220 protein-coding genes, 2 pseudogenes and 1 riboswitch (1 of these 223 cut by a window edge) are annotated in these 230,686 nt (G+C 48.1%); of the genes and pseudogenes, 122 read left to right on the top strand and 100 right to left on the bottom strand.

All coding sequences use genetic code 11. The annotated features are described in order from the left end of the window. The first annotated feature begins 89 nt into the window (after positions 1–89). The 3 genes from L4174_RS19200 to L4174_RS19190 all read left to right on the top strand — a co-directional run bounded on the left by L4174_RS19200 (position 90) and on the right by L4174_RS19190 (position 2,517). Entirely contained in the window at positions 90–749 is a 660-nt protein-coding gene (locus L4174_RS19200) for a carbonic anhydrase (RefSeq protein WP_248142272.1), read from the top strand. Positions 750–777: 28 nt separating this feature from the next. Next, on the top strand, positions 778–1,248 hold the full coding sequence (gene cynS / locus L4174_RS19195) for a cyanase (protein WP_248142273.1): 471 nt from the start codon (positions 778–780) through the stop codon (positions 1,246–1,248). Between the two features lie 75 nt (positions 1,249–1,323). Next, on the top strand, positions 1,324–2,517 hold the full coding sequence (locus tag L4174_RS19190) for a CynX/NimT family MFS transporter (protein WP_248142274.1): 1,194 nt from the start codon (positions 1,324–1,326) through the stop codon (positions 2,515–2,517). A gap of 123 nt (positions 2,518–2,640) precedes the next feature. On the opposite strand, the gene L4174_RS19185 is transcribed toward L4174_RS19190, so the two are convergent. Both L4174_RS19185 and bla read right to left on the bottom strand, forming a co-directional pair. Next, a complete protein-coding gene (locus L4174_RS19185) occupies positions 2,641–3,402 on the bottom strand; it encodes a YdcF family protein (protein ID WP_248142275.1) in 762 nt (253 codons plus the stop codon). Between the two features lie 51 nt (positions 3,403–3,453). Next, positions 3,454–4,305, bottom strand: coding sequence for a class A beta-lactamase (bla, locus tag L4174_RS19180; RefSeq protein WP_248142276.1), 852 nt, complete (start codon positions 4,303–4,305; stop codon positions 3,454–3,456). A 432-nt stretch (positions 4,306–4,737) separates the two neighbouring features. Here bla and ycaC point away from each other — a divergent pair, with 432 nt between their 5' ends. From ycaC to L4174_RS19085, 19 genes and pseudogenes are all read left to right on the top strand, one after another. Next, positions 4,738–5,364: an isochorismate family cysteine hydrolase YcaC gene (ycaC, locus tag L4174_RS19175; RefSeq protein WP_248142277.1), complete on the top strand. Its 627-nt coding sequence runs from the start codon at positions 4,738–4,740 to the stop codon at positions 5,362–5,364. A gap of 256 nt (positions 5,365–5,620) precedes the next feature. Next, the gene (gene rhtB / locus L4174_RS19170; RefSeq protein ID WP_248142278.1) at positions 5,621–6,238 is read left to right on the top strand and encodes a homoserine/homoserine lactone efflux protein; all 618 of its coding nucleotides are present in this window, start codon (positions 5,621–5,623) and stop codon (positions 6,236–6,238) included. A 142-nt stretch (positions 6,239–6,380) separates the two neighbouring features. After that, positions 6,381–6,941, top strand: coding sequence for a dihydrofolate reductase family protein (locus tag L4174_RS19165; protein WP_248142279.1), 561 nt, complete (start codon positions 6,381–6,383; stop codon positions 6,939–6,941). Positions 6,942–7,019: 78 nt separating this feature from the next. Continuing rightward, positions 7,020–7,937 (top strand): aromatic amino acid DMT transporter YddG, encoded by a 918-nt coding sequence (gene yddG / locus L4174_RS19160; protein ID WP_248142280.1) that lies wholly within the window; start codon positions 7,020–7,022, stop codon positions 7,935–7,937. A gap of 143 nt (positions 7,938–8,080) precedes the next feature. Next, a complete protein-coding gene (locus L4174_RS19155) occupies positions 8,081–8,482 on the top strand; it encodes a GNAT family N-acetyltransferase (RefSeq protein ID WP_248142281.1) in 402 nt (133 codons plus the stop codon). A 57-nt stretch (positions 8,483–8,539) separates the two neighbouring features. Beyond that, on the top strand, positions 8,540–8,785 hold the full coding sequence (locus L4174_RS19150) for a Rho-binding antiterminator (RefSeq protein ID WP_248142282.1): 246 nt from the start codon (positions 8,540–8,542) through the stop codon (positions 8,783–8,785). Positions 8,786–8,905: 120 nt separating this feature from the next. Continuing rightward, positions 8,906–9,373 carry a 2TM domain-containing protein gene (locus tag L4174_RS19145; protein ID WP_248142283.1) on the top strand — a complete coding sequence of 156 codons (468 nt, stop codon included), beginning with the start codon at positions 8,906–8,908 and terminating at the stop codon, positions 9,371–9,373. Positions 9,374–9,520: 147 nt separating this feature from the next. Next, positions 9,521–9,946 (top strand): YkvA family protein, encoded by a 426-nt coding sequence (locus tag L4174_RS19140; RefSeq protein WP_248142284.1) that lies wholly within the window; start codon positions 9,521–9,523, stop codon positions 9,944–9,946. Positions 9,947–10,251: 305 nt separating this feature from the next. Continuing rightward, the gene (locus tag L4174_RS19135; RefSeq protein WP_248142285.1) at positions 10,252–11,226 is read left to right on the top strand and encodes a 2-thiouracil desulfurase family protein; all 975 of its coding nucleotides are present in this window, start codon (positions 10,252–10,254) and stop codon (positions 11,224–11,226) included. Next, positions 11,216–12,064, top strand: coding sequence for a MerR family transcriptional regulator (locus L4174_RS19130; protein ID WP_248142286.1), 849 nt, complete (start codon positions 11,216–11,218; stop codon positions 12,062–12,064). The genes L4174_RS19135 and L4174_RS19130 overlap by 11 nt, the downstream gene beginning before the upstream one ends. Then, on the top strand, positions 12,051–13,517 hold the full coding sequence (gene phrB / locus L4174_RS19125) for a deoxyribodipyrimidine photo-lyase (protein ID WP_248142287.1): 1,467 nt from the start codon (positions 12,051–12,053) through the stop codon (positions 13,515–13,517). The genes L4174_RS19130 and phrB overlap by 14 nt, the downstream gene beginning before the upstream one ends. Positions 13,518–13,621: 104 nt before the next feature. Then, positions 13,622–14,044 carry a nuclear transport factor 2 family protein gene (locus tag L4174_RS19120; RefSeq protein ID WP_248143319.1) on the top strand — a complete coding sequence of 141 codons (423 nt, stop codon included), beginning with the start codon at positions 13,622–13,624 and terminating at the stop codon, positions 14,042–14,044. Beyond that, entirely contained in the window at positions 14,044–14,772 is a 729-nt protein-coding gene (locus L4174_RS19115) for an SDR family NAD(P)-dependent oxidoreductase (protein ID WP_248143320.1), read from the top strand. Before L4174_RS19120 ends, L4174_RS19115 begins: the two co-directional genes overlap by 1 nt. After that, the gene (locus L4174_RS19110) at positions 14,772–16,058 is read left to right on the top strand and encodes an NAD(P)/FAD-dependent oxidoreductase (protein WP_248142288.1); all 1,287 of its coding nucleotides are present in this window, start codon (positions 14,772–14,774) and stop codon (positions 16,056–16,058) included. The genes L4174_RS19115 and L4174_RS19110 overlap by 1 nt, the downstream gene beginning before the upstream one ends. Continuing rightward, a pseudogene (locus L4174_RS19105) lies at positions 16,055–16,810 on the top strand (DUF1365 domain-containing protein); the annotation flags it as partial. The gene L4174_RS19110 and the pseudogene L4174_RS19105, both read left to right, overlap by 4 nt. A gap of 195 nt (positions 16,811–17,005) precedes the next feature. Beyond that, positions 17,006–18,244, top strand: coding sequence for a cyclopropane-fatty-acyl-phospholipid synthase family protein (locus tag L4174_RS19100; RefSeq protein WP_248142289.1), 1,239 nt, complete (start codon positions 17,006–17,008; stop codon positions 18,242–18,244). Next, positions 18,241–18,747 carry a DUF2878 domain-containing protein gene (locus L4174_RS19095; protein ID WP_248142293.1) on the top strand — a complete coding sequence of 169 codons (507 nt, stop codon included), beginning with the start codon at positions 18,241–18,243 and terminating at the stop codon, positions 18,745–18,747. The genes L4174_RS19100 and L4174_RS19095 overlap by 4 nt, the downstream gene beginning before the upstream one ends. Before the next feature lie 12 nt (positions 18,748–18,759). After that, positions 18,760–19,269, top strand: coding sequence for a chalcone isomerase family protein (locus L4174_RS19090; protein ID WP_248142297.1), 510 nt, complete (start codon positions 18,760–18,762; stop codon positions 19,267–19,269). A gap of 42 nt (positions 19,270–19,311) precedes the next feature. Then, positions 19,312–19,854 carry a DUF3833 domain-containing protein gene (locus L4174_RS19085; RefSeq protein WP_248142304.1) on the top strand — a complete coding sequence of 181 codons (543 nt, stop codon included), beginning with the start codon at positions 19,312–19,314 and terminating at the stop codon, positions 19,852–19,854. Between the two features lie 24 nt (positions 19,855–19,878). On the opposite strand, the gene L4174_RS19080 is transcribed toward L4174_RS19085, so the two are convergent. Next, positions 19,879–21,537: a DUF2813 domain-containing protein gene (locus tag L4174_RS19080; protein WP_248142305.1), complete on the bottom strand. Its 1,659-nt coding sequence runs from the start codon at positions 21,535–21,537 to the stop codon at positions 19,879–19,881. Positions 21,538–21,780: 243 nt separating this feature from the next. Between L4174_RS19080 and L4174_RS19075 the strand changes: the two genes are divergently transcribed. Next, positions 21,781–22,173 carry a VOC family protein gene (locus tag L4174_RS19075; RefSeq protein ID WP_248142314.1) on the top strand — a complete coding sequence of 131 codons (393 nt, stop codon included), beginning with the start codon at positions 21,781–21,783 and terminating at the stop codon, positions 22,171–22,173. A gap of 185 nt (positions 22,174–22,358) precedes the next feature. Further along, positions 22,359–24,161 carry a bifunctional UDP-sugar hydrolase/5'-nucleotidase gene (locus L4174_RS19070; RefSeq protein WP_248142316.1) on the top strand — a complete coding sequence of 601 codons (1,803 nt, stop codon included), beginning with the start codon at positions 22,359–22,361 and terminating at the stop codon, positions 24,159–24,161. Between the two features lie 275 nt (positions 24,162–24,436). Here L4174_RS19070 and ribB read toward each other — a convergent pair whose 3' ends face one another. Together ribB and L4174_RS19060 are read right to left on the bottom strand one after the other, a co-directional pair. Then, positions 24,437–25,126, bottom strand: a complete 690-nt coding sequence (gene ribB, locus L4174_RS19065; RefSeq protein ID WP_248142319.1) for a 3,4-dihydroxy-2-butanone-4-phosphate synthase — start codon at positions 25,124–25,126, stop codon at positions 24,437–24,439. 147 nt (positions 25,127–25,273) lie between these two features. Then, positions 25,274–25,484: riboswitch (FMN riboswitch) on the bottom strand. 296 nt (positions 25,485–25,780) lie between these two features. Further along, positions 25,781–26,470, bottom strand: coding sequence for a hypothetical protein (locus L4174_RS19060; protein WP_371929431.1), 690 nt, complete (start codon positions 26,468–26,470; stop codon positions 25,781–25,783). A 521-nt stretch (positions 26,471–26,991) separates the two neighbouring features. On the opposite strand from L4174_RS19060, the gene L4174_RS19055 reads away from it, so the two are divergent. The 9 genes from L4174_RS19055 (at position 26,992) to L4174_RS19015 (ending at position 35,692) form a co-directional block, all read left to right on the top strand. After that, positions 26,992–27,183: a hypothetical protein gene (locus L4174_RS19055; protein WP_248142323.1), complete on the top strand. Its 192-nt coding sequence runs from the start codon at positions 26,992–26,994 to the stop codon at positions 27,181–27,183. Positions 27,184–27,400: 217 nt separating this feature from the next. After that, the gene (locus L4174_RS19050) at positions 27,401–27,682 is read left to right on the top strand and encodes an HlyU family transcriptional regulator (RefSeq protein WP_248142327.1); all 282 of its coding nucleotides are present in this window, start codon (positions 27,401–27,403) and stop codon (positions 27,680–27,682) included. A 383-nt stretch (positions 27,683–28,065) separates the two neighbouring features. Next, positions 28,066–29,604, top strand: a complete 1,539-nt coding sequence (gene pntA / locus L4174_RS19045) for a Re/Si-specific NAD(P)(+) transhydrogenase subunit alpha (protein WP_248142328.1) — start codon at positions 28,066–28,068, stop codon at positions 29,602–29,604. A 14-nt stretch (positions 29,605–29,618) separates the two neighbouring features. Continuing rightward, positions 29,619–30,998 carry a Re/Si-specific NAD(P)(+) transhydrogenase subunit beta gene (gene pntB, locus L4174_RS19040; protein WP_248142331.1) on the top strand — a complete coding sequence of 460 codons (1,380 nt, stop codon included), beginning with the start codon at positions 29,619–29,621 and terminating at the stop codon, positions 30,996–30,998. A gap of 211 nt (positions 30,999–31,209) precedes the next feature. Beyond that, positions 31,210–32,649, top strand: a complete 1,440-nt coding sequence (gene vxrA, locus L4174_RS19035) for a sensor histidine kinase VxrA (protein WP_248142333.1) — start codon at positions 31,210–31,212, stop codon at positions 32,647–32,649. Further along, on the top strand, positions 32,624–33,292 hold the full coding sequence (locus L4174_RS19030; protein ID WP_248142334.1) for a response regulator transcription factor: 669 nt from the start codon (positions 32,624–32,626) through the stop codon (positions 33,290–33,292). The genes vxrA and L4174_RS19030 overlap by 26 nt, the downstream gene beginning before the upstream one ends. Further along, entirely contained in the window at positions 33,289–34,152 is an 864-nt protein-coding gene (locus tag L4174_RS19025) for a DUF2861 family protein (RefSeq protein ID WP_248142335.1), read from the top strand. Before L4174_RS19030 ends, L4174_RS19025 begins: the two co-directional genes overlap by 4 nt. Positions 34,153–34,256: 104 nt before the next feature. After that, positions 34,257–35,453: an NnrS family protein gene (locus tag L4174_RS19020; RefSeq protein ID WP_248142336.1), complete on the top strand. Its 1,197-nt coding sequence runs from the start codon at positions 34,257–34,259 to the stop codon at positions 35,451–35,453. Between the two features lie 80 nt (positions 35,454–35,533). Continuing rightward, complete coding sequence (locus L4174_RS19015) at positions 35,534–35,692, top strand: YoaH family protein (RefSeq protein WP_248142337.1); 159 nt, start codon at positions 35,534–35,536, stop codon at positions 35,690–35,692. A gap of 79 nt (positions 35,693–35,771) precedes the next feature. On the opposite strand, the gene nadE is transcribed toward L4174_RS19015, so the two are convergent. After that, on the bottom strand, positions 35,772–36,611 hold the full coding sequence (gene nadE / locus L4174_RS19010) for an ammonia-dependent NAD(+) synthetase (RefSeq protein ID WP_248142338.1): 840 nt from the start codon (positions 36,609–36,611) through the stop codon (positions 35,772–35,774). Between the two features lie 182 nt (positions 36,612–36,793). Between nadE and L4174_RS19005 the strand changes: the two genes are divergently transcribed. Together L4174_RS19005 and L4174_RS19000 are read left to right on the top strand one after the other, a co-directional pair. After that, positions 36,794–37,324 (top strand): nicotinate-nicotinamide nucleotide adenylyltransferase, encoded by a 531-nt coding sequence (locus tag L4174_RS19005; RefSeq protein WP_248142339.1) that lies wholly within the window; start codon positions 36,794–36,796, stop codon positions 37,322–37,324. 187 nt (positions 37,325–37,511) lie between these two features. Beyond that, a complete protein-coding gene (locus L4174_RS19000; protein WP_248142341.1) occupies positions 37,512–37,937 on the top strand; it encodes a hypothetical protein in 426 nt (141 codons plus the stop codon). Positions 37,938–38,014: 77 nt separating this feature from the next. Here the strand turns inward: L4174_RS19000 and L4174_RS18995 are convergent, their stop codons facing one another. Continuing rightward, the gene (locus tag L4174_RS18995; protein WP_248142342.1) at positions 38,015–38,692 is read right to left on the bottom strand and encodes an AraC family ligand binding domain-containing protein; all 678 of its coding nucleotides are present in this window, start codon (positions 38,690–38,692) and stop codon (positions 38,015–38,017) included. A 192-nt stretch (positions 38,693–38,884) separates the two neighbouring features. Between L4174_RS18995 and L4174_RS18990 the strand changes: the two genes are divergently transcribed. Next, the gene (locus L4174_RS18990) at positions 38,885–40,006 is read left to right on the top strand and encodes a 1-acyl-sn-glycerol-3-phosphate acyltransferase (protein ID WP_248142343.1); all 1,122 of its coding nucleotides are present in this window, start codon (positions 38,885–38,887) and stop codon (positions 40,004–40,006) included. A 21-nt stretch (positions 40,007–40,027) separates the two neighbouring features. Here L4174_RS18990 and L4174_RS18985 read toward each other — a convergent pair whose 3' ends face one another. Together L4174_RS18985 and L4174_RS18980 are read right to left on the bottom strand one after the other, a co-directional pair. Continuing rightward, positions 40,028–40,531, bottom strand: coding sequence for an OmpA family protein (locus tag L4174_RS18985; RefSeq protein ID WP_248142344.1), 504 nt, complete (start codon positions 40,529–40,531; stop codon positions 40,028–40,030). Between the two features lie 131 nt (positions 40,532–40,662). Then, positions 40,663–41,574, bottom strand: coding sequence for a LysR family transcriptional regulator (locus L4174_RS18980; RefSeq protein WP_248142345.1), 912 nt, complete (start codon positions 41,572–41,574; stop codon positions 40,663–40,665). Positions 41,575–41,699: 125 nt separating this feature from the next. Between L4174_RS18980 and chrA the strand changes: the two genes are divergently transcribed. Further along, positions 41,700–42,908, top strand: coding sequence for a chromate efflux transporter (chrA, locus tag L4174_RS18975; protein WP_248142347.1), 1,209 nt, complete (start codon positions 41,700–41,702; stop codon positions 42,906–42,908). 125 nt (positions 42,909–43,033) lie between these two features. Here chrA and L4174_RS18970 read toward each other — a convergent pair whose 3' ends face one another. Both L4174_RS18970 and rpoS read right to left on the bottom strand, forming a co-directional pair. Beyond that, the gene (locus L4174_RS18970; protein WP_248142349.1) at positions 43,034–43,579 is read right to left on the bottom strand and encodes a DUF1439 domain-containing protein; all 546 of its coding nucleotides are present in this window, start codon (positions 43,577–43,579) and stop codon (positions 43,034–43,036) included. A gap of 154 nt (positions 43,580–43,733) precedes the next feature. Next, positions 43,734–44,609 carry an RNA polymerase sigma factor RpoS gene (gene rpoS / locus L4174_RS18965; RefSeq protein ID WP_248142351.1) on the bottom strand — a complete coding sequence of 292 codons (876 nt, stop codon included), beginning with the start codon at positions 44,607–44,609 and terminating at the stop codon, positions 43,734–43,736. A gap of 378 nt (positions 44,610–44,987) precedes the next feature. On the opposite strand from rpoS, the gene L4174_RS18960 reads away from it, so the two are divergent. Together L4174_RS18960 and cutA are read left to right on the top strand one after the other, a co-directional pair. Further along, on the top strand, positions 44,988–45,614 hold the full coding sequence (locus L4174_RS18960; protein WP_248142353.1) for a LysE family translocator: 627 nt from the start codon (positions 44,988–44,990) through the stop codon (positions 45,612–45,614). Between the two features lie 13 nt (positions 45,615–45,627). After that, positions 45,628–45,960, top strand: a complete 333-nt coding sequence (cutA, locus tag L4174_RS18955) for a divalent-cation tolerance protein CutA (protein ID WP_248142355.1) — start codon at positions 45,628–45,630, stop codon at positions 45,958–45,960. Here the strand turns inward: cutA and L4174_RS18950 are convergent, their stop codons facing one another. Next, the gene (locus tag L4174_RS18950; protein ID WP_248142356.1) at positions 45,961–47,604 is read right to left on the bottom strand and encodes an electron transfer flavoprotein-ubiquinone oxidoreductase; all 1,644 of its coding nucleotides are present in this window, start codon (positions 47,602–47,604) and stop codon (positions 45,961–45,963) included. It lies immediately after the preceding gene. Between the two features lie 186 nt (positions 47,605–47,790). On the opposite strand from L4174_RS18950, the gene L4174_RS18945 reads away from it, so the two are divergent. Further along, complete coding sequence (locus L4174_RS18945; RefSeq protein ID WP_248142357.1) at positions 47,791–48,543, top strand: electron transfer flavoprotein subunit beta/FixA family protein; 753 nt, start codon at positions 47,791–47,793, stop codon at positions 48,541–48,543. Then, positions 48,540–49,469 carry an electron transfer flavoprotein subunit alpha/FixB family protein gene (locus L4174_RS18940; protein ID WP_248142358.1) on the top strand — a complete coding sequence of 310 codons (930 nt, stop codon included), beginning with the start codon at positions 48,540–48,542 and terminating at the stop codon, positions 49,467–49,469. The genes L4174_RS18945 and L4174_RS18940 overlap by 4 nt, the downstream gene beginning before the upstream one ends. A 50-nt stretch (positions 49,470–49,519) precedes the next feature. Here L4174_RS18940 and L4174_RS18935 read toward each other — a convergent pair whose 3' ends face one another. Continuing rightward, positions 49,520–49,927 carry an SPOR domain-containing protein gene (locus tag L4174_RS18935; RefSeq protein ID WP_248142359.1) on the bottom strand — a complete coding sequence of 136 codons (408 nt, stop codon included), beginning with the start codon at positions 49,925–49,927 and terminating at the stop codon, positions 49,520–49,522. A 332-nt stretch (positions 49,928–50,259) separates the two neighbouring features. Between L4174_RS18935 and L4174_RS18930 the strand changes: the two genes are divergently transcribed. The 7 genes from L4174_RS18930 to L4174_RS18900 all read left to right on the top strand — a co-directional run bounded on the left by L4174_RS18930 (position 50,260) and on the right by L4174_RS18900 (position 54,443). Continuing rightward, on the top strand, positions 50,260–50,937 hold the full coding sequence (locus L4174_RS18930) for a 4'-phosphopantetheinyl transferase (RefSeq protein ID WP_248142360.1): 678 nt from the start codon (positions 50,260–50,262) through the stop codon (positions 50,935–50,937). 125 nt (positions 50,938–51,062) lie between these two features. Further along, on the top strand, positions 51,063–51,449 hold the full coding sequence (locus L4174_RS18925) for a LexA family transcriptional regulator (protein ID WP_248142361.1): 387 nt from the start codon (positions 51,063–51,065) through the stop codon (positions 51,447–51,449). Next, positions 51,449–52,753: a Y-family DNA polymerase gene (locus L4174_RS18920; protein ID WP_248142362.1), complete on the top strand. Its 1,305-nt coding sequence runs from the start codon at positions 51,449–51,451 to the stop codon at positions 52,751–52,753. Before L4174_RS18925 ends, L4174_RS18920 begins: the two co-directional genes overlap by 1 nt. Positions 52,754–52,889: 136 nt before the next feature. Then, entirely contained in the window at positions 52,890–53,099 is a 210-nt protein-coding gene (locus tag L4174_RS18915; RefSeq protein ID WP_248142363.1) for a hypothetical protein, read from the top strand. Between the two features lie 107 nt (positions 53,100–53,206). Further along, positions 53,207–53,680 carry a DUF3653 domain-containing protein gene (locus tag L4174_RS18910; RefSeq protein WP_248142364.1) on the top strand — a complete coding sequence of 158 codons (474 nt, stop codon included), beginning with the start codon at positions 53,207–53,209 and terminating at the stop codon, positions 53,678–53,680. Between the two features lie 144 nt (positions 53,681–53,824). After that, complete coding sequence (locus tag L4174_RS18905) at positions 53,825–53,968, top strand: hypothetical protein (RefSeq protein WP_248142365.1); 144 nt, start codon at positions 53,825–53,827, stop codon at positions 53,966–53,968. A 166-nt stretch (positions 53,969–54,134) separates the two neighbouring features. Beyond that, positions 54,135–54,443 carry a hypothetical protein gene (locus tag L4174_RS18900; RefSeq protein WP_248142366.1) on the top strand — a complete coding sequence of 103 codons (309 nt, stop codon included), beginning with the start codon at positions 54,135–54,137 and terminating at the stop codon, positions 54,441–54,443. 126 nt (positions 54,444–54,569) lie between these two features. Here the strand turns inward: L4174_RS18900 and L4174_RS18895 are convergent, their stop codons facing one another. From L4174_RS18895 to L4174_RS18855, 10 genes are all read right to left on the bottom strand, one after another. Next, the gene (locus L4174_RS18895) at positions 54,570–54,752 is read right to left on the bottom strand and encodes a DUF3653 domain-containing protein (protein WP_248142367.1); all 183 of its coding nucleotides are present in this window, start codon (positions 54,750–54,752) and stop codon (positions 54,570–54,572) included. A 284-nt stretch (positions 54,753–55,036) separates the two neighbouring features. After that, positions 55,037–56,323 carry a hypothetical protein gene (locus tag L4174_RS18890; RefSeq protein ID WP_248142368.1) on the bottom strand — a complete coding sequence of 429 codons (1,287 nt, stop codon included), beginning with the start codon at positions 56,321–56,323 and terminating at the stop codon, positions 55,037–55,039. Positions 56,324–56,844: 521 nt separating this feature from the next. Then, a complete protein-coding gene (locus L4174_RS18885; protein WP_248142369.1) occupies positions 56,845–57,984 on the bottom strand; it encodes a zonular occludens toxin domain-containing protein in 1,140 nt (379 codons plus the stop codon). 1 nt (position 57,985) lies between these two features. Beyond that, entirely contained in the window at positions 57,986–58,303 is a 318-nt protein-coding gene (locus L4174_RS18880; RefSeq protein ID WP_248142370.1) for a DUF2523 family protein, read from the bottom strand. A gap of 1 nt (position 58,304) precedes the next feature. Beyond that, on the bottom strand, positions 58,305–60,041 hold the full coding sequence (locus L4174_RS18875) for a hypothetical protein (RefSeq protein WP_248142371.1): 1,737 nt from the start codon (positions 60,039–60,041) through the stop codon (positions 58,305–58,307). A 158-nt stretch (positions 60,042–60,199) separates the two neighbouring features. Then, positions 60,200–60,334 (bottom strand): hypothetical protein, encoded by a 135-nt coding sequence (locus tag L4174_RS24055; RefSeq protein ID WP_256549387.1) that lies wholly within the window; start codon positions 60,332–60,334, stop codon positions 60,200–60,202. Positions 60,335–60,345: 11 nt separating this feature from the next. After that, on the bottom strand, positions 60,346–60,591 hold the full coding sequence (locus L4174_RS18870) for a single-stranded DNA-binding protein (protein ID WP_248142372.1): 246 nt from the start codon (positions 60,589–60,591) through the stop codon (positions 60,346–60,348). 17 nt (positions 60,592–60,608) lie between these two features. Further along, on the bottom strand, positions 60,609–60,914 hold the full coding sequence (locus tag L4174_RS18865) for a hypothetical protein (protein WP_248142373.1): 306 nt from the start codon (positions 60,912–60,914) through the stop codon (positions 60,609–60,611). 17 nt (positions 60,915–60,931) lie between these two features. Further along, a complete protein-coding gene (locus L4174_RS18860) occupies positions 60,932–62,221 on the bottom strand; it encodes a replication initiation factor domain-containing protein (protein WP_248142374.1) in 1,290 nt (429 codons plus the stop codon). Continuing rightward, positions 62,205–62,414 carry a hypothetical protein gene (locus L4174_RS18855; RefSeq protein ID WP_248142375.1) on the bottom strand — a complete coding sequence of 70 codons (210 nt, stop codon included), beginning with the start codon at positions 62,412–62,414 and terminating at the stop codon, positions 62,205–62,207. The genes L4174_RS18860 and L4174_RS18855 overlap by 17 nt, the downstream gene beginning before the upstream one ends. Before the next feature lie 118 nt (positions 62,415–62,532). Between L4174_RS18855 and L4174_RS18850 the strand changes: the two genes are divergently transcribed. Then, on the top strand, positions 62,533–62,889 hold the full coding sequence (locus L4174_RS18850) for a DUF3693 domain-containing protein (protein WP_248142376.1): 357 nt from the start codon (positions 62,533–62,535) through the stop codon (positions 62,887–62,889). A 61-nt stretch (positions 62,890–62,950) separates the two neighbouring features. Here the strand turns inward: L4174_RS18850 and L4174_RS18845 are convergent, their stop codons facing one another. From L4174_RS18845 to yciH, 3 genes are all read right to left on the bottom strand, one after another. Further along, positions 62,951–63,688: a hypothetical protein gene (locus L4174_RS18845; protein ID WP_248142377.1), complete on the bottom strand. Its 738-nt coding sequence runs from the start codon at positions 63,686–63,688 to the stop codon at positions 62,951–62,953. Between the two features lie 239 nt (positions 63,689–63,927). Next, complete coding sequence (locus L4174_RS18840; protein WP_248142378.1) at positions 63,928–64,614, bottom strand: type 1 glutamine amidotransferase domain-containing protein; 687 nt, start codon at positions 64,612–64,614, stop codon at positions 63,928–63,930. 160 nt (positions 64,615–64,774) lie between these two features. After that, positions 64,775–65,098, bottom strand: a complete 324-nt coding sequence (yciH, locus tag L4174_RS18835) for a stress response translation initiation inhibitor YciH (RefSeq protein ID WP_248142379.1) — start codon at positions 65,096–65,098, stop codon at positions 64,775–64,777. A gap of 179 nt (positions 65,099–65,277) precedes the next feature. Here yciH and L4174_RS18830 point away from each other — a divergent pair, with 179 nt between their 5' ends. The 3 genes from L4174_RS18830 to L4174_RS18820 all read left to right on the top strand — a co-directional run bounded on the left by L4174_RS18830 (position 65,278) and on the right by L4174_RS18820 (position 67,532). Continuing rightward, positions 65,278–65,829, top strand: coding sequence for an HAD family phosphatase (locus L4174_RS18830; RefSeq protein WP_305885166.1), 552 nt, complete (start codon positions 65,278–65,280; stop codon positions 65,827–65,829). A gap of 107 nt (positions 65,830–65,936) precedes the next feature. After that, a complete protein-coding gene (locus L4174_RS18825) occupies positions 65,937–66,455 on the top strand; it encodes a RimK/LysX family protein (protein WP_248142381.1) in 519 nt (172 codons plus the stop codon). Between the two features lie 108 nt (positions 66,456–66,563). Continuing rightward, positions 66,564–67,532, top strand: coding sequence for a tyrosine-type recombinase/integrase (locus tag L4174_RS18820; protein ID WP_248142382.1), 969 nt, complete (start codon positions 66,564–66,566; stop codon positions 67,530–67,532). A gap of 20 nt (positions 67,533–67,552) precedes the next feature. On the opposite strand, the gene L4174_RS18815 is transcribed toward L4174_RS18820, so the two are convergent. From L4174_RS18815 to L4174_RS18800, 4 genes are all read right to left on the bottom strand, one after another. Beyond that, the gene (locus L4174_RS18815) at positions 67,553–68,182 is read right to left on the bottom strand and encodes a putative adenosine monophosphate-protein transferase Fic (protein WP_248142383.1); all 630 of its coding nucleotides are present in this window, start codon (positions 68,180–68,182) and stop codon (positions 67,553–67,555) included. Beyond that, positions 68,172–68,351, bottom strand: a complete 180-nt coding sequence (locus L4174_RS18810) for a YhfG family protein (RefSeq protein ID WP_248142384.1) — start codon at positions 68,349–68,351, stop codon at positions 68,172–68,174. Before L4174_RS18810 ends, L4174_RS18815 begins: the two co-directional genes overlap by 11 nt. Positions 68,352–68,448: 97 nt before the next feature. Continuing rightward, entirely contained in the window at positions 68,449–69,480 is a 1,032-nt protein-coding gene (locus L4174_RS18805) for a D-alanine--D-alanine ligase (protein ID WP_248142385.1), read from the bottom strand. A gap of 245 nt (positions 69,481–69,725) precedes the next feature. Further along, on the bottom strand, positions 69,726–70,427 hold the full coding sequence (locus tag L4174_RS18800) for an SPOR domain-containing protein (RefSeq protein WP_248142386.1): 702 nt from the start codon (positions 70,425–70,427) through the stop codon (positions 69,726–69,728). Positions 70,428–70,765: 338 nt separating this feature from the next. Between L4174_RS18800 and L4174_RS18795 the strand changes: the two genes are divergently transcribed. Next, complete coding sequence (locus L4174_RS18795; protein WP_248142387.1) at positions 70,766–73,480, top strand: bifunctional acetate--CoA ligase family protein/GNAT family N-acetyltransferase; 2,715 nt, start codon at positions 70,766–70,768, stop codon at positions 73,478–73,480. Between the two features lie 45 nt (positions 73,481–73,525). On the opposite strand, the gene L4174_RS18790 is transcribed toward L4174_RS18795, so the two are convergent. The 6 genes from L4174_RS18790 to L4174_RS18765 form a co-directional block, all read right to left on the bottom strand. After that, positions 73,526–74,419, bottom strand: coding sequence for a LysR family transcriptional regulator (locus tag L4174_RS18790; protein WP_305885165.1), 894 nt, complete (start codon positions 74,417–74,419; stop codon positions 73,526–73,528). A gap of 82 nt (positions 74,420–74,501) precedes the next feature. After that, complete coding sequence (locus L4174_RS18785; protein ID WP_248142388.1) at positions 74,502–75,674, bottom strand: ABC transporter permease; 1,173 nt, start codon at positions 75,672–75,674, stop codon at positions 74,502–74,504. Next, a complete protein-coding gene (locus tag L4174_RS18780; RefSeq protein WP_371929441.1) occupies positions 75,671–76,819 on the bottom strand; it encodes an ABC transporter permease in 1,149 nt (382 codons plus the stop codon). Before L4174_RS18780 ends, L4174_RS18785 begins: the two co-directional genes overlap by 4 nt. Positions 76,820–76,823: 4 nt before the next feature. Beyond that, entirely contained in the window at positions 76,824–77,798 is a 975-nt protein-coding gene (locus L4174_RS18775) for an HlyD family secretion protein (RefSeq protein ID WP_248142390.1), read from the bottom strand. 1 nt (position 77,799) lies between these two features. Further along, entirely contained in the window at positions 77,800–79,227 is a 1,428-nt protein-coding gene (locus L4174_RS18770) for a TolC family protein (protein ID WP_248142391.1), read from the bottom strand. Positions 79,228–79,399: 172 nt separating this feature from the next. Beyond that, complete coding sequence (locus L4174_RS18765; protein ID WP_248142392.1) at positions 79,400–80,677, bottom strand: NRAMP family divalent metal transporter; 1,278 nt, start codon at positions 80,675–80,677, stop codon at positions 79,400–79,402. 359 nt (positions 80,678–81,036) lie between these two features. Here L4174_RS18765 and L4174_RS18760 point away from each other — a divergent pair, with 359 nt between their 5' ends. From L4174_RS18760 to L4174_RS18745, 4 genes are all read left to right on the top strand, one after another. Next, positions 81,037–84,288, top strand: a complete 3,252-nt coding sequence (locus L4174_RS18760; RefSeq protein WP_248142393.1) for a YdbH domain-containing protein — start codon at positions 81,037–81,039, stop codon at positions 84,286–84,288. Between the two features lie 47 nt (positions 84,289–84,335). Further along, the gene (locus L4174_RS18755; protein ID WP_248142394.1) at positions 84,336–84,551 is read left to right on the top strand and encodes a YnbE family lipoprotein; all 216 of its coding nucleotides are present in this window, start codon (positions 84,336–84,338) and stop codon (positions 84,549–84,551) included. An 18-nt stretch (positions 84,552–84,569) separates the two neighbouring features. Next, a complete protein-coding gene (locus tag L4174_RS18750; RefSeq protein ID WP_248142395.1) occupies positions 84,570–84,893 on the top strand; it encodes a YdbL family protein in 324 nt (107 codons plus the stop codon). Positions 84,894–85,027: 134 nt separating this feature from the next. Continuing rightward, positions 85,028–85,987 carry a YeiH family protein gene (locus tag L4174_RS18745; protein ID WP_248142396.1) on the top strand — a complete coding sequence of 320 codons (960 nt, stop codon included), beginning with the start codon at positions 85,028–85,030 and terminating at the stop codon, positions 85,985–85,987. Between the two features lie 16 nt (positions 85,988–86,003). Here the strand turns inward: L4174_RS18745 and L4174_RS18740 are convergent, their stop codons facing one another. After that, the gene (locus L4174_RS18740; RefSeq protein ID WP_248142397.1) at positions 86,004–86,195 is read right to left on the bottom strand and encodes a hypothetical protein; all 192 of its coding nucleotides are present in this window, start codon (positions 86,193–86,195) and stop codon (positions 86,004–86,006) included. A gap of 222 nt (positions 86,196–86,417) precedes the next feature. On the opposite strand from L4174_RS18740, the gene L4174_RS18735 reads away from it, so the two are divergent. Continuing rightward, positions 86,418–87,353: a universal stress protein gene (locus L4174_RS18735; protein ID WP_248142398.1), complete on the top strand. Its 936-nt coding sequence runs from the start codon at positions 86,418–86,420 to the stop codon at positions 87,351–87,353. 78 nt (positions 87,354–87,431) lie between these two features. Here the strand turns inward: L4174_RS18735 and L4174_RS18730 are convergent, their stop codons facing one another. The 8 genes from L4174_RS18730 to L4174_RS18695 all read right to left on the bottom strand — a co-directional run bounded on the left by L4174_RS18730 (position 87,432) and on the right by L4174_RS18695 (position 99,727). Continuing rightward, complete coding sequence (locus L4174_RS18730; protein ID WP_248142399.1) at positions 87,432–89,972, bottom strand: Ig-like domain-containing protein; 2,541 nt, start codon at positions 89,970–89,972, stop codon at positions 87,432–87,434. 291 nt (positions 89,973–90,263) lie between these two features. Next, positions 90,264–91,235 carry a calcium/sodium antiporter gene (locus tag L4174_RS18725; RefSeq protein WP_248142400.1) on the bottom strand — a complete coding sequence of 324 codons (972 nt, stop codon included), beginning with the start codon at positions 91,233–91,235 and terminating at the stop codon, positions 90,264–90,266. A gap of 260 nt (positions 91,236–91,495) precedes the next feature. Further along, on the bottom strand, positions 91,496–93,343 hold the full coding sequence (locus L4174_RS18720) for a DUF4105 domain-containing protein (RefSeq protein ID WP_248142401.1): 1,848 nt from the start codon (positions 93,341–93,343) through the stop codon (positions 91,496–91,498). Between the two features lie 199 nt (positions 93,344–93,542). After that, on the bottom strand, positions 93,543–94,025 hold the full coding sequence (locus tag L4174_RS18715) for a DUF3015 family protein (RefSeq protein WP_248142402.1): 483 nt from the start codon (positions 94,023–94,025) through the stop codon (positions 93,543–93,545). 237 nt (positions 94,026–94,262) lie between these two features. Beyond that, positions 94,263–95,027 carry a slipin family protein gene (locus L4174_RS18710; protein WP_248142403.1) on the bottom strand — a complete coding sequence of 255 codons (765 nt, stop codon included), beginning with the start codon at positions 95,025–95,027 and terminating at the stop codon, positions 94,263–94,265. A gap of 3 nt (positions 95,028–95,030) precedes the next feature. Beyond that, positions 95,031–96,428, bottom strand: coding sequence for a nodulation protein NfeD (locus L4174_RS18705; protein WP_248142404.1), 1,398 nt, complete (start codon positions 96,426–96,428; stop codon positions 95,031–95,033). A gap of 193 nt (positions 96,429–96,621) precedes the next feature. Further along, positions 96,622–98,076: an ATPase RavA stimulator ViaA gene (gene viaA, locus L4174_RS18700; RefSeq protein ID WP_248142405.1), complete on the bottom strand. Its 1,455-nt coding sequence runs from the start codon at positions 98,074–98,076 to the stop codon at positions 96,622–96,624. 10 nt (positions 98,077–98,086) lie between these two features. After that, positions 98,087–99,727, bottom strand: coding sequence for an ATPase RavA domain-containing protein (locus L4174_RS18695; RefSeq protein WP_248142406.1), 1,641 nt, complete (start codon positions 99,725–99,727; stop codon positions 98,087–98,089). A gap of 289 nt (positions 99,728–100,016) precedes the next feature. On the opposite strand from L4174_RS18695, the gene L4174_RS18690 reads away from it, so the two are divergent. Both L4174_RS18690 and L4174_RS18685 read left to right on the top strand, forming a co-directional pair. Continuing rightward, positions 100,017–100,904 carry a GGDEF domain-containing protein gene (locus L4174_RS18690; RefSeq protein WP_248142407.1) on the top strand — a complete coding sequence of 296 codons (888 nt, stop codon included), beginning with the start codon at positions 100,017–100,019 and terminating at the stop codon, positions 100,902–100,904. 68 nt (positions 100,905–100,972) lie between these two features. Then, positions 100,973–101,791, top strand: a complete 819-nt coding sequence (locus L4174_RS18685; protein WP_248142408.1) for a phosphate ABC transporter substrate-binding protein — start codon at positions 100,973–100,975, stop codon at positions 101,789–101,791. A gap of 50 nt (positions 101,792–101,841) precedes the next feature. Here the strand turns inward: L4174_RS18685 and sseA are convergent, their stop codons facing one another. Continuing rightward, positions 101,842–102,693: a 3-mercaptopyruvate sulfurtransferase gene (sseA, locus tag L4174_RS18680; RefSeq protein ID WP_248142409.1), complete on the bottom strand. Its 852-nt coding sequence runs from the start codon at positions 102,691–102,693 to the stop codon at positions 101,842–101,844. Between the two features lie 269 nt (positions 102,694–102,962). On the opposite strand from sseA, the gene L4174_RS18675 reads away from it, so the two are divergent. After that, positions 102,963–103,904, top strand: coding sequence for a bifunctional precorrin-2 dehydrogenase/sirohydrochlorin ferrochelatase (locus L4174_RS18675; protein WP_248143322.1), 942 nt, complete (start codon positions 102,963–102,965; stop codon positions 103,902–103,904). Position 103,905: 1 nt separating this feature from the next. Here L4174_RS18675 and L4174_RS18670 read toward each other — a convergent pair whose 3' ends face one another. Further along, the gene (locus tag L4174_RS18670) at positions 103,906–104,415 is read right to left on the bottom strand and encodes a DUF1097 domain-containing protein (protein ID WP_248142410.1); all 510 of its coding nucleotides are present in this window, start codon (positions 104,413–104,415) and stop codon (positions 103,906–103,908) included. Between the two features lie 269 nt (positions 104,416–104,684). On the opposite strand from L4174_RS18670, the gene nagZ reads away from it, so the two are divergent. After that, positions 104,685–105,695, top strand: a complete 1,011-nt coding sequence (nagZ, locus tag L4174_RS18665; protein ID WP_248142411.1) for a beta-N-acetylhexosaminidase — start codon at positions 104,685–104,687, stop codon at positions 105,693–105,695. 90 nt (positions 105,696–105,785) lie between these two features. Here the strand turns inward: nagZ and L4174_RS18660 are convergent, their stop codons facing one another. From L4174_RS18660 to L4174_RS18640, 5 genes are all read right to left on the bottom strand, one after another. Beyond that, positions 105,786–106,439: a TetR/AcrR family transcriptional regulator gene (locus L4174_RS18660; protein WP_248142412.1), complete on the bottom strand. Its 654-nt coding sequence runs from the start codon at positions 106,437–106,439 to the stop codon at positions 105,786–105,788. An 863-nt stretch (positions 106,440–107,302) separates the two neighbouring features. Beyond that, on the bottom strand, positions 107,303–108,217 hold the full coding sequence (locus tag L4174_RS18655; RefSeq protein ID WP_248142413.1) for a cation diffusion facilitator family transporter: 915 nt from the start codon (positions 108,215–108,217) through the stop codon (positions 107,303–107,305). Between the two features lie 114 nt (positions 108,218–108,331). After that, on the bottom strand, positions 108,332–108,760 hold the full coding sequence (trxC, locus tag L4174_RS18650; RefSeq protein WP_248142414.1) for a thioredoxin TrxC: 429 nt from the start codon (positions 108,758–108,760) through the stop codon (positions 108,332–108,334). A gap of 161 nt (positions 108,761–108,921) precedes the next feature. Further along, complete coding sequence (locus L4174_RS18645; protein ID WP_248142415.1) at positions 108,922–109,380, bottom strand: hypothetical protein; 459 nt, start codon at positions 109,378–109,380, stop codon at positions 108,922–108,924. Positions 109,381–109,539: 159 nt separating this feature from the next. Then, positions 109,540–109,986, bottom strand: a complete 447-nt coding sequence (locus tag L4174_RS18640; protein WP_248142416.1) for an MOSC domain-containing protein — start codon at positions 109,984–109,986, stop codon at positions 109,540–109,542. A 243-nt stretch (positions 109,987–110,229) separates the two neighbouring features. Between L4174_RS18640 and pdhA the strand changes: the two genes are divergently transcribed. From pdhA to L4174_RS18625, 3 genes are read left to right on the top strand one after another with little or no spacing between them, the layout of a single operon-like run. Continuing rightward, on the top strand, positions 110,230–111,318 hold the full coding sequence (pdhA, locus tag L4174_RS18635; RefSeq protein ID WP_248142417.1) for a pyruvate dehydrogenase (acetyl-transferring) E1 component subunit alpha: 1,089 nt from the start codon (positions 110,230–110,232) through the stop codon (positions 111,316–111,318). Beyond that, positions 111,311–112,294: an alpha-ketoacid dehydrogenase subunit beta gene (locus L4174_RS18630; RefSeq protein ID WP_248142418.1), complete on the top strand. Its 984-nt coding sequence runs from the start codon at positions 111,311–111,313 to the stop codon at positions 112,292–112,294. Before pdhA ends, L4174_RS18630 begins: the two co-directional genes overlap by 8 nt. Beyond that, on the top strand, positions 112,291–113,448 hold the full coding sequence (locus L4174_RS18625) for a dihydrolipoamide acetyltransferase family protein (protein WP_248142419.1): 1,158 nt from the start codon (positions 112,291–112,293) through the stop codon (positions 113,446–113,448). The genes L4174_RS18630 and L4174_RS18625 overlap by 4 nt, the downstream gene beginning before the upstream one ends. Positions 113,449–113,523: 75 nt before the next feature. Here L4174_RS18625 and L4174_RS18620 read toward each other — a convergent pair whose 3' ends face one another. Together L4174_RS18620 and L4174_RS18615 are read right to left on the bottom strand one after the other, a co-directional pair. Then, positions 113,524–114,807, bottom strand: coding sequence for a DEAD/DEAH box helicase (locus L4174_RS18620; RefSeq protein WP_248142420.1), 1,284 nt, complete (start codon positions 114,805–114,807; stop codon positions 113,524–113,526). Between the two features lie 210 nt (positions 114,808–115,017). Continuing rightward, the gene (locus tag L4174_RS18615; protein ID WP_248142421.1) at positions 115,018–116,976 is read right to left on the bottom strand and encodes a ligand-gated channel protein; all 1,959 of its coding nucleotides are present in this window, start codon (positions 116,974–116,976) and stop codon (positions 115,018–115,020) included. A 131-nt stretch (positions 116,977–117,107) separates the two neighbouring features. On the opposite strand from L4174_RS18615, the gene L4174_RS18610 reads away from it, so the two are divergent. Further along, on the top strand, positions 117,108–118,007 hold the full coding sequence (locus L4174_RS18610) for a LysR family transcriptional regulator (RefSeq protein WP_248142422.1): 900 nt from the start codon (positions 117,108–117,110) through the stop codon (positions 118,005–118,007). Between the two features lie 94 nt (positions 118,008–118,101). On the opposite strand, the gene L4174_RS18605 is transcribed toward L4174_RS18610, so the two are convergent. Continuing rightward, positions 118,102–119,973 carry a PhoX family phosphatase gene (locus tag L4174_RS18605; protein WP_248142423.1) on the bottom strand — a complete coding sequence of 624 codons (1,872 nt, stop codon included), beginning with the start codon at positions 119,971–119,973 and terminating at the stop codon, positions 118,102–118,104. A gap of 199 nt (positions 119,974–120,172) precedes the next feature. Continuing rightward, the gene (gene galE, locus L4174_RS18600) at positions 120,173–121,195 is read right to left on the bottom strand and encodes a UDP-glucose 4-epimerase GalE (RefSeq protein WP_248142424.1); all 1,023 of its coding nucleotides are present in this window, start codon (positions 121,193–121,195) and stop codon (positions 120,173–120,175) included. Between the two features lie 197 nt (positions 121,196–121,392). Here galE and L4174_RS18595 point away from each other — a divergent pair, with 197 nt between their 5' ends. The 8 genes from L4174_RS18595 to L4174_RS18560 all read left to right on the top strand — a co-directional run bounded on the left by L4174_RS18595 (position 121,393) and on the right by L4174_RS18560 (position 127,594). Then, complete coding sequence (locus L4174_RS18595) at positions 121,393–121,917, top strand: NUDIX hydrolase (RefSeq protein WP_248142425.1); 525 nt, start codon at positions 121,393–121,395, stop codon at positions 121,915–121,917. A gap of 254 nt (positions 121,918–122,171) precedes the next feature. Continuing rightward, positions 122,172–122,426, top strand: a complete 255-nt coding sequence (locus L4174_RS18590) for a helix-turn-helix transcriptional regulator (protein ID WP_248142426.1) — start codon at positions 122,172–122,174, stop codon at positions 122,424–122,426. A 2-nt stretch (positions 122,427–122,428) separates the two neighbouring features. Continuing rightward, entirely contained in the window at positions 122,429–123,640 is a 1,212-nt protein-coding gene (locus L4174_RS18585) for a type II toxin-antitoxin system HipA family toxin (RefSeq protein ID WP_248142427.1), read from the top strand. Between the two features lie 521 nt (positions 123,641–124,161). Then, positions 124,162–124,935: an AraC family transcriptional regulator gene (locus tag L4174_RS18580; RefSeq protein WP_248142428.1), complete on the top strand. Its 774-nt coding sequence runs from the start codon at positions 124,162–124,164 to the stop codon at positions 124,933–124,935. 155 nt (positions 124,936–125,090) lie between these two features. Further along, complete coding sequence (locus L4174_RS18575) at positions 125,091–125,489, top strand: hypothetical protein (protein ID WP_248142429.1); 399 nt, start codon at positions 125,091–125,093, stop codon at positions 125,487–125,489. Positions 125,490–125,734: 245 nt separating this feature from the next. After that, complete coding sequence (locus L4174_RS18570) at positions 125,735–126,361, top strand: hypothetical protein (protein WP_248142430.1); 627 nt, start codon at positions 125,735–125,737, stop codon at positions 126,359–126,361. 77 nt (positions 126,362–126,438) lie between these two features. Beyond that, positions 126,439–126,996 (top strand): hypothetical protein, encoded by a 558-nt coding sequence (locus L4174_RS18565; RefSeq protein ID WP_248142431.1) that lies wholly within the window; start codon positions 126,439–126,441, stop codon positions 126,994–126,996. A 22-nt stretch (positions 126,997–127,018) separates the two neighbouring features. Further along, positions 127,019–127,594 (top strand): hypothetical protein, encoded by a 576-nt coding sequence (locus L4174_RS18560; protein WP_248142432.1) that lies wholly within the window; start codon positions 127,019–127,021, stop codon positions 127,592–127,594. A 34-nt stretch (positions 127,595–127,628) separates the two neighbouring features. On the opposite strand, the gene L4174_RS18555 is transcribed toward L4174_RS18560, so the two are convergent. Continuing rightward, the gene (locus L4174_RS18555; protein ID WP_248142433.1) at positions 127,629–128,957 is read right to left on the bottom strand and encodes a D-serine ammonia-lyase; all 1,329 of its coding nucleotides are present in this window, start codon (positions 128,955–128,957) and stop codon (positions 127,629–127,631) included. Between the two features lie 231 nt (positions 128,958–129,188). Then, positions 129,189–131,162, bottom strand: a complete 1,974-nt coding sequence (locus L4174_RS18550) for a starch-binding protein (RefSeq protein WP_248142434.1) — start codon at positions 131,160–131,162, stop codon at positions 129,189–129,191. A 591-nt stretch (positions 131,163–131,753) separates the two neighbouring features. Here L4174_RS18550 and L4174_RS18545 point away from each other — a divergent pair. Next, the gene (locus L4174_RS18545) at positions 131,754–132,662 is read left to right on the top strand and encodes an esterase/lipase family protein (protein WP_371929440.1); all 909 of its coding nucleotides are present in this window, start codon (positions 131,754–131,756) and stop codon (positions 132,660–132,662) included. A gap of 3 nt (positions 132,663–132,665) precedes the next feature. Then, the gene (locus tag L4174_RS18540; protein WP_248142436.1) at positions 132,666–133,535 is read left to right on the top strand and encodes a lipase secretion chaperone; all 870 of its coding nucleotides are present in this window, start codon (positions 132,666–132,668) and stop codon (positions 133,533–133,535) included. Between the two features lie 74 nt (positions 133,536–133,609). Here L4174_RS18540 and L4174_RS18535 read toward each other — a convergent pair whose 3' ends face one another. The 3 genes from L4174_RS18535 to L4174_RS18525 form a co-directional block, all read right to left on the bottom strand. Continuing rightward, the gene (locus L4174_RS18535) at positions 133,610–134,881 is read right to left on the bottom strand and encodes a DEAD/DEAH box helicase (protein ID WP_248142437.1); all 1,272 of its coding nucleotides are present in this window, start codon (positions 134,879–134,881) and stop codon (positions 133,610–133,612) included. A 154-nt stretch (positions 134,882–135,035) separates the two neighbouring features. Next, entirely contained in the window at positions 135,036–135,695 is a 660-nt protein-coding gene (locus L4174_RS18530) for a glutathione S-transferase family protein (protein WP_248142438.1), read from the bottom strand. Positions 135,696–135,846: 151 nt separating this feature from the next. Continuing rightward, the gene (locus L4174_RS18525) at positions 135,847–136,434 is read right to left on the bottom strand and encodes a phospholipid scramblase family protein (RefSeq protein ID WP_248142439.1); all 588 of its coding nucleotides are present in this window, start codon (positions 136,432–136,434) and stop codon (positions 135,847–135,849) included. A gap of 364 nt (positions 136,435–136,798) precedes the next feature. Here L4174_RS18525 and L4174_RS18520 point away from each other — a divergent pair, with 364 nt between their 5' ends. Next, positions 136,799–137,977, top strand: a complete 1,179-nt coding sequence (locus L4174_RS18520; RefSeq protein ID WP_248142440.1) for a LysM peptidoglycan-binding domain-containing protein — start codon at positions 136,799–136,801, stop codon at positions 137,975–137,977. A 277-nt stretch (positions 137,978–138,254) separates the two neighbouring features. On the opposite strand, the gene L4174_RS18515 is transcribed toward L4174_RS18520, so the two are convergent. The 4 genes from L4174_RS18515 to L4174_RS18500 form a co-directional block, all read right to left on the bottom strand. Further along, a complete protein-coding gene (locus L4174_RS18515) occupies positions 138,255–139,643 on the bottom strand; it encodes a hypothetical protein (protein WP_248142441.1) in 1,389 nt (462 codons plus the stop codon). Further along, positions 139,633–140,808, bottom strand: coding sequence for a hypothetical protein (locus tag L4174_RS18510; protein WP_248142442.1), 1,176 nt, complete (start codon positions 140,806–140,808; stop codon positions 139,633–139,635). Before L4174_RS18510 ends, L4174_RS18515 begins: the two co-directional genes overlap by 11 nt. A gap of 51 nt (positions 140,809–140,859) precedes the next feature. Continuing rightward, a complete protein-coding gene (locus L4174_RS18505) occupies positions 140,860–141,777 on the bottom strand; it encodes a hypothetical protein (RefSeq protein ID WP_248142443.1) in 918 nt (305 codons plus the stop codon). A gap of 109 nt (positions 141,778–141,886) precedes the next feature. Next, complete coding sequence (locus L4174_RS18500) at positions 141,887–143,188, bottom strand: hypothetical protein (protein WP_248142444.1); 1,302 nt, start codon at positions 143,186–143,188, stop codon at positions 141,887–141,889. Between the two features lie 671 nt (positions 143,189–143,859). Here L4174_RS18500 and yiaA point away from each other — a divergent pair. From yiaA to L4174_RS18485, 3 genes are all read left to right on the top strand, one after another. Beyond that, positions 143,860–144,333 (top strand): inner membrane protein YiaA, encoded by a 474-nt coding sequence (gene yiaA, locus L4174_RS18495; RefSeq protein ID WP_248142445.1) that lies wholly within the window; start codon positions 143,860–143,862, stop codon positions 144,331–144,333. Between the two features lie 137 nt (positions 144,334–144,470). Next, positions 144,471–145,379, top strand: a complete 909-nt coding sequence (locus L4174_RS18490) for a LysR family transcriptional regulator (RefSeq protein ID WP_248142446.1) — start codon at positions 144,471–144,473, stop codon at positions 145,377–145,379. 69 nt (positions 145,380–145,448) lie between these two features. Then, a complete protein-coding gene (locus tag L4174_RS18485) occupies positions 145,449–145,568 on the top strand; it encodes a 3-ketoacyl-ACP reductase (RefSeq protein WP_248142447.1) in 120 nt (39 codons plus the stop codon). A 43-nt stretch (positions 145,569–145,611) separates the two neighbouring features. On the opposite strand, the gene L4174_RS18480 is transcribed toward L4174_RS18485, so the two are convergent. From L4174_RS18480 to L4174_RS18450, 7 genes are all read right to left on the bottom strand, one after another. Continuing rightward, positions 145,612–146,370, bottom strand: coding sequence for an SDR family oxidoreductase (locus L4174_RS18480; RefSeq protein WP_248142448.1), 759 nt, complete (start codon positions 146,368–146,370; stop codon positions 145,612–145,614). 27 nt (positions 146,371–146,397) lie between these two features. Continuing rightward, positions 146,398–147,309: a 3-hydroxyisobutyrate dehydrogenase gene (mmsB, locus tag L4174_RS18475; RefSeq protein ID WP_248142449.1), complete on the bottom strand. Its 912-nt coding sequence runs from the start codon at positions 147,307–147,309 to the stop codon at positions 146,398–146,400. A gap of 129 nt (positions 147,310–147,438) precedes the next feature. Further along, positions 147,439–148,599 carry an enoyl-CoA hydratase/isomerase family protein gene (locus L4174_RS18470; RefSeq protein WP_248142450.1) on the bottom strand — a complete coding sequence of 387 codons (1,161 nt, stop codon included), beginning with the start codon at positions 148,597–148,599 and terminating at the stop codon, positions 147,439–147,441. 66 nt (positions 148,600–148,665) lie between these two features. Further along, on the bottom strand, positions 148,666–149,460 hold the full coding sequence (locus tag L4174_RS18465) for an enoyl-CoA hydratase (protein WP_248142451.1): 795 nt from the start codon (positions 149,458–149,460) through the stop codon (positions 148,666–148,668). A 126-nt stretch (positions 149,461–149,586) separates the two neighbouring features. Beyond that, positions 149,587–150,741, bottom strand: a complete 1,155-nt coding sequence (locus tag L4174_RS18460) for an acyl-CoA dehydrogenase family protein (RefSeq protein ID WP_248142452.1) — start codon at positions 150,739–150,741, stop codon at positions 149,587–149,589. A gap of 23 nt (positions 150,742–150,764) precedes the next feature. Continuing rightward, positions 150,765–152,261 (bottom strand): CoA-acylating methylmalonate-semialdehyde dehydrogenase, encoded by a 1,497-nt coding sequence (locus tag L4174_RS18455; RefSeq protein ID WP_248142453.1) that lies wholly within the window; start codon positions 152,259–152,261, stop codon positions 150,765–150,767. Between the two features lie 76 nt (positions 152,262–152,337). Then, a complete protein-coding gene (locus tag L4174_RS18450) occupies positions 152,338–153,603 on the bottom strand; it encodes a thiolase family protein (RefSeq protein WP_248142454.1) in 1,266 nt (421 codons plus the stop codon). Between the two features lie 203 nt (positions 153,604–153,806). Here L4174_RS18450 and L4174_RS18445 point away from each other — a divergent pair, with 203 nt between their 5' ends. The 6 genes from L4174_RS18445 to L4174_RS18420 all read left to right on the top strand — a co-directional run bounded on the left by L4174_RS18445 (position 153,807) and on the right by L4174_RS18420 (position 161,143). Further along, complete coding sequence (locus tag L4174_RS18445) at positions 153,807–154,229, top strand: MerR family DNA-binding transcriptional regulator (protein ID WP_305885168.1); 423 nt, start codon at positions 153,807–153,809, stop codon at positions 154,227–154,229. Between the two features lie 75 nt (positions 154,230–154,304). Then, complete coding sequence (locus tag L4174_RS18440) at positions 154,305–155,474, top strand: isovaleryl-CoA dehydrogenase (RefSeq protein ID WP_248142455.1); 1,170 nt, start codon at positions 154,305–154,307, stop codon at positions 155,472–155,474. A gap of 26 nt (positions 155,475–155,500) precedes the next feature. Beyond that, positions 155,501–157,114: a carboxyl transferase domain-containing protein gene (locus tag L4174_RS18435; RefSeq protein WP_248142456.1), complete on the top strand. Its 1,614-nt coding sequence runs from the start codon at positions 155,501–155,503 to the stop codon at positions 157,112–157,114. Positions 157,115–157,139: 25 nt separating this feature from the next. Continuing rightward, positions 157,140–158,021: an enoyl-CoA hydratase-related protein gene (locus L4174_RS18430; RefSeq protein ID WP_248142457.1), complete on the top strand. Its 882-nt coding sequence runs from the start codon at positions 157,140–157,142 to the stop codon at positions 158,019–158,021. Further along, positions 158,011–160,191, top strand: a complete 2,181-nt coding sequence (locus L4174_RS18425) for a biotin carboxylase N-terminal domain-containing protein (RefSeq protein WP_248142458.1) — start codon at positions 158,011–158,013, stop codon at positions 160,189–160,191. The genes L4174_RS18430 and L4174_RS18425 overlap by 11 nt, the downstream gene beginning before the upstream one ends. A 7-nt stretch (positions 160,192–160,198) precedes the next feature. Next, entirely contained in the window at positions 160,199–161,143 is a 945-nt protein-coding gene (locus L4174_RS18420; protein ID WP_248142459.1) for a hydroxymethylglutaryl-CoA lyase, read from the top strand. 71 nt (positions 161,144–161,214) lie between these two features. On the opposite strand, the gene L4174_RS18415 is transcribed toward L4174_RS18420, so the two are convergent. Beyond that, the gene (locus tag L4174_RS18415) at positions 161,215–161,484 is read right to left on the bottom strand and encodes a hypothetical protein (RefSeq protein ID WP_248142460.1); all 270 of its coding nucleotides are present in this window, start codon (positions 161,482–161,484) and stop codon (positions 161,215–161,217) included. Positions 161,485–161,813: 329 nt separating this feature from the next. Here L4174_RS18415 and L4174_RS18410 point away from each other — a divergent pair, with 329 nt between their 5' ends. Then, a complete protein-coding gene (locus L4174_RS18410) occupies positions 161,814–162,854 on the top strand; it encodes a hypothetical protein (RefSeq protein ID WP_248142461.1) in 1,041 nt (346 codons plus the stop codon). A gap of 25 nt (positions 162,855–162,879) precedes the next feature. Here the strand turns inward: L4174_RS18410 and L4174_RS18405 are convergent, their stop codons facing one another. After that, positions 162,880–163,431: a GNAT family N-acetyltransferase gene (locus L4174_RS18405; protein WP_248142462.1), complete on the bottom strand. Its 552-nt coding sequence runs from the start codon at positions 163,429–163,431 to the stop codon at positions 162,880–162,882. Between the two features lie 449 nt (positions 163,432–163,880). On the opposite strand from L4174_RS18405, the gene L4174_RS18400 reads away from it, so the two are divergent. The 7 genes from L4174_RS18400 (at position 163,881) to L4174_RS18375 (ending at position 167,679) form a co-directional block, all read left to right on the top strand. Further along, entirely contained in the window at positions 163,881–164,387 is a 507-nt protein-coding gene (locus L4174_RS18400; RefSeq protein ID WP_248142463.1) for a cupin domain-containing protein, read from the top strand. Between the two features lie 82 nt (positions 164,388–164,469). After that, on the top strand, positions 164,470–164,781 hold the full coding sequence (locus L4174_RS18395; RefSeq protein WP_248142464.1) for a hypothetical protein: 312 nt from the start codon (positions 164,470–164,472) through the stop codon (positions 164,779–164,781). Beyond that, positions 164,765–165,118, top strand: a complete 354-nt coding sequence (gene yidD / locus L4174_RS24145; RefSeq protein WP_371929428.1) for a membrane protein insertion efficiency factor YidD — start codon at positions 164,765–164,767, stop codon at positions 165,116–165,118. Before L4174_RS18395 ends, yidD begins: the two co-directional genes overlap by 17 nt. Next, a complete protein-coding gene (locus tag L4174_RS18390) occupies positions 165,027–165,422 on the top strand; it encodes a hypothetical protein (protein ID WP_248142465.1) in 396 nt (131 codons plus the stop codon). Before yidD ends, L4174_RS18390 begins: the two co-directional genes overlap by 92 nt. A 220-nt stretch (positions 165,423–165,642) precedes the next feature. Then, positions 165,643–166,068, top strand: a complete 426-nt coding sequence (locus L4174_RS18385; protein WP_248142466.1) for an N-acetyltransferase — start codon at positions 165,643–165,645, stop codon at positions 166,066–166,068. 75 nt (positions 166,069–166,143) lie between these two features. Next, positions 166,144–167,112, top strand: a complete 969-nt coding sequence (locus tag L4174_RS18380) for a phosphotransferase enzyme family protein (RefSeq protein WP_248142467.1) — start codon at positions 166,144–166,146, stop codon at positions 167,110–167,112. A gap of 78 nt (positions 167,113–167,190) precedes the next feature. Beyond that, a complete protein-coding gene (locus L4174_RS18375) occupies positions 167,191–167,679 on the top strand; it encodes a GNAT family N-acetyltransferase (RefSeq protein WP_248142468.1) in 489 nt (162 codons plus the stop codon). 105 nt (positions 167,680–167,784) lie between these two features. On the opposite strand, the gene L4174_RS18370 is transcribed toward L4174_RS18375, so the two are convergent. Next, positions 167,785–168,585, bottom strand: coding sequence for a TSUP family transporter (locus tag L4174_RS18370; protein ID WP_248142469.1), 801 nt, complete (start codon positions 168,583–168,585; stop codon positions 167,785–167,787). A gap of 33 nt (positions 168,586–168,618) precedes the next feature. Next, the gene (locus L4174_RS18365) at positions 168,619–169,476 is read right to left on the bottom strand and encodes a TauD/TfdA family dioxygenase (protein ID WP_248142470.1); all 858 of its coding nucleotides are present in this window, start codon (positions 169,474–169,476) and stop codon (positions 168,619–168,621) included. Positions 169,477–169,590: 114 nt separating this feature from the next. Here L4174_RS18365 and L4174_RS18360 point away from each other — a divergent pair, with 114 nt between their 5' ends. From L4174_RS18360 to L4174_RS18340, 5 genes are all read left to right on the top strand, one after another. Further along, positions 169,591–170,490 (top strand): LysR family transcriptional regulator, encoded by a 900-nt coding sequence (locus L4174_RS18360; RefSeq protein WP_248142471.1) that lies wholly within the window; start codon positions 169,591–169,593, stop codon positions 170,488–170,490. 225 nt (positions 170,491–170,715) lie between these two features. After that, positions 170,716–171,642, top strand: coding sequence for a siderophore ABC transporter substrate-binding protein (locus L4174_RS18355; protein ID WP_248142472.1), 927 nt, complete (start codon positions 170,716–170,718; stop codon positions 171,640–171,642). Between the two features lie 42 nt (positions 171,643–171,684). Further along, complete coding sequence (locus L4174_RS18350) at positions 171,685–172,659, top strand: ABC transporter permease (RefSeq protein WP_248142473.1); 975 nt, start codon at positions 171,685–171,687, stop codon at positions 172,657–172,659. Next, positions 172,652–173,599, top strand: coding sequence for an iron chelate uptake ABC transporter family permease subunit (locus L4174_RS18345; protein ID WP_248142474.1), 948 nt, complete (start codon positions 172,652–172,654; stop codon positions 173,597–173,599). The genes L4174_RS18350 and L4174_RS18345 overlap by 8 nt, the downstream gene beginning before the upstream one ends. Positions 173,600–173,604: 5 nt before the next feature. Further along, on the top strand, positions 173,605–174,366 hold the full coding sequence (locus L4174_RS18340; protein ID WP_248142475.1) for an ABC transporter ATP-binding protein: 762 nt from the start codon (positions 173,605–173,607) through the stop codon (positions 174,364–174,366). A gap of 41 nt (positions 174,367–174,407) precedes the next feature. Here the strand turns inward: L4174_RS18340 and L4174_RS18335 are convergent, their stop codons facing one another. Further along, positions 174,408–175,490: an autotransporter outer membrane beta-barrel domain-containing protein gene (locus tag L4174_RS18335; protein WP_248142476.1), complete on the bottom strand. Its 1,083-nt coding sequence runs from the start codon at positions 175,488–175,490 to the stop codon at positions 174,408–174,410. Between the two features lie 435 nt (positions 175,491–175,925). On the opposite strand from L4174_RS18335, the gene L4174_RS18330 reads away from it, so the two are divergent. Then, entirely contained in the window at positions 175,926–176,285 is a 360-nt protein-coding gene (locus L4174_RS18330) for a hypothetical protein (RefSeq protein WP_248142477.1), read from the top strand. Position 176,286: 1 nt separating this feature from the next. Here the strand turns inward: L4174_RS18330 and glgB are convergent, their stop codons facing one another. The 3 genes from glgB to L4174_RS18315 form a co-directional block, all read right to left on the bottom strand. Then, a complete protein-coding gene (gene glgB / locus L4174_RS18325; RefSeq protein WP_248143324.1) occupies positions 176,287–178,149 on the bottom strand; it encodes a 1,4-alpha-glucan branching protein GlgB in 1,863 nt (620 codons plus the stop codon). 45 nt (positions 178,150–178,194) lie between these two features. Further along, a complete protein-coding gene (gene malQ / locus L4174_RS18320; RefSeq protein WP_248142478.1) occupies positions 178,195–180,378 on the bottom strand; it encodes a 4-alpha-glucanotransferase in 2,184 nt (727 codons plus the stop codon). 105 nt (positions 180,379–180,483) lie between these two features. After that, a complete protein-coding gene (locus L4174_RS18315) occupies positions 180,484–182,943 on the bottom strand; it encodes a glycogen/starch/alpha-glucan phosphorylase (RefSeq protein WP_371929427.1) in 2,460 nt (819 codons plus the stop codon). Positions 182,944–183,327: 384 nt separating this feature from the next. Between L4174_RS18315 and malT the strand changes: the two genes are divergently transcribed. Next, entirely contained in the window at positions 183,328–186,045 is a 2,718-nt protein-coding gene (gene malT, locus L4174_RS18310; protein WP_248142479.1) for an HTH-type transcriptional regulator MalT, read from the top strand. A gap of 91 nt (positions 186,046–186,136) precedes the next feature. On the opposite strand, the gene L4174_RS18305 is transcribed toward malT, so the two are convergent. Next, a complete protein-coding gene (locus L4174_RS18305) occupies positions 186,137–186,673 on the bottom strand; it encodes a cysteine hydrolase family protein (RefSeq protein WP_248142480.1) in 537 nt (178 codons plus the stop codon). Positions 186,674–187,026: 353 nt separating this feature from the next. Between L4174_RS18305 and L4174_RS18300 the strand changes: the two genes are divergently transcribed. Then, the gene (locus L4174_RS18300; RefSeq protein ID WP_248142481.1) at positions 187,027–187,356 is read left to right on the top strand and encodes a DOPA 4,5-dioxygenase family protein; all 330 of its coding nucleotides are present in this window, start codon (positions 187,027–187,029) and stop codon (positions 187,354–187,356) included. Here the strand turns inward: L4174_RS18300 and L4174_RS18295 are convergent. Beyond that, positions 187,340–188,224 (bottom strand): aspartoacylase, encoded by an 885-nt coding sequence (locus tag L4174_RS18295; protein ID WP_248142482.1) that lies wholly within the window; start codon positions 188,222–188,224, stop codon positions 187,340–187,342. The genes L4174_RS18300 and L4174_RS18295 overlap by 17 nt on opposite strands. Positions 188,225–188,329: 105 nt before the next feature. Continuing rightward, positions 188,330–188,743, bottom strand: coding sequence for an alternative ribosome rescue aminoacyl-tRNA hydrolase ArfB (arfB, locus tag L4174_RS18290; RefSeq protein ID WP_248142483.1), 414 nt, complete (start codon positions 188,741–188,743; stop codon positions 188,330–188,332). Positions 188,744–188,946: 203 nt separating this feature from the next. Between arfB and L4174_RS18285 the strand changes: the two genes are divergently transcribed. Continuing rightward, positions 188,947–189,279: a DUF3392 domain-containing protein gene (locus tag L4174_RS18285; RefSeq protein WP_248142484.1), complete on the top strand. Its 333-nt coding sequence runs from the start codon at positions 188,947–188,949 to the stop codon at positions 189,277–189,279. A 37-nt stretch (positions 189,280–189,316) separates the two neighbouring features. On the opposite strand, the gene L4174_RS18280 is transcribed toward L4174_RS18285, so the two are convergent. The 3 genes from L4174_RS18280 to fabG form a co-directional block, all read right to left on the bottom strand. After that, positions 189,317–190,252: a DUF4382 domain-containing protein gene (locus L4174_RS18280; protein ID WP_248142485.1), complete on the bottom strand. Its 936-nt coding sequence runs from the start codon at positions 190,250–190,252 to the stop codon at positions 189,317–189,319. A 149-nt stretch (positions 190,253–190,401) separates the two neighbouring features. Next, positions 190,402–190,647: a hypothetical protein gene (locus tag L4174_RS18275; RefSeq protein WP_248142486.1), complete on the bottom strand. Its 246-nt coding sequence runs from the start codon at positions 190,645–190,647 to the stop codon at positions 190,402–190,404. Positions 190,648–190,865: 218 nt separating this feature from the next. Then, the gene (fabG, locus tag L4174_RS18270; protein ID WP_248142487.1) at positions 190,866–191,600 is read right to left on the bottom strand and encodes a 3-oxoacyl-ACP reductase FabG; all 735 of its coding nucleotides are present in this window, start codon (positions 191,598–191,600) and stop codon (positions 190,866–190,868) included. 398 nt (positions 191,601–191,998) lie between these two features. On the opposite strand from fabG, the gene L4174_RS18265 reads away from it, so the two are divergent. After that, positions 191,999–192,952, top strand: coding sequence for a LysR family transcriptional regulator (locus L4174_RS18265; RefSeq protein ID WP_248142488.1), 954 nt, complete (start codon positions 191,999–192,001; stop codon positions 192,950–192,952). A gap of 48 nt (positions 192,953–193,000) precedes the next feature. Here the strand turns inward: L4174_RS18265 and L4174_RS18260 are convergent, their stop codons facing one another. From L4174_RS18260 to L4174_RS18250, 3 genes are all read right to left on the bottom strand, one after another. Continuing rightward, on the bottom strand, positions 193,001–194,440 hold the full coding sequence (locus L4174_RS18260) for a methyl-accepting chemotaxis protein (protein ID WP_248142489.1): 1,440 nt from the start codon (positions 194,438–194,440) through the stop codon (positions 193,001–193,003). A gap of 711 nt (positions 194,441–195,151) precedes the next feature. Then, entirely contained in the window at positions 195,152–197,080 is a 1,929-nt protein-coding gene (locus tag L4174_RS18255; protein ID WP_248142490.1) for a DEAD/DEAH box helicase, read from the bottom strand. Between the two features lie 182 nt (positions 197,081–197,262). Continuing rightward, positions 197,263–198,984, bottom strand: coding sequence for a diguanylate cyclase (locus tag L4174_RS18250; protein ID WP_248142491.1), 1,722 nt, complete (start codon positions 198,982–198,984; stop codon positions 197,263–197,265). 412 nt (positions 198,985–199,396) lie between these two features. Between L4174_RS18250 and L4174_RS18245 the strand changes: the two genes are divergently transcribed. The 3 genes from L4174_RS18245 to L4174_RS18235 all read left to right on the top strand — a co-directional run bounded on the left by L4174_RS18245 (position 199,397) and on the right by L4174_RS18235 (position 203,435). Continuing rightward, complete coding sequence (locus L4174_RS18245; RefSeq protein ID WP_248142492.1) at positions 199,397–201,406, top strand: exoribonuclease II; 2,010 nt, start codon at positions 199,397–199,399, stop codon at positions 201,404–201,406. An 87-nt stretch (positions 201,407–201,493) separates the two neighbouring features. After that, on the top strand, positions 201,494–202,039 hold the full coding sequence (locus L4174_RS18240; protein WP_248142493.1) for a DUF1415 domain-containing protein: 546 nt from the start codon (positions 201,494–201,496) through the stop codon (positions 202,037–202,039). 208 nt (positions 202,040–202,247) lie between these two features. Further along, positions 202,248–203,435, top strand: coding sequence for a GGDEF domain-containing protein (locus L4174_RS18235; RefSeq protein WP_248142494.1), 1,188 nt, complete (start codon positions 202,248–202,250; stop codon positions 203,433–203,435). 486 nt (positions 203,436–203,921) lie between these two features. Here L4174_RS18235 and malG read toward each other — a convergent pair whose 3' ends face one another. The 3 genes from malG to malE form a co-directional block, all read right to left on the bottom strand. Next, positions 203,922–204,812, bottom strand: coding sequence for a maltose ABC transporter permease MalG (gene malG / locus L4174_RS18230; RefSeq protein ID WP_248142495.1), 891 nt, complete (start codon positions 204,810–204,812; stop codon positions 203,922–203,924). 11 nt (positions 204,813–204,823) lie between these two features. Further along, positions 204,824–206,365 carry a maltose ABC transporter permease MalF gene (malF, locus tag L4174_RS18225; protein ID WP_248143326.1) on the bottom strand — a complete coding sequence of 514 codons (1,542 nt, stop codon included), beginning with the start codon at positions 206,363–206,365 and terminating at the stop codon, positions 204,824–204,826. A gap of 106 nt (positions 206,366–206,471) precedes the next feature. After that, positions 206,472–207,653 (bottom strand): maltose/maltodextrin ABC transporter substrate-binding protein MalE, encoded by a 1,182-nt coding sequence (malE, locus tag L4174_RS18220; protein ID WP_248142496.1) that lies wholly within the window; start codon positions 207,651–207,653, stop codon positions 206,472–206,474. Positions 207,654–208,257: 604 nt separating this feature from the next. On the opposite strand from malE, the gene malK reads away from it, so the two are divergent. The 6 genes from malK to pcaF all read left to right on the top strand — a co-directional run bounded on the left by malK (position 208,258) and on the right by pcaF (position 213,704). Beyond that, on the top strand, positions 208,258–209,367 hold the full coding sequence (gene malK / locus L4174_RS18215; RefSeq protein WP_248142497.1) for a maltose/maltodextrin ABC transporter ATP-binding protein MalK: 1,110 nt from the start codon (positions 208,258–208,260) through the stop codon (positions 209,365–209,367). Between the two features lie 197 nt (positions 209,368–209,564). Continuing rightward, positions 209,565–209,750: a hypothetical protein gene (locus L4174_RS18210; RefSeq protein WP_248142498.1), complete on the top strand. Its 186-nt coding sequence runs from the start codon at positions 209,565–209,567 to the stop codon at positions 209,748–209,750. A 278-nt stretch (positions 209,751–210,028) separates the two neighbouring features. Then, positions 210,029–210,862, top strand: a complete 834-nt coding sequence (locus L4174_RS18205) for a 3-keto-5-aminohexanoate cleavage protein (RefSeq protein ID WP_248142499.1) — start codon at positions 210,029–210,031, stop codon at positions 210,860–210,862. After that, the gene (gene hemB / locus L4174_RS18200; protein WP_371929426.1) at positions 210,859–211,851 is read left to right on the top strand and encodes a porphobilinogen synthase; all 993 of its coding nucleotides are present in this window, start codon (positions 210,859–210,861) and stop codon (positions 211,849–211,851) included. Before L4174_RS18205 ends, hemB begins: the two co-directional genes overlap by 4 nt. Further along, positions 211,838–212,506, top strand: a complete 669-nt coding sequence (locus L4174_RS18195) for an alpha/beta hydrolase (RefSeq protein WP_248142500.1) — start codon at positions 211,838–211,840, stop codon at positions 212,504–212,506. The genes hemB and L4174_RS18195 overlap by 14 nt, the downstream gene beginning before the upstream one ends. Continuing rightward, positions 212,499–213,704, top strand: a complete 1,206-nt coding sequence (pcaF, locus tag L4174_RS18190) for a 3-oxoadipyl-CoA thiolase (protein ID WP_248142501.1) — start codon at positions 212,499–212,501, stop codon at positions 213,702–213,704. The genes L4174_RS18195 and pcaF overlap by 8 nt, the downstream gene beginning before the upstream one ends. Positions 213,705–213,808: 104 nt before the next feature. Here pcaF and L4174_RS18185 read toward each other — a convergent pair whose 3' ends face one another. Continuing rightward, positions 213,809–214,549, bottom strand: a complete 741-nt coding sequence (locus tag L4174_RS18185; RefSeq protein ID WP_248142502.1) for an AraC family transcriptional regulator — start codon at positions 214,547–214,549, stop codon at positions 213,809–213,811. A 564-nt stretch (positions 214,550–215,113) separates the two neighbouring features. Between L4174_RS18185 and L4174_RS18180 the strand changes: the two genes are divergently transcribed. From L4174_RS18180 to L4174_RS18165, 4 genes are all read left to right on the top strand, one after another. Continuing rightward, positions 215,114–216,319 (top strand): maltoporin, encoded by a 1,206-nt coding sequence (locus L4174_RS18180; protein ID WP_248143330.1) that lies wholly within the window; start codon positions 215,114–215,116, stop codon positions 216,317–216,319. Between the two features lie 76 nt (positions 216,320–216,395). Then, positions 216,396–218,399, top strand: coding sequence for a glycogen-debranching protein (locus L4174_RS18175; protein WP_248142503.1), 2,004 nt, complete (start codon positions 216,396–216,398; stop codon positions 218,397–218,399). A gap of 135 nt (positions 218,400–218,534) precedes the next feature. Beyond that, positions 218,535–218,912: a hypothetical protein gene (locus tag L4174_RS18170; RefSeq protein WP_248142504.1), complete on the top strand. Its 378-nt coding sequence runs from the start codon at positions 218,535–218,537 to the stop codon at positions 218,910–218,912. Positions 218,913–218,924: 12 nt separating this feature from the next. Next, positions 218,925–220,310: an aspartate ammonia-lyase gene (locus L4174_RS18165; protein ID WP_248142505.1), complete on the top strand. Its 1,386-nt coding sequence runs from the start codon at positions 218,925–218,927 to the stop codon at positions 220,308–220,310. 23 nt (positions 220,311–220,333) lie between these two features. Here the strand turns inward: L4174_RS18165 and L4174_RS18160 are convergent, their stop codons facing one another. Further along, positions 220,334–221,116 carry an EAL domain-containing protein gene (locus L4174_RS18160; protein ID WP_248142506.1) on the bottom strand — a complete coding sequence of 261 codons (783 nt, stop codon included), beginning with the start codon at positions 221,114–221,116 and terminating at the stop codon, positions 220,334–220,336. A 290-nt stretch (positions 221,117–221,406) separates the two neighbouring features. Between L4174_RS18160 and L4174_RS18155 the strand changes: the two genes are divergently transcribed. The 3 genes from L4174_RS18155 to L4174_RS18145 all read left to right on the top strand — a co-directional run bounded on the left by L4174_RS18155 (position 221,407) and on the right by L4174_RS18145 (position 223,448). Then, entirely contained in the window at positions 221,407–222,111 is a 705-nt protein-coding gene (locus tag L4174_RS18155) for an HAD family phosphatase (RefSeq protein ID WP_248142507.1), read from the top strand. Between the two features lie 228 nt (positions 222,112–222,339). After that, on the top strand, positions 222,340–222,882 hold the full coding sequence (locus L4174_RS18150) for a cytochrome b (RefSeq protein WP_248142508.1): 543 nt from the start codon (positions 222,340–222,342) through the stop codon (positions 222,880–222,882). Continuing rightward, entirely contained in the window at positions 222,879–223,448 is a 570-nt protein-coding gene (locus L4174_RS18145) for a YceI family protein (RefSeq protein WP_248142509.1), read from the top strand. Before L4174_RS18150 ends, L4174_RS18145 begins: the two co-directional genes overlap by 4 nt. Positions 223,449–223,517: 69 nt before the next feature. Here the strand turns inward: L4174_RS18145 and trpS are convergent, their stop codons facing one another. The 4 genes and pseudogenes from trpS to L4174_RS18125 form a co-directional block, all read right to left on the bottom strand. Continuing rightward, the gene (trpS, locus tag L4174_RS18140; protein ID WP_248142510.1) at positions 223,518–224,516 is read right to left on the bottom strand and encodes a tryptophan--tRNA ligase; all 999 of its coding nucleotides are present in this window, start codon (positions 224,514–224,516) and stop codon (positions 223,518–223,520) included. A gap of 267 nt (positions 224,517–224,783) precedes the next feature. After that, the gene (locus L4174_RS18135; RefSeq protein ID WP_248142511.1) at positions 224,784–226,463 is read right to left on the bottom strand and encodes a hypothetical protein; all 1,680 of its coding nucleotides are present in this window, start codon (positions 226,461–226,463) and stop codon (positions 224,784–224,786) included. A gap of 122 nt (positions 226,464–226,585) precedes the next feature. Further along, positions 226,586–227,457, bottom strand: a pseudogene (locus L4174_RS18130) (SDR family oxidoreductase). Continuing rightward, the gene (locus L4174_RS18125) at positions 227,454–228,098 is read right to left on the bottom strand and encodes a TetR/AcrR family transcriptional regulator (RefSeq protein WP_248142512.1); all 645 of its coding nucleotides are present in this window, start codon (positions 228,096–228,098) and stop codon (positions 227,454–227,456) included. The pseudogene L4174_RS18130 and the gene L4174_RS18125 overlap by 4 nt, the downstream one beginning before the upstream one ends. A gap of 203 nt (positions 228,099–228,301) precedes the next feature. Between L4174_RS18125 and L4174_RS18120 the strand changes: the two genes are divergently transcribed. Continuing rightward, complete coding sequence (locus tag L4174_RS18120) at positions 228,302–229,000, top strand: DUF1223 domain-containing protein (protein WP_248142513.1); 699 nt, start codon at positions 228,302–228,304, stop codon at positions 228,998–229,000. An 85-nt stretch (positions 229,001–229,085) separates the two neighbouring features. On the opposite strand, the gene L4174_RS18115 is transcribed toward L4174_RS18120, so the two are convergent. After that, positions 229,086–229,811, bottom strand: a complete 726-nt coding sequence (locus L4174_RS18115; RefSeq protein ID WP_248142514.1) for a thioesterase II family protein — start codon at positions 229,809–229,811, stop codon at positions 229,086–229,088. A 251-nt stretch (positions 229,812–230,062) separates the two neighbouring features. Next, on the bottom strand, positions 230,063–230,242 hold the full coding sequence (locus tag L4174_RS18110; RefSeq protein WP_036754379.1) for a hypothetical protein: 180 nt from the start codon (positions 230,240–230,242) through the stop codon (positions 230,063–230,065). A gap of 390 nt (positions 230,243–230,632) precedes the next feature. Here L4174_RS18110 and L4174_RS18105 point away from each other — a divergent pair, with 390 nt between their 5' ends. Continuing rightward, positions 230,633–230,686: the beginning of a chemotaxis protein gene (locus L4174_RS18105; protein WP_248142515.1), read on the top strand. 876 nt of this gene lie beyond the right edge of the window; the window shows 54 of its 930 coding nt (coding positions 1–54); the start codon lies at positions 230,633–230,635; the stop codon falls past the right edge of the window.

Raw genomic sequence — 230,686 nt, 5'->3', positions numbered from 1 at the left:
TTCATTATGGAGATGATAATAAACCAGTCTTTCCACTTATCTCAATGAGAACTTAGTATTCAGGCATCAACACGACAGAGGTGCTTGCAATGAAAGATATTATTGAAGGCTTTTTAAAGTTCCGGCGTGAAGCGTTCCCTCAGCGCGCAGAACTGTTTAAGAACCTGGCTGAGAAGCAAAATCCGCGAACATTGTTTATTTCCTGTTCTGACAGCCGGTTTGTGCCGGAACTGGTGACTCAGTGTGAGCCCGGTGGACTGTTTGTTATCCGCAATGCGGGGAACATCGTACCGTCTTACGGGAGAGAACCCGGCGGCGTGTCTGCATCGATCGAGTACGCGGTGACTGCTCTTGAAGTCTCGGATGTAGTGATCTGCGGTCATTCAGATTGTGGTGCTATGACTGCGATTGCGACCTGCCAGTGTATGGATCATATGCCGGCAGTCAGCGACTGGCTGCGAAACGCAGATTCAGCGCGAATTGTTCATCAGGCGGCTGAGTACCGTAATGCGCGTGCCAGTACAGAAGCCATGGTTCGGGAAAACGTGCTGGCTCAGCTTGAAAATATCAAAACCCATCCCTCGGTTCGTCTGGCTTTAAGAGAAGGGCGCCTGGCTTTGCACGGCTGGGTCTACGATATCGAATCAGGACAGATTGATGCCCTGAACGGTGCGACCAGCACCTTCGTTCCTTTGAAAGACAATACCGACGTTTGTGCAACCCCTGCATCGCTGTCCATGGCGGTGTAACTGATTCATCTACATGAGGAAAAATAGAATGATCCAATCACAAATTGTGAATACTGCCCGACGTGAACTCACCGATCGCATTATTGAAGCCAAAGCGAAGAAAAATCTCTCTTTTGAGCAAATCGCGGAAGGTACAGGCCTCAGTGATATTTTCGTCACGGCGGCATTGCTCGGACAGCAGCCATTGCCGGCAGAGAGTGCGCAATTGGTTGGTGCCAGACTCGGCCTGGATGAGCAGGCGATAGAACTGCTGCAAGCGATTCCGATGCGAGGTAGTGTCGAAAACAATATGCCGTCGGACCCGACGATCTATCGCTTTTACGAGATGATGCAAGTCTATGGCACCACGCTCAAAGCATTGGTCCACGAGAAGTTTGGTGATGGCATCATCAGTGCAATCAACTTCCGGATGGATATCAAGAAGGTTGAAGACCCGGAAGGCGGCTCACGGGCAGTCATTACGCTTGATGGCAAATTTTTACCATACAAACCTTTCTGATCGGGTTTTCATCGTGAAGTCGGCGCTGTGCGTCGGCTTTTTTCTTTCAAATTTAAGCGTGCTTTTCTATTCATCATGGCTGAACTGAACAAACGTTTTTTCGCGGTCAGAGCTTTCTGGCCAATGCTGGTCATCATTGGGTTAGCGGTCAATTTACGTCCGCCGATCACTGCGATTGGTCCTTTGCTGGATGACATTCGTATGGACACCGGACTTAGTGTACAGGCTGCTTCGATGTTGACGGTTTTACCGATGCTGTGCATGGGACTGTTTCCGTTACTGTTACCTTTTGTAGAACGTCGGCTGAGTGAAAGTGTCTGGATATCGACAGGACTGTTTACCATCGCCACAGCGAGTTTCAGTCGGTTCTGGATGACGGATGGTTTCGGACTGATCGTCACCGCAATGCTGGCGGGAATTGGGATCGCAATAGTACAGACGCTCACTCCCGGGGTGGTCAAACGCTGGTATCCGCAATCAGTGCCGTTGGCGATGGGCGGCTATTCCGCCTCGCTGATGGCTGGTGGGGGCCTTGTGGCCATATTGAGTCCTCAAGTTGCACATTATTCTGAGAACTGGCAAACAGGGTTGGGGGTTTGGATTGTCCCTGCCTTGATTGCAGCACTGTTATGGTGGTTAAAACCCAGGGAAGTCCTGGAGACCCATGATAAAAGTGTTCCGGTCAATTTTTGGGGAAATCGTCGGGCCTGGTTACTTGCCAGTTACTTTGGACTGGCGAATGGCGTCTATGCATCCATGATTACCTGGTTACCGACTTTCGCTCAGTCTCTGGGCTGGAATGCAGAAAACAGTGGCAAACTGATTGGCATCATGACGGTGTTTCAGGTGATTGCTGCAGTGGTGGCACCGGCATTGTCTTCCGGACGACTGGACAGACGACTCTGGTTGTTCTTTGCTGTCGGAATTCAGTTTGCGGGGCTGAGCGGCTTGATGTTGATGCCTGAAGCGATGCTGGTTGTATGGGTGGCAATGATTGGCTGCGGATTGGGCGCTTGTTTTGCACTGACTTTGACGGTCGCGCTTGATCACCTGTCTGCGCCGAGACTTGCTGGCGCACTGACCGCTTTTGTACAGGGGATTGGCTTTATCATCACGGCCATGACACCTTATCTCGTCAGTTTATTGTTTGAATGGACTGGCACCTTTCAGACGTCATGGTTCATGTTGAGCCTGACGCTTGTCATGATGCTTCTCGTTACTTTCCAATTTTCACCTTCGAGTTATGCCAGAGCGATGAATATATCCTGAGGTCGCGTCGTCACATGTATTGTTGCTACATGTATTTTCTGTGGCTCTGAGGGAATGACCTTGGAACCACAGAAGAATCATGCTGTTAAAGCGATGAAGGGGGGAATATTAAGGGTGATTTATTCAGGCGTCTCCCGGATTCTGCCGCTGAATATTCCATCCCATGAAGTTATAAATGTCGTATCTGAGATGACCAATGTATTCATGCAATGCAAAATCGGTCATGACGAAGTTATACCAGTTGGGAATCCATGTTGGTCTGGCGGCCATATAATCAGCTCTCACCGGCGTGACCAGAACACCAAAATGTTTGAAATAAAGTTCACTGCGTCTCATGTGTAAACCTGATGAAACCAGAACGACATGGTCAAAGTGATTCATCCGGATAATCTGGCTGGTAAATTCAGCATTTTTCCAGGTATTCATGCTGTCGGGTTCCACCACAATGTCAGCAGCCGGTACTCCCAGTTTCAAAAGCGCATCCTGATACACCGCTGCTTCAGAGCGGCCGTTTTTCTGGGCATCACCACCACTGATAATCACGTTACAGATTTGCTGGCTTGCTTCACAGCTTTTATATTGACTGGCAGTTTCACTGATCCGGCTGTATGCAAAAAAGGTGGGTTCAATAGACGTCAGAGTTTCGATCTTTTCTGTGCCTGCACCTAATAACACAATCGCATTTTTAGATGCCCAGTGTATCTGCGGTTTTTCCTGATATTTCACCTGTAAATTTTCTAATAAGTACTTAGGGATGATACCTGTACCAATCAATAAAGTGATTGCGGTTAAAAGAAAAGATAAAACAGATGCTGTTTTTTTCCATTTTCTGAAAGACAAGAAAATGGTGAGCAGAAGTAAAACTGAAAGTAATAAAAAGCTCATGATTATCCTTATATATTTTTATTGTTTATCATTGATTGCATTTTTTTAAAATTATTGAATGCGGTATGCTTTCAATATCCCTTGACCGATTTCGGCAATCACTTGATTCCGTTCTGACATTTCCAGCGATGATTGTGTCAGATAAATGCTGATGATAACGGGCTCACGTGTCGGGTTCCAGACAATTGCGGTAATACCGCGAGAGCCATGGCCACCTGCGCCCGAGCGGTCGGCAATGAACCAGCCTTTGGGCAGTACAGAACGGAGCAGCGGATCTGAAACCTGATTGTTTTGCATCCAGCGTTGAAGTTGTGCTGTTGAATGTTCAGACAGTACAGTCCCAAACAAAAGCGTGTTTAAAGCCTTAACCATCGCATTGGGCGTGGTTGTATCACGCAAATCACCGGCTTCAGCCTGATTTAACAGCGGTTCAATTCGATCCAGCTGAGTAGAGTTATCGCCAATTTCACGTAAAAACTTTGTCACGCCCTGAGGGCCGCCGATCTGCTGTAAAACCAGATTAGCCGCTGTGTTATCGCTTGTCAGCATGGTGGCTTCACAGGCTTTTTCGATGGTGATCGTGCTGCCGGCCAGCTTTTCCGTGGCGGGGGACCAGGTGATAAGCTGATCTGCATCGACCGCTACGGATGTGCTCTTATCGAGATGACCCTGTTCAGCATCGTAGAGCATTTTTGCACAGGCCAGGGTTTTGAACGTACTCATCATTGGAAAGCGTTCATTGCCCTTATAGTCCCAGGTTTGTTTATTTTGGGTATCTAAAACAGAGACACCAATTTGACCGGACGTCCGTTGTTCAATTGATGAAATGGTTTCTTCCAGGGTCGAAGAAAAGGTGAGTGGCGCGAAAAGCATTAATCCGATAAAAAGGCATGTATTTTTCATTTGAATGTCTGTCTGTTGAATGTTTTCTCTGTTTTTTACAGAGGTTTTCTGATTTTTGCTGGATTGTAATATAAGCCAGTGACTAAATATAGAATGATGGTTCGTTGTCAATCGTGAATTCGTACTGGTCAGTCCTCATTCTGAAAGTGAATTGGTTTTATTTTTGTTAATAAATAGGGTGAAATTTTGAATTCAATGATGATCAGTCAGTGTTCAAAGAAAAGAAGATTCTCTATCTAAACATTATGTATTCCGGATATCGTCTGAGGTTATTGATGCCGCCTCTTTTTATTGAACGGGTTTTAAAAAACAGTCTATATTTTGGGGGATAACACAAAGAATGGTGACTTCGAGTTTGATTGTTCGGGACATGTTTCCCCAATCTTATTGTTTTTAAAGGACTATTCAGCATCAAATCTAAGGAGAGCTCTGATGAGTAACCCATATGTTCGATTGGATAAAGACAATGCGGCAGTGCTTCTGGTGGACCATCAAACCGGACTCTTATCCCTGGTCAGAGATATAGACCCGGATAAGTTTAAAAACAACGTCCTGGCTTTAGCCGATATGGCGCTTTATTTTAAATTACCCACAATTTTAACAACGAGTTTTGAGCAAGGTCCGAACGGCCCTTTAGTGCCTGAACTGAAAGAAATGTTTCCTGATGCCCCATATATAGCAAGACCAGGGCAGATCAATGCATGGGATAATGACGATTTTGTTGCGGCCGTGAAAGCGACCGGGAAAAAGCAGCTGATTGTGGCGGGTGTGGTGACGGAAGTCTGCGTCGCGTTTCCGGTGCTGTCTGCGATTGAAGCCGGATATGAAGTTTTCGTGATTGCTGATGCTTCCGGCACCTTTAACGCGATGACTCGTGATGCCGCGTGGGATCGGATGTCGGCGGCGGGGGCTCAGATGATGACCTGGTTTGGCGCGGCCTGTGAATTACACCGTGACTGGCGAAACGACATTGAAGGACTGGGAACGCTGTTTTCCAATCATATTCCTGATTACAGGAACTTAATGAACAGTTACTTTACGCTTCAGCAAGGAAAATGACACCGGTAGTGATGATGAGCTGGAAAGCCATCATCACTCTGGAGAATTACTGTTTGGTGCATCCATATTGGGTAAATCCATTGAAACGGTTTCGCATCGGCATATACCGAAGAGCCTTTACAGGGGGAATCCGATTGATCCATTTCCTCTTCTCATTTCAGTCTGACCACCTCAGGACAGTGTGATGCTTGCGCAGATGACAGGGATGCGGTATTGATACGCCTCTGTTTTCAACCTTGTCGTATAAGGATTTCGTATGGCGCTCTCTCTTTGGTTCACCTTTTTTGCTGCTTGTGTTGTGTTTAGTCTGGCGCCTGGGGCTGGGACAGTGGCATCGATCAGTAATTCTCTGAATGCCGGGTTTAAAACTGCAATCAAAGGGATTGTCGGGTTGCAACTGGCGCTGATATCTCATTTGCTGATTGTATCTTTTGGATTGGGAGCTTTGCTGGCGTCCTCTGCGACGGCATATACGGTCATTAAATATGTGGGTGCTGCGTATCTGATCTATATCGGTGTCACGAAAATTCTGATGGCGAAGCGAGAGACGGTCAGTGAAACAGACACTGTGGTCAACACGAAAGCGCTGATCCGCCAGTGTTATATCGTCAATATGATGAATCCGAAGTCGATCATTTTCCTGGCGGCATTTCTGCCTCAGTTTATTGACCCGCAACAGGCAATGGCGATGCAATATCTGGTTTTGGGTGTGACGGTCGTGTTGGTTGATACCTGCGTCATGCTGGGTTACGCCTTCATGGCGAGTGTCGCAAAACCTTATCTGACCAGCCCTGCAACCATGAAATCGCTGAATCGTATTTTTGGTTCTTTATTTGTTTCTATGGGCGTCCTGCTGGCACGTGCAGAACAATAGTGATTGATTTATCAGGAAAAGCTTAGCCTTTTTATCTCTCTTTTCTGACCGATAAACTGGCAAAAGTAACACTCTCTGCAAATACTGGTATCACAGTCGCGCGGAGAATCCTCCGTGGTCGTCATGACAACAGGAGGTTCCCATGGCTCATCTGATTTATTCTTTGAATATGTCTTTAAATGGTTACTGCCATCCCGAGGATCGGGTGGCAGACCAGTCGCGTTATGAGTATGCATTGGAAGTTCTTCTCTCTGCTGACGCGTTTTTACTGGAGCGGGCAACGTATGATTTGCTGACGCCTTATTGGCCGGAAGCAGTCACAAAGTCAGATTTACCCAAGTATATGCAGTACCTGGCTCTGGAGTTACAGTCGATTCCGAAGTATGTCGTTTCTTCTCAGCCGTTAACTTATGCCTGGCACAATACAGAAGTGATCTGTGGTGAGGGCATCGACCAGGTGAGTCAGTTCCTGAATGGGGTGTCCGGGACTGTCGTGTTATTCGACAGTCCAGCTTTAGGTGCAGCTTTAGTGGAAGCCGCTTTGATTAACGAATACCACCTGCTGGTCATGCCTTTTATCGGCACGCAGGAAAAGCGTGCTTTTGAAGGCGTCAAAACCAAACAAAAATTGGCACTACAGGTCGCACAAAAGCTGAGTAAGGATATGGCACTTCTGAAATATACCCCTGAGTATGAATGTTGAATCCTGATCTTGTGATGCGCGTGAAGATCAGGCACTGTTGATCCTTTCATTCAAGATATAAAAATTCAGGGTTGAGCAGTGTCTGGCAAGAATCATTTTACCTTAGCCGGTTGTGGCGCGATTTTTCTCTTCAGCAGTGTTGTTGCGCTGATACGCAGTGTGACCGAACAACTCGGTCCTGTGGGCGGCGCAGCTATGATTTACACGGTCAGTACAGTCATCCTGATATTCACTGTTGGTTTACCAAAGTTGTCCTCGTTCTCATCCCGTTATTTGTTGATTGGCGGAACATTGTTTGTCAGCTATGAAATGTGCCTGGCACTGGCTTTAGGGATGGCAAATGACAGATTACAAGCGGTCGAAATGGGACTCATCAATTACCTTTGGCCTTGTCTGACCGTTTTGTTCGCTGTGCTGTTGTCCCGTCGGCGGGTCAGCTGGCTGCTGTATCCATCACTGATGTTGTCTTTTTTCGGGGTGGCCTGGACAGTGTCCGGCGATAGTGGCTTATCAGTCAGCCAGCTGACGGCGAATGTTCAGAGTAATCCGGTGAGTTATTCGTTGGCGCTCTGCGGGGCCTTTATCTGGGCGATTTACTGCAATATTACCCGCGGGATGTCGAACGGCAAAAATGCAATCACCTGGTTTTTTGCTGCAACTGCGGTGGCATTGTGGGTCAAATATCTGTTCACTCAGGAGCCCGCAATGCAATGGACCTTGCCCGTCATCTGGGATCTGCTGTTGGCAGGCCTAGCGATGGGAGGCGGATATGCATTATGGAACATCGGGATTATTGGCGGAAACATGGTGCTGCTGGCGACGCTGTCTTATTTTGTACCGGTGTTTTCGACTTTTCTGTCGGCCTATTTACTGGGTTTAAAATTGACGGCCACGTTCTGGCAGGGCGTAGTCATGGTCACCCTCGCTTCTTTACTGTGCTGGTGGCTGACCCGGGAAAAGCCTGCCGGGGAACTGCTACAGGAAGAACAAGCCTGAGCTTTATTCTGAAAATCCGCACTGAAGTGCGGATTTTTATATACGCATGAGTGTTCACATTTTCCTTTTTACGCTGATGTTTAATTTGTTCTGGCTTGTTAGAATCCTGCACTGATTGAAATGATAAAAAGGAAATTGAATCAATGGGATACCAGATGGTTGAGCAAGTTGTCGCTCCGGAAGATTTTCTGCGTTTACGCGAAATTTCTGGTTTGTCTCCCCGTTCCTATGAGGCGGCCGTGAAGGGGCTGCCGAACAGTTTGTACGGCATCCATATCCTTTATGAAGGTCAAGCAGTTGCGATGGGCCGTGTGATTGGTGACGGTGCCATCAATTTTGAGATCGTTGATGTTGCAGTCGACCCTGAACATCAGGGCAAAGGACTGGGTCGGCAGATCATGGAATACATCATGGCCTATCTCGACCGGGAAGCATTTCCCCGTTCTTATGTGTCTTTGATGGCAGATGTCCCTGCACTGTATGAAAAATTTGGTTTTCAGCTGTCACGGCCGAAATCTGAAGGCATGTATTGGGTGAAAAAGTAACGGACCGGGAGAATCGACTTTCGATTCTGTGAGCGGTGCCCGGAAGGAGAAGTGTGCATGATTTCCTGCCAGCAATATGATTACATTGAAATTGCCTGTTTGTACAAGTTGCCGGTGAAACTCATCCTGCAAAATGGTGGTGTGGTGATTGGTGAGGCTGCAGACACGCTTCGCAATGCAGCAAGGCAGGAATGTATGTCGATCAAAACAGCCAATGGTTTACACATTGTGATCCTGGATGAGCTGGTCAGTATGGCAGCGACCCGGCCAAATGCTCACTTTGATGTTGTCGTCTTTCAATAAAGTTTTGGTTTTAACTTATTGAAATAAAAGAAGTGTCAGGTTCATGTCGGGCGAATGTCGTCACCTGTCAGGTCGTAAAAACGATACAGTGACAACGAAACAGCAAAAGGAATTTGAAAAATGATTATCAGAAAGCTCAGATTACAGCGAGGTTGGTCTCAGGAACAGTTAGCCCAACTGAGTGGTGTCAGTGTCCGGACTATCCAGCGGATTGAGCGAGGTGGAAATGCCGGTTTAGAAACCCTGAAGTCATTCGCGGCTGTTTTCGAAGTTGATATTAATGAACTGAAACAGGAGCCTGACATGAACAACGACAACGCAGTGACCGAAGAAGAAAAACGTGCATTGTCTTATGTGCGCGATATCAAAGCTTTTTATTCCCACTTAATCACCTACTGCCTGGTGATTGGTGTTTTATTTGTCATTAATTTTGTCACAAACCCTGACTATATCTGGGCCTGGTGGCCGGCAATGGGCTGGGGGATTGGGGTGGCGATTCAGGCAGCGAATACTTTCGAGGTATTTAGTTTCTTCAGCACAGACTGGGAAAAGAAACAGGTCGAAAAACGCTTGGGACGTAAGTTGTAATCCTATGGTGTGCATTCGCCTGAGTGAAAAGGCCGGTATCTGTTGCCGGCCTTTTTTATTGCTGTTGGAAAATGGCTGAGGTGGTGACAATTTGTTCTCGCGCAGCCATAGTTAACTGAAGAAGACAAAAAGTCAGAGGTGTTGCATATGGCGGGCAAGTTCGGTGAGCAGGAAGCAAAAGTAAAACTGGAAAATTCGTCCAGGAAAGTCACCGATAAAGACATTGAGCGAGTACTGGAGAAAGAGCAGGACATCGAAGCGAAAGTGCAGAAAAATGGTTCGCTGCGCCAGTACTTTAATGTGGTGAAGTCGATGTATCGGCTGGTCAAGGCATACTGGCGAGGGGAGTATCGGGAAATCCCATGGTTCACCATTGCTGCTATCGTTACGGCTTTGCTGTACGTCTTTAATCCGCTGGATGTGCTGCCGGATGTTATTCCTTTTCTGGGCTTCACCGATGATGCACTGATTCTGGCTGTCTGTCTCAAACTGGTACAGCAGGATTTGGATGATTTTGAAGCCTGGCAGGCAAAGCAAGAGCATCATGTCAGAACTGACGGACAAAAAATGTAATTTCGGTTCTCTCCGGTTGACGACAGCAGGTGATGAGCCACCTCTGGCTTATCACATCATTCGTTCTTCCACTGCGGAAAACGCAATCATCGCTCAGTCTCACTTGATCGTTTAAGGATTTTTCGCGGATATGAAAAGGTACGGGCTTTTTCTCTCTTGTCGTGATGAGCCTGACTTTCAATTTATGAGATACCTCTGCAATCATTTCATAAAGACCTGCACACGTTGTACAAAATAAAAACTTGTACAACCAGGTGTGTTTGACTACCATTCTTGTACAAGAAATATTTTTGTACAGGTGCGAGATGACTCGGTTTGAGACGGCTGACAGTGAAAGAAGGATTCCGGTTGGAATCAGTGCTTGTGTGCTGGGTGAACAGGTTCGCTTTGATGGCGGCCACAAACGAAACCGTTTTGTCACTGATGAGCTGGCAAAATATGTCCGTTTTCGTCCGGTCTGTCCTGAAATGGCGATTGGTTTGCCTGTCCCGCGTCCCACTGTTCGTTTGGTGCTGACAGAAAACGAACCCCGTCTGGTTGACAGTAAGCATGGGCAGCAGGATTACACCCGTCAGATGCAGGCATTTGCTGAAAAGCACGCTTCAGGGCTCAACGAACTGTGTGGCTTTGTTGTTTGTGCAAAATCTCCGACCTGCGGGATGGAACGGGTGAAGTTGTACATCCCGAATGGCAATACGGTTCCGGGAGGAACTGTCGGTGTCTTTACTCAAAAACTGATGACCGCAATGCCCTGGCTGCCGGTGGAAGAAGACGGAAGGCTGCAGGATCCTGTGCTCCGGGAAAACTTCGTGTTCCGCATTTATGCGCTGCATGATTTCTATCAAAGTGTGGCACAACGGCTTTCGCTGGATGCATTCATTAAATTCCATTCACGCTATAAATTCGTTTTGATGGCACATTGCCCGGCGGCCTACAAAGCCATGGGGCAGCTGGTGGCAGGCATCAAAAACTGGGATCTGGATGAATTCTTTACCGAATATCGTCAGCAGTTAATGGATGCACTGCGTCAACGCGCCAACCGTCGCAACAATACCAATGTGCTGATGCATCTCCAGGGCTATTTCAAACGCAGTCTGACCAGCCGTCAAAAGCAGGAGCTTCATGACCTGATTCAGAGCTATCGACTGGGTCATCAGCCAATTCTTGTCCCTTTGGCACTGATTAAACATTACCTGAAAGAATATCCGGATCCGTATCTGCAATTGCAGACCTTTCTCAATCCGTATCCGGAGGAGTTGAAATTACGTTATGGCCTCTGAAATTCAATTGTTTGCAATACGGGAAGTTTCTGAACTAACGGGAGTGAATCCGGTCACCTTGCGTGCATGGCAGCGACGCTATGGTTTGATCAAGCCACAGCGCACTGAAAAAGGTCACCGGTTATACACCCGGGAAGATATTGAAAGAATACAGCTGATTCTGTCCTGGCTGGAGAAAGGTGTTGCGATCAGTAAAGTGCGTCCCTTACTGGAAGGGGGCATGGAAGCGCCGCTCAGTCAGAGTGAGCAGAATGAATGGGTTGAACCTGTGTTGACGGCGCTGTCGGAATGTCGCCGGGGGAAACTGGAGCAGCTGTTAACTCAGCTGATGAAAGAGTACCCGCTGCCTATGTTTATTGAAAACGTGGTTGAGCCTGTCGATAAGCAGGTCAAGGATCCGGCAAATCCACTCAGTGCGATACAGAAAGCGTTGTGGCAGTCGGCGCTGATCGAACGGTGCGCCGGTCTGATTTCCAAAAATCGCAAACGCAACGGTAAAAAAGCCCTGCTTTTAAGTTTTGAGCCTGCGCAGGATGGTATGACGCACACGATCTGGTTGGCTGCCCTGGCGATGAGTAGTGAAGGTGACAGCGTCACAATTCTGGAGAACTTACCGTTCAACGGAAAGTTGCATGGGCTGGAGGCCGCGGTTGCTCAGCAGCAATTCGAAAAAGTGGTTGTCATGGGTGAAAGTAAATTGCCTCAGGCGATTTTGAAACAACTGTCTCGATTGCATGATGAATTCCATTGTCCCGTTCAGCTGAACGGCAGTATCGCTGTGATTCATGCAGGCTGGCAGAAACCACCGACAGGAGTTCAGAACGATGGCGAGCAGTAAGACACAGACCAGTCTGATGTGGTTCCGGGCCGATTTGAGAACCGTGGATAACACCGCATTGATTCAGGCCTGTCGGCAGAACAAACCGGTGCTTGCGGTGTTTTATGCAACGCCTGAACAATGGGCAAGGCATGATACCGCGCCGATTCAGATCGATTTCATTCGTCGTCGTTTAACCGAACTGCAATCCCAGCTGGCCGATTGCAATATCCCTCTGCGGGTCGAAACCGTTGCTGATTTTGCAGCGATCCCGGAATCCATTACCGCTCTGGCGAATGCATGGCAGGTAACCCATGTGTTCTGTAATAAACAGTACGAGTGGAATGAAAAACAGCGCGATCTGGCTGTGGGGCGGGCTTTAAAAAGCGCCGGGATCAAATTCAGTGTGTTTGAAGATACCTGTGTCATTCCGGCCGGGCAGGTGCTCAACCGGCAGGGCGACCCTTTTAAAGTTTATACCCCTTTTCGGAGGACCTGGATTGAACAGTTTCTCCTCAGCCCGGCATGGGCCCAGCCTGTTCCAGAGGCTGTTGCGCATCCAGACAATATGAGTGCGTTCGGCACTGATCTGGATGAAAGTCTCAGCCGTGATTGTCTGGCTTACCCGGAAGCAGACAGCAGCCAGTGGCCGGTTGATGAATCCTCAGTCCGGCAGCGTCTGATGCGCTTTTGCATTGAAAAAATTCAGGATTACGGCGAGCAGCGGGATATTCCGGCTGTCGATGGTACCAGCGGTTTGTCGCCGTATCTGGCTGTTGGCGCCATTTCAGCGCGTCAGTGTGTCACTGCTGTATTGCATGAGTATCCGAATACGCTGGAGAAACAGGAAGAAGGGCCCTTTATCTGGCTCAATGAAATTATCTGGCGGGAGTTTTACCGGCATCTGATTGAGGCTTATCCGCAAGTCAGCCGGGAGCAGCCATTTGTTAACTGGACAAGAAAAGTCCGGTGGCATGCGAATCAAACTGCTCTGGAACAATGGCAGCACGGGCAGACCGGATTTCCGATAGTGGATGCCGCGATGCGACAGCTGAAAGCAACCGGGTGGATGCATAACCGGCTGCGGATGATTACGGCCAGCTTTCTGACCAAGGATTTGCTGATTCACTGGCGGGAAGGCGAGAAATGGTTCATGTCGCATCTGATCGATGGCGATCTGGCATCCAACAATGGCGGCTGGCAATGGGCGGCCTCGACCGGGACTGATGCTCAGCCTTACTTCCGGGTCTTTAATCCGACCGCACAGGGCAAAAAGTTTGACCCGGGCGGTGCGTTTATCCGGACCTGGGTGAAAGAGCTGGCCCATGTCCCGGATAAATATATTCATAACCCTTATGACTGGCCTGATGTGAAAAACCTTGATTATCCGCCACCGATGGTGGATCACAAATCGGCAAGACTGCATGCGATTGAAGTATTTAAACAGGCAAAAGCTGCAGCAGAAGCGAACTGAAGCCAGCGAAGGATTTCGCAATCACTGAAGGGAGCAAACCCATGAGCGATCTGAACAGCACCCATGTTGTCCGGGGAGAGGATGTCCCGGAAACGGAAACCGTCATGGACACTTTTGTCCGGCTCTACACCAATCTGGATAAACACAACCTGGCCAGTCTGGCGGATCTTTATCATCCGGATGTGGTGTTTGAAGATCCGGCTCACCGGGTGATGGGCTGGCAAGCACTTGATGATTACTTCCTTCAGTTATACAAACATGTGACACATTGCCGGTTTGATATTCATCAGACTCTGGTTCAGAACCAGGCCGATCAACAACAGGGCTGCGTGGTCTGGACCATGAATTTCGCCCATCCCCGGATTGATCAGGGCCAGCTTCGTCAGGTGCAAGGCTGTTCTGTGCTTCGGTTTCAGGAGAACCGGGTGATTTACCATCGTGACTATTTCGATCTGGGAGAAATGGTGTACGAAGGTATCCCTATACTGGGCCGGGTCATCAAAACCATTAAGGCAGGTTTGTCATGATGTCGACTGTGCTGATCACTGGCGCCAGCTCCGGCATCGGCGCTCAGCTTGCGAAAGATTATGCCGTTGAAGGCTGGCAGGTGATTGCCTGCGGACGATCACTGGAAAAGTTGCAGCAGGTTGCAAATGTCAGTGAACGGATCACGCCATTGGCCTTTGATATTTCTGATTATCAGGCAACGCATGATGCCTTGGGCGATCCGACCGTCAGGCCAAATCTGATCATTTTGAACGCGGGCACCTGTGAGTATATCGAGCACGGTGAAGTGGATGTGGCTTTGTTTCATCGTGTGTTTGATGTCAATTTCTTCGGCCTGCTGAACTGTATTGAGGCCATGCAGCCTCATTTTACGGAAACGACCCATTTGGTGATGGTCAGTTCATCGGCATCCTTTGTTCCACTCCCGCGGACCGAGGCTTATGGGGCATCAAAAGCCGCAGTCGATTATCTGACCAACAGTCTGAAACTGGACCTGGCAAGACGAGGGATCACAATCACGCTGGTCTCCCCGGGATTCGTTGAAACCCCGCTGACGGATAAAAATGATTTTGAAATGCCGATGCGGGTGAGCACTGAATATGCTTCGCACAAAATTCGTCAGGGAATTGAAAAACGGAAATCCCAAATTCATTTCCCGCCACTGTTCAGCGGGTATCTGAAATTTCTGTCGCTGCTCCCTATGCCGTTGCAGCTGGCGATCGTGAAACGAATGACAGGGAAAAAATAATGAAGATAGCCATTATCGGAACCGGCATTGCGGGACTGACCTGTGCCTGGAAACTGCGCGAACGCCATGACATCACTGTTTTTGAGGCGAATGACTATATTGGCGGACATACCGCGACCGTCGATGTTGAGGTGGAAAGCGGATGCTATGCAATCGACACCGGTTTTATTGTATTTAATGACAGGACTTATCCGAATTTTGAAGACTTGCTGCGGGAAATCGGTATTGGCCGTCAGCCGACTGAAATGAGCTTCAGTGTTCAGAATGAAGCCATCGGACTGGAATATAACGGTCATGATGCGCTGTCTATGTTTGCTCAGTGGCGGAATTTTTTCAGTCCCCGGTATTACCGGTTTATCGGCGAGATCCTGCGGTTTAATCAGCTCGCCAGAGAAGCCAGTCTGGACGAAATGAATCATATCACGCTGGGTGAGTTCCTGAGCCTGCATGAATTCAGTCCGTTTTTCTGCCAGAACTACATCTTGCCCATGGGAGCGGCGATCTGGTCCTCAACTCTGTCGGACATGCGGGCGTTTCCGTTCCCGTTTTTCGCGCGTTTCTTTCGTCATCATGGGTTACTGGAAGTGACCAACCGACCGCAGTGGTTTGTCGTTCCGGGCGGTTCCCGGGAATATGTCCGGAGTCTGGTCCGGGATTTTGAGGATCGGATCCACCTGAACCAACCGGTTCGCCGTGTTGAGCGTTGCGGGCCAGCCATTGCGGTGTCAACGTCACAGGGCACTCACTTGTTCGATCAGGTGATATTTGCCTGTCACAGCAATCAGGCTCTGGCGATGCTTGCCGATCCAACGGTGCAGGAATCACGGGTACTGGGGGCTATTCCTTATCAGGACAATGAGGTTGTTCTGCATACCGATACGAACCTGTTACCGAATACCAGACGTGCCTGGGCAGCATGGAATTATCACCTCCCGCATGCTGCTGACCATGAACACCGGCTTGCGAGCATGACCTACAACATGAACATTCTGCAGGGGCTGTCAGCACCGGAAACCTTCTGTGTGACCCTGAACCGGACTCAGGATATTGATCCTGAAAAGATCCTGCGTCGGTTTACTTATGCGCATCCGGTTTTCAATGTCGCATCCATTGCAGCACAACAGCAGCGTGAACTGATCAACGGTAAGCAAGGATACTGGTTTTGCGGGGCGTACTGGTATAACGGCTTTCACGAAGATGGGGTCCGGAGTGCACTGGACGTGGTCAGAGAGATTGAAATCCTGAAGAGAGATACAGCCCGTGATCGTTCGGAGTTCGTCTCATGAATCTGAGCAGCTTACAGAGCGGTCTGTATGTCGGGCAAGTCCGGCACCGTCGTTTTACTCCGGCAAAGCATGCGTTCAGCTATCCCATGTTCATGCCCTTGATCGAACTCGATGAGCTGGATCTGCTGTGTACTCAGGTGCGCGGGTTCGGACAACGATGGTATCACCCGGTAAGGTGGCGACGGGAAGATTACCTGCGCGGTGAAGGGACGGGCCCCCTGAAAGACAAGGTTTTGGACAAAGTCTTCAAGCTGACGGGGGAGCAACTCACCGGCGGCAGAGTGAAGCAACTTTGTCAGTTACGTTATTTCGGAATCTATTTTAGTCCGATCAACCTTTATTACTGTTTCAACGAACAGGGCGAATGGCGCTGGCTGCTGGCTGAAGTCAGCAACACCCCGTGGAATCAGCGTCATTTTTATGCTGTGCCTGCTGTGTCGGACTGGCATGAAAAGCAATGGTTTCAGAACAAGGCTTTTCATGTGTCGCCCTTCAATCCAATGGCTCAGCATTATTTTTGGCGTTTGAAAGTTTCAGAAAATCAACTGCTTGTTCATTTGGATATTCATGATACTGACGCTGGTGATGTGGTGATGGACGCCACCATGGCTTTGCGCAGACAGGATTTTCGCACGAACGTGCTGTGGCGTTTGCTGCGTCAGACGCCGGTTCAAACCCTGAAAGTGGTTGCCGGAATTTACTGGCAGGCAATGAAACTGTGGTGGAAAGGGGTTCCGTTTCACGGACATCCGCGCACGGCAGCACATGCATCGCCAAAAGACGGCGATTCAAAACACGATTCAGTACCGGATGTGATATCCGGTTCTCTTCAGGGGAATGTGCAACCCCCTTTTCAAAGTTCCGGGAACGGCCCGATACAAAAGTCCGTGTATAAGCCTGGGCAGGATGCCGGGCAACATCATTCAACACATCGCTGAGGTCAGACAATGTCGAATACAGAAACGAAAAGCAGATACAGTACGAAACCGGAAGCCGGCTCAGTCGCCCGGACACTGGTTTTTACGCTGCTGAAGCAACTTCGCTATGCCGGACTGACTTTAGTTGACAGCCGGGGAGATACGCACAGGTTCGGAGATGAGACAGCCGATTGCCAGGCATATGTTCTGGTCAAAGATCCTGCGCTCTACCGCAGACTGCTGCAAGGCGGCAGTATTGCTGCCGGTGAGGCCTATATGGATGGCTGGTGGGATTCGCCGGATATCACTGCTGTCGTACAGGTGCTGGCCCGTAATCTGGCCATGCTGGATACACTGGAGGCGAAGACCAGCTGGCTGACCCGAATCCGTGAGCACTGGCTGCATCTGAACCGACAGAATGATAAAGCCGGCTCGAAGAAAAACATTCTGGCTCATTATGATTTGGGAAATGATTTTTACCGCACATTCCTAGACCCGCAAATGCTGTATTCCTGTGCAATTTACGATTCAGAGAGCGCATCTCTGACGCAGGCCCAGTTCAATAAAATGGACCGGTTATGCCGGCAACTGGAATTAAAGCCCTCGGATCATCTGCTTGAGATCGGAACCGGCTGGGGTGCAATGGCGATCCATGCGGCCAAACATTACGGGTGTCGGGTAACGACCACCACCATTTCAGATGCGCAGTATGAATATGCCAAAGTCCGGGTGGAACAAGAGGGGCTGGCAGATCGGATTACCTTGCTGCGTCAGGATTACCGGGAGCTGACCGGACAATACGACAAACTGGTCTCGGTGGAAATGATTGAAGCGGTGGGGAAAGCCTATCTCGCGACTTATATCCGGAAGTGTCAGTCTTTGCTCAAAGCCGGCGGTCTTTTCGCGATTCAGGCGATCACCATAGCGGATCAGCGTTTTGAAAGTTACAGCAAAGGAGTTGATTTTATTCAGAAACATATCTTTCCCGGCGGTTTCTTACCTTCAGTCACACATTTGGCGCAGAGCCTGACACAGTACAGCGATTTTGTACTGAGAGATCTGAAAGATATCGGTCTGGATTACGCGCGTACTCTGGCGGACTGGCATCAGTTGTTTAACGCCAGTACTGAGAAGTTAATCAAACAGGGATTTGACCAACGTTTCATCCGGATGTGGCGTTATTACCTGTGTTACTGCGAAGGCGGGTTCAGAGAGCAGACGATCAGTACGGTTCAGGTACTTGCCAGCAGGCCGAGATGGGGAGCATGAACGCACTTCAGTTGCGGGAAAACACAGCGCGTTCGACAAAAGCGCTGATTGTCTCCGGACTGGTATTCAACCTGTTCTGGGTCGTGGCCGTCGTGGGCCAGAATGATTGGCTGTGGCTGCTTGGGTTGTCATTGCTGACTTGCTGGGGACGTTATCCGCAGTCGCTGTTCTTTGTTTTGCCTGTAGCCATGCTGGGTTGTGCAATGGACAGCCTCCTGCTCTGGTTGGGAATTTATCAGTTTGAGGGCGGCTTGATCCCGCTCTGGCTGGCAGCGTTGTGGTTGGGGTTTACCAGTTTCCTCTGGTTCATTCATCGCAACTTAAGACGCTATTCAGTTGTGATCTTGTTATTCGCAGGAAGCCTGGGCGGCGCAAGCAGCTATCTGGCAGGCCTAAAACTGGGTGCCATTGTTTGGCCGCTGGGGACAAAAGTTACCTTTTTGATTGTCAGCGGTTGCTGGCTGGCTTTCACTGCGCTGGTATGGATTTGGCGACTTCGATAGAGGAGAAGTGTCATGCGTCTGTTGAAACGTTCCGAGCTGGGTTTACTCATGCTTCTGACCCCGCTGTCAGCGCTGGCGACGGGCCCCTGGCAGATGTGGCCGACCGTTGGTGAAGCCACTTTAAAATGGGGACCCTGGGTCATATACGATTCTCAGCTCCGCTCACCTTCCGGGCAATATAAACCGGACCAGGTGTCATCTTTAGCGCTGGTGATCAAGTATCGGCGGAATATACCCAAAGACGACTTGCTGGAAGCAACGGATGAGCAATGGCAAAAGTTGGGTTTCCCTGCAATGAAGCGGCAGCGTTGGCTGAGGGTTCTGGCTGATATCTGGCCGGATGTGCGTCAGGGGGATCGGTTGATTTTCGTGGTCCATCCTGCCGGCGGCACTTTTTATCAGGACAATCGGGTGATTGGAGAGGTCCGTGATCAGGAAATGGCGAAAGCATTCCTGAATATCTGGCTCTCACCCGATACAGAATACCCTGAACTCAGAAAGCAGCTGATTGGTCAGGCATAGCGAAACATCGTTCAGCTTTCACTTATTGGCAGGAGAATCAGTATGCAACGTATGATCAGATTACCGGCTTTGTTCATTTTGATATGGCTTGGGATATCGGTACTCAGTGGTTGTTCGACGTCAGTGGAAGAACATCAGTATCAACGTCCGAAGCTGGATCTGTTCCATTATTTTGAGGGCAATGTGAAGGCTTGGGGAATGCTCCAGGATCGCTCGGGGAAGCAAACCCGCCGGTTTTCGGTGGATATTACCGGAACGATTCAGGGCAATGTGCTGACGCTGAAAGAACATTTTGTCTTCGATGATGGTGAAAAGCAGCAACGGATCTGGACGATTACCCGTCACGCTAATGGGCGGCTGACCGGTACAGCCGGTGATGTTGTCGGGGAAGCAACCGGGGAAGTACAGGGAAATGCTCTGAACTGGCAGTATACGCTGCGGGTCCCGGTTGATGACACCACGTACGATATCGCTTTTGATGACTGGATGTTTCTGCAGGATGATTTCCGGATGTTCAATGTGGCCCGGATGAGTAAATGGGGATTTCATGTCGGCACTGTCACCCTGTTTTTTGAAAAGGGGTGACAGCGTCACTGGTGGTGCTTCGTGTTACGACGTTGCGGCCCGGGCCAGGGCAACCATACGTTTCAGCAGCCATCTGAGCAGGGTCGGTATATGGTCGATTTCACTGCTGTCTGTAAATTCAACCATGGCCAGCGCGACATCCGGCTTCGCATGATGTTTCAGGGCTTTCTGAATAATTTTCTTCGGTGGTGCCGGATAATCGGCAGAGACACGGGCCAGTCTCCGGAACAAGGGCTCGTAACCGTGGTTAAACAGATAATGCTCAATATCCAGATCAGGGAGCATGGTCAGCCGGTGTTTGTCAGATTCACTGCCCAGCATATGGCGGACCGTTTCTGCATATTTTTTCCCGGCGGCATCTCCGTCGGTAATTACATGCCATTCGATGCCCATCAGTTTGGCAATCTTGATGATAGGCCTTAAACCGCTTTGGGCGAATTCGATAACCTGCACCCCTTCAGAAGCAAAGTTATAACCGCAACGATAAGCGAATTCATTCAACAGCCAGACTTCCGTTTCACCTTCGACCAACAGCCAGGCGCGGGCATAGAGCGCCGCAGGACGGTGTAACCGGACATGAAAACCAACCCGGCGCAGCTCATCACGGCTCAGGCTGTGTTTGTCCAGGCTGTAGACCCGGGTTCTGTCCGGTTCCCGGTTGAGTTTTTTAATACTGTGAAGCGGTACGACAGAAGCCAGCTCCGGACTGTTGGTCGTCAGTATTTTCTGCATGGGCATGTTTGCGACAAATGCCCAGGCCTGGTGCAGAATAATCGGATGAAGACGACCTTCCGGATCTTCCAGTACCATAATGGGACGGGAGATCCGTTTCAGTTCAACCGGACCACGGGCACGGATATAGGCATTTATCAGCCCCATCAGAACCAGTTTGTTTTGCTTGGTCATTTCAGGACGGGCAAGCATTTCCAATGGGTTGGGGGAGTACTGGTTATGTTCGGGCAAGTGAATATGCTCGGAACGGGAAACCTTGTGGTGCGGTGTGAATGCAAAGTAATGTTCTACCAGTGTCCGTAATGCCCGGATGCTGCTTTTGATTTCATCCCCGCTGACATAACCGGGCCGGGTCAACAAGCGACGACAGGTATTATCCAGCCGTCGTTCAACGCGCATATTGATATCGTTTTTCAGCTCCTGATTGTTTTCATCCGGCTTCTCATTCCAGTCCATCCGCATCTGTCTTGCGTCTCTCATACGTACAATCGGATGGAGTACCATGAGCTGTTTGACGAGCTTTTGCGTCTCTTTACACGGGATAATGTCACCGCTTGTATTCAGGAAGTTGCGCTCTGTGGTGACTTTGTCTTCTTCACGCTCACTGCTGATTTGGTAGTAAAGCTGTTTGTTTTCTTTCCCGAGGTTAACCCAGACGGGCTCAAAGGCTTTGTATCTTCTGGCTTTATGCTCACCCGGATAATCTTCCACCCAATTGAGAATGATCTGAAGTTGAGAGACTTTGGTGTGGCCCAGAGAATAGTCTGCGTGAAAATCTGAGAAATTGAAGTTATGGAATTTGCCGTCAGGAGACAGCGCAATACTGAGCGCATCCAGCAGCGACGATTTACCCCAGGTGTTTTCACCAATGAGCACGGTCAGTTCATTTAGCGTCAGAGACAAGCGTCTGATGCCTCTGAAACCCGAAATTTCAATTCTGCTTAAATGCATAATTCACCAGCCATTTTCTTCTTCTCTTCTAAGCCTATAGCATTCGCGGCCAATGTGTGCATGGAGATGGTCACAAAATTGTCTGAACCCGTTGATTTTTATAACGAATGATAAAAGTATGATGCAACTTGTGATGTCTTGCCCGGATTGTTATAGTCCGCCAGATATGAAAGCACGGGCAATGGCTTTGTATTTACAAGACTTAAACACGGGCATAAGTGCCGGTTATTCAGGAGTTGGCTGATGGCAAAAATTATTCACACCATGGTGCGTGTACACGACCTGGAGAAATCGCTGGCTTTTTATAAGCAGGCACTGGATTTAGACATTTCTTCTCGTCTGGACTTTGATGACTTCAGTCTGGTCTACCTGAGAAATGATGAAAACGATATGGAACTGGAACTGACCTGGAACAAAGGGGCGGAGCCATACACCCATGGCAGTGGCTATGGTCATATTGCAGTCGCCGTCGATGATCTGGATGCAGAGCATGAAAAATTCAAAGCACTGGGGTATGCACCATTAGATATCAAAGAGTTCTCCCGGGACGGACAGTTAATTGCACGTTTCTTTTTTGTCCTGGATCCGGACGGTTATAAGATTGAAGTGCTTCAGCGCCACGGGCATTATCAATAATTGTGCCGGGATTCAAAAGGCAGCCTATCCGCTGCCTTTTGTGTATTCTGCCAGAGTAAATGATGATATTTTCATGACAGATGAGATATTCATCCCCTTCTTCGTAACCTTTGCTGTATGATTCTAAGGATTATGTGATAACAATCATATCCGACTGCAACATTCATGGAGAACACCAAGCCTGTATGACCCAAAACAATAAAGCTCAAATTACCATTGCTCATATCAACGATACACATTCCCACTTTGAACCTTCTGCGGTGCTGCTGACATTACCTGAGCATGTCATTCATCCTCATTCTCTGACAGAAAGTACCAGCCACGGGAAGACAACGGTGTACGCCAGCTGCGGTGGTTTTGCGCGGGTATCTACGGCGGTAAAAGAAGCCAGAAAATATGCTTACCTGAACGGGCGTGAATTTATGTTTGTTCACGCCGGTGATTGTTTCCAGGGAACCTTGTACTTTTCTTTGTTTAAAGGACAGGCGAATGCCCGGTTACTGAATGCTGTCGGGGTTGAAGCCATGGCGCTGGGGAATCATGAGCTGGATATGGGCAATTCGCTGGTGGCAGATTTTCTGGATCAGGTGAACTTTCCGATGATGGCCGGTAACTGGGATCTCAGTCAGGAAGATCAGACAAAGCGGAACCCGTTGCGCGACAAGTCCAATCTGTATGCATACGACAACATCACTGGCTGTGCACGATATATCGTCAAAGAGGTGCAGGGTGAGCCGGTTGCGCTTTTTGGTCTGACGATCGAAAACATGGATAAAATCGCCAATCCGGATCCGGATACCTCTTTCCGTTCAGTGGTACAAGTGGCAGAAAATACGATTGCTGCTTTGCGTGACAAAGGAATCAATAAAATTGTTCTGCTCAGCCACCTGGGATACGAACGGGATTTGGAGTTGGCAGCGCAGATTGATGGTCTGGGCGTCATTATCGGCGGTCATACCCATACCATGCAGGGTGATTTCACCAATATCGGTTACGGCGAAACGGATCAGTACGCAATTCAGGTGAATGGTACTTGTGTTGTTCAGGCAGGGTGCCACGCACTCGCGCTGGGTCAGATACATATAGATTTTGCTGCTGATGGTACCGTTGAGCAGGTCAGTGGCGGTAATCAGCTGTTGCTGGGACGCCAGTTCACGCTGGATGCAACCCGGAATGAGCATTTGGACCCGGACTGTCATGAAGCGGTCAAAAACTATCTGAAAGAACAAACCAACATCAGTATGTGCGCCAAAGATCCGGTGATCGAAAATATTCTGAATCTGGATTACCGGCCAGCTGTTCGCGAGCGTCAGACGAATCATGTCGCGGATATCACTGAAACGCTGCGTCATGTCCGTGTACCGGACAGTCACGGCGGCAGCGCGATTGCCCCTTTGGTGGTAGAAAGCTTTGTTCGCCAGGGACGTCTTGCGGGATATGATGTTGATTTCGGGATTCACAATGCTGGTGGGGTGAGAACGTCACTCAATCCGGGGCCGATCTCATCTGCTGATATTGCAGGCCGGCTGCTTCCTTTTGCGATTGGTCTGATGGTTTATCAGGTGAAAGGGGTCAAGATACGGGCAGCGCTGGAAGGTGCCATTGATAATGCCGTGGATAATGGCGTGGAAGGTACCGGAACCGGCAGTTTCCCGTATACCGCATTTTTACGTTTCACGTATCGCTGTTGTCAGCCGAAAGGACAGCGAATTGAAGCGCTGGAGTTCTTCAAAAATGGCCAGTGGCAACCGCTTCGGGATGATGAAGTGTATACCTCAGTTTCTTCCGGTTACACCGCGACAGGAAAAGAAGGCTATCAAGCGTTGCTGGATTGTGAAATGGCGCCGGTTTCACTGGACTGCACGATGGCAGAAGCCTTTGAAAGTTATGCGCGGGAACAACAGGTTCTCTCTGCACCCCAGAACGATCTCATCACTTATATTCCTTGCGAGTGTGAAGCTCACGAACAGGAACAAGGCGCGGCTTAATTCATTCGTGCGTCATTCATTCAGCCTGGCGATTGAGTCAGGCTTTTTTATGGCAGAAGGTGAATTTCTAATCAATTTTTAATGCCTCCGGCTATTCCGTCGACTTCTTCTTGATAAGTCAGTTAGTCAGGGGGTAGTGATGAATCGTGATTGGATGGATGCGTTTTTGATTGGTGTTTGGGTGGTGGCCTGGAGCGCACTGATGTACTGGATGCCAGTCAGCGGGATATAAGCAGAGACCGTACGTTACGGTCTCTGTTTTGTTCATTCGGTGATCAGGCGCAAGCAGTCTCAGGACCTACTTCTTCAATTTCGTGATGCTTCGCCAGTTGTGCGAGCCGGTAAGCGGCCAAGTCCTCGATGGTTAACACCGGCATTTGATGCTTCTGCCCAAAGGTAATGACCTCAGGTAAACGGGCCATCGTACCGTCTGGATTGGTCAGCTCGCAAAGTACGCCAAATGGCTGACGTCCGGCCAGACGCATCAGGTCAATGGTTGCTTCTGTATGGCCCCGGCGTCCCAGTACGCCTTCGGAATTGGCTTTCAGGGGAAACACATGGCCGGGTCTGTTCAAGTCTCCCGGTTTTGCATTTTCTGCGATAGCGGCTTTGATCGTGGTGACGCGATCTGCTGCGGAGACACCGGTGGTGACGCCTTCTGCAGCTTCAATAGTGACGGTAAAACCAGTCTGGTTTGCACTGGTGTTATTTTTAACCATCATCGGTAATTCAAGCTGATCAACCCGTTCCTGGGTCAGGCAGAGACAAATGATACCGGAACATTCGCGAATCATCAGTGCCATTTGCTCAGCGGTGAGTGTGTCGGCAGCAAAGATAATATCACCTTCGTTTTCACGATCTTCATCGTCGACGACCAGGACACCACGGCCTTCCCGTATGGCCTGAATACCGGCTTCAACCCGCTCAAAAGCGGAACCGAAAGGGGAAAGTAAAGACTGATTCATGGTATTAACTCCAACATGATTTTTCGTTACCAGAATCAGGGCGCAACAAGACAGCGTTTCAGCCAAGGCTGAAATAGCTTTACAGAAAAGCGCGATCAGGCAAGTCACAGACTCGCTGATCTGTTGTAAAAGCAAGAGAAAATCCCCGCTGATCCTCTTCCATCCGGACTATAACCGTCGGCTCTGGACTCACCATACGTTCAGGATGCATGGTTACACCAGATCTGCTGACCTTCATCCACACCAAAGTGTGACAGCGATGAAGCGCTCGCGGGCTTCCGTGAAAACAGTGTGTTATGAGTTGCTGTTTTCAACAGTTACCGCCGGTGGGGAATTTCACCCCGCCCTGAGAATACTTGCTGATAATAATGAAGTTTCTCACCAGAGAGCAAGACAAGTCTCACATTCTGAGCGATTCATGATCTTAACGACATGATTTATGGATGATTTGCTTGAAAAGCGAACGGTTTTTCGTCGGGGAAATAAGCAGACATGATAATTCAGATCTATGACCGGATCTGACATTGGCAGGTTCTTGAGTGATTATCGGAGCGAATACATTGCCAGTTCAAGATTCATTGTCGTGTTGCTGAAAGGGTTTTAGAGGCTTTCAGGCCGTGCTGATGATACACAGCCTGTTAGAGAACGTGATGATTATGCAGCGGATGACTGGCTCCGTGATCCGGAGAATAAACTGTTCCCCAGCCATTTCAAGACTAACGGCATGGTATAGATAGGCAATTGCAGAGCGCCAATGAGAGGCAGATAATCGGGTCCAAGGGCTGATCCGGCTACGGTAAATGTTAAAAGCACATTTCGGTTTGCAGAAGTAATCCCTGCTAACAGGCCGTCTTGCAGGCTTCGTCGCATAAATAAAAGAAAGCCTGTCACAAAAAATACAACGCAAATGGCCATCCCGTAACCAAAGTAAATCAACCCCTGTTGCCATGAGTGATCAAAAAGATCACGGAAATCTGCAACCAGCCCCAGCGGGAATGCAGGGACCAGCAGAATTGTCACCTGAGCTATTTTGCTGTGGGCACGTTTCAGAATCTGGTTCGGGATATAGCGATGACTCAGGGCCGATAACAGCATCGGACCAAAGATAAAGATCATCAGACGCTGAAAGTAACTGAGTAAATCCAGTTGAAAGCTATCTTGCTGGAACAGGACCAGGTTCATGTACAGAACCACTGGCATCAACAGGGTGGTGGCAATTGTCATGGCCATGGCTGCCATGACATCTAATCCGACTGAACGGGCAATGGCTGGTGTGGCAAACAAAGAACCTGTCGCTGCAACTGCAGTGATCGCAAGAATCAAGGTGTCTGAAGCACCCAGCATGTACGCTGTGGCGGCAGTGAAGATTGAGAGTAAAGCTGCATGATAAAACGCGTATAACCAAGTCCTGATTTGAAATAATAATCTGATGAGATCGCCTTGTTTTATTCCAATTAACGTAAATAGCATCAGAAAGAAAAGAATATAAGGAAGGAAGGGGAATATGGCAGAAGAAATATCCGGAAAGATAAATCCTGTGAAGGCTGCAAGGATTAATAAGATTGATGAGTGTCTCGCAAGCAGGGCTAACATGTTCAAACCTTTTTTATTGTTAATGTAATGTGATTTTGGCTTTGGTGAATCACGTGCAATACGCTAAATAGGCATAAATAGATACCATTTTGCGACAGATTATTCACTCCCTGAGCGTATTTATTTTTTACCATTTCAGAGCTTGAAACCTTTGGTTAACAGATTAGTTTTTCTTATCTATCGTGGGAAAAAATGTCATTTTCAGTTCAAAAATCAAGCGGTTAGTATTTGCCCTGTAGAACAACAACTAACCAAATTTTTGAGAGGCAATCATGGCACAGGCAATGCACTACAATACCATCGCAACTCAGGACGCAATGGATAAAAAAGCCTATTCGCTGAATATCAAAGGATTGATTGCACACGCGCTGGACGTTTTATTCCCTCATCAGGACTCTGTGAAAACCTATCAGGTTTCTCAGCTTCCGGTTCACTTACAAAAAGACATTGGTCTGATTCGTTAAGTTAGAATGTCCTGAAGAGAACATCTGAAGCGCCGACCTAGGGTCGGCGTTTTTTTATGCTGAATTTTTCTTATCTGAAAACTTACGTAAAACCGCATCTATCTCTCTGAGTTAGAACATTTTCATCATTGTTATCAGATTTTCATCTGGTTGGGTTTATTTTACAGAAGCATATGGCATGATAGTGTCATGCATTCAATCGAAGAGGAGTATCTTCGTGGGTTTTTGGTCAAAACTCTTTGGAAAGCAACCCATTCAGTCGCAGCCCGTTGAAGACACACCGGAAGAATACAAGGGATATTTGATTTATCCTGAGCCAATTGCTGAAGGTGGTCAGTTTCGTATTGCGGGTCGGATTTGCAAAGAATGTGATGGTGAATTGAAGACGCATTCTTTTATTCGTTCGGATTTACTCGCGAGTAAAGAAGATGCAAAGTCTTTGATGTTGAATAAAGCCAAAATGTTCATCGATCAGACTGGTGAGGCCATGTTCCGGTAAGCAATCGTGTTGTCAAAAAGGAGTGATGGCAACACGTGACAACCAGCTTTAGAGGCCGGCACTTTTTCAGGGGTTGCCGGGCCACAGTTTCAGCCATTCAGGTGAAACCAGTGGTTAGCCCCGGGTATTTGTTGGGAGAAAACGGTAGATAGTGGTGATGCTGATCAATGAAGCTTCGGTCATTTTGTCGGAATCTGAAGATCAGCTCAGAACTGTAGTTCTGCCCGTGAGTCATTGATGTCATTCACTTCAACGGAAGCGAATCACATCCGTTTTTTAGTCTCAAATTAAAGAGTGTTGTATTTGTTCCTTTCGCTTCAGGCAGTGTTGTGAAGCACTGGAAACGAAATGTGTACAATTTTGCTACTGTTCAGGGAATAACGATGCAGATAGGTGTGCCTAAAGAAAGCCTCGCGAATGAAACGCGAGTTGCTGCGACGCCGAAAACGGTTGAGCAGCTGTTGAAAATGGGATTCAGTGTCGCAGTAGAACACGATGCTGGTATACATGCGAGTTTTGATGATGCCGCATTTGAGGCCGCAGGTGCCAGTGTTGTCTCTGCGGATGAGGTCTGGCAATCAGATCTGATTTTCAAAGTGAATGCCCCAACTTTTGATGAAATTGATCGCCTCAAAGACGGAGCCAGTCTGGTCAGCTTTATCTGGCCGGCCCAGAATCCTGAATTGATGGAGAAGCTCTCCAGTAAAAATATCAATGTCATGGCAATGGATTCAGTGCCGCGTATCTCACGTGCTCAGGCGCTCGACGCACTGAGTTCTATGGCCAATATTGCTGGTTATCGTGCTGTCGTTGAAGCTGCCCATGAATTTGGTCGTTTCTTTACCGGCCAGATTACGGCTGCAGGTAAAGTTCCGCCGGCAAAAGTTCTGGTGGCAGGCGCCGGTGTTGCTGGCCTGGCAGCCATTGGTGCAGCCGGTAGCCTGGGTGCTATTGTTCGTGCGTTCGATGTTCGTCCTGAAGTAAAAGAGCAGGTTGAATCGATGGGCGCTGAGTTCCTTGAAGTCGATTTTAAGGAAGATACCAGCACTGGCGATGGTTATGCCAAAGAAATGTCTGACGAATTTAACCGTGCTGCAGAACGTTTATATGCTGAGCAGGCGAGAGATGTAGATATTATCATCACAACGGCACTGATTCCGGGCCGTCCCGCCCCGCGTTTGATCACTCAGGAAATGGTTGACTCCATGAAACCGGGCAGTGTGATCGTTGACCTTGCTGCTGCAAATGGTGGTAACTGTGCTTATACCGAGGCTGATAAAGTTGTTACAACGCCAAATGGTGTGAAAATTATCGGTTACACAGATATGGTCAGCCGTTTACCGAACCAGTCCTCCCAACTTTACGCAACAAACTTAGTGAATCTGATGAAGTTGCTGTGTAAAGAGAAGGACGGAAACATCAATATCGATTTTGATGATGAAGTGCTTCGGGGCCTGACTGTTGTGAAAGCCGGTGAAGTGACCTGGCCAGCACCACCGATTAAAGTTTCCGCTGTACCGCAGCAAGAAACGAAAGCCGTTCAGCCAGTTGTCAAAGCTGAAAAAGCGCCTATGGCGCCAGCGAAGAAGTATGGCTTGATGGCTGTGGGGATCTTACTGTTTGGCTGGGTCGCGAACGCTGCTCCGGCTGAATTCCTTTCTCACTTTACGGTCTTTGTTCTGGCGTGCGTGGTTGGATACTACGTGGTCTGGAATGTCACGCATGCACTGCATACGCCATTGATGTCGGTCACGAATGCTATTTCCGGCATCATCATTGTCGGTGCGCTGTTGCAAATTGGTCAGGGAATTGGCGCCGTGTCTTTCCTTGCCTTTATTGCTGTTCTCATTGCAAGTATCAATATCTTTGGTGGTTTTACAGTCACCAAGCGGATGCTTGAAATGTTCCGTAAAGATAAGTAAGGGAGTTGTCACCAATGTCTGCAGGAATTGTACAAGCGGCCTACATTGTTGCTGCTGTCCTTTTTATTTTGTCGTTGGCGGGCTTATCCAAGCAGGAATCCGCTAGGTCTGGTAACTATTTTGGGATGGTCGGGATGGCCATCGCACTGATTGCGACCATTTTCGGTCCGGAATCTGCCGGTACAGGCTGGATTATTCTGGCGATGATTATCGGTGGTGCGATTGGTATTCATTATGCCAAGAAAGTTGAAATGACACAGATGCCTGAGCTGGTCGCGATTCTTCACAGTTTCGTGGGGATGGCAGCGGTCTTAGTTGGCTTTAATACTTTTCTCGATCACGGCGAGCCATTATCGGGTGCCATGCAAAACATTCATCTGGTTGAAATCTTCCTGGGTGTGTTTATCGGTGCCGTAACCTTTACCGGCTCTGTCGTCGCATTCGGTAAGTTGCGTGGCACCATGTCATCCAAACCGCTGATGTTGCCGCACCGGCATAAGCTGAATCTGGCTGCTGTTCTGGTCTCTGTCTTTTTACTGATTGTTTTTGTTGACCCGGATCCATCCATTTTTCCACTGATTCTGGTGACGCTGATCGCGTTTGCTTTTGGTTACCACCTGGTGGCATCCATTGGTGGGGCTGATATGCCAGTTGTTGTTTCCATGCTGAACTCATATTCCGGATGGGCAGCTGCGGCAGCGGGTTTCATGCTGGCAAATGATCTGTTGATCGTGACGGGGGCGCTGGTTGGTTCTTCTGGTGCGATTCTGTCATACATCATGTGTAAGGCAATGAACCGCTCGTTTATCAGTGTGATTGCAGGTGGATTTGGTACTGATGGTGCTGTGTCTTCAGGTGATGAAGAGGTCGGTGAACATCACGAAGCGTCTGCCGAAGAAGTGGCTGAAATGCTGAAAGATGCCCGCTCTGTGATTATCACGCCGGGGTATGGTATGGCTGTAGCGCAGGCGCAGTATCCTGTCCACGAGATTACAGAAAAGCTCCGTGCGAAAGGTGTCAATGTTCGCTTTGGGATTCACCCGGTTGCAGGTCGTCTGCCTGGCCACATGAATGTTCTACTTGCTGAAGCCAAAGTACCTTACGACATCGTCCTGGAAATGGATGAAATTAATGACGATTTCCCGGAAACAGATGTGGTATTGGTTATTGGTGCAAATGACACGGTGAACCCGGCGGCGATGGAAGATCCAGGCAGTCCAATCGCAGGGATGCCCGTGCTGGAAGTATGGAATTCCAAGCATGTGATTGTATTCAAGCGTTCAATGAATACCGGTTATGCAGGTGTTCAGAACCCGCTGTTCTTTAAAGACAATACACAGATGTTGTTTGGGGATGCCAAAGAAAGTGTAGAAAATATTGCGCGCTTTCTTTAAGAACTGATGTTCGTTTATGACAAACGCCGCTCTCTGAGCGGCATTTTTATGTCTGCGGCAAAGAGGCTCTCTGGTCACCGGGGGCCAACCTAACTCTTCGAAATGGTCATAAACGAAATTCATGACGATTTTTGTCCAAGCCCTTATAGTTAGCTGATCTCATGACAATTTTCTGACAAACCGGGTGAAGTGAGTGTTACACTGTCGCGCTATGAAAAAGTATGTCTTGATTATTTCTTTATTGTTTACTGGCTGTCTTCGTGCAGAGACGGAAAGCTTGCCTGATCGTATGGCAGCGGCCCGTGCTGAGCTGCTATCCAGTAAACCCTTAGCGACATACGATTTTCGACAGTTACAAAGCCGATATCCGACACCTTTATTGCTGCCATCCAGTCTTTTACCCCAATCGGCTAAGTATCCGCTGGCTGCACTGCGCCACCTTTATCAGAGTATGGAAACCTGTAAGGGACCATGGCCGGTCAGCCCCTTGGTGACTCACCCGGTGGTGTTCACACGCGCGATGTGTAACAACACGGTTTTACCCAGAGGCTGGTTTGTGCGGGCGGGGTATATTCATCCCGGTGGCGGGAGTTATGCTGCCCGCTATCTGGAGAAATTTCCGAACCGGCAAAAAGAACTGGAGCCGTACCTTCATATTCAGGAAAGGGAACTGGCTGCAACAGATACTGTGCTTGGGCGCTTGCAGCGCATGAGCAGTGAAGAAATTCGGGTGTTTATTGCCGGCGCGGAAGCTTTTGTTTCCAATGGAGAGCTCTGGATTCGCAATGGCAACGAATACTTTATTTACGATCAACCAACCTGGGCTCATGCACTAGCTCAGCATGATTTGCACTTTACCCGCCTGATCGCGACTGATTTTTGTCTGGTCAAGAGCGGTAATATCTGCTGGCAGGAAGAAGATAAATCTCATTTGACTACCTATCTTCTAGCAGGCCTTTTGGTTGTGAATATCGGCTTGCTGATGGGGTGGGTCATGTACCGTTGGCGAATCCGTCGTCGGGCATTGCAGGAGCGCATGCTGGTTCTGCAAATTCTGACTCACGAGCTTCGAACACCCATCGCAAGTCTGAGCATGACGGTGGAAGGATTCCGTCGTCACTTTGATGCTTTGCCTGAAACCCTATATGATGAGTTCAGGCGATTAACTGAAGACTCACGGCGTTTGCGGCAACTGGCTGAGGCCAGTAAGGATTACTTGCAGGCGAATCATCAGGAGTTGAGTGTTCAGCATCTCGAGTCTTTTAATGAATGGATTGACTTTATTGCTGAACCTTATGATGTGACGCTGTCACTTACTGATGACCGTGCGGTAAACATCAATATGTACTGGCTTGGAACCTGCATTGATAACTTGCTGTCCAATGCTCAAAAATACGGAAAAGCACCGATTGAATTAACGTCATCGTTCAAAGATGGAAAGCTGATTGTCATCGTCAAAGACCAGGGAAGTTTAGGTAGCAAGGATTGGGCCCGGCTGAGAAAGCCGTTCGTGAGTGAAAAGGGCCTTGGATTAGGACTGACAATCGTTGAATCGATGATCCGTCGAATGGGCGGGCGGATGAAACTGATAGGTCCGCCAACCACTTTTATTTTGGAGATACCGTGTGAATCAAACTCTGCTACTGGTTGAAGATGACCGCAACCTTGCTGATGGTTTGCTCGAATGTTTGAAAGAAGCAGGCTATGAATGTCTGTACGCTGACTGTGCAACCAACGTGGCACCGCTATGGCCAAATGCTGATCTGGTTGTTCTGGATCGCCAGTTACCGGAAGGTGACTCTCTGTCTTACCTCGAAGACTGGTTAAAGCTGAAGTCTGTACCGGTTATTTTGTTAACGGCGATGGTTTCTGTGAATGATAAAGTCATCGGCCTGGATTCTGGAGCTAAAGACTACCTGACCAAGCCTTTTGCAGAAGAAGAACTGTTAGCCCGGATTCGAGTGCATCTGCGTAATGGCGACTCAGAGCCACAAAACGCGAATATTATTTCGATTGGTGAAACCCTGATCAACCTTGAAAGCCGGGAAGTGAAGCAGAAAGGTGAGTCAGTCACGCTGACCCGAACGGAGTTTGAACTGCTGGTTTTCCTTGCGAAACATTCCGGCCGAGTGTTCACCCGCGATGAATTATTGGATCAAGTCTGGGGATACAACCATTACCCGACAACGCGAACTGTCGACACCCACATTCTGCAGCTCCGTCAAAAGCTGCCAGGCATCGAAATCGAGACGCTGCGTGGGGTCGGCTACCGGATGAAAGCGCCGCAAGAATGAAGTCGTTGTGGGTTTCTCCTGTCTTAGGGGTGGTCGCCTGGATGTTGATCGCCCCTCAGGCTTCTGCAAAGTGGTTTGTGGGAAAGGACCTGTATACCGTTGCCCATCAGCGATTGCTGGAGGGAAATACGGCGGCCAGTTTCGACACCATGGTCCAGGCATGGCAGCAAAACCCGACGGATGAACAGCAGGCGAATTTGAATGACTTACTGGAGCTTGCCATCACAGAAGATTGTGGTTTCAGTTTGAAACAAAGGAGTTTGCCGGAGTGGTTGTCGAAAGTTGCGATTCGCCGTGAAGTCATACAGAACCTGAATCAGGTTTTGCTGAGACTGTCGATTACCGGTATTACCCGGGAAAAGCAACTGAGCGTTACCTTTTCCCGCTGGCCGAACAGCGACTTTCAGCTCCCGAATCCGACAATTTCGGAAAGCGGACTGTTTGTGTCTGAATCACGTCGTTTAGATGAACCGCTGTCCGCGGGGTTGTATCAACTGACAATCTCAGCAGACAACGACAGGCGCTGGAGTTCCTGGGTCATATTGACCAAGCCTGATCCCAAACAAAAGATTGGCTGGAAAGACAGTAAAAACTGGCGAATCGAGCGGGAAGTGCTGCCGAATACGACTTGTCCGTCCCCGGTATTGTCTATGAGTCTGTTTGATTTAAATGATACAAACTGGACTCCTATCTGGACTCAGGATGTGGATGGGAAACTGCCGACCAGCTTGCCGGCGATTGATGTACCTGATGGTCGATATTGGCTGAGTGTTGGTCTGGTCGAGAGCCGCTGGCAGGGCGATATTTCGATCCTGGATATTCAGCGTATCACCCGACCTGTCGATTATCCGGATTTTTGAACATTGAAAGCCAGGACGAATGAGTCCTGGTTTTTTGTGCTGAATCAAACCTGAATTTGGCGCACATGATAAGATTGACGTTTTGCTGTCACCCGAGATGATGTATGCAGATCGTTGATAAAGCCTCAGCACTTCGCATCCCCCCGTTTTTTCGTCTGGCCTTCCGGCCGTTCTTTCTGTCAGCCAGCCTGTTTTCCGTCGTTGCTATGTTACTGTGGGCGCTGTTTTGGTCAGGTAACGCACTACTCCCGATGTATGGTCATCCTATTTGGTGGCATGCTCATGAGATGCTGATCGGTTTTACGGGCGCCATGATTGTCGGATTTCTTTTGACGGCCGTTCAAAACTGGACAGGGGTGCCCGGAGTAAATGGATGGAAGCTGGCATCCATCTTTTTTGCCTGGTTTGCGGCACGTTTACTTTTGTTGCTTGCTTCACCGCATTTCGCATGGATGATCATCGATCAGGCATGGCTCATCCTTGCCCTTTGCTATCTTTCAATTCCTATCATGGTCAGAAGACAGTGGCGAAACCTGTTTTTTGTGCCGCTTCTGTGTATGCTGCTATTTTTGAATATTCGCATGCATGGTGTCACCTTGGGCTGGGGAACGGTTGGGCTAAGAGGCATTGCATTGCAAATCGTTCTGTTAATTGCGGTACTGATGTCTGTGATGGGAGGGAGAGTGATTCCGTTTTTCACGGCCAGAGGAACGCAAACAGAGCCGATTACACGTATTCCATGGTGTGAACATCTTGCACTTTGGCCTATGTGGCTGGTTTTTCTTGCGGCTGTGGTGATAAACCCTGAGTTGCCTTCATCTTGGTTCGGCTGGCTGTGTGTGGTTTCAGCATTGGTGCAAATTCCGCGTATTTTGCGGTGGCGCAGTCTGAAAACTGTCAGAATTCCTTTGCTCTGGATGTTACATCTGGCTTTTTACGCCACAATACTGGGCGTATTGCTGATAGGCTTGTCGCAATTGATGCCGCAATCAGTCAGTTACAGTATCGCAGTACATGTACTGACGGTGGGTGGTATTGGTTGTATGGTGCTGGCGATGATAGCGCGTGTCTCCTTAGGGCATACAGGTCGAATCTTGCAGACTGGAAAATGGATACAGCTGGCATTTGTTGCTTTGGTGTTTGCACTGTGTGTCAGAACTTTACTGATTGCGTTATTTCCATCGCTCACTATGCAGGCTTATGTTTTATCAGCATTATTGTGGGCGCTTTCTTTCGGGATTTTTGCCGTGGTCTTCTGGCCGATTTTAACGCGCGCGCGTCCGGACGGGCACCCAGGGTAGGCATGAATGAATTGAAAGTGACACACTTCGGAAGAGTCGTTAGAATGGCCTCCCTTTCAGATTGATGTACAGGACCCGTTATGTTTGGTGACTCGTCTGTTTCTCTGTCTCATGCAGAGCAGCAAAAAGCAGCAGAGAAAATTCATGAGCTGATGGCAACAGGTATGAGCAGCGGCGAAGCGATTAGATTGGTTGCAGAGCAGATCCGCCAGGAAAAAAGCGAAAGCAAAGAAAGTTAATCTGCCTGGAACTGTGTTTATAGAAAAGGGGGCTTTGCATGATCGCAAAGCCCCCTTTTTGAATGTTTGAGAGTTGCCGTTATTCTGCGTCGTCGTAGATCGTCGGAATGGGCTGTCGCTTATGCTGGGTTGCGCGATAAATACCGGTTAATTTTTCTTTGACCGAATTGCTGACTGCTTTTCCTTCGAGGAAATCATCAATTTCGTCATAGCTCAGCTGGAGTGCATCTTCGTCGGCTTTCTGCGGCGTCAGACATTCTAAATCTGCCGTCGGAACTTTGTGCACGAGTTCGTGTGGTGCGCCCAGATAATCTGCAATCTGGCGAACCTGACGTTTACTTAAGCCAAAGAGGGGGGCAAGGTCACATGCGCCATCACCCCATTTGGTGTAAAAACCCGTAATGTTTTCAGCAGAATGGTCAGTTCCCAGTACCAGGCCGCCAACAAGGCCGGCAATTTCATACTGCGCAATCATGCGGGTACGTGCTTTGACATTCCCTTTGACGAAGTCGACTTTGCCTTCATCCTGAGGAATCAGATCTGTATGGGCCAGAGCATCCAGTGTAGCGGCATGTGTGCCATCAACACCGTTTTTGATATTGACTGAGACTGAATGCGAGGGTTGGATAAACTGAAGTGCCAGCTGCGCTTCATCTTCATCATGTTGTTCACCATAAGGCAGGCGTACGGCAATAAACTGATAATCTGAAGACTGCGCTTCTTGATTCAGTCCGTTTACCGCAAGTTGCGCAAGGCGCCCACAAGTTGTGGAGTCAACACCGCCGCTGATTCCCAGTACCAGGGATTTGCAGTTTGCTTGCTTCAGTTTCTTCTGGATGAAGGCAACGCGGCGCTGAACTTCAAACTCCGCATTAATGATTGGGAGAACCTGCATTTCTGCGCGGATCAGTTGTTCCATGACTTGAATCCTCTTCACTTTGGCCATTTTCTGGGCATTTGACACCGAATCGTGGCTTCAGCGTAAAATTGTATTAAACCTTTTATAAAATCATGCGATAACTCTGTAGTTGGATCAATGCTGAATGATAAAGAAAATGGTATTTTTCATATTATTCTGCGCGGTAGTGAGGCGATAGATGCATGACAAATAAAATCGCTGTGTTTGGCAGCGCGTTTAATCCACCAAGTCTGGGACACAAATCTGTTCTGGAACGATTATCGCATTTTGATTTGGTTTTATTATTACCCAGTTATTCTCATGCCTGGGGAAAAGTCATGCTAAAATATGAATCCCGTTGCAAACTCATTGATGCTTTTATTGCTGACTTAGAGCTGCCTAATTTGTCTCTTTGTCGTATTGAAGAAGAAATTGCAAAAAATGATCAGGTCGTAACGACTTACGATGTGCTTGAATCATTACAGGCAAAATATCCGGATTCAGAACTGACCTTTGTCGTTGGTCCTGATAATTTCCTCAATTTTTCAAAGTTTTACAGGGCGAATGATATTCTGATGAAATGGCAGATATTGGCTTGCCCGGAAACGGTTCCAATCAGAAGTACGACTATTCGTGATAATATTGTCAAAAATGGGTCAATTTCACATTTAACGACGCCCGGTGTCGTTAGAATAATCGCACAAGAGCAATATTATGCTCAGAATTCTGGCTGAAAATAAAACAATCGCAGTGTTTAGGTCGCCTCTGGTTCATGGGTATGGCAACTATCATTAAGGGTCATTTGTGAGTGCTTATATTCGAAAATTTCACTTCGCTCTTTTGCATATTGGGTTGTGGTCATTTTCGTTTTCAGCAAATGCTTTGCCTTGTCATTTTTATAGTCAAAATCAGCTGAAGTCGATGTCAGAAGACGAGCGAGGCGCCTATTTGTCGACCTGTGTACAACCACTGGATGCAGGACAAGGCGCTGCGACGTCAACGCAACAGTCTGCGACAGGTAAAAGCAGTGTTCACTGGAACGCAGAACATGATGTAAAAGAAAGCTCTTTCTGGGATAACTGGCAATCGCAATCAGGCGAGCCGCTGATCAAAGAAAATACATCTTCAACTTTTTACGGGGTGGGTTTGTGGCTGCCAAAAAAGTATGAGGATCTGGATATCCTGACCTTTGAAGACGCGAAAGAATGGGTCAGGAAACATGGTGTATTGATGAGCGTAGGGCTGGGTTCAAGTGACAGTCAGTCCACCAAATATCGTCTGGACTACATGTGGCATGAAGACGAAAAGGATGGTGTGATGCTTCAGATCGAGATTCCTATTCAGTAAAACTGACAGAGAATAAAGACCCGGTTGTCTGAAACAGGCAACCGGGTCTTTTTTTAGCGCGATATTGAGCAAAAATTTCAGAATTCCCGGCCTGTCAGGGTTTGGGCTAGCGTCTGAAGATGGTCTAATTGGCACTTCAGATCTTGAGCGATCTGTTCGGCTTTTCTGCCTGAGCGAGAAAGTTTCTGTGCTTCCCGAATAAGTAAGCAAGCTGTCAGTTCACTGGTACTGATGCCAAGTATCGTTTCGATAGAAGCTAATTGCTCTGAGGACGCTGTGGTTTGTCCCTCAAGCAGCTCGCTGAGGACAGATTGCAGTTTTGCTGGCAAAGCCGGGCACAGTCGCTCGGTGGTCGGCTTGAACAGAGCAGCCTGATCTGCAATAACCGCTAATAAACGATTTTCAGGGCTATCATTGCTCTGAGGAGAAACATGTGCGCGGCGGAGTTCATCCAGCAACGCCAGCAGAAGCGGACTGAGACTGATAAAGCCGGCTTGTCCGCAGAGTGGCTGGTGCAATCTGGCAGAGAATTGAACTTTGTCATAGTGACATCCAGGCAAAACCGTGAGTGCGTGCAGGCATTCAAACGGAACCCAAAAGCCTGTCCCTGCGGTCAATGTGTACTCATGTTTACCAAGACGGACAAGAGCAATGCCCTGACGGACGACAATAAGGTATGCGGTGATGTTTTTCCTGCGGGAACCGACATGGAGAAATGCCTGTTCAACCTGAGAGTATTCAATAGCCTGGTTCATGGTGTTCCTCTGAATTAAAGCCCGCACATAGTGTTCGGTTTTATCCGAAGGGTCAAGATCAGATAACTTTGCCGGAAAAGAAAATGATTGATTGGTCAGACCTCCAACCATTAGAGTGTTTGTGGCCGATCATTGGGTAAATCAACAAATCTGCGTAGAATAGCGCGGTTTTAAACTAGACGAAGCAAAATAGTGCAAACAGAGAACGATATTTATCAAGACATCCGTCCTTACAATGATGCAGAAGTCAGTGGGGCGATTCAGCGTTTAATCAATGACGATGAATTCATCAATGCTATCCTGAATTACCGTTTCCGGCAGCTTTCCGGTGTGTTCGGCTGGCTGTTACGTCCGTTGATCAAGCGTTTTCTTGTTCGTAAGTGGTCCAGCGTGAAGTCTGTTGAAGACGTGCAGTTGCAAGTGGCGAAGTATATGGCTGCGACTATTGAACACTCTTGTGACGGTGTCACTCATTCTGGTCTGGATAAGCTTGATCCGAATAAAGCCTATCTTTTTATTTCTAACCATCGAGACATTGCGATGGACCCGGCCATGGTGAACTGGTGCCTGTACCATAACGGGATGAATACGGTTCGTATTGCCATTGGTGATAATCTGCTGAAAAAGCCTTGTGCAACTGAGTTGATGCGCCTGAATAAAAGTTTCATTGTCAAACGCTCGGCAAAAGCGCCGCGTGAGATGATGAAAGCTCTGGGATTGTTGTCAGACTACATTACCCACTCGATTGAAACGGGTCACTCCATCTGGATTGCTCAAAAAGAAGGGCGTGCAAAGGATGGCAATGATAAGACAGATCCTGCGTTGCTGAAGATGTTCTATATGGAAGGCCGCAAGCGTAAGCAGTCGTTTGCGGAATTTATGTCTCAGCTGCACATTGTGCCTGTTGCGATTTCTTATGAAAACGACCCGTGTGACCTGGCCAAAGCGGTAGAGCTGGATGCGAAGCGTACCACCGGTACTTATGAGAAAGGTGAGTTCGAAGACATCGAAAGCATTGTGCAGGGGATTGTTGGTGAAAAGCGTCGGGTACATGTCAGCTTTGGTGATGTCATTACAGAACCTTTTGAATCACCGGAAACATTGGCGGATGAAATTGACCGTCAGATCACCAACATCTATCATCTTTTCCCTGCAAATCTGATTGCAGCTGATATGGATGATGCATCAGTCACTGAAGATGAAAAAGCGAAATTTGCAGCAAAGCTGGCCGCACAACCCGACAGTGTTGCCGAGATTATGAAGCAAATGTATGCCTTTCCGGCGCGCAAGAAAAATCAGTGCTCATCTGACTGATATATATCACAGGAGTGTGGTTCAGAACCCTTTGTCATCCGTGGATGTTTCTAAAGTTCTGACCACAGTCTCTGGTGAGATCAATTCGACCCGGCTGTTCGAACCAGAAGTGACCGGGTCACCTTGTCCTTGTGCAACCACCTGGATTCGTTCTTCTTCAATGCCATACACTGAAGCAATATAGATTGCGACACTGAAGGCTCGTTCGTAAGACAGGGCCATATTATCTTCTTCATTATCGCTTTCAGAACTGTGTCCAATCACAATCACATTGCTGTCCGGGTGTCGTCTGAGACGAACAGCAATCGGGTCAATTTTCAACTGTTCCTGTTGTGATAATTCAAAACTGCCAGGGTCAAAGTAGACAGTTTCCCGAACTTCCGGGATTTCCGTCAGAATGACTTTTGGGGCCGGCGGTGGTTCTGTCGTTTGAACTTCTGCTGAGGGGGCTGAAGTGGTGACAGCGGGAGTCTTTTCTTCCTGTGTTGCGCAACCCGAAAAAAAGAGGACTGCGGATAACATCATGAAATATGGAGAGTTTCCTGAAATGTGTCTGAAGTTAAGTAACATGACCGGGCACCTGTCTGAACTTCTTATAGGTGTAGAACAGTCCGCCCGGTTCCTCAACTGCAGTTCTAAGACGAAATTTTTCGGTGTCAGCCTGGCTGAAATGGATGGGTGTTCATCCACTCAGCCATAAAGTCAATAAATGCACGCACCTTAGGTGCAAGATACTTATGTCTGGGGTAAACCGCATACATGGGTAATGCCAACTCGGGTTTCCATTCAGGTAACAGCTGAACCAGCTGCTGTGTTTTCAGTTCATCATGAATGAGGTAAGTGGCCAGATAAGCAATGCCGGCGCCGGCTTTGGTTGCTTCCAAAACAGCGGGCGCATTGTTGATTCGGTAACTGCCGGTAACGCGAACTGACTCTTTCACGCCTTCTCTGGCGAACTCCCACTGAACATATTTTCGCTCACGGCTTTCATAGGTAATACAGTTATGTTTCCTGAGATCAGCCGGTGAGGTGGGTTGACCGTACCGGGCAATATAGTCAGGAGAGGCGACAACCATAAATTCACAGTCAACCAGCTTTTTCGCAACCATGCCTTCAGGAGGATGTTCGTGTATTGCCAGCCAGCAATCAAAACCTTCCTCGAGCAGGTTGGGGCGGTGATCGAAGAGACTGATCTCCAGTTCAAGCTCCGGATTTTCACGCTGGAAAGCCACCATCGCAGGGGTGATATTGGTGTTTCCGAATGACTGCGCGACACCGATACGCAACACACCTTTTATTTCATTCCGGTATCCTGCCACCATGGCTTCGGCTTCTTTGACTGTATCCAGAAGTTGTTGCCCAAATTCAGCATATTGTAGGCCGATGTCAGTCAGTGCAACGGTGCGTGTGCTGCGTTGAACCAGCTGACAACCTAATCTTTCTTCCAGAAAGCGAATCTGTTTACTGACCTGGGATTTGGAAATACCCAGATGTTCTGCGGCCCGGGTAAAGTTCTGCTCATGACTGACTGAAGCCAGGATCACCATTTGTTGCAAATTTTCCAGCATGAAGGAATTACCTGAAATATTTCATACATACATCAGACATAGAATTGTCATTTTTACGGTAAAGGGCGTGTATCGCGCTTTACATTGTTTTCTAGTGTAAACAATCAAGGTGTATTTCGGTAGCTATGATCAGAGATTCAGTGATTAAAAAGTGCAATTCATCACTAGAACCCGTTTTGCAGGTGTTTTGGTCTTTCCTGGTTTTAGGCCTGGGTAGTTTTGGCGGGCCTGCAGCCCATATGGGTTACTTTCAACGAACATTTGTTCAGCAGAAACAGTGGCTGAATGATAGTGACTTTTCTCAGGCGACGGCTTTATGCCAATTTTTACCCGGACCAGCGAGCAGTCAGCTTGGCATGTTTATCGGGTTCAGAAAGGCCGGCTACTGGGGCGCTGTTGCGGCATTCCTTGGGTTTACATTGCCATCCGCTATTTTGCTGACCGTTCTTGCAATTCTTGACAGTCAAAACACGCAGGCGGCATGGGTATATCACGTCATTCAGGTAGCAAAACTCCTGGCCGTGATTGTGGTTGCAGATGCTTTGCTGGGGATGGTCAGGAAAAATCTGACGAATGTGCTGATGTTTGTCATTACTGTCTGCACTGCAGTCAGTGTCTTTTTTTCTTCAGGATTAAGTGGTCAATTATTGCCGATTCTGATTGCTGCGTGTCTGGGTTATGTACTTTCGTTCAAAACGCCCGTGAAGCGGATGGTTCAGCATGCAGAAAATGAAATGATGAGGCTGAACTGGCTCCCGCTGATGATGTTTGTTGTGATGCTCATCGGGTTACCATTGCTGAGTGGGTATGCCAAAGCCTGGGATATCTTCAATAGCTTTTATCAGGCGGGGAGTTTTGTCTTTGGTGGCGGGCATGTAGTACTGCCGTTACTCGAACCTTTGGTTCAGCATTGGATTGATGCAGATACCTTTATCAGCGCTTATGCTTCGGCACAGCTCGTGCCCGGACCCATGTTTACCATGGCTAGTTTTCTTGGTGCTGCGTCAATGCCTGAAACGCCATTATGGGGAAGTGTGCTGGCCACAATTGCCATTTTTTTGCCGGGTAGCCTGTTATTGTTTGCATTTCTTCCGGCCTGGCAACGGCTTTTACAGCATCAGCGGTTACAGCTCTCCATCAAAACGATTACTGCTGCTGTTGTCGGGCTCTTAATTGGTGCCTGGATTGACCCCGTGCTCTCAACATCAATCAACAGTCTCTGGGATGTGATTGTAGTTTGCAGCGGCTTTTATTTACTGAAGTTTCGTAATATGCCGGTTTGGCTATTGGCTTTATTACTGATTGGGTCTGTGTTTGTCAGTGCAATGTCGTAGGAATATCAGCAGCGCAAGGTGCGTTGCTTTCCACTTTGACGCACTATAACTTTGTAAAATGAAAAAAAAAAGAAAGAAGTCCTGAGAACAGAATTGTTTCAAAGACCTCTTTCAGCTAAATCTACTCAGATCTGAATGATTAAAGCGTGATTTTTGATTTTCAGCTCCGGACGAGCGGTCTTCAAAAGTGATTGTTTAAAATCTTCTTCCTGAAGCTTATAAACTGGGATTTTAAGCAGATATTGCCCAACAATCTCAATCAATGGTGAAAGCACCTGACTGCTGGCAAACGGCCCTAAAGTATTTGGTGAGATATCCAGCGATTCAACCTTCAGATTGTTCAGATAGACTGCGCCTTCGCTTTTGTCGTAGTAGGGGATTGCACTAAAGTTAACATTGATTGCGACTTTTTGCTGAGGCTGACCTTTGATACTGATATCTGCTTTAGATTTGGCTTCAAGGTTGATGCGATCCGATGCGGCACGGCCAATCCCCACTTTGATATCGTTGAAAAGGACATGTGCCTGGACAAAGCTGCCCACATTAACTTTTTGCTCTACTTTTGCTTGCTTATCCAGATAGCCCTGAACATCTTGTTCCGTAATGCTGTAACTGGCGCATGACGTCAAAAAGATGACAGATGTGATAAAACACAGTTTTCTAAAAATCATGATCTCAATACTGCTTCGCTGTGAAAGGGATAACCCCAATTATGGTGAAGATACTAAAGCCTGCCAAGCAGTTAGCATGTCAGCATCGTGTTAAAAATGACCAATTAAAAAAGCCTGACAGATGGTCAGGCTTTTACTTCAGACAGATACAATCTTAAGCGGTTTCAGAAAACAACACTTCAAGGCTGTAATTTTCGCGCTGAAGTGCATTCTTCAGCTTGTTCAGAGAACTGACTTGCAGCTGACGAATTCGTTCTCGTGTGAGCCCGACTTCTTCAGCGACCTCCTGAAGGGTTTGTGCTTCATAACCAAGTAACCCAAAACGGCGACACAGAATCTCTCTGTCTCTTTCATTCAGCGTTTTCAGCATGGTAACTGCCAGTGCATGAATATCAGATTGATCAAGAGAGGTATCTGGCGATGTAATGTTGGTGTCAGCTATAAAAGATGCGATCGAATTGGAATTGCTGTCGTCCGATAAAGATTGATCGATAGAAACGACAGGAGTGTCGTAAGACAGCACTTCCGAAATTTCTTCAACAGTTTTTTGCATTTTTTCAGCAACCTGTTCGTGTGTCGGCTCTTGATTGCTGTTTTTCATCAACTGCTTGTGCGTTCGCAATATGGTGTTAATTTCTTTTGAAACATGCACAGGCAGGCGAATTGTTCTGGCTTGATTGTGAATTGCTCGTTCAATTGTCTGTTTAATCCACCACGTCGCATAAGTTGAGAAACGGAACCCTCTTTCCGGATCAAACTTTTCTACTGCGGTAATCAAACCGATATTTCCTTCATCAATTAAATCGCTCAATTGCATGGTGCTGCCACGATATTTTTTTGCAATGCTGACAACCAAACGCAGGTTACTTTCAATCATGACTGATTTGGCCTGTGGGTCACCCGCTAAACTCTTTCGGCTGTAATGAATCTCCTCTTCTTTAGATAATAAAGATTTGTGAGAAATCTCCTGCAAATACAAATGAATCACATCGGTATCAAAGCTACTTAATTCCTGTGTATTGACATCCATATCTGGTCCCCTCTACAAGGTTAGAGCAAGCTTACTAATTTTGGTGTTTTTATTGCAGTACCATAAAACACTAACACACAGACGGTTCACAAGCTATTCACAGAAAGCACAAAGTTGCCTGAAAGGTATATTTATTTGTTATTAGGGGGGCAGAAAAGTCACACCTTTGTTCTTATATGGAATATTTTTTGAGGTTCGAATTTTTTATGTATCATCCAACATTCGGCATGAGCTACTTTGAGGTTGATTTTTTATAGCAAATGATGCTTTATAGTTCAGATATTTAAAATAATTTGACCATTTAATTTTGAGGTCATGCACCATTACAAATGAAACACTTGTTTATCAAACAATAGTCTGAACAGTTGTGAGGGACAAATGGAATTGCAAACATTGTTATTATTTTCATTAGCATCAATAAGCCTTAACTTAGTGCCGGGGCCTGATGTTATTTATATTGTATCCAATACAATGCGCGGAAAAATGCGATCTGGCATTCAGGCAGCACTGGGTTTAGGTGTCGGCTATTTAGGACATACGATGGCGGCAGTCCTGGGTTTGTCCGCGCTGATACTGAATTCAGCTCTTTTATTCAGTATCGTGAAATATTTAGGTGCCGCTTATCTTCTTTACTTGGGTATTTCATCAATCAGAAACTGCATCAAGGGAAAAAGTCAGCTCATTGACTCATCAACATTAGAAAACACATCAAACGTTTTCAAGCAGGGTGTCATCGTCAGTGTTCTAAACCCAAAAGTCGCGCTGTTTTTCCTCTCTTTCTTGCCGCAGTTCGTTGATGTCGCAGCGGGTGATGTCACCACACAGTTGCTGGTTTTGGGTGTTGTATTCAGTGTATTAGCCACAGTCATTAATCTGATGTATGCCATGCTGGGTAATTTTGTATTTGGTAACCCGAAAATGACAGGTTATGCGAAAGCCATCGAAGGTGTTTCCGGCGGATTACTGGTCGCCCTGAGTGCCAAGATCGCGATGACTCAACGATAAATGGAGAGTACCGGTGTCAAATGAAACGTTTTGTGTCGTTATGACCACATTCTCAGATGAAAGCGTGGGTGAGAAGCTCATCCACTCTCTGCTGAACCAAAAGCTGGCTGCTTGTGTGCAGGTTCAGTCTATTGATAGTTACTACCACTGGAAGGGACAAATCCAGTCGGATCAAGAAAAACTAGTGATCATTAAAACGACAACCGCTCTTTATCAGGCAGTAGAAGCGGATATTCTGGCGAATCATAATTATGAGACGCCAGAAATTATCTGTTTACCTATAAGAGACGGATATCGTACTTATCTGAACTGGATTCGGGAAGAAACCCAGTCCTTATCTCGTTAATCACATAGAACGATAGTTTGGACCGCTGCCTCCCTCAGGCGGAGTCCACTGAATATTTTGCGATGGGTCTTTAATATCGCAGGTTTTACAGTGGATACAATTTCCGGCATTAATCTGGAAGACTGGCTTACCCGCTTTCTCAACAACTTCATAGACTCCAGCCGGGCAGTAACGCTGACTCGGCTCATCATAGAGCGATAAATGCGTTTCAATCGGAATGTTCTGATCAGCCAACCGTAAATGACACGGCTGGTTTTCTTCGTGTTTGATGGTCGATAAAAAAACTGAAGAAGTGCGATCAAAACTCAGTTTACCGTCAGGTTTAGGGTAGATCAGCGGCTTCACCTGTTGGATTGTTTTCAGCGTTTCATGATCGGGTTTATTGTCCTGAACTGACCACAGCGGCTTTTTCATCACATTAAACTCAAGCGCCGCCAGTGCACCGCCAAGTAACGGACCGAAACGATGAATACCGGCACTGAAATTCTTCGCCTGATAAAGCTCTTCTTTCAGCCAGGAAGCTTCAAACAACGTCTGATAGTCAGGCGCAGTGTGCATGTTGTCTGACATAAGCTCAGTAAAAGTCGCTTCTGCAGCCAACAGGCCGGATTTCATTGCCGTATGTGACCCTTTAATTTTCGCGCCATTCAGTGTGCCGGCATCACACCCAATCAGTAATCCCCCCGGAAAACTTTGCTTGGGCAGTGACAAGTAACCACCTTTGGTGATTGCCCTGGCACCATAAGAAATGCGCTCGCCGCCTTCTAAATAACCAGCAAACAAAGGATGATGTTTCATTTGCTGAAACTCATCAAATGGACTGAGATAAGGGTGGCTGTAATTGAGATCAGTAACGAGGCCGACAGAAACAAGATTGTCACCTAGGTGATACATAAAACCGCCGCCTGAGGTCCCGGTCGTACTGAGCGGCCAGCCTGTTGAATGCACCACAAGTCCCGACTGATGCTGTTTTGACGGAATTTGCCAGAGCTCTTTAAAACCAATGGCAAAATGTTGTGGCTGCTTTCCCTCATCTAAGGCAAAACGTTGAATTAATTGTTTACCCAGATGACCGCGGGAACCTTCAGCAAATATTGTGTATTTCGCCTCCAGAATAATTCCAGGCTGAAAACCTTGTTTTTCAGCCCCTTGCTTATCACGCCCCATATCTGTGGTGATGATGCCCGCGACGGCGCCGGAATCATTCAGATGTAACTCCGCCGCTGCAAAGCCCGGAAAGATTGCAACACCGAGTTCCTCCGCTTGTTGGGCGAGCCAACGGCAGAGCTCTCCTAAACTAATGATATAGTTACCTTCATTATGCAGCGGAGATGGAATGAGGAGTGAAGGCATTCTGAGCTGGTTATACTGATTTGTGAGCCAATAAACCTGATCATCCTTTACCTGTGTATCGAGTGGTGCGTCTCGTTCAGACCAGTCCGGGAAGAGTTCATCCAGAGCCCGGGGTTCAAACAACGCACCTGAGATGATATGAGATCCAACTTCTGCTCCTTTTTCGATCACACAAACAGATAATTCTCGCCCGTGTTCATTCGCAAGCTGCATCAGCTTGCACGCTGCGGTTAGTCCTGCCGGCCCGGCACCAACGATCACCACATCGAATGCCATACTTTCCCTTTCCATGCCCAATCCTATTACTCCAATCCCATTTGTCTAAGACTAACTGTAGTCCAGTTGACGTAAACGTAAACCCGAACCACACTTTATGAAACACACCTCATCGGCTGATAAGCCTGTTTAAGTTGTTGGGCGAATAAGCAGCAGGCCGTGTTTCTTTTTCTATCTTATTGATTTGCAAAGGAGCAGCTTGTGAAAGTATTGGTTGCAATAAAAAGGGTAATAGACCCTTACGTGAAGATTCGAGTGAAATCTGATGGTTCTGGCGTTGAACAAAATAACGTAAAAATGGCGATGAACCCATTTTGCGAAATTGCGGTTGAAGAAGCAGTTCGGCTGAAAGAGGCGAGTATTGCCACTGAAGTGATTGTGATGTCGGCCGGTGAAACTGTCTGTCAGGAACAGTTACGTGCTGCACTGGCGTTAGGAGCAGACCGGGCAATTCATATTGAGGCGCCAGCCCAGATTGAGCCACTGAATGTTGCCGGTATTATCCACGCCGTCATGAAAAATGAATCACCAGATCTGGTGATTTTGGGTAAACAGTCGATTGATTCCGACAATAATCAGGTCGCCCAAATGCTGGCAGCCATCGCAAATTTGCCACAAGGGACTTTTGCCTCTCAAATTGAAGTCACGGATCGTCAGGTGAACGTGACAAGGGAAGTTGATGGAGGTCTTGAGACCGTGAAGCTGAACTTGCCAGCTGTCATCAGCACAGATCTCCGTCTCAATGAACCTCGCTATGCCTCGTTGCCGAATATTATGAAAGCGAAACAGAAACCGCTTGAGGTGATTTCTTTAGAAACACTTGGTGTGACGCTGTCACAGTATCATGAAGTTTTAGAAGTCATGACACCTGCTGCCCGAAAAGGCGGAGAGAAAGTCAGCTCAGTTGCAGAGCTCGTCGACAAACTAAAAAATGAAGCCAAGGTGATCTCATGAGTGTACTTATTGTTGCTGAACACAATAACCAGGTGCTGGCTCCTGAGACAGCAAAAGTGATTCAGGCGAGCCAGGCCATTTATGCAGAGTGCAAAGTGCTGGTCGCCGGTCATCAGTGTGGTTCGGTTGCAGAAACTGTTGCTGGTATCGATGGTGTAAGTGAAGTGTTACTCGTTGATCATCCGGTCTATGAACACTGGTTGGCTGAAAACATGTCCGCGTTGATCGCTGAACTTTCTGGTGATTATTCTCATATCCTGATGGCGGCAACAACGACCGGGAAAAATGTATTGCCAAGGGTCGCAGGATTACTAAGCGTTGGGATGTTTGCTGATGTGATCAGTATTGAATCTGCAGATACCGTTATCCGTCCCGTGTACGCCGGGAATGCGCTGGCGAGAGTGAAATCAACAGACAGTAAAATTCTGATGACAATCAGAACGTCTTCTTTTGAGGCTGCACCTGAGGCAGGCGTGCGCTCCACAATCACTCCGCTGGATAAAGCGATTGAAACATCTTTGTCGGCATATATCTCCTGTGAAGTAACAGAAAGTGATCGTCCGGAGTTACCTGTAGCCCGGGTGGTGGTATCCGGTGGGCGAGGATTGGGAGATAAAGCGCACTTTGCGTTAATTGAACAATTAGCAGACAAACTTGGTGGTGCAGTCGGAGCATCCCGTGCAGCTGTCGATGCAGGGTTTGTATCCAATGATTTACAAGTTGGTCAGACAGGTAAAATCGTTGCGCCTGAGCTATATATTGCAGTCGGGATATCGGGAGCAATTCAGCACTTAGCCGGTATGAAAGATGCAAAAGTGATCGTCGCGATCAACAAGGATCCTGAGGCGCCGATTTTCGAAGTTGCCGACTACGGCTTGGTGGGAGATTTATTTGAAATTCTGCCAGAGCTGATTGATTCACTCTGAAGCACGAAACTGAACAGAAAATGCGCTCAGCTAGACTGAGCGCATTCTTTTTATCGCATCCGGAAGACTTCAGTTTGCTTATCGTTCTGCACCTCAGCAAAACTCCGAACAAAAGGTCCTTGCGCTAAGATACGAGGAGACAGCATCTGAATACGCTGCTTCGCTTCCTGCTTGGTTGCAAAATCACCGTAAATGACGGCATACCAGCTTTTACCAAGGCTATGTTTCCAGTTCACCCAGATAGGATCCTGACCCGGAATTTCACGTAAGTAACCGCGAATATCACGTTCTTCACTTAAAGCGAGTACCTGAATGGTATATCGGTTTGGATCCAAATGCCCGTAGGCTTCTTCAGTTGTCATTTTCCCCACACACTGCCCGGTTTGATACTGCGGGCCGGGCTGCAAGGCACAACCACTCAGCACAGACAGCGCTAAAATCATCATGATTTTTCGCATTCTAATTCTCCAATTCCAGTCCCTGTCTCCAACAGGCGGCCAGTCTAGCGGGAAGATAAACAGCAAATCGGATAAATCCCTAAATTAGCGACGGATTTGATGTTTTTTAAAACAATTTGCGCCAATTGCTATTCGAAGGTCCTGATTTGAAATGAAATTCCCAGTGATTCATCAGGCTGAAAGCTAACACGCCACTGTATTTATGTACAGGGCTTGAAATGTATTGCCTGATTGAACGTATTGAATGATTTAAATGTCTGGGATGTGGTAATCCAGCACAGAGGCTGGCAAGATGTGTCATACATAAGAGACTGTATTCAAAGGATAAATTCATGCGATTTATTGCTCCGGCCGAAATTCTTAATATTGGAACCGAACAAGTAATTCTGAGGGAGTACGACAGCACATACTTTCTTGAGGCTGAGTTTACGGCTCAGAACATCATGATGCCGGATAGCATCAAACGTTCGGTTGCCAAACGTCAGGCAGAATTTTTAGCGGGCCGGATTGTCGCTCGGGATGCATTGTGTGCCATTCAGCATGATGCGTGCCAGATTCCGATCGGAGAGCATCGTGCACCGGTATGGCCGGAAGGTGTGATTGGCGCCATTTCTCACACAGGCAAAGCTGCAATCGCTCTGGCCAAGTGGCAACAGAAAAACGTTCAGGTCGGACTGGATATGGAAGTTATCATTCCGGAAGAACAATGCGAACAGCTGCAGTCAATGCTGCTGAATGATGCTGAGTGCACTTTGCTGAAACAACAAGAACTCCCTTGGTCGACATTGTTTACTTTGGTTTTCTCAGCCAAAGAGAGCCTGTTTAAAGCCATTTACCCGGAGGTACGTCAGTATCTGGAATTCCTTGATTCAGAGATCGTCGCTTTCAACTCAGAGACGCAAACGCTCAGCTTACGAATGATACGTCGTCTTAATTCTGTGACTTTTCGACCACGTTATGATGTTCAGTTTCGCATTCTGGACAACAATGTGGTGACCTTACTGATTTAAATCATCATATTTACCTGAATCGGTCTGTTCTCTCTTTCTCAACTGCTTCTCACATTTTTTGACTATTCCTGATGCCGGGTTACCATTATACTGTCTGTATATACAGTATCGTTGAGAGGGTAACCATGGCTGTATTCCCTTTTTATATTGAATCAGTCCGGTGCGGATTTCCTTCTCCGGCAGAAGGACATGAAGAATCGCTGGAGCTGATGGATTATCTCGTGCGCCACCCGAATGCCACCTTTGTACTCAAAGCGGCTGGCGATTCAATGACAGGTGCCGGTATTTATGATGGCGATCTGCTGGTTGTTGACCGTGCAGAAGCGGTCTTACCCGGGCGGATTGTGATTGCACGTATCTATGATGAGTTCACCTGCAAGCGGCTGATTCGGAAAAATAACACCTGGTGGCTGAAAGCCGAGAATCCCAATATGGCGCCTTTTCCTATGCCGGAAGACTCTGAAATATTTGGGGTTGTTACCCGAAATATACATAACCTGCTGGAGCGGTGATGGAATCAATGAAACCAGGTAACACAGGTCAGATTTGGGCTCTGGTTGATGCCAAAAACTTTTATACCTCCTGTGAACAAATCTTTGATCCGAAACTTGCCAATAAACCCGTTGTTGTTCTGTCCAACAATGATGGGTGTTGTGTGGCAATCAATGAACTGGCCAAAGCCGCAGGGATCAAACGTGGGGCAGTGTGGTACAAAATTGAACGTGAAGCCAAACGTCTTGGTGTGGAAGTACGCAGCTCAAATTATTGCCTTTACGCTGATATGAGCAGGCGTTTTATTGATGAACTGGCAGAATTTTCTCCGCAAGTTGAACAATATTCCATTGATGAAGCCTTCATCCGGCTCGACGGATTACCACCTGAAACACTTTCTCAATATGGAAAGAATATCGTTGAAACCATCAAGCAACGTCTCGGGCTGCCTGTTCGTGTCGGGATCGGCACATCTCCGACACTCGCGAAACTCGCAAATTCCGCTGCAAAGCATTACGAAAAACGAGTCAATAGTGTGATTCATATTCAAACCGATCAACAACGGCGCTGGTTACTTGAAAAGACAGACGTACAGGATATCTGGGGCATTGGTGCGAGACTGGCAACTCGCCTGAGAACGGCTGGGGTTAGTACAGCCTGGCAACTGGCGGTTCAGGATGTAACTGCAATGCGTCGTTTATGGAATGTCGGGTTAGCCCGAACAGTGATGGAGCTACAGGGAGTGAGCTGCATTGATCCCGGCGATATCGACGAAGTAAAAAAACAGATCATGTCGACACGGAGTTTTGGCGTCGGTATCACTGACTTGCAGGAATTACAGTCTGCGCTGGCATTTCACTGTCACCGTGCCGGCGAAAAGCTGAGAAAACAGGGGAGTCAGGCATCAATTGTCGGTATTTACATCCGAACGAACCGCTATAAACAACTACCGCAACATAATAAAAGCAGCGCTTTGCCACTTATATGTCCGACTCAGGATACACAAAAACTGATTACTGCAGCTCAAGCGCAGCTTTCACAAATGTATCGGCCGGGCTATGCATACCAGAAAATTGGCGTGATGCTGGACGAGCTGAGTCCGGTCAGCCAAAACAAACTTCAATTAGATATGTTCAATGGCGATGCGCTTGAAGAAGCCAAACGCCGGGACTTAATGAATATTACGGACAACCTGAATACCCGTTACAGAAACGGTTTAAAACCAGCCTCTGTGATTGCAACCAGTAACTGGCACATGAGACAAGCTTTTCGATCTAATCGATGGACAACGCGACTGGATGAATTGCAAGTGGCTAAGTGCTGAGTTGTTTTAACAAGAGTGATCAAACTCAACAAATCAAGCCATGAAATTTGTCAGTTCCTGAACCGTTAACATAGCTTCTTATTTGTATTGCAACGAAAAATCATCAGTACAATCCAACCCGAGTCAAAGGAAGCAAATGATGAAAAATTACTATGTGAACGATCATGCGCAAAACTCTGGTGAGCATGAAGTCCATCAAGATGGTTGCTCTCATTTACCAAAGCTGGAAAACAGAACATACCTCGGCGTGTTTGATAATTGTGCCGAGGCGGTTTCAGAAGCAAGTCATATCTATTCAAATGTTGATGGCTGTTATTATTGTTGTAATCCTTGCCACAACAGCTGATCGCATAAAAGCCCGTGTGACGGGCTTTTATGAACCATGATGTAAATTCAATGTGGGCTGAGTCTTATCTATAAAATAAACAACTGAGTACGCATTATGGTCACGTTATGTTAAACAAGCCTAAGCAAGTTTTTTTAGTAAACCCTAATATGAACAGGCGTTACTATGCAACTGCTCACCAAGAGAGTATTGCAGTAAGTGACACCATGACCAGAAAAATTTCAGATAACTACATTTTTAGAAAATTTAAGTGCGGATTGAGCAGAGCAGAGACTGCGAAATTATGTTTCAAATCTGTGAGAACCATCACGCGTTGGGACGCAGGTCAAGAGATACCGCCAGAGTGTAGGCGACTCATGAAAATGTACAGTGGATGTGATCTTGAAACGATAGATGATGCATGGCGAGGCTGGCGATTCATTCGTGATAAGCTCATCACCCCCGGTGGATGGAGCATGACACCTGAACGGATCATCACTGGAAATGCTTTGATGGAGATAGATGCTGAGAGTGACCGTCGGACGAAGGCCAAGATAATCAAAGCAGCACGACAACTAAGAAAAATACCAATCCATAGGTAAAAATAAGCCCCAGTTTCTGGAAGTGATAGAGCTATTCAAAACACTTACAGCGATGGGCCTGAGTCCCACAGCAGGCGTTTTACTGGCCCTGTTGTGGAAGATTGAACGGCGTATCACTGTGTTGGAAATACGGACACAGTCCCTATGAGTATTCCAACCAATTTCGGGGGGACGGTGAATACACCGGAACCCGTCACCATCAAAATCGACGTATCAGAACGCGCTATGATCATGACTGGGTTTGTGGTTGTGGTCGCCGCTCTGGTGATTAAGAAAATTAAGGGGTAAACATGGCAAAAGGTATTAATTCAAGAACAGGCAGATTGAAAAAAGGATACAGATACAAAAAAGGAGGGAAAGTCGTGAAAGTGAAATGAATAACCAGTGTGCCTACCTGATCACAATTAATATATATTCTTCTGCTAGTATTTATTGTTCTTATAAGGAGGAATATATGGATAAGTTAGAACAACTATCTTCTGAGGCGAGAGTTTCATACAATTTGATGAAGATAATCATGAATGTGGACAATAACATAACTCGTAAAAAAGACGGAATTTTAGAGCTTTATGATGAATGCCATCAAGTAGTAAAAAACACAAGTGGTGTAGCTGAAGTTGCACTTGATTTAATGATGGAAATTATTGAATTAGATGCGAATTTTTCTCGGCCATTAAAACACGAAGTACTCAGTCTTTATGGAGAATGTCTCAATAAAGCGAAGAATCGCAGTAAAGTTCATTCAGTAGATGAAACACTATAAAACACAAAAGAGCAGGACTTTCCTGCTCTTTGACTTATTATCTGGTCTAGTTAGTGAATCGATTACGATTTTTTGTGATGGTTTCTCATCTGCCTAGTGTTCTTTTTTTTATCTTTAGTGACAGTATCACCATGGGCTTGTTTTAATTCTGCGACCACCTCTAAACGGTAATGGTGTCACAACATTTGTCCTCACAAGGACATAATCAAGCTCATACATACGATTCAGGGCATGATAGGTGTCATACCTCAAAGCCCATGAATCCAATTCTTTAGGGCTAAAGCGTCGGCCTTCAGGGGTGATAATCACCGCATTTTCCTCATCGACACGAAAACCACGCCACCGAGTATCATCACCGGAAGTGCTTTGATGGAGATAGATGCTGAAAATGACCGCAAAACTAAGGCAAAGATAATAAAAGCCGCAAGGCAGCTTAGGAAAATTTCAACTCATAGGTAAAAAGCAGCCCCATTTTAATGGGGCTTATAAAAAACCAATACTCATTCGCATGTTTCGGCAATAAAACTTCTAACTTTAATATTTATTAAATCAGAAGGGTTAAAAATATTTGATTTAGTTAATAATTGACTGATTCAATCCCCAATTAGCTTCTTAAAAATAGTAATATTCTCAAGACTAGATTGAGTCGTTGACTCTAAATCATTGAGTTTTTGAGTATCATAAGGTAAATCGAGAACTGCTTTAATCTGATTTTCTGAACTTGCAACCTTCATAACATTGATTATAGCAAAAATGTAAGCGTTTATAATACGCATGAGCATATAAGTTATTTGCTCAGCATCAGAGAAATCAGTTTGACTATGAATTGCCATATTACGACGTTCACGCAAAAGCTCTAACTTTTGTTTCATTAAGAACCTATCTTTAAATAGAGCTACCGTTCGATGTATTGTAACATTATAATTATCTTTTTGTGTAAAAGTTAGAGTCTCTAGTAAAGACCAAAGGCTTCTAAATGACTTGTTCATATCAGTAGATTCAAGAGCCTCAACGTATCGATTGAACACCGTACGAAAATAAGAATATCTATTTATAGATTCAATAGACTTAAGTAATTTACGATACTTTCTGTTTGCATCTTGAAAATTATCACGCTCATAGTGTAATGATTTTGCATAGTCGGCAAAATTTGACTCATACCAGCACAAATTTGACGCCTGTTCACCGCTTGAAAAGTGGATCATGTGGTATTTAAAACGACGTAACTTATTAACAGGCTCAAACCTCATCCCATACGATTTTCTATCATGACCATAATTATAGAAAAGATTAATCACTCCTAAATAGAAACTTAATTCAGATAGAGATTTAGATACGGCAGAGTTTTCACAACGTGAACTAACCGTAACTGTCACCCAAGAATAATTTAACTCATTCAAATCTACACAAGATTTATTTATAAAATCAAAGTCATAATGATTTTTAAAAATATTAGGGAAATATTTGGATATAACTATACTTGAACGAGGAGTTTTAACCTTAACTTTTGACTTGATTCCTGCCAGAGATATTTTTGTGATCAAAGTGTAGCTTTGCACAGGTTGAAGTAAATATTTTTCTTGCTGCTTACGTATCTGTTCAGCTACATAACCAGCATTCAACATATCCTTATCAGCAGCTTGGAAAATTGCTTCACTTACAAAGATATCTCTTTTGAATTCAGGAATATCTTCACTAAACCTGTATTGCTCTTTTAACAACAGTTCATACAGGTCAAAATTAGTATTGTTAAATGCAGAATTGAAATTTTGTTGCATCCTAACCAAACCATGCGAATCACCTACATTAAATTTAAGTTCAGATAGACGCTGAATCAATTCCTTCGCTGCTAATGGATCTTTCCACTTTGATTTTGCCATGCACATGCAACCATTTAAATTCAAAAAGAAATACTAGCATAGCGCTTTATTAACCTAATTTATAGATATATTGCAAACATATGGTATACCCGCTCTGCGTATATATTGAAACTCTTCATTTTTATCGAATAACTTAATTAAAGCCTGATTAATGTCAAATTCACTATATCCTAGCTGACAGCCAGGCCGTAGCATCGCACCGCGCTGACAATGCAGTGCCCGACGTAGACTTTCCCCCCGTATTACTAGACGGGGGGAGCGTTTCGGCTCCAGCAACACAGTTTTCGACCGCAGAGAAACACGCAGATTTCCGGGCAAGAGATCGCTGCGCTCTGGCCTGACAGGATGAGGAGTTTTGAGCGATGATCGATGGGAGTACCGCGCAAGGGCGCGGGCTTCGGCCAGTTGGCTGAGGGGGCCGTATTGAGTGGTGTGGGGTGGCCTTATATGCCTGAAGGCATCTGCACGCTGTAAAGCTAAGGCACCTCCCCGCGACAGCGGGGCCCCTCCTTAGCTTTCCATCAGAAGGATGTCACAGTCGTCAGCGGGCCATCCTGAACAATGCCGCGACTCTCATTGCACACCACGATTGAATCAAATTCATGATACTCCAATGAATAGACACAATTGCCAATCGCATGGATGCTGTAACCCAGTTTGCGCAGCTCCTTTGAGTTGACCGCGAACTGCATCAAGTCATCCTTGTACGCCTCAAGGTAAATCACATCAAAGGACAGGTCTAAGTCAAAACTGCTGTCCGGCCTGACTGCAATCTGGCGAGCACTGCCCGTGACATACAGGTCAAACTCGGCCAGCGGGTGCTTGGCCTTTGGCCGTGTCGGCGCAGGAGAGCCGGGGACTAGGGCAGGTGAATTGCCTGGCTGTACCGTGGCCGGGATGGGAACCGGCTCTGATTTCGGAACGGGCTCTGAGGTCACGCCAGCGGTCAGCGGATTCTTAACACCACCAAACACAAAGAGCACAACCACAACAAGCAGGCAAAGCGCTCCGCCAATAAAAGACCAGTGCATCCATATGGGTTTGAGGTCAGACGCCGCAGCTTCTGAGACCGCCTGATTGGACGCCGTATGCGACTTATAGAAGCCGAAGTAGGACGGTTTGTAGCGTCGCTGTTCGACGTTGAGCACTTCTCCCCGGCAGCCATCCTGAACCTTGCGGGTGTAGGTTTTCTCACTGCCGAGCGCCGTATTTTTCGAGCAGCGATACTGCACCTGAACCATGTCTCGGACATCTTTGTGTATCTTCCTGTCAGACTGAGTGATTAGCAGCACATCGATGCCGTGATGGCGGTGCAGGCTGAGGAACTCCAGTACCTCCACCGATGCCCGGCCAATCGGCAACACCAAATGCGCCTCATCCACCACAACCAGCGGCCCCTGACCACTTTCATTGCGCCAGTCGTCCTTGTAATCCGCCGGAGTCGAAAAGGGGCGGTTGATGTTGCCGTGGTCGTCAAAGTTGGTCTCGATGATTTTAATCAGCTCAGTGACACCGTCACCAAAGACCATCCGGAACTTGTCCAGATTCAGGGGCAGGTTGGTAATGACCTTACGCCCGGCCTGAATCGCCGGGATGATGTGATAGACCACCGCCTCATAGGACTTGCCGCCACCGGGGCGGCCAATCAGCAGGTTTATCATGTTACGACCCCAGACGCGTGAACGGTATCAGCTGCAATATCAGGCGAATGGTGATGGCCGTGATGATCATGACCACGGCCTGAGGCAATCCGACCTGACCGAACACCCAAGCCACGGAATCCGGCAGGGACGTAAAATACTGCGAGAGGTCTATCGGGGTCAGCAGCTTGGATATCATCGCAACCAGTCCCTTGGACAGCTCCAACACCTGCTCAAACAGAAAGTACATCAGGTCTTTGAGCATGTTGACCAGAGACACCACCAAGTTATAAAGGAAGTTCAGCAGGATATTAAACAGCTCAACAATCCAATCGTACATATTAACCCCCGAAGACCAGACGACGGCAAAGCAGGGCCGCCGAAAACAAAATACAGGCCCGAATAAAGCCCCAGACGCCATAGCCAATATCTAAATCAAACCGACCGAAATTCCCCATCGCACCAAAGTCAAAACTAAGCCCCGTATCCGGCCCTTGAGCGCCATCGGTACCGACCTGAAACTGATTCAGAAATTTGAAGCGCTCACCGGACATCATGTCTTTCATGTAATTGTCCATAATCCCGCCCATGCCATTGGGATATTTCGAGTGGTAATACCCGGTGCAGGTATTGGACTGAAAACAGGACACCGTCCCGGCACCGGAGGTGTTGAGGTTCGCCAGCGCATCGGAATTGTCAGCCAGATGGTCAAGAGATTCCCCGATACCATCGAGTTTTTCCCCGGTCAGGGTCTGGCCGTCCTTCAGCTCATCCAGTTTGCCCAGCAGCTCGGAGTGTTGTTCATCGTCCTTGGTCTGACCGTCCAGAATCGTCTGGTTGATTTCGGCCAGTTTCTCATTGGACGTATCAATATTGTCATTGATGGCGTCGAGCTTTTGATTGGTTTCGTCATTGTCCGTCTGAGATTCCTGTACCGCCGCAATGAGTTCATCCTGTTTGGATAACTGCTGCTGATTGTTTTCATCCAGATTGGAATTGATATCGGCCAGCTTGCCGGAAATACCGCCCAGCTGACTGTATTGCTCATCGAAATGGGTCAGGAATTGTCCCTGCATGCCTTTTAAGACCGAGAGCTCCTCCTCAGAGAAATTCGCCATGTGCTCTAACTGGGTGTGTGATTTTTGCAGCGTCTCATGATAGCGATTCGCTAATGCCAGCTGCTGCTCTAAGGTGGCATTTCGGTTCACATCCATATCCAGCAGTCGGTTTAAATCTTTATGCAGGGTGGAGCCATTGCTGTTAATCGCCCGAATCACGCCGCCCATATCCGGACTTTCACCACCGCCGGAAGTACCACCGGATGTACCGCCAGAAGTGCCACCGGACGTACCGCCAGATGTACCACCGGACGTGCCGCCAGACGTACCACCGGAATCACCGCCAGAGGTACCGCCGGAATCACCGCCAGACGTACCACCGGAATCACCGCCAGAGGTACCGCCGGAATCACCGCCCGAAGTGCCACCGGAGTCACCACCAGATGTACCACCGGAATCACCACCAGAATCACCGCCGCCAGTATCCGGGTCTGGTTCCGGTTCAGGGTCGGGGTCTGGCTCAGGTTCCGGTTCAGGTGGTTCCGGTTGGTCTCGCGGCCATGTGTCACAGCGGTATTCAATAAACTCATGCTCCCGGTTACAAGTCACATTTGCCCTGGCATTGAACTGTGCCGGGTCGACACTGTTCAGACACTGGTCAATTTTGCTCTGAATGAGCTTGGGAACATGGGGGGAATCACAGTAGTTTTCAGGGGATGGAAGTTTGGTATAAGCCCCGTCCATACGTTCATTAAATCCACACAGAACCCCCGCAGAGGCTGCCCGGCAATTACTAAATACCCCCGAACCAGACTGACGCTTACCTTCCACACAAGAGGCCAGTTCGGAAAAACTCGAATCGTCAACGACCGAATCCGCAGATAAGCAGGCTGCTTTATCCGCGCCGTATGGCGGCAGACCATCGGAAAAAAAATAAGCCACCGCATGGGCCGAACCCGGAAACAGCGCAAAGTAAATCACCGGCAGCCAGCAAACCAAAGCAAAGCAAACAGCCAGCACCCCAAATCAGATTTCTTCATCCCAGCAACCATAAAAAAGGGCAGCCGAAGCCGCCCAAAGAGTCAGAACTTAGTGCCACCCCCGCAAAACCGCCAACGCCGAGAGGGCACCTATCAGTGACCAGAGCGTCAGCGTCAGGTCATGCAGGAGGAGCAGCATTACGCCTTGTTAACAGCCCGTTTCGCCAGCGTGATGCCTTTCATCACCATGGCAATCCCGACAATCGCGACACCAATCGCCGTGACCGAAGCTGCAACGTCACCCATGTTGATTGCGCCAAAAACACCATCCATATCAGTTTTCCTTACATTTTGTTGATTAAACGCTTGGCAATGCCGACCGGGTAAGCTGCGAAATAACAGGTCACCAGAATGGCCGCAAAGCCAAATGAAAACGCCGAGCCAACATCCTCCGGCGTGATTTGTGAGCCAGCCAAATAGCTGTCATAACTAGACTTGCTTATCAGGACAAAACCAGCACAGTCCGTTATTGGTGTGGGTACGGCATACAGAAAGCCTTGCTCGTTCGCCAGTACGCATGTATCTGCCATGATGCCGTCCCGAATTCTTACGCTTTGATGTAGTCGACGGCGATATTGCGGGACGGGTTATCCGGGTCCGCAGCCAACGTCAGCTTGAGCTGAGTCGGAAAGCTCAGGCTGGCAAACTTGGCAAACAGCGCCTTGTCGTCCGCCATGGAAATGGTTTTTTCCTCCAAGCCCAACTTGCTGATGTTGTTGTCCGCATTCTGGAAATCTTTCGCCGGCACCAGATAGTGAACCTGCGCAAATGAATACGGCTTAGGCTGACCCGACTTTTTGGAAATACCGCTCCCCATGGTGACAGCCGAAACAAGAACAGTTAAACCAGACATGACATCTCTCCGTTGAATTACGCCATCGCTAGGCGTTGATAGATTTGCGCTCGATGGGACTGCTGACGGAATGCCAGCAAATCCGCAAGCGGGACTTTTTCTGCCGCGTCCGAATCGCCCGTAACAGGCGTGTTGAGACGGTCAGGAATTTCGTAAGCTTCCAAATGGCTGGTCAGTTGCTTAACCACCTGCTCAGGAGACAGATTCAGCACCTGACGCATGTAGTTGACCAGCTTGCCGCACTGGGTTGCACCGTGTTTGACGGCGTTCTCAACCGAGGTCATGTAGTGACGTTTGTGCGTGGCAATGGCGCATTGCTCAGCCTCACAGACGCGGCCAAGGGCAGGGTATGCACCTGCAAAATACTTGTCGCCGTCGGTCAGAACATCGAATGGAATGACCCGGTCTTTTGACCGCAGTTCCAGCTCCCAGCGAACCCAATTCGGGTTCTGAGTCGATTTCGTTTGCTTGCCTTTCTCATAAACCCGCAGCATTTTGCCCGCCTCACGGCTACCGACGTAGAACGAACGGCCCAGCTCAGGAATCAGGCCATAACGCTTTTTCATGGTCTGAGACGTGCCTGCCTGTGTCTGGTACTCACAGGATTTCGCCATATGGCCGGACTCGATATAGGTGTAAGAGCACGGACGGCCACGGGTGATAAACGCACCTTCCTTGGCCATCTTGCGGGCTTCATTGACCCCGAATTCACCGCTGAAACAGTCGTATGCGACATCTGCCCGGGTAATCTTGGCGCCCGGCAGATGGCAAATAGCGTCATGCACTTCGGTCATGTCCAGTGCCACACAGCCCGTCCCGGAAAACGACACATAACAGCCGTGTTGCTTGGCACCCCAAGCGCACAGACCCGCTTGTTGGCCGTTGACCAGCAGACTGGCCGAGTGCGGATAGCCCGCAAATCCACCCGGACGCAGTGAGAATTCCCAGACGTTGCCGAATTTACCGAGACCGTGATTGAGGCGATTGACGAAACAGTCAACCTCACCACGGCACAGGCAGTCCATGGTATTGAGACCAAAGTGGTCCAGCAGGTCGGCTTTGACCTCATGGAAGCGGCGCGCATCGCCACCGATTTTAAAATCCGTGTTTTTGAACTTGGCCCGGACAGCAGCGGCATAATCGATGGCGCCAGTGTCCAACATTTCATGGGTGACGTTGTCACCAAATTCATTGAATTCAAATTTACGAATCGCACGAATTGAAGCGCCCATCTTGGCAAGCTCCAGCACGTGGGCGAGTTCCTCCGGCGTCCAAGTGAATGACAGGTAGTCAATAATCGTTTTCATTGTCGAAGACTCCCAAGTCATACAGTTCTTGCCAGTTCTCAGCAGTAACGAGATACAGCTCATAACCCTGAGGAAAAAATTCAGCGCCGATTTGATGCAATTCAGCCAGCGAACGAAAATACTCAGGCTCGCTACCAAGGAAGGCGAAACCAGAGCCGTCGGCGTTTTGTTCGTAATACAGGGGCTGAGTCATGAGCAACAAATCACGTATAAATCACGATTGGTCGTTATCGTAAACACGGAAATCCGTGTTCGCAAGACACGATCTAGCGTGATTAAACGGCTAGAATGCGAACAAGAGGAGAAAAATCATGTATCAAATAAAACTGTTAGATAGCTACAAAACAGCTAAAAACTATGTGCAAGATAAGCAAATTGCGGCTGATTTGGGTATTCCTCAGCAGCGAATTTCTGAAATGCGCAATGGAAAACGCTATCTATCTGATAAAGAAGCGATTTTTCTTGCTGAAGCTGCAAACATTGACCCGCATGAGGTTTTAATCTTTTTAGCGGCTGAGCGTGCCAAAGATTACAAAGCTCAACGTATCTGGCTGGACATCACGGCAAAGTTAAGAAGCCAAGGCTTTGAGGGCTTAGTCCTTGGTATGACTGGATTCTTAGCCCTCAATTCCTCAACCCTCAAGTACGCATTATGTACATTATGTTAAATTATGTGTTACCAGAATGAGAATAACACTGATAAAGCCGGGGGATACCCGGCTTGATGAATTAGTTAATTGGAGCAAATCCCCCCAGTATAGAAAAATTTCTGAGCATGGTACCGACAATATAAGTCTGACCATCATGTGGAACCGTTAGCAAGACGCCATCGTTGTAAGTGCCATTCAAAGCAGGATCAGCGCATTGCGTAGCTTCTACGTTAGTCACCGAGAAATAGCTGTTGATTCTCGTAATATTGCCGGAAATAGTGCAGGAATCGTTCACAATAAAAGAACCATCCGCGTTAATCGTCCAGGTGCTCCCATCTGTTGGATTTGTATGCGTTCCGACAATTTCAGCTAAAGTTAATGAATCATCTGCTTTCTGCATTGTGTAAACAACCGCATCACTTTCATCATTTGCAGGAGAGTAAGGAGATTTCCAAGTGACCGATGAATTGTTAAATGTGGCTTTCATCTCAATATCTGATAAGTGGTTTATATCCGAGCCATCAAATAATGACACAAAATAATAACCTGTTGTTATCATTGTATTATTGATTGTCTTTGCAGATTCAGAAAGAATAATCCCATAAGTATCCTCATCAAAATCGTTGATGATAATGTTTGTATCCGATCGCTTAGAATCAACCATCATCAGGGAAAAATTTGTCGGATGAACGTAAATCCCATCATAGTTAAATGTTCCTGATTTAGATGTCGCAGATGACTCCTCGCTACTGCCACCTCCCCCACAAGCAGTCAGAATCAAAGTTGATAGAATGCTTGCAGCAATATACCTTTTCATGCGTATTCTCCATTTTGCATATCAACACAAATACGCGGCCATTATAATCAAATAAAACAGTGTTCAAAGCTAAATGTTCATATTTTTGATATAAAAAAGCCCCGAATTTCGAGGCTCATCAATTTAACCATAACGCTGATTTACCATAAAATAGGTAATTCACACTTTGATTTTAGTTCTGCTGCAAATGTCAGTTTGCCTGGTACTTCAATCTCATATGAATGACCTATTCAAAACCATCAATGACCTGATTTCAGTAAAATCATTAAAGCTACTGCACAAGCATCAGAAGATGCCGGGTTTTGTCCTGTAACCAACAAGCCATCAATTTCAACATGACTTTGCCAATCTTCAGATTTTTGATAATGACCGCCATTTGCTTTGAGCATGTCTTCAACAAGGAATGGAACGACCTCCGTGAGTCCTACAGCAGATTCTTCAGAATTAGAAAAACCAGTGACTTTACGACCAGAAACCAGAGAGTTACCGCTTTCAGACTGAGTATGGCGGAAAACGGCTGGCGCGTGGCAAACAGCACCAACAGGCTTTCCCTGAGAAATAAAAGCTTCAATTAAGGCGATTGAAGCAGGATCTTCTGCCAAGTCCCAAAGCGGTCCGTGCCCTCCCGGATAGAAAATGGCATCAAAATCCTCAGCATTCACTTGGTTTAATCTCAATGTATTTGCCAAACATTGCTTCGCATCCTCGTCCCGTTCAAAACGGCGAGTAGCATCTGTCTGCGCATCCGGCTGGTTACTTTTAGGATCGATCGGCGGCTGTCCACCGTTTGGAGATGCCAGCGTCAATATGGCTCCCGCATCTTTAAAAACGTAATAAGGAGATGCAAACTCTTCCAGCCAAAAACCCGTTTTGTGCCCAGTCTCTCCAAGTTGATCATGTGATGTCAGCACCATCAGAATTTTCATTGTTATCTCCCGCAGTGAAGTGTCTTCAACCCATTAGAGATTAGTCAGGTTCAGCGAGAACTCTACCTTTCCGCCATGAAAAGCAGACAAATTCAACATCTGAACCCAAACGAAATATGAAAACTTAGTGTCCCAGCAAAAACACAATCTCACTCAGGCATTAACCGCCGGCAAGTTTAACGGTATGTCCTTTTTTCTCCAGGGTCGCTTTTAACAAATCGCGTTTATCTCCCTGAATTTCAATCGTTCCGTCTTTCACTGCGCCGCCGCAGCCGCAGACCTTTTTCAGTTCGGCCGCCAGAAGCTTCAGTTCTGTGTCATTCATATCCAACCCGGTAACGATGCAAACACCCTTCCCTTTCCTTCCCTTTGTCTGGCGCTGAATACGAACAACACCGTCTCCTTTCGGGCGCTCAGGTGCTGCTTTTTCTTCTTTGATTCGGCCTGTTTCGGTAGAAAAAACTAATCGGCTGTTGTCACTCATTGAACTCGATCCCAATAACTGCTTGAAAAATGTGACCCGGTCATCAGGTTGAATACAGATGTTTGCGACCGGTGCCAGCCCGAATAATATCAATAAATAGGCTTCTAACGGAAACTCATATGATTCGTAACGTAATCTTTGACTTTGGTGGCGTGCTGTTCGAATGGAATCCACACAGAGTGGTCGAAACCTTCACTCACTCTCACTATGAGCAGGAAGTTTTGCTCAAGAATGTGTTGCAACATCCCGATTGGCTCGCATTGGATCGCGGAACAATGCTGATGGCAGAAGTCATACCTAAGTTTGCAGCCCGAACTGGCTTTCCGGAAGCTCGAATGGAAGATTTTATTGATCATATCCAGAGCAGCCTGAGACTTATCCAGGCATCCAAAACATTACTTGATGAGCTCATTGAGCAAGAGTTTCACCTTTATTTTCTCAGTAATATGAGCACAGCTTTCTTCGAAACTCTGAACGAAAAGCATGACCTTTCAACTTTGTTTGATGGCGGGCTGCTGTCTGCAAGAGAGCTTCTTTTAAAGCCGGAACCTGAGATATTTCAGCTTCTTATGAATCGATACGACTTAATACCGGAAGAGACGTATTTTATCGATGATAATGAACCGAATGTTCTGGCTGCCAGAGAACTGGGGATCAACGCGATTCATTTTTCAGCAACCCCGAGTTGTTACCAAGAAATCCGCTCAGCTTTGAGACTAAAGATAAGTTAACTGAATCTATGCTTACTGAGTTATCTCTTTAACATTGAGCTGAACTAAGCATGACTGCTTATGTCTATAGTACCCATAGATGTGATCATGTGTTCTCTGGAGGTTTTGTGAATAAAGCATTGATTCCACTCATGTTAATTGTATGTACTTTGAGCAGCCCTTTCTCTCTGGCTGAAGAAGGAAAAAGCAGACCTCAGGAAAAGAAATCTATCGTCGGGCAAGTTGAAACCATCAAGATTCCTGATTTGGACATGGAGTTCCTTGCTCGTATTGATACTGGCGCCAATACAACATCAATCAATGCTTCCAACATTCGGGTACTAGGTGAAAAAAGTGATGACATGCGAGAAAACCTTGGCAGCATGGTCGAATTCACCACTGAGAATGAAAAAGGCGAAAAAGCAACCTACAAAGGGAAGATCGTCAAAGTCAGTAAAATCAGGAACGCGCAGGGCGTTGAACGTCGTTACGCGGTCAAAATGGATTTAAGCTGGAATGGTGAACATAAACGCGTATCCGTGAACTTAAGAAACCGCAGTAAGCTGGAATATAAATTACTGATTGGCAGAAATTGGTTAATGGGCGACTATCTGGTCGATGTTGAGAAATCTGACGAAGACGATTAACCCCCTACCATTTGATTCGCTGATAAAAATTTTAACTTACCGACTTGATTCCAGGTTGGTATTGTCTATAGTAATTTTATTCTCAACGTTTAGTTATAGTGCGCCAGAATGAAAAAAATTCCTGTGGTAACCAACGAATCTGAAAAACAGCGCAGTATTCAAACTTTCTCTTTACCGATAGAAGATGTTGAGGTGTGGAAAGTTCTGACTCATCAGCAGTATTCAGCGAATACTTTGCTTGCATTCAAGAACGATTGGAACCATTTCCTGAGCTTTTGCCTGGAGAGGCACGCATCTCCCTTACCAGCCACCGTCAAAATTGTTCATGAATTCATAGACCGCATGGCACAGAAACGAAAACTGGCCAGTTTGAAACGTTACATCGTCACTATTGGATTGGTTCATCGTTGCCACGCGCTCCCAGACCCTTGCCGGCATACTGAAGTTCGCCTGGTACTGAACAAGTACAGGCTCGAAAAACAAGATGACTATAAGAATGCAGCCGCTTTTCGGGACGACCATCTGCAGCGGCTTGCCGAGAATTTCTCACTCGCAACCAAACCGAAAGATGTCCGTGATTTCGCGATTTGGTCCATCATGTTTGAAGCCATGCTGAAACGGAGTGAACTGGCAGCGTTGACGGTAGATCATCTGGACATCGCCCCATCCGGCTTAATTACCCTGAATGTAAAAGAACACGCCATTGCCTTGAGCACACTCGCCTCTCAAGCGCTTCAACGTTGGTTAACCATCGGAATCATTGAAGCCGGAAACGTCTTCCGGCGTATCGATCGTCACGGAAATATTGGCGATCAGCCGCTAGACCATTCCTCAATTTACCGCGTATTCAGACGTGCCGGAGATGAACTGGGCGTCAGCCACGACACCATATTTTCTGGCCAGTCGCCTCGTGTCGGGGCCGTGAAAGATTTATCTGATGCCGGTGTATCAATTCATGATATTCAGGCACAAGGACGTTGGAAGAGCCCGGCAATGCCGGCGCAGTATGCTGGGAACAAAGATAAGCACGATACTGAAATCGCAAAATATGTAAAAAATAAGCCTTGGGAAAAGTGATGTATTGAAAATACGCTCAGTCAGCTTGGTCCGGAAGTCCACTGTGGCTGCGCAAGGTCCTGAACTGGCTGAGTGATACGCTCGAACAATCTTTCAAGCGGCTTCAGATCACCAAAATAACCAGCCTGATTCGCTTCCACCCACTCTTTCAGGTTAATGCCTTCCCAACAAATCTCATAGCCGGCATTTAAGGCCAGAATTTCAAAGAAAATGCGCTGAACTCTGCCATTTCCCTCACGGAAGGGATGGATCACATTCAGTTCACAGTAATAGTGAGCTGTCCGGCGAATAAAATCATCGAAATTCAGATGGCAAAGATAATCTTCTTCCGCCAAGGCATCAAAAAGACGTTCAGCTTCTCTTGCAATGTTGTTCGCGTGACAAAACCGCGTTTGTCCTTTCGTGATGTCTACACGGCGAATCTGTCCCGCCCATGCATAAAGATCCTGAAAAAGGATGAAGTGAATTTTTTTCAGGTAGGACAGTTGGAAACAGCCGAATTCAGGCTCAAAATGTTCTGCACGCACACGGGTAAAATCGCGCTCCGCACGCGCCAGTTCATCTTCATCTTCTATATTCAGCAAATTAATCAGCACAACAGAATCAGGATAACAATCCGGATCCTGCTGAACGCCATACTTATCTCGCATAGGCTTTTTTCAGCTTCGCGATCAACGCTTCTTCAGTCAGCGTAACCTCTGATGCTTGTTCTGTCACAGACAGCGCATCCAACTCAAACCCCTCTAACTTTAAACTGGCCCGGTAGTTGCGCCTGCGCATTGCCCTGAATCGCTCCGCTTTTACTTTTGTCGTCAACATACAGTGCTTAAGGTGTCTTTCAGTGAGTATTACAGCCCATGAAAAAAACGCCAGTCTGACTGGCGTTCGTATCAATGCAGGTTCATGGGAGTCCGGATTACACTTCAGAACGCTGAACAGATTTCAGAGCAGATTCCTGAGCGCCTTTCCTGATGGCTTTTTCCAGGTAGTCCGCAAATTGATGACCATAATGAGCCAGCATTTGCGGGAACATGGAAATTGGCGTCATTCCGGGAAAAGTATTGATTTCATTGAGCAGAATTTCATTCTCTTCACTCAGGAAGAAGTCAATTCGGGACAAGTCTTCCAACTTCAGATGCACAAATGCTTTTCGGGCATAGGCTCTGATTAACTCAACCTGTTCTTCACTGATATTCGTCGCTTCAACCACAGTCGTTGAATGGCTGTCTGCACTGTATTTTTCTTCATAAGTGTAAAACTTCCCATCCGGACAAGTCACTTCCCCCGGCTTGGTTATGATCAGCTCATCACCATACTGATATGCAGCAACTTCAAGCTCCCGGGGACGAATTGTTTTTTCAACCAGAACCTGATCAGAGAAGGTGAATGCATTTTTGATCGCTTCTCTCAAACTGGCTTGATCTGTCGCGCGGTAGCAGCCGACAGATGACCCCTGACAAGCGGCTTTCACAAACACACTTCCCCAGCGCTCAAGTGCTTCTGCCGCACTTTGGAACGCTTCTTCTGTCTGTTCACTCAGGAAGACATATGGCGTGTTCGGGATGCCAAGCGCATCGAACCATAATTTTGAGGTAATCTTGTTAAAACAGTTGGTACTTGCCTGTGGGCCACACCCGAAATACGGCAGACCAACCAGCTCTAGTAAAGACTGAAGGTCACCGGTTTCGCCCGGATACCCATGCACACAGGGAATCACATAATCCACAGGCAGCTTTTCGCCAGAATCCGATTGAATGCTGCGATCAAGGTTCAATTGCCAGCGTTGGTTATCTTTGTCAAACCATCCGTCAGACTTCATTTCAATGCGTATATAGCGAATGCCATCAATCGACTGGAGGTTCTGTTCAATAAAGTTAGCCGAAACTAAAGACACTTCGTGTTCGGCACTACCGCCACCACAAAGTAATAAAACATGAATTGGATTCATCTTGATCCCTTTTCAATCGCTGCCTGCCGGCACATGAGGAACCGCCAGACGATCAATTTATTATTGCCGTTGAAACCAGACTTCACAGACACTGATTTCACAAAAAACTTCAACAGCATTCAGGGCATCAACTATTGCATCTTATCCATCAGGCATCAAGCGATCGGCAGGATTCCTCTGCGCGAAAAGGGCTAAAGATACAAAAAATAAGCTCCTCGTGTGGAGGAGCTCTGGATTGTCAATTTTCAGTGAACTTTTGTCAGCTTAGGTTCCGGAGACTGATGGATTTTTGCCAGACTTCGAACAAATGGACCGAAAGACTGAATATCGCCTGGCAGTTGCTGAATGGCTGCTTGCGCTTCCTCTACGGTTTTAAAATGACCGTACAGCAAGGTATACCAAGGTTTCTCACGATAAGTTTTCTGGTTGATCCACACAGGCTGCTGACCTGGTAGTTTAGCCACATAAGGTGCAAAACCACTGTTCTGACTTAACCCCAGCACCTGAACAGTGAAACCCGTCTCAGGCGCGGCAGCAAATTCATAATTGGCCTGAGAAGCCTTGCTGCTGTCCACCAGGGTTACAGTCGCTGCCGGAGCCGCTGTTGCCGCTTCGGTCATTGTTTCATTTTGAGCTTTTGTGTCATTACTGACAGCAGGCATAGTCTGAGCCGTCATCGCAGCAGGTTCGGCCATCGGCGCGATTTCTTGCTCCATTGGCACTACCTCATCGTTCAAGGCGATATCACCTGAAGTCAGTGGTTCAATCGGACCATTCATCTGCTCCACAGCCACGGGTTCAGCATTTACTGGCTGCTGTGCCAATGCAGCCTGTTCCTGTTCTTCCAGCGTCGGTACCACAGTGCCATTGATAGTTTGACGTTCATTGTCTAGCGCACAGCCTGCTAAAGCTGAAGTAATAGCAACCATTAAGGCAATTTTTTTCATTATCATCGTGCCTGATTTATTGTCTTGAAAAGATTCTGCACCCCGACCTGATACCAATCAAGCCCGCTCCGCACAGGGAGCTGTATTATTGGCGTTATATCACAGGTTCAAAGCTCCCTAAATAATAGGTTGATTTTTTATTGAATTTCCACCTTTTCATAAATATGTACAAACAAAAAATGACAAAGACGTTTCACAACTCACGCATCAGCCACAGACAATGTTAACCAGATTCCATTACACTCACAGCAGCGGATCATCTGCCAGCCGTTATTGAACGCATATTTGTCTGTACCGACGGATTCACAGCTTTTGGCAACCGGAGAGAATTTTTTGCAATGAAAGGACTTGAATCTCTGCTGAAACCACGTTCAGTTGCCGTCATCGGCGCTTCTGACAACCCGAAACGTGCCGGGTATGTCGTGATCAAAAACCTGTTGTCCGGTAATTTTCATGGTCCCATCATGCCCGTCACACCCAAATATGACGCGGTCGCGGGCGTGCTTGCTTATCCGGACATTGATAGCCTGCCTCGGGTGCCGGACCTTGCCATCCTTTGCACCCAGGGTCACCGTAACGTTGACATCATCGAGCAATTGGGCCGAAAAGGTGTGAAAATGGCCGTCGTGCTGGCCGCAGGGATGAACGTTGACTTAAATGGTGACGGTGTCACGGAAGATGTCCGGATGCATGAGGTTGCGAAAGAATACGGTATGCGCCTGATCGGTCCGAACAGTATGGGGATGATCCTGCCCTGGCACAACCTGAATGCTTCGTTCTCTCCCATCGCCGCAAACAAAGGAAACATCGCTTTTATTTCTCAGTCGGCCGCTGTCTGCACCACCATTCTGGACTGGGCCAAAAATAAGAATATCGGATTTTCTACTTTTATCTCGCTAGGCGATACCTGTGATATCAGCTTCGCTGAACTGCTGGATACCCTTTGTCGAGACAGCAAAACACAAGCAATTTTGTTGTATATCGATTCCATTCGGGATGCCCGCCGGTTTATGTCGGCGGCACGGGCGGCGGCAAGGAATCGGCGGATCCTGGTCCTGAAAAGCGGCAGAACCAAAATCGGCAGCGCTGCGGCACACCTTCACACCGGAGGTGAAATTGGCCTGGATGCCGTATATGACGCTGCGATAAAACGTTCCGGGATGCTTCGGGTTCACAATACACACGACTTGTTCGCTGCAGTCGAAACGCTGGCCCATGCTGTCCCATTACGGGGGGAGCGCCTGGCAATCCTGACCAATGGCGGCGGTCCGGCTATTATGGCTGTGGATGCGCTGACAGAGCGAGGCGGTAAGCTGGCAACCCTGAGTCCGGAAACCATCGATAAACTTTCTGCAGTTCTGCCTGCCAGCTGGTCACAGTCGAACCCGATCGATATCGTTGGCGATGCCGACATCATGCGTTACGAAGCCGCAACACGCATTTTGCTCGATAGTGATGACTTTGATGCGTTGCTAATCATGCATTCCCCTTCAGCCATTGCTCCGAGTAAAGAAACGGCTGAGCACATGATCAGAGTGCTGCGGCAACACCCGCGTACAGCACACTTCAATATTCTCAGTAACTGGGCGGGCGAAACACAGGCTCAGAAAGCCCGTCAAGTCTTTACGCAGGCAGGATTTCCGGCCTACCGAACGCCGGAAAGTGCAGTGACCGCTTTCATGCATTTGGTGGAGTACCGCCGGAACCAGAAACAGCTGATGGAAACGCCATCCTCATTCGGTGAGACACAAAGCAATCCGGGCCATGTTCACCAGTTACTTGACCAACTGCTCGAAGAGAAGATTGATCATCTGGAAACCCATGAAGTCAGACCGCTTCTGGAAAGTTATGGTTTTCATACCCTGCCGACCTGGATTGCCTCAGATCCGGCAGAAGCGGCACACATAGCGGAGCAGATTGGTTACCCGGTTGCAGTCAAACTGCGCTCCCCGGATATCCGCCACAAATCAGAAGTACATGGGGTCATGCTGCACCTGAGAACTGCGGCAGAAGTCGCCAATGCATCACAGGCCATTCTTGATCGGGTTTCGCTCAACTATCCGATAGCGCGGATAGAAGGGTTACTGGTCCAGCGCATGGCCAATCGTGCCGGCGCCCAGGAGCTTCGTATTGCCGTTCATCCCGATCCGATATTCGGCCCCGTCATTATGATTGGCGATGAAGCAGCGGAATGGGACATTCATCGCGATGCAGCCGTCGCGATTCCCCCGCTCAATATGGCGCTTGCAAGATATCTGGTCATCAATGCGCTGAAAACAGGCAAAATCAAACAACGCAGCCTGCCTGACCGGCTGGATATCCCTGCACTGTGTAAACTGCTGGTGAAGCTCTCGCAATTAATTATCGATTGCCCGGAAATTACGGAGCTCGATATCCACCCGCTGCTGGCTGCTGGAGAAGACATGACCGTCATTGATGCGTCAATGACGATCCGGCCGTTTACCGGAGATACTCAGGAGCGGCTGGCGATCCGGCCCTACCCGAAAGAGCTGGAGATGTTCACAGCTCTGAAAGATCAAACCCCCGTCTTGCTGCGCCCAATCCGGCCGGAAGATGAACCCGGCCATAAAGCCTTTATTGCCAGGGTCTCTCATGATGACTTATACAACCGCTTCTTCTCGGAAGTGGGTGAATTTAATCATGAAGCTTTAGCCAATCTGACTCAGATTGACTACGACCGCGAGATGGCTTTCATTGCCGTGAGTCTTGACCCTGACTCTCATGAGGAGCAGGAAATACTCGGGGTCAGCCGGGCGGTATCCGATCCCAGCAATGAAGAAGCTGAATTTGCCGTACTGATTCGTTCCGATTTGAAAGGACAAGGTTTAGGCAGCATTTTGCTCAATACCATTATTCAATACTGCAAACAAAGAGGGACTCTGCGAATGACCGGAATCACCATGCCGACAAATCATGGCATGCTGGCGCTGGCCAGAAAAAGTGGATTCCAGGTTGAGATTCATTTTGAAGATAAAACAGCCGAGCTGTTGTTGCCGCTGCAACCAGAAAATTTGAATGCCGCCAGCGACTGAAGACAGTGCTGACCTGAACTTCAGGTCAGCCTTTTACAGATATGATCAATTCAGGTTCTTTTTCCACAATTGCTCAAGCTGCTGAATTGCCCAGGTTTTCGCTTTCCCCATCCGGCTGCGGTTCCAGGCAAGCACCAGTTCGAACTCCCGGACAGGATTATCACCAATGGTCACCAACGTTCCGGCTGCCAGATCTTCCTGAATAAAGCAGGCCGGTATCGTCGCAATACCCAGCCCGGCACGAAGCGCATTGAGCTTATCGTACATGCTGGATACCGTCAGCAGTGGCTGTTCTTCGAGAATATTGTGTGTAATCGGCGGTAAATTTCTGGCGGTGTCTGCGACAGCGATACCGCGATACTGCTGGCGGACCACAGGATCCAGCGGATCCTTGTGCTGATGAATCGGATGCTCAGGGTGAGCAACCCAGACAATATCCATCTTGCCTAACGGCTGAATTTTCACTTCCGGCGGAGCAACACTTGGCGGTGGCGCGATCAGAATGTCAGCCCTGTCCTGTGCCAGCGCTTCCCAGCAACCAGCCAGAATTTCCTCCCGAAACTTCAGACGGGTTTTACTTTTCTTCGCCAGACCTTCTACAAGCGGGAACATCAGATCCAGACGCACCAGACCATCATAGGCAATTGTCAGCTCAAGTTCCCAGCCATGTGCCAATGCTGTCGCGTCCGATACCATTTCATCCGCTGCAGAAAGCAGTAACCGGCCTCTTTCCAGTAATAGCCGTCCCGCTTTAGTGAACACAGCTTTATGGCCCGAGCGATCAAAGATCACCAGATCCAAATCCTGTTCCAGCTTTTGAACCTGATAACTGAGTGAGGACGGCGCACGGCCCAGTTCTTCAGAGGCCGCAGCAAAGCTGCCGCGACGTTCAATGGCATCCAGAACCATTAATGCTTCAAATGATAATAACCGGCTCAATTTGTTTTCCCTGTGCCATGACAGCTTTGAATTACAGGCTGTTGTAACACACTCGCCAGAAAATACCTATCAGCTCATTTCTTTAATGCATGGATTTCAAAGGTTGCATCAATTGTCGGCGTTTCTTCAGCATCAACCCAAAAGCGATGAGCACATAGAATACTGCCAGCCCCCATAACTGAAGCCACCAGCCACTGATCTGCTCAAAACTGGCACCCATTTGATTTAACCGCAAAAATCCATTGATTGCTGGCGTCGCCGGAACCAACTGAACCAGCCAGTGCACGGGAGCCGGCAGTGCAGAAACAGGCCAGACAAACCCCATGGAGAAAACGAGCGGCAGAGAACTCAATACCACCACAACAGTGACCAATTCTTTCCGCGGTAATAGTTCACCAACCACAACGCCAAAAGCTGCAACTGAAATCAGAAACGGCAAAGTCATGGCAACCATATCCCCTATGGATGCCAGGCGGCTAATGCCATAGGTGTCAAAACTCAGACCAAAATAATAGGCGCACAGCGGAATATAGATGAGGGAAAATAACGTCACACGGACAAATAGAATTTTCCAGGCTGGGAGCGAGTCCCAGTAGCCGTGCTCACCGCGTGTCCTTGCTTCATTCTGCGTCGCACTGACCAGTCCGGAGCCAATGATCAGAGTCTGATGCAGAATGAATACGAATACTGCGGGAACAATATAGTTGATGTACCCCATCGTCGGGTTAAATACAGGCTGCATGCTCAGCTTCACGGAGGAATATTGTTCTGCTGCCAGAGCAATACTGTCCCCCTCGACAACCATGCGGGCAACTTTCGCTTTGGCGCTCAGAGTGCCTGTCGCGGTTGCTAAACCTTCAACGACTGTTCCATAGACTAAGAAGAGTGCCGCATCGCCGGAGAAAGAAACAGTCGGACTGCTTCCCAGCATAAGGTCACGTTGAAAATGTTCCGGAATCAACAATATTCCCTTCACGTCCCGATTCAGCAGCCAACGCTTTGCTTCCTCAAGGCCCGATGCAGTTCTCATCACCTGCACTTGTGGTGTGGCGTCTACCATCCGTACCAATTTACGGCTGATTGCGCTGTTATCGAGGTTCACGACTGCGATTTGCTGCTCTCGCGGCAATTGTTTGGCATAAGGCAGCGGATAAAGCAGCGAATAAATCAGTACGCCTCCGAAAACAGTGAAGATGATCGCCGGGTTCGTAAAAATCGCCTTGAGTTCAAGTCGTAAGATGTGACGCCAGCTCATGCCCTTGCCTCCAGTTGGCCTTTACGCCAGGACAACATACGCAATACCGCCAGTCCAAAAGCCAGAATGAATGTGGTTAAAATCAGAAGCTGTGGCATCGCCTGCTGAAGGCCCGTGCCATAATCGACCTGCTGAACCTGAATCTCAATGTAATGACTGACAGGCAGCAATGCTCGCCAGGCGGCAGCAATCGTCTGCATGTCTGTCGCCGGAAAAGTAATCCCCATAAAAGCAAAAGCCGGCGCCGTAAAACCGGCAACAAAGCTCATCGCCCGGGTCACATCCATTGCCACAAAAAAGAATAACGTTGCCATGCTCAGACAGGCAATGACCATGAACGCCTGTGCCAGCAGCAAGATGCTCCAGCTGCCATGCATCGGCCAGCCAATCAGCACATACAGCCCCCAGAGAAATAGCATGCCCTGAGCCATGAAAACCAGCCCATAAGGTAACAATTTACCCAGCAAAAGCGTGACTGGCTTTTGAGCCAGCCAGGGCAGCAATCCCTGGCGACGTTGTTCAACCGCCAGCGCCATCACCGTTGTCGCGATGATAAAAATCTGCCACAGCGCCGGAATGATTCCGGATACCAGAAACTGACCATAGTGCGAGTTACTGTTAAACAACGGGATGATCTGATTACGAACCGGCAATGCCTGTCCCAGAGCCTGAACCGGTACCGTTGTCCCGCCAGCCATTTTCTTCATTGTATCAATGCCAGCGGTATAAGTTGCCTGAGCCGAAACAAAAGCACTGTTCACCAGTTTGGCAATGAGAATAAATTGAGCGTTATTAAACACAGTTACGGACGGTGAAGCACCGCGGAGTGTGTCTTTTTCCATTGATTCAGGGATCACCGCCAGCGCATAGATATCACCGTTGCGCAGCATAGCTGAGCCTTCTTCCACACTGGCAAACTGCTTTGTAACAGCCAACGTCGGACTGGCGTCGTAATAACGCACCAGTCCGCGAGACAGACGGCTTTGATCCAGATCCACCACACCAACCGGCAGATCTCTGGCAATCCCCTGAGAAAAGATCCACCAAACCAGCACAGACAAGCATACCGGCAAAACAAACAACATTGTTTTCAGCCAGGGCTCCTGCTGAATGATGCGGCATTCTCTTTTAAAAGCAGTCAGCAACATATCAGTCTACCAGTACGCTCATACCGACACGCAAACCATCCACAGGCTGGATTGGTCTGGCTTCAACTTCAAATGTACGCATATCAAATCCCTGCCGGGCATCTGTGGTCCGCCAGGTTGCAAAATCACCCATTACAGATAAATGCGTCACCTGAAACTCGTACCGGCTCTCACCCAGTGCCGGAATGCGGACTTCAAACGTTTTACCCTTGGCAAAATCTTTCAGACGGTCTTCACGCACATGGAATACAGCCCATGCATCATCCAGATCGACGATATTCACAACCGGGAAACCCTGCGGAGCGAGTTCGCCGTCATGTAGTAAGATCTGGCTGACTTCCCCATTATGCCAGCTTGAAATCTTGGTATCGGCTGCATAGGCTTCCACTTCTGCAACAGCACCTGCGGCCATACGTTCCTGTTCCTGAGCTGCCCGCTTGGTTTCTTCCCGGGCACCTTCTTTCGCCATTTGATACATCTGATAAGCCGCCTGTTCGGTATAACGGGCAGCCTGCCATTGTGTATAGGCTTCATCACGTTTCTGCTCGGCAACAACCCCGTCACGATACAGATTATTCACACGACGATAAGTCTTCTCGCTGAGTGCTGAGGCTGCTTTCGCTTTCTGCCACTGATCCTGAGCTGCCGCAACTTCCTGTGCACGAGCGCCATTCTCTGCCTGCTCAGCCATAGCACCTGCCGCTTGCTGGCTGGCTTTCGCCTGTTCCAGTTTTGCATCAATTTCCGGGCTGAGAATGGTAAAGATCAGCTGACCTTCACTCACTTTATCGCCTTTACGCACCAGAACCTGATCAATTCTGCCGGCGACTTTTGATGAAATATTGTACTGCTGGGCCTCTATTTGTCCCTGCAGACGTTCAGGTTGCGGCTGATAAGCGTCCCAAAAGCGGTAACCCAACCAACCTGTCAGTGCTACAGCGGGCAGAACCACTGCAAGAGTTTTCAACTTGCTCATCTCAGTTAACCTTTAATCCTTTGTAATTTTCATATTCGTCGAAGGTATTGATACCGCCGCTGACGGCCAGAAGTCGTGATAACGCTGTGACATAATGATAAGCCGCGGACAAACGCTGGGTTTTCACACTTGCCAGATACAGTTCAGCATCAACGACATCCAGAGACGTTGACAGTCCCTGACTGAAGGCTTTTTCACGTAAGAAGACACTTTCTTCTGCCAGTGCAACACTTGAAGCCAGACCTTCATATTCCTCAAGCGCCTGTGATGCCTCGCGATAGGTTTTCTCCACCAGCACTGTTAAGTCCTGCTCTGCCTGGGCTCTCAGGTAATTGACCTGAGTCATCGCACTGTGAGCGGCTTTCACTTTGTCTGACCGGCCCGACGAGTCCAGCAACGGAATACTCACACCAACACCAATGGCCCAGTCAGGTGCGGTTTTGGCGGCAAGCGTATCTTCTTCATAAAGGTTGTAATTACCGTAAACAAAAACTTCCGGATAATACTTTCCTTTCTCGGCATCCAATGCCCCGTTAGCCTGACGCTTCTTGGCATCCAGGATATGCAGCCCCGGATAATCACTCAGTGTTTGATTCAGGAAGGTCATCATGTCCGGTAAACTTTCATTCACAAATAATGCAGTGGTGGGCGTTGCCGGGGTCTGCAATTTCAGCATCTTGGTTAAAGCAACCTGCGCAATTTCCAGATTCCGTTGTGCTTTCAGACGTTCTACACGGGCTTTGTCATAAGAAGACTGAGCCTGAAGACGTTCAACTTTCGCAATCTGACCTTGTGCTTCCATTTTCAGCGCATTTTTGTAATGTCTTTCAAGCCCTTTTTCCGCTTCCTGCCGTGTTTCCATCACTTGCTGAGCGAGTACCACGCCAAAGTAATAGTTCGATAAATCTTCAAACTTGGCATGCTCTTTCATTTCGAGCATGTACTTCGCTTCCTGCGTCTTTCCTTTGGCAATGTCCTGAGCAGCCATAATCCGTCCGCCAAGAAATACTGGCCAGACCGCACGGACAGAGCTGGTCAGAATGTCTCTATTCGTTACGCGGGATGTGAACAATTCATCAAGCTGTGCCGATGACAAGCCCAGTTTCTGTTGCAGAAGCATGCTTGCCACCTGACTTTTGCCTGCAGGCGTACTGGCAATGATATCGGAAGGAGCAATCTCAACCGGAGCATCCAGGTAGGTATAATTCGCCGAAACCGTGACTCGTGGTAATGACAATGCACGAGACGCTTCCTGCAAATGTTCAGCTTTTTCAACATTACTCTTTTCAGCTGCCAGTTCATCGTTATGGTTTCGTACGAGCTGCCAGGCATCATCAAAACTCACGGTAGCGGCTTGTGCCTGAAAACACAGAGCACTGATCAGTAACGCAAGGGAAAAGGGTTTAGCCTTGGGCGGGCTGACTATCATTTTTTTATCCTTCATACCTCAAGAACGGCAGCTTTCATTTTAGAGTTATTACTCTATAACACAAGCGTCACACACATATTTCTTTCACGTGATGTCACAACATACTGTTTTTAAAGAATATCAAACGAAAAAGCCCTCACAAGAGGGCTTTCATCAATCATTGAAAAAATGATTACATAAACCATTTCCACCAGATAAAGGCGACAAGAAAACCATACAAATAAACCAGCCCCGCCCAGGAGAGATATTTCATCCCCAGACTTAACTTCATTTCTGCAGGTAAAGAGGCACCGGTCAGCAAACGATAGTTCAGGTACGCAAATACAGGCGTCGTCATAAACGCCAGCACCATCGCAAAGTTCATCATGGGCATAAGTGCTGAAGTAAAGAACAGAATAATGGCCATTGCCAGCACGCTCACGATGATCATCCAGCCATTAATGTAACGATTTTGTGCCAAAGGCTTTTTCTGAATCAGCAGCTGAGCTTCCGCCAGAGCCCGTGAATAACCGTCAATCACAGTAATCGTGCTGCCGAAAATACAGAAGAACGCAATAACCGCAATCAGATAACGGGACCACTCACCGATGGTAGACGCATACATGCTGACCAGCTGATGCGAGAAGCCAATACCTGATGCTTTCAGCTCCGTGCCTGAGCCATAGAGCACCAGCGCACCCAGTGAAAGGAATACAATTGCCAGAATCGCAGTGCCAATGTAGCCCACGTTGAAATCAAACAATGCCGAACGCGTCGTGACTGTCTGTTCTTGACGCTGACTCTTCAGCCAGAGTGAAGTCAAACAGGAAATCTCTATAGGTGCCGGCATCCAGCCCATCATGACGACAATGAATCCAAAAGACGCTAGCGTCCAGGCTGACGGGCCCTCATAGTCGGCAGGCGCAACGCTGCCATTCCCGGCCGCAATCACCACAGCGGAAATGGTCGCAATCACCAGAACTGACATGATCACTTTCGATAAGCCATCCAGCGCCTTATAGTGCCCAGCCATCAGAATGATCAGACAAGCGGCCAGTACCATCGCAGATAAAACAGACAAAGGCAGCTCGCCCGGCATGAAGTAGCCCAGCAGACTGGCGCTGAACAGGAGCAACGCCGCAGTATTGACGATACTTGAAATCAGGTTGAGGACGAAGAAAACCAGCAGGTAACCACGTCCCATATCATCATATCCTTCCACAAGGCTTTTACCGGTTCCCATGGTGTATTGAATGCCGGCTCGGAAGAAAGGATATTTAAAAAGATTAACGAGCAGAATGATTGCAGCCAGTTGCCAGCCGTATATCGCACCGGCTTTGGTTGATGCTACCAGGTGAGAACCACCGACGGCTGCTGAAGCCATCATGATTCCGGGACCCAAAGATCGAATCAGTTGCTTGATGCCATTGCCCGGACGGGCCTGTGGCGGGTTTGATGTTGTGTCTGACATTCAAATACGTCCTTTGTAGTTTTTTATAGTAATGAACTTATTTGTCGCAGGTTTAAATTATTTATGCAATCCCCGCACCCGGCCTCAATCAATACGATTCACTAACCATAAACAACATAAAGCACATAATTCTGGTTTGAGATCAGTATGCATCAGTTCCTACCGAAGAAAGCCGTAAAAAAACGATAAAAAATATCGGTGTAAATGATTGATTGCATGATAAGAATCCCGGCCCTCTGATTCCCGCCAATTCACGTGCCAAATCGTCATGACACCGTTCAAATTTCCACATTCATCTGAGCTTCGGATTATGCTTGTAAAGAAAGCACCATAAGTCTGTCTTCAACGCTTGAGCCGATATGTCCTCTGACAACCATGCTGCTGGCAAGCAAATCCGAACAAGATTGTACCTGCGTCGTATCCGGCGGGGGGTCTTACTGACGGTCACCATCAGTGCTTGCCTCATCACCGTCATCGCCCTGCTGACCACATTCTGGCTGACCGCACAGGGCATTCAGTTACATGCCATTTCTGGCATTGGTGTATCCCAGCACGGTCTGTCGGTCAAACTGCTGACGATCAACATCCATGAAACGAAAATTGAGCTCAGCCACGTTCTCCTTTCAAAACAAAACCCTTCCCGGGAGGACAGAACGCTCTCGGACTCGGCTCAAGAACGCTGGCGGATTGAAGCCAAGCAAATGAAACTGAGGCCTTCACCTCAATTCAGAACCCAACTGCGACAAATGAATCTGAACGGTAAAGATGCCATGCTGGAGCAGGTCTCATTCGTCAGCCAGGGCGCGCTGACTCAGGGGCGTTTTCTCTTTCATGCAAACAGTGCCGAAACCCAGTTTCACACCCTGACGTCTGACACCGGTTACCGACAACGTCTTCAGGATATCCAGATTGAAGTCGCAACGTCGCCCGACTTTCGGATCAGCGGTCATCTGGGTCGCGGTGTAATGAACCTGCCGGTTCCTGCAGCCAACCAGACTGAAAAGTATCCGGCTGACTTTCAAGACCTGAATTTTTCTTATCAAAAAACAGAGACAACGCAGCCTTTCCACATGTCCGTCAGGCAGATAACACCGGGACAAACCGAGAATCAGGAGACAACAGATGAGGGCATTGATCAGTTGAGCATCACGCTGGATCTCGCATCGCCCGCGAACAGCCTTACCGCCAGTGCCAAACGAATCGACTGGAATCCGTCTTTCCTGCTCAGCCGCCAACCTGCTTCTGAGACACCGTTTCAGCCTCAGCTCGGGCAACTCACCGTGCTGCTCTATCAGCTTCCGGCGAAAAAAATTGATGTTGATCTGCTGACCATCCGGGGTTACCTGTCACACGCTCAACTCTCTTTGAACAAAGCGCAGGAAGGCACGCATTTTTCACTGAAAGGAATGCTGAACGCGGGTGTAACCAATGCATTGCCTTTTGATATACGTTTCCTGGCATCTGCCAATCAGGCCGCTTCTTTTTCACTTCGGCTTCTGGATGCATCCGGAGCGGATAAGACACAGCCCCCCCTGCTGGCCTGCGATGCGAATTGGCAATTTTCCTCGGATGTTCCCCAGCAAATCGCATGCATAAGTGACAATGTCACTAAAATCATGCACAAGTTCAATATCAGTGATATTCATGTTGAAGATTCAAAAACACAGACGCTTTCCGTCAAAGCAGAGCGCATCCATTCAGAGCACACACAAACTCAAGCCACTCAGGCATCAGAGCCGTTTGACTGGCATTATCAGATTGAAGTACAGGGACCTGAACACATTGCCTTTACAAGGCCCGACGGCACCCCTTCGAAAACAGCCAATCGTCGCGAACAAGATCCTGCCCGGATAAACATGACGCATGACGGGACATGGCGCTGGGAGCTGCAATTGAATTCCAAACAAGCACTGATGAGTCTTGCGGCACAGGAACAACTGGCTATCTCAAGCAAAAGTCCTGACGTTCAAACTCAAATTGATCTGACTGCGCTGACTTGCCACATCCCCTATCCGGAACCGTCAAACGACTGGCTGAATACCCTCAGTTGTGAAGCAGGCAGTACGGTTACGGCGGCTACAAAGCTTCTGAAAATCGGGCCAGTCGCGGCACAATCCATTGAAATGTCGCAAAGGATTCAGGCACAGATAAAAACGAATGTTCTGCAAATGACGATTTCTGATCTGAAAGCCCACGCAGAGCGTATCACCTTGCCCGATACAGCAGAGCATCAGAACAACATTCTGAACCGGCCTGAATTCAGTGCTTCGGAAATCAGGCTGACTTCTCCCCTGACAGAACAGGCACCGCTGACGTCATGGCACATTGAAACTGAACAGCTTCCCCTTGAGCTGAATGCAGACTTCAGCAGTACTCACCCTGTCGAGCCTAAACAGACGACCCGACGCACACGTCAGCCAGTTCAGCATGCCACAGGAAATCTGACGCTCACTCTGAATCGACTCCGGGCAGAACTGACCCGAGACCAGTGGGCATTCAACAGTGAATATGAAGCCGACCTGACCTTCAGCCTGAATGCCCAACCCTTCCCGGCCGTCAGGAGTCATGGTTCACTGACCACGAGTCCTGACCAAATAGGAGTCACAGGCCGTTTCAGCACAGCAAAAAGTTCTCCGATTCTTCACTTCAGAATCACATCAGCCATACCAACGGGGAAAACCCGCTTTCAGATTTTCCCCCAGCGTTTAACCTTCTCCGGAAAACAAAGTCTCCAGAAATTTTACTTGCCTCAACTTCCCGCCCGGCTGGATCTCAATAACGGCAATCTGACTGTCATTGCAGATCTGACTCTCGATAATCAATTATGGTCCGGCTCACTGGATGTCTTCACTGAACACCTGAATGGTCGTTTTAAGGATGTCCATTTTGCTGATCTGAATCTGTCGTTTACCAGCCTGATTTACAACAACACCATCCGGAGTCGTCATCCCCTGACGGTGCATAACGGCTGGCTCTTTGCCGGAACCTTATTTCAGGACATTACCCTGAACGGCGAGTTTGATACCCGTAAACCTGATTATGCCCTTCACAGGGCAAGTGCGAGAGTATTGGGCGGCTATCTCAGTACCCAGGGGGTGACCAGTCATTCTTTGACGAATATTGATGTGATTCCCTTGCGGATCCAGCGTCTCAGTCTTAAGAAATTAATGGATTTATTTAACGCAAAAGATGTCGAACTCACCGGATTGCTGGACGGTATGCTGCCCATCCAAATTGAAGACGGCAAACCCGTCATCAAAAAAGGTACTTTATTTTCAAGAAGTCCCGGCGGTATTCTACGCTATAAACAAGAGTCATCGATTGGCGAAAATATCGAATCGGGCAATACCAACAGCCTCAAAGTCATCGCCGGGATTCTCAGAAATTATCAATACGACTCTCTTGCCATTGATATAGACTATTCAAAGGATGGTCAATTAAATGCCAGTTCAAGGTTCAAAGGCCACAACCCAGACTTCCTGCATGGCAGACCGGTCAACATCAACCTGAACATACAAGATGACATCCCGGCCCTGATCAAAACGCTGAATACAATTAATGCCTCTGAGTTCGAGCGCATGTTTGTGAAGCAACTTGGTCTCGAAAAATAGATTTTGCGCTGAAATTTGTTGCAAATGACTTGAAAAGGTCGAAGCCCATGGATATTCAGTTAAAGTATTACTGCATGACAGGCTGTTTGGCAGCAATACTCGTCTTCTCAGCTTTCGGGGTAACTGGTTGTACACCAACGGTTCAGGTTGCTGCATCGGATAAGCCGATTGAAGTGAATCTGAATGTCAAAATAGAGCATGAAATTCGCATTAAAGTTGATAAGGAAATTGATGACCTATTCAGTGATGACGAAGTCTTCTGACAAGGCGGGGAGCCAGTCATGAAACGTATGCTGACTTATTTTGCCATTCTTTTCTTTTGCGCCAATGTGCTTGCCATTGATTTACAGCAAGCCAAAGCGCAGGGGCTCGTCGGTGAAGCCAATACCGGATACGTTGCAGCCGTGACACTGTCACCCACCACAGAGATTCGCCAGTTGATCCTGGAAGTCAACAAAGAACGGAAAGAGAGTTATCAGCGTATTGCCGTATCTCACGGTCTGACGCTGTCTGAAGTCACGCGACTCGCCTATAAGAAAGCAATCGACAGAACCGAGCCGGGACATTTCTACCAGAACGCCAGCGGACTCTGGGTGAAAAAATAGTCCCCGGCGACACCGACAAGTTTCGGTGGAACCAATTTTTTTGCAGTCAACCTTTCAACACTCAGATCTTACAGTGAATTTCAGCGTCAGAACAAGGTATACTCCAGCCACCCTTATTCGTGTGCTGTTTAAACATGTTGTTCCAACCCGCTCTCATTAAACAACAGATCACCCGTCATCCGATATTCTGGCTGTGTGCGCTGGTTTGTCTGATGCCCGTCATCAATTCACCGGTTGCACTGATCCTTGGATTTTCGCTCGCAACCTTAGGTTTTGTGCCAACGGATATTCCGGTTGCGTCTCTCACCAAGAAACTTCTTTCTGCTGCAATTATTGGTCTGGGATTCGGGATTCAGCTGGATGTTGCCATTGAAGCCAGCCGGTCCGGCCTTGGGTTAATTCTGGCTTCAATTGTGCTTACTTTACTCATGGGGGTCTTACTGACCCGCCTGTTCAGACTGGACAAAAAGACAGGGCACCTGATTGCTTCTGGAACCGCTATCTGTGGCGGCAGTGCTATTGCAGCGGTCTCCCCTGCCATTCAGGCGAACAGTCACCAGACATCACTCGCATTGGCCACGGTGTTTATTCTCAATTCAGTTGCCCTGTTTATCTTCCCGACCATCGGTCATTTGCTGAATATGTCTCAGCATGAATTCGGAATGTGGGCCGCCATTGCCATTCATGATACATCCTCTGTTGTCGGGGCGGCGGGCGCCTACGGCGATGAAGCGTTGATCACCGCAACCACACTCAAACTCGCCCGGGCTCTGTGGATTATTCCTTTGGCTTTTCTGAGCGCTTTATTATTTCGGGGAAACGAAAAGAAAATCTCAGTCCCCATGTTTATCCTGTACTACTGTGTTGCCATCTTGTTCGCACACTGGCTGCCGCAATTCAGTGAACTGTACCAGGCAATCTTTTCACTTTCCAAGCGTGTGCTTGTGGTTTGTCTGTTTTTGATCGGGGCGGGAATTACGGTGCAGAAACTGCGCGCTGCAGGAGCGAAACCACTCGTGCTTGGTGTTCTGCTCTGGTTCACGATAGGGAGCGGATCACTGCTGGCAATACTGTCTGGCTTTGCCGGTAGTTAATCAAGATCACCAGCAGTCAATCGAGATCAAAAGGTTGCGGGGTGCTGTCCTGACTCTGGTTGTCCTTACGCCATGCGTTTCTGGCAACCAGAGTAAAAAGCAGTGAAAAAGCGGTCAGACTCAGCAATGCACTCCATATCCCTGACGTCATCAGCGATCCCACCGTCAGCACTAGTACAGCCACCACCCATTTCACTTTCTTATCCATCTGCGTCACTTCAATTGCCTTATTACATCAACACATTATTGTTGATGTGTACTCCAGCGGGAAAATACCCTTTCACACTAAGAAAGCAGGATTTGTTATAACCAAAAGTAGTTAAGGCAGTTTTCTTATTTCAATTAAACCGTCTCGACGTGCTGACCCGATAACTTCAGACTTTCGTCTAGGATAAAAGGAGCTGATTCACTGTCTGAGGAGCGTTCTGTCATGCGGCGATTTGAAAACATTCTTTACATCAGCGATGGCATTCAGGATGAAACACAGGGCCTTCAACAGGCGCTCAGTCTGGCTGATGCCTTTCAGGGGAAGCTGACCATATTCATCATTTACCCGGACTTACCGGAAACACTGGAAAGCTATCAGGCAAACTGGGAACAAGCACTCATCGAAAAAACCAAAAATTTCGTGAAACAAGCCAGGACCAGATTATCCACCCCGCAACAAAGCATCATGCCTGCAATCGTTGCCCAAAGCAGCAAAATACCGGCCACCCTGATTATTCAGAGTGTCCTGCGCGACGATTTCGATCTGGTGATTAAAACCGCAGCACGCATGCAGCCAGACAGTGGCCTGAAAGCACTGGATATGGAGCTTCTGCGTCAGTGTCCCTGCCCGGTCTGGCTTTGCCGTCCTATAACTCACCCGCAACATCAGGTCCATGTCGCTGTTGCGATTGATGCCGACAGCGACAGTCAGGCAGAAACAGATCTCGACGTGGCACTGCTTCAAACGGCTCGTGACCTGGCAAATGACTGTGACGGAAGTCTGATTGTCATTTCCTGCTGGGATTTTCCGTACGAAGAGATTTCCAGTAACCCGTTTATCCACGTCCCTGAATCTGAACTCGAACATTCCATTCAGCGAACAGAAGCAAAGCACCTTGAGAAATTCAATGCACTGGTTGCGCTCTCAGGAATCCATGGGCCGATGAAAGTATGCCATCTCAAAGGGATGCCACAGCAATGTATTCCGGACATGATTGAACAGGAACAAATTGAATTGCTGGTGATGGGGACTGTGGCAAGAACAGGGATTCCCGGATTTATCATGGGCAATACTGCAGAAGACATTGTACAAAACACCCGGTGTTCAATTCTGGCACTGAAACCCAAAGGATTTGTCACCGACATTAAAGCCTATTAACTCAGCTTATCCGGCAGATAGCAGAATGAAAAAAAACGGGCTGCTCTACAGCCCGCTTATGATTGTTTCAACATTGTCTTACTGAGCGTTCATGGCATCCAGTTTAGCCCCGACGGGACCAGAGAAATTGTACCCATCGTGCTTGTCCCAGTTAATTGACCAGGTCATCACACCGCCATAGTTCGGGTAATTGAAGGCCGGGACAACAGAACCACAGTGAGTTCCGGCCGTCAGACAATCCAGCGCATTCAGAATATTCTGCGTCGGTGCCTGACCGGAGTTAGCTGAACTCGGGCCTGATGGCAGACCAATTGCAACCTGATCATCGCGCAGTGGTGCAAACTGCTCCCCATTTGCCAGCGTAAAACCTTCAATCAGCATCTTCGACTGAGCCACCATCATATCCACCGAGCCTTCTGGTGCTGCCCCTGTGGTGTAGGGATTTGGCAAACCGCCGTTGTTATACAACTGCACGTGCAGCAAATCCAAGGTTCCGCGCAGCTCGTTAATGAGCGGAATATAAGCGCCCCAAATCCCTGAGTAGGCCACCATACCGCCCTGAACATAAGGATGCTCCGGCGCCATGGTCAGATACATATCTCCGCCAATATTGGCTTCAATCTGCTTCAGGGCACGAGGCAATCGCGCCTGAATCTGAGAACCGTGAACCATGTTCGAACCGCTTTCCAGATCAATATCCAGTCCGTCAAATCCCCATTCGTTGATAATCGCCGTCAGACTTGAAACGAAGTGGGCTTCGTCGGCATCGGTATTGAGCGTGATCGTTCCTTCTGCCCCCCCCAGAGACAGCACAAACTTTTTCCCTTGCGCCTGCAACGCGGCCATATCCTGCTTAAACTTTTGCGGATCAAGTGCCGGACAACTGCTGTGAATATCACCACTGTACAAATTGAAATGCACTGTTCCGTTACTGCCACGATCATTCTCGGCAAAGGCAATGTCAATGACATCCCAGGCATCTGACATATCGCTCAGGTTTATCGGACATCCCGCGCCATTCACAAAATTGTGCCAGTAACCAATCAGCTTATGTTTCTTCACCGATTGTGACAAAACTTTCACTGTGGCAGCCGAAGAAATCACACTCAATCCGCTCGCATCGGTTACTTTGGCGGACACGGTATAATTCCCCACTGCACCCGGCGTCCAGTTGGTGCTGTAAGGTAACGTCATATCAGTGGCAATGACGGTACCGTTCACCAGAAAATCGACCTGACTGACCGTACTGTTCAGCGACGCAGCATCGGCTGAAACCGCGACTGATTTGCCTAAACCAACAGATGTTCCGGATGCCGGAGACGTCAGCGTGACCACCAAAGGCGCATCACTGACATTGACCAGCACACCTGCGTGACCTGTATTCCCCTCATTATCTGTGGCGATAGCAGAAAGATTGACCGCACCTGCACCGACCGCTGTCCACGACATTTCAAATGGTGCTGAAATGTCTGCGCCCAGACTCTGACCGCCAGCGAAGAACTCAACTTGGGTCACTGAACCATCAGCATCGGTGGCATCCACCGATAGAGTGACAACGTCACCCTGAAGGACAGTTGCATTGTCAGCCGGAGCCGTAAATGTCACTGTTGGCACAACTGCACATATCCCCTGCGCTGTCCAGGCATCAGACCAATACAAACCAGTGCCCGGCTCATAGGCCCATGCAGAGTCAGATGAACACCAGCCGGCAACATCACAGCGGTATTTGTAATTAACGTTCTGAACGATATCGCCAGCCTGATAGCTGGTCCCTGCTTTATAGACTGGTACCCCGGCACATCCACCGGACGAAGCACCGGAAACAGCCACGGTCACCACAGCGCTCCAGGTGACCGCTCCTGCATCATCGATGGCTTTGGACTTGAATTCATGGGTACCGGCAGTTGCTGTCCAGTTCACCTGAAAAGGTGCTGCATTTGCTGAACCCACCAGCTGGTCATCCACATAAAACTCAACCGCAGTGACGGTACCATCCTGATCGGTTGCATTTGCACTTAGCGTGACCACGTCACTTTCTGCAATCTGCGATGACGCTGTCGGATTTGTCAGTGCCACACTTGGCGGCTGATTGTTCCCTTCCGCCTTGACAATGACAGACACGGCATCTGTCCGGCTGGCTCCCTGATTATCAGTGACCACAGCCGTCACCGTATGGTTGCCTTCAACCGTATTCCAAGAAACGGAGTAAGGCGCTGTATCATCAATCCCGACGACACTGCCATCAACCTGGAAAGTAACATCGGTTACCTGGCCATCAGAGTCTGATGCATCTGCGGTCAGCGTGATCGTCTGATTCACCCCGAACTGAGCATTGTTCAGGGGAGATGTGATCGCCACTGTTGGAGGCTGATTTCCTCCGGCTGCATCACAGGCACCAATCAGCGACCATTCTTCATAAGGATCCGAATACTGGACAGGATCCTTACCCTGATTCCACCAATTGGCCTGATAAGCATTCTCCATGTGCTGCACCTGAGCACCACCGTTATATGCCGTATCACTGGCCCATAATGTTAAAGAGGTACAATCCACAGCAAATGCGGACAACGGGCTTCCGAGCCCAACCACAACAGCTGTATGAATAAGGGTTTTACGCATAATGAACGTCCTATTCTCTCAAACGGAAATATTCCCAAAAAAGATATTTGCTTCATTTGATGAGCAAATTATCCGTAGTCATAATGGACGACTTTCTGCATTATGATAAATAAGACAAATTTATATTTAACTATTCCTCAGTCAGCTCTCAGTTTTAAGCGAAAACTGATCGTCTACCGACAATGCATCAGGAATTAAGATCACGATTTAAAGTAGGAAATGGACAAGATAAATTGGCAGGAAATCATCAGGATGGTCAGTCTGACCATCCTGTTTCAATTCAAAAAATATTTAAGCAGCAATCGTACTGATTAAAAATAAGTTATAAGCAAATATCGCAACCAGCAGGAGAAACCCTTCAAACCGGTTGATACGACCCGGACCACGGATACCCAAACACATCAATACCAGTGCGACTGTCAGCGCCATCATCACCAGCCAGTCACGGGCAAAGACTTCGACTCCGATACTGGTCATCGGCGAGATCACTCCGGCAATCCCGATCACTGCCAGTATATTGAACATATTTGAGCCGACCACGTTTCCGATCGCGATGTCATGTTCCCCTTTCCGCGCCGCTGCAACGGATGCTGCCAGCTCCGGCAGAGAGGTCCCCAATGCGACAATTGTCAGGCCGATGATCAGATCACTGACGCCCAGAGACTGTGCGATAGTCACTGCACCCCAGACCAGAATCCGGGAACTGACCACCAGAAGAACCAGACCAACAACCAGCCAAATCAGTGCCTTCTTCAACGGCATGTCCTGATTCTGCAGCTCATTTTCTGTTTCTGTGGCCAGTGCATCCCCTTTATTCCTCAGACCGGAATAGATTGACCAGCCAATCAGAATGAAAAAGCCGGACAACAGCACAATGGCTTCGATGCGTGTCAGCTGTCCGTCCCACAATAACCCGCCAGCCAACAGACCAATCAAAATTAGTAATGGTAACTCTTTTCGGAGGATGTTTGACTGAACCGCAATCGGCGCGATGATCGCTGTAATGCCCAGAATTAAGCCAATATTGATAATGTTGGACCCCAGGGCATTGCCCAGCGCCAGCTCAGGGTTTCCGTCAAGTGAGGCCATGGCTGACACCACCATTTCAGGCGCGGAGGTACCGAACCCCACAATTACCATGCCGATTAATAAGGGGGGCATCCCCACATGGCCAGCACTGGCTGCCGCACCGTCAACAAACCGATCTGCGCTCCAGACTAGCAACGCAAATCCCAGCAATATGGCTAATGATGCAATCATCATAAGTAGTACATCCCAATGTTTAACAAAATAACGTTCAAAAAATGTGGCATTTTGAAAAGGTCGAACGTTCGATAAACATCAGCGTTGGGGCGCCAAGGATATAGGTTTTACCTGTTGAGTGGTAGCAAAATTATTCTTCATACAACGAAATCTTACATCTTATTTTCCGGTATCCATTCCTTTGTGGTAGCGGAAGAAACAGACCTGATCAGAAGTCCCTTCAGACACCTGAAGAGACTTCAATAACCCGCCTGTCACAATCAGAAATAAGCGTACAAACGAACAGAAGATGACAAATCATCTCGCTGCCATTGCTGATACTGCACCTGTGTTCTCAGACCGAGGTGTTGTGTCAGCGCCCAGTGCCAGCTTGCTTTTACATCGGTTCGCCAGCGCATGGCATCCCATTGATAAAGCCCTTGTGCCGACAAGGCCAGCTTATGTGCTTCACTTGCCTGCCAGACCATCCCAGCCTCAGCTCCAAATCCCAGGTTGAGGTTTTCTCCCTGTGCATCAAAATAATTCAGCTCAGATGACATCAAGGTATAGGCGTGCAGAGAATTCGCATCTCCCCAGGATTTACCATAGCCACCCTGCATGAAGTACCGGCCAGTCTGACCGTTTTCATCCGGCTGCCTGTCATAACCGGCCCGGATATTCCAGGACAGTGAATCGAACACTCTGTAATCCGGTGCCAGAGACATCGCATCCACCAGATATAGCTGATTCAGATCGAGACCACCTTGCTGATCCACACCGAGCTGAAGATCAAAGAAGCTGATCTGAGCACCCGGAATGTAACCACCCGCATTATCCAGCAAGTCATGATAAGCCACACGCCACTCCAGCAGCGCCTGATCATCCTGATGCTTGCTGTAACGATATCCAAGCCCCAAACGAGAAGAGTGATGTCCCTCATCAGGTGACATCGCCGGTCTTGGTGGCTCTGAGAACGGAGACGGAGTATCCAGCTGGCTTCGCGCCAGTAACAGCTTCTGCAGCTTCGGAGCATAGGTTTCACGGGGCAATGCCTGATCATAAAACTCGAAGTTCAGCCACTCATAGGCCATCTCCAGCGTTGCCGCTCGCTCGGACGGCGTACCGTCAGTCGGATACTGTCCATTCATTGCATTCCGTGCAGACTGAAGCTGTTCATCAGACAACTGTTCCGCATAATACATCAGCTTTGTTCCGAACGAAGCCCGGTACTCCGGCGCCTGAATCAGTCCTTTATCCCTGAGTATTTTAACGGTATCAGACGGAATGGCCTGCAAGTCAAAACCGGAAGTCAGATCCAGATCTTCCCTGCCCGCTTCCAGTAATGCCAGCAACTGATAAGAGCAATTTTCATCGATAAAGTAGTAATCAAACTCGACACCATTCATTTCCCAGAGATGACGCAACACCTGCTGAACTTCCTGCTCGTTGAAATCAATGGAGTACTCCCAAATATCCCGGGATTCTAAGTCATTATATTCACGGACTTTTCGGTAATAAGGCATGACGGTGAAGTTACCCGGATACTCACCAATCAGCCCCTTCACCGCATACAGGAATGCGTTGTCATCTGATTCAGGGGTAGCCGCAAAGTTCACCGCAAATGCAACCAGCTCACGATGCCGGTTCTGATCTTTGGCATCAACCCGGAGTAATGTATGTCCGAACATTGAAGATGGGCTGTTCATGAATGCCGTCGGAAACACCAGGGTTAAACCTTTCGGGTTCAGTGCCTGTTTCCAAAGTTCTTGCTGAGGACAAACCGGCTGTGGCCAGTCTGCCTGTAATTTTTCTTTCAGCCAGTGAAAACGCGCCGGATAGCGGCAACTGTAACTGTCATCGGCTGGTTCGCCGGTAAATGCGCCCGCTTCCTTTTCAAAAGCATTCACTGTCGCGTTCAGCTCAGCAAAAGGGGCAGATTTACCCTGCTCACTGATAAAAAACGTCCGGGAGTCGACCAGACTCTTGTAAGAGCCTGTTATACCCGGCTGATAATGACCCAGCGTATGCCAGTATTTCGAGTCAGACAGCTGCTGTATGTCCTGCGAAGAGAATGCCAGTGCAGAACTGCTGAATAGGGTGAGAGGAAGCAGAGTTAACCAGGTCTTCATGTGAAATCGATGGGGGTCAGATGGATACAAACAAACGTACTTCCATGCTTTATACCAATTGGAATCTCGCATTGGTCAGCTGATTCATGAGGCAATCGCACCAACACGTATTCGGACGGGTATATTTCCTGAAAAGAGATTGAAAAAGATACAGCGCCCTGAGGCGCTGCATCCAGGCAGATCACGAAAGTAATTCAAATTACAGTGCGTATGCCGCCAGCGTATTTTGATCAGCAACCATAGTGTTCAGGTTTGCCAGAACGTCTGCAGAAGTTACGTTCTCTGATGCAAAGATAGCTGCATAGTTGTTACGAGCCTGAGTATTGAATTCAGCTTTTGCTTCGTCGCTCATGCCCCAAACATCAGTCAGAGTTGCCAGAGTCTCACCTTCGCCGCGAGCGATGTCACGAGCCAGGTTGTCCATGTTGCCGTCGATGAACATTGCCAGCTTCTCTTTAGAGCTGATTACACCGTCGCCTTCACAGCCCAGAGTACCGAAAGTGATACCGAAAGTCTGGTTACCAGAAGTACCGTTGGTTGTAGCACCCAGAACTTTAAATACTTTGCCTTCTTTACCGGCAAATACCATGGAACCCAGACCACAACCAATATCCTGGTCTGCCATAGCTTGAGAAAGTGGCATCAAACCTGCGAGTACTGCCGCTGCAATTACTTTTTTCATTGTTATTCCTTACGCTTTATTTTAATACAATATTGTTGCATTAACTCTATGCGTCGCAAATCATAACAACCTGAAGTCTAATTTCAATTTTTATCAATGCATGAATCCGTTAATTCAGTACTTTTTAGCTCAACCCCAGAAAACAGCGAATTAAACTGAAAAAAGTGTAACATTTTCATCCATTCATTTATTTCTGGCATAATTCCTGAATAGTTGATTGCATCCATTCCCTTCAAATCAGCCTTTATCTTTATTCCCCATCCATGTACTCATTTTATCGATCAAATCAATCGGCAGTGGAAAAACAATCGTCGTCGTTCTGTCATTGGCAATTTCAGTCAATGTCTGTAAATAACGCAGTTGAACGGCATTCGGTGCTTTATTCAGCACTTCAGCCGCTTCCATCAGCTTTTTAGACGCTTCAAGTTCACCGGTTGCGTGAATAACTTTTGCACGACGGGAACGCTCTGCCTCAGCCTGGCGAGCGAGCGCACGAACCATACTGTCATCCAAATCCACATGTTTAATCTCAACGTTCGCGACTTTGATTCCCCAATTATCGGTATGCATATCGAGAATGCCCTGCAAATCTTTATTCAGCTCATCACGGGCTGAGAGCAATTCATCAAGTTCATGCTGCCCTAATACAGATCGCAGTGTCGTCTGGGAGAGCTGACTAGTGGCTTCAAGATAATTTTCTACATTATTAATTGCCATTTTGGGATCAATCACCCGGAAATACACCACAGCATTCACTTTTACTGACACGTTATCACGCGTAATTAAATCCTGGGTCGGAACATCTAATACAATCGTACGCAAATCGACCCGAACCATTTGCTGAATAATCGGGATAATAATGATCAGACCCGGCCCTTTCACTTCATAAAACCGGCCCAACAGAAAAACAACTGCACGTTCATATTCGCGCAGCACTCTGAACATGCTGATAATCAGCGCGATAACAAACACAATAATGGTTGCCAGGGAGTAAGTAATCATAATTTATTCCTTCTCTTTGGCTTCGACATGCAAACAAAGCCCGTCCACACGTTTGACAACAATTGACTGGCCGACACGAAGCGCCGTATCGCATCTCGCCTGCCAGATTTCACCTTCAACCAGAACCCGCCCTTCACCGGGAAATCCGCTCACGACTTTCCCTTCATCATTGGCGAGCATCTCTGCCCCCGTTGTGACCGGTTTACGACGGGTTTTCAGCAACAACGCCAGAATCACAAAAGTAAATAAAGCAGAGGTGGCGGTCAGCCCGATGATCAATGGCAAAGCTATCTGATAACCGGGCTCCTGCGTATCCATCAGCATCACTGAACCAATGACGAAAGAAGCAATACCGCCAAAGCCGAGGATCCCGAAGCTGGGACTGAACGCTTCTGCAACCATCAGAACGATCCCCAGAATGATCAATCCAAGCCCGGCATAACTGACCGGTAACAGCTGTAACGAGTACATTGCCAGTAACAGGCAGATTCCGCCCAGCACGCCGGGCAGACCGACACCCGGGTTATAAAACTCCAGTAATAAGCCATAGATCCCGATGAGCATCAGAATATAAGCCACGTTCGGATTCGTAATCACAGCCAGCAGTTTAAATCGCCAGTCCTGCTCCCGTTCCACGTAAGCAACATTCTGCAAACTGAGGGTTTGCTGAATACCGTTGATGAGGACGCTGCGCCCGTCAGACTGACGAATCAAATCGTCGAGATCAGTGGCCAGAAAATCGATGACGTTCTCTTTCAAAGCTTCTTCCGCATCCAGACTGGCAGCCTCACGGACAGCTTTCTGCGCCCAGACTTCATTTCGTCCGTGGAGTTTTGCAAGGCTGGTGATATATGCGGCAGCGTCATTGATGACTTTCTTCTCCATCGCGGTCTCTGCCTTCACTTCCTCATCAGAAGCAGAACCTTTCTCTGAGCTCGTCGCGGACGACTCATCTTTCGCTGCAGGCGACGGTTCTTCATTTCCGCCGAATGGATTATCTTTTTTTCCGCCAGCCGGTCCGCCTGTCAGAGATACAGGTGTAGCCGCCCCGAGATTCGTACCGGGAGCCATAGCCGCGATATGGCTGGCAAACAGAATATAGGTTCCGGCACTGGCGGCTCTTGAGCCTGCCGGACCGACCCAGGTCGCGATTGGCACGGAAGAAGTAGTGATGGCGCGAATGATTTCACGCATAGAGGTATCCAGCCCGCCCGGTGTATCCATTTTCAGGATCACCAGTTTTGCCTGTTTCTCTTGTGCGCTTTCAATTTCTCTGGAGACAAAATCACTGACAGCGGGACCAATCCCACCCTGGATATTCACTACCCAGACATCATCAGCCCTTGAGCTGAATGTACAGAACATCGTCAGCACAAAGACAAAGACGGAAAACAGCTTCATGGCGCATGCTCCCCATTGGCGTACCTGACTGAGACAGATGGAAAAACCCGCTGCGGTTTACATCAGGAAATTCTTCACCTTAAGCATAGCGCACAGAAAAACACTGCTGTATTGAATACGACACAGGGCTGGTGGTTCAGCCCTGCATCAGCAGTCTGGAGAGGAGATTTGAACAAAAATTTCCGGGAAGTTCTCAGGATGCCTGACGTGAGAATAACCGCTCAAAAGCCGAGGGATGATGTGACCAATGCGTGTCGAACATCTCCATCAGCGCCGGGTTGCCGTAACGTGACAGGCAAACCGCATGAAAACGGTTTTTTTGCGCTTTCAGCCGGGCAATATTCTCCTGCATTTCCGGCGTTTGTGACGGAGCAATAAAGTCAGATAAAACGATCAAATCCGCGTTTTTGTACTTCTCACTGTTCATGAGTTCAATCGACTGTGCCAGTACCGGCGCCAGATCGGTGCCCCCGTGGAAAGAATACGAGAGAAAATTCAGGACTTCACTTAAACCATCCTGCTTGGTCAGCTCATAGGTAATGTGCTGCGTGGAGAACAGCATCACGTAACAGTCACGTTCATCGGCCAGCGCAATTTGCATCAGGCCGTAGGCTAAGGCTTTCGCACACTGTTCAGGGTAACCCGACATGGAACCCGAGGCATCAATACAGACAATAAAAGGTCCCTTATCCTGCTCAACTTGCTTACTTTGCGTTTTATAGGCCTTCACTTTCCGTAATTTACGTTGTGCTCCCTGCATCCGGTAATTCATCAGACGTTTATCGACCAGATGCTTATAAAACACCACTTCCAGTTCCGGATATGCCAGAAACATAGCTTCATTCGGTAAGAGCCGGGCCAGATCATCGCTGGGATGAACCCCGACAATATCATCCGTGACGCTGTCACTCTTCTCCTCAACCATTTTCAGCTCTTCACTCTGCACACGAGCCTGATTGGGGTCGTCAACTTCATTAGCCATCCGGCCAAGCGAGTCCGCGATCTCCTGTAACTCACTGCTTTTTTGTAAGAATTTCGTAATGGATTTTAAACGTTCAACATCGGTGCGGGTCAGTTTTGCTTTTGCCATATCCCACAACCGGCCGGCTCGTTTTTCGTCCCCGGCTTCATCCACTTTTTCCATCTGCTGCATGGTTTCGATGCGCTGATACAGATCCTTCAGCAACTCATCTTTGTGGTGTTCCAGTTCAGACTCTTGTGCTGCTTTCAGTGCTTCCTGCAAATGTTCATGCCATTGATGGCAAAAATAGCTGTGGAACATGGGGTTATGCTTTTTTTGTTCATGCTCCAAAAGCTTGCGGGCCTTGAAATAGAAACCCGAGGTTTCTTCCAGCTCTTTGACCACCTGTTCAGCGTTTTCAACAAAGATATCAGACGACCATTGCCTCACTTTCTGATACAGAGCCAGTTCCTGACTAAAGCGTTCAGCAACATCGACTTTGGCAATCCGATGCTGCACATAACCCCGCCATTTCTGAATCTGCAACTTCATGGCAGATTTCATACCCGGACTCGTATCTGCAGCCATCATCAGCTGTGGACGTGTCATCAGCTCATTCACTGCATTTTCAATGATGCCGGACTCAGACAGCATCATGGCAAGATTGATCCCTTCCGTAACTGGCATCTGAGCCCCCTTAAGCGAAATATTCCGTCAGACGGGTCAGACGCATCGCACTTTTGTCCAGATGACGCTGAATCGTATCGATTTCCTCACTGGCTGTTGTCAGGCTCTGCTCAATCAGCACCGGAAATTCAGGATCAACAAAGTTATGCGGTAATGCACCGTGAAAACGGCTGCGGGCCAGCTTCAGTAAATGCGCAGCTTCATGAATCGCGTCGGTGGCCTGCTGAACTTTTTGCTGCCAGCCTGCCAGTTGTTCCTGGCTAACACCATAATCACCCGCAATACCGACCAGCACATTCCGGCTGGCAATATCTTTAATCACCAGACGGTCGCTGGCATCAATCTCAAAGTGCAAACGGCACAGGTGCGTATTCTTGTTTACAAAGCCATAGATATCGCAATGACCTGTTTTGATCTTTTTCTCAAATTCATCACCATCAACATACACCCAGCGACTGTCGCCGGTTTCCTGTTCGGAAACAGACGGGTTGTGCTGCAACATGACCAGTTTGATCATCCGGGAGTTATTGTTGACCGTATACCGTTTGGCGCCGGAGAAATCGTACTTATATCTTTCTTTCCCCATCAGGGTGTCATGCCCGAAAGTCATGCAGAGCTTGCTGGCTACTTCCTGATGGACCTCTTCAATCTGATGCTGTGCTGTATCCGCCTGTTGTGTTGCGGCTTGCTGTCCGAATACCGTATTGGACGCAAAATCACGCAGAATATCGCGAATGTCCTGACGTGATTCAGGGCTGTGCCAGAGGCATTCTTGCAACAAGAGCAAATCCAGAGGATTAATGCTGTCCCTGCCATTAAAAAATGCACTGGCTTTGAGCAACCGTAACGACTTTTTCCAGCGGCGGTCAGAAATATAGAGTTCATTGCTTTCACCGGTTTCAACTTTCTCTTCAATGACTCTTTTTAGCTGATAAATGGTCTCAAAAATTTCTTCTTCCAGAGACACATGATCAATCAGCGTCTGCCATTGCTGATACTCATCGGCTTTGATTTTCAGAGCTTCCGGTATTTCTGCCATTTCAGGGCCTTCGCCCATCAGCATCGCTTTAAAGTTCTGTTTTTCCTGAATCCGGTTAACGAAGACCCTGACCAGCATCCGGTCGTACAACGCTTCCAGTCCACTGTCTTCATCCGGTAATTCATTGGACGCTGTAATCAGCAAACGCATCGGGACCTTGAGTGTCTCCTGACCATTTTTGAAGGTGCGCTCGTTGACGACGGTGAGGAGCGTATTCAGAATTGCCGGACCTGCTTTCCAGATCTCATCCAGAAAAACAACTTCAGCTGTAGGCAGGTAACCATCGACAAGCCGCACATATTTACCGTGATCTTTCAGTTCTTGAATAGACAAAGGCCCAAACACTTCTTCAGGCGTTGAAAACCGTGTCATCAGGTAATCAAAAAATCGGCTGCCATCAAAAGCTTCAATCAGACGTTTTGCAATCAGACTTTTGGCAATGCCGGGGGGGCCAAGTAAAAACACACTTTCCCCTGCCAGCGCGGATAGCAGACAGAGACGCATGGTATGCTCTCTTTCATAAACGCCGTTCGACAGCGCATGAATCAGTTTATCTACCCGCTCAGCAAGCAGCGCTTTGTTTGGGAAGGAGTTGGCCGCCATTGATAGCATAAATGTCTGTTCCTCGATGCTTGTAAGTGCTGTGTCCGGTTTAACCTGCTCTAGCCTGAGAATAGCTGTAAAAAACACATTGTTACAAGCTTGTTAAACTACATATTTTGTTACAAAACAGATATATCAAACTATTTCGCGACCCAGCGCTCAGTAATCAATGATTTCATTAATGACGTTTAACTCACTAGTACAAGATCACATTTTGTAATGGATTTCACACGTAAAACAGGATGTGGTGATCGTCTCACAAAAGTGCTTCTATAGAGCTACCCGTGACAAGGACATCGTGTTAACATTTTACTCAATTATGAAGAAAATCTCTCAATTGCCTACCGGGCTGACAATATTTGTGTGTTTAGGGGTTCTGGCGACGACCTTTATCCCGATGAAGGGTAACCTGGAAGCCGTCACTTCCAGCCTGACACTGGCACTCATCATTCTTTTGGTCAGAGAAGTCGCAAGCAAAGAAATGAAGTTTTTATTGCTTGTGTCTGCCTGTACCTACGGGCTGGGTGTGATTGCAGATCTGCTGGATGAGATCCCCGAGTTAGCGACACACTGGCTGCTCATTCGCGCAGATAATGTCTTCTCAAACATCGGCGTCTTTTTGCTGTGTTTTTGTTTTATCAAAATTCTTCATCAGCGGCGTGAATTGATTGTTCGGCTGAAAGAACAGGTTGCAAAATCGAGAGAACTGGAACTGGAGCTGAGCCGTCAGGCCCTGCAAGACGACCTGACCGGACTTCAAAACCGCCGTTCGCTTTTCAGACGCTTTGACCACATGGCGATTCATCTGCATCGCGGCATCATGGCCTATATCGATATCGATAATTTCAAACAAGTCAACGATCGCCTTGGTCACCATCAGGGCGATCTGGTTCTGATTGAAATCGCGAATATTCTTTTCAGGCACTCGCCGACCGGCAGCCAGATTTACCGCATTGGCGGGGATGAATTTGTTGTTTTGCTTCCCAGCGCCGATCAAGCCCAAAGCCAGGAATGGCTGGAACTGATTGATGAGCAGACGCTGAATCTGAGAGAAACGTTCAAACTAGGTATCAGTGTTGGGCTCACCCCCTACCATCCAGGCAACCTCAGTGATCCGGATATGCTGCTGGCAAAAGCCGATCATGCGATGTACGAAGACAAAGAGCAGAAATCGCGCAGTTTTTGATTCACATTTCTGTCATAACTTCGTCATACCATAGCGGCTTTACCGCCCGAGTTTTACGGAGACACGAAATGCTGTATCGTCTGGCCGCTTTGCTGGCCTTTATTACCCTGATTCCACTGCAGGCCCAAGCCAAAACGGTCACGGTCTCTGGTTCTACTTCAGTCAGCCATATCCTTGAAGTCCTGGCAGAAACCTACCAGGCGCAACATCCGGATACCCTGATCGCCGTTCAGGGAACCGGATCTTCAGCTGGGATTACCGCGGTAAAACAAAACGCGTCTGAACTCGGCATGAGTTCACGTTTTCTGAAAGATGATGAAATTCGTCCTGATGTTGAAAGCACCATTATCGCGCATGACGGCATTGCGCTGGTGGTCAACAAAGACAATCCGGTGAATACCCTGACGAAAGCGCAGGTCATCGCGATTTACCAAGGCAAAATCACGAACTGGAAAGATGTCGGCGGATCGGATCTGCCTATCGCAGTTGTCAGCCGGGAAAATGCTTCCGGTTCACGATTTTCCTTTGAAGATTTCATGGGACTGACCCGAAACATCGGCGATAAAAGTGTTTCGGACATCAATGCCAAAGCGCTGGTCGTTAACACGAACGGCATGGTGAAAAGCCTGATTGCACGTAACCGCCACGCACTCGGTTATCTCTCACTGGGTTCAGTGGATGATTCAGTCAAGGCGCTGTCTTTTGAAGGGGTCACACCAACACTGACGCACCTTGAATCAGGGGAATATCAAATTTCACGCCCTTTTATCATGCTCTATAAAGACGCAAAGTTAACCTCTGAAGGCCGTAGTTTCCTGGATTACATCCTGTCCAAAGAAGGTCAGACGCTGCTGCATGAGCGCGGCTATATTCCAGTGAATCACTGATTCCTTTCACCGTCTTGCCTGACAACACTCAGGCAAGACGGTGATTTCATTCAGGAGACAACCGGATACTTCAGTCCCGCGCCCCACTCTGTCCAGGAGCCATCATATACGGTCAGCTTTTCTCTGCCGGCCACCTCAGCCGCAAGCGCCAGAATACAAGCTGTCACACCAGAACCACAGCTGAAGATCAATTGCTGATCCTCATCAGAAATTGCATCAAACCGTTGTTTCAGTAACTGCGGCGACAGCAGCTGATTGTCTTTGACAAGCTGCCCGAACGGCAGGCTTTTTGCGTTTGGCATATGGCCGCTTCGAATCCCTTCACGGGGCTCAGGTTGCTGCGCATAAAAACGAGCTGCAGGGCGTGCGTCTAAAACCACAGTCTTTGGATCATCAAGTTTTGTCAGCAGTGACTGCGCATCCGTCACCCACTCGGGTCTGAATCGTGCAACAAAGTTCTCAATTTGCGGCTTTTCAGGCTCGCCGGACATTAAAGGCCCCTGGCTGCGTTTCCAGGCTGGTAACCCGCCATCCAGGACAGCAACAGCATCATGTCCCATCGCTTTAAACATCCACCAGACTCGCGGCGCTGAAAATAATCCCTGAGCGTCATACACAACAATCTGCTTGTCGTTATGAATACCCAGTTCAGAAACCTGTCGGGAGAATTGCGCTTCGTTTGGCAACATGTGAGGCAGATGAGATTCTTTATCACAGATTTCCTGATCGAAATCGAAAAAGACTGCACCGGGAATACGCTCATTCATCCACTCTGATTTTGCATCACGTCCGCTGCCCGGCATAAACCAGCTGGCATCCAGAATCACAATCTCCTTTGCTTCCAGATTTTCCAGCAGCCAGTCTACACTGACGACGGAAGACGGTAACTTGCCACTTGCCATATATCCCTCACCTAACCATTTGAAAATTTGAGATTATTCTGAGAATAACCCGCCCCACTTATCTGTTTGAAAACGCCTTTCAAACCAGAGCGGTTCACTTTCAGAAAACACAGTCGCAGGCACTTGCGCTGCCCATAGTGATAACAGGTAACCCCTCAAGACTAAACTATTTTCTTACAATTCCGGACATGAGCAGCCCCTAAAAGTTGCTTGAATCACACAGATCATCAGGTTAATGTCGTCTGGCCGTTTTCAGCAAGGATGCAATGATGGATTATTTCCCGGTTTTCACCCGACTGACCAACAAGCCAGTCCTCGTTATCGGCGGTGGAGAAGTCGCCTGCCGCAAAGTAGATCTCCTGCTTCGTGCCGGCGCTGATATCACGCTGGTTTCTCCCCGACTCCACCCGACACTGCAAAAACTGGCCGCCCAGAAAAAATTGCGCTGGCTGGCAGAATCTTATAAATCGTCGGTGCTTGGTGATTACTATCAAGTCTGGACAACCACAGATGATCGCGAGCTGAACACACGAATCTTTCGTGATGCACAGCAAAAACGGATTTGGGTCAATGCCGTTGATGATCCCGCACATTGCGACTTTATCACTCCGTCCATGATTGACCGTTCGCCGATACAAGTCGCGATTTCAAGTGGTGGTGCCTCGCCGGTGCTGGTGCGCTTTCTCAGAGAAAAACTGGAAACGCAGCTGGCGCACAATCTTTCACTGCTGGCAGGGTACGCGGGAAAGCAAAGAGAACGGCTGAAGCAACACTTTAATACCGTCGATGAGCGCAGGCATTTCTGGGAGCAGTTTTTCCGTCTGCCTCAGGTCGAAACGGCAAAAACAGAAGAAGCGCTGGAAACCGCATTTACATCCCTGCTTGCGCACCCCGACAAGAGCCAGGGAACACTCTGGGTCATAGAAACCGGTACAGAAACCGAAATGCTGACCTTAAAAGCCCTGCGACTCATGCAACAGGCAGAAATGGTGCTGTACACCAATGAAGAAGCACAGGCTGGATTTATTGAACTTTGCCGGCGAGATGCCGACAGAGCACACTGTCAGCTGGGTGACATAGCAGAGAAGGTCACTTCATTCCTTCAGAAATCGGTTCGCGTTTGTGTCTTAACAGAAAAAGGAAGTACGCCTGAATCACTGGTCCAGTTATGCGTACTGCACAACGGTCTGGTACTTCCTGCTCTGTCCTGAATTATTTCGAAGAGACAGCGGCTGACGTCAGTTCAGAATCCGCCGCTGTTTGCTTGGATCGCTGTTCTGCCAGAGATTTCAGCCACAGGCCGGATGTTTTCATGGCATAACCAAACAACACACCTAAAACCAGTGATGGAATCACCAGTTGCCAGTTTCCACCCGCAGCAAAGGTCGCACAACAACCAATAAATGTACCCGGAATAAAACTCAGCCACTCACGTTTGGCCTGAACACACATCAAAAATGACACGATTGCCGTGACAACATAGCCGAAGATATCAATCCCAATCCACTCCGAGCCGTGAATAATCAGCATGGCCCAGGCCACACCACTCATGTTGGTTGCCAGACTGAGTCCAACGCCTTTCATACCATCTTTCGGGGCCGCGAAATAAGTCGTACATCCAAGAAATCCAGCCCAGCTGAGCAGGCCAAAAGATACAGCCACCCAGCCCCATACACCCGATAAAACGCCTGTCGTAATGGCGATAGCAATCAGTACTGACATGATGCCTCTCTGTCGATTTGCCACTGGCGGTATGATCCGCCATCAAAATGGCAGTTTAGAGATTGTTCGCACACATTAAATCGACACCGATCACGATATTAATGATACAAATGAAACATCAGTAGATATTGAGTGATCTAGATCAAATTCAATAATGTCAGTTTTCCGCCAAGTCAATGACTTTGCAGTTTGGGCTCATCCCGGCTTGTGATAACGTATCGCCTTCTGTTTCTGTAACCGACGTTTTTCCCAGTATACGGAGTGCCAAAATGGGGCCACTAATGCTAGATGTATCAGGTTTTGAACTTGATGCCGAAGAGCGTGAGATTCTTCAACACCCGACTGTCGGTGGTGTTATTTTTTTCGCCCGAAATTATCACGACAGAGCGCAATTATTTGCCCTGACCCAATCGATCCGCCAGGCAGCCAAAAGACCACTACTGATTGCGGTTGATCAGGAAGGCGGACGCGTTCAGCGCTTCAGAGATGGCTTCACCCTTTTGCCCCCCGCCAAAGCCTTTGCAGCATCAGAAAACGGCCTTCACCTTGCCCGGGAAGGTGGCTGGCTGATGGCCGCTGAATTACTGGCGATGGATATTGATCTCAGTCTGGCGCCAGTGCTGGATATTGGCTTTGACTGCAAAGCGATTGGTGATCGTGCCTTTTCAGATCAGCCAGCGGAAATCGCCCGGTACGCCGGTGCATTTATTAAGGGAATGAAAGCCGCTGGCATGGCGGCAACCGGAAAGCACTTTCCCGGTCATGGCGGCGTGATTGCCGATTCTCACTTGGAAACCCCGATCGATGAAAGAAGCGATGTTGTCGATCACGACATGTCAGTCTTCAAGACGTTGATTGACGAAAATCTGCTCGATGCCATGATGCCGGCCCACGTGATTTATCCGGAATTCGACTCGAATCCTGCCAGCGGTTCTGAGTACTGGTTAAAGGATATGCTCCGCAATCAGCTGCAATTCAAAGGGGTCATTTTCTCAGATGATTTAAACATGAAAGGTGCGGACGTTCTGGGCAGTTATGGCAAACGAGCACAAGCCTCCCTTCAGGCTGGCTGTGACATGGTCATGTTATGTAACAACCGTGCAGGTGCAATTGAAGCGCTCGAAGCACTGCCGCAAACTCAGGTTCCGTTGCTGGAAACGCTTCTGAAAAAGCCTTTTGCCCGTTATCAGGAGATGATCAATACAGCAGAATGGAAAAATCGCGCTCAAACCATTCGCAAGCTACAAGAAGCATGGTCAGAAAAATCACACACCATGTAATCCCCCTGTAAAAATAGTGGAACAGAATCGCCCGACTCTATCGGGCGATTCTCATTAAACGGTATACACAATCAAAAGCTTGAGATTCACTTACTGGTAGGGTGTTGTCATCAATGTCGACAACAGCCGTTTCAGTGTTTCGGAAACAATCTCCTGATTGAAGTTTTCATCTCCGCTCACCAGAGAAAATTCAAACTCCCGGAACACAAAAACCACCAGATTTGCATCGACCTCCGGTGAAGGACTGCCGATTTTAATGGCCGTCTCTTTGATCAGATTTAATACCTGTAACTTATACGCACTGACTCTTTGAATCAGTGCCTGTGATTGCCCCAACGCAAATAAGAAATGGCATCGAATTGCCAATTGTTTTCTTCGGCTTTCATCACTCAGTTCAGTCAGAATGTATTCAGTCAGTAAATCTGTGAGTTCCTGTATGCATTGAGGGCGATTACTCTCTTCGCCTTCAACAGGATAGCGTTCAAGAATCTGATCGACCTGTTGCTGGATCCACTGTATCTGCATCACTTCACGCCGGGCGAATTCGTCAAACGCACACAGAATGAGATGATCCATACTTTCGAAATAATAACTGGTCAGCGAAAGCCGCACCTGAGCTGCATTCGCGATATTCCGGTGAGACAGACTATTCAAGCCACGATTCGCAATCAACGCCAGCGTCGCTTCTATAATTTTTTGTCGGGTAAGTTCTCCCTTTGTTGTTTTTCGAGAACTAGCTGCCATCTCGACCTATCCTTTATGTTTATGAAAAGTAAATGTTTGCATTCACGCCAATAATATCGGAAACCTCTCGTTACATAAACTAAACGAGCGGTTTATCTTATAGATTTATATTTGTTCAATATAAATGTCTTACGATTACATCTCATACGCCACCGAAAAACTGAGCAATTCTCACACAGTGCAACACGCAATATGCCACTAGGAGCATAATGATGTGGAAAAAGTTTCGAAAACAGTGAAAGTGTAGCGTGTACAGACTGAGCGGTAACATGAAGCGGCAGGATCGTCAGATAAAAGAAACTGGTTGCTTATTCTGGTAATACAATTTAAAAACAACAAAGGCGCCATCATCAGGCGCCTTTGCTTAAATTCTCAAACTGTCTGTAAAGGTTACAGAGACTCGCTCGAATAGTTGATGTTCTTACAGGTTTTCTTTTCTTTCAGCACAGTCACTAACCCGCCGATAATAAATGCCATCACCAGTAATGTTTCAAACATGTCGCTTCCCCAATCCGGATAATCTTTGCGCCTGTCGGCCATTTCATAACGCTTCACAGTTGCTAAAAATCACTATAATCGTGATCAATCAGCCTCCGGTTGGGCAACGCTTCGTTGAAAAACATTCTCATAAAGGAGCTCAGTATCAAAAGCTTACTGAGTAAAATGATGAAACACTGCTTTCCAACTTACATTTTGCAGATACTGCACCGGTGACCATCTTTTAGCCGAGTTATTTTGCGTTTTTTTTGTACGAACTGCCAGCATTATTTGCCTTATGTTTCTTGAGAAACAGCATAAAAAAAACTAATAAAAAATGCGGCCACAAAGACCGCATTTTATTCTGTAAATCAAAGGAATCCAGGTTACAACCAGCGCTTTTGACCTGTAAAAGTCACAGACAACCAAGCGTCCCCTAACTCTCCTTTCAGCTTATCCCAAAGTAACTGGCGAATTTTATCCTGACGTTTTGTTGTCCAGTACTGATCGTCTTTCACGAGGATATTGATCTCCAAATCGTACTGGCGCCCTGTTTTGGCAAAATGGTGTGTATAGTCATCGAAATGATATTGCTTCGATAAATCTTCAATCACACGATTCACGCTGGACTGTACCTTATCATGAGGTGCAACCAGCAACACTTCCCGAATATTACGGCGCAATACCTTGATGGGGAGTACAGAAGCCGCAATTGCCATAGCTGATACCAGAATCGGGTCGACATAGGCATTCCAGTGAGAATAGCCTAATGCATCAAACACCATCACCAGCATAAAACCGACTAAAATTGCAGCACTCAAGATGCCATCGACCAACCATTCCTGCGAGTCGACCCGAACAAGTTCAGAGTCTTCCTTACGGGCAATGTGGGTTTCCGTGAAATAAATACCAAAACAGCAAATGGTCGACAAAATTGCATAAACCATTGCGTGTTCCAGCACAACTTCATGGCCACCGTTGACAATGGTTTGCACACCACTGGCGAGTGCAAACAAACAGGTTACCAAGATGAGCAAGCCATTGACGACATTGATCAAAGGTTCGATGTGGGCGTAACCAAACTGGAAGTGGTCATCGTCCGGTCTTGAGACCAGGTAGGCGGTATACAGACTCAGGCCTGTCATACCCATACTCAGAAAAGAAAACATACCATCGAGAAGGATCGCACTTGATCCGACATACAGCCCATAACCAATACCCAGGGTGGCAAGGAGAACCGTACCGGCAAGAGACATTTTCAGTGCCAGACGTTCCTTACTAACTTTACGGCAAGTAGCCATAAGTTCCTCCTTTCATATCTTTGTATAACATAAATAAATTGTCAGCCTGATGGGTAGTGAACCACTTCAGCATGACGGCTTGATGAACCTAAACAGCATATATAAACACTGTGTTCAGTTCTGTATCTCTTCCAGCCACTTCAGAAAAGCTGGTTTCCGTAATGCAGTGTTCAAAGCCGCTTGTTGTTTTCCTTTTTTGAAAACCAGAACGGTTGGAACACCTCTTACCCGGTATCGCTTTGCCAGTTCAGGATGCTGATTCACATTCACACGGGCAAAACGGTATTGTTTCTTTTGTTTGGCGACTTGCTCGACCACAGGCTTAAATGCCTGACAGGGAGCGCAGTGATTACCCCAAAATGTCACCACAACAGGCTTAGGACTTTGAATCAAAGCTGTAAAGTTGTGACTGTCTGCTTCAACCGGCCTGCCATCTAAAACAGCTTTGGAACAATGCGGACAGGAGGCGGTGTTTGATAAAGAAGTGATTTGTAAAGTCACTTTTTGCTGACAGTGCGGACAGCACACATTAAAACTCGGCATTTTTCTTGATACTAAACCAATTTTCAGTCGGTTAGTAAACCCCTCAGGCGGAAACTTTCCGGCAGTATATCACACCTGAATAAAAGGCCAGACCATGATATCGAACATATGGCGGCATCAAATATATAGCTCAACACACCTCTGCCCTGTTACCTTTACGGTTAAAAATCCGTCCGCTGAAGCTGTAATCGTTCGATATCACTAAAGAAAGAGATAATTTTTGCTCTGCTGACACTATACATGAACTCAGAACCATCACACATTTCAGCATCTGCGAGTTTTATCTCAGGGGATTTCATTTGCATGAATTCACAGGCTGCCTGCCGCTCACATGCAAGATCCCGTTCTTTGTTCAGGGTTTTCCAGTAATCCGCAAAATGATTCAATGCGCTGTCAAGTTGCCGGTAATTCTCTGTTGTCAGTTCCGGCTTCAGCACTTTCAGCTCTTTTTTACGCTCAGAAAGAAACACATTGAAATTATTGGCATAATTATCAGCAACTGAATGATTGTAACATGTCTGCTGCACGTACCTTTCCTGCTGCGCGTAAATGTTCGCGTTCTGCGAAGAACAGGCTGAGCCCGCAAAGCAGGCAACAAAAACAATCAGTGACAACTTCATTTTCACTCACTTCCGGCAGTAAAAAAACACGGGAAGCTGCGGTGCCGAATCTGCTGCCCGTACGACTATCCAAAGTATGAGTGAAATACACACAACATCATGTTCAAAGTCTGCGATTTCTCAGGACTAAGACAAAGTAAGCTGACATGATTCAGCAATTTAACTGCCGGAAGCCTCAACTAAAACGTCGTCACCCAGCTTGATATCCCCGGCGGAAAGCACGCGGCAACATACGCCACCACGCCATTCCGGCATCAGCGCCTGTGTCATCCCCTGAAACTGTTCATCCATACGCGGGCAAGGATCGGTCTCCCGGGTAATCTGCAAACGCAATGTTCCAATCGTGATCACATCACCAACATTGGCCTCTGAAAAACGCGTCCCCTCCACCAGTAGATTTGCCCGGCGAATGGTCCATGGCAAACGCTCTCCGACTTCTTTGCATGCATCCAGCCAGGAGTCCAGACTCAGCACAGTTACCTGACGTTTCCCAGGTTTACCACGAAAATCTCCTTTGACCCCATTTTCCTGCGATACATTAATTTGTTCCAGTTCTTCCATTGCAGCACGTGACGCTTTTCGTCTGGCAATTCCTATCAGCTTCATCCGAAAATCTCCCTTACGTTGTCCAAATACCAGCACAATTCACTAGCAAAATTCAGGCTGTACCGAATTCTTTACTTAGTTCACCACCTGCCTCTGAAGCAAGTTTTAACACTTTGATTACAATTAGAAGTGTTTAGCAAACCAAGAATTTACAAACACATACTATGCAACGTCGGCAATTAGCTATCAACCACTATGAATTTGCTGCTCAATCATTCAGAGCAGCTGGAAAAGGAGCTTGATATGAATGTTCAAGCCTTAAGTATGCACCGATATTTAGACTTTCAGGGACAACTGACTGCGCCGCTACCGGCTTGGGCAGATATTGTGACTCTGCAGGGTTTCTACCGAGATATGGTGCTGACCAGGGTTTATGACAACAAAGCAGTCGCACTTCAGCGTACCGGGAAACTGGGCACTTATCCTTCTCATCTGGGCTCTGAAGCCATTGGGATTGCGATGGGCCGCGCGCTGAAGAAAGACGATGTATTCATTCCCTATTACCGGGATATGCCTGCCATGTGGGCACGTGGGATAGCGATGGAAAAGAACCTGCAATACTGGGGCGGCGATGAACGGGGGAGTGATTTTGCCTTTGATGACCGACACTGCCGCGACCTGCCCTTCTGTGTGCCGATTGCAACCCAATGTACGCACGCAGTTGGCGTTGCAGCAGCCCTGAAAATTCAGGGCGATCACCATGCTGCATTAGTGACCTGTGGTGACGGTGGTACCTCAAAAGGAGATTTTCTGGAGTCGATCAACTGTGCCGGCGCCTGGAACATCCCGCTGGTCTTTGTGATTAACAACAACCAATGGGCCATTTCTGTTCCCCGGAAATTGCAGTGTGGTGCAGAGTTCCTCTCCGACAAAGCGAAAGGTGCCGGTATTCCCGGTATCACAGTCGATGGTAACGACATTATTGCTATGTACGACGCCATCATGAAAAGTCTGGACCGTGCCCGGAAAGGGAAAGGAGCAACCCTGATCGAAGCCGTCAGCTATCGTCTGAGCGATCATACAACTGCCGATGATGCCACCCGGTATCGCAGTGAAGATGAACTTCAGCAAGCCTGGCAATATGAACCCATTAAGCGTCTGAAAACCTTTTTAATGGCGCAGGGAGCATGGTCAGACGAAGAAGAAAAAGCCTGGCAGGCCCATTGCCGTCAGGAAGTCGAAAAAGCGGTCGAACGTTATATTGCGATTACGCCGCAGCCACCTGAGTCCGCGTTTGATTTCCTTTACGAAGAACCGACAGAGGAAATCCGTCCGCAACGAGATGCCATCATTAATAAAGCTATGCGTATGCAGGGAGGTCACCATGGCTGAGATTACCATGCTGGAAGCAGTCAATTTAGCCCTGCATCATGAAATGGAAAAAGACCCGAATGTTATCGTGCTGGGCGAAGACGTCGGCGACAATGGCGGTGTTTTCCGCGCCACCGTTGGTCTCAAACAAAAGTATGGCCTCAAACGTGTCATCGATACCCCGCTTGCTGAAGCATTGATTGGTGGCGTCGCTGTCGGAATGGCCAGTCAGGGTTTAAGGCCTGTGGCAGAGTTCCAGTTTCAGGGGTTTGTCTTCCCTGCCCTGGAGCATCTGATTTGCCATGCGGCCCGCCTGAGAAACAGAACAAGGGGACGTCTCTCGTGCCCTGCAGTTTTCCGTGCCCCCTTTGGCGGCGGTATTCACGCACCAGAGCACCACTCCGAGAGTATTGAAGCAATTTTTGCGCATACTCCGGGTTTAAAAGTCGTGATTCCATCCTCCCCCAAAAGAGCCTACGGCTTACTGCTGGCTGCGATTCGCAGTAACGATCCCGTGATGTTTTTTGAGCCGAAACGCATCTATCGTACGGTGAAGTCAGAGGTGATCGACAATGGTGAAGCGCTGCCGCTGGACACCTGTTTCACGCTTCGCAAGGGCCGTGATTTAACCCTGGTGACCTGGGGTGCATGCGTCGTTGAATCTCTTCAGGCTGTCAATGAATTGTCCAAAATGGGCATCGAAGCTGAAGTGATTGATCTGGCATCTATCAAGCCGATTGACATCAATACCATTGTGGCCTCACTTGAAAAAACCGGACGGCTTCTGGTCGTTCATGAAGCCAGCAAAACCTGTGGGGTTGGTGCTGAACTGATTGCTCAAGTCTCAGAAAAAGCAATGTGTCTGCTCAAAGCACCGCCTGTTCGCGTCACAGGAATGGACACAGTCATGCCGTACTACCGCAATGAAGACTATTTCATGATTAATAAAGACGACATTGTCATTGCGGCCAAACAACTTGTGGAGGGGTGGAAATGAAATCTTTTACCTTACCGGATCTTGGTGAAGGACTCGCTGAATCTGAAATTATCGAATGGCATGTGAAAGTCGGCGACGTTGTCGAAGTTGATCAGGTTGTCCTGACGGTCGAAACAGCCAAAGCGACGGTCGAAGTACCTGCGCCGTACAGCGGCACCATCGTCAGCCGGCACGGTAATGAAGGGGATGTAATTTCTATCGGCAGCCTGCTGATGGAAATCGACGAAACCAATTCTGCCGATCCTGGGAATCAGGAAAAACAAGAAGCCAAAAGCAAGCAGCGGGCCGATGCAGCCACGGTCGTTGGGAGCGTCTCTCACCAGTCACATAGTGTGAATGTGGATGAATTCTGGGTAGGCAGCCAGGTGAAACCTTCCGGGGAGCATATCAGTGCCCTGCCTTCTGCGCGCGCACTGGCCCAGAAACTCGGTGTAAACCTCCAGAAAATCACTGGCAGTGGTCCTGATGGCATCATTATTGAAGCTGATGTCTATCATGCCTGTGATCAACAGTTACCCGGAACGGAAGTCCTGAAAGGTGCCCGCCGCACAATGGTCGGCAGCATGACGGAATCCCACCAGCAAATCGCTGCGGTCACAATCACAGAGGAAGCCTTGCTGGATAAGTGGCCCAAAGGGGAAGACATTACAGCGCGTTTGATTCAGGCTGTGGTCAGTGCCTGTGAACAGGAACCGGCAATGAACGCCTGGTTTGATGCTGAAACCATGACCCGTTGCGTCCATCACAAAGTCAACATCGGGATTGCTGTCGACAGCTCGCACGGGCTCTATGTACCGGTCCTGAAAGATGCCGGCAGTCTGAATCCGAAAGCCATTCGCCAATGGATTAACGAAACGGCCGAAAGCGTTCGGTCCAGAAAGGTCGGCCGGGAGGAATTCCAGCACGCCACCATTACGCTGTCTAATTTCGGGGCAATTGCCGGCATTTATGCCACGCCGGTAGTGACGCCGCCTCAGGTTGCCATTGTGGGTGCCGGACGTCTCATTGAGAAGTTGATTCTGGTGAACAACAAACCGGTTTCTGTCAGAGCGATGCCACTGTCAGTGACGTTCGACCACAGAGCCTGTACTGGCGGTGAAGCGGCACGCTTTGTCAAAGCAATCGTGGAGCATCTCTCGAAACCTCACGGCTAAATCACTGCTTGTACCCTAAAAAAACAGGCCAGCAATTGCTGGCCTGTTGCGATTCCATCACCGGCGTTTTGCACCTTAATCTTCCGAAGGCACGGCCGGTTTTTTCTTCTTCGGCATGAAGACGTTATCGCCGACGGCCATATTGTCGTAAAAGCGCTTATCCAGTTTCTTCTTCGGTTTCGCCGCCACTTTACGTTCAGCTTGCTGAGGCTTAGCGTTCGTATTTTTCTTCGGCGTAAATTTCTTTTTCGGCGCTGGTTTCAGCCCTTTAAACTTACCTGCCAGCCCTTCAAGCGCCGTGAAAGTGATTTTTTTCTGCAGGAAAGCTTCAACGCTCTTGAAACTCTTCCAGTCTTTCGGGCCTACCAGAGACACCGCATCACCCTTGTTGCCCGCACGACCAGTCCGGCCAATCCGGTGAACATATTCTTCAGCGTGCTTCGGCATATCGAAGTTAATCACATGCGAGACTTTGCTGATGTCCAGACCCCGTGATGCAACATCTGTTGTCACCAGAATCTTATGTACATTGCGTTCGAACTGGCTCATGATGCTGTTTCGCTGAGGCTGAGTCAGATTCCCGCTCAGCGCAACTGCTTTCAGTTTGCGCTCGTTCAGCAAAGCAGTCAGGCGATCCGTATCTTCCCGAGTTGCCGTAAAGATAATCACCTGATCATAATTTTCCTGCTCCAGCAGACGATCAAGGATCGCTTGCTTATGATCCAGGTGATCACACAGCATAAACCGCTGCTCAATATCACCATGTTCCTGTGCCGCATGGCCAACCGCGATACGTTTCGGGTCTTTCAGCATTTCTGAAGCGATGTCGATCACTTGCGGATCATCCAGCGTTGCGGAGAACATCATGGTCTGACGGCTGCGGTGATCGGCGGCCTGATGAATTTTACGCAGCTGAGGTGCAAACCCCAGATCCAGCATCCGGTCTGCTTCATCCAGAATCAGCATTTCCAGACCGTTCAGATAAGTACTTTTATGCTCCAGATGATCAGCCAGACGTCCCGGTGTCGCCACTACGAACATCGGGTCTTTACGCAAGGCTTTCACCTGGTCATTGAAGTTTTCACCACCCACAATTAATGCGCCATCGTAAGGTGTACCGGCATTCAGCATACGCAGTTGTGCATAAACCTGCTTGGCCAGTTCACGGGTTGGCGCCAGGATCACAACACGCGGATCACGCTTGGTGAAAGGTTTGCCACGATACATGCGCTGCATCGCAGGTAACAGAAATGCCAGTGTTTTACCGGAACCGGTCTTCGAGGAAGCCAGCAAGTCCTTTCCTGCAATCGCTACGGGAATCGCTTGTTGCTGGATCTCCGTCGCCCGCTCAAAGGCCATGTGATTCAATTTTTTCAACAGTCGCTGGTCAAGCCCAAGATCTTTAAAGTGCAAAGTATTGCTCCGGTAAAACGCTCAAACACAATGAAAATCCCCGTTGCACACCTGTGATATGGCTCACAACAGGGATGAAATTTAGCGGCGGATTATACCATACTTCTCAGGCTTGACCATGACTTGATTTCAAGGCATTAGAACCCGTCAATGGGCTCAGAAAGCGATATCCAGACCCAGCCAGTAACGGCGTCCGTCTTCAATATACTCGTGATCTTCATAAGTCACTTCTTTATCGAATACGTTGTATACCGCAGCCTTCAGCTTCGCCTGATCCGTCAGCTGATAACCAATACCTAAATCCACGAAAGTATAGGCTGGCTCTGTGATGGTTGAACTGGACGGCGTGGTCACCGGATCATTCTCTTTACCACGGTAAGTCACTTTCAACCATTGGCTCAGTTTATCCGTTGCCTGCCAGTCTGTGCCCAACGTTGCCAAATGAACAGGCAACTGGTTCAGTGGCCGGCCTTTGTACTCGCCAGACTTCTGTTCTGAATCGGTATACGTATAGCTTGCATTCGCCCGCAGACTTTCTGTCAGATACGTCGCATAGCTCAGCTCAACCCCTTGGGTGGTCGCTTCATCGATGTTGACCTGATAAGTCGGATCAGCACCAAACTGGTTTGGCCCGTCAGTACAAATCGATGCAGGACAAGTCACACGGGTAATTTTGTCTTCAAACTGGTTATAGAACACCGTCAGGCTGAACACCGTGTTCTCCAGTGAGGAATAAATCATCGCCAGTTCTGTATTGACGGAGGTTTCCGGCTTCAGATCCGGGTTCCCGTAAATATTTCCGCCCCGGCTCACACGCCCCCAGTCTGGCGTAATATCACGCAGCGTGGGAGAACGGTAGCCCGTTGACACACCGCCTTTGAACGTCCAGTCATCCGTTGCACGCCAGACACCATAAGCTCTCGGACTGAAATGACTGCCGAAATTCTCATCATCGTCAACCCGTCCCCCTAATGTCAGTGAGAAACTGTCGCTCAGACGCCATTCATCTTCCAGGAACACCGCCCATTGCTGATTGCTGATATGGGTCCGGTCCGAGACCTGATTCGTAGTTTGGTCATCCAGCTCTGCATAGTTAAACTCAGCCCCGGTCACCAGAAGATGATTGCTGACCGGGATCACCCAGCTGGTTTTTGCCAGTGTATTCACTTCCTCAATCTGACGACTGTAGTTTTTATTGATTTCACGCTGGATATCCGTGGTCGACGTTGCAAACTCCCAGTTTCCCTGATGGGTTAAAGCAGCATACGTGCGACGATACTCATCTTCGGAATCTTCACATCCGCCGCGGCAGCCTTCTGTTGGCACAGATTTTCCGACGGTCCCGGTGCGGTTCTGCTCAGATGCACCCAGCTCCAGCGTCAGATCGTGGTTGTCGTTCAGGCTGTACAGCAGCTTGGAAGTGACGCTTCGCAGATCTTTGTCTTCAAAACCGTGAGGGATTTCGTCTTCATCACGTTGTGTCACCTGACCGTACAACTGCATGCCCAGCTTGTCGCTGCCTAACGGACCATTCAAAAAGAAGTTTGCACTGTTCTGATCCCCGGACTTCCGGTTTTCCTGAAAGATCGTGTCGAGCTGAACATTCCCCGCCCATGTTTGTTCAAATTTACGGGTAATAATATTGATGACACCGCCGATGGCATCAGAACCGTACAGCGTCGACATCGGGCCACGAATCACTTCAATACGCTCAATGGCCTGAAGCGGTGGTACCCAACCCTGTTCAATACCAGAGCTGTCACTGTTCGGGCGGGTCTGACGTGAACTCTGACGCTTACCGTCCACCAGAATGAGCGTATATTTCGCCCCCATTCCCCGAATACTGATGTCAGTATTGCCACCACCGCCAGTCACGACCACACCCGGTACATCCCGCAATGCATCTGTGAGGTCCCGGTAATAACGTTTTTCAAGATCATCACGGGTGATCACACTGATACTTGCCGGGGCGTCGGTCTGAACCTGCTCAAAACCAGAAGCGGTCACGACCATGGTTTCTGTGTACGCATTCTGCTCTTGCGCTTGTGCTGATGCGCTGATTGCCGCTGCAACAGCCAGACTGACGGGCAGAAACACAGGGATACGACTGGACATCAATACTCTCCTAAATGATAATAAATCTCAAAATCATCTGCATTCTATTGATTAGGATGGAGAATATAAGCACCAAAGAGTGAATCATTCGTTCCGGATATGGAACGAATGAACCTGAGGAATAAAAAGCCATGCAAGATCTGGCAACCATCAAAGCCTTTCATGCCCTTTGTCAGCACCGAAGTCTGACGGCCGCCGCACAGGCTCTGAATCAGCCCAAATCCACTTTCAGCCGACGAATCAGCCAGTTGGAAGCTGAGCTGGGACAAACCCTGATCGCCCGCCAGGGCAACCGTTTACAGCCGACTGCAGCCGGAAAAATCTTTTTTGAATTCAGCGAACGGATGCTGGCACTTGCCACGCAAAGTAAAGAAGCCTTGCAGGCATTCAATGAGAACATTCATGGACGGCTGAACATCGCCGTTCATGCAAGTCTGGTGCGAGGCTGGATGAGCCAGGTGCTGGACGATTTTCTCAATTGCTATCCGGATATTCACATCCGGTTACATGATCAATATCTGCCGGACATGGAAAATCAGGTCGATCTCATGATTTGGGTCGGAAAACCACCCCAAAATGCCTTTCGCCGTGAAGTGTTAGGCTACTGGCAATATGGTCTTTATGCGTCTCCTGAATATCTTGAGTTTGCCGGAACGCCAGAACATCCCCACGACTTACTGAAACACCAGTGGGTAAATCTGAACATGGCAGATGAAAACGGTATCTCGCTCACCAATGGCAGCCAGGTGGTCACATTACCGGCTGCCGCTTCCCGGCTGATCAGCGACAGTGTGGTGTTACAGACAGACACCATCGTGAAAGGGCACGGCATTGGCTTACTGCCAACCTGGTTTGTGCATCGTTACAACTTATCACATCCGGGAAACCTGGTGCCTTGTCTGCCTCAGTGGCGGGCCGAACCTGCCTGTATCGCCTGTTATTACCCGTCCGGCAGGCCACCCGCCAAGCTTCAGGCGCTGCTGGAAAAACTGAGGGCTCATCGTCCTGCACAGTGGCAGACCTCAACCTGACCAGCCAGCATGAATGACTTGTCCGATATTGATCTGCGATCAAAAAAGCCCCGGCAAACACCGGGGCCTTCGTATAAAGCAAAGTCAATCCGCATTAAGCGCCGATCACACCACCATCGTCACGGGTGATCATCATGATTGTTGAACGCGGTTTAGTGTCGCCTCCATCAGGGAAGTGAGACGGCGCCCCCTCTTCTCCCGGATGCTGCACACCCACAAACATGGTTTTGTAATCCGGTGAAAATGCCAGTCCGGTGATTTCACAGGCTATCGGCCCGGTCAGGAAGCGACGGATTTCTCCAGTCAACGGATCACCACACAGCATCTGATTATTGCCTTGTCCGGCAAAATCGCCTTTGTTCGAGTAATTCCCGTCGGTCAGAATCCATAAACGACCCGATTGATCGAAACCAAGGCCATCCGGACTGTTAAACATGTTTTGTGCATTGATATTGTCACTGCCCGCATATAAATCGCTTTTGTGAACCGCCGGATTCCCCGCAATCAGGTATAAATCCCAGACAAAGCTGTCATTGGCATGATCACCATGAAGCGGCATCCAGCGAAGGATCTGGCCGTAATGGTTCTTGGCCCGCGGATTTGGTCCGCCAACCGGCTGGCCTTCTTTTCCACGGTTCTTATTGTTCGTCAGTGTACAGAAGACATGCTTGTTATCCGGATGCGCTGCAACCCATTCCGGACGGTCCATCGTTGTAGCCCCCACCTGTGTGGCGGCGCGACGGGCAAAAATCAAAACTTCAGCCTGATCCTGAAACCCGTTTTCCGGCGTTAAACCATTTTTGCCAAAGGTCAGTTCAATCCATTTTCCCTGACCTTTCAGGTCTGCATTCATATCAAATCTGGCAACATACAGTGTTCCTTCTTCCAGCAATCTGCGATTAGCCGCATCATTTCCAGCCTGATAGCGATGCTTAGAAACAAACTTATACAAATGCTCGCCACGTTCATCGTCCCCAAGATATACCACCGCATGACCATCTTTATTCAGCGTCAGCGCAGCATTTTCATGCTTGAACCGGCCAAGAGCGGTCCTTTTTACCGGCGTTGAATTCGGATCATTCGGATCGATCTCAACGATCCAGCCAAAACGGTTTGCCTCATTCGGGTGTTTCAGAACATCAAAACGCTCATCATGCTGATGCCATTTGTAGTCACTGGGAGAAGCTGAAATCCCGTAACGCGCCTGGTCTGCTGAGACTTCACCTTTTTGACTGCTGCCAAAGAAATCATCAAAGTTCTCTTCACAAGTCAGGTATGTGCCCCATGGCGTCTGACCATTTGAGCAGTTATTGAACGTCCCTAATGGCTTGATGCCTGCCGGATCAGCTTTGGTTTTCAGCAGTGCATGGCCTGCTGCCGGTCCGGTGAACATCATTGGCGTATTCGCTGTGATCCTGCGGTTACGCTGACCACTGCGGTCAACCTGCCACTGCCCGTCTTTACGAACCACCTCAACAATCGTGACACCCACCGCTGCCTGTGCTTTGCGAACATCATCTGCTGTCATCTGTTCGCCTTTGTGATCGAACAGATATTCATAATTGGTGTATTCGTTATTGATCGCCATCACACCGCGTGCTTCGCTGATGGGGAAAAAACTCATGCCATCCGTGTTATCACCAAACTGACGTGCTTGTGTATGTGAGTCCTGCTTGCCGCTTTGATCAAATTCAGGGGCTCCCGCAAAGATAGGATCGCCCCAGGAAATCAGCGGCGTGGCCCGATACCCTTTTGGCACAACCACTGTGTCTGCGGTAGAAGCAGGAACGGCTTCAAAATTAAGAAGAGACGTTTTCGGTGTTGCGGCAACCGCTTTTGCCACCGGGTTCACCGCCAGAAAAGCCCCGGCCCCGGCTGCAGCCGTTCCACTCAGAAAATGACGGCGCGATAATCTCGCTTCAATCATCTTCGTGAATTGCGAGTCCTGCTCATCACGCTTCCACATGCTATGCTCCTTGAGTTTTTATTTTTGCCTGCGTACTTACAGACTCTTTAATAAGAGCTGGAGCATAGGTTCATACAGTGACAATTTTATGAAACTCGTATGTATGAATCATGAAAATCGATTGAAAAGCAGAGAGTTAATTCCACTAGGTAAAAAAAAACGGCCCAAACGGGCCGTTTCATCACTGTTGTCCAGACCGTCATTCTTGACTGTCCGGATATCCCTGCGGGTTTTTTGACTGCCAGCGCCAGGTATCTGCAGTCATCTGCTCAACCGTTCGTGACGCTGTCCATTGCAGTTCCTGTTGGGCTTTACTTGGATCAGCCCAGCATTCTGCAATATCACCCGGACGACGTGCTGCAATCTGATAAGGGATGTCTTTCGCGGCGGCTTCAGCAAAGGCCGCAACCATTTGCAATACGCTCAAACCGTTTCCGGTCCCTAGGTTATAGATATGCAAACCCGATGCTTTTCCTTTATGTTTCAGCGCTGCAATGTGACCATCGGCCAGGTCGACCACATGAATGTAATCACGGACACCCGTCCCATCAACGGTCGGGTAATCATTGCCAAACACGGATAAATGTTCGCGACGGCCAACTGCAACCTGTGCAATAAATGGCATCAGGTTATTCGGAATCCCTTGCGGGTCCTCACCCATTTCACCCGACTCATGCGCACCAACCGGGTTAAAATAACGCAGCAGTGTGATACTCATTTCAGGATGGGCGTGCTGAATGTCAGTCAGACACTCTTCCACCATCAGTTTGCTGCGGCCGTACGGATTGGTGGCACTGGTCGGAAAAGACTCCAGAATCGGCACACTGGCCGGGTCACCGTACACGGTCGCTGATGAACTGAAAATCAGGCTATTTACACCAGCCGCATGCATCGCTTCAACCAATACCAGTGTGCCGTGCACATTGTTATCGTAATATTCCAGCGGCTTTTCTACAGACTCACCGACAGCTTTTAACCCCGCAAAATGAATCACTGACTCAACGTCATTTTCACGAAGGACCTGATCCAGAAATGCGCGATCACGAATATCTCCCTGATAAAATGCCGGTCTGGTCCCAGTCAGCTTTTCAATTCGCTCCAGTACGGTCTTTTTACTGTTGTACAGGTTATCAACGATAATTGGTGTCATCCCCGCTTCAATCATCTGTACGCAAGTATGACTGCCAATGTAACCCATACCACCCGTTACCAGAACGCGCATAATATTCTCCTTGCTTGGTATTTCATTGTGATAGCTATTGCTGTCGAGTATATCAGAGTGCTGTAAACAACGATGAGCATAATGTCATTTTTCATGCCGAATGGGCACCAGAGAATCTTTTGCATGACCTTCATATCAATCAGAATAAATAACTGATATTTTGGATTTTAAACATTCTGTTCATGTTGTGAGGCGCTATGAAATCACAAACACTCTGTCAATGGAAAGGCTTTTCCGTCGAGCAAAGCGATCACCGGCTACCGGACGGACGCGATATCACATTCACAACCGTACGTCATCCCGGTGCTGTAGTCATCGCGCCATTAACCGATAAGGGTGAACTGGTTTTGTTACGTCAATACCGTCCCGCAATTGGCCGTTGGATCCTCGAATTTCCAGCCGGGACTCTTGAAAAGGGCGAAGCGATTCAAGCTTGTGCACAACGTGAACTGGCAGAAGAAGCGAACCTGGCCGCAGCGCATTGGCAATCCTTAGGAGAGTTACTTCCCGTTCCCGGCTTCTGCGATGAAGTTCAGCATCTCTTTCTGGCAAAAGGCCTGACCCCCGCAGAAGGAGAACTTGATACTGATGAAGTCCTTGAAGTACTCACAATGTCAGTTGAAACCTTCCTTGGAAAAATCGCCGATAATGAAATACAGGACGCCAAGACGCTGGCTGTGTTTTTGAAAATGCAGGTTCTGGGTGTTTTGAAACAGCCTTAATTCCTCCGCACACGCTATCAGGTTCCCGCCTTCGCGGGAGTCACGCCAGACATCAGATCGCCCGTCATCCATACACACGTGGAGTTCCATATAACAATTGGAAATCCACCTCTGTAAGTCCATTAACTTAAAAAGGCAACACTCATTATTAGCTATATGGCTAACTCTTGTATGGAAAACCCTCATATTAGCTATATAGCTAACTTAATTGTATTGGACTATACTATTCGCCATATAGCAAACAGGTTTTAGATATGGCGAGCAGAGACACGATCGGAAAAGCTGTCGCTCAGGCAAGAAAAACGCTGGGCGCAACTCAAAAACAAATGGCAGAACGGACCGGTATTCACAAAACCACATTGTCTGAAATTGAGAACGGACGCTTTACCGGATCACTGGATATTTTCGAACGTTATCTGGACGCAGTCGGCCTGCAGCTTGAGGTGATACCGAAGCAACACCAACTGCCAGACTGGGATGACATCGAAAACCTGTTTGATGAGGATTAAGCATGGCGCTTGACCAACTGCCTTCGAAAATCGAAAAAATTACAGTCTGCCTGGATGATAAAGAACTGGGGATCCTGACCCATGGTTCAGTGCACCACTATCAGCCGACACAAACACAACACCATGTCTCCCTGACCATGACCAAGCCCAATCTGGATGGTTATTCTTCAGGCGCACTGCACCCGATCTTTACACAAAATCTGCCGGAAGGTTTTAACCGGCGCTTTATTGCCGAAAAACTGGCCCGGTATGCAAGGGTGAACGATATGTACTTACTGGCATTACAGGGTAAGCACAGTATCGGCATGCTGGCTTATCAAAGCGCACTGCAACTTCCCGAAGCCGATTCTGTATCCCTTTCTGAAATTCTGACTTATCAGGGCAGTACACCACTTTTCCCGCAGTTGCTGGAAAAGTATTATCTGCGCAATGCACTGGCAGGAGTTCAGCCCAAAGTCAGTATCCCGAAAACGGACAGAACAATAGAGCAGAAAGATCTGATTGTTAAATCTTACGATGAAGAGTTTCACTTACTGACTGTCAATGAGTACGTCTGCATGGAAGCGGCCCGCTATTGTGGGTTGAAACCCCCAAAAACCTATTTATCAGACAATCTGGAAACCTTCATCGTAGAACGGTTTGACAAACCGGAAGGTCAATTGCTGGGATACGAAGACTTCACAACCTTACTCAAAAAACCGAATCATCCAGATGCGAAATATACCGGAAGCTATGAGACGCTGCTGAAAGCAACACACCTGTACACCAACAGCCTGGATGAAGTGGAGAAAATGTATCAGTACATCGTCTTCAACTGTCTGATTGGTAATGGAGACGCGCATCTGAAAAACTTTGCGTTGCAATACTCGCAGGAGATAGACCATATCTTTGTTTCCCCGCCTTTTGATATCACCCATACCCTGATTTATGACACGATTGACAACAAAATGGCGCTGAAGCTCGCCAATAGTAAAGTTTTCCCGGACAAACACCACCTGCTCAAACTGGCAGAGTCTCCCCGTTTCCGAATTCGCCATGCGGAAGGAATCATCGAACGGCTCGCTCAGGGTATTACCGATTACCTGAACCGCTCATCAGAAATATTGTTGATGAAAGGATTAAAGACATCCATTGAAAATTCAGTCGCACAGGTCATGGCCTCAAGTTACAGCACGAAATCATACCGCCACGACAAAAAGCGTAAATTTGAATAACGGTCTCCCCTCCTCCATTACGGGCTGCCATGGCCGCAGCTGAGCAAACATCAGCAGCGTAACAGCCTGTTCCACTGAATCAGCAGGATTCTATATTATTGAAGCCATTTTGTGGCGCAGATGTTTTGCCTGGCTCGCTGTACTCCACTGAATCAATCGAATCCTCGTGAATAAAACCTTTCTCTCGTCACTGAAATTTAAATTCAAATAGAGTTGGTTATCAAAATTATTAACGCCAATCGCATTCTCAATTCAAAATTAAGAACTCAGTCAATAAATAAATTATAGTGCACACCTCAAAGCTGTTCGTGACGCTTTCAAAGGAGGTGTCGATTCATTTGAAATAAAGTAAACAATGTAAGAAATAAGGAAAAAACATCGTCAGAAGTATTGATGATTAAATTAATCACATACACTAGGGATATAAAAATGAAAACATCACACAATAAAAAAAATATTATACAACGGCATGGTTCTTAAGTGAGCACGCTGACGCACCACGAGAACTTCAAGATTTTCTTGTGAAAGAAAACATCCATTTCAAACAGTACTATTTCTCAGAAGTGCCATCCATTCAATTTTATGACACACCTGAACTGATCATCATTGATACTGTGAATACAGGGTTTGAACACATCAAATGTACTAAGCATGCATTAGAAATACTGTGCCAGCAGGAACAAAATACAACACCTGAATTTATCGCCATCGTAGAAAACAAGTACCCGCATAAAAAACAACTCTTTGATTTGGGCATCACTGATTACATCAGCTGCCCATTCATCGACAAAGAGCTCCGCTACAGAATCACTCATATTTTGAGTTCAGCATTCAAACAAGAAACCAGTCCACAGCTCATAACTCCGCCCAATGCGACTTTAAATAAAACTGAACCTAAACACCAAACGGACAAGCGCTTCCTATTAATAGAAAAATGTGTCTCATACTTAAATGAAACACTTTCAGAAGAGATAAAACTGGATGCATTGTGCAGAAAGCTTGGAACAAACCGAAATAAACTGAATCAAGTCTTCAAAGAGTACTTAGGGATGACTGTTTTTGAATGGCTTCGAAAACAAAGGATGCGTAAAGCTGCAGAACTCCTTGAGACTTCATCACTCAATATTGTTCAGATTTCTGAGCAAGTTGGCTATATGGACTCAAATAATTTCTCTACCGCCTTTAAACGTATCTATCAAACATGCCCGACTCAATTCAGACAAAATTACAAAGAATCAACAAGTAAGAGACTGACTAATAAAATTCATGCGTCAGTCAATATTCACCATGAATAAAGAAAAGGTAATTAAAATTAGATAAATTAACATTGACAGTGATCCGGTATTTTTCAGAGCAACATCTGAAATAAACGGCTTGGTACAAAATAATATCCCTTTCAGCGTATTCGTAAAAGGGATTCGATTGAAACGTAATTTTAAGGAGAAAAACAATGCCAGTAAACGTTCAACAAACAGGGGCAATTAACAATATTTACCCTAATTCCCCCAATGTGTTTAACAACAATCAGAAAGAAGCTGTCTACAATGTCATCGGGCAACTTACTTATGCTGATATTTTCCGAAACAATGCAGGGACAATTGTTCAAAACCAAACAATGCGTCTGGATATGCAAGGCACATTTGTGCAAGGGGGAGATCGATTCCATAACCTGCAAGTTCAGGTCAATGGTGTCAACGGAAACAGCACTGTTGCACACGCCAATGTTTCTGAATCAACAATGACAAATGATCCTGCAAACCAGACTGGCGTGCTAAACAAAGTCATTTCTGCACTAAACCAAAGCTTTGACAATGCGGCCAGTTATCAGGTCGATGGAACAGCACCATAACGCCGCACCATACTGATTTAACAATCATTTAACAAAGCCCATGAGTATGGGCTTTTTATTTCATAAAGCACAACTGTAATAGAAAGACGTTCCAACAAGAGATTGTGGAAAATCCAAAGATTTCCAAAGAATACGCAAAGGAACCAAACCTGAAAGCATTCTAATGTAGATATGTACCTCAGCAGTGATACAAAACACTGAATGTACAACAAAACGTCAGTTAAACTTCAATAAGGATAAAGACTATGTCACAAGATTCAATCAAACTGAATTTCATTAACCGTTCTAACGATGTCAATAACAGTGAAGTGGTTGTTTTCCAGAAAAACGTCGCTGAAAGTTTTGATGAAATTGCCATTGCATGGCGTGTTATTCAAAACTGTGGCCGAAATGACAATCATCCATTTGTCTACCCATTAAAATTTGAAGTCTGTGCCAGCGATTCCTACGGCAACTTCACGCCGCAAATGACGGCTTACGATGGCCAGGCTTATGAAATGGTGAAAGACACTTCAGGTGATGTCATTCGTCTTGCATCCACACCATCCGTTTCTCAACAGGAAGTCGAAGTTCGGAATAACCTGACCAGTGGTGCCATTAATGCCAATATTTACCGTGACGGTAAACTGCTGGCTGCAAAAACCAATGTCTCTCCGGGTCAAAAAGGTGTCTTCCAATTTCATCCAAGTATCTTTGTCGGCGTTGTTTCTCAAGTTGTTGAGGGAGAAGTGATGAATTCGGCTATTATTCAACAGGTGAACACAGAAATTAACCTGTTTGGTGTTCAAAGTGCCGATCTGGTGATGACGGGTGGTGGTTCCGGCCCGACCGCATCACCATTTGAATTCCATCTGGAAAACATCAACAAATAACAACAGCTGTACAGGTGTTACTCACCCATCCGGGTAACACCTGTTTTTCTCATTCACTTTGTCATAAGGAAAACATCATGGCTGATACACCCACAACTCAAACCTGGCATTCTGGTGAGTGGAGAGCACAAGCAAGCAGCACTCCACCTTACAACGGGATCGAAATTTCCGCGCTGCCTCAATACGACGACAACGGCACTTTTGTCTCTGCTGCCGTGACGATTACCGACTACACCAAAAATCCAAAAGGCATCAGCAATGTGATCCCGGCATTGACAGCTATGCAGGGGAAACTGGATATCCCCGCCCCTCAATCAGATACAATCAGTACAGTAAACAGCGAATCTCCTGACACAGTGACAACGTCACAAAAAGACACAGCTGCCACCAGTACTGAGACGACAACGCAAGTTTCTACCTCAGCAATTGCAGATCCGACGTCGCCAAACAATGATTTAACCTCTGCCAGCAGCGAACCAAGCTCAGATTTCACTGTAAGTGGCTGGATCTCACTGGAAACAAACTTTTCTTATGTGCATCTGCGCGTGAATATTAAGTACGGACTTGACCGTTTCCAAAGAGAAGAGCTGGGTTATATCATGGGATTCAACAGCATACTGGAAAACACCAACTAAAAACGTGCTTCAAGGGGCAAACATGCACACCGATATCTGTTTTAAGAATTTGTCGCTGAATATTCACAGGCCCAGTGTGACGATTTTTCAACAAACTCAGGTTGAAAATTCAGAAAATTTAATTGCCTGGACCGTCATTCAGCAGTGCCAGTACCGATGGAACCATCCTTTTTGTATTGAATGGGGATACAGCTATCAACTGGCAGATCCTCATGGTAACTATAGTGCTGCCATGCCTTTGCCCCCACGTCATCTCCCCGAAACAGAAAATCAGGGGTTGCGTATCAGCTGTCATACGGAACAGGTGTTTTTCACGAAAACAGCGGGCAGTAAATATACGCATGTTGTTCTGATCAAAAATGGGAGAATGATTGCTCGACAGCCGCTGGCATTCAATACGCCGGTGGCATTTCTGCTTTCAGAGACCTTCTATCTTTGCGCCGATTTACGTGTAAGAGAAGGCGCAGTCATTCATACGCACAATATCAATGCCAGTCTGACACCATTCAGGATTACAGGGCAAAAAAAACTGAATATCGTCATGTGTGGCGGTCAGCCTGGTACAGAATCGACCCCGCTCTCTTTTCAGTTTTTATAACGGGCAAGTCATGCACTTGCCCGGTAAAGTATGTTTACGCAGATTTTGCCAGATAGGCGGCCATTTCCTCTGCCGGCACCATACCGCCACCGGTAGCCCAAACCAGGTGTGTGGCATGACGGAGTTTTTCTGGTGTCAGTTGAAGCCTCTCTTGATATTCCACTGCTTCAGACACATGCATCGGCCCGGGCATCCCCGCAAGGGCTGATGGCTCCAGCTGAATCCCTTCACTTTGATTCAGTTGTCCCAACAGCTGATACATATGTTTATCTGACAGTGTGTAATAACCATCAATCAGACGCTCCATCGCCCGGCCAACAAATCCTGATGCCCTGCCAACCGCGAGACCATCTGCAGCGGTGATATTATCGATTCCTAATTCCTGAACAGAAATATCATCATGTAATCCCGTATGGACCCCGAGCAACATACAAGGAGAGTGCGTCGGCTCAGCAAAAATACAATGTACATGATCACCGAAGGCCATCTTCAGACCAAACGCAACACCGCCAGGTCCGCCGCCAACGCCACACGGCAAATAAACAAATAACGGGTGATTGGCATCAACCGCAATCCCCAGTTCATCAAACTGTTTTCTGACGCGCTCGCCCGCAACTGAGTACCCTAGAAAAAGCGTGCGGGAGTTTTCATCATCAATAAAAAAACACCGGGCATCTTGCTCCGCCGCTTTCCTTCCCTGCTCCACCGCGACGCCGTAATCCTGTTCATACTCCACAACATTCACGCCATGAGATCGCAACTTCGCTTTTTTCCATTCCCGGGCATCTGCCGACATGTGTACAGTCACGGAAAAGCCCAGTTTTGCACTGATGATGCCAATCGACATCCCCAGATTTCCGGTTGAGCCGACTGCAATACTGTATTGGCTGAAGAATTGACGGAATTCATCACTCAAAAGCTTGCTGTAATCATCTGATTCAGAGAGCAACCCGGCATTTACAGCCAGTTTCTCCGCATGCGTCAGCACTTCATAGATCCCGCCACGCGCTTTAATCGAACCGGAGATCGGAAGATGGCTGTCTTTTTTCAGCATCAGACGCCCCGGAATCTTTATCCCATATGTTGCTTCCAAGCTGGCTTTCATGGCCGGAATCTCAGCCAGTTCAGATTCAATGATGCCCTGTGTTTTTGCTGTATCCGGAAATGCTTTCATCAAAAATGGAGCGAAACGAGATAGCCGGTCACTGGCATCCTGAATATCCTCAGCATCCAACCCGACAAAAGGCAGACCTTCACTCAGAGAGGTGATATTGGGGTTGAACCAGCAAACCTCTTCCAATGCCACCAATTGACTGACTAAAGGAAATTGGGTGGTCAGGGTTGGAATATCAAACTTTGTCATCGCTGGTTCCCTCTTTAGCAATATAAAATAATTCACAAATCGCGCTTTGAGCGATTCTAGAGGGGAAGGCAAAAAAAACAAAGCCGTACTCTGTGGTGTTGTGAGCACCTCAGCAATGACGCAGATTAACAGACATTCTCCCGGCCAGTGCTTAGGCCGGGAGAGATGATTTCGTTTTGTATGAAGATACTATTTGTTGTACGAATTGTTGTACGAAGTTGTACGAAGAAGCTATTGCAGCAATACCGAAATCGCCTTGGTGTTCCCGTCAAACGTGATCGAATAAGTTGCGTGATCTCCCACCTGATAATCCGCAGACGGATAAGATTCAGACCAGTTACCATCATCAATTTTAAAGCGGGCTGGCGAATCTTCACCATTAAAGCTTTGGGTCGTACGATAAAGCCCTGACTGCGCATCATATTGCATTTGTGTCAGTCCCCAGCCGTTTGATGTCCCCCGGAAATACCAGATTTGTTCTCCCCCAGTGGAGGCAGACAAACAATTTGTAAGTGCAGTCCAGACCCCGCTCTGATAACAAAGATTCGGATTCAATGGACTCAGATCTGCGCTCTGATTGTTTCCCTGATCGCTGAAAATAACATTCAAACTGACCAGATTCACACCAAAATCATGACAGTAACGACCACCTTCAGCGGACATTGCGACTCCCGGCCAGGACGCATTTGCCACTGGTTCCGAAGCAGAAACATTCCAGTAATACAGAGTCGGCTGGCTGAAATTTTGCTGATTGTCGAAACAGACTTTCGTGTTTGAACTGCCACCTGTGTCCCCACAGCCGATGGTACATCCCTGCCCGACTTTCGCACCCACATGAATCGCTGCTGCATCATGAGCGCTGACGGTAAAATGTGCATATCCCTGGCTGTCAACCTGCACCGTCGGGCCGCTGCAGCTGCCGGACTGCTCATCAAAATTACCCGCAATAATGTCGCAATATTCACCAGCCGGCATCCCGGTCAGCAAGGTCTGATTGATCCCTTTCGAGTCATCCCGGTTGATCACGACAAACCCAAGTCCACCGCGGCCAAAGGCAATCTGGTTATTCCCGTCATCCCACCAGTTCGTGACGCGGAATTCAGCCGCCGTATGATTACGAAAAGCCACCATATTTGCTACACCCCGCCACTTGTGTTCACACACCCAGTCTCCGCCGTCAAAACCGCAGGCATTACCTGAGTGCACACCCGTTGAAGGGGGGCCCGCATCAAAATCGTTAAAATAGTAACCCGACATAATTTTCGGGTAGCCATAGGGATAGGCCAGTGTAAACACGTTTCCGAGAAAATACAGATTCCCGAAATCCTGATGGCTCAGGACCTGTCCAGGATTATGACGTTCTTCATCATGATTGGTCACAAAGGTAACGGCACTGTCACTGAGCAGCCAACCGCTCCATGAACCGATGCCGTTCAGATCTTTAATCCCGCCATTTTTAAACTTCGGGCCAATCGTCCGGGCAAAATTAAACTCAGTCACGTCACCAATATACGTATATTCACTGGTTTTGACGGGCTCTCCTGCTGAGCCGATCACTTCCTGAAATATGTATGGATTCCCATTCAGTTTATTCTTAATTGCGGCAATATCAGCCGCTGGAATATGTTTAGCCGCATCAATCCTGAAACCCGCCACGCCCATACTGATAGCGTCGTTCATATAATCTGCAATTTTCTGGCGCACATAGTCAGACTCAGTTTTTAAATCATTCAGGCCAACTAAATCGCAGTTTTGAATTGACCAGCGATCGCTGTAGTTGATGTCACCGGTACAGGTATGGAAATCATTCGCATTAAAAGGTACTTCCGGAAAATATCTGTCTTGTGCAGCCATGTGGTTAATCACCGCATCCAGATAAATATCAACCCCAGCGGCTTTACAGCGCTGCACCATATCGACAAACTGTGCACGCGTACCACTTCTGCCTTCAAAGGAGTAACTGATAGGTTGATACCGGGCCCACCAGGCTGAATGATCCACACTTTTCTGGGGTGGCGACACCTGCACGGCCGAAAATCCTTTCGGGCCCAGAAAAGTTTCACATTCAGTCGCGACATCATCCCAACGCCACTCAAACAGATGAACGAAGGCCGTTCTGGGCACCACCTCTGCCATCGTCGGTGTGGCACTCAGCAATCCACTGCAGAATAGAAGCCCGGCAGGAAAATATTTTTTAAATTTCATTATTTTTCCTTATCTCTTGGTTGTAGGTACATTCAGTTTTTTATTTCACAGCTTCCTGTCAAAAAGCCACAAACACTGTAGATAAAGGACACAAAAGTGCTTTAACCAGATTAAAACGATGTGAATCGTATCTGCTTCGGTGTCATAAAAGAAATATTTTCAAGTATTCGGATCACGGTTTGTACAGCATTAAGAATGTGATATATCAGTTAAATTATTCAACTCATGATGAAATTTTCGAATCCATGTTGAAACCATATTGTCTCTGAATGAGCAGTGCGCATAAATACAATCTCTAAATTGATGATATTTTTATTTATTCAAAAATAAAGATATATCAAGCCGTATCTATTTTGAGCCTTCACGATGGTCTGACGACACTGCAGCTGTCCAAAAGAGCCATCAGACCTCACTCGTTTACCGAAGCATTCAAATAAATAAATGTTTCACATATGTGAACAAATTAGATCACCGATCACAAAATGGCAACATTTTCTCCAATGCATCAAATTTAGTATTAACCTATTACTCATCGGAGGTCTGACAAGGAGACAGACATTGAAACAATTCATTACCCTGCTCATTTTCTGCATGGCAAGCTTTACCAGTCAGGCAAGTACCAGTACATCGGGCGTATCCCAAAAGGGATACACTGCAACCAAATATCCGATTGTGCTGGTTCATGGCTTGTTTGGTTTTGATTCCATTGCCGGAATTGATTATTTCTACGGGATTCCGCATGCACTCAACAAAGATGGTGCAAAAGTATTCGTTGCTCAGATCTCTGCAACCAACAGCACAGAGCTTCGTGGCGAGCAGTTACTGGCTCAAGTGGAAGATGTACTCGCGATTACCGGCGCGGAAAAAGTTAACCTGATCGGACACAGTCATGGCGGACCAACTGCACGTTACGTGGCTTCTGTAGCACCGGAGATGGTCGCTTCAGTCACCAGTATCGGTGGCGTGAATAAGGGATCACGGATTGCAGATATTGTTCGTGGTGCCGTCCCGGAAGGCTCAATTCCGGAAGGGATCGCAGTCAAACTGGCTGAAGGACTGGTCAGCATGATCAATCTGTTATCCGGTGGCAGTGATCTGCCTCAGGATCCGCTGGCTTCTCTGGCCGCACTGACCACTGAAGGGTCGCTGGCATTCAATCAAAAGTACCCGGAAGGGATCCCGGAGTCCGACTGTGGCGAGGGTGATTATGTTGCTGCCAATGGTGTGTATTACTACTCCTGGACCGGGACCAGCAATTTCACCAATGCGTTAGATCCAATTGATGCCGCAATGACAATCCTGGGGCTCGGATTCAACAATCCGAATGACGGCCTCGTCGGTCAATGCAGCACGCACTTGGGTAAAGTCATCCGGAATGATTACAAAATGAATCACCTGGATGAAATTAACGGCTTGCTTGGCATTACTCATCTGTTCGAAACGGCACCGACCACGCTTTATCGCCAGCACGCAAACCGCCTGCAATTACAAGGATTATAAGTTTTGAAAAAGACCGTACTTTCACTCATCTGTATTGTTCTGACTGCGGGTGCGGTCTATACCTACAACTCACAGACCTCCGAACCGACTGTGACCCAGGTGCCCTCTCAGCAGGACACCCAAATTGATACCGATTCCGCCCGCGATACCTTCGACTATTTTCTGTCGGGTCTCGGTGAGGCGGACATCGATACACTCAGAGAACACTTCCGCTCCTATAATGCCCAGCAGGCAACCGCCTACCAATTCGATGAAGATCTGTTCGAACGATTCATTCAATACCGAGCCGCATTGCGGGATCTCGACCCGGGCAATATCAATCAGCTGGATGCTGATGCCCTGAGGCAACTGAATGATCAGCTGATTCAGGCACAACTACAGTTCTTTTCATATGAAGAGCAGCAACGGCTGTTTGCCGAAGAAAATCTCCAGCGGGATCTGACACTGCGAAAGCTGGAACTCAAACAGCAAACCCAGGATCAGGAAGCCTATCTCAGCGCCTGGCAACAAGAACTGGATAACCTGCCTCCCGTCATGCAGGAAAGCTATCGCAACGCCAGCCTGCTGGCTCAGTTACAATCCACCCAGTCGATGGATCCGCAGGAGCGCTACCTGAACCAGCAGGCATTAGTCGGACCTGAAGCGGCAGATCGCCTGGCACAGCTCAGTCAAAAACGAGCGGCATATCAGACACAATTGGATGAATATTTTGAACAACGGGAAATGATTCTGGCAGATTCAGGAATGGCTTCAGCGGAACAGCAATTCGCCCTCGAGACCCTGAGAAATAACACTTTTACGACAAGCCAACGCCGTCGGGTCAAAGCATTGGAATCCATGCGTGACACACAGGGTGGACAATCAATCGATTGAGAACCAGGGGCATTTTGAATCGCACCCAATAAAAAACCCCGGTCAGATGACCGGGGTTTCTGATGGCTCATTGTTCAATCAGTCTTTTTAGGACGCTTATTCCTGGGTGCTCTATTCTGAGAGGCTTTGCTCACAGCGGCCTTATCCTTGGGCGTCTGAACCTTGGTCGCCTTATTCTTTGGGACATAGTTCAGAATTGAAACCGGCACCGGTTTTTTCGGGGTAAACCCTTCCACTTCGCGGCGTTCAATCAGGTGGCCCAGACGACTTTCAATCATGCACAGGTTCTTGAAATTGTCTTTTGAAACGAAAGAAATCGCTTCACCTGATGCATCTGCACGACCAGTACGACCGATCCGGTGAACATACTCATCCGCCGGGAAAGGCAGATCATAGTTCACCACGCGCGGCAGCTCTTCAATATCAATGCCTCGGGCACCCACGCCAGTCGCAATCAGATACTGAATCTTCCCGGATTTAAAGTCTTCCAGCAGTTGAGCACGAATCGTCTGACTGCGGCCACTGTGGAAGGCTTCAGCCTGGATACCACGCTTCTCAAGCTGAGATGCCAGCTTGGCAGCACCGTGCTTGGTTTCAATAAAGATCAGCGCCTGATCCCACTGATTTTCTTGAATCAGATGGCTCAGCAGTGCCGATTTCTGATCTTTGTCGACGGTGATCAGCCACTGTTCAATATTTGATTTAGATGCCTGATTGGCAGCAATCGTAATTTCGTGCGGATCACTGACCGCAGATTTCGCCAGTTCACGGACTTTACGCGACAAAGTCGCCGAAAACAGCAAGAACTGAACCTGTTCAGGCAGTCGGTCTAAAATCTTGTTAATGGCATCGATGAAACCCATGTCGAGCATGCGGTCGGCTTCGTCCAGCACCACAATTTCGATTTCTTCGAAATACACAGCCCGCTGGCCATAGAGATCAATCAGCCGGCCTGGTGTCGCCACCAGCACATCCACACCTTCAATCAAATGCGCTTTCTGTTGCTGTTCGTCCACGCCGCCGTACATTGCCAGCGAGGTCAGCCCCAGATGCTTTCCGTAGTCTCTGACCTTCTCTTCCACCTGCACTGCCAGTTCACGGGTTGGTGCCAGAATTAACGCACGTACACGTTTTTTCCGTTGCGTCTGACCTTTGCTCAGTTTTTCCAGAATTGGCAACACAAAACTGGCCGTTTTACCGGTACCGGTCTGGGCTGCAGCAATAAGGTTCTGTCCCTGCAAAATCACCGGAATGGCTTTGTTCTGAATGGTGGTCGGTTTGGTATAACCTAACTCAGTTACGGCCTGAACGAGTGCGTTGCTGAGTCCAAGTTTAGAGAATGGCATGTATCGTCTCTGTAGTTCTGATCGCTTGAAGTAGAGCTGGCTCTACGTGAACGCGGGAGTGTATCACGGACTCAGGAAGCTGGTATGAAATATTACAAAAACGCCCCACCGGAATATTCAGAAGGGGCGTTTCAATCTTCATTCTTTCAAGAAGTCATGACTCGATTTCGATACCGGCTTCATCCTCAGGGACAATATCCGTTTCCTGTAATGCGTCTTCCAGCCAGAGACGAATCGCCGGAGACTGCAGCACCTGAGTCATATAACGCTGGCTGAGTTCTGAAACCTCAATACCATAAGTGATGAATCGCAAAACAACAGGCGCAAACATGCAGTCCGCAATACTCCATTGTCCAAACAGCCAGCCCCCCTGATCGCCATACTCCGTCATCTGCTCGCGCCAGATTTGATCAATCCGGGCAATATCTTTTTTCGCAGCTTCCGACAACTCAATCTGACGTTTCGCCCGACAGTTCATGGGCATTTCATTTCGTAATGCTGTAAAACCGGAGTGCATTTCACAACTGATCGCACGGGCTTTTGCGCGCGCCACTGTATGTTGTGGCCACGCTTGTCCATCACAGTGCGCTTCATTCACATATTCACAAATCGCCAGCGAATCCCAGACGGTCACCTCACCATCAATCAGAACCGGTACTTTCGCCGCCGGGGTATAATTTTCCAGCGTGCGATAAAAACTGTCCTTGAACAGCACCAGCTTTTGTTCTTCAAAGTGAATGCCATTCTGAGTCAGCATCAGCCAGCCGCGCAGTGACCAGCTGGAGTAGTTCTTATTGGCGATAATCAATTGCATGTGTCGTCCTCATCTTGAATGCACGTTGTGTCCCTGCGCTTCACTCTACGCACTCAACAATATGATGACTAACGCATAATTTTGATAACACACATCAGAAAATCGAATGGGTATCTGTCAACAGACCCAATCCGCTGGAAATCCGGTAATCTTATTCTTTCAGAACCATATCGATACACATGACCGCAGCCAGAATCAGCTTCCGCATATTATCGCCGGCCGGAATATCTTCAGATAGTTTCAGCACATAGTTGTCTGCACTGGTGAACAGCTCTTTCCCGAGACCAGCCCATTCTTTCGAGACATGCGCCAGTTCTTTATCGCCCTGGTTAAATTTGAAATCCCAGCCGGTCCACTTACCTTTCAGCTCACAAATAACATTGTCATCTTTGTCCAGCACATCAAATTTACCGCCAATCGTGAACAACTTAGGCTTAAAGCCGCCAATCACCTGATTGTCTTTATCCCGGACTGTCACTTTTCCCAAAAACAATGACACACCACGCTGTACACGCACAATCGGCTCACCACCCGGTGTTACGATTTGAATATCGAAAGGCGTCATAATTTTATAATCGGTAAACCGAAACAGTTTGGTAAAAAAGCCCAGGTTCGGTTCACGGCATTCCATAATCACATTGCCGGTTGACGGATCATGAATGTCATAGTTATTGGCTGCTTTCAGCACGCCGACATGTTCTTTCACTAAAAAAAGGTTTTGATTGATAACTTCGCTCATTGGTTAATATCCGGAAGAGTTTTTAAAGAAACACAGAAAGCGAAATACCGCCCCCATAAAATCAATGGCGGTGTTTATCAATACAGACTCAGCCTACCAAGCGGTAACACTTTGCTCTGGAATGAAAAACAGCCTGGCCCGAATTACTCAGGCGACATCTACAGCAAAACATTGAAACAAATTTCAGTTAGATCTCCGTACGAAAAGCAGTAAAAAATGCAACTCAAAGCCCGAATATCAATTTCACTGCAAATATAGTGAGAAAAACAGCTGTAAATGACAACCTGACTGATAAATTAGCATTTCATTCAGTAGATTACAGGCGTAAAATCAGCAAAAAAATTCACCTTGTTGCATATTTTACATGTCCTATATACACAACCGACCAGCAAAATATGTTCCGGCGGGTTATCAGCCACTGGAGCCCGTGCCCCGAAGTTCTCCGATGCCGGTAAAAACACTCAGTGAAACTCAGCAGCAAACCGCTGAGTTTGAGTGCAACATTCAGATCTATTGCACAGCGGATGAACTCAGTTCATTGCAGACAGGGTTCTGGTCACTGAAAAGGACTCACAATGAAAAAAAAGTCATCAACTGGCAACACGCTCAAACATCTCATGGGTTAACCACACTGACTGCACTTTGTGTGGAACAAGAAGAAAAAAAACTGCTCCATGAGCGTTTCCAGTATGCCGGCTTTGCAAAAGAGTTTGATATTCATCCACAGCCCAAAGGCAGAGGACACATCAATGCTGTATTTCTGCCTGTGAAACTGGCTGTGCAGCAGGAAGATATGCTGGGATGGCCAACAACCGGGTATTTTTATTACTTTGTTGATCACAAGCTCTACCAGGAATTCAAACTGACCGGCGAAGACCGCTGGAGTTTCTATCTGACCGGTTCAGACGCTAACACACTCACCGATGAACTGGCCTCAGAACATCATTCCTCCAGTCTCTTACTGCCCTTCAAAATTGAAGGAAAGACAATGACCGGCCAATTCATTCTGTATCGAAAACAAAAACTATCGCGTGATGAATTTTCAAAACTCTCCCAGAGTTGGCTGGAGGAACATGCAACGCCGCTTGATTTAAAAAGTATCATTGCCAGCCGCACACAAGCGTTCATGGCACGCGACATCACAACACATCATGTCTGCAGTGACCAGAAGTCTGCCTACTACAAAGTTAAAATGGATCCAGACAGCCGCCAACGAGAGAGCTGGCCTGAAATTGCCCAAAAACATGGCCTGTCTGCCAAACAACTATTGGATTTGAATCCGGCATACAATGACAACCCACTCCGGCTTCAGATTGGTGACACACTGTGCGTCTCAGCACCACGCAGCAGTTCAGTCCACAAACGGCAGGATATTCCTTCACCACTATCTGAGTTTGAAACCGGCAAGGCCTACCCTTTCGGAAATGTCTGGGGAACGTTCAGACAACGCTATATCATGCCCGGACTGCTGCATATTCAGCCTGACAGCAAAGTTCCCCTCCGTGCCCCAATAGTGAATGCCGGACTTCTAAGCAAAGTATAAATATTGATGAGGCAGGCAGTAATGTATTAGAAAATTTATCGCTGAGTTGAGCCACATGATGAATGCAAACTTACGGTGGTCGCAGAGCCTCAAAACAGAGAGCTGAACCTCGTAAAGATTCAGCTCTCTGACCCTGTAAGCAAAGCTGGTTCACTCAGCTCACGATACAAATTCTGCCATAGATTCGTTCAGCAAAAGACTCGTTCAGCAAAAGATGCTCAGCCACAGACTCATCGCAGCGACAAATACGCCACTGACATAAATATAACGTCCAATATTAATGACTCAGTTCACCAGGCTGCCGGTACATAAACTTTTGCAAAGCTTCCCGGCTGATACGAGGTCGTTGCATGTTCAATGAATACGTATCCATACATGCCGGGTTTTGAGCCCATCGCACAGGTAAATTCCAGCCTCCGTGCAAGCATTCAATGGACATATTGGTTTGCGGGTTTACAGTCAGAATGCTTGGCCCGAAGTACAAATCAATATCTTGTCTGGGCAGGTTAGCCGCTGAACGATTGATCGCAAATCTCAATTCTGGCTTCGCAACAACAGTCGCAGGCACAAAGAAGGTAATACTGCCATTCGCGATAGGAATCATACGCTGCTCACTTCGCTTCGCGGTAGCCGGAACATTGGTATGTATTGGATTGCGAGTAAAAACCCATTGGGGAGCAAACAACTGCCTGTCTTTTAATACTTTATAAATCGCATCCGTTATCAAATTGATATCATTATCAGAGCTGTAAGTGTGAAGGTAAAACGGTGCATTCTGAGCCACAAGCGCGGTTTTCACCCACTCACGAATTTTTCTCTGAATATCACTGACGGTCAGTAATGCGGGATGAGCATTTTGAAATAATACAAATTGGTGCACTAAATCTGGCCAGTTAATATTGATTCTCCCGCGAGACCGATTGTAATGTGTATCCAGCTCCCACACTGTCACGACCTGAATTTTATCATCCCAGTTCTGACCCACAGCCGGATCATTTACAGGCAAATTATATCCCATTAACTCTTTTAACGTTTGTTTCCAGTAAGGGACCGTTATGCCCCTGAATCCAACGTAGTGGCTCATGGTATTTTCTGGCAGCTTCGATTCTAATTTAGCGACAAATTCCGCCGGATGTTTTCTTCCCTGCTGATCAAACACATAACAGACAGGAAAATCTCCGTTCGGCGTACTGATGCTCCCTGAGCAGTCTAAATCCAAACTTTGAACATCAACACCATCAATCACAAAAAAAGTTTCTGCAGCTTTGGGCTTAGCTGCGTAAATCCGGTATCCCTTTTGAGAAGCATACTGTGACAACAACTGCATGTCATTTTCAAGCCCCCGGGTATCGAAGGCTCCGCTGAACCACACCAGCTCTTCACCCGGGAAGTAGTCTGGGTGCTCACTATATGTACTTCCAATATCAAATTCCGGCTGATTAAACCCGGTGATGTCTCTTGCAATCGTCCCGAATTTGGGAACAAACCAAATCAGGTTTGGATCTTCGGTGTCGCCATACAGATAAAACTTACTCACCAGCTCATTGGTAAATTCTGCTTCAACATTCCTGATTGACGGATCAATTGGTGCAGCAATCGCGGCACTGATAGATGCCGATATCAATATCAAAGAATGGAGTGTGTTTTTTAAAATATTATTGCTCATGGGAAATCCATTTATCCTTGCAAATCATTTCATCTTCTTCATTTGGGCAACCCGACTTTATCCAGATGCCCAATAACTTAATCAGTTGGTTCGGTAACGGACGGCCAGTTGCTGGCATACCTGCTGGGTTCGCTCCCATTCCAAACTTCTGTTCTTTCTCCCGGATTGCCAAGCGCTGATATAACGTCTTTGCATCTTTTTCTCTCAACCAACGTTCAATATCCCGCCTGTTGGCCATGCTGAAAGCATCTTTGGCACGACCATCAATACCATGACAATGCACACACCCCCCATCACGCCATAAACGATTCCAGATAAAATGCAGTGCTTTGGGTGGAATCGTCCCTTTGGGTAATTGATCGAAATTGAGATCTATTTGCTGAATTGCTTGAGCAAGATCCTTTTCGTTTTTGTCCCGAGCGTCTTGAAAATAAGCATAGAGATCGTATGCGTCATGACGAGAAACAGACAGTTTCGGCATCGTTCTCCCTTCAACGGATTTCCCATTGGCATACTGGTAAATCCAATCCGCAGAAAACAAACTCATCGCAGCAGCGTTATAACCGGTCAACTGGCTTGAGCCATGGCACATCACACAATTGTTTTCAAACAACTTCAAACCTTTCGACTTCGCCCCCTGCCGTTCCATCTCTGATTCTGCAGGAATGGCATCCAGGTGCTTGCTCAGGGATATCACGTCATTTTCGTGAATACCGGTATAAGCCATCATTTTGGGTGCAGCACACTTCCCCTCACTGCAGGTTCCATGGGGAGCATTTAAAAATTTCGTGAGTGTTTTTCTGTTTACCCTTGCGGTTTGCTTTTCGAATATTGGCCAGACCGGTGCATTCAAATAAGAAAGAGGATATTTCTCCATAGACTGTAGCCGCACATCCTTCACCGGCAGTGCGACATATCTCGGGTCATGCATATGATTCCGGTAATTACGAGCAATTTCATCGACTTCTGTATGACAGGCGACACATTTTTGATCGGTCCACTTTCGGGATCCATTCGGCATCGTACCAACAGGTTTCATTCGGTTCTCAAAATGGCAACCGTGACACTCCTGCTCAATCGCATTTTTATATAAACGTTGATCGAATTCGAATGCTTGCAAACCGAAAGACATGAAAAACGTTGCGCCCAGCAGCAACACCAGCACGCAACGCCCCCACATACAGCGACAGTAGGTCATCAAACACTTCATAGAAAATCAGTACGAGACCTCTATGAATGGCGCTGAAGGTACAGGTTCTGAAATAACGATTTTCTTCGCTGCAAGTTCTTCCGGAATAACCCAATACGCGGGTTGACCTTCGATGGTCTGAAACAGATCAATAAACTGTGTCCAGCGCTGGAACAACAAAGATTTATCCACGATCTCACCTTCAAATCCAAACAGACTTGGATCGATATGAGACGAATAAAAATTGATACCCTGGTCAAGTCCATACCAGCCAATATCTACATGAGGGATACCAGGCTCAGTTGGGTCAACTGGCAGAGGTAAATCCTGCTCTAACACTTTTTGGTCCACCAACTGATTTACTATGGCTGGCACTTCAATGTATACACCGGGCGCAGGCTGACTACTCGGATCAGACAACGCAAATTTCGCATGCATCAACTGTTTGGTATCCACGAGTTCGAACAACTTTGCTTCTTTCTCGGCACTTGTATTGTAACGAATCACCAGACTGCAAAGTTTCGGATAACCCGGAGGACGAGTCGATACTGAAGAATATTCAAAAGTCGTGAGCAATTCTGTCAGCGCTTGGGTCGGTTGACAAAGAACCGCATCATCAGGAACGAGCGTTTTTCTGCTTGGAGAAATATTATTTTCTTGTGCAAATACCGTAAATTCACCACTTTGAATACTGCTGGGAACGAAGCTGACTGTCAGCGTTTTATTTCTGTAAGCTCCCGGGACAGGTAAAATGTAATCATATTCATAATTACGAAACCAAACATAACCAGTACCACGCGTGGTATTTTTAAATGGTGCAAACACGATATCACCATTGTCGATCGTGGAATTAAAATCTAACAATGACAATTGGTAATCGCTCGAATGAGCTGAAGCTGCCGTCAATAATGCGGCACTCGCAAGTAAATGAGTGAATTTTATCATGGGTATTCCTTGGAATAGCCCACAAACAACGTGGGCTAGATACTATTTATGCAGCACAATGAGATAACGCTTCATTACGGTGTATTCCGTAACTTCAGAATCATCTCAGTTACGGTTGAGTTGCATCTTCAACAATCGCGTGACAACCTACATCTGTACTCCACTCAACAGGTGTTCCGAATCCGCCAACAACACAATCGACACTCATTTCAGTTTGAACGGTCTCCATTGACATGCCTGGATTCCAGTTGATGGTTCTTGTTTCGTTGCGTTTCAGCACTTGTTTTTCATAGTTTGCACGCAGCGTCCACATTGAGTTGGTGCTTGTATCCACCTTCCCTAACTGCGACTGACTATATTCCTGAATCTGGTCAAACAGCTCTGCCTGCAATTCAGCCTGAATACCTTCCACAGCTTTAATAAATGCAGCCTGATTTGGCGCTTGCTCTTCGTACTGCTTCGTTTCAGGGTTGTAATACTCGACATAAACCCCTTTTCCTTCCTGTACTAACTTCTTGAAGAAGGTTTGGATTTCAATGTCTACACAGGCAAAGTTGTGGTAAGCAGCGAATGTGTGGGCTTGCTCAAATGTCTGGTTCCAGTCCACGGTAATACGAGCTGCACGCGTCTCTCTTTCCGTCTCTAGTTCCCAGTCCACAATCAGGCTGAAGTACGGCGATAGACTGTTCCCAACCGCCAGATCATTCTCAATGGCATTCGTCATGTCATTATCAGGTAATGTCACCAACTGGAATGGTACATTCACAGATGCACTCGTTCTTCCGCCTGGTACTTTCGCGTATGCCTTTTCAACGATCGTTGTAGGCTGCTGTTTGCCATCAATCGTTGTCACGTAACAGTTATTTATCGTGACATTGATCGTCTGACCTAATGCATCCGTCACTGTTAACGGCTCATCCACACATTCAACGTCAATTCGTCCATCCGCGTTTGCATCAATACCATCAACAACAAATAACGCCGTTCCTCGCGTAACCACAGCAGGAGAGACACTGAAACCCACTTTTTCTGCTTCGGTTTTCAAGAATTGGACATCTTCAACACGTCCCATCGTATTGAACGCACCACCCATCCGGATTTGAGCTTCTCCCGGACGGAGTGCAGCCCAGGTACCAAACCTTGGGATGTAGCTGGAGGCATTGAAGTTTGGTCGGGTATTGTCCCCGGTACCACGGTATGCAACATAACCAGATTTAGGCACATACCACATCAGATCTTTTTTATGAGAATCTTTATACAGGTAGTATTTACTTTCTAATTCAGCCGATACACTGCCCGGAAAATGACGGTAAGCATTATCATCATTTGGATCCATTGGTGTGGCCGTAACCGCGCAACTAAGCAAAGCTGAAGCGATAGCGCTCAGCTGAATAATGTGAGTCCTTTTCATGTTTTCCTCAAATTAACAAAATTAATTATTATTCAACTAGTTGAGTATCAATTATGTCCACAGGAAAAATACAAGAAGAAGGTAGCATTCCTATTTCTGACGATTGGTTCGAAAATTCAATATGAAATACAAAGTACGACCACAATTTAATGAGATCAAATCCATACTTTCGATTTGAACATCAACGAATGATAATATATCGATATTGGAAATATCCTTTCAATCTATCCATCTATAAGAATTAAATATTTCACCATCATATCATCAAGTCGCAAACAAGAAATTGATTGCAGTGTTCCAAAATGATTCATAAATATTGATTGGATTTGTTCTGGCACCAGACAATAGTCACAACAGGCATCACAACTTCCTCATAATATATATCTTCATGAACAATGAATATTGATGAAATAGACCACATAAAAGCCATGGAAATATCACCTCAACGCAATGATATTTATCTGAAGTTCCAAATTGACCCGACATAACACAAGTTAAAAAGAGTCTCACCCGGCTCAGACCAATGCATCAACCCTAGTCCAATAACCAGCTGCCTTTTGTAACCCCCTGTTGCCTCTAAAGAAACGTCACCAACCTGCCGCCTTGAGAAGAATAAGGCTTCTTATATTCTGCCTGTTGCTCATTCCACCATTTTCTTACAGGAATATTCAATGAACGTATCATTAAAGCCAACCAAGGCTTTTGTCATCACGTCTTGGGCTGCACTTGCACTGGCTGTGCTGGCTTATGGTGTCGGTTTGCTCAATGCCAACCTCCAGCTCAATGAAAAAGGTTACTATCTTGTAGTCCTGCTGTTTGGCCTGTTCAGTGTCATCACGTTACAAAAAACAGTGCGGGATGAGATGGAAGGTATCAATGTCACCGCATTGTATAGAACTATGGTCATTGCCGGTGTCATCATTTCATGTGCCTTAATGCTGATTGGACTCTGGAATGCCAGTACACTTGCGTTAAATGAGAAGGGATTTTTCGCAATTACATTCGCTTTAGGCTTATTCAGTGCTGTTGTGACACAAAAAAATGTCCGTGATCTGGCTTTTTTCGAATCTGCTGAACCTCAGACAGAGCCTCATCGTCCTGCCAAGCCAGCCAGCCCGGCTGAACCTGAACATCCTCAGGACTGATTTCAAAATCTGGCTCACTCCATGAAGGCAACCTGAGTTGCCTTTTTCTTTCCGGCTTCACGTTTCAATCTGTTCAAGCCACTGTGATTTCCAGTATGCTTATCAGTAATTCAAATGGATATTCATCAGGATTGCTTATGGATATAGAGGCGCTTCGAAGCTTTTTAGCATTCATCGATACCGGTAGTTTTACCCGGGCTGCAAAGCAGACATTCAGGACTCAGTCTGCAATCAGTATGCAGATGAAAAAACTGGAGCAGGAACTGGATCAAACGCTCTTTCAGCGGGAAGGCAGACAACTGGTGTTGACCCATGAAGGCCAGAAACTGGCCAGTTATGCCAGACGTTTACTGAGCTTACATGATGAAGCGGTTTCCAGTCTGCGCACTCAGGCCGACAGCCAGCCCTTGTTATTTGGCTGTCCGGATGACTATGCTGAAACCTTGCTCCCCTGCCTGGTGTCTTTGATTCGTCAACATCTGGGACCTGTCCAGATCCACGTCATGTGCGCCACCAGTGTTCGTCTGCGCCAGCTGATGGATAAAGGTGAGCTCCACGCTGCAATGCTCACCCGGCAGCCCGGCTCAGATGAAGGCCACTTTTTAATGCAGGATCAAGGCGTCTGGTACGGCTCACCTGAAACTGACTTATTATCCCTGCGTCCGCTACCCATCGCGCTGTTTCAGGCAGATTGCAAATTTCATGCAGCAGCACTGGATGGGTTGATGAAACAGGAAATCAGTTTCGATTTAGTCAGTTGCAGCAGTAGTGCAACCGCCCAACGAGGCATGGTGCGGGCAGGACTGGCCATTGGTGCCATGGCAAGAAGCAGTATGTCTCCGGATTTAGTCGAACTCCGGGCTGACTGGCTGCCGCCATTGCCGGGAATTGAAATCGCGCTGGCGCTGGCACCTCAGTCACATTCCGGTCTCACGACTCAGATTGCGCGAACAATCAGTCATGCATTTCTCGCGGCATTGAAAAAAAAATACAACACCGGCGGAAAACATCTGACCATCATGAAAACTGCAATCAAATGTGAATAGCACTCGCCTGCCTGGCTGAAATATGGCATGGTGCGCGGTGTCAATTGATTGTGAACGACAAACTTCAAGATGCAAAAAACGAAACAAAAATGGCTGTCGGTGCTGACTCAATTCACCGTTTACCTGTCTTTGCTCATGCTGGTCATTGGCGGGGGCTTAGCACTTTACGCGATCGTTTACGGGCCATAACTGGCCCGTTTACTCACCTTCCTTGAACAGGATGGGATGGCTTTTACATCCGCATACCACCGTCCACTTCAAGAACTCGACCGGTAAAGTAATCATTTTCCAGAATATATTTCACAGCATTTGCGATATCTGTTGATTGCCCCACCCGGCCCAGCGGAATCATTTTTTCTAAGCGCTCAATCGCTTCCTGAGGTAATTGATCAGCCATAGCAGTCCAGACGACACCTGGTGCAATCGCCGCAGCCCGGATACCAAAACGGCCCAGCTCTTTTGCCCAGCAAACAGCCATCGTTGCGACGGCCGCTTTGGAAGCAGCATAGTTGGTCTGTCCGAAATTACCCGCACGGGCAACGCTGGAGATATTGATAATAGCGCCGGGCCGTTTAGTTTGTATCATGCGGGCTGCTGCTTCGCGACCACAAAGAAATGTCCCCGTAGCATTCACTGTCATCACCGCATTAAACTGCTCCAGCGACATTTTACTGATCGCGCCATCTTTCACTTTGACCAGTAATCCGTCACGAAGAATCCCGGCATTATTCACCAGCCCATCCAGCTGACCAAAATCCTCAATGATCTGATCGAAAACTCGCTCGACCTGATCTTCCTGCGTAACATCCACTTGATACGTTAACGCTTTACTGCTGAGCATCTGACACTGTGAACGGGTCTGTGCCAAACCTTCCGGATTCATATCAATCAAAGCCAGATCGGCCCCGGCCTGAGCCAGGGTAATCGCCATCATTTGTCCCAGTCCCTGACCTGCGCCAGTGATTGCAATGACAGAATTTTTAATATCCATATTGAACTCCCTGAATGCTGCATACACTTATTTTTGCTGACGCTGATAGAACTCAAACAAACTCGAAAAATCCAGAAGCTCGTTCCCGTTCGCATTATGGAAAGCGTAAAGGTTCCGAGCCAGTGTCCCCATCGGGACCGCGGACTGGCTCTGCAGTGCTGCATCCATGCCAAGCCCCAGATCCTTGAGCATAAGCTTACTCATAAATCCGGGCTGATAACCTTTGCTGGCCGGTGCATTTTCCATGACGCCCGGACAAGGGTTATAAAGTTCCAGCACCCAGTTACGGCCCGAGCTTTGTAACATAATGTCTGACAGCACTTTCGGATCCAGACCGTTTTCGATCCCTAAGTTCAATGCTTCACAGGCACCCGCCATTTGCACCGCCAGCATCAGGTTATTACAGATTTTTGCCATCTGTCCGTCACCAGCCTGACCCGCATGGAAGATATTCTTCCCGACATATTGCAAGACAGCTTCAGCCCGGTGAAATGCAGAATCCGTTCCGCCGACAATAAACGTCAGCGTACCGGCTTCAGCCCCGGCCACCCCGCCAGACACAGGCGCATCCACAAATTCGAACTGATGCTGCTCGGCATATTTTGCGACTTCTTTTGCCGTCGCCGGATCAATCGTTGAGGAATCAATCAGAAAAGTACCCGGGGCAACCATGGCGAACAATCCTTGCTCAGGTTGACCTTTGGGTCCCAGGTAGACATCGTGAACATGCTGCCCGGCCGGCAACATCGTAATGACAGTGTCCGCACCAGCGACGACCTCTTTCAGGTTCGCTGCCGCAACTGCACCATCGGCTTCCAGCTTGCGGGCCGCTTCCATATTCAGGTCAAAAACCTTCACATGACAACCCGCTTTTAATAAGTTTCTCGCCATCGGGCTGCCCATATTGCCCAGCCCGATAAACGCAATCGTTGTCGCCATAACACACTCCTTTTCAGATCTTCAATCTGTGGTGCAGTGATGCAGGTACAACTAAGGGGCGAACAATACTCCCCCAACAACTCGCTGCAATTTCAATTCAGGCGGAAACATCCTGAGTATTTCACAATCTCAGGACATTGATTCCGCACCTAAGTCTGCCAATGGATGTTCAGAGGCTTGCCACATTGGCGCAAATAAATCATCAATCACACTTTCATCGACTGCAGAAACAGCAGAAAAGAGCCATGTGGGTTCTCCGCTCTTATCAATCAGACGCGCGCGAACGCCTTCCTGAAACTCGCCCAGCAATCCGCATCTCACCGACAAACCCAGTTCCAGACGGAAACAATCGGCCAGCGTCAGGTCGCGATACCCTTTCAGTTGCCGGTAACAGATATGCGCAGAAACCGGGCTGCCATGTTTCAAGTTTGACTTCGCGGTTTCAAGCCAGGTGCCTAAGCCATCAATCGCCATGATCTGCTGGCAAATTTCTTCCAGATTACGGCCAACCGAAGCTGCCTGAATCTGAGGGAAGTAAGGAATCATCTGGCTTGGCGGCCAGTCGCGTTTTGCCGATTCTGCAAATTCACGAAGGCAATCAGACACAGCCTGATCCGCGTCCGGCACGCTTTGCCAGTCAATTGCCTGTAACGCTTCAAAAACAGCCGACTTATGTTCCGCCAGCAGAATATGATCGGCCATTTTCAGGTCCAGCGCATCACTTGCGTTCACCCGTGCACCCGTCAACCCTAAGAACAGACCGACGCCTGCCGGCAACTGATTCAGAAACCAGGTACCGCCAACATCAGGGTACAGACCAATGGAAATTTCAGGCATGGCTAACATGCTGGATGGGGTCACGACCCGATGACCAGCACCGATATACAGCCCGATCCCACCGCCCATAACGATCCCTTCACCCCAGGCAATCAACGGCTTTTTAAACTGATGAATCTGATAATCACACCGGTATTCGACGCTGAAATATTCGGTCAGGAAAGACTCTGGTGACGCTCCGGCCTCACCCGCTTCTTTATGCGATTCAGCTTCAACCATCGCTTTGTAAATGGCCCGTACATCCCCGCCTGCACAGAATGCTTTCGCATGGTCACTGTGTAAAAACACACACGCAATCTGATCATCCTTTTCCCATTCAGCCAGACGGGCACTGAGCTGTCGCAGCATCTCTAATGTGAGTGCATTTAAGGAGGAAGGGTTATCAATTGCCGCAATACCAATTCGCTTGCCGCGCCCACACTCAAGTTCGCTAAAAGTCATTGTTCCAGTCATGTTCACTCCATGCACGCGAATGGCAGGATGGTCCATCATTCGCTGATCAGCATTTATCTGCCGTTATTATTCGTTTTTCCATACCGGAGGACGTTTTTCAAAAAACGCCCGGACCCCTTCCCGTTGATCCAATGTATCAAACAGGCGGATAAAACGTTCCCTTTCCTGAATTAATCCCTGATGTAATGGGGCAAACCGGGCATTCTGAATCAGCGATTTACATGCCGTCACGGCAGTTGGCGACTGATGCGCGACTTCAGCAGCCAACTTTTTCGCAGTCTCCAGAGACTGTCCCGTCGCGACGACTTCTTCAACCAGACGGATATCCAGTGCCTGTGAGGCGCTAACCCGCTCGCCACACAAAATCATCCGCTTGGCCCAGCCTTCGCCCACCAGCCAGGCTAGGTTCTGTGTCCCGCCCGCACAAGGCAGCAAGCCAACACTCGCTTCCGGCAATGCCATGATCGCATGCGCTTCCGCAATACGGATATCACACGCCAATGCAACTTCCAGCCCGCCGCCCATGCCATAGCCATTGATGGCAGCGATAGATACACCGCGAAAATCAGACAAAGTTTCAAAAGCCTGACCAAAACAAAACGCCATATCGGCTGCAACCGCCTTATCGCCCTCGGCAAACAGTTTCAAATCTGCGCCGGCAGAGAAAAACTTTTCTCCTTTGCCGGTCAGCACCAGGGCATAAATGTTTTTGTCTTCATTCAGTGCTTTGACCAGAGCCTTCAGCTGATTCAGACTGTCCGCCGTCCAGGTATTGGCTGGCGGGTTATTCATGGTCAGTACCGCGACATGGCCATCAATTTCAACTTCAATCGGACCACTTGTTTGTGTCAGTGCGTGCATAACGCCCATCCTTTTTGGGTTGAGATCCATGCAAGGCAACTGGACTGAGTGCCGATAACCTTCATTCGCACGGCTGCCACACCCGGAAGAACGAGCATGGCAGCCGTGAGAAGACATCAGAGTTATTCAAAGCAGTCCAGTATCCTCACTTAATAAACGACGCGCGATGATCAAGCGCATGATTTCGTTTGTTCCTTCCAGAATTTGATGCACCCGGACATCCCGGAAATGACGTTCGATCGGATAATCCTGAATGTACCCGTAACCACCATAAAGCTGCAGGGCATGATCACAGACCGTAAACCCAACATCCGTCGCGAAGCGTTTTGCCATCGCACAGTACGCTGTAGCTTCCGGATCGCCCTTATCCAGCTTGGATGCCGCAAACCGGACCAGCTGCCGCGCCGCTTCAAGTTCAGTCGCCATATCAGCCAGTTTGAACTGCAGCGCCTGAAACTGTGCGATAGGTTTGCCAAACTGCTTCCGCTCAGTCATATACTGTCGGGCCAGATTGAGCGCCTGCTGCGCTGTACCGACAGAGCAAGTGGCGATATTGATCCGTCCGCCATCCAGCCCTTTCATCGCGAATCGGAAACCTTCGCCTTCCTCGCCCAAGCGGTAATGGACCGGAACCTTCACACTGTCGAATGAGACGGCACGGGTTGGCTGACTATGCCAGCCAAGCTTCGGCTCTTTTCGGCCATAACTGATGCCATCAGCATCCGCAGGCACGATAAAGGCAGAGATCCCATTGGCTCCGTTCTCTCCCGTACGGGCCATCACAACCAGCACATCGGTATCACCCGCCCCGGAAATGAAGGCCTTCGCCCCCGAAATCACATAGTGATCCCCTTTCCGTTCTGCCCGGGTCGTCAAAGATGCCGCATCTGAACCTGCGTTGGCTTCCGTCAGACAATAAGAACCCAGCCACTCACCTGTGATTAATTTCGAAATACACTCCGAACGGGCCTGCCCGGAAGCAAAGCTCGCGATCATCCAGGTCACCATGTTGTGAATGGTCATAAAAGCTGTTGTTGAAGTGCAGCCCATCGCCAGTTGTTCGAAAATGATCGAGGCATCCAACCGGCTCAGCCCCATTCCGCCGGACTCTACCGGGGTATAGAGGCTGAGAAACCCCATTTCTCCAGCCTGTCTGAGCACATCTTTCGGGAATGTTGAGGTTTCATCCCAGCTCGCCGCCATCGGCAGCAATTGTTCCTGAGAAAACTGCCTTGCAGCCTCAGCAAACGCGCGCTGATCATCATTCAGTTCAAAATCCATCGCCTTACTCCGTCGGTTCAGTCTTAATGATCGATGTTAATCGTCAGGTTCGGGCCTTTCGGAATATCGTCATCAAACCAACGTGCAGTCACCGTTTTCGTTTCAGTGAAGAAACGCACGGCTTGTTTCCCGTAAGCATGCAGATCACCATAAAAACTGCCCCGCCAGCCGGTAAAAGAGAAGAATGGCAGCGGCACCGGAATCGGCACGTTAATCCCGACCTGGCCGACCTGAATTTCATGCTGGAACTTCCGGGCTGCCGCACCGTTGGCCGTAAAGATCGAGGTCCCGTTACCGTACGGGTTGTCATTGATCAGTGCGATGGCTTCTTCCAGTGAACTCACTTCCACACAGACCAGAACCGGTCCGAAGATCTCTTCACGGTAAATGCTCATTTCCGGTGTTACACCGCTGAACAGCGTTGGTCCCACCCAGTTACCTGCCGGATAATCTTTCACCGTGCAATCACTGCCGTCGAGTTCACACACGGCCCCCTGCGCTTTCCCTTCCTGAATCAACCGCAGCACACGGGCTTTGGCTTCCGGATTGATTAACGGACCGTAAGCCGCGTCTTCCTCATCCCATCCGCCGGGTTTCATTTTCGCCATGGCTTCTTTCAGTTCAGGAATCCAGTCTTTGGCCCCATCGACAAAAACCGCAACGGAAATCGCCATGCAGCGTTGGCCCGCCGCACCGACTGACGCACCGACCAGATTATTAATCACCTGTTGTTTGTTCGCATCCGGCATCACCACCAGATGGTTTTTCGCCCCGGCAAATGCCTGAACGCGTTTCAGGTGGTGTGTTCCTGTCTGGTAGATATAGCGCGCCACCGGCACAGAACCCACAAATGAAACCGTGCGGATATCCGGATGCTCCAGCAAATGATCAACCTGTGCTTTACGCCCGTGAACCAATTGCAGCACGCCCGGAGGCGCCCCTGCCTGCTCAAACAGCTCTGCCAATCTGACCGAAGTCAGCGGCACCTGCTCAGAAGGTTTCAGCACAAAGGTATTCCCGGCCGCGATCGCCAGCGGGAACATCCAGAGCGGAATCATGGCCGGAAAATTAAACGGAGTAATCCCACTGCAGACACCCAGCGGCTGAGTCAGGGAGTATGTGTCGATATTATTTGCAACATTTTCACTGGATTCACCCATCATCAGGCTGGCAATATTGGCGGCCTGTTCCACCACTTCAATGCCTCGCCAGACATCGCCTTTGGCATCGGCAAGAATTTTGCCCGTCTCGCTGGAAAGCAGACAAGCCAGTTCGTCATGATGTGCTTTGAGAAGTTGCTGATAACTCAGCATCAGCCTGGCACGCTCAGGCACCGGCACATTTTTCCACTTCTCGAAGGTTCTTTTTGCGCTGGCAATCGCCTCATCCATTTCCGATGTTAATGCACACGGCAAATGGGCAATCACTTCATTGGTAGCCGGGTTGGTCACATCAATCCATTCTTCTGACTGTGACTGACGGAATTGGCCATCAATGAACAGGGGTACTCTCTCAATCATTTTCACGTCCTCTAAACTGTCATTTCCATTGCTGGTGATACAGCGACCAGGTGCGAATTTATTACTGAGTTGGAATTTACTGAGCCGGAAGTTCAATCGCGACGGCGGTTGCTTCGCCACCACCGATACATAAGGATGCGATGCCCCGGCTGACCGGTTCACCCGCCTGTTGCTTGCGGCGCAGTGCATGAATCAAACTGACGATAATGCGGGCGCCGCTGGCACCAATCGGATGACCCAGAGCACAGGCCCCGCCGTGAATATTTACTTTGCTGGCATCCAGTTGCAACTCACGGACCGCAATTTGCGTGACGACGGCAAAAGCTTCATTGATCTCCCAGAGATCCACGTCATCCGTTTGCCATTGCAGCTGTTCAAGCAACTGCCGGATGGCATCCACCGGAGCAACGGTGAATTCAGACGGGAGACGGGCATGGGTCGACTGACCGCGAATAATCGCCAGCGGCTCAAACCCATGCTGTTGGGCTGTGTCGCTGTCCATCAGCAGTAAGGCTGCCGCGCCATCGGCGATAGAACTGGAGTTTGCAGCAGTCACACTGCCGTCTTTGGCAAAAACAGGCTTCAGTTTGGGGATCTTGGCCGGATCAACTTCTCCCGGATGCTCATCCACTTTAACCAGGTGCTCACCTTTTCGATCCGCGATCACGACAGGGCAGGTTTCCTGCTCAAACGCCCCGGATTCAATCGCCTGACAGGCACGCTGTACGGACATCGCAGCCCATTCATCCATGGCTTCCCGGCTGAATTGCTTGGCATCGGCAATCTGCTGGGCGTAAACCCCCATGAGTTCTCCTTCATAGGCATCCTGCAAACCATCCAGAAACAGATGATCATGCGTAGTCTGGTGCCCTAAACGAAAACCGCCCCTGGCCTGCTTCAGCAGATAAGGGGCGTTGGTCATACTTTCCATCCCACCGGCGATTGCCGTCTGAATACTGCCGGCACGAATCATATCTGCGGCAAGCATCACAGTTTTCATTCCTGAACCACAAACTTTATTCACCGTCACACAACCGGTCGAAATTGGCAGCCCGGCGTTGAGCGCTGCCTGACGTGCAGGCGCCTGACCACATCCGGCAGGCAGAACACACCCCATCAGGACTTCATCGATCCGGAGACCATCGGCCTTGCCCGGGAAAAGTTCATCGGTAAAAACCCCGATACTCTCGAGGGCACCTTTGATGGCATAAGCCCCTAATGTCGGGGAGGACAACGACGAAAACTGCCCCTGAAAACTGCCTAAAGGGGTACGTTTGGCTGAGACGATCCACACTTCTTTCTCAGATGAAGATACTGCAGTTGAACTGGTGCTGGTTTCCATTTTCCAGGCTCCGCTTTTCTTGACGTTTACGTAAGCATAGCACTAACATTTACGTAAACGTTAAGAAACAACAGCACAACAATATTGATTGATCAGCGTACAGAATTGTTGCCATTTCCGGATAAACCGCCGTGTTCTGGTCTCACTCTGACGAGGTTGCTTTTCAGTCCCGCATTTACGAACATCGGGAGGACAGCAGTGTGGTGGATACCTTTAAGATCAGCGAGCTGGCAAAAGAATTTGGCATCACCACCCGCAGTATTCGTTTTTATGAAGACGTGGGTCTGCTCCAGCCGGAAAGAGACGGCACAATCCGAGTCTATCAACGCCGGGATAAGATCCGGCTCAAGCTGATTCTTCGCGGGAAACGGCTTGGATTGTCTTTGGCTGAAATTCGTGAACTCTTTGATTTATATGATACAAATCAGAGTGATAGCCAGCTTCACCAGATGATTAAAATCATCGAAGAGAAACAATCAAAACTCCAGCGTCAGTTAGATGATATCGATATCCTGATGCAGGAACTGGATGCTGCAAAAGCACGGTGCCAGCAGGCGCTGGACGACAAAAGCAACACCAGCAAGCACAGAAAAAACAATCACAGTCAGTCGAAATTTGAAGGCTGAGACAATCACTGATCATCCTGAGAATTTAGTTGTATCTCATGACTCATCCGAATATTCGGATACAAGGGAGATGCTATGAAAGACCTGTTTACCCCGCTCAATTTTGGCTTGGGCGAAACCCTGGACATGCTCCGTGTGCATGTCAATCATTTTGCCGCCGATGCCATTGCACCACTCGCCGAGCAGATTGATAAAGACAACCTTTTCCCCGCTCACCTCTGGGAAAAACTGGGCAACATGGGTTTACTTGGGGTCACCGTCAGTGAAGAGTTCGGTGGCGCGGGTATGGGCTATCTGGCCCATGTTGTCGCCATGGAAGAAATCAGCCGGGCATCCGCTTCTGTCGGGCTGAGCTATGGCGCTCATTCCAACCTGTGCGTCAACCAGATCTACCGGAACGGTACGCAGGCACAGAAAGAAAAATACCTTCCCAAACTGATCAGCGGCGAGCACATCGGCGCACTCGCAATGAGCGAAGCCAATGCGGGTTCAGATGTCGTCAGCATGCAGCTGAAAGCCGAAAAACAAGGCGAAGTCTTTGTCCTGAATGGCAACAAAATGTGGATCACCAACGGACCGGATGCCCATACCTTTGTGGTCTATGCCAAAACTGATTCGCAGGCAAAATCCCGTGGGATCAGTGCGTTTATTATTGAACGCGATTTCCCTGGTTTCACCCGGGCGCAAAAACTCGACAAACTGGGCATGCGGGGATCAAACACCTGCGAACTCGTGTTCAACAACTGTGAAGTTCCGGCTGAAAACCTGCTGGGGAAACTCAATCAGGGGGTTGAAGTACTGATGAGCGGTCTGGACTACGAGCGGGTTGTGCTTGCAGCCGGTCCGCTGGGAATCATGCGCGCTTGTCTGGATATTTGCCTGCCCTATATTCACGACCGCAAACAATTCGGGAAGTCCATCGGTGAGTTCCAACTGATTCAGGCAAAAATTGCCGACATGTATACCCGCATGAATGCGGCGCGCGCGTATGTCTACACCGTTGCGGCCGCGTGTGACCGGGGTGAGACCACTCGTCAGGATGCAGCCGGTGCGATTCTGTACTGTGCGGAGCTGGCGACGCAAATGGCACTGGACGCCATTCAGATCCTCGGTGGTAACGGCTACATCAACGAATTTCCGACCGGACGACTGCTCCGTGATGCCAAGCTCTATGAAATCGGTGCGGGCACCTCTGAAATTCGCCGCATGCTGATTGGCCGCGAGCTGTTCGAACAAAGCCGATAAGTATCAATACAACAGGGACAGATATCATGGCGATACTTGAGAGCCACATTCAGCCTCATGACACACAGTTTCAGCAGAACCACCAGGAAATGGCAACACTGGTTGATGAACTGCAGACCCGTTTGAGCATCCAGCTTCAGGGCGGCGGTGAACAGGCACAAGCCAGACAGCGATCCAAAGGCAAACTACCCGTCCGGGAGCGGATTGACCGGCTGCTGGACGCCGGCAGTCCTTTCCTGGAAGTCGGCCAGTTTGCCGCCTGGGAAGTCTATGATGAGAACATTCCCTGCGCAGGGGTCGTTGCAGGGATTGGTCAGGTGTCCGGTACCGATGTGATGATCATTGCCAATGATCCGACCGTGAAAGGCGGGACTTATTACCCGTTAACCGTCAAAAAACATCTGAGAGCCCAGGAGATAGCGGAACGCTGTCACCTGCCCTGCCTCTATCTGGTCGATTCCGGCGGTGCCAACCTGCCCCACCAGGCCGAAGTTTTTCCGGATAAAGATCATTTCGGACGGATCTTTTTTAATCAGGCCCGCATGTCGGCCAAAGGGATTCCGCAAATTGCGATTGTCCTGGGGCTCTGTACTGCAGGTGGCGCGTATGTGCCTGCCATGGCCGATGTTGCCATTATGGTGAAAAATCAAGGCACGATCTTTCTTGCCGGTCCGCCTCTGGTAAAAGCTGCAACCGGTGAAGATGTCAGCGCAGAAGCATTAGGCGGAGCCGATGTGCACTGTAAAACCTCTGGCGTCGCAGACTATTACGCTGAAGATGAGCCCCATGCACTGGCACTGGCCCGGCAGGCTGTCGATAGCTGTCATCGCCAGAAGGCATCCGTCTTGTCCGTGCAACCCGACCCTGTCAAAGCACCGCTTTATCCGGCAACCAACTTATACGGTATTGTCGGAACCGACCTGCGCAAACAAATTGACGCCCGTGAGGTGATTGCCCGGCTGGTGGACGGTTCTGAATTTGACGAATTTAAAGCCCTTTACGGCGAAACCCTGATTTGCGGCTTTGCCCGGTTACAAGGTTATCCGGTCGGCATCGTGGCAAATAACGGCATTCTTTTTTCGGAATCGGCACAAAAAGGGGCGCACTTCATTCAGCTTTGTACGCAGCGCAATATCCCGCTGCTGTTTTTGCAGAACATCACTGGTTTTATGGTGGGCCGGAAATACGAAGCAGAAGGCATTGCCAAGCATGGTGCCAAAATGGTGATGGCGGTTGCCTGTGCTAATGTCCCGAAATTTACCGTAATCATCGGTGGTTCTTACGGCGCCGGAAACTACGGGATGTGTGGCCGGGCTTATGATCCCACCCTGATCTGGATGTGGCCCAACGCCCGTATATCTGTCATGGGAGGTGAGCAGGCTGCAGGTGTCCTGGCTCAGGTCACCCGGGATATCAAACAGCGCAAAGGTGAAAGCTGGTCAGCAGAAGATGAAGAGACCTTCAAACAACCCATCCGGGAACGCTACGAAAAAGAAGGCTCCCCCTACTTTGCCAGCGCCCGCCTGTGGGATGACGGCATCATCGATCCGGTTCAGACCCGGGATGTTCTGGCGATGGCCCTGAAAGCCGCTAGCCATGCGCCGAAAGAAGACAGCCAGTTTGGCATTTTCCGAATGTAACCGTCCGCACAAGCGAGGACATACCATGACATTTCAAGGAACGCCTGTTTTTCAGCCCGGTAATATTGCGGAGATTCTTCATGCGACCGCCCGGGACACTGTACTTTGCACGATCAATCGCCAGGGAGTTGCGACGCTGACACTCAACCGGCCCGAAAAATATAATGCCTTTGACGATCACTTCATTGCGGCTCTGCGTCACTATCTGAAGCAACTGGCCCGCCACCCGGATGTCCGCGTCCTGTTACTGAACGCTACCGGCAAACATTTCTCGGCCGGGGCTGATCTGAACTGGATGATATCGATGGCAAGTAAAAGCCGTCACGAGAATCTGAATGACGCACAAGCGCTGGCTTTACTGATGCATGAACTCGATACCTTCCCTCATCCGACGATCGTTTCCGTTCAGGGCTCTGCATACGGCGGTGCATTGGGGCTGATTTGCTGTAGTGACATCGCGCTGGGAACAGAAAATACGCGTTTCTGTTTAAGCGAAGTCAAATTGGGCCTGATTCCCGCAACGATCGGACCTTATGTCTGCCGCACCCTCGGGCAACGACAGGCCCGGCGTCTGATGCTGACAGCGGAAGCCTTTGATGCACAGCGCGCTCAGGAACTGGGCATCCTGCATGAAGTCTGTTCCGAAGCGCAACTTGAGGCCCGGCTGCAACAGACGATCAATGCGCTGCTTGCGAACAGTCCTCAGGCCATGAGTCAGGTCAAATTGCTGTGCCGTCACTGTGAGACCTCCCCAATCGATGATGAACTGATTCAGCTGACCAGTGAAATGATTGCTGACATCCGTGTCTCTGAACAGGGTCAGGAAGGTTTATCTGCATTTTTTGACAAGCGACGCCCGAACTGGATTCAAGAGAATCACTCTATGCAAGGAGAGCATGATGAGTAAACCCGGTGATCTGCTGCAGCCACTCCAGGAACAACCTGCCATAACAGGCGCACTTGGATCTTCTGCATCTGCCGACACACATACCGCCATTCGCCGCCTGCTCATCGCGAACCGCGGCGAAATTGCCTGCCGCGTCATTCAGACTGCAAAAAGCATGGGCATCACCACGATTGCCGTCTACTCTGAAGCTGACCGACATGCCCGGCACGTCCGTATGGCAGACGAGGCACTCTGTATCGGGCCTGCCCCGGCTCTGGATTCCTATCTGGCCATCGACAAACTGATTGATGCCGCCAAAAACAGCCAGGCTGATGCAATTCATCCCGGCTATGGCTTCCTCTCTGAGAACGTCGCATTCGCAAGAGCTTGCCAGCACAACCAAATTATTTTTATCGGCCCGGGCCCTTCAGCGATGGCCGCAATGAGCTCGAAATCCGATGCAAAAACCATCATGTCTAAAGCCGGTGTGCCGCTTTTACCCGGCTATCACGGTGACGAAGATAACCTTGAGAATCTGACAAAGACAGCCGCTCAGATTGGCTACCCGGTGATTCTGAAACCAGCTTTAGGCGGTGGTGGTAAAGGGATGAAAATCGTCCACCGGGAAAGTGAACTGACGGAAGCCGTTCAGTCTGCCCGGCGGGAAGCGAAATCCGCATTTGGGGACCAGACCCTGTTGCTTGAAAAATACCTGACTCAGCCACGTCACATTGAAGTTCAGATTTTTGCCGATCAGCATGGCAACTGCGTTTATCTGTCAGATCGTGATTGTTCTGTTCAGCGACGTCACCAGAAAATCATTGAAGAAGCCCCGGCTCCCGGCCTCAGTGATCGCCTGAGAAAAGAGATGGGTGAAGCTGCTGTACAGGCAGCGCTGGCCATTCAGTATGTCGGCGCTGGGACTGTTGAGTTTCTCTATGACAGTCAGAGTCAGGCGTATTATTTCATGGAAATGAACACCCGGCTTCAGGTTGAACATCCGGTCACCGAGCTGATTACCGGCCAGGATTTAGTCCAGTGGCAAATTCGGGTTGCCGAAGGGTATCGCCTTCCCCTCGCACAGCATGAAATTCAGCATCGCGGCCATGCGGTTGAAGCCAGGCTTTATGCAGAGGATACCGAGCAGGACTTTTTACCCGCATCTGGCTTAATACAGTACCTGAGGGAACCGGTTACAGAGCATGCAGCGGCCCTCCCGGGACATCAGATTCGGGCGCGCGTCGACAGCGGCATTGCTGAAGGTGACACCGTCACGACACATTATGACCCCATGCTGGCGAAAGTCATTGCCTGGGCAGAAGACCGACAAAGTGCCATTCAGCAATTGAAAACACTTTTATCTGATTATCAGCTCGGCGGTCTTGCCACAAACCTGAAATATCTGCAGCGCATTCTCAGTCACGAGGCTTTTGTTCAGGGTTCGCTGAGTACCCATTTTATTGAACATCATCAGGACGCCTTATCCGCAGACTCGGCTGCTCTGTTGGAAATAAAATCAATCACCGGTGAGCCCGTCCACCTCCCGCTCAATCAGCTGCTGTGTGCCGTCACCCTGTGTTTTCAGCAAGCTGCTCAGCGCGAACTGACAGGCTGGCGACTCAACCAGCGCAGTCTGCACAACATCACGCTTTGCGATCCTCAGAATGACAGCTGTCTCTTCGTATTTGAAAGCGTTTCAGACGGCCGGATCTGGCTGAAACAATGGATGTCCGGATCAGACACCCTGCAATTGACACCTGTGTATATCACTTTGCTAGAGCTGGATTCGCAAGTATCTGTCATTGACTGCAAAGTTGAAATCCATGGTGCTCGTCATCAGATCCGCCTGGTCCGGCTGGCCGATTCAGATGCGCTGCTGGCATTCACCCATGGTGAGCAACAGCAGTATCAGTTGCGTCCCAACTTCAGCCACCATCGTTCAGACCAAAACGACAGCCCTGTCGCGCCACTCAACGGCATTGTGTCTGAAGTTTTATGTCAGCCCGGCGATACGATCGAAAAAGATCAGGGGCTGGTGGTCATTGAAGCCATGAAGATGGAATACACCGTCCGGGCACCACATGATGGCCAGATTATCTCCGTGCTGGTCAGCAATGGCGATCAGGTTCAGCATGGGCAGGAACTGGTACAGCTCAGTGCCACCGGTGAAGAACCGGGCCATACGGAGTGAAATCAGCATGAGCAAAGATACGTTGATGCCGTCAGCCACATTGCATGCGCAAGTTCCCAAAGAGGTCAAAATTGTCGAAGTCGGACCAAGAGACGGCTTGCAGAATGAGCTCAGTGTCAGTACGGCCGATAAAGTCACTTTGATCAATCAGCTTTCAGCAACCGGACTTCGCCATATTGAAGCGGGCTCCTTTGTTTCACCCAAATGGGTGCCGCAAATGGCCGATTCTGCAGAAGTCTTTCAACAAATCAACCGCGTTTCGGGAATTACCTACGCGGCCCTAACGCCAAATATGAAAGGCCTTGAGCTGGCAATTGAGGCAGGCGCCGATGAGATTGCTGTTTTTGCTTCCGCATCAGAAGGGTTCAGCCAGCATAATATCAACTGCAGCATTGCAGAGAGCCTGAAACGCTTTGAACCCGTGATTCACCACGCGAGAGAAAACGGGATTGCGGTGCGTGGCTACCTGTCCTGCGTGACAGACTGCCCTTATGACGGCCCGACGCTTCCGGCACAAACTGCCCGTATTGCCCAAACGCTCTTCAACATGGGGTGCTATGAAATCTCGCTGGGAGACACCATTGGCAAGGCCACTCCCCTTCGGTTTGCAGCCATGCTTGAAGCCTGTATGGAGGATATGCCTGTACAGACTCTGGCCGTTCACTGCCACAATACCTGGGGGCAGGCACTTGCCAATATCTACCAGTCACTGTTAATGGGGATTTCAACGATTGACGCCAGTGTTGCCGGTTTGGGCGGATGTCCTTACGCACCTGGTGCAAGCGGAAATGTCGCAACCGAAGATGTGGTGTATCTCTGTGAACAGTCAGGTATCAGCACCGGGATTAATCTCATGAAGCTGGCTGAAGCGGGAGCAGCAATTTGCCGGCGTTTGGGCAAGCAACCCAATTCAAATGCGGCTCTGGCTTTACTGGCTGCCCGGCACAAATGACATCATGAAAAAACGAGGCCAGTGCCCTCACACTGACCTCGTTTTTTCCTCTTGAAGCGCTGGTGGTTCCGCTACTCGGAACGCAAGAACCGTTGCTCGGCTTCCAGCTCATTTACAACACGCCATACCTTCTGCTCACGTCGTTGCTTGATGTCTGATGGCATGCCCAGTCCGGCTCCCCTCAGCGAATCGTCCGGACCAACATATTCATCAATATGTTCATTAAACATGGCCCGGAATTCTTCCATCGTCGGCATGCAGTAATTTTCTTTTTCATAAGCTTCAAAAATGTGTTCAACTTTCAGTGAGATATCTCTTCTGATTCCATCAAAATCTGACATATCCATCCTACACCTCACCATCATTAACCTATGCAGGGGTGCATAGATTTTCTTTACGGGTAAAGTGTAGCCGAGATTTGTGACACAAAAATTTAGCCACAAGCGCAAAGTTTTCGACAAATTGTTCTCATAGCGGATAACTCTCAGTGCCGAAAGCCATTTCTTTCATTCCCGCACAATCACCCATGTAAACGATTTCAAAACTTGCTTCCAATTTTTAGATATGTTTCAAACTTTTCAGCCAGAGGATTCCGGAACAAGCCTGCTTCAGTTTTATCTATACTAGATGCAGGGATATCAAATTGTTAGCACCCGATCCGAGGACTTTTATGAAGTGTCTGCGCCGAACCGGTATCATTTTTTTAACGACGGTCTGCTGGATCGGGACACCTGCAATTTGTACCGCTGACACAGCGACCACAGATCCCTGGCAATACCCGGAAGATGATGACGACAAACTTTTACCTGCCTGGTTAGACACAACACAGACATCCGTCTCTGATACCATTACCGACATGAGTTCAGGTATCGATGAGTTTCTCAGCTTCAATGAGGAAGAGGAACCCATGGTCAACGAAAGCTATCTGCGAATCAGACTAAAACCCTATTACACGCATCGGGGCTACTTTGAGTTCGACTCCAGTATCGCGCTCAGAATGGATCTTCCCCATGCGGAAAAAGACTGGAAACTGATTTTTGAAACCGATCCTGAAGATTACGAGAGCCTGGAAAATAAAGAACGGGGCATCGCGGATACAACCGGTACAGAAAATCGCGGCGCTATCGCAGGGGTGCGTCTCGAAAGCCGCAAGTTTGGTGAATGGTACGCCGACTTTGATATTGGTCTGAAACTTCGTCTGCCCTTAGATCCCTTTACCCGGGCCCAGTTCAGGCGTGTTGATAAATTAGGCGCCGGCTGGACAAGTCTGGTCCGGCAGGAATTCTTTTACTATCACAGCAAAGGGCCCGGTAGCCTGACTTCAGCTGATTTTTATAATGCTCTTGAACCAACCGAACTGACAATTCTCAGAGTCGGCACCAGTGCACAGTTTCTGGATGACGATGACAACTGGCAGTTCGTCAATCTGGCCGAAATCTATGACCGGATCAGCAACCGCAATTTACTCACCTACTCAATCGGCATGAGTGCGAACAGCAGGCCAAACCTGTCGACTGAAAACGCCTGGATTTCGTTCAGTTGGCAACGCAGATTACATAAACATTGGCTCTATATGAAACTGACGCCGTCTGTGAATTTTCAGAAAGAATATAACTACAAAGTTAACCCAGGTTTTCTGGCCGAGATAGAACTGTATTTCACAAAGAACAGACGGTTTAACCGGCTCTACCGCAGTATTCCCAAACCGTGAATATATGACTTTCAGCGGCACCTGACTATGACGTTAAAACACGCTCAAAGAACAGCACGCCAGCCGGAGCATCAGTTGCGACTTCATCAAAACCATGTTTTTGAAGCAGTCTGACTGACTGGAAATTCTCCGTTTCCACCCCGGCTACTAAAGCAGAAACAATCTTTGCTTCCTGACACCAGGCAATCAGTCCAGCCAGACACTCACTGGCATAACCCTGCCCCCAATACCCTTCACCCAGCAGATAACCCACATGTGCTTTTTGTAAACCCGCATCATCATACTGAGAGAGAAATATAAAGCCGATGATTTCTTGTGTCACTGTCCCCTGAATCACAAGAACATGGCTTTCTTTCATCATTTTCCGCGCCCACGCTCGGGCCGAATGCTCACATTGAACCGATTGAAACTCAGGTGGAAGCGAATGTGTTACTTTCGGGGTCAGTAAATTCAAAGCTGCGTGCGCCAACAGGTCTTCCAATGTTGACCGATTCTGATTCAGAAGTTTCGAAATATGGCTCACCCGCAACCGCGCGGTATGAAATTCACAGCCTTCAAAGTAATCAGCAACTGACATCAATTTCATTCCTTTCATACCATGGACAAACTCTAAGCAAACGCAGCACCATGGTAACAATATTGCAAATACTTTGACCTATTCACGCGCATAATCAAGTTCCTTCTGTGAGCATTCTCAGTATCCGTTGATAAAGCAGCCTGTCAGACCATTTGGCTTTTCGCCTAACGCCCTATCGCAGGAGCCACTTTGCACTTACCCACAGATATGCAGCCCAAAAACAAGCATTTAATGCAACATTGCTGATATGCACCTATTATATTGACCCCAAATGGAATTACTCATCCTACGCGTGGCTTGATTGCCAGGGGCGGTAGCGTGTTCGTGAATCCGTTAGACCGCTGAGTACTGATATACCTTGGTTGTCGTGATTTAAATCATATCCTTTATTTAAAATCGTTTTGCGAGTCCTGCTCCTAAACGAGTGCTGAGTAACAGAACGGAAAAAGATGATGACAAAAGCAAAAGAAGCCCTGACTTTAAAAGGCGAAACATTTAACCCTTTCCCAGAACCATTCAAGTCTCGTCTTGGTCAGTCTGAATACAAGAGTTTAGGTGATCCTTTTGGACTGACTCAATTCGGTGTGGATTTAGAATTATTGGAACCAAATTCTCAATCGGCGCTTCGACACTGGCATACCAAATCAGATGAGTTCATTTATGTACTCGATGGTGAATTGTGTCTGGTTACCGATGATGGGGAGCAAGTTCTTACGTCTGGCATGTGTATCGGTTTCCCAGCTGGGATCGATAACGGTCATCACTTAATCAACCGAAGTAATGAGCAAGCAAAGTTTATCGTCGTGGGTAGTCGAGTCGCAGGAGACGAAGTACATTATCCAGATGATGACTTCAAATGGGTTGTTGAAAGCACAGGTAAGAAGGTGCCTTCCAAAAAAAATGGCACTCCCTATTCGTTTCGTAATAAATCGCTCAACAATGGCTTGAAAGCATAAATACAATTTTCATTGATGTGTGTTCCCCACGGTTATAGCAAGCAATTTCATTGAATCAATCAGATTATTGAAAGGATGTATTTTGAATATTAAAGCTAGTTTTCTTGTCGTATTATTTTTCTGTTTTACTGATTCGACTTATGCTAATGAATTAGACTTCTCACAATATGATGGACAAGAATATGACCTTGTAAAAAATGATTTACTCACCAAAGGTTGGACATATATACCGACACAAGAAGACGAAGTGTCAATGAATGAACAGTATCCGGAAATTTCATGCGGTTTGGGTTCAATGGCCATTTGCTCTGTGGGTTTTCGCAACAGCAATCATACGGTCGCTTTTGTCATCAAAAAGTCAGGTAATAAAATCATAATTGCAGGGCAATACTAATCCCGTTTATGGCGTTCAAAACGAGGCAGGCAATAAATTGAAAATATTGGCAATTTGGTCAATCCGTGGTTATCAAAAATGGATATCACCACATAAAGGCTTCCGGTGTGCTCATACAGCTTACTATGGCGGTAAAAGTTGTTCAGCAGCTATAGTTGAGTTCATCGAAACACTTCCGTGCAGAAAGTTACCTGTAGCGATTAAACAACGCTTTCAAGAATGTCAGAGGGCATCGAAAAAGCTGAATGGCGGTCGAAATCGTAAACGGCGCAATCCCAATAATTCGGAGGCTGATTGCTGTTTTTGGGTTAGTTGGGATATGTGTTGGCCCGATTAAATGTTGGCACGAATGCAGACAGAATGAAATGGATTTGAGCCGCTTTGCAATTTATGCAAGCCCATTCAACCAATACGAAAAATTGATTCTGTGGATTATAGCTTTTATCAACCCGGTGATGAGTGTCTTCCCTTTTTTATTTTCCGACTTGGTTTTATTTACCTTCTTTATTTCTTTTCTCTACCCCAAAAAAAATTTAAACTCATATGCGATCACAAATTACAAAACTCAAAATTTCATATCGTTTTGTGGTTCCCGGAACTTTCCAGAACAAAAACCAATTAAAGGATTCGATAACGAATGACCCGATATTTTCATTTGGTTTTCAGGTACATACATAAAGGGGGACACCCCAAGACTCCAATTGAAATATGGTAAAGACAATCAGTTTTTTGTTGATGTAAATTGCATCATATTTTTTATTTAAAAGTCATTTCAGCACCTATCATATAACATGCCTTGCTCTTTTTAACACGATATGAGTTATTTTATATGTCATTTAAAAACAGAGGAGATAAACACCAGTGAATATTGTTGAACTTGAGATAAATGAAATTGAATCACTATGGAAAAATTTAAATGATTTACACTTTAAACATTCAACACACTTTAAGACACACTTTCAAAATTTAAAGTTTGAAGATCGAACAAATAAGATAATTTCCAACGAGCACGTCAAAATTTTCGGTATAAAGGATGGCAATGATATTGCGGGCTACACTATCGCAACTGTTAATTCTGAAGCTGGAGAGATCTATTCACTTTTTGTTGATATTAACTACCGTGGAAAGGGATTCGGACAGAAGCTAATGAAGCATTCTATCGAATGGTTAAAAGCAAAGCAATGTGAGAACATAAGAGTTTATGTAGCTGAAGGCAATGAACAAGCACTCCCTTTTTATGAAAGCATTGGTTTTAAACATCGATTTCACGTACTTCAACTCAGCTAGGTTGGTACATATCACAAGGCAAAGTCAGTATTTATGAGCGCTCTTAATTTTGGATTGATTGGAAAAGGAAAACAAATGAGTCATCCTCAAATAGATATCAGTTCTGTGTACCCTGTTCTTTCCCCAAAAGAACTGATATCAAATGTCGTCCCACTGTATAAAATACCCAATCCGATTTCATGTGAAATTTTGCATCAAGGAATCAATGATTCTTATATTGTCACAAGCGAGAGAAAAAAACACCTTCTCCGCATATACCGGAAAAACTGGAGATCTTTGCACGATATTGAGTTCGAAATTGAAGCATTAAATTATCTTCATGAGAAAGGAGCTCATGTCGCTTACCCAATTGAAAAAAACCAGGGTGGATACATCACAGAAATAAATACACCTGAAGGTTTAAGATATGCCATTATCACAACTTTTGCAGAGGGTGAAGAATTAAAATATAAAAATATAGATGATGCGGCTCAATATGGAAAAGCCGTCGCTAAGATTCACCGATTATCAGATGATTTCATTTCAAATCATGCTCGCTATAAATTAGACCTCAAGCATCTGGTAGAAGAGCCTCTTAAACGCATTAAGCTGTCCCTCTCACACCGAGTGGATGACTGGGTATTTTTGAATAACTACGCGTCTGTACTATCCAAGAAAATCGATGAATCTGATTTAGGTTTACTTGACTATGGTTTTTGCCATGGTGATTTCCATGGTTGGAATGCCCATAAGCACAGAGAAGAAATTACATTCTATGACTTTGACTGCTGTGGTTTTGGTCTGAGAGCTTATGACTTAGCTGTGTTCAAGTGGAGTGCAAGGTTAAGAAATAAAGAAAATGAATGGTGGGTCCCATTTTTGAATGCCTATAGAAAGGTAAGACCAATATCTGAATATGATTTAAGCTTTGTGGATATATTTATTTCTATCCGTCACATTTGGCTGATTGGGTTACATATTGAAACAGCAAGTGATCAAGACTGGCTGGATGATTCATACTTTGACAGAGAGATACAATTTTTAAAACAAAATGCTGGTCTTTGAAAATTTCATCATCTGGCAGAAAACGCTGACTCATAGAACGCGATGTTATTCGTCAAACAAATTGAAAGGATTCAGGTCATGTTGGTTACTCAAATAAGGTTGGAGCATGTAGAGAGTTTCCATGAATGCTTAGATACTGTCGCCAAAGAAAATCGTTTCCTGGCACAAACAGAAGCATTGCCTCTGGAAATTATAACTTCATTTGTCAAAGATAGTATTGAGAATGATGCCATCCAGTATGTTGCACTAGTCAACAATCAAGTCGTCGGTTGGGCAGATATTTTTCCACACTGGGCATCAACATTAGCCCATAGAGGAAATTTGGGTATGGGCGTTCATCCAGCTTACCGTGGTCAAGGCATTGGTGAACAACGACTCAGAACCTGTTTAAAGAAAGCCAGATCCAAAGGCATCTCCCGGATAGAATTAGAAACTCGCGCAGATAACTTCCCATCCATCAACCTGTATAAAAAATTAGGTTTTGTTACTGAAGTGACCAAGAAAAATGCCATGAAATTTAATGAGACGTTTTTTGATTCAATACAAATGTCACTCATCTTCGAGTAGTACTGACTCAAATAGACCCGAATATCAACAGCCGCCCTGCCCCGAGAAAGAAGACATCGAAGTATCATACACAGGGCCAGGGCTGCACACCAAAATCCCGTATACCTAAAGCAGCGCGAGTAAAGGCCCGGTTCCTGTTTCATATATCAGTTTGACGGTCATCAGTAAGGTCACCGTAATGAAGACCGGCCGAACCACTTTGTCACCATTGCGAATCACAATTTTACTGCCTAACACAGACCCCAGGATCTGGCCCAGCCCCATCAGCAATCCTATTTTGTAGTTCACACTGCTGATCATGATGAAAAAGAACAGTGAAACAAGATTCCCCATCAAGTTCAGCGGCTTGGTTGCTATACTAGCCTGCTTCGCGGTATATCCGAGGAGTATCGCAAAAGCGATCATCCAGATAGCGCCGGTTCCCGGACCAAAAAAGCCATTATAAAAACCGATGAGCAGACCCATGGAGATCATAAACCATTGTCCAGATATCTTCGGCTCGGCGGCTTCATTGCTTTTAAACCGCTTAGACACCACAGAATAGATGGTGATGACCACCATGAGCACAGGCAGCAAGATTCTTAATGCGTCTGCCGGGAAAAGGCTGACCGCATAAGAGCCCGCAAGTGCGCCCACCGCTGTCGCAATCATGCCGGACAACAAACCATTCAGATTCATTTGCTGATGCCACAAATACGTCAGAAATGCCGTCAGTTCCCCAATAACGGCTTGCAGCCGATTTGTACCCAGGGCAGTTAACGGCGGAACACCGGCCAGCAGCAGACTCGGAACCGTAATTAACCCGCCTCCGCCGGCAATGGCATCTACGACCCCGGCGAGAAAGGCCGCGGCGAACAATATCAGCAGAACACTATCCGACGGTACAAAAGTGACAGACTCCAGCATATATTTTCCTTTGATTTCATTGAGGTTGAGATATCAGCGCTGACCGGAGCGAATAATGAGCCGGTGCATCACCCGTAATTCCCCGAAATAATCATTCACAGCATGATGCTGGAGTCCCCGGTTATCCCAGATCACAATGGTGTCGTTTTCCCATTGAACACGCGCTGTAAATTCATCCCGCGTCAGGTGCCGGAAAAGGTAATTCAGAATCGGGGCGCTTTCTTCTGTGGACATTGATGAAAAACGACTCGTGTGCTCGTCATTGACATAAATGGCCGGAATGCCGGTTTCTTCATGGCGTTTTGCTGCAAAATGAGAGGCGGAGAAATATGTGTTTGCCATGGCAATATCGGTGAAATTCACCAGGTGAGACGCCTTCTTACCGGCATCCTGAAATTTATTCGAAATATATTCTGCCTTTTCGGCTAACAGAAATTTTTGCATCCCTTCAGACAGCGCAAAAAAAGCCTTCTGAGCATCAGAAAACACGGTATCTCCGCCAACTAAGGGCGTCTGTTTTGCTGCAAGCAAAGTGAAATCCGGTGGCGAATCCAGGTACGTCGAATCAATGTGCCAGACACCACTGAAAACATTTTGCTGCGTCGGTTCTTTGCGAATTTCAACGATTTCAGGGTAATCCTCAATCCCGCTGGAAAATGGATAGCGCTGCACCTCACCCATTGCTTTTGCTATCTGGATGAGTTGCTTTGGTGACGTATCCTGCTTCCTAAAAATCAGAAGTTTATGGCGGATCAGGGCCTGATAAAGTTCATGGAAGTGATTTGAGACTAAATTTGCCAGAGACTGATGGGTAAATTCCAGACCAAAACTCGGTGCCAGGGGCTTCGCTTCACTTGCCAGAGAAGCCAAAGATAAGCCGTGACTGTTCATCGTGATATTCTCTCTGCTTAATATGCCTTGGGTTCATAAACGCGCCTAGTTGTACCAAGGTTGCACATTAAGTTAAATTAACGATTACTTATTCACACATTTAGATAGAACTTAATGATTAATTCTCAGGACATCGAATTCTTTCAGGTTGTTGCCGGTAGTCCGTCATTGGCGGCAGCTGCGAGGAAACTGAATGTCACGCCACCGAGTGTTTCACAGCGATTGCAAGCTCTGGAACGAAAACTGAACGTAACCCTTGTCGACCGTAACCTGAGATCCACCAGGCTTACATCTGAAGGTCAGCGGCTGGCCCGGGAAGGACACAGTATTCTGCTGGCACTGGAAGCCCTGCAGAATGATCTGCTCAGTAATCAATCCATGATCGAAGGTAAACTGAATGTGCTGGCACCGCTGGGGTTCGGTTCTGCCTATATCGCACCGCTGATCGCTGCGTTTCAGCAGCATTATCCGAATCTGGTGATCGAACTGACGTTGTCCGATAACCCAAGCTGGTCTCATACCCTCGAACCGGATGTCATGATCTATATCGGTCAGCTCCGGGACTCCTCACTGAAATGCATTCATCTGGCGAACAATCGTCGTTTCTTACTGGCCTCGCCAGCGTATCTGGCTTCAGCGCCGCCGCTCAACACACCGGAAGATCTGCACAAACACGCCTGTATTGCACTGAAAGAAAACAATGAAGATGTCACGATGTGGAAGTTCAATCCGCAATCCCGCCAGTCCATCAGCATTCGGATTGAGCCTAAGCTGGCCAGTAATGTAGGTCAGGTCGTCAAACAATGGGCACTGGCAGGTCATGGCGTGATTCAGCGTTCTGAGTGGGATGTCAGAAAAGAAATCGATGCGGACAGACTGATTCCCCTGCTCACCGATTATGCGCTTTCTCCGGCTAATATTGTGGCGCTGGTTTCAGCAGAAAAAAGTAAACGCTCCAGAAAACTCAGTCTGTTTCTGGACTATCTGAAGGAAAATCTGCCCCGCCAATGGTAAATCAGTGTAAAGACCGGTATTACATGCAAGGCAGACATCCACACCAGAATCATCTGCAATCCTATGATTTTAAGGTGATTTCTGTCTAAAAACTCAGAATACACAGCATTATTTTGACACTAAACAGCAAATACAAAAAAGAACGATTATCAGTTTTATTCGTGACAATAAACTACAAATTGAATAGCATTGTGCGACTTATTTCATCCTAAGGACGTAGAAACAATGAAATCATTTGGCCTTCTGTCACGCATTGTTCTGCTGGCTGCCGGTTTGCTGACTGCACAAGCCGTATTTGCCGACAAGAATTCACCGAAAACGATCAAACATGCTTTGGGCGAAATCACGCTGAGCAAAGTACCACAACGGGTTGTTGTTCTGGGTCAGGGAAGCCTGGATACACTGGATCGCCTGGGTGTCGAACCAGTCGGTGTCGTGAAATCTATGATGCCTGCGTACCTGAACAAATATCAGGATGAAAAATATGCAGGCGTAGGATCAGTTGTGGAGCCGGATTTCGAAGCCATTTTTATGGCCAAGCCTGATCTGATTATTGCTGAAGCACGCATGAAACCTCTGATGGATCAGCTTCAGGAAATCGCTCCGACCATCATGTACTCCGTTGAATACGGTCAGTACTGGCAGGATGCACAGCAAAACTGGCGTATGCTGGGTGAAATTTTCAACAAACAGACAGAAGCCGAAAAACTCATCGCAGACGTTCAGACAAAATTAGATGCCACCAAACATCGGGTAAAAGACAGCAAGATGAATGCACTGATGCTGATGAACAACGGCAACAAGCTCGCCATGTTCAATGAAGGCAGCCGTTTTTCGATGGTCTTCGATGATTTTGGCTTCTCCCCTGCCCGAAGCGAGAAAGTTTCAGCTGGCGGCCCGCACGGCAACCTGATTTCATTTGAATACATTGCTGATGCCAAGCCAGATGCCATGCTGGTTCTGGACCGGGAACAAGCCATTGGCCGTGATTCCGGCAAAGCAAAAGCGCGTTTCGACAACTCGCTGGTGAAATCAACGCCAGCTTTTCAGAGTAACCATATTGTCTATCTGAACCCGAACGCCTGGTACATCACCATGGCCGGCGCAACAGCGACCGAGTTAATGATCGACGATATAAACGCCCTGTTCTAATCCATGTTGTGAGGCCTGCCTTCCGGCAGGTCTCGGTTTACTATGAATTCATCAAACATTTATTTTTCCCGGATTTTCATATCCGGCACGTTGCTGCTGTTCCTCAGCGCTGCTTCTTTGTCCGTCGGTGTTGCAGATCTTCAGCTCAGCAGCCTCTGGCAAGGCGATATCGAAGCCACCTCTATCCTGATCACCAGCCGTATCCCACGTTTGCTGGCTATTTGTCTGGCCGGCGCCGGATTAAGTATTGCCGGGCTGATCATGCAGCAGATCTGCCAGAACCGATTTGCAGCCCCGGATACCACAGGAACCATCGATTGCGCCCTGCTTGGTTATGTGGCCAGCATGGTGTTTTTTTCCGGTCTGAGCAAATGGGTCGATCTAGCCGTCATTTTTGCGTTTGCAGTCGGTGGCACCCTGCTGTTCGTCAAATTCCTGCAGCGGCTGACGTTCAAAAATACCGTGCTTGTCCCTCTGATCGGGATGATGTTCGGGAATGTCGTCTCCGCTTTTACTCAGTTCATTGCCTACAAATATGATCTGGTTCAGACCATGAAAACCTGGACCATCGCCAACTTCTCTTCGGTACTTCAGGGGCAGTATGAGCTGTTATATCTTGCGATTCCGGCTTCTGTGCTTGCCTATCATTTTGCCAGTCAGTTCAGTGCAGCCAGCGTTGGCGAAAGTTTCGCGAAAAATATCGGGCTGAACTATCAGAACATTGTGCTGATTGGCGTCATCATTGTGGCCGTAATTTCCGCGTCGGTCGTGATGATCGTGGGTGTGATTTATTTTGTCGGCCTGATTATCCCGAATCTGGTGTCTTTGTTCCTCGGCGACAACATGAAGCGAAACCTGCCCTGGACGGCCTTCTGGGGCGTCGTGGTCGTTCTGGCCTGTGACATTCTCGGCCGCCTGATCATCTTCCCTTATGAAATTCCAATATCCATGATCGTTTCCGTGCTTGGCGGTGCAGCGTTCATCTATCTGGTACTGAAGGACAAAACCAATGCGTGATTCCATGAAAGTCATCTGGATGGCAGCTTTGTCTGTGCTGATCATTGGCTATTTCATCGGGCAGGGGCTGACACCGGATAACTACAGCTTTTTCCTGTCCCGCCGCATCCCGAAAGTCTTAGCGATTTGTCTGGCAGCCATTGCCATTTCAGCATCTTCGATGGTGTTCCAGACCATCACCAATAACCGGATTCTGACACCGTCCATTCTGGGGTTTGATTTTCTCTACATCATGCTGCAAACCATCATTGTCGTGTTGTTTGGCAGCGCCAGCATTCTGATTATCAATCAGAAAATCAATTTCTTTGTTTGCGTGTTCCTGATGACAGGTTTGTCTGTCCTGCTGTTCAGTCTGTATTTCCGTCGCCGCAATACCAATGTCTTTACGCTGCTGTTGCTGGGCATTGTGCTGGGCAGTCTGTTCTCCAACATCTCAAACTTCTTTGCCATGCTCATCGACCCGAATGAGTTCTCCGTGGTTCAGAATGCGATGTTTGCCAGTTTTAACAATGTGAACAGTGAACTGGTTTACTGGTGTGTTCCGATGCTCACAATTTGCCTGTTGTATCTGTTGCACCTGTCTCCGCAGCTAGATGTGATGTGGCTGGGAGAAGACAACGCAAAAAGTCTGGGGATCGATACCCGCAAGCTGACCCTGCAAGTCATGCTGGTCGTCTCCGTGATGATTTCAATCTCGACTGCGCTGGTCGGCCCCGTTCTTTTCTTTGGCCTGATTGTCGTCAGCCTGACCCGGGAGATCTTCCGGACTTACCATCACAGATATCTGATTCTGATTTCCAGCCTGATGGCAGTATTGCTGCTGATCAGCGGTCAGTATTTCGTTGAAAAAGTACTGAAATTTGAAACCACTGTCAGCGTCCTGATTAACTTTGTGGGTGGCAGTTATTTTCTGTATCTGCTGACCCGAAATAAAATCTGAAGCTTATGATCGAATTAACCGGATTAACCAAACATTATGGCAACACCACCGTGGTGAAAGATGCTTCGGCGCTTTTTCCCAAAGGTGAAGTGACTTCTATTATCGGCCCGAACGGCGCGGGAAAAAGTACCCTGCTCTCCATGGCCAGCCGACTGACCCACAGTGATGCCGGTGAAGTGGTGATTGCCGGCACGCCTCTATCCCAGTGGGACAGCAAAGCCCTGTCGAAACGACTGGCTGTACTGCGGCAGTCAAATAATATCAATATGCGGTTTAAAGTCCGCGAGCTGGTTGCGTTTGGTCGTTATCCGCATTCTCAGGGACGACTGACGGCTGAAGATAACCGCATCATTGATGAAGCGCTGGATCACCTGGGCATCCGGGAGATTCAGGACCGTTTTATTGATGAGCTCAGTGGCGGCCAGCGACAAATGGCTTTCATCGCCATGGTTGTGGCGCAGGATACTGACTACATCTTTCTGGATGAACCACTGAACAATCTGGATATCCGCCATTCCGTCGACATCATGATGACGCTTCGCCGACTCGCAAGAGACATGCAAAAAGCCGTCGTCATCGTGATCCATGACATCAATTTCAGCTCCTGTTATTCAGATAACATTATCGCGATGAAACGCGGCGAAGTGGTCGCCAGCGGGAAAGTCCATGAAGTGATTGAAAAGAACATCATGGAAGCTATGTATGAAATCCCGTTTGATATCAAGGAGATCGACGGACAGCGGATTTGTCTGTATTACGGCGGTTAACAAAGCTGGGTAAGGCTTATCCTGAATCAATCGGATAAGCCTTATTTAAACGGAATAATCACTCCGACACTGTAGAGTGACGGTGTCATATCATCCAGACCAACCAGCGTGCTGGCCTCGGCGTAAGCAACCCACTTGTCGTTAAATGCACCGGAAACACCGGCGTGAAAACGACCGTAAAACTGATCTTCAGACTGTGTGATCACCGGAAGATTGCTGCTGGAATAACTGGATTTGAACTGGCTGACAATACGGTCGGAATGGAACTGATAATCGTAATGCAGGTAGCTTTTCAAATAAGGCTGAAAAATACCGATGCTGGTCCGGAAAGGCTTTGAAATGGTGGCGCCGGTGATAAAAGTGGTACCTTCAAGTTTACTGACGTCATCAACACGGGAAATCACGTAGTTCGAATTCCCTTTGGACAATCTTTCGTTATATCTGTCCTGATCTGAAAGCGTATATTGCACTGAACTTTCAAAGGCAATTTTGGCATAGGGATAATCCACCACATATCCGCCGCCGAGCGTAAACACCCAGACATCCGAATCTGCATCATCCATACTGCTCACCACCGGATCGGTATACATATTTACCTGACGGTTCATATCGGTATCGATCAGGGCATAGCTGGCCGTAAAATCAAGAAACCATGCATCTTTGAAATAGCTGAAGTAACCCGACGCGACTAAACCATCAATGTCACTGCCGGTCTCATTTTCATAGTCTGCTGATTTATAACTTGGCATCCCCAGAGCTAAACCAAACAGATAATTGTTGTTCAGCAGATAATCCCCGCCCATGGTGACAGAATATTCCTGGCTGGCCGATGATTGCTTCCGTCCGGAATGATACTGGCTAAACGTCAGTTGCGGTGTTGAACGTTCAACTCGCATGTAGGTGCCAAGCCCGCCGTTCGCATTGTCAAAATATGAAGCTGCAGAACCCGGTTCGTTCGAAGACGCATAAACCGCACGACCCCGGCTGTCCTGACGGACACTGCTGGTCCGGGCACTGACATCTCCCGGATATAACGCGACTGACGAAGAATAAATACTGGCTGCCGGATGAACCGATTCTTTCTGGCTGGGTTTGTCGACCCGGACATCGCTGGCAATAGTCATCAGAGAATCCATGACCTCATCTGACACTGAACTGACGAAACTGGATTTACTGCTGTCCGCCCATGAAGACTGCGGAACTGACACTGCAAGCAAGACTACTGGTACCCAGACACCGTGACACCGATATGCGCTTCCCATATCGCCCCCTAAACCTACACGCTTATAATGTTATGTACGCCTTTATTAGACGCATCTAATACATCGTCACAAGTGCATCTAGTCTTGAGTATAGGGTGGGCATTTTTTGAACAACGTCGCAAAAATAATACAAGTATTTTTTTGCGAACCAAAGTATGCCGCATTTGTATTTATCTGCTATGGGGACAAATCCGGATTGCCTGATTTGAGAATGACTTAATGATCAGCACATCCTCGACATCGCAAAATTGTACAACACGTTTATATCTTCAATTTTTTTCTTGGCCGGAGTTCTACATGAAAAAGCTGACCCCGATGTTTCTGGCAACCCTCATCATGACCGCCCCGGTACAGGCCGATGACTTGGATCAGGCGGCAAAAGACGTTTGTGGTTGTCTGGCTGAACCCTATGCAGCCCTGGAAAAAGCCTTACAGGCAATGAAAACGGAGAAAGGCAATGACCTGAGCCGTCTGATGAGTTCGAAGGGTGAACTGACACAGATGCTCAGTGCAACTGAAGCATGTATGGAAGCACTGCGAAAAAAATATCCCGGCATCAATGCAGATCAGTCGCTGCAAAAACAGGTGTTGGACAAAACCCGTCAGTTCTGTCCAAACCCGCTGGAAACCGTGGACTTAAGCGCACCGGCAAAATGAATCAGTCTGCATCATACCGTAAAAATACAGTCGCAAGCGGTGGCAGGTTCAGCACCAGCAGATGCGTCTGACGGGTTTCATCCCAGAATGTGCCAGTACGCGCCTGAACTGTTTGACCGCTGCCCCAGAACTCTGAGTCATCCGTATTCAGCAGCACCTGATAGTGTCCGGCAACCGGTACCGGGATACCGTAATTTTCACGCGGAACGGGCGTGAAATTACTGACCACCAGCACCTTCTCCCCGTTTTTGGCATAACGTTCATGGGCAATCACACTCTGTTCTGCATCCGACTGAGTGCACCAGACAAATCCGGCCGGATCGTAATCCTGTTCGTACAGCGCAGGCGTCTGACAATACAGCTGATTCAGCGCCTTCACCAGACGTTGCACACCGGCATGGCGCTCATATTTCAGATAATGCCACTCCAGCACGCCGTCATGATTCCACTCAGCACTCTGAGCGATTTCTGAACCCATAAAATTCAGTTTCTTGCCTGGCTGACCGTACATGTAACCCAGATATGCTCGGAGGTTTGCTGTCTGCTGCCATTCATCACCCGGCATTTTATTCAGCAGGGACCCTTTTCCGTAAACCACTTCGTCATGCGACAGCGACAGCACATAGTTTTCGCTGAACGCATACACCAGCGGAAAGGTCAGTGTGTCGTGATGATAACGGCGATGAATCGGATCCTCACGCATATAAGTCAGGCTGTCGTGCATCCAGCCCATGTTCCATTTGAAGCCAAAACCCAGCCCGCCTTCATTCGTCGGACGGGAAACGCCGGGAAACGTCGTCGATTCTTCCGCAATCGTCATTGCATTCGGATATCGGCTGTAGACTTCTTCATTCATCCAGCGCAGTAAACTGACTGCATCGTGATTGATGTTGCCGCCATCTTCGTTCGGAATCCACTGGCCCGGCTGACGGGAATAGTCCAGATAAAGCATCGATGCGACGGCATCGACCCGCAGTCCATCGATGTGAAAATGCTCAAACCAGGAAAGTGCATTGGCAACCAGAAAGCGGCGAACATGCTCACGCCCGTAGTCATAAATATAACTCTGCCAGTCCTGATGCCAGCCCCGGCGCGGATCCGGATCATGAAACAGCGCCGTGCCGTCAAAAAACGCCAGACCATGATCATCCGCCGGAAAATGCGCCGGCACCCAGTCCAGAATCACACCTAACCCTGCCTGATGGCACTGATCAATGAAAAATTTAAAGTCGTCCGGTGAACCGTAGCGGCTGGTCGGAGCAAATAAGCCAACGGGCTGATAACCCCAGGAGCCGTAAAACGGATGCTCCGAAACCGGCATCAATTCCACATGGGTATACCCCATCTCAGTCAGATAAGGGATCAGTTCAGCCGCCAGCTCGCGGTAGCTCAGGTGCTCACCATTTTCGTGACGTCGCCACGAACCGGCATGCAGTTCATAAAACGAAAGCGGTTGCTCATGCTTTGGGGTAACCGGACGTCGCTGCCAGTCCTCATCCTGCCACTGGTAAGCACTGTGGTCATAGACCAGAGATGCAAAAGACGGATACTGCTCGGCCTGATACCCCCAGGGATCCGCTTTATGCGGCAGCTGATGACCAGACGAATCGCGCAGCTCGAACTTATACCGCACTCCTGCTGACAGTGCTTCGACAAAACACCCCCAATAACCTTGTTCCAGAGAGGTCAGCGGATGACGTCGGCTGTCCCACTGATTAAAGTCACCCACCACGCTGACTGCACTTGCATTCGGCGCATACACCAGAAAACGTACGCCAGTCACCACACCTTCAGAGCAGTCAATTTCCATGAGCTGTGCCCCCATGTGGTGATACTGGGTCGACGGATGACCCAGTTCAGCCATATCCGGCAGCCAGTGTTTGATTTCGACGGGTTCAGTCTTCACTGGCTACTCCGCTTTTTGTGATGCCCGGGCGCGAACTTCTGTCAGGCGTTTGGTCAGATCCACAATGTTCTGACGATTGAACAGATCTTCCAGATTCGCAGACAGTTTACGGCGCCAGTTCGGGTATTCATCTACGGTGCCCGGAATGTTCACGGGTTTATCCATCTCCAGCCAGTCTTCCAGCTGCAGACTCAGCAAGGCACTGGCACCCGCAGCCAGATGCAATTGCAGCCCTTCACTCAATGCACGATCCATCGGAACGTACAACGCATCCCGACCCACATTTTCCGGCAGGAAACCGTGCCAGTTCACGCTGTCGAGAATACGCTGCTTGCTCTCAGCGCGACCGTCGAACAAGGTTTTCAGCTGTGCTTCATCCGGGTACAGCCCCAGCTCGCGGCCCAGTTTCAGATCATCACAATGCCAGAAGCCTCGCAGTGTCGGCATATCATGTGTACACAGGGCCGACATTGACTGTTCGGTATAATGTGCCGGTGAATAATAGCCGCCGTCTTCCGCAGTTTCGAAGAAGAACACCTTGTAGGAATGAATCCCTGCCGTTGCCAGCTTCTCTACAATCTCATCCGGTACTGTGCCCAGGTCTTCACCGATTACAGTACATTGGTGACGATGACTTTCCAGCGCCAGAATCGCCATCAGATCATCAACCGGGTAATACATGTAGGCACCCTGTTTAGCCGATTCGCCTTTCGGAATCCACCACAGACGCAGTAAGCCCAGGACATGGTCAATTCGCAGAGCGCCACAGTGACGCATATTGGCACGCAGCAGATCGATATAAGGCTGATACGCTGTATGACGCAACTGCTGTGGATTAAACGGCGGTAAGCCCCAGTTTTGTCCGAGCGGGCCCAGAATATCCGGCGGCGCGCCAACACTCACGTCCTGACATAATGCCCCCTGATCCGCCCAGGTTTCCGCGCCAGAATCGCAAACGCCAACGGCCAGATCGCGATACAAACCCATTACCATGCCTTTTTCTTCAGCAAGCTGCTGTGCTTCGGCCAGTTGGGTATCCGCAAGCCATTGCAGGTACATATACAGCTGAACCTGCTCCGGATGCTGACTGATAAACTGTTTCACCGCTGCATTTTCAAAATGGCGGTATTGTTCAGGGAACACCGGCCAGCCCCAGATTTGATCATCTTTCTGTTTCAGCTCAGCATGTAAGGCATCAAAGGCAGCCTGATGCATCAGGCTCTCACCACCGGCTTCAACAAAATCAAGGAAAGCCCGGCCACGCACTGTTTCTGCTTTCAGATGACGTTGTTTGAACGTCGCGAACAGCATCGGCAACACCGCCATTTTCAGGCAGGCAACTTCACTGTAATTCACCCAGTTACTGTCACGCGCCGCAACTAAACGCTGCTGGAAAGTCTCACTGCCCACCAGCTGAAGCGCTTCATCACATTGTGCAAACTCCGGTACGGAGCACACATCGATATAGATGATATTCAGCCAGCGTCGGGAAGACGGACTGTAAGGACTTGCCCCTTCCGGGTTTGCCGGAAACAGAGAATGAATCGGGTTCAGACCGACAAAATCCCCCCCTTGCGCAGCGATATCCGAAACCAGTTGCTTCAGATCGCCGAAATCGCCGATACCCCAGTTATGACCGGTACGCACGGAATACAACTGCACACTCGGGCCCCAGAGCTTGGTTCCTTTTTCCAGCGCTGGCTGCTTATAACAGGCAACCGGCGTGACAATCAGTGTCATTTCATAAGGTGACTGACGGCGCTTGCGGAAAATTTCCAGCTTGTGATAACCCAAAAGGAGATCCGGCAGCGCAAACAGCATGTCTCCGCCCTCCTCCCTTTCATCAGAAACCAGCTGTGACTGCAGCCAGCCTTCCATCACCTCGCCCTGCTCCGTTTCGAGTTTCCAGCTGAAATCGCTGACACGGGCACTGCGGCCGAGTGTCAGTTCCACCCGGACCGGTTCACCGCGACGAATCACCTTCACCGGCGCCAACACTTCTCTTGGCTGCAATCTGGCTGCTGACGCTTCCAGCGATTCATCGCTGCTGACATCGTAGCCCAGCGCTGCCAGCAAGCGTGTCAGCGTATCCGTACTGACTGCGGTCTCTTCTCCCCAGGCACTGATGTAACTGGCTGCCAGCCCAGCCTGTCTGGCAATGTCTTTCACAACCTTTTCTGTTCTCATTTTTCTTCTCCGTGACACCACAGGGGTCTCTCTCCCGAATGTGTTCGAACGCCCTGGTTCACCACAAATCACAAAGCCGGGGCCAAACCAGCCCCGGCAAAAATATCAGCGTTTTACACGCTTCAACTGCCAGATATTGTCGACATAATCACGAATACTGCGGTCAGAACTGAATTTGCCAACCAGCGAAGTATTCAGGATAGCCTTACGGGCCCAGCCAGCCTGATCCCGGTAAGCTTCATCGATTCGCTCATGTGCAGAGACATAATCTGCAAAGTCAGCCAGCACCAGATACGGGTCACCGCCTTCCAGCAGGTTATGACGAATCCCGGCCAGCGCTTCCGGCTCACCCGGTGTAAACGTCTCACCCAGCAACAGATCCAGTGACGCTTTCAGCAGACTGTCGGACTCATAATAACGGTACGGCAGATACCCCTGTTGCTTGAGTTCAAGCACTTCGTCCACCAGCAAGCCAAAGATGAAGATATTGTCATCGCCCACTTCCTCGCGAATCTCGACATTCGCGCCATCCATGGTGCCGATGGTTAACGCACCGTTCAGCGCCAGTTTCATGTTCCCCGTGCCTGATGCTTCCTTACCAGCTGTTGAGATTTGCTCCGACACATCGGCTGCCGGAATAATGATCTCAGCCAGGCTGACACGATAATCCGGAATAAAGACCACTTTCAGCTTGCCGCCCAGACGCGGATCGTGATTAACCTTATCGGCCACTTTGTTGATTGCAAAAATAATATCTTTCGCCAGCGCATAGCCCGGTGCCGCTTTAGCTGCAAAGATGAAGACACGCGGATGCATGTCGAAATCCGGATCATTGAGTAAGCGGTGATACAGCGAAAGAATATGAATCAGGTTCAGATGCTGACGCTTATATTCGTGAAGACGTTTAATCTGCACATCAAAAATGGCATCCGTATCCAGCGTGATGCCCATATTTTCAGAGACCCAGTCAGCCAGACGTTGTTTATTTGCTTTCTTCACCGCCATGTAGCGCTTCTGGAACGCTGAATCATCCGCAAAATCAGCCAGTGCTGACAACTGCTCCAGCTGCGCCGGCCAATCGGTTCCGATTTTTTCATCAATCAGCGCACTGAGTGTCGGGTTACAGAACTTCAGCCAGCGGCGCGGGGTCACCCCGTTGGTCACATTCTGAAGTTTACCCGGGAACATTGCATCAAACTCAGGGAACAGATCGCGTTTCACCAGTTCGGAGTGCAGCGCTGCTACGCCATTCACCGCATAGCTGCCGATCACACATAGATTTGCCATCCGCACCATGCGCTGCTCACCTTCCTCAATCACAGAAAGCTTCCGCTTGATGTCATCGCGACCCGGCCATTTGGCATTGACGGCTTCCAGGAACCGGTGGTTGATTTCGAAGATGATCTCCAGGTGACGCGGTAACAAATGAGCAATCAGCGATTCGCTCCAGGTCTCCAGCGCTTCCGGCAGTAAGGTATGGTTGGTATACGCAAATACCTGATTACAGATAGTCCATGCCGCATCCCAGCTCAGGTGGTGCTCATCCAGCAGAACGCGCATCAGTTCCGGAATAGCAATCGTCGGGTGTGTATCATTCAGCTGAATCGATTCCAGCGTTGCAAGTGTCTCAATCGCATGGCCTGCGGCCAGATGACGACGCAGAATATCAGCCACAGAACAAGCACAGTGGAAATACTGCTGCATCAAGCGCAGTGTCTTACCCTGCTCATGGTTATCATTCGGGTACAGCACCTTGGTGATATTCCCGGCCTCAATGGCCGAATACTGGGCACCGACATAGTCGCCGTCATTAAACATAGCTAGATTAAACGGTGCTGGTGCACGGCACTCCCACAGTCGCAGCGGGTAAACACTGTTATTCTGATAGCCGATCACCGGCAGATCCCAGGCGATCCCATCTACCTGCAGACCCGGAACCCAGCGGCGACGTTGTGCGCCGGTTTCATCGGTATAAACTTCCACCTGACCAAAAAAACCCACCGTCTGGTTCAGTTCAGGTCGCTGTACTTCCCACGGATATCCTTCCTGTCCGCGCCATGCATCCGGCGCTTCCATCTGACGGCCACCTTCAAATGACTGACGGAACAAACCGTACTCATAGTGCAGGCCATAACCCACAGCCGGAAACTCCTGCGCCGCCAGTGAATCCATAAAACAGGCTGCCAACCGGCCCAGTCCGCCGTTACCCAGTGCCGGATCCCGCTCTTCTTCCAGCAGATCCGTCAGGTTCTGACCGAACGATGCCATCACTTCTGAAACCTGCTCATATAAACCGAGGCTGATCAGGTTGTTCCCGGTCAGACGGCCAATCAGGAATTCCATCGAAAGGTAATTCACGCTGCGACAAGATTCGGCAGCCAGTTGCTGCTCAGTGTCAATCAGGTTGCCCGTACTGATTTCAGCCAGCGCACGGCTCATGGCCATATACCAGTGACGAGGGGCTGCTGTTGCTGGTGTCTGTGCGTAGGTTGTCAGGAGATGTTGCTCAACCGAAGTCTGAAATGCGGCCTTATCAAAAGACGCTTTAGTTTGCTTCTGCATCATGGGTTTCTCGCTGTCGGGTTAATGCTTCGAAAATGAAAAAATCTGATGCTAATGCTGCCTGTGGCATTGGGGAAAAACATCATCCTGAATTGCCGGGGCTGAGGGAGGAGTAACAGGGCGTAGTCCTCGAGGGAGACCCAAATATGTGACAATTTCCTGAATTTTCATCCGTTCAGAACCACTTACACTGACTGACATCACAAAACCCGGGTTCTTTGCGTTCGTGCAAAGCTGTCCCGAAAAATAGCCGCATGATTATTAAAGTGTGACCAGTCACTTATTTTAAGGGATGAGACAGCAAGAAATGCTGATTTAGTCTGCAAGTCAGGTGATGATAAAAATGCGCTTACACCATGAACCATCACAATATAGATAATCAGAATTATGTGGATACCTTCAAAGCTGACCCGCCCGGCACGCCTGCACAACGCTATTTTACGACCACGGTTGCTGGATTTGCTGCAACATGCCCCTGCATACAGACTGGTGCTTTTCCGGTCTCCGGCAGGATATGGCAAAACGACAATGGCGGCACAATGGCTGAACGAACATCCGCATACGGGCTGGTTTAATCTCGATGACAATGACAACGATACGTTTCGTTTTGCCAATTACCTGCTTCAGGCCCTGAACAAGGCCACGCATGATGCCTGCCTGAAAACAAAAGCCATGGCAGAACGCAGACAGTTTGCCTGCCTCAGCACACTGTTCGGCGAACTCTTCGCGGAACTGCAAGATTACCCGCACCCGACTTTTCTGGTGCTCGACGATTATCACGTCATCCACAACGAAGATATCCACGACGGGATGCGTTTCTTTCTGAAAAACATGCCGGATGAGCTGACTCTGGTCGTTACCAGCCGCAGCCTGCCTCCGCTGGGCACTGCAAACCTGCGTGTCCGGGATTTACTGATCGAAGTCGATCACGAATGGCTGGCGTTTGATGAAGAAGAAACGACCCGTTTTTTCAGCAAACGTGTGGCGAACGAGTTAGAAACAAGCGCACTCAGCAGCCTTCGTGCTCAGGTTGAAGGCTGGCCTTCTGCACTTCAGCTCATCGCGCTTCATGCCCAGCAGCGCCCCAATCATCTGGCTGAGTCAGCTTTGTCGCTGGCTAATTTTAACCGCAGTCATCTGTGGGATTATCTTGCGGAAGAAGTGTTTGACCTGCTCGATGAGGATACCTGCGCCTTCCTGCTTCAGTGCTCTGTGCTGGATATGTTCAATGCCGAACTGGTGATGGACTTAACCGGGCGCAGCGATGCGCTGATGAAGCTGGAAATGCTGAACCGCTACGGACTCTTTATCAGCCCGCTGGAAGGGGCAGATAACTGGTATCGCTTCCACCACCTTTTTGCTGAATTTTTGCGTCATAAACGCCATGCACACATCCCTGAACAGCGCATGGCGCTACATAACAAAGCGGCTCAGGCCTGGCTGAATCAGAACAGTCCGCAACAGGCTCTCTATCATGTCCGCAAGAGCAGCAATCATGAGCTGATGGTGGCCATCCTGTCGGATCACGGCTGGAATATGTTCCACCACGGCGAATTGAAACTGCTGGAAGAATGCATTGCTTCGCTGGACAAATCGATGCTGTTCAGCAGCCCGCGCCTGATTCTGCTCAGACTCTGGCTGGTTCAGAGTCAGCACCGCTATCATGAAGTCGGAGACTTAATTGCGGAATCCGAAGCCGAAATGCTGGCGAACAACATCGTTTTTGACGATGCACTTCAGGGGGAGTTGAATGCACTGCGGGCGCAGGTTGCCATCAATCAGGGGCAACCGGAAGAAGCCTTACTGCTGTCAGAACAGGCACTCGGTCAACTACCGGCGACAACATACCGCAGCCGGATTGTCGCAACGTCTGTCGTGGGTGAAGTCCATCACTGTCTGGGGAACCTCAGCCGCGCCCTGCCGATGATGCAGCAAACGGAAAAGATGGCCCGGCAGTACCACGTATACCATCAGGCCCTGTGGGCACTGCTGCAACAGAGTGAAATTCTGCTGGCGCAGGGTGCCGTTCAGCCCGCTTTTGAACTGCTTGAGCAGGCCTTTAAACTGGTCAAAGATCAGCATCTGCAACAGGTGCCGCTGCATGAGTTCCTGCTGCGGCTGAAAGCACAAATTCTCTGGTGCTGGAACCGGCTTGATGAGGCTGAAGAAGCCGCATTCAAGAGTCTGGACGTTCTCGCACCATATGACGATACGAAGTCATTACAGGCCTATTCCATGCTTGCCCGTATTGCCGTTACCCGTGGTGAGCAAGACAAAGCTGCCCGTTATCTGCAGCGCTGTAATGAGCTGATGGAATGTGCCGAATATCATATTGACTGGTGCGCGAATGCCGATATTGCCAACCTGCTGTACTGGCAGCAAATCAAAGATATTGACAGCGTCGGCAAATGGCTGCGTCAGGCTGTTGAACCGGACGGCTCCTGTAATCACTTTCAACAGCAACAATGGCGAAACCTGGCGCTGGCTAACCTGATCACCGGCCAGATTGAACAGGCTCAGAACATCCTCACAATGCTGCTCGAAAGCTGCGATAAGCATCAGCTGGTGACCGATCGCAACCGAAACCTGATTCTTCAGACGGTGATCAGTAAACATGCCGGCGATCGTTCGTCTGCACTGGCACACCTGACGGAAGCGCTCCGTCTGACCAACAGCACGGGCATGGTGGGCAATTTCCTGATCGCGGCTAATGATATTCAGGATCTGCTGCAGGAACTGGTTGATGACAAAATGCTGAATGAGCTGTCACTGCATCGTGCCCGTCAGTTGCTTCGTGATATGAGCAGTAAAGAACGGCATCGTCTGGTTCACTTTGATGAAGCATTTGTAGAGAAGCTTCTGAATCTGCCTGACTTACCAGAGCTTGTGCGGACCAGCCCGCTGACACAACGGGAATGGCAGGTCCTGGGACTGATTTACACCGGATACAGCAATGAGCAAATTGCATCGGAATTGGATGTGGCGGCGACAACCATCAAAACTCACATCCGGAATCTGTATCAGAAACTAAATATTGCAAACCGCAATGAGGCGATTGAAACGGCTCAGGAACTTCTGGGACTGATGGGTTATCAATCCGCCTGACCGGTCTTCCGCCTGAACGGTCCCCCGTCTGCTCTGTCACCGGGGGGAGGACTCTCCTCCCCCTTTCTCATCCCTGTTTATTCAAGCCAAGTCAGCCTGAAATCAGCTCAGCCGTCGGCACCGCTATAATCCGTTTCGGGAAACTCTCTGCCCAGGACAGCACAGAAGTATGATGTTTACGAATCAGTTCACCCGTCGCATAAGGCTTATCATGGGTCGTATGCGCATCTGAGACCAGTTCCACGCCATAACCTAAGCAAGCCGCCCGACGCGTAGTGGTATCGACACAAAAATCTGTTGCGTAACCACAGATCACCAGTTCATCCACGCCAAGCTGATCCAGCGTCGCTTTCAGTTCCGTATTCAGGAAAGAATCTGGCGTTGTTTTGCGGACATAGTGATCGTCTTCAGCGGTCACCAGCGCACGATGCAGCTGCCAGCCATCGGTCTGATAAGCAATCTCGGTTCCTGGCTCTTCATGCTGAATAAAAACCACAGGCAACGATTTATCTCTGGCCCACTCAGTTAGCTGGTTGATCCGGGCAACCACCGCGTCCGCTTCAAATGGCTGCGGCTCAGGCTCAAAACAAATGCGCTGTACATCAATGACAAGCACGGCTTTTTTCATAACGTGTCCTTACTCTGAATCCTGACATTAAGTCTGGTATTGGCGTGAAATGTGTGTTGTATCAGCTAATTACCGGGAGCGCAATTTGAAGTGAATCCGTTTGTTTCTGAGCAGAGCTCCCTGTGATTCAACTCCCTTTTTGCGACCTTGTTCAGGTTTCGCATATAGCGATGAACATCCTACCCGGCATTTTCGAATTAGCGCTGTAAGATGATGGCCCACCTCGGCGCGGTTGTCCCGGCAATCGGCAAACTGAACCATCGAATTTTTCGAATAATTGCTTCACTTTCATGCGCTGGTCATAATATCTCAGAGGGATAACATGCAGGCATAAACGACTGAAGGAGAAAGTTATGTATCACGCTCACGTCTATTTTGATTTATCTCAGCAAGTCTTAGCTGAACAGGTTCGTCAGAAAATTATCGGGGAACGGGCTGATGACATCCTGGCTATTTTTCCATTAGTTCCAAGACGGGTGGGCCCCCATGATAAGCCCATGTTTGAAATGCATTTTTCGGATAACAGGACTGGTTTTGTCGAATGGCTGGACCAGAACAGAGCGGGATTATCTGTTCTGATCCATCCGGTTTCTGCTAATGAACTGGCTGATCATACCGTCAATGCGAGCTGGTTAGGTCAGCAGTTGCCGATCCATACCGGAATTTTTACAGCGCAACCATAATCTTTTCGGCCAGAGACATAGCCAGATTGTTGTCGTAATACGCGGCTTCGTTAATAAAATGCGGGTAAGCTTCGTAGCTTCCGTCCCAGTGAATCTCGTTTCCATCGAATAAAGTGAAAATCGGGTCGCCGTTATGCAGGGGTTTGAAATCGTTGTCCTGCACATTTTTATGCACCATGCCGATCCGTTCACCTTTGGCATTTTCAGGCAGTTTTAACGTTTCGGTATACCGGTATGCTTCGTAAGTTTCAGGCAGTGCTGGAAGTTCGTTTTTGTTGTATAAATCGACGTAATCGAGGATATGGCCGGTCATGGCGTCCATCCAGTCCAGGACATCCTGACGAATCACAGATTGTGGCTGCGGACCAATTTCAACAATCACGCCCTGTTGTGCGATAGAGCTGACAAACTTATGTTCCGCCAGCGGGATCTGATCTTCAAAAACAACCACGGCCTCTGGCATCCGGGCTTTCACATAAGCGCCCATTTTGATGTTGAAATCATCAGATTGAAGCACAATCAGTGTTGGCCCCATGTTACTGGTCGTATTATGTAAATCGATGATGAAGTCTGTTCTGGCGTTACCTTTTGGCCCCAGAATTTCATTCATCACTTTTGCCCTGCTCTGCTCATAATTGGCCAGCTCAGGATTAGCCAGATCTTCCACTGAAAACTGACGATTCAGATCACTGTCGACGTAACGTTTGTTTTCTTCATGCGCCTTGGGGTTCGCAAACAGAGTCTGCGTTGTGAAACTGTCCCGGGTAATGCGCTGCGGATTTTGCTGCCATTGACGTAACAGGTAAATACCGCTGAATTCATTGCCGTGAGTACCGCCCACGACTGCGACAGAATTAATACTTTTCATCCTTGTCATCACCACTTGGAATCATCAGAAAATTTGAAGAGGGCCTCAGTATGCCAGCCTTCAACACGCGAATAAACAAGCATTTTTAAGGACTTTTTATTTCAATCAATAATTCACTTTACTTCGCATCGACTTCACCTGCCCGCGTTGTGATTTCTTATCCATTCGACGTTGCTTGGATGCCCGGGTCGGCTTGGTTGCTCTGCGTTTCTTCTCCTGTTTCATGGCCGACTGAATCAATTGCTGCAGCCTTTGCAGAGCATCTTCCCTGTTTTGCTCCTGCGTCCGAAACTGCTGCGCCTTGATAATGATCACGCCGTCTTTCGTGATGCGCTGATCAGACAAATTCAGGAGTTTTTCTTTATAAATATCAGGCAAGCTGGAGCGATGGATATCAAAACGCAGGTGAATAGCACTTGAAACTTTGTTGACGTTCTGACCGCCGGCTCCCTGAGCACGAATCGCTGAAATTTCAATTTCCCAGTCCGCGATTTGAACGGCATTCGAAATGTGTAACATAACTGTCTTTCGCTGTAATTACGCTTTCCCTATTCTCTGATTTCAGCTGCAAATGTCCAGCAAAACCAAACCTGAACTCAGGACGAAAGCAATTTCAATCTGTGATCTTCTTTGCATCTCACTGACAGTGACATTCATCGTTCCTCTGACTCAGCGTATCCTGTCCGGCACCAATTGCTCCTTTTGTTTGATAACAATCAGTTATGGATACAGTACTACATTATTTAGCTGAATCTGGTCAGTGGATGCGTCCCTGGATCAATGATATTTCAATGGCGATGATGGCATGTTTACTTGTTGTGTTCGGTTCGGATATCAACATGATCATGAGGCGTTACCTGTCGGGAACCAACTTTCTCATCCGCACCTGTGCTTTTATTTTCGTCAATGCTTTTGGCTACGGCCTGTTGATTGTTGCCGTTTCACCCTGGTTAGCCACAAAACTGGCAGGGTTAAGCAACCTTTGGCTGTTAGCTGTGGTGCTGGGTACCTTTGTGATACTTGGCAGCTGGGCTCAGCGAAATAATCAGGTATAAAAAAACCGCCTTCCGGCGGTTTTTTTATCGAGGTCTGTCAGAAGTTTACGGTCAGGCCATCAGTGCCTAAGATCTGATCATAGATGGTCGTTTCGACCGTCAGCAAATCATTGGCCTGCTCAGGATCGTCTTCGTTCCCATTACAGACCAGATTCAGGTCATAAGTATCCAGCGGCAGATAGCCCACAGAGTACTGGCCTGTGACCGGATCAACTGCTGCCGAAGTCAGTGGTTCATGCTCAGAACCCAGATCTCCGAACTCACCGCCATTCGATAACGGATAAATATAAACAAAGGCATTCGACAAATCATTGCTGCAAAGCGCTGTATCTACAGTGCCGCCAATCGTCGCAACCGCTGTATTTTCAACAACACGTACGCCGCGAGGCTTCAGCTGATAGCCATTTGCATTCAGAACCATGCTCTTGCGCAGATCAAATTCAATCGTATATGCCTGAGTTGAATCCGCTTCCACCGTGAAACCATCCAGTTTCAATTCTCCGCTTGGTACGCGAATTCCTTCCACAGCATCCGTATCAGTCACCACATGAGAATACGGTGTGCCATCGGTATAACTGCCTTTCTCCAGTACAGACAAACGCATTTGCGTATACTGACCAGCAAGTAACACTTCATCACTCAACACCTGCAGTGCATTGCTGCCCTGATAGTCGAGTAAATTGATAACCATGAATTTTGGCTGACCGTTTTCATCTTCCGGAATGCTCAATCCATCAGGAACACAGGTCGCTGAACTCTGATCCGCTGCGAAAGAAGTCGCACTCCAGGATGATTCGCTCCCGCCTGTGTGGTGCACAGTAATGTTATCGAAAGCGACACAAACCTTCTTCAGACCATCAACAGGCGCATCAGACATGCCAAGAGAAATTTTACCTGTCGCCTGATCGTCAGAGCCGGAACCACATCCAGCAAGCACCAGACTTGCCATCCCAGCGATCAAAACCTTTTTCATGAAACTGCTCCATTTGCTTTTTGTGCAAGCTTAGCGATTCAAAATGCAAATAACAGCATCGCAGCGAAGAGTTAACAACAAAATGACAGAGGGAGATAAAAAAATGACAAGGCTATAAATCGGGTCACATATCTTCTGCGAGATATCGTTTAATCGACGCGCATGCAACCATGCTGAATTGAGCGGGGATTTTCCAGACGATTCAGGCAAGAACCAACTGACTGCAAGTCCTGATACTGATATTTCGCCACCATCGCAGCAGCAATAAGCAGACCGGCCAATGAGAATCGCGTCAGCCAGAGCCACTGTTTTTGCAGCGCAATCGCCAGGGTGATTAAGCACACCACAACAATCAACAGCAGACTTGGCGAAACAAAACCAGAAAGCACTCTCACAACCTCAAAAACCTGCAAAGTGGCAAAATGATACGGTGTTGAAGGTCATAGTTAAAGAAAATTTATGCATATTTACACTTTGTGTAATCCCTTGTCTGAATAGGACAGTTGACCATTTCCAGACTCTTGAATCATGATCGCAATTCGTTGACTCAAAAACAAAAAAGCCTCGATTTTTCAAGGCTTTTGTGTACAACAGGCATAAACACTACAGCGACTTAAATCACCAGTCCGCCATCAATTTTCAGTGTCTGCCCGGTAATAAAGGATGACTGTTCACTTGCCAGAAATAACGCACCATTTGCAATATCTTGCGGCTGCCCCATTCGCTGAAGCGGGGTTTTCGATTTCATATAATCCAGAATTTTCTCAGGCAGGTCGACTGTCAAAGGTGTTTCAATAAATCCTGGTGCAATACAGTTTGCTCTGACCTGAGCACCTTTGCGGGAAAATTCCTTCGCCCAGCCTTTCGTCATTGCAATGACACCGCCCTTCGTTGCGGCATAATTACTCTGGCCAATATTACCATCCGTGCCCACAACGGAAGACATCGTGATAATTGAGCCGCTTCCTAGTTCCATCATGAGTGGCGCAACCGCCTGCGTCATGTTGAAAACCCCTTTCAGGTTAACGTCAATGACCATGTCCCATTCTTCAACCGACATTTTCTCAATCAGGTTATCCCGGGTAATCCCGGCATTATTGACCAGTACATCTACACGACCAGACTCATTGCGAATCACATCAATGAAACGGGTAATCGCGTCACGATCGCAAACATTCAACTCAATGGCTTTCACATTTTTGTAAGTTTTCTCCAAATCAGCCATTGCAGCTGCATTCATGTCGCAGGCGTACACGACTGCAGCCTGATGCCTGGCAAAGGTCTCCACAATACAACGGCCAATGCCCTGCGCGCCTCCCGTTACAATGCAAACCTTGTTGTCTAACATAGTCTTTCCCTCTTGGTTCGAAATGCCGAAGTGAAAATCGAATACAGTGCGGGCACACCGCTTCCCTGCTCACTTCATTCATACCTGATTTTAGATGAAATAAATCAAATGATTACACTCAAAGCTGCAATTCACCTTTGCGATCATCCGGATAGGGCCAAGCCAGATTCAGCTGAAACATAGATTAATACGAGGATAACCCACCTCATTATCATCAAATGACAGATAGAAATAACATGATATGACATCATTTTCTGATACAAGGTCAAAATTACCGATTCCTTATTCAACAATCAGTTACAACTGTCATCCAAGACTTCATCAACTCTTCACTGGTATTGAACGAAGCCTTTGCTATAAATGTAAGAAAGGAATTGAACAAGGATCTGTTGCAGAGCATGCTCGATAAAGTAGTTTTTTTTCTACATGTGGTGCGAAGTGGTTCGCTGAGCGAAGCCGCAAAGCAGTACGGGATCTCTGCGTCTGCCGGAAGCCGTTGGCTGACCGAGCTTGAAGAAAGCATGGGCGTCAGTTTACTCAAACGGACCACCCGAAAAATATCCCCGACTCAGGCCGGGCAGCGCCTGTATGACAGATTCAGTCTGATTAACAGCCAGATCAATGATGTATTTAATGAAGTTCAGAACCTCAGCAATGAGGATAAAGGCTTAATTCGGGTCGCCAGTACGCCTTTATTCGCCAAATATTACCTGAGTCAGATCATTGGCGAATATGTCCAGATTCACCCGTCTATCAATTTTGTGGTGATAGAGACAGCTTTTGAAGTCGATCATGTCCATGATGTCGATTTTGCTGTTCGGGCCAATGCAACCTACCGGGGTCTGCAGGATAAAGACAGTTTGCTGGTCAAACGTTCCCTGCTCCGTGAACCGTTAATTGCCTGCTGCTCACCACAATATATTGCACATCACGGCGAACCTGTATTACCCGATGAGCTGAAAAGTCACTTTTGTCTGTATGCGACCACTCTTGTGGGCGGCAATAAATGGATATTCGAGCAGAACGGAGAATATAACTCTGTTGAAATTGCACAGACAGTCGAAGCGGATGACAGTGAAATCTTAAAAAATATTGCCCTTGCCGGGGGCGGCATTGCTTATCTGCCCTATAGCCTGGTCAGCAATGATTTAAAGGAAGGCCGGCTGCAGGCAATTCTCAAAAATTATGTCAGCAGCCAGTTCGAACTCAATCTTTACTTCAAACCACGTAAATATATGCCGGCCCGTTGCGTAAATTTTAAAGATTATTTAATCGGACGCGTTCAGGAAATCGACCAGCAGAACAAAAGTGCCCTGGTGCAACAGGAACCCGCACAAGTGGTGTCCGAGTAATCCGCCAGGGCTTCATTCGTTCGTCACGTTACTTTTCAGAAAGACGCACTACTTCGATAATTTAAAGAACTGCAGCTGATGAGCCATATTCTCCGCCAATTGCGAGATCTCCCGGCTTGAAGAGGCACACTGACTGATTCCAGTCGCATTTGTCGAAACGATATCATGAATGTTGGCCAGATTTTCGTTGATTGTCTGTGTCACTTCCGTTTGCTGATCGGACGACTCCGCAACCTGATGGTTCAAATCTCCAATTTGCGTAATCGCTTCTTTAATCTTGCCCAATGCCAGCGATGCCCTTTCTTCAAGATGCATATTATTTTCCAGCAGTTCAGCTATCCGGCTCATTGACTGACTCGCTGATTGTGAACGAACCTGAAGCTCTTCAATGATTTTTTGAATATCGCCGGTCGACTGCTGCGTTCTGGCTGCCAGCTGACGAACTTCATCGGCAACGACCGCAAACCCTCGTCCGCTCTCTCCTGCTCTGGCCGCTTCAATGGCCGCATTCAAAGCCAGCAGATTTGTCTGCTCAGAAATCGCATGAATGACTTCGAGCACTCCGCTGATCTGAGCGGATGCTTGCTCCAGCTCCCCAATTTCGACAACGGCTTCTCCGACACCCTGACTCATCTGAAGCGTCGCCTGAGAAACCTGACTGAACATCTGTTCACCTTCTCCCGTGATCTGGACAGCTGATTTCGCTCCCTCATCCGCCAGAAATGCCATTCCGGAGACTTCTCTGGCGGATGTCGCCAATTCTTCGATTGCAGAAGCAATCGACTCAATTTCACGGCTCTGGCGCACGGCATTGTGTTCAGATTCCTTCATCACTGTTGCCAGTTCAGAGGTTGATGCCGCAGTATTGTCTCCGATATAACGCAGACCAGAAACAATTGAGCGGAGGTTTACAGCCATTGAATCGATGTTTTGTCCAAGCCGGCTCAGTTCGTTCGTCCCCGCTAAATAGGCGGAAATTTCCAATTCACCTTTTGCAAATTGCTGCATCTCTTTACTGAGCGAAGAAAGCGGCTTCGCAATAAAACCAGACAAATACCAGCCTGCAAATAATCCAATCATAATTGTGCCAATGCTGGCCAGTAAGCTCCAGAACAGGACATTCTCGTGATGGACAACCTGCTGGCTCATGTACGCCGAAGATAAATCATTCAGCTTTTGAGACAGCGTCTCAATTCGCTGAATCAGCACATTTCCTTTATTACGATATGGCACCACGTATGCGTCGAACGCCTGATCCGACATGGCTCCACTGTGCCGCTGCTTCAGCACCTCAAGCATGGTTTGGCGGCTGTAGATCAGATAATCATCCACAGCATTTTCCAGTGAAGCCAACTCAGGTGCAGCTCCCTGGAAATGTTTGAGTGCAGGCAGCAATTGTTTAATTTCAGTTTCCCGCTGTGCCAGTGTATCCCGGAGTGTGTTCAGCTGGGTTTCATCATAAAGCGCATAAATCGCGCCAACACGCATTGCATATGTACTTTCAATCAGCTGCGCTACATTATCTTTTAAAGATAAAGATTGTTGAGAAGCGGAATTTAATTCACTGACAGTATCAACTAATACCTTCTGGGATATAACCACAGACGTAAGTAATAATATCGCTGATATGATTACAGGAGTAAGAACCTGATTTCGAATGGATATTCCTTTCAGCATTAGTTTCAACCCTTATGATTCATTATTCACAACATGTTTAAATTTAAATTTTAAAATCAAGTTATTATTCATAAGTTGAGGTGAATATCAATAATTAATAAAATTATTATCACAATTCAAGTTTATTATAAAAAAGCACTTTCTAAAATAAATAATTCATCTGTTTTCAGGGATATTCTAATTTAATTAAAAATAAAATAAGAAATACAGATTTAAACCAGTGCCAGTGCATTGATGAGAATTATTTTAAGTGAACGAACTTGTCATTGAGGATGATGTGTCGCTGCTGTTTGCGTCGAGTCCCCGTGACACAAGCTGTGGTGTCGCAGCAGCAAGTAGTCATGTCAAAATAACGACACAGACAATAAGCATAGAAAACAATAAGGATTCTCTGAACAGCAGTATTTAAAAGCGCAGGAATGAACAACCTGAAAACAAATGAGGTGTATACCGAAATGAAGGTATAAAAAAACCGGGGTATCCCCGGTCTTTGATATTTCTGAAGTTTCACATGGGTGTGAATCAGTCGAAACGTGGTTTGCTGCGTTCCTGACGCTGACCGTGGTTTCGTTCACCACGGAAGCTGCCACGATGATCGCCACCGCGGTTGCGGTCAAAACGACGCTCGCCTTCACGACGATTACGGAAACCACCTTCACGTTGGCCGCCTTCACGCTGACCACCTTCGCGGTTTCCACCACGACGGAATCCACCTTCACGATTGCCGCCTTCACGTCCACCGCGGCGATGTTCACGTAAAACGTTGTCTTCAACAACGACAGCTTTCGCTTCGTTCTGGCGAATACGAAGTTTCTTCAGTTGTGCAACAACGTCAGAACTCATCTTCTTCGGCAGCTGAACATAGGTGTGCTCAGGTGCCAGTTTAATCGCACCGATGAAGTCTTTGCTCAGACCCAGTTCGTTTGCGATTGCACCAACGATATCTTTCACCTGAACACCTTGCTCACGACCAACATGCAGCTGATAGGTATCCCAGTCCGCAGCGTTGTACTGACGGCGTTCACGACGTTCGCCTCGCTCGCCGCGTTCACCACGCTCGCCTCGTTCACCGCGTTCGCCACGACGGTCACGACGTTGCTTCTCACGCTCAATCGCAGCAATCATCGGATCCGGACCTTTGTAGAACAGAGGACGGTTGCCTTGCTGACGTTTCAGCAGGATTGCAGCCAGTGTCGTTGCATCAACCTCAACAGATTCCTGCAGCTTTTCAACCAGCTCGACAAACGCTTCCAGACTTGCGCTTTCTTTCTGCTCTTCCAGCTCTTTGCCCAGACGATCCAGACGCGCTAAAGCGACATCATCACGCATCGGAAGCTGAATTTCTTCCATACGTGACTTGGTCACACGTTCAATCGTGCGCAGCATACGGATCTGGTTTGTACGAACCAGCAGGATTGCTTTACCTTTACGTCCGGCACGACCTGTACGCCCGATACGGTGGATGTAAGATTCAACATCAAACGGAATGTCGTAGTTGAATACGTGCGTAATACGCGGCACGTCCAGACCACGGGCAACAACGTCCGTCGCAACCAGAATGTCAATGACGCCACGCTTGATGTGATCAACAGTACGTTCACGCAGAGACTGCGGAATGTCACCGTGCAGCGCAGCTGCTTTGAAACCGCGGGAAGACAGCCAGTCAGCCAGACGCTCAGTATCCTGACGGGTACGAACGAACACGATTGACGCGTCAGTTTCTTCAGTTTCCAGCAGACGAATCATTGCTTCGTCTTTTTCTACGCCTTTCACTACCCAGAACTGCTGCTCTACTTTGGCAACTGTACGGTTTTCACCAGCAACGTCGATTCGTGCAGGCTCACGCAGGAAACGATCAACGATTTCCTTCACCATTGGTGGCATGGTTGCAGAGAACAGCACGCGCTGAGCAGATTCTGGTGCTTGTTCCAGAATCCAGGTCACGTCATCAACAAAGCCCATTTTCAACATTTCATCGGCTTCATCCAGAATGAAGGTATGAACCTCATCCAGGTGCAGACGGTCACGGCTGATCAGATCTTTTACACGACCAGGTGTACCAACAACAATGTGAGCACCTGATTTCAGAGCACGCATCTGGTCTACGATAGATGCACCACCGTAGATTTCCAGAACTTTCAGGCCCTGGATGTTCTGACCCAGGTTCTTGATCTCAGCAGCAACCTGAATCGCCAGCTCACGCGTCGGAGCCATCACGATTGCCTGTGGCTTATGTTGCTTCAGGTTGATCTTGTTCAGCAGTGGCAGTGAGAATGCTGCAGTTTTACCGGTACCTGTCTGAGCCTGACCCAGAGCATCAGTACCCGTTAATAGAAGTGGAATAGAAGCCGCCTGAATAGGGGTCGGCGCTACGAAGCCCATCGCGTCAAGTGCGGATAAAATAGTGTCGGCCAGTTCTAACTGGCGAAATTCTGTAACAGATTCTTGCATTGGGATCCCAATAGATGATCGAACGAAAACGGGGCCCCTTTGCCTTTTAACACGGTTCAGCAACTGTATCCACAAGCATGGGCCTCGACTAAGGCGCGCATTGTGCGCTATTCAGGGCTGAATTACCAGAAAAAATTGATTGATGTCACAAATTAAAACTTAAGCATTTATTTATTATTCAATCAGCCTGCGATATGTACACCTTGGTAAGCTTTTTCTGCCTTCATAGTGTCATCCCATTGAAAATATTGATTCCTTCCGTGTTGTTTTGCCAGATATAAACCTTGATCAGCCCCGGCAAGCAGTACTTCTTCCTGTATCTCTTCCGAAGGGATCCGGCTATACAATCCCAGACTGATACTGATGATCCCTTCCCGTGTTCCTGCATGAGGAATGCTCAGTTGCAAAACAGCATTCAGCATCTGATCAGCCAGCACACGAACGGCTTCAGCGGTCATATTCGGAAGCAGGCAAACAAACTCCTCCCCGCCATAACGGCTGAAAATCGCTTTTTCATGATGATGCGCCAGCTTTTCCAGGGTGACTGCAACCTGTTTAAGGCATACATCGCCACGCTGATGACCGTAAGTATCATTAAAAGCCTTAAAATGATCGACATCGAGAATAATGATACTCAGAGGCAGCTGTTTCCGGCTGGCAACCTGCCAGTAACGTTTCAGGGTCAGGTCGAAGAAACGCCGGTTTGCGACACCGGTTAATCCATCTTGCATCGACCAGGCTTCCAGTCGCCGATTCGCTTCTTCCAGTGCTCTATTGGTTTGTTGCAGCTCCTGAGTCCGCAACTGGACCCGCTGTTCCAGTTCAGCATTCAACCGGGTCAGAGCCTCATGACTGCGTTTGATCACAATCTGCTGACCCAGGGCAGCACCAAACAGCTTCATGATCTCTTTCTGATGTTCTGTCAGACTGCGCTGGCTGATCAGATTATCTGCAGCAACCCAGCCAATACAATCATCACCGTTCCACATCGAGATCATGGCATTCCAGCCCGTGCCAACCTGTTGTGTGCCAAAATAAAGCGGCGCATTTTCCTTCACGACCACAACGTCTTTCCGGCTCAGGGCCTCATGCACCAGGGGATGATCTGGAATATCACTGACAAAAGAATAGCGGGAGACCAGATTTCCTTCCGGATCGGTGCCGTATGTTCCTTGCATAGTGGAGTTTTGAATATCTGTCAGAAATACTGCCAGACGATCAATGCCCAGTTTTTTTCTGCCTAACTCAATTGCCGTACGATATAAGCTGTCAAGATCGCAGGATTCCGCGAGTGACAGCGTCACTTCATGAAGCTGCTTTAATAAAGAGAGGTATTCACGCAAAGAGTAATTCCGAACCTCTAATTCAGCTTCCACACTCCGGCGGCTGATATTATGCGTCAGCGCTTCTTCTCTGAGCATGTGTACACTGATATCAGAAGCAATCAGCAGCAGAACCCGTTCGAAAGCCTGTAAGTTTTCATCCAGTCGTTCAGGGTACTGGGTTTCTGCATACAGATAAGCGACCGGCTTCTCATGCATAATGATCGGAAAAAGTACCCGCCGCCATTCTGTTGGCTTGTCGTTCCAGATGGCCTTAAACGGTTTTTGTGCAACGGTACTGATGGCTTGCCTCAGCTGTTTCACTTCGAGCAGATGTTCAGGTGGGACACCATTATAATTGGAGAGTGATAAAGGATGCAGATAATACTTAAACTCTTCATTCCCCATCCAGCTGGCCAGTACCCTGGTCTGCCCTTCCTGCTCAACTAACAAAGTCAGGTAAGTTAAGTCCAGTGTATGATGCAATGCTGACAGCAAACGATGGCACCAACGCTCCATGTTTGCCTGACGGGCAAGCGTATCAACAAGTTTATCCAACTCATCGTTGAGTTTAAACGGCATGCTTTTCCTTTGACAATGTGTCTTCATTCATTTGATCGGTGTGAAACAGAATACAAAATACTCCAAGTCGAAGATAATAACGACCTTCATGAGGGACTTCGAAATCATGATTGCGATTTTCTACGATATTTGTGACCAATAATTTAAAGAAAACGTTTCGCTCAGGTCTGCGTGTCAAAAAGAATTCTCTGCCACTATTGATACATATATTATTGACCAGTAAACAAAACATGAGATTTATTCCACGGGCGCAGACATCAGACAAGTCGTTCAAGATACATTCAGCGTTGCGGAAAAGATGGCAGCTTTAGCGTTTCAGTACCCGATCTGACTGCTTAAAAATCGGATTACCCTTGGTTTTAGCCTTGTTAATCCGTATAGTGTGACGGTTCATAATCCGGGACCAGGCATAATGTTTCAAGATAATCCGCTTTTAGCACAACTGAAAAAACAGATTCAAGAATCACTTCCGAAGAAAGAAGGCCAGATTAAAGCAACCGATCGCGGTTTTGGCTTCCTGGAAGTTGATGGCAAAGACAGCGTCTTCATTCCGCCTAACTATATGAAAAAAGTGATGCACGGTGACCGTGTTGTAGCTGTCATCCGCACGGAAAAAGAGCGTGACGTTGCTGAACCGCAAGAATTAGTTGAACAGTATCTGACCCGTTTCATCGGTCGTGTAAAACTGATCAAAGATCGTCTGAATGTTGTACCTGATCATCCGCAACTCAAAGATGCAATTAAAGCTCGGGCGGTGAAAGGTCTGAACCCGGAAACCCTGAAAGAAGGTGACTGGGTTGTTGCGCATATGACGCGTCACCCGCTCGTGGGTGAAAACAAAACTTTCTTCTGTGAAATTAAAGAAAAAATCACAGACAGCGAAGATAAAATTGCGCCTTGGTGGGTCACCCTTGCCCGCCACGATCTGCCAAACGCAGAACCAGCGCCGCAAGACAGCTGGGCGATGCTGGACGAAGGTCTGGTCCGTGAAGATCTGACCGATCTGCCGTTCATCACGATTGATGGTGAATCCACCAAAGACATGGATGATGCCATTTACACCGTTGCCAAAGATGACGGCAGCTTTGAAATCACCATCGCCATTGCAGATCCGACTTCATATATTGAAGTTGGCAGCGACATGGACAAAGAAGCCCGTGAACGTGGCTTTACTATCTATCTGCCGGGCCGCAACATCCCGATGCTGCCACGTGAACTGAGTGATGAACTGTGTTCACTGATGGAAAATGAAAAACGCCCTGCTCTTTGCTGCCGTGTCACGGTGGATAAAGATGGTGTGATTGGTGATGACATTACCTTCTTTGCCGCCTGGGTTCGTTCGCAGGGACGTCTGAACTACGATAATGTTTCTGATTATCTTGAACATGGTGCAGCCGAAAACTGGACGCCGGATGCAGTCATCGAAGCACAAATCAAGGCACTGAGAGCCTTTGCCAACGCACGCAGCGATTGGCGCAGTAAACATGCGGTCGTTTTCCCGGACCGTCCGGACTACCGTTTCGAGCTGAGCGAAGATAACGATGTGATTGCGATTCACACCGATCCGCGCCGTACAGCGAACCGGATGATCGAAGAAGCGATGATCACAGCGAACATTTGTGCTGGCCGCATTCTGCAAGAAAAATTTGGCAAAGGTGTCTATAACTTCCATAACGGCTTCAATCCGGAAAAACTGGAGAACGCCATGGAATTCCTGACAGAAGCAAATGCGCCTTTCGAAAAAGAAGCCCTGCTTTCACTGGAAGGTTTCAGCGCGCTGCGCCGCTGGCTGAACGCTCAGGACACAACTTATCTGGACAACCGTCTGCGTAAGTTTCAGGCGTACAGTGAAGTTGGGAACGAACCTGCGGCACACTTTGCAATGGGTCTGGATGTCTATGCAACCTGGACATCTCCAATCCGTAAATACGGTGACATGATCAACCACCGTATGCTGAAAGCTGTTGTCACTGGTCTGGAACCGGTACAGACGCCAGATGAAACGATTGGTGAAGAAATTTCAACACATCGCCGCAGTCACCGCATGGCTGAGCGTGATGTTGCAGACTGGCTGTATGTCCGCTTACTGAAAGATGCCGTGAAAGAAGAAACGGTATTCACTGCAGAAGTGTTTGATATCAACCGCGCTGGTATGCGTGTGCGTGTCCTGGAGAACGGCGCGTCCGCCTTCATTCCAGCACCACTGGTTCTGGACAATAAACAACGCATTGAGTGTAACGGTGATCTGGGTATCATCAACATTGATAAAGTTCGTGAATTCCAATTAGGTGATCATTTTGAGATTGTGCTGACCGAAGTTCGCGAAACAACCCGTCAATTAGTTGCAAAACCAGTCAAACAGTTCCCTGAAGTTATTACTCAGGAAAATGCAGATCAGCAGGCTGAAACAGAAAAAGCCTGATAAACCAAGAGCCAGGACGAACCATATCGTTCTGGCTCAAATCATACCCTATCCAACCTGAGTAACACGTTAGTAGTCTGGTGCCTCATGTCTTATCTCCTCAAAGTTGAACAATGGCTTGATGAAGTTGTCATTGGACTAAACTTGTGTCCTTTTGCAGCAAAGCCACGAAGAAATGAACAGATTCGTATTGCTGTTTATGAAACTGATTCTCTGGAAGCACTTCTGGAAGGTATTTATCAAGAAATAAAACGGCTGGATGACACCCCAGCATGTGATCTTGATACCAGCCTTGTCGTTTGTCCGAACCTTTTACAGGATTTTGACGAGTACAATCAGTTTCTTGATATGGTAGAGGCGCTAATCAGCCAGTGTGGAAAAGAAGGTATCTATCAGGTGGCAAGTTTTCATCCTGATTACTGTTTCTATGGTGCAGCACCCGATGATGCTGAGAACCTGACTAACCGTGCACCCTATCCAATCTTCCATTTAATTCGAGAAGACAGTATGGAAAAAGTGCTGGCGCATTATCCCGATCCGGATGCTATACCGGAGCGGAATATAGAAAAAATGAACGCGCTCACGGATGAAGAAATCCGTCGCCTTTTCCCTTATTTAATTAGCAAAAACTAACATTGCAGCCCCGCATCTTGCAGGGCTTTTTCATTCTATAGCTATAGCCCATGATTCAGTACCTTATATTAACCAGACATATTTCATACAGGCATTCAAATTTGTTGGGATTAAGCATCAAGTTAGCTATGATATCTCCTTGACAGGGAATATTGTAATGCAACCATTTTCATTCTCAGTATTTAGAAATGCTAAAATGCGTTTCGCGATGCCTTTAGCACTCGTTACAGGCACGTTTGCTGTACACGGCGATATTGTGGCTTTTATGTCACAGCATATTGAAGTGTTGCTGCTGCTTCCCTACATCCTGTTGAGCCTGGTCATGATGCTGTGCCAGCCGTTCAATCAGAGTAAAACAGGAATCAGCGCGATGCTGATGCTGCTTGCCTATTACCTGATCCAGCAGAATCTGCAAACGCCGCTTGCTCAGTCAAAAACCGGGCTGACTTATATCTTGCTGGCAATATTGCTGCCTTTGAACCTGTTTCAGCTTCATTTCATCCCCGAGCGACGGCTTTTCTCGCGTTTCGGGTTGATTTATCTGGCCGTACTCGGTCTTCAGATCTCCTGGGGGTGGCTGCTCGTCAAGCATGTTGAACCCAACCAGGACACAGAAATGTGGCAAACCTATTTCTACACTTTGGGTGACTTCTCACCTTTACCGTTAGTGTTGATCTTAATGCTGCTGTCGCTGAGCTGTGCCAGTGCTTCAATCATCCTGAAACGTAATCAGGGCTATGATCAGGCAACATTTATCTGTCTGCTGTTTTCCGGGCTCACCTTGGCCCAGTTTCAGCAGCCTTTTATTTCCAGTGTTGCTTTTACCGTTGCGTCCGGCCTGCTTTTGCTGAATCTGATGTCCTGTTCTCATGAGCTGGCATTTATTGATCCGCTGACAGGGATTCCGGGCCGGCGGGCCATGGAAACAGAACTGAAGCATCTGGGCAGAACCTATACACTTGCGATGCTGGATGTTGATCACTTCAAGCAGTTTAATGATCAATACGGCCACAAAACCGGGGATGATGTCCTTCGGCTGGTTGCGCAGTTTTTGCTGAATATCAACATCAAAGCCGATGTCTATCGGTATGGCGGAGAAGAATTCACCATTCTTTTCAAAGGAAAGCGTAAAAACCAGTGTTTAGAGGCTTTGGAAGAATTACGTGAAGCTATCGCGAACTATCCGATGCATATCCGGGATATTGAGACACGCCCGTTGAATGATGTCGAAGGCAAAAGGAAACGCGGCACTACGAAAAATCAGGAAACCGTGCAAATTACAGTGAGTATTGGTGTCGCCGACAGTCAGGAAGATTCCAGAACGGCCAATGTTCTGAAAGTGGCGGACAAAGCGCTGTATAAAGCCAAGCAAAATGGCAGAAATCAGATCGTCTGAAACCATGCCGGACATTTGAAATCTTCAAAGTGCCACTTTTACAGGTGGTGTTTTATTTTCGGTGTGCACAAGAAATTGTTCACACCGAAATACGTCTAACTAGCCTGCTTCTGTCAGCTCTACTGCCTTTCTCTTTGTCCATCCATCCCCTCATCCCCTGTTCTGAAACCGGACATGTTTCAGATGGAATCTCGGCGTTTCATCCAAGTTGCTTATACCCACGGTTTGCTTGATGTACGTCAGCACGAGAAGCCTGCTTTTACCGATACAAAAAAACAAAATAATAAAAAAGCCCGGTGAAAACACCGGGCTTTGGTTACCAAATCAACCTGCTGTTTTGTTCAGAACAAAGCGCAAGTCCAGCTATGCAGCAACGCCAATAATGTGGGTGAAGTGACTTAACTGATCGGCGGCCAAACCAAATGTTAAGGCTTCAACTCCGGGGGATTGGCCCACCCTAAGTGAACATGGGCCATTTTCTTATTTTTATCCCTTTACCCCGCCGGCAGTTAAACCACCGACAAGAAACTTCTGGGCCAGCAAAAATACGATGGTGATTGGCATCGCAGACAACACAGCGGCTGCCGCGAAGTCACCCCATAAGTAATTCTGCGGATACAAATATTGCTGCATTCCAACAGCTAATGTGTAGGAATTTACATCACGTAACAACAAGGATGCAACAGGAACTTCTGTAACTGCGGCAATGAATGAAAGAATAAACACGACAGCAAGGATAGGTACAGAAAGCGGCAATAAAACCAGCCTGAAAGCCTGCCACGGTGTCGCGCCATCCAGTGCCGCCGCTTCTTCAAGTGACGCATCAATCGACTCAAAATAGCCTTTGATTGTCCATACGTGCAGCGCAATACCTCCCATATAAGCAAAGATCACACCGCCGTGCGTATTCATTCCAAGGAATGGGACATAAGCACCCAGCCGGTCAAACAATGCATAGAGCGCAACCAGTGCCAGTACTGGCGGAAACATCTGCAATATCAGCATAGCACGCAGAATATGGCTTTTTCCGACAAACTTCATACGGGCAAAAGCGTAAGCACAGGTTGTGGACAATGCCACAATACCAATGGCAGTCAGTCCCGCAACTTTCACCGAATTCCACAGCCAGGTCAGGACCGGGAACGGAGGCAGCGTCTTGCTCCCGTCGGCATGTTCAATTGCAATGCCCAGCGCCAGTTTCCAGTGCTCTAAGGATGGATCGCTTGGAATCAGCTCACCTGAAGCGTAGTTCCCTTCCCGGAACGAGATCGCGACGACCATCAGCAGCGGCAACATGATGAGAGCAAGGAAACACCACATTGCGATATGTGTCGCCCATACCCTGTATTTCAAAGATTTAGCTTGTACCATAGCCATGTGTTTTTCCCTTACTCAAGATCCAGTTTTGAGAATTTCATATTCAGCAGCGATAAACCGCCGACCAGCAAGAAGATCAGTGTTGCTATCGCCCCTGCCAGACCAAAGTCCTGACCACCGGAACCTTCGAAGGCAATCCTGTAGGTATAGCTCACCAGCAAGTCTGTATGCCCGGCCGGCACACTGGTGCCCAGCATGTCCGGTGCACCGTTCGTCAGCAGCTGGATCAGAACAAAGTTATTGAAATTGAACGCAAAGGTCGCGATCAACAGCGGGATCATTGGTTTCACCAGCATTGGCAAGGTAATGCGGAAGAAATTATCCAGCGGCCCTGCGCCATCCATCGCGGACGCCTCGTACAAGTCATCCGGGATCGCTTTCAGCAGCCCCATGGCCAGAATCATCATGTAAGGATAACCCAGCCAGGTATTTACAATCAGGATCATTGTCTTAGCCAGGAATGGATCGGTAAACCATGACGGACTCAGACCGAACAGCCCTTCTAACACCTGATTAATTTCACCAAAGCTTTGATTAAACAAGCCCTTAAAAATCAGAATCGAGATAAATGCCGGAACCGCATAAGGTAAAATGAGCAACACACGGTAAACACCACGCCCCTTGAGCGCTTCCCAGGATACGACCTGTGCCAGCACCACCCCCACAGCCAGCGTGAAAACAACCGTCAGTCCGGAGAACAAGACTGTCCAGACAAAGATACTGATGAAAGGTCCCTGAATTCCGGGGTCAGTAAAGATACGGGTAAAATTATCCCAGCCAATATTCACGATGAACCCGGGAGAGAGCGGCTGGCCGATAAACTGCCCTGCTTCATCAACCTGCTGATAAAAACCGATTTCCCAGTTCGGCTGATACACAGCCTGGGTTTTCTGATTCACCAGCGTTTCGCCATCACTCTGAAGCTGATAAAGCGGCTCACTGGCTGCAAACTTCCTTAACCCCGACATCGTCAGCTGTTCGCCATCAGGTAAGACAACTGTCAGTGCACTGAGCTGCTGACGATGCTGAATCACCATTTTCAGAGGCGCTTTCCCGGCAGATGGCGCGGATGCAGGGTGAAGATTCAGTGAACCGGGTAATGCGTTCAGATCAAGGCCATCACTGAGATAAATTCCTTCGTCCGTTTCCAGTGCCAACTGATACTGACCGTCGTTTCCGTACAGCGAAAAGTTATACCCTTGTCCTGACTGAAAACTTTGCTCCATCAGAACAGACTGCGCCCGCTCAAAACTCAGCTGATTCGTACCGCTGTAATTGGTGAATGCCAGACTCACTGTATAAGTCAGCGGGAAAATGATGAATAAAATCATGCCGGCAATGCCCGGGAAAATGTAGCGATGGGCATAGGTCCGCTTTCGGGCAAAGACATACACACCCAGTGAGGTCAGAATCAGCGTCAGCAATGCAAACGCATACTCTGAACGCGCATACATCAGAATCATGGCGTAACCATTGATGGCGCTGATTCCCCCCAGCGCTGCCCACTTGAACCAGGTTCTTAATGCAGGCTTGGTTGTTGAATTTTTTGTCATATCGGTAGCGTCAAGCGCCAGTTCGGCAACAGGATGAGACTGCATCAGCATTCCTCGCAGTACGTCAGAGGAAGGAGCAGACGACTGCCTGCTCCGATAGGTAAGTTTACTTGGTCATTCGGTCAGCAACAGTATTCAGTGCTTCATCCACAGACTGACGACCGTTTACAACGTTATTAATTGCTGCTTTTTCTGCATACCAGAAAGAAGACATTTGCGGGATATTCGGCATAATTTCGCCGTTCATCGCATTCCCCATGGTCGCAGCAATTCGTGCATCTGAACTCAGTTCCTCCTGGAAAGCGTTCAGCGCAACCGCGCCCAGCGGTGTATCATTGTTCACTCTACGCAAGCCGTCGCTGGTCAGCAGGTAGTTCTCCAGAAACTCAACAGCCAGGTCTTTGTTTGGTGATGCAGAGCTGATACCCGCAGTCAACACACCGACAAAAGGTTTGGAAGGATTGCCATTCAGTTTCGGCAGCATGGCAACACCATAATTGATGCCGGCTTTATCAATGTTTGCCCAGGACCATGGACCATTAATGGTCATCGCCACTTCACCTTTGTTGAAACCAGCTTCGGCGATGGCGTAGTTCACATCTGGAGCAATGACACCTTTTTCAACCAGACTCTTCACGAAGTTCATTGAACGCTTCGCACCGGCATTATTGACACCCACATCTTTGGCATCATAACCGGATGCGGTAAATTTGAAGGCATAACCACCATCTGCTGCAAGCAGAGGCCAGGTGAAGAAAGGTTCCTGCAGGTTCCACATGATGGCGCGTTTGCCCTGTTTTTTCAGCTTGGCGTCCAGTGCAGCCACGTCTTCCCAGTTCTTTGGTGGTGTTGGCAGTAAATCTTTGTTGTAGATAAGCGACAATGCTTCAACCGCGACCGGATAGCCGACGTACTTCCCGTTATAAGACACGGCATCCCAGGTGAAATCCGCGAACTTGCTGCGGAACTCGTCAGATGGTTTCACTTCAGTCAGCAAACCCGCCTGCGCATAACCGCCAAAGCGATCGTGTGCCCAGAATACGATATCCGGACCGTCTCCCGTTGAGGCAAGCTGAGGGAATTTCTCTTCCAGCTTATCCGGGTGCTCAACAGTCACTTTGATGCCAGTGTCAGCTTCAAACTGTTTACCGACTTCCGCCAGACCGTTGTAGCCTTTATCACCATTAATCCAAATGGTCAGCTGGCCTTCCTCAATTGCTGCATGAGCTGAGACAGAACCAAGTGCGGCAAGGGTGCAGAGTGCGACAGTACTGAGGACTTTCTTCATTGTTATATCCTTCCAGATGGTTATCGTTGCAGCGTGAACTGACAACACATTTTCCAGCCTCTATCATCTATCAGTCATTCTTATAGGGCATCATCCTAAGCGCTACGCCCCCCATCATGGATAGTGAAAAGCGTGATCATCATCATCACGTTCAGTGACCCTGATCTAAAAACGAGCCCTATTCGTGACGGGACGCACATACTACTTGCAATGAAATCATCAGGCAGTACATCAGGTTGTAAAGTGTGATCCAAACACTCATCCCCCCTCATCCCCCCGGGAAGAATCCTTGAAGGAGGATGTTGCCTGAGTCAGTTTTACGCACAATGACAACACCCTCAACATGGCTTGAGCTTGTTCAACTGTAACACTGTCTTTTATTGTTGACTGTTGCTGACATCAGCAGCTTTGATGTCCATTGCTTGGCATCAGCACACTACGGGAAAGCTTGGGGAAGTCTCTCCTGTGGATTATGGGTAGCGACCTTATCAGTAACTGCCGTTCATTTCGGCGCTACCCTTTTTTTTCTTCACCGACTTTTATCGGCACGCCGACCGGCAATGACCACGACGCGGGCTGGAAACAACATATAGAGGTAAGCCGGATGGCGAGTGTCACTTTACGCAATGTTTGCAAAGCTTATGGCGAAAACCTGATATCAAAGAATGTCGATCTGGATATTGCAGAAGGCGAATTCGTGGTCTTCGTTGGGCCTTCGGGCTGCGGAAAATCAACACTGCTGCGCTGTATTGCCGGCCTGGAAGACATCACTTCCGGCGATCTGTACATCGGAGAGCAACGGATGAACGATATTCCGCCGGCTCAGCGTGGCGTGGGTATGGTTTTCCAGTCTTATGCCCTGTATCCGCACCTGAACCTGTTTGACAACATGTCTTTCGGGATGAAGCTCGCCCGGGCAGACAAAGAAGAAATCCGGAAGCGCGTTGCGCATGCAGCCGATATTCTGCAACTGGGTCATTTACTGGAACGTAAACCCAAAGCACTGTCTGGCGGACAGCGTCAGCGCGTCGCAATCGGCCGGACGCTGGTTGCTCAGCCGAATGTCTTCCTGCTGGATGAGCCGCTTTCAAACCTTGACGCCGCACTGCGTGTCCAGATGCGAATCGAAATCGCGAAGCTGCATAAGCAACTGGGCAGCACCATGATTTATGTCACCCATGATCAGGTCGAAGCCATGACAATGGCCGATAAGATCGTTGTACTGGATGGCGGCGCCGTCTCTCAGGTTGGCAAACCACTGGAACTTTATCACTACCCGGAAAACCGGTTCGTCGCAGGCTTTATCGGCTCCCCGAAAATGAACTTCATGAGTGTATTCGTCGAACAGGTGGAAACGGATCGCGTGATGGTGCAGCTTGCCAACGGAACCACCTTCTGGATTCCGGTAGACGGCACAACTGTGACCCGCGGTGACCGCATGTCACTGGGGATTCGCCCTGAACATCTGACGACAGAAGACCAAGGCGATGCCGTCGTTGAAGGAAAAATTCAGGTCGTCGAGAAGCTGGGGCATGAAACTCAGGTTTACCTGAACCTGAAAGGCGTCGATGCCGATTTCATCTTCCGTCAGCCGGATGTGCTGGATGTGGACACAGGTGAGACCCTCAGCGTCGGTATTCCGGCCTACCGTTGTCATTTGTTCCATCGTGATGGCAAAGCGTGCCGTCGTCTGCATCAGGAACAAGGGGTATAACCTCCCCCTAGCGACACATTGAACGGGCATGATTCACGTGCCCGTTTTTTTATTCCTGTTATTTATAAACCCGCAGGATGAACCAATGCGATCGGAATGAGCAGGACCGCTATTTTCAAGTATGATTGTTATTGGGATGTGTCAGGAAGACACCACCTGACACTGATTGCGACACTGTACATGAGTCGGAGGTCACAATGAGTATCCGAGAACGCATTGAAGACATCGAACAACGCCTCACCGCCGCATATCAGGATGGGGACTATCAGCAGGTCCGAATGCTGGAAAACCAGCTGAAAGAAATCCGCGGCCACCAGAGTATCGTTGACGACAGGGAGCCGTACTCGCCGGAAGGTCGCTTCTATCCTGATGATGGGGAATAGCGCCACCAGCATCAATTCCTCCGCCCGGTCAGTCACTCTGACCGGGCTTCTCTTTATCTTGAGCCTGACAATAACGGAAAGAGTTTCATCCTGTCTTAAACGCGCCGGGTTCAGCTGTGCCCTGAATATCCTCTTCGCCTGTTGCTGCATTCAATCGACCGCCTGCAACCATTTCCTTGTCCGATTTGAATAAAGATGTGTCCGATTCGCGAAATACTTTTCGTCCTAAAACCATAAAAATGCATCCAAATCAATCATACAGGACAAAATGTGCGGTCATGAATAAGTTAATGATCACCGCAGCGATCAATGGCGGTATCACCTCAAGACAGAAACATCCCAGCGTGCCCTACACGCCGGACGAAATTGCTGAATCAGCCTATCAAGCCTGGAATGCCGGTGCTTGTATCGCGCATATTCATGCCAGGGATATCCACGGAAAACCGAGTTATGAGAAAGGGATATGGGGAGAGATCGTAGCCAAAGTACGTGAACGTTGCGATATTTTGCTGAACCTCAGCACTTCGTCCTACAACCTTCCTGACGAGATGCCCATCGAAACAGCATGGAACCACGTAGAGTTCCGTCCCGAAATTGCATCTTTTAACTGCGGTTCTGTTAACCATGGCAGTAAACCATTTGTCAACGCTCCTCAGGATTACACTCAACTCGCAGAAGCACTCAAATCACATCAGATTCTCCCCGAAGTGGAGGTTTACCACACTGGCGTCATTTCCGAGGCTAACGCATTGCTAGCGGCCGGATTAATCCCAGAGTCAACCATGTACTCACTTGCCCTGGGCATTCATGGCGGTACCCCTGCCACGCTAAAAAACCTCTTAAATTTGATCGATAACTTACCGGAAAACAGTACCTGGAGTGCACTTGCCATCGGGAAACATCAGTTGCCGATCAATGCGCATACCTTATTACTTGGCGGACATGTCAGAACGGGATTGGAAGATAACGTCTACTACCATCGTGGCGAACTAGCCAGCGGTAATGCGCAGCTGGTTGAGCGAATTGTCCGTTTATCCCGTGAACTGGGCCGGGAAATAGCCTCCCCTGATGATGCCAGAACCATGCTTGGGTTAACGAAAGGACAATCATGATGACAACGATGTACCGTCGGCAGCGACGCCTCAGAGCAACGCCTCATCTTCGAAAACTCGTTCAGGAACACCAGATCGAGATTCAGGATTTAATCCAGCCTATTTTTATCGAAGAGCAGATTACGACAAATAAACCGATCGATGCGCTGCCGGGATTAGTGCGCTATGCAGAACAGAATGTCGCTCAGGAAGTTCGTGAGTTGTACGAACTCGGTATCCGTTACGTGATGCCATTTGGCATTTCGCATACGAAAGACAGCCAAGGCTCTGATACGTGGGATGATCAGGGTTTGCTTGCGCGTATGATCCGAACGATTAAACAGGCATGTCCAGACATGGTTGTGATCCCCGATATCTGTTTTTGTGAATACACGACACACGGCCACTGTGGTGTGATTCATCAGGACGATGTCGATAATGACGCCACACTGGATAATTTAGCCAAACAAGCAGTGACCGCAGCAAAAGCCGGGGCTGACATGCTGGCTCCTTCGACCATGATGGACGGCCAGACACAGGCGATTCGTCAGGCTCTTGATAAGGCCGGATACACTCATGTCGGCATCCTGGCCCATTCCATGAAATATGCTTCTGCATTTTACGGCCCATTCCGCCAAGCGGTGGATTGTGAGTTGACCGGCGATCGCAAAGCCTATCAGGCCAATCCGGCAAACGGCCGGGAAGCCCTGACAGAAGCTTCACTGGATGAACAAGAAGGTGCCGATATCTTAATGGTCAAACCCGGCACACCTTATCTCGACATTGTTCACCGCATCCGTGAAAACACCAACCTGCCCGTTGCCGTGTACCAAGTCAGCGGCGAGTACGCAATTCTGCAACATGCGATACAGGCTGGTCTTGTCGATGAACGGCAGTCGGTTATGGAAACCATGCTCGGCTTCAAACGTGCCGGTGCAGATATCGTGGTGACTTACTTCGCCAGACGCATCGCCCAATGGTTACAGGAAGGTCACAATGTCAGTCAATAGTCGGAATTCAATTCAACCCAACCTGTTTCAGTTAGAGCAATTTGGCCAGCCCATTTCTCCAAAACACCCGGTCGTTATCCTTTTGCATGGCAGAAGGCAAACGACGCAAGACATGCAGAAATTGTATGAAAAGCTGGATATTTCAAACTACACAGTCCTCGCGCCCATAGCGCCGGAAAATACATGGTATCCCCGGGGCTTCATGCGGGAAATCTCGGACAATCAACCTCAGCTCAATGATGCATTGAACTACCTCGACAGCCTGATCGTTTTCTTGGTGGAGTCTGGAATCCCACTCAACCAAATTTCTCTTGTTGGTTTCTCACAAGGGGCATGTATCGCAATGCAATATCTCAAAGAATCGATGAAACCAGTACGTTGTTGCATCGGCTTTACAGGGGGGCTTTTTGGACCAGAGCTCGAACTGAATATTGCAGGATCTGCTGCGCTGAATGATGTGAAAATCTACCTTACAGGGAGTCAGACAGATACCTGGGTACCCGCTCAGCGCGTACAGGACACAGCCCAATACTTTACAACCTGTGGTGCCAACGTTGATGTGAAAATTTTCGACAGTCGTGACCATCTCATTTCCGACGAAGAAATATCTCAGGCACGCGAAGTTTTGACAAGCCAGGAGCTTTGTTATGAATGATGCGTATATCTGCGATTACATAAGAACCCCTATCGGCAAATATGCAGGCAAACTGGCACAATGTCGGCCTGATGATTTAGCCGCTCTGACTTTAAGAACATTGATTGAGCGAAATCCGCATCTAAACGCAAGCGAGATTGATGAGATTGTTCTGGGTTGCGCTAATCAGGCCGGGGAAGATAACCGTAATGTCGCCCGGATGAGCTCATTACTGGCTGGGGTGCCGCAAGAAGTTCCGGGCATGACTGTCAATCGGCTTTGCGCTTCAGGTATGGATGCAATTGCAACTGCAACCCGAGCCATCAAAACTCAAGAAACACAGCTGATGATTGCCGGTGGTGTCGAATCTATGTCACGGGCGCCGCTGGTCATGCCCAAACCTGAGCAGGCCTTTTCGCGTCATGCTGAACTGTATGACACAACAATCGGCTGGCGATTTATCAACCCGAAACTTGCCGCACAGTTCGGCGCGGATTCGATGCCTCAGACGGCAGAAAATTTGGCTCAGAACTTTGGGATCTCCAGAACCGCTCAAGACAACTTTGCGTTCGACAGCCAGAGAAAATACTGCGACGCTCTGGAACGTGGTTTCTATCAGCACGAGATAGTGCCCGTTGAAGTTTCAGTGGGTAAACATCAGGTTGAAACTGTCACCCTGGATGAACATCCGAGACTCACGCTTCCAGAAAAGCTCAGCCAGCTGCGTCCTGTTGTATGCTCCGATGGCACGATTACTGCGGGGAATGCTTCGGGTGTCAATGATGGTGCAGCCGCTCTTTTACTCGCAAGTCGCAGTGCACTGGACCTGCATCATCTCACACCAATGGCGCGTGTAGTGGCTTACGCGACCAGTGGCGTCGAACCGCGTGTGATGGGGATCGGTCCTGCGCCCGCCATTCAGAAAGTCCTGTCGCTCTCAGGATTACAGCTGAAAGACATGGACGTGATTGAAATCAACGAAGCCTTCTCTGCTCAGGTACTTGCGGTATTAAAAGCCTTAAATTTGAATGCAACCGATCCGCGCATTAACCCGAATGGTGGTGCGATTGCACTTGGGCACCCGCTCGGCATGAGTGGCACACGTATTGTCGGTACAGCCGCGCGACAACTTAAAGAATCAAACGGGCGTTATGCATTATGTTCTATGTGTGTTGGCGTAGGACAAGGTGTTGCTATGATCATTGAATCGGTCAATTAAGCTGCATTAATTGAACCGCTTTGGCCAAGTGTCTCCGATGAACACGGTGCACTTGGCTTCTTCCCAAAGCTGGTTATTCATTCCGTGCCGGATCATCTCAAAGTTCATTCACAAGCATGAGCTTTGACGTAACATACGGGAGAAAATCCGGTGATTTGTTTAAAGACGGTTGAATAGCTCGCTTGAGACTGGTAACCAAAATCCAGTGCAACCTGACTCGGTCTGCGGCCATGTAACAATTCTGGAATCGAAAGGTAGACACGGATCAACTTGCGCATTTGCGAAAAGCCTAAGCCAAGTTCTGATTTAAACAGTCTTGATAAACTTCTTGATGCCATCCCTACATCCGCAGCATATTGCTCAATCGGAAGATCGCACTTCGGGTTCAGTAACAACCGCTTGCACACTTGAAATAAGCGCCAGTCTCTCAGGCGGGAAATTTGCTCAATTGCAGCAAATTGTGTATTGAACATCCCCTCATTCTCACGACTGCTCAAGGATAGTGCGTGTGTCACGGTTCCGGCGATGAAGCCATGCTGATCCAGAATGACTTGCTTCTTTATATACAGCTGGTGAACACACCCTGATACATCAATCAATGGCAGACGTAAGCTATATTGCCGCCCGCTCATAATATCTTTCTCATACATCTGATAAAGGCTGGCATAACTTCGCCAAGGCAAGTCATCGTCCGTCAGGCCAAGCATCTGAGCATGTTCACGGATCCCTGTTAACTTCTGATGAGCTTCATTGCAGGCGACAATCTGGTGTTTTTTGTTTTTGACAACAAGATACCCTTCAGGAAAAGGAATGAATGGATTTTGAAGGAAATATTCAATATTCATAGTCGAGCCACAGAAACATCTTGTTACATATATACCACCAGTTTCTTATTGTGTCTCTAGTTAGCACTCAATGCTGTGGGGCAGACACAATCAAATTCATGACAGAGCACAATGTTGATTGGTTCCTGCTCTGTACCTTAGGCTTACACCTTACTTCTCATCCCAGCGAAAACGTGATCTGAAGGGCTTATTTCAAGCACGTTCCCCTTCCTGGACGGAAAATTCGTGATCCAGTGATCAAAAAAGTTCAAATTCAGCATAAAAATTCACCTTCCCCCTACAAAGTGTGATCTCCACACTCATCCCCCCTGCTCCTCCATCAATCAAGGTTATTGAGGAGGATGTTACTGGTCTATGACAGGCGCAGAATGAAACCATCCAAAGCGGACGCCCCTTTGCAGAGGCACTCGGATTCACAGGACCCGGTGCCGTCATTCAGCTGAGGGACGCGATCAACAGAGTGACAAGATCTGTACCAGGTCACTCTGACTGCCTGATTCGGTAATAGCCGGAACGGAGCAAGATAATAAAAAGCGCATCCATCAAGGAGTTTATGCAATGAAACTGAACAAAATTTGTCTGACTGCAGCAGCTGTATCCGCTGCACTGATGTCTGCTGCAACCTACGCAGAAGACGTCGACTTTCACGGTTATATGCGTGCCGGTGTCGGAATCAGCGGTGAAAACGGTGCGCCTGTCGCCTATGAGAAAAACAAAGTTGGCCGTTTAGGGAACGAAAATGATGTTTACGGCGAGCTGGGTTTAGGAAAAGAAGTCTACAACGAGAATGGCAAATCATTCTATGTCGACTCCATGCTGGCAGTTGCAACTGACGGTTCGAACGACTGGGAAGGCCTGGGTGTGAACGACGACGGTTCAGACAACATCGCACTGCGCCAGTTCAACGTTCAGGCAAAAGGTTTCATTGCGGGTGATGCAGACGCCACACTGTGGGCCGGTAAACGTTACTACCAGCGCCACGACATTCACATCTCAGACTTCTACTACTGGGATACATCAGGTGCCGGTGCCGGTATCGAGAAACTGAGTTTTGGCCCGGGTAAGGTGTCCTTTGCCGTCATTCGGGATGACTCCGGTGAAGTCAACGTCAATAACATCGACCTGCGTTATTCTGAAATCAAACTGGCACGCGACCTGAGCCTGGAACTGGGTCTGAACTATGGTCTGGTGAATGAGACAGATGCACAGAAAGCCGCAGAGACCTTCAATGATGGTGCGATGTTCACTGGTGAACTGACTATCGGCAACTTCTTTGGCGGCTTCAACAAATCAACCGTTCAGGCCGGTTCAAACGGCTATGGCGAACAAATGGCCGGTCTGGGCGCGGGGCACTACTTTAATGCGACCTCGAATGATGACGCACTGGGCTACCGCCTGATTAACTGGGGTGTGATTGCGCCTTCAACGTCCTGGGAAATCGGCCACCAGCTGATTTTTGCAAAAACCAGTTTTGACAGCAAAGATGATCACACCATTCTGAGTGCAGTTGTTCGTCCTGAGTACAAGTGGAACAACAACATGAAAACCATCATTGAAGCCGGTTATTATGATGAAGATGATTCTGGCGTCGACAAATCTGGTAGCAAGCTCACTCTGGCTCAGGCATTTACCGCTGGCCCAGGCTTCTGGGCGCGTCCTGAACTGCGTTTCTACGCCAGTTATCTGTCTGACTACGACAATGATAATGCCTTTGGCTCTGGCAACGACACCGAATATAACATCGGTGCTCAGGTTGAAGCCTGGTGGTAATCACCATTGCATTGAGTGACAAAACAGCCAGTCTTCAAAGACTGGCTGTTCTTTTTTCAGCCCTTTAAGGTTTTTCATGAAAATTTCTATTCCAGAACCAACTTTGGGACAGGATATGACTTTGGATCCCGGTGTTCCCCTAGGCTCGACACTGACGGAACAAGGCTGCCACTTTCGTGTACATGCTCCGGACAGCCAGCAATTATTTGTAGCACTGTTCGGAGATAACGGTCAGATCATCGAGACTTTCCCGATGTCACGACAGCCCAATGGTGACTGGTATCTGTACATTCCGTCGCTTCAGGCTGATTCAGCTTACAGTTATTATCAGATCAACCCGGCCACTCAGTCCCGCCAATGGTTGTTGGACCCACATGCGCACAATGTGTTACAGCGTCATCAATTTTCACGCCATCAAACATCGGAGAAGATAACCGCTGGAAACGACGCACCGGAATGGGTTTCACTCACAACATGTCATCACTTCGACTGGCAAACCCGGACACATCCGGGAACCCCGCTGAGCAACACTGTCATCAGTGAAATTCATGTCAAAGGGTATACCAGACAACACCCGGCGATTTCACCTGAACAAAAAGGCACTTATCTGGGGCTGTGTCACCCGGCCATACTCGCCGATTTCAAAGAGAACAACATCACCTGCCTGCAACTCATGCCCATCGCAACAAAAGCAGATGAAAGTCACCTTAAGACAAAATCACTGACGAATTACTGGGGATATAACCCACTGGCATGGTCAGCGCCGGACAGACGTTTTGCCATTGCAGATCCGGTTAAGGAGTGTAAAACCATGATCCGTACCCTGCATAGCCACGGAATCGAAGTCATTCTGGATGTGGTTTACAACCACACCGCCGAGGAAGGCGACGGCGGACCGATTTATCACTTCAAAGCACTGGATCAGCAAACGTATCTGCACCATCAGAACGGCGGCCTGAAAAACTTCACCGGCTGCGGCAATACCGTGGATCTCAGCCATCCGCCTGCACTGGAAGCCGTATTGCAATCATTACGGCATTGGGTTCTGAATTATCAGGTTGATGGCTTTCGTTTTGATCTGGCTGCAACTCTGGGACGGCAGGACGACAGGTTTTGTAAAAACGCAGCATTTTTCAGAGCCATCAACAATGATCCTGTCCTCAGCCAGGTCAAACTGATTGCCGAGCCCTGGGATATTGGCCCAAATGGCTATCAACTAGGTCATTTCCCGGGTCACTGGCACGAGTGCAATGACACATTCAGGGATACCTGGCGCAGTTACTGGCTGCACCGTGCCACCAACGCAGAAATCGCATCCTTGTTGCTTGGTTCACAAGAAAGGTTCCCGGCCTGGAACTGGCCGGAAAAGATGAGCGTCAATTATATCTGCTACCATGACGGCTTTACGCTTCAGGACTTAGTTTCCTACGGCGAAAAACATAACCGTGACAACGGTGAAGACAATCGGGACGGGCACCCGGACAACCGGTCGAATAATCATGGCATTGAAGGTCAAAGCAACGCTCCGGCGATCATTAAAAAACGTGAGCAGCAAAAACGAAACCTGATGACCAGTCTGCTCTTCAGCTTCGGCATCCCACACCTGTTAGGTGCCGATCTACACGCTCACAGCCAGCTGGGAAATAACAATGCATATTGCCAGGATAACGCGATCAGCTGGGTGAACTGGGAAGGTCAAGTACAATCGGGCGATTTCAGGCAGTACTGCCAGTCATTGCTGACATTGCGACAAACAATCATGCCAGCATTCACTCAAGCACTGTCGGCTCAAACTCAGTCCGTCGAAATTCAATGGCTGGATCACTGCGGAGCAAATCTGTCAGAACAGACTTGGGCTGAAAACTCCCCCTTTGCCTGTCTGATCCGCATACCATGCGAAGAAAGTCTGATGTACATATTCAATTCAGGCGAATTGCCCGTGCGTTTTGCTCTGCCGGATTCACACTGGAGATGCCTGACAGATACTGCCGATAGTCGCGTTCTGACGAAAATCTTAAGACAAACCGCCACTTATGTGCGTCCGCATTCAATGATGATTCTCCACCGAGCGCCAGATTGATGACACTCAGTTTTGTTCATGACGCTAAAACCCCGACAAGCCTGCGACCTCGTATAAACTTCAGGGAACAGGCTTGAAACCCAACCACGATAATGATAATAATTATCATTATTTTATTGGGGTGTGGAGCGTTTTATGGACAAAACCAGAGAGCTGTACCGGCAATATTTCCTGGCTGAGGATCGTTTTCTCAACCACCCTCTGATCCCGGGATATGAGCAGGACGTCATCATCGACATGACGCAGGCGGGCATGAACCTGGCCGCTTATTACGGACAACCGACACCCGTCAGAAACCCCTTACTCCAGGAGCTTTTTCTCCGGCGGGTCTTTTTCCATTTGCTGAACACGATCGATAACCGGCATCAGTCGAGAATTTTTCGTCGTATCTGTCTGGATTATCTGCACTGCCCGCTCCTGGCCCTGAAAAAATTCTACGGCGACAGCCACACCGACAAATTCCTTTCTCTGAAACAAAACCTTCTACAGTTACAACATTCGTCCGGATTATAAGGAACCGCTGACATGACGAAAGATTACCGAATTGAAAAAGACAGCATGGGTGAAGTACAGGTTCCCCAGAATGCGCTGTATCAGGCACAGACCCAACGCGCGGTGAATAACTTCCCTGTCAGCGACCTGACCATGCCAGCCCGGTTCATTCAGGCTCTTGCATTTGTCAAACAAGCCGCCGCGAGAAGTAATCTTGAACTGGGCCTGCTCGACAATGATATCGCTCATGCCATTATCGACAGCTGTCAGGAGATCATTGACGGCCATCATCTTGATCAGTTCCCGATTGATGTCTTCCAGACAGGGTCCGGCACCAGCTCTAACATGAATGCCAATGAGGTCATTGCAACGCTGGCATCAAACCGGTCAGGTCTGACCGTCAACCCGAATGACCATGTCAACATGGGACAAAGCAGTAATGACGTTATTCCGACAACCATTCAGGTCAGTGCAGCCATTGCATGCCATGAACACCTGTTCCCGGCCATGGCACATATCAGCAAGACGCTGGATGAAAAATCGGCGGCAGTCGGGCATATCGTCAAAACTGGCCGCACTCATTTGATGGATGCGATGCCGGTGACACTGGCGCAAGAACTGCAGGGCTGGAAGACGCAAATTGAAAAAGCACACCACGGCATTGTTCAGAGTCTTGGAAATGTCACCGCGCTGGCTCAGGGCGGCACCGCGGTTGGTACCGGGATCAATGCAGATCCGAAATTTGCTGCAACCTTTGCCAACAACTTGTCCGTTTCTGCTGAAATACCTTTCAGCTGCAGTGATAACTTTTTCTACAACCTGAGCAGCCAGGACGCCATTGTGGCCTTATCCGGACAGCTGAAAACAGCTGCCGTCGCCATGATGAAAATTGCCAATGATCTGCGCTGGATGAATTCCGGACCGCTGGCTGGTTTAGGCGAAATAGAACTGGAAGCCTTACAGCCCGGATCATCCATCATGCCCGGTAAAGTCAACCCGGTGATTCCAGAGGCGGCAGCCATGGTCTCTGCACAAGTCATCGGCAATGATTCAACCATCACAGTGGCAGGACAATCCGGGAACTTCCAACTGAATGTGATGTTGCCTGTGATTGCTTATAACCTGCTGCAAAGCATTGAACTGCTCGCAAACGCATTCACCCTGCTGGCGGATAAAGCCATTGCCGGTTTTCATGTCCGTGAGGATAAACTTCAGGAAGCACTGGCGAAAAACCCAATTCTAGTGACGGCACTGAATCCGGTGATCGGCTATTTGAAAGCGGCTGAAATCGCTAAAAAGGCTTACAAAGAGAAACGGGATATTCTGGATGTTGCTGAAGAGGAAACTGAACTGACGCGCAGCGAACTGGAAAGTTTACTGGATCCGCAGAAGCTCACAACAGGCGGCGTCGCTCATTAAGAACATAGTCTCAAGGGTTTACCTCAGTAAACCCTTGATTCCAGCATCTCAGACAATAACTGCGGACGGCCAAGATAGAATCCTTGCATATAGTCGACCCCCAGCTGAGTCGCTACTTCCCGCCCTTCCTCGTTTTCTACGCCTTCCAGCAACAATTTTGCGCCGAGTTCCTGAGCCAGTTTCACAACCTGAATCAGCGGCTGCGTGTCTCCGGCCAGATAACCGGCCAGCAAAGAGCGATCCACTTTGATCATATCCGGGTTTAACAAACGCGCCCGGCGTTCTGACGAAGCTTTCACGCCATAGTCATCGATCGCAATTTTCAAGCCCTGTGCCCGCATCTGACCCAGCACCCATTGAAGCTCGTGATTACATGAACAATCGTGTTCAAGTAACTCGACATAAACCTGACTGGACATCAAACCGAAGTCATTAAACTTTTCTGCAGAAGCTTGCCTGTTATGAGCCAGCAGCACATCAGGCATCATATTAATGAAGAGGAAATGGGCAGGAAAAAAACTGGCAAAGTTTTTCACATGAATTGCTCGTGCCAACCGATCCAGGTTGACCTGGTCTGTCATGTCGAGATATTCAGAAGTAAAAAAAGGCTCAGTTTTCAGTTCTTCACCAGCCTCATTAAAAACCCGGGCCAGTGCTTCATAGCCAAAAAATTCACCATGAACGGTATGGATCGGCTGAAATGCGGTTTTGATTTGATAGGCATCGTACGCTGCACTAATACTACCGTCAGATTCCGTTCTCAGGTGCATATCAATGTCTTTGATTGTGGCGATAATTTTGCTCACATTTATCTCTTCACACGATGAATGAAATGGCATACGCTCATGAAAGCTTGCACTCCTGCCTGCATACTCACGTAAAACCGCCGAACTATATAGAGAGTGGCGACCAAAAACTGTCTCAAGATTGAGACATGTGAAGTTTATGCACTCATGCTGGGAAAAATGTCACAAAAAAGTTAATTTTTCTGATTTATCTATCGCGAGATGACTTCAAACCGACATTTCACTGAAACATTCGTGTCATGGTTCGCACATAATCTTACCCCTTAAATCTGAAGGAAAGGAAAGACACGTTGTTATCCAACATTCAACCCATCACAAAATTACCCAATCTTGCCATCTTCGATTTAGATGAAACCCTGATTGCCGCAGATTCGGCTTCATTGTGGGTAAAATTCCTTGTCGACAAAGGACTGGCATCTGAGCATCTGCTCGAACAAGAGCAGGCACTGATGCAGGATTATGCGAAAGGCAAGATGGATATGCAGTCCTATATGACTGCGACGCTTGCGCCGATTTCAGGTAAATCTGAACTGGATCTGGCGCCAATGATTCGTGAATTCGTCGAACAGCGCATTCAGCCCGCTATTTTTCCTGATGCCTCTGAACGAATCACCTGGCACAAAAAGCGCGGTGATACTGTCATTATTATCTCTGCGACCAGTGAACATCTCGTTAAACCAATCGCTGAATTACTCCAGGTTGATGATGCGCTTGCGATTCGGCTTGAAACCATTAACGGCATTTATACCGGCAGCACCACCGGTACGCTGAGCTATCGTGAAGGGAAAGTCACGCGATTGAAGGCATGGCTGCAGGATCAGTCAACCCAGTTTCACAGCCTGTATTGCTATACCGATTCAATGAACGACCTCCCACTTCTCCAGGCTGTTGATTTCCCATTTGCAGTCAATCCGGATCCAGCTTTAGCCCTGCATGCTCAAATACAGGAGTGGACAATTATGAATTGGCGCCATGAAAATGACATCCAGCGCTAATTGCATGATTAAAAAGCACAAAATTGCTCAACAGCCCTCCGTCTGAGAGGGTTGTTATATCTGGTTACAAATTTATCACTCTTGACTTCGGCCGATTACATCACGATTTCATTGGCTTTTTCCGACTTGTTCAATTTCTTCGAAGAGCTTGTTCAACATAATGCACTGATTTTTGAAACATTTGCCTCTAGAATAGGGAAGTAGTTCTCATTCAGGATATCCGGATACATGAAAAAAGAGGTCACGCATTACGATTGGGTCTCCATTACCCTGCATTGGCTCAGTGCTGTCGTCATTATCGGACTCTTTGCGGTTGGCCTATGGATGGTCGATCTCAATTATTATTCTTCTTGGTATACCGTTGCACCACACTGGCACAAATCTATCGGCCTGAGTCTGATGGCTGCGACGCTGTTTCGTCTTCTTTGGAAAACCATCAAGAATCAACCTGAAATTATTGGTTCCGGACTGGAAAAAATCTCCGCGAAATCAGCGCATGCCGTCATCTATATTTTACTGTTCGGATTGTTTATCAGTGGTTACCTGATTTCGACCTCTGATGGTCGCGGTATTGAAGTTTTCAACTGGCTGACGGTTCCGTCGATGGGAGAATTGTTCCTGGATCAATCCGATATTGCTGGAGAAATTCATGAATATCTGGCTTACACCCTGATTGGACTGGCACTGCTCCATGCAGTGGCGGCATTCAAGCACCACTTTATTCATAAAGATAATACCCTGAAAAAAATGTTGGGAGTGAAGGAAAAATGAAGAAGCATCTTACCGCTTTAAGTCTGGCTGCGGCCCTGGTTGTTCCGGGAATTGCCAATGCTGCAGATTACATGATTGATAACAAAGGTGCGCATGCATCCGTTAACCTGAAAATCAGCCACCTGGGCTACAGCTTTATTAAAGCGCGTTTTAATACTTTTGACGGTAATTTCAGCTATGACCCTGAGAACATCAGTGCTTCAAAAGTTAAAGTGAATATTGATACCACCAGCTTCGATTCAAACCAGGCTGACCGTGACAAACACGTTCGCAGTGAAGATTTTCTTGAAGTCCGCAAATTCCCTAAAGCGACGTTCACCAGCACCAAAGTGACCGACAAAGGCAATGGAAAACTGGCGATTGACGGTGATCTGACACTGCGAGGCCAAACCAAACCAATCACAATTGATGCAGAATTTGTAGGTGCAGGTAAAGATCCATGGGGCGGTTACCGCGCAGGATTTACGGGCACAACCCGCATTGAACTGGCTGATTTCGGCATTCCGGTCATGGGCACGTCAAGCTATGCGGACATGGAACTGCATGTTGAAGGTGTTCGTCTGTAATCCTGATATGACGCCATATCAAGTGCTGAAAAATCCGGCCTTATACAGCCGGATTTTTTTCATGCTCACTCAAAACATGGCAATGCCTAATGCCCGTTTCACATCAAGTAACACGCCTTGGCTGACTTCATTGGCTTTCTCCGTGCCGGCTCTGAGGACCTCAACCAGCATCGTTTTATCTGCCAGTAACTTTTCGCGCTCTTCCCGGATAGGCGTCAACATAGACTGCAAACAGTCTTCGAGAATTTGCTTTGTTTTTCCGTCACCTAATCCCCCCTGACGATAGTGGGATTTCAGTTCCTCAACAAACGTTTTGTCCGAATGAAAGGCATCCAGATATGTAAAGACGATATTTCCTTCAACCTGCCCCGGATCTTCAATACGCAAATGATTCGGATCTGTGTACATGGCTTTCACCGCTGCTCTTATTTCATCAGCTGTAGCTCCCAATGGAATGGCCGTCCCCAGCGATTTCGACATCTTTGCTTTACCATCAACGCCGGGCAATCTTGGAAAATGGCTCAACAATGCCCGACACTCACAAAGAACCGGTTCGTGAACAACTGAATTAAACCGGCGAACAATTTCATTGGTCTGCTCTATCATGGGCAATTGATCATCACCAACCGGCACTTGGGTCGCACGAAATGCTGTAATGTCAGCCGCCTGACTGATTGGATAAGTTAAAAATCCGGCAGGTATAGTTTTTCCGAATCCCCGAAAGTGAATTTCGTTCTTAACCGTCGGGTTCCGTTCCAGCCGGGAAATCGACACCAGGTTCGAGTAATACATGGTTAATTCAGACAAAGCCGGTAATGCAGACTGAAGACAAATCGTTGTTTTGCAGGGATCAATCCCCACAGCCAGATAGTCTGCGACAACATTCAGAATATTGTCTGAGATTTTTTTCGGGTTCTGACCGTTATCGGTCAGCGCCTGTAAATCTGCAACCAGAATGGTTTGTTCATGGGTATGCTGAAGTTTGATCCGTTGCTGAAGCGAGCCGATAAAGTGCCCTAAATGTAATGGACCGGTCGGTCTGTCACCGGTAAGAATGCGTTCTTTCATCTTGAGTTTCCTTGAATAAAGCCAGTCTACGGCAGCCAAAGGAAACATCAGATCGGAGACATTGCGTTCATTGGCTGCCAATTCCGGCGGCAAATGAACGTAAAAATTCAGTGCCGCTCCTTCAGGAGCGCCACCAGCGAATTGATAAGGTGAATTGAGGAATATTTGAGTTCATGCTCAACACACTAACGGCATACTCAATGGATTGCAAGCACGGCTGCATGGCCGTACTTGCCTGTTATACCGCTATATGTGTAAACAGAGAGATCAATAAATGACCACACTGCTGTTTAGGTCAACGTCAGTGGTTGCCATCTGAGGATTTCTAAGCATTAAACCACTGGCCCCGATCGCAACAGCACTGCCATCCTGATTGAGATCAATCGCATGACCAAAATAAGCATCACTTTTTATTTCAGTCGCACGCAGTGTGACACTGTGCTGCCAGTTTTGCTGTTCATCTGACTTGTAAAGATAAGTTGTACCTGCTTTGATGATTTGAGTTCCCGGATTGTCCGGATCAGCCACATCTGTAGTAATTGCTCCAATGGCAATCACTTTACCATTCTGGCTGACACTCAGTCCACGTTGACCAAAATCACTGTATTTATCCTGCTGTGGATCAGAAATTTCTGTACTAAGTATCCAAGAACCCGAAGACGTTCGTTTGTACACCCGAACTACCCCTGTGACATCCCCTTTTCTGCCAGGCATCGTAATCGCCAATGTATCGCCACGGCTGTCCATATCAATTTCTGATCCGAATTCAGCAACAGGTTCCCTTGCTCCTTTCAGAATTCCTTTGAACTGCCAGTGACCTTCTGCATCTTTTGAATAAGTAAATACTTCACCATAGCGGTATGTGCCACCAGAATAAGGCATTCCGACGACAAGTTGTGTTCCAGCGCCATCCATCGCCATCGCGTAACCATAGCCAGCCCCTCTTTCCAATCCTGCTGCTTTCAGATATTGGTTTTCAATCCAGCTGCCATCGGATTGACGTTCGAACAAATACACCCCTCCCGTATCTGCTCTGGAGTTATCAAACGGATCATCGGTTGTCGCGGCATCGTGACCTATAGCGGCAATGGCAAGCGTTTTTCCGTTGCCACTGAGTTCAACCTGTCCACCGAAGTAATCCCATAAATCCAGGCTGGAAGAACTTTTGATGTACGCTGCTTCCTGCCATTGACCATCATCATTTGATTCGAAAATATACACAGCTCCAACGGCATCATTCATATTTTGCGTCGGTTGGCCAACGAATGTTGACTGTTCGCCACTTGCCCCGACTGCCAGTGTTTTTCCATCATCCGACAAGCTGATACCGATACCAAACCAATCGTAGCCATCTCGATTGCTGGCAATAATCTGAACCGGATCTTTCCAGTAACCAGCCTGATCACGTCTGTAAATGTAAACGGCACCCGCATTTTGTTCAAAAAATGACTCGCTGATATTATCAAACGGCGCAGCAACTGCAATGGTGTTGCCGTCCGCACTCATACTAACATTGGCTGCAAAGATCGATTTTTTTTGGCTGTCAGATGGGAAATAGACCCTGGCTGTTTTAATCAGGTCTGAAACCGGAAGTGCCATCAGGTTGGAATCGGTATAACCGTCTGAATTAATTGCGCGGATGAAATACTGGGGTTGTGTCAGTGCCTTACTGTTTTGGAGGGTGAGGATCCGTTCAAGACCCGTGGTTTCGCCAATGGCTGTACACTGACGCTGCTCTTCAATGCAGATCTGATAGCGCTCTGCTCTTTCTGATGGCTGCCAGGCAAAACTGATCCTTCCGGACCCTTCCTGCTCAATCGCAACATCCGTCAGATTAAATGCTGCCGGAGCATTCCCCTTTTCGCCGCCACCGCCGCAGGCTGCAATGCCAAGTAAGGTGGCAATTGAAATTCCCCAGATTTTTATCGTATTGTGTTTGCTGGTCATGCCTGATTCCTTGATTATTTGTCCCTGAATGCTTATTTATGCATTTTGTTTCATTCATACTGACTGTTGACTGAATCAGAAGCAAGTCATCATCCCATCCTATTTTGTAAATTCACTCTTTCTTAGTTTGGATCGGTTGAACGCGCGTAACTTGTATAAAATGCTTCAAGCGTATGCTGACCATACACAGGAGCCACCATATCCTGAGCGGTCGCAGCCGCAAAAAACTCAACCGGGCCGGCAACTTGCACAGGCAACAAGCGAGCGACAGCCAGGACCCCCTTCCGTAACCAGTCGGGCAGGCAGGTGATTTTTTCAGGTTGTTGCAATACACGAAATGCAACTTTTCCAATTTCCCGGTGGGTGAGGATTTGCGGTCCACCGACATCCAGTTCTGTATGATTGGAATTGATAGCTTCTATACAAAAATTTGCCAGATCATCCCCATGAATCGGGTTCAGTTTCAGTTGCCCGGTTCCAAAAAGATATACACGCCCCCGCTTGGCCATCTTGTAGAACTCTGTCATATCCGAGAAAAATCCGTTTGGACGGATAACACAGGGACTCGCGATAGTGGAAATCAGCAGGCGATTTGCAAATTGCTCTTTTGCTTTCAATAACCGAACGGTCTGAAATTTGGGTGCATTGAAAGCTGAAATATAGATAAATCGCTTCACACCCGAGCGTTCTGCTTCCAGTAACAAATTCAGATTGGCCTGATAATCAACGTCCATATAACTCAGTCCATCTCGCTGACGGGTGATCCCAACGCAGGAAATCACAACCTCAACACCTTCACAGCATCCTTTCAGTGACGCTGGTTCGGTAACTTGTGCAATACGATCTGTTCATCGTAAAGCCCCATTGCTTTCAGCTTCTCAGGACTCCGTGCTAACGCCTGGAAATCATAACCGTGCTGTTGTAATTGCTTTGTCAGGTGCATCCCAAGATAACCCGTTGCACCGGCCAGTAATATTTTCGAAGAACTTGTCATGCACCCGACTCCCGCTCCAGTGCGTTGAGAAAAAATTGTGTTCTGATGAGCACGTGTTGTTCAAGCTGTGCCGGGGACAACGGCATATGTCCCGTGAACCGCAGTTCATCATAAAAATCACTTTTCCAGAGCTGAAACAGCATGTCAGCCAGTTGCGCAAGCGTGAACGACAGTGAATTCACGCCTGACTGCGACAAAATATCGCTGATTTCACTGACCACACGCTGGGGACCGTGACGAAACAATTCTTCCTTTAACCCCTGAAATTTAGGTCCTGCCGCGGCAATTGCGTTATCAAATGCAATCACACTGGGCTGACTGATCAGCACCATCACTTGTGTCCCTAACCGGACCAGTTTCTGTTCAGGACTGAACTGCCCAAGTGATTGCATTTCAGAGAGAGAACGCTCAAGCGCAGTTTGTGTGAAACTTTCGACATAAGCACTGATCACGCCTTCGAGGTTAGTAAAGCGCCGATATAAAGTGACTTTCGACACTTTGGCTGTACTTGCAATCCGTTCAATGGAAAGACGGGCGATTCCTTCAGCCGCCAGTATTTCGTCAATGGCTGAAAAAATCTGCAATGTCTTTTGGGAATCAACTGGCCGCCCGGCTAAACCGTTACGAGTTTCTGTGTTCATCACGATCTTCTTTGTCAACAATCAGGGTGAAAATATAGCCACCATAATTATGAAACGCAATCGTTCATTAATTGTTTTTCTGCTGATTACCGGGTTCGCAATGATCCACATGGCCCCTCAAATTCAAATCATTGCATGCTGTCTGAAATGCAAGTGCCTCAACCCAGGTCTGTTCAGATAAGACATCCAGTGGGAAAAGAGAAATGAAAACAGTCATCGCTGCCAGCTTACTTCTTGTCAGCCCAATTACTCCTGCACAAACTTGGCAACATTCTGGCCCCCCAGCGCAGGTCATTGAGCTGTTTACGTCACAAGGCTGCTCCAGTTGTCCGCCGGCCGATCACTTCACCAGCGCTTTGAAACAGAAATATCAACTCTGGGAAGAGATCCTTCCAGTCGTCTATCATGTTGATTACTGGGATTCACTGGGTTGGAAAGATACATTTTCAAAGCCAGAATACAGCCTGAAGCAGCGGCTCTATCATCAGTACAGAATCTTAAGCGGCGTCTATACGCCGGGATTTGTGATTGACGGCAAGGAGTGGCGTGGCTTTTTCCGCAGGCAGCCGTTACCGGCGCACAATTCCCGAGCTACAGAAATTCTGAAACTCACCCGAAATGGAAATACATTTCAGCTCGATTACAAAGGCAAAGGTCGCTTTATTGCTCAATTAGTCATTCTGGCGATGGATGAGCAAACTCAGATAAAGCGGGGTGAAAATGCCGGAAAAAATCTTGTGTATGACCATATTGTCCTGAGTGATTCCCGTAAAGCCTCAGAATCCACCTGGACTTTCACGCAGGTTGAGATTCCACTCAATGCGGATGCTGTAGCTGTCTGGCTCACCAGAGAAAACAGTTTTGTCCCGGTACAGACTGTCGCCGGATGGCTGGAAAAGTAAGCAGACGAATCAGTGACGTCAGTTCAGCCATGCAAACACCCGATGGCGTTAAAATCCACGGGTGTCTGCAATGTTCAATGTTCGGTTAACGGGTGATTAAGGCAATCATCTCATTCATTACCGCATGCTCATGGAGAAAGAAATGACCTCCAGGAAAATGATGAATATCCGGTGATTCAGTAAACCCATTTTCCCACTCAGCCAGTTCCTGTTCTGAGATTTCATCCTCCAGACCGGCAAGAACAGTCGCAGGGACAGCCAATTGACGTGTTTCTTCAGAGCAGTATTGTTCAACAAGCTGATAATCAGATTTAATAAATGGCGTACACAGTGCCATCAACTCCTGATTGTTCAGAATCTCTTCCGGAAAGCCCCCTTTTCTTTTCAGCTCGTTGATAAATTCATCATCATTGAGGTGGCTGATGAGTTTCGCCCGATTTTTTTTCCAGGGTGACTTTGCCGCAGAAAAAAATGCTTTCACCGGCACATGCGGGTTCTCTAGATGCAATTTTCTGACAACTTCATAGGCAATAAGCGCACCCATGCTATGGCCAAAGAGAATCAATGGTTTTTCTAAGTGTCCCTGTAAACCACCCCAGATATCCTCAATATACTCCTGCATCGTGATACAGCCAGGTTCAGCCATACGCTGCGACCGCCCGGGAGGCTGATAAGCTAACAACTGGACATGGCGGGGCAACTGCGCCACCCATGGATGAAATATTGCTGCACTTCCGCCCGCAAATGGAAAACAAACAAGATTCACTTCCGCTGTCGGGTTTGGCTGATAACAAATAAAGCGACCACGCATACGTATAACATCCTTTTTAAAACCGAGTTCTTTAATTTTCTATCGCGAATCAGAATGAAGACTGAAATGAAATGATGAAAACAGATGATTTATATTCCCCATTCATCAATGTGATTCCCATGAATATTTCAAACAGACAAAAACGACTCCCATTTCACCACAGGAAGTACAAAGCATAACGTGTTTATTTCACGAATATCAATCCATGCTGAAATAGAAAAAAGCCAGAGCAAAATGCTCTGGCCATCAATTCATTGATTCGAAGGATACTCACCTTCTTTTTTCTGACGGGATTGCCTGATCGTCCAGTGTTCATTGGGATCATAGTTTTCGTCACACAGATCAATTGAAAATCCCATATCGACAATTTCTTTCAACGTAAGATTGTCTGCCAGGTGAGCAATATCGCCAGTTCTATTCCGTAATTCCATAACCACACCTATCTCAGAGTTCAACGTCCTCAGCATTCCATGCGTTTCACTGCACCGGGTTCACAGCCCCTTCCCTGTATGCCTTTTGACTATAACTATAGCTGTATTCAACGCACTCCGGCGACATTCCAAGCGCATTCAGCTCCAGATGACCCGCTATATAAAAGCCCAATCTTCCCCCGCATAATCCGCGCCACGAGGTCATTTGGGACAACAGATTTCTCCTGAACCGGGAAAAAGCTGGATCAGCCTCAAAGTTCAAGTACTAAGAATAAAATCAATACGATGAATTCCTTTTGCCAGAACCACAGGCTACTATAATCGGATTAAAATCTTGTCCTCTTCTGTTGCAACAGAAGACAATTTGACGGGTGGAAAAGGGAAGCTGCAATGCTCAAAACCGCAACCAATCAATCTCAGGGGATGCTGCTTTTTCGGCTGAAT

The organism is Photobacterium sp. CCB-ST2H9 (assembly GCF_023151555.2).
Classification (GTDB): Bacteria; Pseudomonadota; Gammaproteobacteria; order Enterobacterales; family Vibrionaceae; genus Photobacterium.
This window is presented reverse-complemented; position numbering and strand designations above follow the sequence as displayed.

Coding starts and splice junctions, on each gene's coding strand:
- L4174_RS18885 (WP_248142369.1), bottom strand. CDS start 57,984: ATGATAAACCTGCTGATTGGCCGCCCCGGTGGCGGCAAGTCCTATGAG.
- L4174_RS18900 (WP_248142366.1), top strand. CDS start 54,135: ATGGATAAGTTAGAACAACTATCTTCTGAGGCGAGAGTTTCATACAAT.
- L4174_RS18195 (WP_248142500.1), top strand. CDS start 211,838: ATGTCAGTCAATAGTCGGAATTCAATTCAACCCAACCTGTTTCAGTTA.
- L4174_RS18520 (WP_248142440.1), top strand. CDS start 136,799: ATGTCCTATATACACAACCGACCAGCAAAATATGTTCCGGCGGGTTAT.
- L4174_RS18870 (WP_248142372.1), bottom strand. CDS start 60,591: ATGGCAGATACATGCGTACTGGCGAACGAGCAAGGCTTTCTGTATGCC.
- L4174_RS18750 (WP_248142395.1), top strand. CDS start 84,570: ATGAAACGTATGCTGACTTATTTTGCCATTCTTTTCTTTTGCGCCAAT.
- L4174_RS18695 (WP_248142406.1), bottom strand. CDS start 99,727: ATGCTATCAATGGCGGCCAACTCCTTCCCAAACAAAGCGCTGCTTGCT.
- L4174_RS18480 (WP_248142448.1), bottom strand. CDS start 146,370: ATGGATATTAAAAATTCTGTCATTGCAATCACTGGCGCAGGTCAGGGA.
- L4174_RS19185 (WP_248142275.1), bottom strand. CDS start 3,402: ATGAGCTTTTTATTACTTTCAGTTTTACTTCTGCTCACCATTTTCTTG.
- L4174_RS18370 (WP_248142469.1), bottom strand. CDS start 168,585: ATGCTGGAGTCTGTCACTTTTGTACCGTCGGATAGTGTTCTGCTGATA.
- L4174_RS18760 (WP_248142393.1), top strand. CDS start 81,037: ATGTCCTCTGACAACCATGCTGCTGGCAAGCAAATCCGAACAAGATTG.
- L4174_RS18435 (WP_248142456.1), top strand. CDS start 155,501: ATGGCGATACTTGAGAGCCACATTCAGCCTCATGACACACAGTTTCAG.
- L4174_RS18515 (WP_248142441.1), bottom strand. CDS start 139,643: ATGAGCAATAATATTTTAAAAAACACACTCCATTCTTTGATATTGATA.
- L4174_RS18450 (WP_248142454.1), bottom strand. CDS start 153,603: ATGGAAACCAGCACCAGTTCAACTGCAGTATCTTCATCTGAGAAAGAA.
- L4174_RS18970 (WP_248142349.1), bottom strand. CDS start 43,579: ATGATTTTTAGAAAACTGTGTTTTATCACATCTGTCATCTTTTTGACG.
- L4174_RS18845 (WP_248142377.1), bottom strand. CDS start 63,688: ATGAAAAGGTATATTGCTGCAAGCATTCTATCAACTTTGATTCTGACT.
- L4174_RS19090 (WP_248142297.1), top strand. CDS start 18,760: ATGCGTCTGTTGAAACGTTCCGAGCTGGGTTTACTCATGCTTCTGACC.
- galE (WP_248142424.1), bottom strand. CDS start 121,195: ATGCGCGTTCTGGTAACGGGTGGTATGGGTTACATTGGCAGTCATACT.
- malE (WP_248142496.1), bottom strand. CDS start 207,653: ATGAAGAAAGTCCTCAGTACTGTCGCACTCTGCACCCTTGCCGCACTT.
- malT (WP_248142479.1), top strand. CDS start 183,328: ATGTGGATACCTTCAAAGCTGACCCGCCCGGCACGCCTGCACAACGCT.
- L4174_RS19155 (WP_248142281.1), top strand. CDS start 8,081: ATGGGATACCAGATGGTTGAGCAAGTTGTCGCTCCGGAAGATTTTCTG.
- L4174_RS18645 (WP_248142415.1), bottom strand. CDS start 109,380: ATGAAGTTGTCACTGATTGTTTTTGTTGCCTGCTTTGCGGGCTCAGCC.
- L4174_RS18530 (WP_248142438.1), bottom strand. CDS start 135,695: ATGCAATTGATTATCGCCAATAAGAACTACTCCAGCTGGTCACTGCGC.
- L4174_RS18620 (WP_248142420.1), bottom strand. CDS start 114,807: ATGGCCTTTGAGCGGGCGACGGAGATCCAGCAACAAGCGATTCCCGTA.
- L4174_RS18785 (WP_248142388.1), bottom strand. CDS start 75,674: ATGAGCTGGCGTCACATCTTACGACTTGAACTCAAGGCGATTTTTACG.
- L4174_RS19165 (WP_248142279.1), top strand. CDS start 6,381: ATGGCTCATCTGATTTATTCTTTGAATATGTCTTTAAATGGTTACTGC.
- arfB (WP_248142483.1), bottom strand. CDS start 188,743: ATGTTACACATTTCGAATGCCGTTCAAATCGCGGACTGGGAAATTGAA.
- L4174_RS18725 (WP_248142400.1), bottom strand. CDS start 91,235: ATGATGATTGCATCATTAGCCATATTGCTGGGATTTGCGTTGCTAGTC.
- L4174_RS19060 (WP_371929431.1), bottom strand. CDS start 26,470: ATGCTGGGTGCTTCAGACACCTTGATTCTTGCGATCACTGCAGTTGCA.
- L4174_RS18980 (WP_248142345.1), bottom strand. CDS start 41,574: ATGCTGGAAAATTTGCAACAAATGGTGATCCTGGCTTCAGTCAGTCAT.
- L4174_RS18400 (WP_248142463.1), top strand. CDS start 163,881: ATGATGACAAAAGCAAAAGAAGCCCTGACTTTAAAAGGCGAAACATTT.
- L4174_RS18575 (WP_248142429.1), top strand. CDS start 125,091: ATGCCAGTAAACGTTCAACAAACAGGGGCAATTAACAATATTTACCCT.
- L4174_RS18655 (WP_248142413.1), bottom strand. CDS start 108,217: ATGGCTACTTGCCGTAAAGTTAGTAAGGAACGTCTGGCACTGAAAATG.
- L4174_RS18615 (WP_248142421.1), bottom strand. CDS start 116,976: ATGTCCAGTCGTATCCCTGTGTTTCTGCCCGTCAGTCTGGCTGTTGCA.
- L4174_RS18125 (WP_248142512.1), bottom strand. CDS start 228,098: ATGAACACAGAAACTCGTAACGGTTTAGCCGGGCGGCCAGTTGATTCC.
- pcaF (WP_248142501.1), top strand. CDS start 212,499: ATGAATGATGCGTATATCTGCGATTACATAAGAACCCCTATCGGCAAA.
- L4174_RS18380 (WP_248142467.1), top strand. CDS start 166,144: ATGAGTCATCCTCAAATAGATATCAGTTCTGTGTACCCTGTTCTTTCC.
- L4174_RS18460 (WP_248142452.1), bottom strand. CDS start 150,741: ATGGATTTTGAACTGAATGATGATCAGCGCGCGTTTGCTGAGGCTGCA.
- L4174_RS18570 (WP_248142430.1), top strand. CDS start 125,735: ATGTCACAAGATTCAATCAAACTGAATTTCATTAACCGTTCTAACGAT.
- L4174_RS18555 (WP_248142433.1), bottom strand. CDS start 128,957: ATGACAAAGTTTGATATTCCAACCCTGACCACCCAATTTCCTTTAGTC.
- L4174_RS18685 (WP_248142408.1), top strand. CDS start 100,973: ATGCTGTATCGTCTGGCCGCTTTGCTGGCCTTTATTACCCTGATTCCA.
- mmsB (WP_248142449.1), bottom strand. CDS start 147,309: ATGGCGACAACGATTGCGTTTATCGGGCTGGGCAATATGGGCAGCCCG.
- L4174_RS18630 (WP_248142418.1), top strand. CDS start 111,311: ATGGCTGAGATTACCATGCTGGAAGCAGTCAATTTAGCCCTGCATCAT.
- L4174_RS18235 (WP_248142494.1), top strand. CDS start 202,248: ATGCCTTTAGCACTCGTTACAGGCACGTTTGCTGTACACGGCGATATT.
- L4174_RS18205 (WP_248142499.1), top strand. CDS start 210,029: ATGAATAAGTTAATGATCACCGCAGCGATCAATGGCGGTATCACCTCA.
- L4174_RS18300 (WP_248142481.1), top strand. CDS start 187,027: ATGTATCACGCTCACGTCTATTTTGATTTATCTCAGCAAGTCTTAGCT.
- L4174_RS18550 (WP_248142434.1), bottom strand. CDS start 131,162: ATGAAATTTAAAAAATATTTTCCTGCCGGGCTTCTATTCTGCAGTGGA.
- L4174_RS18720 (WP_248142401.1), bottom strand. CDS start 93,343: ATGAAGACCTGGTTAACTCTGCTTCCTCTCACCCTATTCAGCAGTTCT.
- L4174_RS18590 (WP_248142426.1), top strand. CDS start 122,172: ATGGCGAGCAGAGACACGATCGGAAAAGCTGTCGCTCAGGCAAGAAAA.
- L4174_RS18805 (WP_248142385.1), bottom strand. CDS start 69,480: ATGAATCCAATTCATGTTTTATTACTTTGTGGTGGCGGTAGTGCCGAA.
- L4174_RS19150 (WP_248142282.1), top strand. CDS start 8,540: ATGATTTCCTGCCAGCAATATGATTACATTGAAATTGCCTGTTTGTAC.
- L4174_RS24055 (WP_256549387.1), bottom strand. CDS start 60,334: ATGGATGGTGTTTTTGGCGCAATCAACATGGGTGACGTTGCAGCTTCG.
- L4174_RS18430 (WP_248142457.1), top strand. CDS start 157,140: ATGACATTTCAAGGAACGCCTGTTTTTCAGCCCGGTAATATTGCGGAG.
- L4174_RS18185 (WP_248142502.1), bottom strand. CDS start 214,549: ATGAATATTGAATATTTCCTTCAAAATCCATTCATTCCTTTTCCTGAA.
- L4174_RS18950 (WP_248142356.1), bottom strand. CDS start 47,604: ATGGAAAGGGAAAGTATGGCATTCGATGTGGTGATCGTTGGTGCCGGG.
- rhtB (WP_248142278.1), top strand. CDS start 5,621: ATGGCGCTCTCTCTTTGGTTCACCTTTTTTGCTGCTTGTGTTGTGTTT.
- L4174_RS19115 (WP_248143320.1), top strand. CDS start 14,044: ATGTCGACTGTGCTGATCACTGGCGCCAGCTCCGGCATCGGCGCTCAG.
- L4174_RS19140 (WP_248142284.1), top strand. CDS start 9,521: ATGGCGGGCAAGTTCGGTGAGCAGGAAGCAAAAGTAAAACTGGAAAAT.
- L4174_RS18925 (WP_248142361.1), top strand. CDS start 51,063: ATGGCTGTATTCCCTTTTTATATTGAATCAGTCCGGTGCGGATTTCCT.
- yiaA (WP_248142445.1), top strand. CDS start 143,860: ATGAACGTATCATTAAAGCCAACCAAGGCTTTTGTCATCACGTCTTGG.
- L4174_RS18240 (WP_248142493.1), top strand. CDS start 201,494: ATGTCTTATCTCCTCAAAGTTGAACAATGGCTTGATGAAGTTGTCATT.
- cynS (WP_248142273.1), top strand. CDS start 778: ATGATCCAATCACAAATTGTGAATACTGCCCGACGTGAACTCACCGAT.
- L4174_RS19005 (WP_248142339.1), top strand. CDS start 36,794: ATGACAAATAAAATCGCTGTGTTTGGCAGCGCGTTTAATCCACCAAGT.
- yciH (WP_248142379.1), bottom strand. CDS start 65,098: ATGAGTGACAACAGCCGATTAGTTTTTTCTACCGAAACAGGCCGAATC.
- pntB (WP_248142331.1), top strand. CDS start 29,619: ATGTCTGCAGGAATTGTACAAGCGGCCTACATTGTTGCTGCTGTCCTT.
- L4174_RS18465 (WP_248142451.1), bottom strand. CDS start 149,460: ATGCACGCACTGACACAAACAAGTGGTCCGATTGAAGTTGAAATTGAT.
- L4174_RS18145 (WP_248142509.1), top strand. CDS start 222,879: ATGAAGAAGCATCTTACCGCTTTAAGTCTGGCTGCGGCCCTGGTTGTT.
- L4174_RS19085 (WP_248142304.1), top strand. CDS start 19,312: ATGCAACGTATGATCAGATTACCGGCTTTGTTCATTTTGATATGGCTT.
- L4174_RS18865 (WP_248142373.1), bottom strand. CDS start 60,914: ATGTCTGGTTTAACTGTTCTTGTTTCGGCTGTCACCATGGGGAGCGGT.
- L4174_RS18610 (WP_248142422.1), top strand. CDS start 117,108: ATGCAAGATCTGGCAACCATCAAAGCCTTTCATGCCCTTTGTCAGCAC.
- L4174_RS18670 (WP_248142410.1), bottom strand. CDS start 104,415: ATGTCAGTACTGATTGCTATCGCCATTACGACAGGCGTTTTATCGGGT.
- L4174_RS18800 (WP_248142386.1), bottom strand. CDS start 70,427: ATGAAAAAAATTGCCTTAATGGTTGCTATTACTTCAGCTTTAGCAGGC.
- L4174_RS18755 (WP_248142394.1), top strand. CDS start 84,336: ATGGATATTCAGTTAAAGTATTACTGCATGACAGGCTGTTTGGCAGCA.
- L4174_RS18110 (WP_036754379.1), bottom strand. CDS start 230,242: ATGGAATTACGGAATAGAACTGGCGATATTGCTCACCTGGCAGACAAT.
- L4174_RS18415 (WP_248142460.1), bottom strand. CDS start 161,484: ATGTCAGATTTTGATGGAATCAGAAGAGATATCTCACTGAAAGTTGAA.
- L4174_RS18425 (WP_248142458.1), top strand. CDS start 158,011: ATGATGAGTAAACCCGGTGATCTGCTGCAGCCACTCCAGGAACAACCT.
- L4174_RS18565 (WP_248142431.1), top strand. CDS start 126,439: ATGGCTGATACACCCACAACTCAAACCTGGCATTCTGGTGAGTGGAGA.
- L4174_RS18255 (WP_248142490.1), bottom strand. CDS start 197,080: ATGCAAGAATCTGTTACAGAATTTCGCCAGTTAGAACTGGCCGACACT.
- L4174_RS19080 (WP_248142305.1), bottom strand. CDS start 21,537: ATGCATTTAAGCAGAATTGAAATTTCGGGTTTCAGAGGCATCAGACGC.
- L4174_RS18770 (WP_248142391.1), bottom strand. CDS start 79,227: ATGATAGTCAGCCCGCCCAAGGCTAAACCCTTTTCCCTTGCGTTACTG.
- L4174_RS18735 (WP_248142398.1), top strand. CDS start 86,418: ATGCGGCGATTTGAAAACATTCTTTACATCAGCGATGGCATTCAGGAT.
- L4174_RS18245 (WP_248142492.1), top strand. CDS start 199,397: ATGTTTCAAGATAATCCGCTTTTAGCACAACTGAAAAAACAGATTCAA.
- L4174_RS18505 (WP_248142443.1), bottom strand. CDS start 141,777: ATGATAAAATTCACTCATTTACTTGCGAGTGCCGCATTATTGACGGCA.
- L4174_RS18640 (WP_248142416.1), bottom strand. CDS start 109,986: ATGAAGCTGATAGGAATTGCCAGACGAAAAGCGTCACGTGCTGCAATG.
- L4174_RS18440 (WP_248142455.1), top strand. CDS start 154,305: ATGAAAGACCTGTTTACCCCGCTCAATTTTGGCTTGGGCGAAACCCTG.
- vxrA (WP_248142333.1), top strand. CDS start 31,210: ATGAAAAAGTATGTCTTGATTATTTCTTTATTGTTTACTGGCTGTCTT.
- ycaC (WP_248142277.1), top strand. CDS start 4,738: ATGAGTAACCCATATGTTCGATTGGATAAAGACAATGCGGCAGTGCTT.
- ribB (WP_248142319.1), bottom strand. CDS start 25,126: ATGAATCAGTCTTTACTTTCCCCTTTCGGTTCCGCTTTTGAGCGGGTT.
- L4174_RS18355 (WP_248142472.1), top strand. CDS start 170,716: ATGAAATCATTTGGCCTTCTGTCACGCATTGTTCTGCTGGCTGCCGGT.
- L4174_RS18810 (WP_248142384.1), bottom strand. CDS start 68,351: ATGTTGACGACAAAAGTAAAAGCGGAGCGATTCAGGGCAATGCGCAGG.
- L4174_RS18995 (WP_248142342.1), bottom strand. CDS start 38,692: ATGAACCAGGCTATTGAATACTCTCAGGTTGAACAGGCATTTCTCCAT.
- malK (WP_248142497.1), top strand. CDS start 208,258: ATGGCGAGTGTCACTTTACGCAATGTTTGCAAAGCTTATGGCGAAAAC.
- trpS (WP_248142510.1), bottom strand. CDS start 224,516: ATGAAAGAACGCATTCTTACCGGTGACAGACCGACCGGTCCATTACAT.
- hemB (WP_371929426.1), top strand. CDS start 210,859: ATGATGACAACGATGTACCGTCGGCAGCGACGCCTCAGAGCAACGCCT.
- L4174_RS18940 (WP_248142358.1), top strand. CDS start 48,540: ATGAGTGTACTTATTGTTGCTGAACACAATAACCAGGTGCTGGCTCCT.
- L4174_RS18345 (WP_248142474.1), top strand. CDS start 172,652: ATGCGTGATTCCATGAAAGTCATCTGGATGGCAGCTTTGTCTGTGCTG.
- L4174_RS18285 (WP_248142484.1), top strand. CDS start 188,947: ATGGATACAGTACTACATTATTTAGCTGAATCTGGTCAGTGGATGCGT.
- L4174_RS18660 (WP_248142412.1), bottom strand. CDS start 106,439: ATGGCAGCTAGTTCTCGAAAAACAACAAAGGGAGAACTTACCCGACAA.
- L4174_RS19015 (WP_248142337.1), top strand. CDS start 35,534: ATGTTTGGTGACTCGTCTGTTTCTCTGTCTCATGCAGAGCAGCAAAAA.
- L4174_RS18490 (WP_248142446.1), top strand. CDS start 144,471: ATGGATATAGAGGCGCTTCGAAGCTTTTTAGCATTCATCGATACCGGT.
- L4174_RS18675 (WP_248143322.1), top strand. CDS start 102,963: ATGGATTATTTCCCGGTTTTCACCCGACTGACCAACAAGCCAGTCCTC.
- L4174_RS18795 (WP_248142387.1), top strand. CDS start 70,766: ATGAAAGGACTTGAATCTCTGCTGAAACCACGTTCAGTTGCCGTCATC.
- L4174_RS18930 (WP_248142360.1), top strand. CDS start 50,260: ATGCGATTTATTGCTCCGGCCGAAATTCTTAATATTGGAACCGAACAA.
- rpoS (WP_248142351.1), bottom strand. CDS start 44,609: ATGGATGTCAATACACAGGAATTAAGTAGCTTTGATACCGATGTGATT.
- L4174_RS18165 (WP_248142505.1), top strand. CDS start 218,925: ATGACGAAAGATTACCGAATTGAAAAAGACAGCATGGGTGAAGTACAG.
- L4174_RS18560 (WP_248142432.1), top strand. CDS start 127,019: ATGCACACCGATATCTGTTTTAAGAATTTGTCGCTGAATATTCACAGG.
- L4174_RS19200 (WP_248142272.1), top strand. CDS start 90: ATGAAAGATATTATTGAAGGCTTTTTAAAGTTCCGGCGTGAAGCGTTC.
- L4174_RS18890 (WP_248142368.1), bottom strand. CDS start 56,323: ATGGCAAAATCAAAGTGGAAAGATCCATTAGCAGCGAAGGAATTGATT.
- L4174_RS18740 (WP_248142397.1), bottom strand. CDS start 86,195: ATGGATAAGAAAGTGAAATGGGTGGTGGCTGTACTAGTGCTGACGGTG.
- L4174_RS18360 (WP_248142471.1), top strand. CDS start 169,591: ATGATTAATTCTCAGGACATCGAATTCTTTCAGGTTGTTGCCGGTAGT.
- L4174_RS19000 (WP_248142341.1), top strand. CDS start 37,512: ATGTCAGAAGACGAGCGAGGCGCCTATTTGTCGACCTGTGTACAACCA.
- L4174_RS18710 (WP_248142403.1), bottom strand. CDS start 95,027: ATGATTACTTACTCCCTGGCAACCATTATTGTGTTTGTTATCGCGCTG.
- L4174_RS19120 (WP_248143319.1), top strand. CDS start 13,622: ATGGACACTTTTGTCCGGCTCTACACCAATCTGGATAAACACAACCTG.
- L4174_RS19145 (WP_248142283.1), top strand. CDS start 8,906: ATGATTATCAGAAAGCTCAGATTACAGCGAGGTTGGTCTCAGGAACAG.
- L4174_RS18880 (WP_248142370.1), bottom strand. CDS start 58,303: ATGTACGATTGGATTGTTGAGCTGTTTAATATCCTGCTGAACTTCCTT.
- L4174_RS18170 (WP_248142504.1), top strand. CDS start 218,535: ATGGACAAAACCAGAGAGCTGTACCGGCAATATTTCCTGGCTGAGGAT.
- pdhA (WP_248142417.1), top strand. CDS start 110,230: ATGAATGTTCAAGCCTTAAGTATGCACCGATATTTAGACTTTCAGGGA.
- chrA (WP_248142347.1), top strand. CDS start 41,700: ATGATCAGAGATTCAGTGATTAAAAAGTGCAATTCATCACTAGAACCC.
- malF (WP_248143326.1), bottom strand. CDS start 206,365: ATGACAAAAAATTCAACAACCAAGCCTGCATTAAGAACCTGGTTCAAG.
- L4174_RS19135 (WP_248142285.1), top strand. CDS start 10,252: ATGACTCGGTTTGAGACGGCTGACAGTGAAAGAAGGATTCCGGTTGGA.
- L4174_RS18920 (WP_248142362.1), top strand. CDS start 51,449: ATGGAATCAATGAAACCAGGTAACACAGGTCAGATTTGGGCTCTGGTT.
- L4174_RS19095 (WP_248142293.1), top strand. CDS start 18,241: ATGAACGCACTTCAGTTGCGGGAAAACACAGCGCGTTCGACAAAAGCG.
- L4174_RS19100 (WP_248142289.1), top strand. CDS start 17,006: ATGTCGAATACAGAAACGAAAAGCAGATACAGTACGAAACCGGAAGCC.
- L4174_RS18335 (WP_248142476.1), bottom strand. CDS start 175,490: ATGACTATTGCCAGCGATGTCCGGGTCGACAAACCCAGCCAGAAAGAA.
- L4174_RS18715 (WP_248142402.1), bottom strand. CDS start 94,025: ATGAAAAAAGTAATTGCAGCGGCAGTACTCGCAGGTTTGATGCCACTT.
- L4174_RS18840 (WP_248142378.1), bottom strand. CDS start 64,614: ATGAAAATTCTGATGGTGCTGACATCACATGATCAACTTGGAGAGACT.
- L4174_RS18340 (WP_248142475.1), top strand. CDS start 173,605: ATGATCGAATTAACCGGATTAACCAAACATTATGGCAACACCACCGTG.
- L4174_RS18775 (WP_248142390.1), bottom strand. CDS start 77,798: ATGAGCAAGTTGAAAACTCTTGCAGTGGTTCTGCCCGCTGTAGCACTG.
- L4174_RS18935 (WP_248142359.1), bottom strand. CDS start 49,927: ATGCGAAAAATCATGATGATTTTAGCGCTGTCTGTGCTGAGTGGTTGT.
- L4174_RS18250 (WP_248142491.1), bottom strand. CDS start 198,984: ATGCCGTTTAAACTCAACGATGAGTTGGATAAACTTGTTGATACGCTT.
- L4174_RS18295 (WP_248142482.1), bottom strand. CDS start 188,224: ATGAAAAGTATTAATTCTGTCGCAGTCGTGGGCGGTACTCACGGCAAT.
- L4174_RS18405 (WP_248142462.1), bottom strand. CDS start 163,431: ATGTCAGTTGCTGATTACTTTGAAGGCTGTGAATTTCATACCGCGCGG.
- L4174_RS19055 (WP_248142323.1), top strand. CDS start 26,992: ATGGCACAGGCAATGCACTACAATACCATCGCAACTCAGGACGCAATG.
- L4174_RS18705 (WP_248142404.1), bottom strand. CDS start 96,428: ATGAAGCTGTTTTCCGTCTTTGTCTTTGTGCTGACGATGTTCTGTACA.
- L4174_RS19110 (WP_248142288.1), top strand. CDS start 14,772: ATGAAGATAGCCATTATCGGAACCGGCATTGCGGGACTGACCTGTGCC.
- malG (WP_248142495.1), bottom strand. CDS start 204,812: ATGGCTATGGTACAAGCTAAATCTTTGAAATACAGGGTATGGGCGACA.
- L4174_RS18120 (WP_248142513.1), top strand. CDS start 228,302: ATGAAAACAGTCATCGCTGCCAGCTTACTTCTTGTCAGCCCAATTACT.
- L4174_RS18470 (WP_248142450.1), bottom strand. CDS start 148,599: ATGACTGGAACAATGACTTTTAGCGAACTTGAGTGTGGGCGCGGCAAG.
- L4174_RS18525 (WP_248142439.1), bottom strand. CDS start 136,434: ATGAGCGAAGTTATCAATCAAAACCTTTTTTTAGTGAAAGAACATGTC.
- viaA (WP_248142405.1), bottom strand. CDS start 98,076: ATGCCAGTTACGGAAGGGATCAATCTTGCCATGATGCTGTCTGAGTCC.
- L4174_RS18150 (WP_248142508.1), top strand. CDS start 222,340: ATGAAAAAAGAGGTCACGCATTACGATTGGGTCTCCATTACCCTGCAT.
- L4174_RS18410 (WP_248142461.1), top strand. CDS start 161,814: ATGAAGTGTCTGCGCCGAACCGGTATCATTTTTTTAACGACGGTCTGC.
- L4174_RS18260 (WP_248142489.1), bottom strand. CDS start 194,440: ATGCGTGTTGGCGCGATTTATGCGCTTTATGATGAAACCCAGCTGAAC.
- sseA (WP_248142409.1), bottom strand. CDS start 102,693: ATGGCAAGTGGCAAGTTACCGTCTTCCGTCGTCAGTGTAGACTGGCTG.
- L4174_RS18820 (WP_248142382.1), top strand. CDS start 66,564: ATGAAAAAAATTCCTGTGGTAACCAACGAATCTGAAAAACAGCGCAGT.
- L4174_RS18135 (WP_248142511.1), bottom strand. CDS start 226,463: ATGACCAGCAAACACAATACGATAAAAATCTGGGGAATTTCAATTGCC.
- L4174_RS18745 (WP_248142396.1), top strand. CDS start 85,028: ATGTTGTTCCAACCCGCTCTCATTAAACAACAGATCACCCGTCATCCG.
- L4174_RS18860 (WP_248142374.1), bottom strand. CDS start 62,221: ATGAAAACGATTATTGACTACCTGTCATTCACTTGGACGCCGGAGGAA.
- L4174_RS18210 (WP_248142498.1), top strand. CDS start 209,565: ATGAGTATCCGAGAACGCATTGAAGACATCGAACAACGCCTCACCGCC.
- L4174_RS19025 (WP_248142335.1), top strand. CDS start 33,289: ATGAAGTCGTTGTGGGTTTCTCCTGTCTTAGGGGTGGTCGCCTGGATG.
- fabG (WP_248142487.1), bottom strand. CDS start 191,600: ATGTTAGACAACAAGGTTTGCATTGTAACGGGAGGCGCGCAGGGCATT.
- L4174_RS18485 (WP_248142447.1), top strand. CDS start 145,449: ATGCAAAAAACGAAACAAAAATGGCTGTCGGTGCTGACTCAATTCACC.
- L4174_RS18280 (WP_248142485.1), bottom strand. CDS start 190,252: ATGAAAAAGGTTTTGATCGCTGGGATGGCAAGTCTGGTGCTTGCTGGA.
- L4174_RS18420 (WP_248142459.1), top strand. CDS start 160,199: ATGAGCAAAGATACGTTGATGCCGTCAGCCACATTGCATGCGCAAGTT.
- L4174_RS19070 (WP_248142316.1), top strand. CDS start 22,359: ATGACCCAAAACAATAAAGCTCAAATTACCATTGCTCATATCAACGAT.
- L4174_RS18390 (WP_248142465.1), top strand. CDS start 165,027: ATGGCGGTCGAAATCGTAAACGGCGCAATCCCAATAATTCGGAGGCTG.
- L4174_RS18535 (WP_248142437.1), bottom strand. CDS start 134,881: ATGCCATTCTCTAAACTTGGACTCAGCAACGCACTCGTTCAGGCCGTA.
- L4174_RS18350 (WP_248142473.1), top strand. CDS start 171,685: ATGAATTCATCAAACATTTATTTTTCCCGGATTTTCATATCCGGCACG.
- L4174_RS18545 (WP_371929440.1), top strand. CDS start 131,754: ATGGCAAGCTTTACCAGTCAGGCAAGTACCAGTACATCGGGCGTATCC.
- L4174_RS18365 (WP_248142470.1), bottom strand. CDS start 169,476: ATGAACAGTCACGGCTTATCTTTGGCTTCTCTGGCAAGTGAAGCGAAG.
- L4174_RS18585 (WP_248142427.1), top strand. CDS start 122,429: ATGGCGCTTGACCAACTGCCTTCGAAAATCGAAAAAATTACAGTCTGC.
- L4174_RS18905 (WP_248142365.1), top strand. CDS start 53,825: ATGAGTATTCCAACCAATTTCGGGGGGACGGTGAATACACCGGAACCC.
- L4174_RS18265 (WP_248142488.1), top strand. CDS start 191,999: ATGCTCGATAAAGTAGTTTTTTTTCTACATGTGGTGCGAAGTGGTTCG.
- L4174_RS18605 (WP_248142423.1), bottom strand. CDS start 119,973: ATGTGGAAGCGTGATGAGCAGGACTCGCAATTCACGAAGATGATTGAA.
- phrB (WP_248142287.1), top strand. CDS start 12,051: ATGGCGAGCAGTAAGACACAGACCAGTCTGATGTGGTTCCGGGCCGAT.
- L4174_RS18115 (WP_248142514.1), bottom strand. CDS start 229,811: ATGCGTGGTCGCTTTATTTGTTATCAGCCAAACCCGACAGCGGAAGTG.
- L4174_RS18375 (WP_248142468.1), top strand. CDS start 167,191: ATGTTGGTTACTCAAATAAGGTTGGAGCATGTAGAGAGTTTCCATGAA.
- L4174_RS19020 (WP_248142336.1), top strand. CDS start 34,257: ATGCAGATCGTTGATAAAGCCTCAGCACTTCGCATCCCCCCGTTTTTT.
- L4174_RS18815 (WP_248142383.1), bottom strand. CDS start 68,182: ATGCGAGATAAGTATGGCGTTCAGCAGGATCCGGATTGTTATCCTGAT.
- glgB (WP_248143324.1), bottom strand. CDS start 178,149: ATGGCTGAACTGGGTCATCCGTCGACCCAGTATCACCACATGGGGGCA.
- bla (WP_248142276.1), bottom strand. CDS start 4,305: ATGAAAAATACATGCCTTTTTATCGGATTAATGCTTTTCGCGCCACTC.
- L4174_RS18175 (WP_248142503.1), top strand. CDS start 216,396: ATGAAAATTTCTATTCCAGAACCAACTTTGGGACAGGATATGACTTTG.
- L4174_RS18910 (WP_248142364.1), top strand. CDS start 53,207: ATGTTAAACAAGCCTAAGCAAGTTTTTTTAGTAAACCCTAATATGAAC.
- L4174_RS18315 (WP_371929427.1), bottom strand. CDS start 182,943: ATGATGCAGAAGCAAACTAAAGCGTCTTTTGATAAGGCCGCATTTCAG.
- L4174_RS18850 (WP_248142376.1), top strand. CDS start 62,533: ATGTATCAAATAAAACTGTTAGATAGCTACAAAACAGCTAAAAACTAT.
- trxC (WP_248142414.1), bottom strand. CDS start 108,760: ATGCCGAGTTTTAATGTGTGCTGTCCGCACTGTCAGCAAAAAGTGACT.
- L4174_RS18915 (WP_248142363.1), top strand. CDS start 52,890: ATGATGAAAAATTACTATGTGAACGATCATGCGCAAAACTCTGGTGAG.
- L4174_RS19130 (WP_248142286.1), top strand. CDS start 11,216: ATGGCCTCTGAAATTCAATTGTTTGCAATACGGGAAGTTTCTGAACTA.
- L4174_RS18595 (WP_248142425.1), top strand. CDS start 121,393: ATGAAATCACAAACACTCTGTCAATGGAAAGGCTTTTCCGTCGAGCAA.
- pntA (WP_248142328.1), top strand. CDS start 28,066: ATGCAGATAGGTGTGCCTAAAGAAAGCCTCGCGAATGAAACGCGAGTT.
- L4174_RS18330 (WP_248142477.1), top strand. CDS start 175,926: ATGAAAAAGCTGACCCCGATGTTTCTGGCAACCCTCATCATGACCGCC.
- L4174_RS19190 (WP_248142274.1), top strand. CDS start 1,324: ATGGCTGAACTGAACAAACGTTTTTTCGCGGTCAGAGCTTTCTGGCCA.
- L4174_RS18960 (WP_248142353.1), top strand. CDS start 44,988: ATGGAATTGCAAACATTGTTATTATTTTCATTAGCATCAATAAGCCTT.
- nadE (WP_248142338.1), bottom strand. CDS start 36,611: ATGGAACAACTGATCCGCGCAGAAATGCAGGTTCTCCCAATCATTAAT.
- L4174_RS18855 (WP_248142375.1), bottom strand. CDS start 62,414: ATGACTCAGCCCCTGTATTACGAACAAAACGCCGACGGCTCTGGTTTC.
- L4174_RS18765 (WP_248142392.1), bottom strand. CDS start 80,677: ATGTCAGACACAACATCAAACCCGCCACAGGCCCGTCCGGGCAATGGC.
- L4174_RS18305 (WP_248142480.1), bottom strand. CDS start 186,673: ATGAAAAAAGCCGTGCTTGTCATTGATGTACAGCGCATTTGTTTTGAG.
- L4174_RS18500 (WP_248142444.1), bottom strand. CDS start 143,188: ATGAAAAGGACTCACATTATTCAGCTGAGCGCTATCGCTTCAGCTTTG.
- nagZ (WP_248142411.1), top strand. CDS start 104,685: ATGGGGCCACTAATGCTAGATGTATCAGGTTTTGAACTTGATGCCGAA.
- L4174_RS18625 (WP_248142419.1), top strand. CDS start 112,291: ATGAAATCTTTTACCTTACCGGATCTTGGTGAAGGACTCGCTGAATCT.
- L4174_RS18455 (WP_248142453.1), bottom strand. CDS start 152,261: ATGATTGAGAGAGTACCCCTGTTCATTGATGGCCAATTCCGTCAGTCA.
- malQ (WP_248142478.1), bottom strand. CDS start 180,378: ATGAGAACAGAAAAGGTTGTGAAAGACATTGCCAGACAGGCTGGGCTG.
- L4174_RS18730 (WP_248142399.1), bottom strand. CDS start 89,972: ATGCGTAAAACCCTTATTCATACAGCTGTTGTGGTTGGGCTCGGAAGC.
- L4174_RS18985 (WP_248142344.1), bottom strand. CDS start 40,531: ATGATGTTATCCGCAGTCCTCTTTTTTTCGGGTTGCGCAACACAGGAA.
- L4174_RS19075 (WP_248142314.1), top strand. CDS start 21,781: ATGGCAAAAATTATTCACACCATGGTGCGTGTACACGACCTGGAGAAA.